Below are 223,222 nucleotides of genomic sequence, written 5' to 3' on the forward strand. Positions count from 1 at the left end.
CGCCGACGAACCCCGTCCGGCCGGCCCGGACTCGAACGCCCCGGCCGGTGCCCCCGCGCCGAGTGACGATGCGCCGCCGGCCGTACGGGCCACCGAAGGCGTCGACGTGCCGTCCCCGGCGGCGGGCCGCCCCGAGCCGGTCGCACCGCGCCCGGAGACCGAGATCCAGCCGGCCGAGGCCACCGCTGTCCCGCGTCCGGCACCGGAGATCCCGCCGCCCGGGCCGGCCAACGGGCACCCGTCACCGCCGGACCGGTCGGCCACGCCCGAGGCCGACCGACCCTCGGCGGGTCCGGCCGAGGACGCGGTCAGCCCGGCCCGCGCCGGTTCGCCCGGCGTTCCCCGCCCGGCGGCGCCACCCGTGGCCGAGGAGGCGCCGGCGCCCGAGCGGCAACCGTCCGGCGGTACGCGCCCCGCGCCCGACCCGCGCCGGCCCGACGACCCCCGACCCGACGTACGGCAGCAGGACCCCGAGCAGGTGCTCGCCGGCCTCCGGTTCCGCCTCGACCCGCAGACCCTGCGGGAGGAGCCCGGCGATCCGGAGCTGCTGCGTACGGTCCGTGACCGGCTCACCGCCAAGCTGGGCGCCGCCCTGGACAACCCGTCGCGGGCCCGACTGCTCAGCCTGCGGGCGGTGGTGTCGCGGATCCTCGGCAACCTCGACGACGCGTTGGCCGACGGCCGGCTGGCCCTCACGTACGCGGAGATCACCGGCGAGTTGCGGCGGACCGCGCTGGCCCGCGCCCGGCTGGCCCAGGTGCTGCGCTGGCGGGGCGAGTACGCCGAGGCCGACCGCCTGTACGTCGAGGCGAACTCGCCCGAGCTGCCCGGCCGGCTGCGCGCCGCCCTGCACGAGCACGCCGCCCGCTGCGCCTACGACCAGGGACGGTTCATCGAGGCGTGCGACCACTTCGAGCGGGCCCTCGACCTGGGTCACGACGCCGATCAGGAGCTGGTCGCCCGGGTCCGGGTCGGGCTGGACGCGGTCCGGGACCGGATCGCCGCGGCGGGCTTCGGGCCGTTCCCGCGGGACCGGGAGGAGATCCTGCGCAGCTCCCGCTCCCCCGTGCCGGTCTTCGACGGGCAGCGGGAGCGGTGGGGGTACGCCGACGCGGACGGCGAGTTGGTGATCGCCGGCGAGTACGCCGAGGCGCGGCCCTTCCACGAGGGCCTGGCCTGGGTACGCCGGCCCGAGGCCACCCGCTGGGCGCTGATCGACGAGACCGGGGCGGTACGCATCGAGTCGAACAACGGCTACCGGGCGGTCGGACCGTTCTCCCAGGGGCTGGCCTGGGTGTCGATGGACGGCACCGGCAACTGGATGGCCGTGGACCCGACCAACATCGTGCAGATCCCGCCCGGCTTCTCCGACGTACGCCCGTTCTCCGGCGGGGTGGCGGCCGTGCGGCGGGGTGGCTGGGGCGCGGTGGACCGGGCCGGCCGGCTGGTGGTGCCGACCCGGCACCAGGGGTTCGTCACCGCGCTGGCCGACGGTCGGCCCGTCGACGGCTTCACCGAGGAGGGGCTGGCCGTGGTCGAGTCGGACGGCCGTCGGGGCGTGGTGGACCGGACCGGCCGGGTGCTGGTGGAGCCGGTCTGGCCGGCGCTGCTGATCCACCCGGTGGCGTTCCTGGTGGCCGACGGCGGCGGCCGGTGGGGCGCGCTGGACCGGCGGGGCGAGCCGCTGATCGACCCGGCGCACCCGGGCCGGGCGGAGGTGCTGGCGGAGATCGACCGGCTGCTCGCCGACGCCACTCCGGTGCTCTGAGCCGGCCACCCCGGTGCGCTGAGCCCGTCCGGCGGGGTCGGCCGGGCGGGACTAGGGTCGGGGCATGGAATTCCGTCACCTGGGCCGCTCGGGCCTGATGGTCAGCGAGATCTCGTACGGCAACTGGATCACCCACGGGTCGCAGGTCGAGGAGGACGCGGCGTTCGCCTGCGTCCGGGCCGCGCTGGACGCCGGGATCACCACCTTCGACACCGCCGACGTGTACGCCGGCACCCGCGCCGAGGACGTCCTCGGCCGGGCCCTGCAGGGTGAGCGGCGCGAGGGCCTCGAGATCTTCACGAAGGTCTACTGGCCGACCGGTCCGGGCCGCAACGACCGCGGCCTGTCCCGCAAGCACATCATGGAGTCGATCGACGGTTCGCTGCGCCGGCTGCGTACCGACCACGTGGACCTCTACCAGGCCCACCGGTACGACTACAGCACGCCGCTGGAGGAGACGATGGAGGCCTTCGCCGACGTCGTGCGCTCCGGCAAGGCGCACTACATCGGCGTCTCGGAGTGGAAGGCGTCGCAGCTCCGCGAGGCCCACGAGCTGGCCCGTGAGCTGCGCATCCCGCTGGTGTCGAACCAACCTCAGTATTCGATGCTGTGGCGGGTGATCGAGACCGAGGTGGTGCCGGCCAGCGAGGAGCTGGGCATCGGCCAGATCGTCTGGTCGCCGATGGCGCAGGGCGTGCTGTCCGGCAAGTACCTTCCGGGCCAGCCGCCGCCGGCCGGTTCCCGGGCCACCGACGAGAAGTCGGGCGCGGGCTTCATCGCCCAGTGGCTCAACGACGACGTGCTGACCCGGGTGCAGCGGCTCAAGCCGCTCGCCGAGCAGGCCGGGCTGACCATGGCGCAGCTGGCCGTCGCCTGGGTGCTGCAGAACCCGAACGTCTCCTCGGCGATCGTCGGCGCGTCCCGCCCGGAGCAGGTGCACGACAACGTGAAGGCCGCCGGCGTGAAGCTGGACGCCGACCTGCTCAAGAAGATCGACGAGATCGTCGAGCCGGTCACCGAGCGCGACGCCGCGAAGACCGAGTCCCCGGCCGAACGCCCGTAGGTGCGCCGGGGCCCCTTCCTGACGGACATCCGTCGAGCAGGGGCCCCGGTCCGGCTACTCCCAGAAGCGGATGAGGTCGAGGCCGTCGCGGTAGAGACCGGGCGGCAGCCCGAGCGCGTCGGCGAGGGTGAAGATGGCGCCGAAGAAGGCGCCGCCGATGCGCGGGTTCCACAGCAGCGCGAAGAGCACGATGAAGCCGTACGGCGCGAAGAGGTCGTACATCCGGCGCCACTGCGGGTTGAGCCACGGCTGGATCATGTTGCCGCCGTCCAGGCCCGGCACCGGCAGCAGGTTCAGCACGCTCGCGGTGAGCTGGAGGAAGGCCAGCAGGGCCAGCCCGGCCCAGAACTCCCCCGACCCGCCCCCGCCGGCGAGGCCGAGCCGCAGCGCCGCCACCAGCAGCAGGGTGAACAGCACGTTGGTGGCGGGGCCGGCCAGGCTGACCAGGGTGTGCCGCAACCGCCCCGGGATGGCGTGCCGGTCCACCCACACCGCGCCGCCGGGCAGCCCGATTCCGCCGAGCAGCACCACCAGCACCGGCAGCGCGATGGACAGCAGCGGGTGGGTGTACTTGAACGGGTTGAGCGTCAGGTATCCCCGGTGGGCGATGTCCCGGTCCCCGGCCCGGTAGGCGACCACGGCGTGGGCGTACTCGTGCAGGCAGAGCGAGACCAGCCAGCCGGAGACCACGAACAGGAACACGTCGAGGCGGACGTTGCCGAAGCGGTGCCACGCCATGACGCCGCTGGTGACCAGGAGCGCCACCAGCGCGAGGAAGACCGGGCTGGGCCGGAACGCCGCCCGGGGCACACCGAGCACCAGCGGCTCGCCCGGACGGTCGTACGCCATCACTCCGCCGTGGGCAGCAGGCTCATCCGGTAGTCGACCCGGTCGTCCTCGACGAGCGCGACCGAGGTGACGCCGGACGCCGCGAGCTCGCGCCAGGCCTGGCCGATCCAGGACTCGGCGTCCGCCTGGCTGCTGAACGTCTCCGCCGGCCCGTCCACCGACTCGCCGTTCGTGCCCTCGTACCGCCAGCTCCACGCCATGCCGCGTCTCCCCTCGCCGCCGTCGTCCCCGTGGGACGAAAACCTCCGCAAGCGTAGTCGGCCGCTCGCCGAACGGCCCGGCCCACCACGTCCGGAGGTGGATCAACGTCGGTACGGTGGCCCGGTGCTGACTCGTGGCGTGGTGCTCGGCGACCGTTACCTGCTCGGCGAACGCATCGCCACCGGCGGGATGGGCGCGGTCTGGCGGTGCACCGACACGCTGCTGGGCCGCGAGGTGGCGGTGAAGGTGCTGCTGCCGTCGCTGGTGGCCGACCCGGAGTTCACCGCCCGCTTCCACGCCGAGGCGCGGATGCTGGCCGCGCTGCGGCACCCCGGCATCGTGGCGGTGCACGACTTCGGCTCGGCGACGCTCGCCGACGGCAGCCGGGTCAGCTACCTGGTGATGGAGTACGTCGACGGTGAGCCGCTGACCACCTGGGTACGCCGGGCCGGCCGCCTCGACCCGGCCTCGACCATGTCGGTGGTGTCCCAGGCGGCGCGGGCGCTGCACGCCGCGCACGCGGCGGGGATCGTGCACCGCGACGTCAAGCCGGGCAACCTGCTGGTGAAGCGGGACGGCAGCGTCGTGCTTGTCGACTTCGGCATCGCCCGGTCCACCGCGATGGCCGGGCTCACCGCCGCCCACATGGTCCTCGGCACCGCCTCCTACATGTCGCCGGAGCAGGCCGATGGCCGGCCGGTCTCCCCGGTCACCGACGTCTACGCCCTCGGCGCGGTGGCGTACTACTGCCTGGCCGGCCGGCCGCCCTTCGAGGGCGACAACCCGCTGGCGGTGGCGATGCGGCACGCGCAGGACGAGCCGCCGCCGCTGCCCGGCGACACCCCGCCGGCGGTGGTCGACGTGGTGCGGCGGGCGCTGGCGAAGCGCCCCGCGGACCGGCACTCCAGCGCCGCGGCCTTGGCCGACGCGGCGCAGGACGCCCGGGACGCCACCCTCGCGGTGCTGCCCTTGCCGCCCCGCCCGCCGTGGGCGGTCCCCGGCCCGGCCGCCGCCGAGCGCCCGGCCGCCGCCGAGCACCCGGCCGCGCCGGGAATCCCGCCGCGTCCGCCCGCCGAGCACCCGGCCGCGCCCCGGCCGGGCGGCGAGCCGCCGACCGCCGGGCCGACGGTGGAGCGGCCCCGGCCCGGGCGGACGCGACGGTTGGCGCTGGCCGGCGCGGCGGGGGTCGTGCTGATCGCCCTGGTGGCGCTGGTGGCCGTGCTGCGCCCCGACGATCCGGGTGACAAGGCGGCCGCGCTGACCGGCGGGTCGCTGACCGCCGCACCGACCCGTACTGGCGGCGGGCCGACGAAGGCGCGACCGACGTCGGCCGGCACCGGCCGGCCGGCCGCCTCGGCGAGCGCCCGCCCGTCCCGGTCGGCCACGACGGACCCGGCCACGACCGGCGTGCCGGCCCGGCCGAGCGGCACCGCCCCGACCACCGCCGCCCCGACCACCGCGCCGGCGACGAGCGCCCCGGCGACCGGGCCGACCACCGGCCCCGCCAGCCCGAGCGCCGGCGGCGACCGGCCCAACCCGTACACGGCCGAGCAGGCGTGCGGCGCGGGCTACCAGGTGATCGACTCGGCGGACCTGGTCGCGGCGGGCGCCCGGCAGGGCACGGTCTACCTGCTGTACGCCGCGGGCAGCGGCACCAACTGCACGGTCACCCTGAAGTCGTCGGACGTCGGCACCGCCACCGCCGCCTCGGCCTGGCTGGAGGTGCAGGGTGGCAGCCGCAGCACGGACCGGGGCGCGTTCGCGTACTACGCCGGGCCGGTGCGGGCCGACGCCGCCGGGGAGTGCGTGCGCTGGGGCGGTTCGGTCGGCGACGTCGCCTACGACAGCCCGTTCGAGCACTGCGGCTGAGCGCGCGGTCAGGCGTACCGGGGCGGTCCGCCGACGCCCGGAGCACGGTGGGCCGGGGCCCGGGCCGGCGGGCGGCACCCCGCCGCGCGGCTTTAAGGTACGGGCATGTCCGTTGACGGGTGGAACACGGTCCTGGTGCTCGGCGGTATCCGGTCCGGCAAGTCCGAATTCGCCGAGTCCCTGGTGGCCGACGCCCCGGCGGTCCGGTACGTCGCGACCGCCGCCGACGCCGATCCGGAGGACCAGGAGTGGGCGGCCCGACTGGCCGCGCACCGGGACCGCCGGCCGGGGAGCTGGACCACCGAGGAGACCGCCGGGGACCCGCGCCGGCTGGCCGACGTGATCGCCTCCGCCGAGCCCAACGAGACGCTGCTCGTCGACGACCTCGGCGGCTGGGTCACCGTGCTGCTGGACCCGGCGCACCAGCCGGCCGACGACGTGGCCACCATCGCCGAGCTGTCCACCGCGCTGCGGGAGACGCCGGCCCGGGTGGTGCTGGTGAGCCCCGAGGTCGGGCTCTCCCTGGTGCCCACCACCCCGCTGGGTCGGGCCTTCACCGACGCGCTGGGGGCGGCGAACCGGGCCGTCGCGGACGCCTGCGACGCGGTCGTCCTGGTCGTCGCCGGCCAGGCGTGCTGGCTGAAGCCCGCCGCTACCGCGCCCACGACGGCGGCGCCCCACCCCGCGAGCGGCGCCGCCCTGCCCACCAGCGCCGTCCCCGCTCCGGCCGCCGCGGCGCCCACCTCCGCCGTCCCCGCGCCGGCCGCCGCGCCCGTCCCGAACGGCACCGTCGCCCCGCAGCCGGCGCCCCCCGCGCAGGAGCATCCGGTGGCCTGGGCGGCGCCCACCATGACGCTGCCGATGGTCGCCACCGGCCTGGTCATCCAGCCCGGCATGGACCTGCCCATGCCCGACGAGTACGCCGGGCCGCAGGCCGTCGACCGGCTGGCCACCCTGGACGTGCCGGGTGCCGGGCTCGGCGCGCTGGACCGGCTGGTCGGCTTCGCCGCCGCCACCCAGGGCACCCCCACCCCGACCGCCTGGGACCGGGTGCGGGTGGTGCTGCTGCACGGCGACCACGCGGGCGGCGCCGCCGCCGGCACCGTGCCCGGCGAGTCCGACCGCCGCGCCGACCAGGCCCGGGCCGGCCGGGGAGCGCTGGCCCGGCTCGCCACCGAGTCCCGCGCCGACGTGCAGGTGGTCCGTACGCCCGACGCCGCTCCGGTGGAGGACGGCCCGGCGCTGCGCCCGGACGAGGTCGACGCGGCCCTGCGGCAGGGCTGGCAGCTCGCCGAGGAGGCCGCCGACGCGGGCGTACGCCTGCTGGTGCTGGGGTCCTGCGGCGCCGGCACCGAGGCCGCCGCGGCGGCGGTGCTGGCCGCGACGGCCGGCGCCGAGCCGCCCACCGTGCTGGGCCGGGTGGTCACCGAGTCCGGCGAGTACGACGACGCGGCCTGGATGCGGCGCTGCGCCGCGGTCCGCGACGCCCTGCAACGCACCCGGCGCTCGCCGCGGGGGGCCAAGGACGTGCTGGCCGAGCTGGGTGGCGGCGACATCGCGGTGGCCACCGGCGTGCTGCTCGGCGCGGCCGCCCGGCGGGTCCCGGTGATGCTCGACGGCCCGGTCGGCGTCGCCGCCGGCATCGTCAGCCGCGACCTGGCCGGCCAGGCCCGGCACTGGTGCCTGCTCGCCGACCACGGCGGGCACCCCGCCGTCCGGCTGGCCGCCGACGTGCTGGGCCTGGAGCCCCTGCTCGACCTGCGGCTCGACCTGGGCGAGGGGGCCAACGCGCTGGCCGCGCTGCCGCTGCTGCGCTCGGTGCTGGCGCTGGCCGCCGCGCTGCCCGTGCACCCGTCGCTCGGCGGCGGGGAGGAGTCCGTGGCGCCGACCTGGGGCGACCTCACCGCGCCGGTGCCCGTACCGGACGACGACGAGTTCACCGAGCCGGAACCGGCCGGCCCGGGCCCGGCCACCACCGCCCCGGAGCCGGAGCGCACCGAGCCGGAACCGGACTTCACCGAGCCGGAGCCGGTCGGCCCCGGGCCCACCAGCACCCGGGCCACCGACACCGGATCCACCGACGCCGACGACCCGGACCGGGCCGCCGTGCCGGCCGGGCAGGAGCCGGACCCGTCCGGCCGGCGTGCCGGCTGAGTCCCGCCCCGGCGACGGGCTGCGGCTCGCGGTCACCACGTTCACCATCGCCCCGGTACGCGCCGGCCGGATCGACCGGGCGGCGGCGGGCACGGCGATGGCCCTCGCCCCGGCCGTCGGGGCGCTGCTCGGCGCGGTGCTCGCCGGGGTGCTGCTGGGCGTGGCGGCGCTGGCCCCTCCGCTGGTCGCCGCCGGGGTGACGCTCGGCTGCGCCGCCCTGCTCACCCGCGGGCTGCACCTCGACGGGCTGGCCGACACCGTGGACGCGCTGGGGTCGTACCGGCGGGGCGCGGCGGCACTGGAGATCATGAAGAAGCCGGACGTGGGCCCGTTCGGGGTGGCCGCGCTGGTGGTCGTACTCCTGGTGCAGGCCGCAACGCTCGCGGAGCTGGCCGGACGGTCCTGGCCGGCGGCGCTCGCGGCGGTGGTCGCGGCGACCGCTGCCGGCCGGCTGGGGGTCACCCTGGCCTGCCGGCGCGGGGTGCCGGCGGCCCGGCCGGACGGGCTGGGCGCGCTGGTCGCCGGCACGGTCGGCCCGGTCGCGCCCGTCGTGGGCGCGGTGGCCGTGGCGGCGGTGGCGGCCGGCGCGGTGCCGGACCGCCCGTGGCAGGGGCCGGTCGCCGTGCTGGTGTCGCTCGCCGTCGCGGTGGGGCTGCTGCGCCACCTGGTACGCCGCTTCGGCGGCGTCACCGGCGACGTGCTCGGCGCCGTCGTGGAGGTGGTCACCACACTGACCTACCTGGGACTGGTGCTGTCCGGCTGAGCCGGGTACGCGACGCCGGGTAGCGTCTTGCGACGACGGCACCGCACGACATGGGGGACGACCATGCTCATCACGGACGACTTCCTGCCCGTACCGGTGCCGGAGTCGCTCAGCGCGACCTACCTGGTGCCGATGACCGGGCTGCCCCGGGTCAGCGCGCGCACGGCGGTGCAGGCCCTGGCCGGGCGGCTGGCCGAGCCGGTGTTCGGGCTGGCCAAGCAGATGCTGGACAGCCCGCTGATGACGGTGGACACCCGCCCGATCGCCGAGTTCCCCGCGCTCCCGCCGGACCTGCTCACCGCGTTCGGGGCCACCGAGGAGCAGCTGGCCCGGCTCGCCGCGGCCACCCACCTGGTGGTGGTGCAGGCGGAGTACCGGCCGGGCTGGCCCCCGGCGCACGAGTGGGCGGCCCGGGCGGTGGCCGCCGCGGTCGCCGAGACCGTCGACGGGGACGTGGTCGACGTCTTCGCCCTCCAGTTCCTCGACCCGGCCACCGCGCTGCGCTCGCTGCCCGACTCCGAGGGCCGGATCCGGCTGGTCGACTGGGTGCTGGTGCCGTACTCGTCGGACGCCGAGGGGCTCTGGTTCACCACCAAGGGGCTGCGCCGCTTCGGCCTGCTGGAGTTGCAGGCGCAGGGGGTGCCCGACCACCTGACCCGGGCGTGGGGCGCGGTGATGACCGGGGCGGCCCGCCGGCTGCTGCGTACCTGGACCGACGGGCTCTCCGGCGAGGAGGTGCCGGCGTTCGTGCAGCTGCCGGTGCTGGCCACGGTGACCGGGCACGACATCGCGGTGGCGTACGGCAACCCGGAGCAGCACGGGGCGACCGCGCCGGTGCTGCTCGCCCTGGAGCTGGACCCGGCCACCGACCCGGAGGCCGACTCGTTCCTCAGCCTGCGACCGCCGCCCGGGCACCCGGGCCCCGCCGGCCGGTACTTCGCCACCGCCTGCGCCACCCTCTTCACCGGCATCCAGCCCGACGTGCGCTACGCCCGCACCGGCGACGCGATGTCGGAGGCGATCGCCACCGCCCGGGCCGGCCTCGGCGACGTGCGGGCCCGGTTCCTGGCCGCCGCCCTGCCGGCGGAGTCCCAGCTGGTGGTGAAGTACGGCCTGCCGGGCGACGAGGGCCCGGAGTACGTCTGGGCCGCGGTGACCTCCTGGGAGGCGCCGGAGCGGATCGTCGGCGCCAGCGCCAGCGACGCCAACACCGACCCGACCGTGCGGATCGGCTCCCCGGTGGTGGTGGAGGCCACCGACGTCGTCGACTGGGCGGTGCTGGACGGCACCGGCGTCGTGGAGGGGGGCTGGACCCAGGCCGTCCTGGACGCCGGGGAACGCCCCCACCCCTCGCACTGATCCCGGCCCGCGGGACCGGGGCCGGTCAGCCCTTGACGGAGGGCTGGACGAACGGCGGCCGGGTCACCCGCATCCGGGCCCGGCGGCCCCGAATCTCCACCTCGACCTCGTCACCGTCGGCGATCTTCGGGTCGGTGGCCAGCAGGGCCAGCGCGATGCCCTGCTTCCGGGTCGGGCTGAAGGTGCCGCTGGTGACCACGCCGACGGTGGCGTCGCCGACGTGCACCGTCATGCCGGGGCGCGGGATGGCCCGGTCGACGGCCTCCAGGCCGCGCAGCGTACGCGCCGGACCGGCGGCCTTCTCGGCGAGCAGCGCGTCACGGCCCCAGAAGGCCGGCTTGTCCCAGCCGACCGCCCAGCCGGAGCGGCCCTGCACCGGGGTGATCTCCGGGGAGAGGTCCTGCCCGTGCAGCGGGTAGCCCATCTCGGTGCGCAGGGTGTCCCGGGCGGCCAGCCCGCAGGCGCGCACGTCGTGACCCGCGCCGAACAGCGCGTCCCACACGGCGACCGCGTGCTCCGCCGGGACGACCAGCTCGTAGCCCAGCTCGCCGGTGTAGCCGGTGCGGCAGACGGTCAGCTCCACGCGATCGAGGGTGGCGGTGGAGAAGCTCATGTACCCGTGCTCCACGGGCAGGCCCAGCGCGCCCAGCAGCTCGGCCGAGCGCGGGCCCTGCACGGCCAGCACCGCGTACGCCTCGTGCTCGTCGTCGACGCTCACCCCGGCCGGTGCGGCGGCGCGCAACCGGCGGACCACCTCGGCGGTGTTCGCCGCGTTCGGGATCAGGAAGACGTGGTCGGGGGCGTGCAGGTACGCGATGATGTCGTCGATCACCCCGCCGGTGGCGTCGTCGCAGGCCAGCGTGTACTGCGCCCGGCCCGGCCCGATCCGGCCCAGGTCGTTGCTGAGGCAGGAGTTGACGAAGTCGGCCGCGCCCGGGCCGGTGATCCGCGCCTTGCCCAGGTGCGACACGTCGAAGACGCCCACCCCCTCGCGGACGGCCGTGTGCTCCTTGAGCACGCCGCCGCCGGCGTACTCCAGGGGCATCTCCCAGCCACCGAAGGGGGCGAACTTCGCGCCTGCCGCGGTGTGCCGCTCGTGCAGGGGGGAACGGCGCAGCCGGGTCGCGGCGGCGTCGGGGGTCACGTCCGTCATGGGTGGGAACTTACCGGCAGCAGGACCGCTGGTTAGCATCGGCGGGACCCGCCATGTTCATCGGCGGGACGCACCCGACGTCCGGCGGGTAGGTTGCCGCCGGAGACCTTCATCGCCGGTACGCGACCCCGCGACCGGCCCGGCCCGCCCGGAGTAGCTTCAGTGACATCGCCCAGCACCACCCTCAGCCTGGTCGACACCGACCCCGCCGAGCTCACCGTCGACGCGATCGTCATCGGTGTGCACAGCCAGACCGGAGACCAGGCCGCCACCAGCGGCTTCGCCGGCAGCCTGCTGCTGGCCAGCGGCGCGGAGAGCATCGCCGCCGCCTTCGACGGCAAGCTCACCGAGACGCTCGCGCTGCTCGGCGCCACCGGCGGGCCGGGCGAGGTGATCAAGCTGGCCACCCTGGGCACAATCGCCGCGCCGATCGTCGCCGCGGTCGGCCTGGGTCCGGAGCCGACCGGCGCCGCGCCCGCCCCGGAGACGCTGCGCCGGGCGGCCGGCGCCGCCGTGCGCGCGCTGGCCGGCGCCCCGCGGGTGGCGCTGACCCTGCCGCTGCCGGACGACGCCGACGCCCCGGCCGCGCTGCGGGCGGTGGCCGAGGGCGCGCTGCTCGGCGGCTACCGGTTCGCCGGTTACAAGACCAAGCCGCAGCCCACCCGGCGGGAGCCGGTGGCCGAGGTGCTGGTCGCCGTGCCGGACGCCGCGGACCAGACCGCGGGCGCGGAGATCACCCGGGCGCAGGCGGTGGCCGGTGCGGTCCGGCTCTGCCGCGACTGGGTGAACACCGCCCCGAACGAGCTGCGCCCGCCGTCCTTCGCCGACGCGGTGGCGGCGGCGGCCCGGGAGGCCGGGCTCGGCGTCGAGGTGCTCGACGAGGAGGCGCTGCGCGCCGGTGGCTACGGCGGCATCATCGCCGTCGGGCAGGGCTCCGAGGCCCCGCCGCGGCTGGTCAAGCTCACCTACACCCCCGAGGCCGGCGGCAACGGCAAGCGGGTCGCGCTGGTCGGCAAGGGCATCACCTTCGACACCGGCGGCGTCTCGATCAAGCCGGCGCAGGGCATGTGGGAGATGAAGTCCGACATGGGCGGCGCCGCCGCCGTCGGCGCCGCGATGCTGGCCGTCGCCGCGCTCAAGCCGTCGGTCGCGGTGACCGGCTACCTGCCGATGGCGGAGAACATGCCGTCCGGCACCGCGTACCGGCCGGGTGACGTGATCACCATGTACAGCGGCAAGAAGGTCGAGGTGCTCAACACCGACGCCGAGGGCCGGATGGTGCTGGCCGACGGCATCGCCCGGGCCTGCGAGGACGGCACCGACTACCTCTTCGAGACCTCCACCCTCACCGGCGGTCAGGTCATCGCGCTGGGCAAGCGGATCGCCGGCGTGATGGGCACCCCCGAGCTGTGCGAGCGGGTCAAGGTCGTCGGCGAGTCCGTCGGCGAGCCGGCCTGGCCGATGCCGCTGCCGGACGACGTGCGCAAGGGCATGGACTCCGACGTCGCCGACATCTCCCAGGTCAACGCGGTGATGGACCGGGCCGGCCACATGCTCCAGGGCGGGGTGTTCCTGCGCGAGTTCGTCGCCGAGGGCGTCGACTGGGCGCACATCGACATCGCCGGCCCGAGCTACCACTCGGGCGAGGCGACCGGCTACTGGACCAAGGGCGGCACCGGCGTCCCGGTCCGCACGCTGGTCCAGCTGGTCGAGGACGTCGCCGCCAACGGCTGACCCCTCCCGCGTACGCCCCGACGGGGCGCTCCCCCACCGCGGGGAGCGCCCCGTCGGCGTTGCCCCGCCCACACGGGCAGTCAGTAGAGGTGGGGGCGGCGCTTGCGGCGTTCGTTGTAGTCGCGCATGCGTTGCGGGTAGCCCATCAGGCGTACGTCGTAGATCGGGATGGCCAGGCGGTGGGCGAACCGGCGGGCGCCGTCCGGGCCGTCGATGCGGCGGCGGGTCCACTCCCCGTCGTCGGCGATCAGGATGACCGTGGTTTCGGTGACCGTGGTGCGCGGCTCGATGAAGGCCTCCACCCCGCGCCGGGTCCGGACGAAGTTCTCGAGGTGTTCGAGATCGGCGCGGTCGGGGGCTCGTTCGCCACTCATCGTGCGCGCCTTCTTGCGGCGTCGGAACAGTGCCACCGACGTCTCCCCCCACCCTCCGTCATCGAAGACCGTGCCAAGCGTACGTGTCGATCACGTGTCGTTGGGCACCTCACTACGCGCTCCGGTCACGGTGGTGACAAGATGACCGAGGTGGGGTGTGCCCATGCGGCCCCGCCGTGACCCCCGATGCAGCGACGCGACCTGGGAGTTGGACGTGAGCGAGCCGAACGACGCAACCTTCGACATCGTCATTCTCGGAGGTGGCAGCGGCGGCTACGCGGCGGCGCTGCGTGCCGCCCAGCTGGACCTCTCCGTCGCGCTGATCGAGAAGGGCAAGCTCGGCGGGACCTGCCTGCACAACGGCTGCATCCCGACCAAGGCCCTGCTGCACGCGGCCGAGATCGCCGACCAGACCCGCGAGTCGGAGCAGTTCGGCGTGAAGGCCGAGCTGGTCGGGATCGACATGGCCGGGGTGAACTCGTACAAGGACGGCGTGATCTCCCGGCTGTACAAGGGCCTCCAGGGCCTGGTGGGCAGCTCCAAGAACATCACCTTCGTGGCGGGCGCCGGCAAGCTGGTCGGCAAGAACGTCGTCGAGGTGGACGGCAAGCGTTACACCGGCCGCAACGTGATCCTGGCCTCCGGCTCGTACGCGAAGAGCCTGCCCGGCCTGGAGGTCGACGGCGAGCGGATCATCACCAGTGACCACGCGCTGACCCTGGACCGGGTCCCGTCGTCGGTGATCGTGCTGGGCGGTGGCGTGATCGGCGTCGAGTTCGCCAGCGTGTGGAAGTCGTTCGGGGTGGACGTGACGATCGTCGAGGCGCTGCCCCGGCTGGTCGCCGCCGAGGACGAGGAGTCGTCGAAGGCGCTGGAGCGGGCGTTCCGCAAGCGGAAGATCAACTTCAAGGTCGGCAAGCCGTTCGAGAAGGTCGAGAGGACCGAGAACGGCGTCAAGCTGACCATCCAGGGCGGCGAGACCGTCGAGGCCGAGCTGCTGCTGGTGGCCGTGGGCCGGGGCCCGAACACCGCCAACCTCGGGTACGAGGAGCAGGGCGTCAAGATGGACCGCGGCTACGTGCTGACCGACGAGCGGCTGCGCACCAGCGTGCCGAACGTCTTCGCCGTCGGCGACATCGTGCCCGGTCTCCAGCTCGCCCACCGCGGCTTCCAGCAGGGCATCTTCGTGGCCGAGGAGATCGCCGGCCAGAACCCGGCCGTGATCGACGAGGCCGGCATCCCGCGGGTCACCTACTCCGACCCGGAGCTCGCGTCGGTGGGCCTGACCGAGGCGAAGGCCAAGGAGCAGTACGGCGCCGACAAGATCAAGACGTACAACTACAACCTGGGTGGCAACGGCAAGAGCCAGATCCTCAAGACCGCCGGCTTCGTGAAGCTGGTCCGGGTCGAGGACGGGCCGGTCGTCGGCGTGCACATGGTCGGCGCCCGGGTCGGCGAGCTGGTCGGCGAGGCCCAGCTGATCTTCAACTGGGAGGCCTACCCGGCCGAGGTGGCGCAGCTGGTGCACGCCCACCCCACGCAGAACGAGGCCCTGGGCGAGGCGCACCTGGCCCTGGCCGGCAAGCCGCTGCACGCACACGCCTGATCACGACAACCGCGGCGTCCGGCGACGGGCGATGATCCCACCAGGGGAATGAAGGAGTCTTAGACAATGCCGGTATCGGTCACCATGCCCCGGCTCGGCGAGAGCGTCACCGAGGGCACCGTCACGCGCTGGCTCAAGCAGGAGGGCGACACCGTCGAGGTCGACGAGCCCCTGCTCGAGGTCTCGACCGACAAGGTCGACACGGAGATCCCGTCCCCGGCGGCGGGCGTGCTGAGCCGGATCGTGGTCGGCGAGGACGAGACCGCCGAGGTCGGCAGCGAGCTGGCCGTCATCGCCGGTGAGGGCGAGGAGGCCGGCGGCCAGGCCGAGCGGGCCGAGCCGGCCGCCGAGCCGACGGCCGCCGCCGAGGGCACCGGACCGGAGCCGGAGCAGCAGGCCGCGCAGGCCGCCGCCGAGCCGGGCGCCGAGGCGGAGCAGCCGGCCGTCGAGGAGCCGGCCCAGGCCGCCGCGCCGTCGGGCGAGGGCACCCCGGTGAAGATGCCGGCCCTGGGTGAGAGCGTGACCGAGGGTACGGTCACCCGCTGGCTCAAGCAGGTCGGCGAGACCGTCGAGGTGGACGAGCCGCTGCTGGAGGTCTCCACCGACAAGGTGGACACGGAGATCCCGTCGCCGGTCGCCGGCACCCTGCTGGAGATCAAGGTCGCCGAGGACGAGACCGCCGACGTCGGCGCGGACCTGGCGATCATCGGCGCCGCGGGCGCCGCCCCGGCGAAGCCGGAGCCCAAGGCCGAGCCGAAGCCGCAGGCCCAGCCCGCGCCGCAGGCCGAGGCCAAGCCGGCCCCGAAGGCCGAGCCGAAGCCGGAGCCCAAGGTCGAGGAGCCGACCCCGGGCATGTCGTACAACGAGCCGGCCGCGGAGGCCGAGGTCGCGCAGCAGCCGGCCAAGGCGGAGGCGGCGGCGCAGCCGTCGGCTCCCGCCCCGACGCCGCAGCGGCCGACCGCTGCGGCGCAGGGTGGCGGCGAGGAGGCCGCCGGCTACGTGACCCCGCTGGTCCGCAAGCTGGCCGCCGAGCACGGCGTCGACCTGGCGTCGCTCAACGGCACCGGCGTCGGTGGGCGGATCCGCAAGCAGGACGTGCTGGAGGCCGCGGAGAAGGCGAAGGCCGCCAAGGCCGCGCCGGCCGCCGCCGCGCAGCCGGCCGCCGAGGCGGGCGCCCCGGCCAAGCCGGCCGCGAAGCCGCAGCCGAGCGGCAAGCGGGGCACCACGGAGAAGCTGCCCCGGATCCGCAAGGCCATCGCCACCCGGATGCACGAGTCGCTGCACGAGATGGCGCAGCTCACCACCGTGATCGAGGTGGACGTCACCAAGATCGCCAAGCTGCGGGCGCAGGCCAAGGACTCGTTCCAGGCCAAGCACGGCGTGAAGCTCTCCTTCCTGCCGTTCTTCGCGCTGGCCGCGATCGAGGCGCTCCAGGCGTACCCGATCGTCAACGCGAGCATGGACCTCGACGGCGGGACGATCACCTACCCGGCCGCCGAGCACCTGGGCATCGCGGTGGACACCGAGCGGGGCCTGATGGTGCCGGTCATCCACAACGCCGGCGACCTCAACCTGGGCGGCATCGCCAAGCGGATCGCCGATCTGGCCGAGCGGACCCGGACCAACAAGATCAGCCCGGACGAGATCGCCGGGGCGACCTTCACGCTGACCAACACCGGCAGCCGGGGCGCCCTGTTCGACACCCCGATCGTGCCGTCGCCGCAGTCGGCGATGCTCGGCACGGGTGCCGTGGTCAAGCGTCCGGTCGTGGTCAACGACCCGGAGCTGGGCGAGGTCGTCGCGGTCCGCTCGATGGTCTACCTGGCCATGTCCTACGACCACCGGCTGATCGACGGCGCCGACGCGGCCCGTTTCCTGGTCGCGGTCAAGGAGCGGCTGGAGGGCGGCAACTTCCAGGCCGAACTCGGTCTCTGACGTACCAAAGGGAGGGGCGCGCGGCTTGGGCCGTGCGCCCCTCCGTCGTACCCGGGTGATTCCGGCCCGGAGCCGGTCGATGGTTGAAAGACTCGGTCGGTGGGCGGCGGGAGGAGGAGACGCCTGGGGCCGGCGGTGGCGGTGGCGCCGGGCGCCCGGGTCGACCGGTTCGAGATCTTCTTCGACCTGGTCTTCGTCTTCTCGTTCTTCATCATCACCCGGGCCACCGCGCTGCACATCTCCGGCGCGTCACTGCTGCACGCCCTGCTGGTGCTCGCCGTGCTCTGGTGGGCCTGGGTGGTGCACAGCGTGGTGGCCACCCGGATCCGGCTCGGTGAGGGCTTCGTCCCGGTGCTGATGACCGTCGGGATGGCGGCGCTGTTCACCTTCGCCCTCGCGCTGCCGCAGGCCTTCCAGGATCCCCGGGGCAACGCCGCCGGACCGCTGGTGGCGGCCGTCAGCTACGTGGTGATCCGGCTGGTGCACCTGGCGCTCTTCATGCACGCCGTGCGGGACAGCCCGAACGAACGCCGCCAGTTGTGGCACTTCGCCCCGGAGCTGATCGCCAGCACCCTGATCCTCCTCGCCGCCGCCCTGCTGCCCGTGCGGATCAGCGACACCGGGACGGCCGCGCTGGTCCGCGACGGCCTCTGGACCACCGTGGTGCTGGCCCAGTACAGCACCGGGATGATCGCCGGGACCTGGGGCTGGGGAATCACCTCGGCCGAGCACTGGACCGAGCGGTACGACCTGATCCTGATCATCGCCCTCGGCGAGTCGGTGATCTCCGTCGGGGTGGGCAGCAACCTGCTCGGCCAGCCGCCCACCTGGCCCGCGGTCACCGCCGCGGTGCTCGGCATCTTCTTCACCGCGGCCCTGTGGTGGGCGCACTACGACATGATCGCGCCGGCCGCCCGGATCGCCCTGCACGCGGCGAAGGACGGCCCCCGGGTGGCGATGGCCCGCGACGCGTACGCCTACCTCTACCTGCCGATGATCGCGGGGATCATCCTGTTCGCCCTCGGCGCCGAGGGGATCGTGCACCAGATCGCCGACCCGCGGCTGCCCACGAACGACCCGGCGAAGAGCCCCAACGTGCCGCTGCTCTTCGGCGGGGTGATCTGCTACCTCAGCGCGAACATGCTGTTCCAGCTGCGTACCCTGCGCACGGTCAGCTGGACCCGGGTCGGGGCGGTGCTGGTGCTGACGGTGGCCATCCCGGTGGCCGCCGCGTTGCCCGCGCTGGCCGCCCTGGGCCTGTTGACCGCGATCTGCGTCGGGCTGGTGGCGGCCGAGGTGGTGGTCTTCGCCGACGCCCGTGAGGCCCTGCACAAGCTGGTCTTCGAGGAGAAGACCGCCCACGAGGCGAACGAGGCCGCCTTCCGGGCCCGCTGGCACGAACGCGACGAGGGCGAGTGAAGGCGGAGGTTCCTTCCTGACGTCCCCGGCGGACGGATTCGCCCGTCGGCAGAACCGGGCACCTCGGGGTGGCCGGCGCGCGGCAGGACAGCCGATGCTGGGCCGATGACGACGTTCTCCGTACAGGCCCGGCCCACCGACGCGGCGAGCTGGCTGGCCCTGGCCCGCCGGGTCGAGGCCGCCGGCTTCGACGCGCTGTACGCCGCCGACCACCCCGGTTCGGGCACCTCGCCGTTCGTGGCCCTGGCCGCCGCGGCGGCGGTGACGTCGAGGATCGACCTCGGGTCGTACGTCTCGAACGCCGGGGTCCGCGAGCCGATGCTGCTCGCCACCGACGTGGCGACCCTCGACGTGGTCTCCGGCGGCCGGGCCCGGCTCGGTCTGGGCGCCGGCCACACCCCGGCGGAGTGGCGGGCGGTCGGCCGGGTACGCCCCGACGTGGCCGGCCGGGTCCGCCGCTGCGTCGCCGTCGCCGAGGCGGTACGCGCCCTGCTGGCCGGCGAGGAGGTCACCGTGGACACCCCCGAGCTGACCGTCCACGCGGCCCGGCTCGCCGCACCTCGGCCGGTGCGGGACCGGATCCCGTTCACCCTGGGCACGTCCAACTCGGCGCTGCTGCGCTGGGCCGGGGCGCACGCCGACGTGGTGGGGCTGGCCGGCTTCGGGCGTACCCTCGCCGACGGGCACCGGCACGAGGCCCGGTGGCGCGTCGACCAGATCGAGGCGCAGCTGGCCTGCGTGGCGGCCGGCGCGGCCGGCCGGGCCGCGCCACCGGCGCTGGAGGCCCTGGTGCAGACGGTGGTGGTCACCGACGACGCCGGGGCGGTGGCCGCCGAGCGGGCCGTGGACGCCGGGCTGACCGGGCCGGAGCTGCTGGCCACCCCGTTCGTGCTGATCGGCACCGAGGCGGAGATCGTCGCGGCGGTACGGGAGCACCGGCGGCGGTGGGGCGTGACCCGGTTCGTGGTCCGCGCCGACGCCGTGGAACCCCTGGCCCCGGTGCTGCGCCGGCTGCGCGCCGACGTCGCAGTCGGGTAGTGCTCCCTCAGGGTCGGGCGGTCGGGTGACCGAACCAGCGGGAGAGCTGGGCGTCCAGCCCCCGCTGGTCGTCGCCGACCCAGGCGACGTGGCCGTCGGGGCGCACCAGGACGGCGGGGACGTCCAGCGCGGCGGTGGGGTCGTCGAGCCGGTCGGCCCGGTCGGCCCAGCCGCCGACGGTCAGCCGGCCGGTACGGTCCAGCAGCAGGCCCCGGCCGCGGTGCAGCAGACCGTAGAGCCGGCCCTGGGCCACCTCGACGTCGGGCAGCCGGCGGCCGAGCAGGTCCGGGCCGGCGCCGAAGTCGTACCGGACGTCGACCGCGGCGATCTTCCCGATCAGGTGCCGGTTCACCTCGTTGATGTCCATCAGCTCGGTGAGCAGCCGGCGCACGGCCCGCGGGCCCGGTTCGGGGGACATCAGTTCCACCTGGGCCCGGGTGTTGTCCAGCACCTCCCGCGCGACCGGGTGCCGTTCGGCGTGGTAGGTGTCGAGCAGCGTATCCGGCGCCCGGCCGCGGACCTGCGCGGCGAGTTTCCAGCCCAGGTTGACCGCGTCCTGCACGCCCAGGTTGAGGCCCTGCCCGCCGACGGGCGGATGGATGTGCGCCGCGTCGCCGGCCAGCAGCACCCGCCCGACCCGGTACCGCTCGGCGAGCCGGGTGGCGTCGCCGAAGCGGGACAACCAGCGCGGCGAGTGCACCCCGAAGTCGGTCCCGGCGACGGCGCGCAGCTGCCGCCGGAAGTCCTCCAGCGTGGGCGGTTCCGCCCGACCGATCACCCCGGCGGCGGGCACCACCACGCGGTACAGCCCGGGGCCCGCGGGCCCGACGATGAGCCGCTGGTCGGTCCGCCGGACCTCGGCCACCCGGGCGGCGACCTCCTCCGGCGGCACGCCGACCGCCACCTCCCCCATCAGCGTCTCGGTCCGCGACGGCTCGCCGGGAAAGCCGACGCCGAGCAGCTTGCGCACCGCGCTGCGCGCGCCGTCGCAGCCGACCAGATAACGGGTACGCAGCCGTTCCCCGTCGGCGAGCCGGACGGTCACCCCCTCGTCGTCCTGCGCGAGGCCGGCCACCGCACGCCCGTGCCGGACCTCGGCGCCCAGGGCGACCGCGTGCTCCTCGAGCAGCCGGACGATGACCGGCTGCGGGATGCCCAGCAGATAGGCGTACGCGGAATCCAGCCCCTCGGGCACGGGCTTGGGGATGGCGGCGAAGAAGCCGGCGGCGGGGCGCTGCCGTGCGTGTTCGCGGATGCGGTCCAGCAGCCCGCGCATGGCCATGATCTCGATGCTGCGGATGTGCAGGCCGACGATGCGGACGTACGACGCGGGCTCGGTGTCCCGTTCGAGGACGAGTACCCGTACGCCGTGCAGCCGCAGTTCGGCGGCCAGCATGGCGCCCGTCGGGCCGCAGCCGGCGATGATCACGTCGTGGCGGATGGGCGTGCGTTCGGTGCCGGTGACCGGCGATGCGGAGTGCACAGGTGTTGCCTTTCGGGAGGGCCTGGTTGGCGAGGCGCTCCCGGCGACACCTACGTCGATCGCCGGACCGTGACCGGAGGGGAGAGCACCCACTTCGATACAGCGTTCATGGGTCTCACCTCCTCGGGCCGTGACACGGTCACCGGCAAGCTACAAGCCTCCGCGTCGCCGCGTCGAGCCCTTTTCCGGGGCGGCCATGCGGTTGGAACAGGCGTACGATGCGGCGATGAGCGACTCCCGGATGGCCCTGCCGTCCACGGTGGACGAACGCACGATGTTGCGGACCTTCCTCGACTTCCAGCGGGAGGCGCTCGTCCGCAAGTGCGCCGGGCTGACCGACGGGCAGCTGCGGGCCCGTCCGGTGCCGTCGTCCACCCTGTCCCTGCTGGGCCTGGTGCGGCACCTGGCCACCGTCGAGCGGTGGTACTTCCAGGCGGTGCTCGCCGGCGACCGCCCCGGCGACCTGTACGACCTGACCGACGACTTCGACGCGCCGTTCAACGACATCGCCGACGCCACCGGCGCGGAGACCTTCGTGCAGTGGCGGGCGGAGGTGGCGGCCTCGCGGCGGATCGAGGACGAGCGCTCCCTCGACGCGGTCGGCCGCACCCCGGGCACCGGCAGCGAGCGCTCGCTGCGCTGGGTGCTCATCCACATGGTCGACGAGTACGCCCGGCACCTCGGGCACGCCGACATCCTGCGCGAGGCGATCGACGGCCGGTCCGGCGAGTGAGCGGTCAGCCCAACTTCTCGTAGAAGCGGATCTTCTCGCGCAGGTGGTCGTACTGGTGTTGGAGCAGGCGCATCTGCTCCTCGACCCGCTCGGCGTGCCGGCGCAGCAGGGCGTGCCGCTCGCCGGTGGTGTGCTCGCCCGCCCGGGCCAGCTCGGCGTAGCGGCACATCTCGGCGATCGGCATGCCGGTGTCGCGCAGGCAGCGGAACAGCACCAGCCAGCCCAGGTCCTCGTCGGTGAAGACCCGCCGCCCGCCGGACGTCCGCCCGATGTCACTGAGCAGGCCGATCTTCTCGTAGTAGCGCAGGGTGTCGAGGCTGAACCCGCTGCGGGTGGCGGCCTCGGAGGGTGAGTAACCGCTCATGCCCGCGATCCTAGTTCTTGACCTGGAGCGCGCTCCAGGTTGAAAGCTGGGTGCCATGACGACGACACGAACTCTGGGCCGCAGCGGAATCGAGGTCAGCGCGCTGGGCATGGGTTGCTGGGCGATCGGCGGGCCGCTCTGGGGTGACGGCGGGCAGCCGTTCGGGTGGGGCGAGGTGGACGACGACGAGTCGGTCCGGACCATCCACCGCGCCCTGGACCTGGGCGTCACCCTCTTCGACACGGCCAGCAACTACGGGGCCGGGCACAGCGAGCGGATCCTGGGCCGGGCGCTGGCCGGCCGGCGGGACGACGTGGTGGTCGCCACCAAGTTCGGCAACGTCTCCGACGAGGCCACCCGACGGTGGACCAGCGTCGACCACAGCCCCGCGTACGCGGCGGTCAGCCTGGAGGAGTCGCTGCGCCGGCTCGGCACCGACCACGTCGACCTGTACCAGCTGCACATCAACGATCTGCCGGCGTCCGCCGCGCTCGACCTGGTCGACACCCTGGAGGGCCTGGTCACCCAGGGCAAGATCCGGGCGTACGGCTGGAGCACCGACAACCCGGCGTCGGCGCGGGCGTTCGCCGAGGCGGGCCCGCACTGCGCCGCCGTGCAGCACGACGAGTCGGTGTTCAAGGACAACCGGGAGATGTTCGCGGTCTGCGACGCGCTGGACCTGGCCAGCCTCAACCGCGGCCCGCTGGCGATGGGCCTGCTCACTGGTAAGTCCCGCACCGTCGGCGCGGACGACGTGCGCGGCCGGGCACCGGAGTGGCTGGTCTGGTTCCGCGACGGCCGCCCCACGCCCGAGTGGTCGGCCCGGCTGGAGCTCATCCGGGCGGCGCTGACGGCCGACGGCCGTACCCTCGCCCAGGGCGCGTTGGGCTGGCTGCTGGCCCGCAGCCCACGCACGCTGCCGATCCCCGGCTGCCGCACGGTCGCGCAGGCCGAGGAGAACTTCGGCACCCTGGCGTACGGGCCGCTGCCCGCCGACGCGTTCGCCGAGGTGGAGCGGCTGCTCGCCGACCTGCGCGGCGCCCCGGCCGACGCCTGACAGTGAGGATGTAGGTGGGGTCACCCGGTCTGGTCTGACTCACCGCCTGACCGACGATGCTGTCCTGCTGTGCGATTCGTCGATCGGTTCCGGGTGACCCCGTTCCTGCACGTCACTGGCAGGGGCGTCGTGACCTGATAGGAGCCTGTGCAAGAGGCCCCATCACTGTCCTGTCCGCCCGTCCCAGCAAGTGCGTGCCGACCCTGTCGGTGCAAGCGAAAGGGACGACGGTTCCAGGATGACAGCCAAGAAGCGCCAGGTCACGGGTGGGGTTGATACCCACGGAAAGACGCACCACGCCGCCGCGGTCGACCAGGCGGGTCGGGTGCTCGGTGACCAGCAGTTCCCGGCCACCGCAGCCGGATATCAGCAGCTGCTGCTCTGGCTGCGCGCCTTCGGCCGGGTGGTCAAGGTCGGGGTGGAGGGCACCGGCGCCTATGGCGCTGGCCTGGCGCGGCACCTGAGCGCGTCGGGCATCACCGTCGTCGAGATCGACCGCCCTGACCGCAAGACCCGTCGGAGCAAGGGCAAGTCCGACCCGATCGATGCCCTCGCCGCCGCCCGCACGGCCCTGTCCGGGCAGGCCACCGGTGTCCCGAAGACCCGCACCGGCCCGGTCGAGGCGATCCGCGTCCTGCGGGTGGCCCGCCGCGGCGCGGTCAAGGCCCGCACCGCAGCCCTTAACCAGCTCCACGGCCTGATCACCTCCGCGCCGGACGCACTGCGGGAGGATCTGGCCGGCCTCACCGGTGCCGCGCTCGTCCAACGATGCGTCGACCTCCGTGTCGAGGAGTCCACGCTCACCGACCCGGTGCACGCCACGAACGCCGCCCTCGCCGCGATCGCCACTCGGATCACCGCGCTCAACGCCGAGATCGCCCACGCCGATCGACGACTGCGCCCCGCCGTCGCCCGCACCGCACCGGCCCTTAGCCGCCTGTTCGGCGCAGGACCGGAAGTCGCGGGGCAACTGCTGACCACCGCCGGCGACAACCCCGACCGGCTCCGCTCCGAAGCAGCCCTGGCCCACCTCTGCGGCGCCGCCCCGATACCCGCCAGCAGCGGACGCACCGACCGCCACCGCCTCAACCGCGGCGGCGACAGAGCCGCGAACAACGCCCTGCACACCATCGTGCTCAGCCGGATGCGCTACGACCCACGCACCCGCGCATACGTCGACAAACGCACCAAACAGGGCCTCGGCAAGAAAGAGATCATGCGGTGCCTCAAGCGATACGTCATCCGCGAGGTCCACACCGCCCTCCTCGCCGACTTCGCCGCTCTCCACACCCCTTGACATCCATAGGAGCATCGCTCGCGCCTCGCGGGTGCGCCGCCGGTCGCAGGGCAACCGGCGGCGCACCCGGTGCGGCACACTCACTTCCGTGACGACGACCATCGCGCAGGTCTCCCCCGCCCACCCGGCGTTCGATCGGGTGGCCGCGCTCTTCGACGACTACCGGGTGCACTACGGCCAACCGTCGAGCCCCGAGGGCACCCGCGGGTGGCTGCACGACCAGCTCACCGGCGGCCGGATGTCCGCCGTCGCTGCCCTCCGAGGCGACGACGTCTGCGGCTTCGTCACCGTCACGGTCATGCCCGCGTCGCTGCGGCTGGGCACCGTCTGGTCGATCCGCGACCTGTACGTGCCCCCGCGCCACCGTCGCGGCGGCGTCGCGAGCGCCCTGCTCCACCACGTCGTCCAGGAGGCACGCGCCGCGGGCGCGCTGCGCGTCTCACTCCAGACCGAGACCGACAACGGGCCCGCCCTGTCCCTCTACACCGGCCTCGGCTTCGAGCCGGTCACCGGCCTGGAACTGCTCAATCTCACCCTCGTCACCGCCGACTGACGCCCGCCGGGTGGCCGCTCGGATCGGTCAACGGCGCACCCGATAGCGCAGGTGAAGCACCCGGTTGCCGTGGATCACCTCAGGATCCTCCAACAGGTGCTGCGCGTCGACCGACCCGAAGTAGCGCTTGCCGGACCCGAACACGACGGGTACGACGTCCATGCGTACCTCGTCGACCAGACCCGCGGCGAGCACCTGGCCACCGACGTCACCGGCGGCGACCTCCACCGTGCGGTCTCCCGCGAGCTGCTGCGCCTTGGCCACGGCCGCCTCGACACCGTCGACGAAGTGGAACGGCGCCCCGGTGTCCCAGCCCTCGGGCGCCGGCCGGTGTGTCACGACGACCACGTGGTCGATCCCGCTCGGCGGCTTCCCGTCCCAGCCGTCCGTCAGGTCGAAGACGTGGCGGCCGACGACTGTCACCCCGATCTGGTCCCAGTACGCCCGGGTGTAGTCGTAGGACGTCTGCGACACCTTCAGCGCGCCGCTGGAGTCCAACGGGACGTCACCGCTGGACAACCACTCGAACAGCGGTCCCGGCTGGTCGTTCTCGTCCGCGACGAAGCCGTCCACCGACACCGAGCTGTACATGACCACCGTGCCCACGGGGCTCTCCTCTGCCTTGGGTGTGCCCAAGTTAACGTGTCGCGGGCTGCGGCTCTTGTAAGAAATCAATCGAGCGGCAGCGGCCAGCTGTCCAGCACGTGGCCGGGATGTTCGCGCAGGAACCGCCGCCGGACCTCGACGTACCGGGTCGGCGTGAGCCCGGTGAACGCCCGGAACTCGTGGCCGAAGTGCGCCTGGTCGAAGTAGCCCGCGCCAGCGGCGAGATCACTCCAGTCGATCGGCCCGTCGGGGTCGATCGCGAACACGGTGGTGGCGAAGCGGTGGGTGCGGGCGAGCCGCTTCGGCGTGACGCCGATGAGCTCCTTGAACCGCTGTGCCAGATGGGTGCCGCTGACCCCGGCCGCCACGCTCAGGTCGCCGATCGCGACCGCCCCGCTGGTCGCGGCGATGACGCTGCTCGTGTGGCGGACCAGCCCCAGGCCGACGGTCTCGCCCAGCCGCCGCATCAGCTCCTCCTCCAGCAGCGTCAGCATCTCGTGCGGCCCGCCCGCCGTGGCCAGCCGGTCCCGCAGCTCGGCGACGGCCCGCCGACCCCAGACCTGCTCCACGGCCACCGGGCGGTCGCACAGCTCGGCCGCGGGCATCGGCAGGAACGGCGCCAGCCCCCACGGCTTGACGTGCACGCCGACGGACCGGGTCCGGCGGGGGTAGCCGAACTCCAACGCGCGGGTGGGCGTGGTGACGACGCAGCCGTCGGCGTACTCCGCCGGCTCGATGCCGGTGCCGCCGCGGATGCGGAACGGCGCCCCGAGGTTGACGATGAGCAACGCCGCCGGCATCGGCGGCAACATCAGCCGGGGGTACGGCGGCGCGCCCGCCAGGTAGTAGAGGTCGTCGATCAGCCCGTCCAGCGGCGGTCGCGGCACTCTGGACACGTACTCCACGCCCGCAGCATCGCAGACACCGTCGGCGTCGCCGGGGCTCCACGCCATCGTCCGGAATCGCGTCGCACCCCACGGCTAGGGTCGGGCGATGATCCTTTCCGATTTCGTGGGCGGCTGGACCGGGACGAACGGGTTCCGTCTGATGCCCGGTGATCCGCTGGCCGAGTCCCCCGCCGCCGCGACGGTGAGCGCCGCCGCGGGCGGCCACCTGACCTCGATCGGCTACCGCTGGGAGCATCCCGACGACGGGCCGCAGGACGGGCTGGTCGTCGCCTGGACCGCCGAGGACGGCTCGCTGGCGGCGGTGTGGAGCGACTCGTGGCACCAGCAGCCGGTCCCGATGTCGCTGGCCGGGAGCCGTGGCGCGGACGGCACCGTCGCGCTCGACGGCGCGTACGGCGGCGGCTGGGTGTGGCGGATCGTCTTCGACACCACCGACGACGGGACGTTCCGGATGCGGATGGAGAACGTCGTGCCGGCGGGCGAGGCGACGGCCGAGCTGCCCGCCGGGCCGTACCCGGCGATGGTCCTGCGGGCGCGTCGCGGTTGAGGACGAACCCGACTCCGCTACTGGCCGAAGGTGGCGCGCAGGCTCTCGTTGATCAGGTAGTTGATCCGCTTGCGCAGGTGCCCGAGCAGCGACGCGTCCGGCATCGGCTCGTCGACCAGCAGCGTCCAGCGCAGCAGGGTGTCGTACGACCCGTCGGACTCCAGCTCGAAGCGCACCAGGGCGTCTGGACGTCTCGGCCAGAGCGACGACCAGACGACCAGACGCGGGTACGACGCCTCCACGATCCGCGGGCGCTGCTCGTCGTCGAGGAGCCGCAGCCACGGGCGGGCCGGGTCGCGGTCGGGCTCGGTCAGCGCCTCGAACACCACGGCGGGCGGTGGGGGCTGGGTCCGGGCCCGCCTACCGGCTTCGAGCATCGCTCAGCCCGCAACGGCGAACGGCACCGACGTCACGACCCGCCCTGCCCCTGCGGCAGTTCCTCGGCCACGAAGACGCCGACCCCGTGCACGCCCTCGACCCATCCCTGCATCTGCAAAAGGAAGATCGCCTGACGCACGACGGTCTGCGACACGCCGTGTTCCTCCTTGAGCTGCGCGGTCGACGGCAGCTTCTCTCCCGGCGCCAGCTCGCCCGACTCGATCCGCTCACGAAGATGGTCGGCCAACTGCGCCCACTTTGCCTTGGCGCGCGTAAAGCTCCCTGCCTGGGGACCGCGAGGCTGCACTGAACTCAGTCCATCGACCGTTCGGTGACGAAGACGCCCAAGCCGTGCACGCCCTCGACCAGCCCTTCGGTCTTGAGGACGATCATGGCGTGGTTGACCACCCCGGCTGACACGCCGTGCTGGCTGCACAACTGAGCGGTCGACGGCAACTTGTCGCCGGCGGCGAGTTCTCCGGACGCAATCTGCTCACGGATGAGATCCGCGAGCTGCGCCCACTTCGGTTTGGCGGGCATCTGCTCTCCCTGGTCTGCACCGCCATTTCAGCACGCTGCCCCTTCTACCGACAAGCAAGGAGTACTAGGTGGTTGACCTCCAAGTGGTACTAAGTATAAGTTCGAGCCGACCCGCTCTCCTGGTCTGCAAACCCGGAGCTGGTCGTCCTGTGGAACCACCCGGCCGGCCACTCCCCCGGTGATCGGCCGGGTGCCCCCTGCCCGCGACCAGCTGTCGACGGGCCCACCTGAGCAGGCCCGGGGCGGGTGCCGGGCTCCGACCGGCCATGCGCGCGCCCGGCCGTCCCCGCCCGCCCCGGCGCCACCGTCGACGCGAAGGAGACACGGCGTGCGGACGACAGCCACCCCACCGGTGGACGCCCTCGAACAGGTGCTCGGCGAGCTGCCCCTGCCCTGGGTGGTCACCGCCGAGGACCTGAAACTGGCGCTGCGCGCGCTGCTCGTGCACGCCCCGGAGCAGTGGCCCACCGGCCCGCTGTGCCGGGCCGACCGGACCGCTTACCCCTGCCTGCTGCACCGCTGGGCGCGGCGGGTGCTGCGCTCGCGCGGCCTGCTCGACGAGGTGATCGACGGGCTGGTCGAGCGCGGCGGCCAGCTGCTCGGCGTACCCGACGGGCGGTCGTGATGCGGTGGCCGCGACGCGACGTCGCGCCGGTGCCGCTCGCGCCAAGGCACCGGCGGACCTGGCGCGACGGGTGGCGTCGCTGCTCATGCGGGCTGCGCTGGCGGAACTGCCCGGACCGGCACGCGCCGGTACCCACCGAACCGCCCGCGCCGCCGCCGAACACCCGGTGGTGGGAGGAAGCGACCCGGGCCAACCCGCAGGTCGGCCGGGTCGGTCGGCTCACCCCGGCGCAGACCTGGCGGGCCAACGGCGGCCGGTGGTGAGCATCCCGCACACCCCGCTGCGCCCGCTCTGGCTCTGCCGGTCCTGCGCCGCGCCGTGGCCGTGCGCGCCGGCCCGGCTGCGGCTCATCCAGGAGTACGCGGACGACCGGGTCGCGCTCCTGGTCTACCTGGGCGGGATGCTGCACGACGCGGCGGGCGAGCTGCACCGGCTGCACCCCGACGACGGGCCGGACCCGGCGCGGCTCTTCGCCCGCTTTCTCGGCTGGGCGACGGGCCCGACCGTCAGGTGTGCTCGGCGATGAACCGGGCGACGGCGGCCCGGGCCACCTGGGTGTTGGGGCCGCCCCAGGCGAAGTCGAATCCGTGGTTGGCGAAGGGCAGCTCGACGTAGCGGTGCGGCACACCGACCGCGTCGAGCCGGTCGACCAGCGCCCGGCCCTGGTCGACGGGGACGATCTGGTCGTGGTCGCCGTGCACGACCAGGGTCGGCGGCACGCCGGCGCGGACGTGGGTCAGCGGTGACGCCAGCCGGTAGTTGTCCGGGTCGGTGGTCGGTGTGCCCTGCATGAAGGTGTGCAGGCCGCCCAGGCCGAACAGGTCGGGCTGCCGCCAGTCGTCCAGGTCGTGCAGGGCGGTCATGTCGGTGGGTGGGTAGAGCGCCACCACCGCCGCCGGCCGCAGCGGCGCGACGCCGCAGGACGGCCGGAAGGTCTGCGGCGCGTACGCGGCCAGCAGGGACAGGTGCGCGCCGGCCGACACGCCCTTGAGGACGACCCGGGTCGGGTCGATCCCGAGCCGGGCGGCGTTCGCCCCGACCCAGCCGAGCGCGCAGGCGACGTCGGCGGGCTGGTCCCGCCAGCGCCCCTGCGGCGAGAGCCGGTACTCGACGTCGATGACGACCGCGCCGGCGGCGGAGAGTTCGCTGTCCCACTCGGGGGTCTCGCTGCGGCGTCCCTCCTCCCAGGAGCCACCGTGCACCCAGACCACCGCCGGCCGTCCACCACGGGCGGCCGGGGCGGCTGTCGGCGGGAGCCAGAGGTCGGCGTGCAGTCGCTGGCCGGCGACGGTGGCGTACACCTCGGTGCGGTCGGGCCGGCGTTCGGCGGTGAGGGCCGTGCCGGCGAACTGGTCCGACCAGCGCAGGGCCACATCCTCGCGGGCGGCGACGCGGTGCGCGGCCGCCACCGGCACCACGGTGGCCACGGCGGTCACCGCCGCCAGGACGCCGACGACCACCCCCTTGCCTCCGGTACGCACACGCAGGGTCACCGCGAGGGCCAGCGCCGTCAGCGCGCCGAGCAGCAGGAGCGCCGCGTGTTCGGCGGCGAAGGTGGCCAGCAGCCAGAGCTCCACGCTGGGGCCGGGCAGCCAGGTCAGCGCCGCCCGCAGCGCCGCCGGGACCGCCAGCATCCAGGCCACCCCGCCGACCAGCCACCACCGCTTGCCAGGCATCCGCACACCCATCCTTTTTTCGTACGCTGTGCGAAAACCGTAGCAAGCCGGGGCCAATCAAGATCACCTGGGGTCGGCCCACGTTGAACGCATCCGGATCGGGCCGCGTGACCGAAGATATGAACATGCGGATCCTCATGGCCGGCGCGTCCGGCTTCCTCGGCACCCGGCTGGCCGACCGGTTCACCGCCGACGGGCACCAGGTCACCCGGCTGGTCCGGCGGCCGGCCCGCACCCCCGACGAACGACAGTGGAACCCGTCCGCCGCACAGCTCGACCCGGCCGTGGTGGCCGAGGCCGACGCGGTGGTCAACCTGGCCGGCGCGGGCGTCGGCGACAAGCGCTGGGACGACGACTACCGGCGGCTGATCCGGTCCAGCCGGGTCGACACCACCACCACCCTGGCCGTCGCCATCGCCGGCCTGCCCGCCGAGGACCGGCCGAAGGTGCTGCTCAACTCCTCCGCGGTGGGCTGGTACGGCAACACCGGCGACCGGGTCGTCGAGGAGGACGCGCCGGCCGGCGAGGGCTTCCTGGCCGACGTCTGCCGGGTCTGGGAGGCCGCGACCCGGCCCGCCGAGGACGCCGGGGTGCGCGTGGTCCGGCTGCGTACCGGGCTGCCGCTGCACCGCGACGGCGGCCTGCTCAAGCCGCAACTGCTGCCGTTCAGGCTGGGCATCGCGGGACGGCTGGGCAGCGGCCGGCAGTGGCTGCCGTGGATCTCGATGGTCGACTGGCTGGACTCCGCCGCGTTCCTGCTCGCCCGGGAGAACGTCGCCGGCCCGGTCAACCTGGTCGGCCCGAACCCGGTGACGAACGCCGAGTTCACCAAGGAGCTGGCCCGGCAGTTGCACCGCCCGGCGATCATCCCGATCCCGGCGCTGGCGCTGAAGGTGGTCCTCGGCGGCTTCGCCCACGAGGCGCTGACCAGCACCCGGGTCCTGCCCGGCGTGCTCAACCGGGCCGGCTTCCCGTGGCGTCACCCGGACCTGGCCGGCGCGCTGCACGCCGCCCTCACCGAGTGAGGGCCGGGGCCCCTCGCCCAGGAGGGGCCCCGGCCGCCGCACTCAGCAGCCGATGACCCAGTAGCTGGGGCCGGTCTGCTTGAGGGTGGTCGTGTAGAAGGTGTTGTAGAGGCCCATCCGCTGGTTGCTGCCCAGCGCGTAGGCGTACCCGCCGGACTGGTAGGCGCGGCCCGCGGTCACGTGGGCGTAGTTGCTGGCCGTCACGCAGGTCGGCGACGCCGTCGGGGACGCCGTCGGGGACGGGGTGGGCGTCGGGGACGCGGTCGCCGTCGGGGTCGGGCTCGGGCTCGGCGAGGCGCCGCCCAGGCCGAAGAAGAGCGCGTCCCGGTACGTCGAGCAGATGGTGTCCAGGAAGTAGGCGGCCACGTTGCCGCACTGGTCGGCGCCGGTGCCCGGGTCGACGGGCGTGCCGTGGCCCATCCCGGAGACCCGGTAGAGGCGGACGGCGTCGTTGCCGTAGACCTCCAGGCTGGTGCCGCCGGGCAGGGACGCGGTGCTGGTCGGGGTCTGCGAGACGCCGAGCACGTTGGTCCACTGGTCGCGGGACTCGGCCGCGTTGAGCGGGGCCACCGTGGTGTCGGAGGTGCCGTGCCAGATCGCCACCCGGGGCCGCGGGCCGGCATAGCCGGAGTACGCGCCGCGCACCAGGTCACCCCAGGCCGTCGGGCTCTTGTCCACCCCCGGGTTCATGCAGGAGTACGCGCTGGTGGTGCTGGTGGCGCAGCGGTACGGGAGGCCGGCGACGACCGAGCCGGCGGCGAACACGTCCGGGTAGGTGGCCAGCATGACCGCGCTCATCGCCCCGCCGGCGGAGAGCCCGCTGACGAAGACCCGGGCGGGGTCGACGGCGTAGTTGCTCTTCGCGTAGTCGACCATCTGCTTGACGGACAGGGCCTCGCCCTGTCCCCGGGCGGTGTCCCCGGTGGCGAACCAGTTGAAGCAGGAGCTGGAGTTGTTGGAACTGGCCTGCTGCGGCACGATCAGCGCGAACTTCCAGAGGTCGGCGTACTTCTGCCAGCCGGAGTTGGTGAAGTAGCCCGAGGCGTTCTGGGTGCAGCCGTGCAGCAGCACCACCGCCGGGGCGCCTGACGGCAGGCCGTTCGGGCGGTAGGCGTACATGCTGAGGTTGCCGGGGTTGGAGCCGAAGCCGGTGACCTGGGTGAGCGTGGCGGCCTGGGCGGGCGCGGCGACGGCGACGACGGTGGCGGCGGCGAGCGCGGCCCCGGCGACCGCCCCGGCGATTCTGGCGAGGATGGATGAGCGGCGGCGCACGGCGACCTCCCGATGATGGGTTGTGAACTGGGTCACTCCCGAGTTGCCGCGACGTTACGTCCGTGTTTCCGACCGGCGACATGGGCCGCGCTCACACATTCGCTTCCGCCGATGTGTCGGCTGCGGCGCCGCCGCGGCGCGGGGCCCGGGACACCTCTCTCGCTGCCTACAGACTTGAGAGCACAGACGACTCACGTGCCGGTCCCCCGCCCGACGCCTCCGGTGAGTCGTTGGCGCTCTCAAGTCCGTAGCGGCGCCGAGCCTCCGTCGGCCCGCGCGGCGCGAGAGTCGGCACGCGCGGCGCGAGTCGGCACCGCGCGGCGGGGATGCGGGACCCGGGTCCGCGCGGTCCGCGGGTGACCGGGCTTTCGTGTCTGCCCGGCCTGTGTCGGTCCGGTTGGTAACGTCCGCTCCGTGCCGAGTTCACCGTCCCTGGTCGACGGCCCCGCCCCCGCCGCGCCGGTCGCCCGCCGGGACCGCCGGGCCGACCTGGTGGTGGCGGTCGCCGCGGTGGCCCTGGCGTTCTGGGTGACCTGCGGACTGTGGCGGAACCCGAACGGCCGGGCGATCACCGTCAACTCCAGCGACCAGGCGCTCTTCGAATGGCTGCTGGCCTTCGGCGGGCACGCGCTCACCCACGGCGAGAACCCCTTCTTCACCCACCTGATCAACGTCCCCGACGGCGTCAACCTCGCCGTCAACACCTCGATCACCGTGTACGCGGCGGTCTTCGCCCCGCTGACGTACCTGGTCGGGCCGCCGGCCACCTTCCTGGTGGTGCTGACGCTGAACCTGGCCGCCACCGGGCTGGCCTGGTACTGGCTGCTCAGCCGGCACCTGGTCGGCAGCCGGCTGGCCGCCGGGGCGGGCGCGCTGTTCATCGCGTACTCGCCCGGGATGGTGTCGCACGCCAACGCCCACCTGAACTGGACCGCCGGTTGGCTGGTGCCGCTGCTGGTGTGGGCGCTGTTCGCGCTGCGCCGGCCCGGGAACTGGGCGCGCGGCGGGGTGCTGCTCGGGGTGCTGGTGGCGGTGGCCTTCTCCATCGCCGCCGAGGGGCTCTTCTTCGCCGCCCTGGCGCTGGCCCTCTTCCTCGCCGTGTGGACCGCGCACCCGGCCCGGCGCGCCGAGGCCCGCGCGGCGCTGCCGCACTTCCTGCGCGGGCTCGGGGTGGCCGCGCTGGTGGCGGGGGCGCTGCTGGCGTACCCGCTGTGGCTGCACTTCGCCGGGCCGCAGCGGTACCACGGCACCGGCTTCGACCCGATGATCCACTCGGAGGACATCGCGGCGTTCGGGGCGTACCCGCAGCGGTCGCTGGCCGGCGCGGCCGGGCTGGGCACCGCGCTGGCCCCGAACCCGACCGAGGAGAACTCCTTCTTCGGGGTGCCGCTGCTGCTGCTCGCCGTGGCCTGCTTCGCGCTGCTGTGGCGGCGGGCCACCCCGGCCCGCCGGGCCACCCTGGCCGCGCTGGGCGTCACCGCGGTGGTCTTCGGGGTGCTGTCGTTGGGCCCGGAGGCGAAGTGGGACGGCCGGCGCACCGGGCAACTGCTGCCGTTCGGCGTGCTGGACAACCTGCCGGTGGTCAACGCCGCGCTGCCCTCCCGGCTGGCGCTGGTGGTCGCCCCGGTGATCGGGTTGCTGCTGGCGTACGCCATCGACAGCCTGCGGGCCGACCCGCCGCGCGCCCGGGCGGCCGGCCCGGCGTGGCTGGCCGGTTTCGCGGTGGCGCTGCTGCCGCTGCTGCCGGTCCCGCTGGCCACCAGCGCCCGCGAACCGGTCCCGGCGTTCATCACCTCCGGCGCCTGGAAACGCCACGTCCCGCCCGACGGGGTCCTCACCCCGCTGCCGCTGACCCTCGACGTCACCCCCGACGGCCAGCGCTGGCAGGCGTACGCCCTGGCCCACCGGCAGGGCGAGTTCCGCATCCCGGCGGGGTTCTTCCTCGGCCCCGGCGGCCCGGACGGCCGGGGCCGGATCGGCCCGCCGCCGCGCACCTTCGACACCCTGATGGACCAGGCCGGCCGGACCGGGCTGATGCCGATCATCACCGACGGCAGCATCCGGCTCTGCCGCGCCGACCTGCGCTACTGGGGGGTCAGCGCGGTGGTGCTGGCCGACCGGGTGCACGGCGCGAAGTACGACCTCGACGAGGACGCCCTGAAGCGCACCGCCACCGCGATCCTCGGCCCCCCGCAGCGGGTCGAGGACGTCTGGCTCTGGACCGTGCCGGGTGACTGACGCAACGTTGCTCACCCCAGGTGACCGACGGGTACGGGTCTAGGCTGGGCTGGTGAGCACGACGACTTCCGGCCTGAGCGCCGTCCGCGCGGGTCAGCTCGACTACCTGGCCGCCTGGGACGAGCAGCGCCGGCTGCACGAGTCGGTGGTGGCGGGTGAGCGGGGCGACACCGTGCTGCTGCTGGAGCACCCGAGCGTCTACACCGCCGGCAAGCGCACCGAGCCGTGGGACCGCCCGATGGACGGCACCCCGGTGGTCGACGTCGACCGCGGCGGCAAGATCACCTGGCACGGTCCGGGGCAGCTGGTCGGCTATCCCATCGTCAGGCTGCCCGACCCGGTCGACGTGGTCGCCTACGTCCGCCGCACCGAGCAGCTGCTGATCGACGTCTGCGCCGAGTTCGGGCTGGCCGCCGGCCGGGTCGAGGGGCGCAGCGGGGTGTGGGTGCCGGAGGACGACCGGGGGCCGGCCCGCAAGGTGGCCGCCATCGGCATCCGGGTCGCCCGGGGCGTCACCCTGCACGGCTTCTCGATCAACTGTGACTGCGAGCTGACGTACTTCGACCGGATCGTCCCGTGCGGCATCCGCGACGCCGGGGTCACCTCGCTCACCGCCGAGCTGGGCCGCCCGGTCACCGTCGCCGACGTGCTGCCGGTGGCCGAGCGCCACCTGCCCACCCTCGTCACGGTCTGACGGGAACTTTCTCCGGCGCGTTGTCCCCCGGGGCGTCGGCCCGATCGTCCCTATGGTGAGAGCCGGCGACCCCGCCGGCCACGACCGCAGGAGACGAACCATGCCCATGTACGCCGCCCTCATCTACAGCGCCGACGTCGACTGGACCCGACCGGAGTACGCCGAGGGGATGAAGGAGTACAACGAGTTCGGGGCCGCCGCCGCGGCGGTGATCCGGGGCGGCAGCGCCCTCTACCCGACCGCCACCGCCACCACCGTCCGGGTCACCGGCGGCAAGGGTGGCGACGTGCTCACCACCGATGGCCCGTACGCCGAGACCAAGGAGGCGCTGACCGGCTTCTACCTGCTGGACTGCGCCGACCTGGACGAGGCGGTGAAGGTCGCCGCGACCATCCCGGCCGCCTGGTCCGGCGCGGTGGAGGTCCGCCCGGTCATCCAGTTCTGAGGTGCCGTCGGTGCTGCCCGGTGACGCGGCGGTGGCCAGGGTGGTCCGCGACGAGCGGGCCCGCATCCTGGCCACGCTGGTCCGCGTCACCGGCAGCCTGGACCTGGCCGAGGACGCCACCCAGGACGCCGTGGTCAGGGCGCTGGAGTCCTGGCCGCGCGACGGCGTACCGGACAACCCGCGCGCCTGGCTGCTGGTGGTGGCCCGGCGGCGGGCGGTGGACCTGATCCGCCGGGAGGCGAACCGGACGGTCAAGGAGGCGGCGGCGATGGCCCTGCTCGACCCGGAGCCCGAGCCGCCCGCCACGGTCCGCGACGACCTGCTGCGGCTGGTCTTCACCTGCTGCCACCCGGCGCTGTCCCTGGACGCGCAGGTGGCGTTGGCGCTGCGGACCCTGGCCGGGTTGAGCACCGCCGAGGCGGCCCGGGCCCTGCTGCTGCCCGAGGCGACCCTGGCCAAGCGGCTGACCCGGGCCAAGCAGAAGATCACCCGGGCGCGGATCCCCTACCGGGTGCCGGAGGCCGAAGAGCTGCCCGACCGGCTCACCGGTGTCGCCACCACCGTCTATCTGATCTTCAACGAGGGCTACGCGGCCGGCGCGGGCGACGACCTGGTCCGGGGGCCGCTGGCCGACGAGGCGCTGCGGCTGGCGAGGCTGCTCGCCGAGCTGATGCCGGACGAGCCGACCGTGCTCGGGCTGCTCGCCCTGCTGCTGCTCCAGGACTCCCGGCGGGCGGCCCGCACCGGTCCGGACGGCAGGCTGCTGCTCCTGCCCGAACAGGACCGGTCGCGCTGGGACCGGGCCGCGATCGTCGCCGGGGTGGAGCTGGTCGGGCGGGCGCTGCGCCGCACCCCCGACCATCCCGACCGGTACGTCGTGCAGGCCGCCATCGCCGCCTGCCACGCCCTCGCCCCGACGTACGACCGGACGCCGTGGGACGCGGTGGTCTCCTGGTACGACGTGCTGCTGACCGTGCACGACACCCCCGTGGTCCGGCTGAACCGGGCGGCGGCGGTGGCCGAGCGGGACGGGCCGGCGGCCGGGCTGGCGCTGGTCGACGCCCTGGCCGGGCTCACTGGCTATCCGTGGTGGCACGCCACCCGCGCCGAGCTGCTGCGCCGCCTGGAGCGGCCGGCGGACGCGGCGGACGCGTACGACCGGGCGCTGGCCCTGGAGCTGAGCGCACCGCAGGCCGCGCACCTGCGCCGCCGCCGGGCCGGACTGCCCGCGTAACCTGCTGGGGGTGCGTATCGACCTGGTCACCCTCGTGGTCGCCGACTACGACCCCGCGATCGACTTCTTCACCGAGGTGCTCGGCTTCGAACTGGTCGAGGACACCCCGTCGCTGACCAACGACGGCCGACCGAAGCGCTGGGTGGTGGTCCGCCCGCCGGGCGGCGGCACCGGCCTGTTGCTGGCCCGCGCCGACGGTGAGCGGCAGCAGGGCGCGGTGGGCGACCAGACCCACGGCCGGGTCGGCTTCTTCCTCCAGGTCGACGACTTCGACGCCACCTACGCGCGGATGGTCGAGGCGCGGGTCGAGTTCGTGAAGCCGCCGCGCACCGAGCCGTACGGCCGGGTGGCCGTCTTCCGGGACCTCGCCGGCAACCCGTGGGACCTGCTCGGCCCCGCCTGAACCCGCTCGCCCCTCAACCGGTAAGGACCCCTTGATGACCGACGTGATGTCACCGCAGCGGCAGATCGCCGAGGAGCTGCACGTGTCGCCGACCTTCGACGCGGCGCGGGAGATCGAGCGCCGGGTGGTGTTCCTCGCCGACCGGCTGGTCGACGCCGGGCTGCGGACGCTGGTGCTCGGCATCAGCGGCGGCGTGGACTCGACCACCGCAGGCCGGCTCTGCCAACTGGCGGTGGAACGTGCCCGGGAGGCCGGCCACCGGTGCGAGTTCGTCGCCATGCGGCTGCCGTACGGGGTGCAGGCCGACGAGCACCACGCCCAGACGGCGCTGGCGTTCATCCGCGCCGACCGGGTGCTCACCGTGGACGTCAAGCCGGCCAGCGATGCCGCCCTGGACGCGCTGGTCGCCGCCGGGCTGGCCTTCCGCGACGCCGCCCAGCAGGACTTCGTGCACGGCAACATCAAGGCCCGCCAGCGGATGATCGCCCAGTACGCGGTGGCCGGCGCGACGGCCGGGCTGGTGGTCGGCACCGACCACGCCGCCGAGGCGGTCACCGGCTTCTTCACCAAGCACGGCGACGGCGCGGCGGACGTCGTACCGCTGACCGGGCTGACCAAGCGGCGGGTGCGGGCCATGGCCGCCGCGCTGGGAGCCCCGGCCGAACTGGTCGGCAAGGCGCCCACCGCCGACCTGGAGAGCCTGGCCCCGGGCAAGCTCGACGAGGACGCGCTGGGGCTGACGTACGAACAGATCGACGACTACCTGGAGGGCCGGCCCGTGCCGGCGGAGGTGGAGGCGGCGCTGGTGGCCCGCTACCGGGCCACCGACCACAAGCGCCAGTTGCCCATCGCTCCCTGAGCGGCGGGCGGAGGGGCCCCTGGTCGGGACCCCTCCGGCCCGCTCAGGGCGTGAGGCGGTGCAGGTCGCGCGGGAACGCGGTCACCTCGCGGACGTTCGCCGCGCCGGTCAGCCGGGCGACGAAGCGTTCCAGGCCGATCGCGAAGCCGCCGTGCGGCGGCATCCCGTGCCGGAACGCGTCCAGGTAGCCGGCGTACGGCTCGACCGGCTCGCCGCGGGCGGCCAGCGCCGCCAGGTAGTCGGCGTGCCGGTGCAGCCGCTGCCCGCCGGTGACCAGCTCCACACCGCGGAAGAGCAGGTCGAACCCGTTCGAGTACGCCGGCCGCGCCGGGTCCGGGTGGGTGTAGAACGGCCGCTTCGCCATCGGGTACCCGGTGACGAAGAGGAACTCCGACCCGTGCTCGCGGCGGGCCCACTCCCCCAGCGCCCGCTCGTGCGCCGGCGCGAGGTCCGGCTCGTCGGCGGGCGCCCCGGCGATCTTCAGCGCCTCGGTGAAGTGCACGGCGGGGATCTCGGCGGGCACCTCGGGTGGCTCGATCCCGAGGGTGGTCAGGGCGTCGCCCGCCCGCTCTCCCACCGCGCCCAGCATCCCGACCAGGACGGCGCGCAACACGCGCATCACGTCCCGGTGGTCGGCCACGAAGCCCAGCTCCACGTCGAGCGAGGTGTACTGCGCCAGGTGCCGGGCGGTGTCGTGCGGCTCGGCCCGGAACACCGGGCCCACCTCGTACACGCGCTCGAAGACGCCCACCATGAGCTGCTTGTAGAACTGCGGCGACTGCGCCAGGTACGCCGGCCGGCCGAACCAGTCCAGCGCGAAGACGTTCGCGCCGCTCTCGGTGGACCAGGCGACCACCTTCGGGGTGTGGATCTCGATGTGGCCGCGGGCGTCCAGCGTGGCCCGGAACCCCGCCACCGCCGCCGCCGAGATCCGCAGCGCCGCCGACCGGGTCGGGTGCCGCAGCGCGGTCGGCGCGTGGTCGAGCTGGGTGGGCAGGCCGGCGGTGAGCACCGGCCGGTACAGGTCGAACGGCGGTGGGACGGCGGGGTCGCCGAGCGGACGTACCGTCGGGTCGGTCAGCTCGACCCCGGCGGGCGCGGTCTCGTTCGTGACCACCGTGCCGACCACCTCGACGACGGTCTCCTCGGTGAGCCGCGTGAGCGCCGCGCGGCCGTCCGGGTCGGTGACCACCACCTGGGTCAGGCCGGCGGCGTCCCGGACGATCAGGAAGGCCACCGACTTGAGCAGCCGGCGGCGGTGCACCCAGCCGGCGACCCGCACGGTCGCGCCGACATGGGAGCTGAGCTGGGAGGACAGGATGCGTTGCATGGTGGCTACCTCCTCGATCGATCGCAACGCGACCCCAGGCAGGTGTGGGCGAGCGGGAACCTCGCGGTGCCACCACACCTTCGCCCCCGGTCGCCCGGGGGCCTCGTTCGTCGCCTTTTCGCCGGGGCCAGCCGGGCGGGTTCTACTGGGCGACACGTCGCCGTTCTTCCCGCGGCTCGGGAGGGTCTTCGCGCCCCGGCGCCGGACCGCCTCCCAGCAACTCGGCGGCTCTCTGCACCGGCGGGTCGGGGCGGTACTCGTCTCCGTCGCAGCCGTGCCGGCACGCTAGCACCGCCGCCGCGCCGCTGTAACGGGGATTTCGGGGGTTGTGGTGGCCGGTGTCACAAGTTCTGTGGCGTGACGCCGGTCGCCCGACGTTCATCGACGGCCACCATCGGGCGTAGGCTCGGTTTGTGACGATCGAGCACTCAGCGCCGACGACGACTCCGCAGGCCACTCGTACCGCGACGGCCGCCCCCGAGGGGCGACGGCTGCTGCGGATCGAGGCCCGCAACGCCGAGACGCCGATCGAGCGCAAGCCGCCATGGATCAAGGTCAAGGCCAAGATGGGCCCGGAGTACACCCAGCTGCGCGGGTTGGTCTCGCGCGAAGGGCTGCACACCGTCTGCCAGGAGGCCGGTTGCCCCAACATCTACGAATGCTGGGAGGACCGGGAGGCCACCTTCCTCATCGGTGGCGACCAGTGCACCCGGCGCTGCGACTTCTGCCAGATCGACACCGGCAAGCCGGCCGAGTTCGACGCCGACGAGCCGCGCCGGGTCGCCGAGTCGGTGGTCTCGATGGGCCTGCGCTACGCCACCATCACCGGTGTCGCCCGTGACGACCTGCCCGACGGTGGCGCCTGGCTGTACGCCGAGACGGTCCGACAGATCCACGCCCTCCAGCCCGGCTGCGGCGTCGAACTGCTGATCCCCGACTTCAACGCGGTCCCCGAGCAGCTTGCCGAGGTGTTCGGCTCCCGCCCCGAGGTGCTCGCGCACAACGTCGAGACGGTGCCCCGGATCTTCAAGCGGATCCGGCCGGCGTTCCGCTACGAGCGGTCCCTGGACGTCATCCGGCAGGCCCGCGCCGACGGCCTGGTCACCAAGAGCAACCTGATCCTCGGCATGGGCGAGGAGCGGGCCGAGGTGTCCCAGGCGCTGCGCGACCTGCACTCCGCCGGCTGCGAGCTGATCACCATCACGCAGTACCTGCGCCCCTCCCCCCGGCACCACCCGGTGACCCGCTGGGTCAAGCCGGAGGAGTTCGTCGAGCTGCGCGAGGAGGCCGAGGAGATCGGCTTCGCCGGGGTGATGAGCGGCCCGCTGGTGCGCTCGTCGTACCGGGCCGGCCGGCTCTACCGGCAGGCCCTGGAGGCCCGCGAGCAGGTCGCCGCCACCCGCTGACCTCGTTTCACCCGTCACCCCGTGCCGCCCGCCGGCGCGGGGTGACGCGCTTTCCGCACTTGCCACGTTCAGGGCGTAACCGTCCGTACCGGGCGCGGCTACCCCAACCGTGGTCGGATTCCGGGTGGTGCTGGCGGCCGGCGTCGCGTACCGGCTCGCCCTGCTCCGGTACGGCATGCCGCCGACGAACAGCGACGAGGCGACGATGGGCCTCGCCGCGCTGCACGTCGCGCAGGGACGGGAGTTCCCGGTCTGGTTCTACGGCCAGGCGTACATGGGGACGCTGGAGGCGTACCCGGCCGCGCCGCTGTTCGGGCCCTCCACGCTGGCCCTGCGGCTGCCCACCGTCGCCCTGTACGCGCTCACCTGGCGGCTGACGCTGCGCCTCGGCGCCGGCCTCCGGTACGCGCTGCTGGTCGTCGGGCTGCTCGCGCTCGGTCCCGACCGGGTGCTGCGCAACCAGCTGATCGCAGGGGGCGACTATCCGGAGCTGAACCCGGCCGGGGCGGCGCTGGCCCTGCTCTCCCTGGACCTCTGCGTCGCCGGTCGGGGCGCCCGGCTGCCCCGCTGGGCCGGCTGGGGGCTGGTCGCCGGGCTGATGCTCCGGGTGGATCCGCTGCTCCTGCCGTACGTGCTCGCCCTGGGGGCGGTGCTGGTCGGCGGATCTACCTGCCCCGACGCTGAACCCGCTCCTCGGGCGTCCCGCCGTCAGCCGGCGGGTCAGGTGGCGCGTTGCCGGGGCACGGTGGCGGCCGGTTCCAGCAGGCCGAGCCGGTGGGCCAGCGCCGCGGCCTCCACCCGGTTGCTGACGTCCAGCTTCGCGATGATCCGGGAGACGTGCACGCTGGCGGTCTTCGGCGAGATGAACAACTGCTCGGCGATCCGGCTGTTGCTGTGCCCCTCGGCGACCAGCCGCAGCACCTCCCGCTCCCGGGAGGTGAGCAGGTCCGGCCCGGGGGTGCCCCCACCGCGCAGCCCGACCCGCCGGGCCAGGGTGGCGACCTGGTCGGCGAGGGGCGTGGCGCCCAGGTCGCGGGCCAGCGCCGCCGCCTCGCGTACCGCGTCGGGGACCAGGTCGCGAACACCAGCGGCGGCAGCCGCCTCGGCCAGCCCCAGCAGGGCCCGGCCCAACGGGTACGGCTGGCCGTCGGCCCGCCACGCGGCCACCGCGGCCCGCCACGCCGGCAGCGCGGTCGTCGCCGGGGCGAGCAGGGCGGCCACGGTGGCGGCGTGCGCCCGTTCGGCCGGGTACCGGGCCGGCAGCCCGGCGGCCAGCGCGCCGACGAAGGCGGCCAGCTCCGGTACGGCGTACCGGGCGGCGGTCCGGGCCGCCGCGGTGAGCACCGGCCAGCCCTCCCGGGGCTGCTCGGGCAGGCACTCGTCGGCCAGCGCCGCGTGCGCCGCGGCGACCGCCTCGGTCCGGTCGTCGCCGGCCAACGCCGCCTCGATCCGTAGCTCGTGCAGGGGCAGCCGGTGGTTGGCCCACAGGTACGGCCGGGCCAGGAAACCCAGCGCCCGGCCCACCACCTCCCCGGCGGCGGCGTCGCCCCGGGCCAGCCGCAGCCCGGCGCGCAGTTGCAGCCAGTGCAGGCCGGAGACGCCCGGCGGGTCGGTCCGCGCCGCCGCCGCGCAGGCCGCCTCCGCCTCGTCCCACCGGCCCAACGCGATCAGCGCCTCGGCCTGGTTGGAGAGCAGGTACGCCCCACCCGAGCGGCTGATCCCGACCCGGCGCGCCTCGGTCACCCCCTCGCCGGCGGCGTCCGCCGACTCGGCGTACCGGCCCAGCTCGAAGAGCACGTCGGAGAGGTACACCAGCGCGCTGACCAGCGCCGGCACGTTCCCGGCGGCCCGGGCCAGCGCCTCGGCCCGGCGCAGGTCGGCCAGGCCGCGGTCGGAGTCCCGACCGAGCCGGCAGAGCATCGCGATCCGGGTGGGCAGCAGCGTGACGTCCTCGCCGAGCGCCGCCGCCCCGGCCATCGCCTCGTCGGCCACCGTGGCAGCCTGCCCGGGATCCACCTTCGACAGGTGCGCGGCGAGGTCGGCGAGCAGCCGGAACCGCTGCGGACCGTCCGGCACCCCGGCCGCCAGCCGGTACGCCTCCCGCAGCTCCACCGCGCCGTCGCTCTTGCCGAGCAGGGCCAGCAGCCAGCCCCGCCAGTCCAGCAGCCGGGCGGCGCGCAGCGGCTCGGCGTCCCGGTCGACCTCGGCCAGCGCGGCCCGGGTGAGGGTGAGCGCCCGGCCGTAGTCCCCGGCCGTGGTGGCCGCGCCGAGCGTCTCCTCCAGCACCGCCAGGTGGTCCATGCCGAGCCGGTCGGCGGCGTCGGGCACCTGCTCCCACAGCTCCAGCACCCGCTCCAGCAGCCGGCTCTGCTCCGCGTACGCGTACCGGTCGGCCGCCGCGACCGCCGCCGCACGGGCGCTGACCAGGGCCCGCGGGTGGTCGTGCGCGGCGTTCCAGTGGTGGGCGATCTCGGCCGGGGCCCGGCCGGCCGGCACCAGGTGCGGCTGCGCCTCGATCGCGGCGGCGTACCGGGCGTGCAGCCGGGCGTGCTCGCCGGGGAGCAGCTCGTCGTGCACGGCCTCCCGGACCAGGGCGTGCCGGAACTCGTAGTCCCCGTCCGGGTCGGCGACCACCAGCTGCGCGGCGACGGCGGCGCGCAACGCGTCCTCCAGCTCCGCCTCGGGCAGGCCGGCGACCTCGGCGAGGAGCTGGTGGGCGAAGCGGCTGCCCCCGGCGGCGGCGATCCGCAGCACCCGCTGCGCCGGCTCGGGGAGCCGGTCGACCCGGGCCAGCAGCAGGTCGCGCAGGGTGTCCGGCAGGGTGGCGCAGCCGACCGGGGAACCGGCGGCGGCCAGCTCCTCGATGAAGAACGGGTTGCCCTGGGTGCGGTCGTGCACGTCGTCGACGGCCCGGGCGGCCGGCTCGGCGCCGAGCAGGTCGGCCAGGACGGCGGCGGTGCCGTCCCGGTCCAGCCGGCCCAGCTCGACCCGCTCGACGCCCCGGACCCGGTCCAGCTCGGCGAGGAAGGGCCGCAGCGGGTGCCCCCGGTACAGCTCGTCGGTGCGGTAGGTGCAGACCAGCAGCAGCCGGCCCGGCCGGGCGGCGCGGACCAGGAAGCCGATCAGGTCGCGGGTGGACCGGTCGGCCCAGTGCAGGTCCTCGATCACCAGCACCAGCGGGCGGGCCTCGGCGAGCCGGTGGAACAGGCCGGCGACCAGGTCGAACAGGTATCCGCGGGGCGCGTCGGAGTCGGCCGGGCCGCCGGGCGCGGCGGCGGCGACCGGCCCCCGGGCCAGCTCGGGCAGGAGGCGGGCGAACTCCGGCTCGTACCCGTCGAGGACGCCCGGGCCGTCCTGGCGCAGCACCTCGCGCAGCGCGGCGGCGAACGGGGCGAAGGGCAGGCCGGCCTCGCCCAGCTCCAGGCAGTGGCCGACCAGCAGCCGGGCGCCGCCGGCGACGGCCAGCAGCCCGAACTCGTCGAGCAGCCGGGTCTTGCCGACGCCGGCCTCGCCGCCGACCAGGACGGTGGTCGGCTCCCCGGCGCGGGCCCGGCCCAGCGCGTCGCGCAGGACGCGCAGCTCGCGTTGGCGGCCGACGAGGAGGGTGCTGGCGGCGCGTGCGGTCACGGCACCGAGCATGCCACGCCCCCGGACTGCGCCGACCCGGCCGACCGGCCGGTCCCGGACCGGCCCGTCGGTGTCGGCCACCGGCCCGGCCGCCCCCGTGGCGGCCGGGCCGGTGACGACCGGGCCGGTGACGACCGGGCCGGTGACGACCGGGCCGGTGACGACCGGGCTGGTCACGACCGGGCTGGTCCGCGGCGCGGCCGGAGCCTCCGCCGCCGCCGAGGGGTCGGCCCGGCCGGCGGTGGCGGATGCCGCTGGCGCGGTCACCGGCGGGCGTCGGTGGCGCGGGCCGCGTGCTGCCGCCGGCCGAGCCAGCCGCGCGGGTGGCGGCGGGGCAGCGCCCGGGCCAGCCGGTCGGTGGCCGCGTCGGCCTGGAGCTCGCTGGCGTGGGTACGGTGGATGGTGAGCATGAAGTCCGCGTCGTTGCCGAACATCGGCCTCTCCTGTCGTGCGGTGTGCCGTTTCGCTGTCGACACCTACGTTCCGCGCGAAGGTGCCCCGGGGGCATGGGTGCGCCGCCTCATCTTGGCCCGCCGACCCTCCTTACTCGGGGGTCTGCGGAGGGCCGCGGCGACGTAAGGTACTCAGCCGGCCGGGAGAGCCGGCCGCGGATCAACGCCGGGCGGGGCGACCACTAGACTCTGCGGCATGGCAAAGCCCCAGGAGAAGGTCTCGTTCGGCCAGCGGCTGAAGCAGATCGGGATGGTGTTCCGGTTCACCGCCAAGCAGGACAGGTGGTTCGCCCCGCTGACCGCCGCGGCGGTGCTGCTCCCGCTCGCGCTCACCGTGGTCGCGGTGATCCTGTGGGGCTGGCTCTGGCTGCCGATCGGCATCCTGATCACCCTGCTCGCCGTGCTGATCGTGCTGAACCTGCGGTCCAACAAGGCGATGATGAACGCCGCCGAGGGCCAGCCGGGCGCGGCGGCGCAGATCATGGAGAGCATGCGCGGCGACTGGCGGGTCACCCCGGCGGTCAGCTCCACCACCCAGATGGACATGATCCACCTGGTGCTGGGCCGCCCCGGCGTCATCCTGCTGGCCGAGGGGAACCCGCAGCGGGTGCGCGGCCTGCTCGGGCAGGAGAAGCGGCGGCTGGCCAAGGTCATCGGCAGCGCGCCGCTGCACGACTACATCATCGGCCAGGGCGAGGGTGAGCTGCCCATCCGCAAGCTGCGGATGACCCTGATGCGGCTGCCCCGCACGCTGGCCCCGAAGGACGTCAACGCCCTCGACAAGCGGCTCAAGGCGCTCACCGCCCGCCCGCAGATGCCCAAGGGCGCGATCCCGAAGAACATGCGGCCCCCGGGCGGCGCGTTCCGCCAGTCGCGGGGCCGCTGACCCCGACCGACGTACGCGAGGAGCCGGGCCCGTCCGACGACGGGCCCGGCTTCTTTCCGTCTCCGGGTAAACCCGGCCGCGCCGGCCGTCGTCTCTTACCGGTGATGAGCACCCACGACGAAGCGGACTCGTTCGACGAGTTCGTCCGTAGCCGCTCCACCGCCCTGCTGCGGTCGGCGTACCTGCTGACCACCGACCGGCACGCCGCGGAGGACCTGCTCCAGGACGTCCTGGAGCGGCTGTACGCGAAGTGGCGGCGGGCCCGCTCGGCGCCGGACACGTACGCCCGGAAGATCCTCGTCAACCGCGCCATCGACCGCTGGCGGTTCCGTGGCCGCCGGCCCGAGGCGCCCCTGGACGAGCGGACGGGGGCACCGGCGCTGGACCACGCCGACCACGTGGTGGTGCGGCAGACCGTGCTGGCGGCGCTGCGCACCCTGCCGGCCCGGCAGCGGGCGGCAGTGGTGCTGCGCTACCTCGACGACCTCTCCGAGGCCGCCGACGTGCGCTTCGGCGGCGACCCGACCCGCACGGTGGTCCACATCCAGCCGCTGGCCTCGACCGACCCGAGGTTCGGACCGGTCATCACCGTGTACGGCGACGAGGTGGACCGGACGGCGCCACTCCCGGTCGCGGTACGGCTACCCGTCGGGCGGGGCTGGCTGGTGGCCCGCAAGGACGCCGCACTCAGCTACCTGGACCACGACGGCCGCTGGCACGCCGCCGGGCGCAACGCCGCCCTGCTTCCGCCGACGGCCACCCGCGTCCGCGTCGACGCCACGGAGGTCGCCCTGCCCTGACGCCCCCGGCTGCGCCGCTCGACGGCGCCGGGCGCCCGGCGCCCGGCGCCTCCAAGATCGTGCTCGATTCGGGAAGTAGTGGCATCCCCGCGACGTCGAGGCCCCTACATCCTGGATCGAGCACGATCTTGCCGACCCAGCCCGAAACGGGGTGCGCGGTGGTCAGGAGCGGACGCGGGCGGGGCGGGGAGCGTCGGTGATGACCGAGCCGGTGAGGCGGTCGTGCAGGCCGCGGCGGTGCTCGTCCATGATCAGGGCGGGGATCACCAGCGCCAGCAGGACACCGCGCAGCAGGGCCCGGATCACCCCGATCCGGCCGCCGTCGGCCCAGGCGACGCAGCGGACCCTGGTGATGTACATGCCGGGGGTCTGGGCGAACAGGCCGAGGAAGAAGCCGTACTCCAGGACCAGCACCAGCACCGGGGCCCAGCCGTCGCGGACCGGGTCGGCGAAGAAGTTCGACACCAGCAGGCAGAGCACCCAGTCGATGATCAGCGCGCCGAAGCGGCGGCCGAGGGTGGGCGGGGTGAACCCGGGGTCCCGGGCGGGCGGTACGGGGTGCGGCGTGGTCACAGCAGCCAAGGGTAGCCAGCCGCCCGGCGGGGCGTACGGACGGTCACGGTGGGTGGCCGACGCGCCCTGCGGGCAAACGGACCAATGATGTTGAACTGCGACAGTCTGCCCCGCCGGGTATCGTGCGAACGGACATCCCTGGGCGACTGAGCGGCGCGGATGACGCTGCGCGAGCGACGTAACACGGCAGAAACACAGGAGACATGGCCGGGCAACCCTGCGGTCATACCGTCGCCAGGAGCCCAGCCACCCCGTGGACGTGCCAGGAGGACGTGTGTTCGCCAATCCCGAGGAACTCCTGCGATACCTCAAGAACGAGGACGTGAAGTTCGTCGACGTACGTTTCTGTGACCTGCCCGGCGTGATGCAGCACTTCAACCTGCCGGTGGAGTCCTTCGACGACAGCGTCTTCAGCGACGGTCTCGCCTTCGACGGGTCGTCGATCCGCGGCTTCCAGTCGATCCACGAGTCGGACATGCTCCTGCTCCCGGACGTCGCGAGCGCCTTCATCGACCCGTTCCGCGCGCAGAAGACCCTCGCGCTGAACTTCTTCGTCCACGACCCGTTCACCCGCGAGGCGTACTCCCGGGACCCGCGCAACGTGGCGAAGAAGGCCGAGGCCTACCTGGCCGCCAGCGGTATCGCCGACACGGCGTACTTCGGCGCCGAGGCCGAGTTCTACATCTTCGACTCGATCCGCCACGAGACGTCGGCGCACCAGTCGTTCTACTACATCGACTCGATCGAGGGCGCCTGGAACACGGGCCGCGAGGAGCCGGGCGGCAACCGCGGCTACAAGACCGCGTACAAGGGCGGCTACTTCCCGGTGCCGCCGGTGGACCACTACGCCGACCTGCGCGACAGCATGGTCCGCCGCCTGGTCGACGCCGGCTTCACCGTGGAGCGCTCGCACCACGAGGTCGGCACCGCCGGGCAGTCGGAGATCAACTACAAGTTCTCCACCCTGCTGCACTCGGCCGACCAGCTCCAGCTCTTCAAGTACCTGATCAAGAACGAGGCGTGGGCCGCCGGCAAGACCGCCACGTTCATGCCGAAGCCCCTCTTCGGTGACAACGGCTCGGGCATGCACACCCACCAGAGCCTGTGGCTGAACGGCGAGCCGCTGTTCTACGACGAGACCGGCTACGCCGGCCTGTCGGACACCGCCCGCTGGTACATCGGCGGCCTGCTGCACCACGCCCCGTCGCTGCTGGCCTTCACCAACCCGACGGTCAACTCGTACCGCCGGCTGGTGCCGGGCTTCGAGGCGCCGGTCAACCTGGTCTACTCGCAGCGCAACCGCTCCGCCTGCACCCGCATCCCGGTGACCGGCAGCAACCCGAAGGCCAAGCGGGTCGAGTTCCGGGTGCCGGACCCGTCCAGCAACCCGTACCTCGCCTTCTCGGCGATGATGATGGCCGGCCTGGACGGCATCAAGAACAAGACCGAGCCGCCGGCGCCGATCGACAAGGACCTGTACGACCTGCCGCCGGAGGAGTGGGGCGACGTCAAGCAGGTGCCGGGCTCGCTGCCGGCCGTCCTGGACGCCCTCGAGGCCGACCACGACTACCTGCTCGACGGTGGCGTCTTCACGCCGGACCTGATCTCCACCTGGATCGGCTGGAAGCGGGCCAACGAGGTCGACCCGGTGCGCCTGCGCCCGACCCCGCACGAGTTCGCGATGTACTTCGACTGCTGAGGCAGCCGCTCCACCAGCACCGGCCGGGCCGGCTCCGCACCTCGCGGGGCCGGCCCGGCCGTCTGTGCAGCACCCCCCGCCATACCTTCGCGTCCGATATATTGCGCGGGTGGACACACCACTACGCGAACCGACGTACCTGATCCTCACCGCGCTGGCCGGCGAACCGCTGCACGGCTACGGCCTGATCGGCGAGGTCGCCGCCCTCTCCGACGGCCGGGTGTCGCTGCGCCCCGGCACCCTCTACGGCGCGCTCGACCGGCTGGTCGACGCCGCCCTGGTCGAGGTGGACCGGGAGGAGGTGGTGGACGGCCGGCTGCGCCGCTACTACCGGCTCTCCCCCGGCGGCCACGACCTGCTCGCCGCCGAGACCGAGCGGATGCGCCGCAACGTCGAGGCGGCCACCGCCCGGCTGCGCCGCCGCTCCCCCGCCCCGAAGCCGGGCACGCCACGGCTGGCGGGAGGGCTGGCATGACCGAGCTGGAACGCCGCTACCTGCGGCTGCTCTGGGCGTACCCGGCCGAGTACCGGCGGGCCCGCGGCGCGGAGATCGTCGGCACGTACCTCGACCTGGCCGACCCTGGCCGGCGCCGGCCCTCGCTCGCGGACGCCGCCGACCTCGTCCGCGGCGGGCTGCGCGAGCGGCTGCGGGCCGCGGGCGTCACCGACCTCCTTCCCGGGGTACGCCTCGCCGCGGCGCTCGCCTTCCTCGCCGCCACGGCCCTCGCCGGTTTCTGGGCCGTCCCGGAGCTGCACCCGCCGGCTTCCGAGTTCGGTCTGCAGCCCGTCGGACCGTTCGCCAGTCTCGGCATGGCGGCCTGGGCGGCGTGGCTGCTCGCCGCCGTCGGCTACGCCCTCACCCCACCCCGGTGGGCCCGTCCGCTGCTCTGGCTGGCCGTCGCGGTGACCGCCCTGATCCTGCCCGTCTCGGCGGCGACCGGCCTGTCGCGGCCACCGCTGTTCGTGCTGGCGCCGCAGCTGGCCCTGGGCGTGGTCGCCCTCGGCCTGCCGCCCCGGGCACCCGCCCCGGCCCGGCTCATCCCGCTGGCCACGGCGGTCGGGGCGGTCGCGTTCGCCGCCCTGCCGGTTCCCTACGTGCTGCTCGTCGGCTACCGCGACGTCTGGACGTTCGACATCCCGGTCGCTGTGGGGGTCGTGCTGCTGCTGGTCGCCACCGCCGTCGCGATCCGGCCGGGCCGGCGGTGGGACTTCCGGGGCGGGTGGGCGCTGCTGATCCTGTCCACTCCGATCGGCCTGCTCGTGGTCCATGAGTTGGCCCGGTCGGTCGAGCGGAATCCGACCTGGACGACGCTGGCCGCCACCGCCACGGCGGTGGGCCTGCTCGGCCCGGCTCTGCTGGCGGCGGCGCTGACCTTCCGCCTGCACATGTCGCCCCGCCGGGCGACGCACAGCTGCCCCGACTGCGGCGCGGCGCACTGACCCGGTGGCCGCCCCGATCCGGCCAGGCGGGGCGGCCACCGGGCACCGGGCACCGGGCACCGGGCACCGGGCACCGGGCACCGGGCACCGGGCGAACCATAAGGTGCACGCCGCTACGGACTTGAGAGCACAGGTGAATCAGAGCGGGAGCCCGCCAGCCGGCCGCCACCCATGCCCGGCTCCGGGGAAAGGTGGTGCCGGCGCGTCGCCCCGCGCGAACGCTCCCGACGCCGCTCAGACACCCGGTGCGGCGGGGACGGCACCGCGATCCAGCCACGCTCTCAAGTCCGTAGCGGCGAAACCCGGCCCTGCCCGACCGCCCCCGACATAGCGGAACCGGGCCCTGGACCCGCCCCCTGACGTAGCCGAACCCGGCCCTGCCGGACCGGCTCCCTCACGTCGCGGAACCCGACCCGGTCACCTCGGCCCGGGGCGCGACGGAGCACCGGGACGCACAGCACTGCGCCGCCTCAGCGCCACCCGAACCCCGGCCACCGCGAGCACCACCACCAGCAGCGTCATCGCCACCGCCCCCGGCGCCTTGGTGAACCGGGCCAGGCTGGTGCCGTCGGGCAGGGTGAGCACCGAGGCCACCGCGCACGGCAGCACGAACCAGCGGGTCCGGGCCGCCGGCACCGTCGCCGCGAGCAGGAAGAGCGGCCAGGTCGCGTACCAGGGGTGGAAGACCGGGGCGAGCAGCACCGTGGCGGCCAGGGCGAGGCCCGCGCCGAGCAGCGCCACCCGGGGCCGGGCCGCCGCCAGCCGGCGCACGCGCTGGCGTACGTCGTTGAGCCGGCGCAACGACCGCCAGGCCCACCACCAGAGCGCCACCAGCGCCACCGCCAGCAGCACCAGCGCCACCGCCCGGGCCACCGGCACGGCGTCCCGCCCCGCGCCGGCCCACACCCGCAGGTAGTCGACCACGAACCCGACCGCGGTCGGCGGCGACGTCCACTGCCGGGAGTCACCGCTGCGGGCCAGCCCGGCCAGCCAGCCCAGGCCTAGCCCGGACAGCAGCGACGTGGCGGCCAGCGTGCCGAGCACCCCGACGGCCAGCAGCCCACCGTCGCGCAGCAGGGCGCGCACGGTGTAGCGCCCGGCGACGGCGAGCAGCGCCGCGAACGGCAGCACCACCACGGCGGTCGCCTTCACCCCCACGGCCAGGCCGAAGAGCACCCCGGCGAGGAGCAGGGCCCGGGGGCGGCCGGGCAGCCGGACCAGCACCAGCAGGCCGAGCAGGAGCAGCCCGAGCAGCACCGCGTCGTTGTGCGCCCCGGCCACCAGGTGCACCCCGACCAGCGGGCAGGCCAACGCCAGCCAGGCCGCCCGCCGGGTGGGCACCCCGGCGGCCCCGGCCAGCCCCGGCAGGCAGAGCGCGGCCAGCAGCACCCCGGCCACCGCGCACAGCCGCAGCAGCACGATCGCGCCGGTCAGCCCGCCGCCGAGGGTCACCGCCAGCGCGGCGAGCAGCAGGAACGCCGGCCCGTACGGCGCCGGGGTGTCCCGCCAGATCGGCGCCACCGTCTCCACCCACGGGCAGCCCGCAGCCGCCACGCCCGTGGTGTACGGGTCGTGTCCGGCCGCGTACGACCAGCCCTGGCAGGCGTACGAGTAGACGTCGCGGCTGCCGGTCGGGGGCGCGGCGAGCAGGGGCAGCGACCACAGCCCGGCGGTCAGGTACACCCACCGGGTCGACGGGGCACCGGCGCGCAGCGCCCACCAGGCGCCGACCAGCAGCCCGGTGCCGGCCAGCCAACAGGCCAGCACCAGCGGGCCCCGGCCGGAACGCCACAGGTCGGCGAGACCACCGTCGGCGTCGCCCGGCAGCGCCCCGCCGCGCCAGCCCGCCGCGGTCAGCAGCACCGCCCCGGCCAATCCACCCCAGCGGGCCACCCCCGCCCGGGCCGCCGGAACGGCCGGGCCGGACGGGTCGGGGGCGGCGGCGGTGTGCGGCACCGGCGGCCCCTCCTCGCTCGGCGGGACCCGGCGGCCAGGCCGGGCCCGGCGGCTAGGCGGGGCGGCCGGCGGCGGGCTCCGTTGGTGTCGGGTCGGGCCGGCGGTCCGCCCGAGCCGACCGTACCAATCGGACGACCACCCAGATCAGCAAAGCCGTCATCAGCGGCGCACCGGGCATCTTGGTGTAGCGGGCCAGCCCGGTGCCGTCCGGCAGGATCAGGAACGACGCGACCAGCGCGACCACCAGGTACCACCGCTGCCGGACCGGGGCGGTGGCGGCGAGCACGGTCAGCGGCCAGACCCAGTACCAGGGGTGCACCACCGGCGAGAGCACCACGGTCAGCACCAGCGCGATCCCGGCCTGGTGGAGCGGGTCGGGCCGGCGCAGCGCCCGGAACCAGAGCAGCACCAGCAGCACCGCGAGCAGCACCACGGCGATGCCCCGGGTCACCGGCAGCGCGTCGATGTGCGCGCCGAAGAGCCGGGCCACCATGCCGACGGTCTGGCCCACGGCGGTCGGCGGTGAGGTCCAGGCGATGGCCACCCCACCCTCGGAGAGCCCGCCGACCCAGCCGAAGTCCAGCCCGGCCGCGTACGTCACCCCGACCACGGTCCCGACCGCGCCGACCACCACCGGCCAGCCGTCCCGGATCAGCGACCGGAGGGTCACCGGCCCGGCGACCGCCGCCAGGGCGGCGAACGGCACCACCACCACTGCGGTCATCTTGATCGCGCAGGCCAGCCCGAGCAGCACACCCCCGCCGAGCAGCGCCCAGCGCCGGCCCGGCCGGCTCGCCACCACGGCCAGCCCGGCGACCAGCACGCCCACCATCAGGCCGTCGTTGTGCGGGCCACCGACCACGTGCATGACGACCAGCGGGCAGGCCAGCGCCAGCCAGAGCGCCCGCTGCGGGGGCACGCCGCAGCGCCGGGCCAGCACCGGCAGGGCGTACGCGGTCAGCACCACCCCGGCCAGGGCCATCACCCGGAACAGCACGATCGCCGCGGTCAGCGACCCGGTCGCCTTCACCACCGCCCCGGCGATCACCACGAAGAGCGGCCCGTACGGCGCCGGGGTGTCCCGCCAGATGTAGGAGATGGTGTCCAGCCACGGGCAGGGCAGCGCGGAGACACCCTGCTCGTACGGGCTGATCCCGGCGCCGTAGCTGGCCCCCTGGCAGGCGTACGCGTAGACGTCGCGGCTGCCGAACGGTGCGGCGAGCAGCATCGGCAGCAGCCAGAGCCCGATGGTGAGCAGCGCCCAGCGGGTGGACGGCACGGCGTCGCGCAGCCGCCACCAGGCCCAGGCCAGCAGGGCGGTGCCGACCAGCCAGAGCACGATCACCAGCGGGCCGTTCGGGCCCTGCCAGATCTTCACCGGGTTGGTGCGCAGCGGCGAGTCGCGCAGCGCCCCGCCCAGCCAGGCGGCCAGGGCGAGCAGCAACGATCCGGCGAGACCCGTCCAGCGGGTCAGGCGCGGTTGGTCCACGGTCAGCATCTCCCGTTCGGCCGCAGGGAACTCGACACCCGGTAGTCGCCCGGGGCGGCGGCCCGGAGCGTGGTGAAGCCGTCCGCGCCGGGGGCGAGGCAGCCGTCGGGGCCGGTGAGGGTGAGCCAGCGGTTCCAGCGGATCCGCACCGGCACGTCGCCGGGGCTCGGCACGGTGAGCCGGACCGTGGACCGGTCGGCGGCGACCAGCCGGCCCGGGGCGCCGACCAGCGGCGTCGGGTCGGTCACCGCGTACAGCCGCCAGGTGTCGTCGCGCCACACCTCGCGCAGGTACGGCTGGCCGGCCTCGACCAGGTCCGCCTCGGCCCGACCGTACCGGTCGGGCACGCTGTCGGGGGCGATCGCCACGTAGCCGACCGCCTCGCGGCGCAGCCACCGTTCGTAGCGGTCGGCGGTCAGCTCGCCTTCGTAGAAGAGCGCGTTGCGGTCGGTGTCGACCTGCCGTTCCCAGCCCCGGGCCAGCGGCACGGTCGGCGGCAGGTACGCCGACTCCCAGTGGTCGCGCAGCGGCACCACCTCGACCCGGCCGGCCGGCTGCCGGCGGGCCAGCTCGTCGGCGAGCGGGCGGTAGAACCCGGCGTCGGCCTCGGCGGAACCGGCCCGGCCCAGGTCGTTGGTCATCACCGGGTTCTGCCACCAGACCATTGCCGCGAGCAGGGCGGCCAGCCAGGCCGAGGGCAGCGCGGCGAACGCGGCGACGACCGGCACGGCGAACAGCAGCGACAGCCGGATCGCGTTGGAACCGATCGGGCTGGGCAGGTAGAACGCGGCGACCACCAGCAGGGCGGTGAGCGCCGCACCGATCCGCAGCGCCCACCGGCGCCGGGGCAGCACGAAGAACACCAGCGCGGCGAGTGCCACGTTGAGCCGCATCGACTCCGGGGCGTACGGCTGGGTGCCGCCGTTGCCGAAGAGCACCGCCATCGGGGCCAGCGCCACGGCCGGGGCGAGGCAGAGGACCAGACTCTCGGCGGCCGGGCGGTCCAGCCGCCAGCCGCCGAGCAGCGGCCGGCCGGGTCCGGGGCCACGGCGCAGGCCGGCCAGGAGCAGCGCCGCGCCGGCCAGCCCGGTGAACAGCCCGGCGACCGGGCTGGCCCAGGTGGCCAGGGCGGCGAGCAGCGCGGCGAGGACCAGCCGGGCCGGGCGCGGCGGGCGGGACGCCGACACGGCGCAGAGGGCGGCCAGCCCGAACGCCAGACCGACGGCGAAGGTGACCCGACCGCTGACCAGGTTGCCGACCAGCACCACCGCGCCGAGCACCCCGCCGGTGAGCGGCCGGCGGGCCCGGTGGACGGCCAGCAGCCAGCCGAACGCCGCGGCGCCGGCCACGGCGGCGGTCATCCCCAACGGGCGTACGCCGACCAGGGCGCCGAGCGCGCCGGTGAAGAGGCTGTAGCCGAACTGGTTCACCCCGCCGTACCAGCCCAGGTCGATCGGGGTGGCGCCGTACCGGTCGGCGAAGTCGGCGCGGGCCACCTGGGCGGCCAGGTCGGTGCCCATCGGACCGGCGAGCAGGAACGCGACGCCGAGCAGCACGGCGACCGCCGCGGACACCCCGGCGGCGACGGCCGGGGCGGCGGGTGGGCGCTCAGGCATCCAGCACCCGCTCCATCGCGGTGCGGGAACGCCGGGCGGTGCGCAGGTACTCGTCGAGGAACTCTCCCGGGTCGTCCCGGCCGAGCAGCCGGGCCACCCCGGCCAGCTCGACACCGTGCCGGGGCAGCTGGTCGCCGGCCCGGCCGCGGACCAGCATCAGCGCGTTGCGGGCCTGCGCCGCGAGGGTCCAGCCCGCGGCCATCGCCGCGGCGTCGTCCGCGTCGACCAGGCCGGCGTCGCGGGCGGCGTCCAGCCCGTCGAGGGTACGCGTCCCGCGCAGCGCCGGCTGGTCGCCTGCGTGCCGGAGCTGGAGCAGCTGCACCGCCCACTCGACGTCGGACAGGCCGCCCCGGCCCAGCTTGGTGTGGGTGGCCGGGTCGGCGCCCCGGGGCAGCCGTTCGGTCTCCACCCGGGCCTTGATCCGGCGGATCTCCACGACCTGCTCGCGGGTCAGCCCGTCGGCGGGCCAGCGGACCGGGGCGACCATCTCCTCGAACCGGTCGCCCAGGTCGGCGTCGCCGCAGACGAACCGGGCGCGCAGCAGCGCCTGCGCCTCCCACACCTTCGACCAGCGGGCGTAGTACTGCTGGTAGGCGGCGAGGCTGCGGACCAGCGGTCCCTGCCGGCCCTCGGGACGCAGGTCGGCGTCCACGCCGAGCGCCGGGTCCGGGGCGGGCATGCCGAGCAGGCGCCGCAGCTCCTCGGCGATCGCGTGCGCGGCGGCGCTGGCCTGGCTGTCGTTGCCGTCGGGCGGCGGGTCGTAGACGAAGAGCACGTCGGCGTCGGAGAGGTAGTTGGACTCGTACCCGCCGAGCCGGCCCATCCCGATGATCGCGAACCGCAGTCCGGGCAGCTCCGGGTGGGCGGTCCGGGCGATGCGCAGCGCGGCGGTGAGGGTGGCGTCGGTGACGGCGGCCAGGGCGGTGCCGACGGTGGTGACGTCGGCCAGCGGGGCGGCCGTCGAGCCGCGTTCGGGGCGGGGGGCCAGGCCACCGGCGCGGCTGAGCAGGTCGGCGCAGGAGAGCCGGACCAGTTCCCGGCGGCGCAGCGCGCGGACCGCCCGGGTGGCCTGCACGGGGTCGGTGTGCCGGGCGGCGGCCGCGGTGAAGCCGTCGCAGAGCACCGCCGGGCCGCGCGGGGTCAGCTCGCTGTCGTCGGCGAGCAGCCGCAGCGCCTCCGGCTCGCGGGCCAGCAGGTCGGCCGCGTACCGGGAGGAGGAGAGGACCCGGGCCAGCCGGCGGGCCACCGGGCCCTCGTCGCGCAGCAGCCGCAGGTACCAGGGGGTGCTGCCGAGGGAGTCGGAGACCTGCCGGTAGTTCAGCAGGCCACGGTCGGGTTCGGGGGCGTCGGCGAACTCCGACAGCAGCACCGGCAGCAGGGTGCGCTGGATGGCGGCGGTGCGGCTGACCCCGCCGGTGAGGGCCTGGAGGTGGCGCAGCGCCCCGGCGGGGTCGGCGAAGCCGAGGGTCTTGAGCCGGTTGCGGGCCGCCTCGGGGGTGAGGCGCAGCCCGTCGGCGGGGACCCGGGCCACCGACTCCAGCAGGGGTCGGTAGAGCAGCTTGGCGTGCAGCCGGCGTACCTCGCTGGCGTGGGTGACCCACTCGGCGCGGAACTCCTCGACGGCGCTGCGGCCCGGCGCGGCCTGGTAGCCGAGCGCGGCGGCCAGCCAGCGCAGCGCGGCCGGCTCGGTCGGCACGGTGTGGGTGCGGCGCAGGCCCTGGAGTTGCAGCCGGTGCTCGACGGCGCGCAGGAAACGGTAGCCGCGCAGCAGCGCCTCGCCGTCGGCGCGGCCGACGTAGCCGCCGGCGACCAGGGCGCGCAGCGCGGGGATGGTGCCCGGCACCCGCAGCGACTCGTCGCCGCGACCGTGTACCAGTTGCAGCAGCTGGACCGCGAACTCGATGTCGCGCAGGCCGCCGGAGCCGCGCTTGATCTCGCGGTCCAGCTCCTTGGCCGGGATGTTCTCGATGATCTTGCGGCGCATCGACCGGACGTCCTGGACCGCCTCCGGGCGCTCGGCGGCGGTCCAGACCAGCGGGGCCAGCGAGGTGATCCACTCGCCGGCCAGCGCCAGGTCACCGGCGGCCGGGCGGGCCTTGAGCAGGGCCTGGAACTCCCAGGTGCGGGCCCAGCGGCGGTAGTACGCCAGGTGGCTGGCCAGGGTGCGGACCAGCGGACCCCGGTTGCCCTCCGGGCGCAGCGCGGCGTCGACCGGCCAGGCGACCAGCCCGCAGACCCCGATCAGCCGGGCGGCGACCGTGGTGGCGACGGCCAGGTCGGCGTCGTCGGCCGCCACGAAGATCACGTCGACGTCGGAGACGTAGTTCAGCTCGTCGCCGCCGCACTTGCCCATCGCCACCACGGCCAGCGCCGGCTCGGGCGTACCGTCGGGCAGCTCCGCCACCGCGATCCGGTACGCCGCGGCGAGGGTGGCGTCGGCCAGCGCGGAGAGCGCCGCCATGGTCTGTTCGAGTCCCCGCCCACCGGTCAGGTCGGCCGCGGCGATCCGCAGCAGCGCCAGCCGGTACGCCTGCCGCAGCACCGCCACCGGTTGCGTCGACGCGGTCAGCCGGCCGGCCAGGTCCAGGTCCAGCCGCCCGTCGGCGGTGGGGGCCAACCCGTCGGCGGCGGTGTTCAGCACCGGCCACTGTTCCGGGTTCGCGACCAGGTGGTCACCGAGGGCCGACGAGGCGCCCAGCACGGCGACCAGCCGGCGGCGCAGCCCCGGGTCGTCGTGCAGCGCGTCCAGCACCGTCGACCCGCCGGTGTCCCGGCGTTCGGCCTCCACCAGCCGGTGCAGCTGGCGCAGCGCCAGGTCCGGGTCGGCGGCCCGGGAGAGCGCGGCGAGCAGCTCGGCGGCCCGCTCACCGGCGGGCTCCTGCTCCTGCGCGCGCCACAGCGCCAGGCCGTCCGGGCCGAGCAGGTCGGCGGCGCGGACCCCACCGTCGCCCTCGGCGAAGCCGTACCGGGCGAGACGTCCCCTGGCCGGTCTGGTCATCGCCTCAGTGCCCGAGCAGGGGCAGGCTCGGCCGGTTGACGTCGTCGCCCAGCTCACCCATGGCCAGGGCGGCGAACCGGACGGCGAACGGCTGCCAGACCTCCTCCACGTCGGCGAGCACCCGGTCGCAGGCGGCCACCACCAGCTCCTCGTCGTAGCCCAGCTCGGCCAGCAGCTCCGAGTCGCGGGCCCACTCGGCGATCATCGCGGTGTCGCACTCGATGTGGAACTGCAGGCCCCAGGCCCGGTCGCCGAGGCGGAACGCCTGGTGCGGGTAGCGGGTGGAGGCGGCCAGCAGGGTGGCGCCCCGGGGCAGCTCGGTGATCTCGTCGGAGTGCCACTGGAGCACGTCGGGGATCAACGGCACGTACTTGAACAGCGGGTCACCCTCGGCGGCGTCCCGCTTGCCGACCACGGCCGGGCCGACCTCGGGGCCGGACGGACTGCGCTCGACCTGCCCGGCGTGCGCGGTGGCCAGCAGTTGCGCGCCGAGGCAGACGCCGAGGGTGGGCACCCGGTGCCGGACGGCCTTGCGCAGCAGCCCCTCCAGCGCCGGGAACCAGGGCGCGCCGGGTGTCCCGTCGGGCAGCGGGTACGCCTGCTGGTCACCGCCGAGCACCACCAGCGCGGCGTACCCGTCGAGGTCGGCGGGGAGGTCCTCGCCGGCGTGCGGCCTGAGCACGGACAGTTCCAGGCCGCCCTCGGCGAGCCACTCGCCCAGCCGGCGGAGGTCGTCGGTCGGGTCGTTCTCGATCACCAGCGCGGTTGCCACGCCGTCGAGGCTAACGGGTACGCCCACGTCGGCTGGGAACGGCTCGGCCCGGCCGTCCCGTTAGGCTCGGTCGTCGTGACCACCTCCGCGCTGCGCCCGCCCGTCCTGCGTCCCGGCGACCAGGTGATGCTGGTATCCCCCTCCGGTCCGACCACCCCCGAGCTGGTGGCCCGGGGCGTGGAGCTGCTCACCGGCTGGGGACTGCGGCCGGTGCTGGGGCCCAACGCGTACGCCCGGCGGGGTTACCTGGCCGGGGACGACGCGCTGCGGGCCGCGGACCTGAACGCCGCGTTCGCCGACCCGGAGATCCGCGGGGTGATCTGCACCCGGGGCGGCTACGGCGCGCAGCGGGTGGTGGACCTGCTCGACCTGGCGGCGGTGCGCCGCGACCCGAAGGTGGTGGCCGGGTTCTCCGACATCACCGCCCTGCAGTTCGCGCTCTGGCGGGGCGCCCGGCTGGCGGGCGTGCACGGGCCGGGCGCGGCGTGGCGGGACGAGCGGCTGCCGCTGGCCTCGGTGGAGTCGATGCACGCCGCGCTGATGACCACCGAGCCGGTGACGGTCGCCGCGACCGCCGCCGAGGAGACGTACGCCGTCCGGGTGCCGGGCCGGGCCGAGGGACCGCTGCTCGGCGGCAACCTGTGCCTGATCACCGCCTCGGTCGGCACCCCGGACATGCCGGACCTGACCGGTGCGGTGCTGCTGGTCGAGGAGGTGCAGGAGCCGCCGTACAAGGTCGACCGGATGCTCACCCACCTGCGCCGCGCGGGCGCGCTGGCCGGCCTGGCCGGGGTGGCGGTGGGCCAGTTCACCGACTGCGCGGACGGCTGGGACACCACGATCGTCGACGTGCTGACCGACCGGCTGGGCGACCTCGGGGTGCCGGTGCTGGGCGGCCTGCCGATCGGCCACGGGCCGGGGCAGCTCACCGTCCCGGTCGGCACCCCGGCGGTGCTGGACGCGGACGCGGGCACGTTGACCGTCGCGCCGGCGGTGCGCTGACCACCCGCCCGGGCACGATCCGGCACTGACCTCGCAGAACCACAGAAAAGGCGAAAAACCGTCGGTACGGTCCAGTTCCCCACCTGCACCTGAGCCGCGCTCTCCGACCCTGACGCAGCCGGCGGGTCGCCCTGTTCGAGGGCGGCCCCGCCGGCTCCCTGCCCGGCTGGCGTGCCAACCCCGGGACAGGTCAGACGGTGAGGACGGCGAGCGCGCCGGTCTCCAGGGCCGCGCAGACGCTCCCGTCGGGCGCGACGGCGATCCCGTGTGGCTCGGAGGCCGCGGTGGGCAGGTCGTGACCGGTGATCCGGCCGCCCGCGTCGACGTGGCCGATCCGGTTGGCGCCCCACTCGGTGAACCAGCAACCGCCCGCCGGGTCGGCCACGATCGCGTGTGGACGGGCGGCCCGGTCCGGCAGCGGGAACTCGGTGACCTCCCCGTCGACGGTGATCCGGCCGAGCTGCCCGGCGAGGATCTCCACGAACCAGAGCGCGCCGTCGCCGCCGGCGGTGATCCCGACCGGGCCGGCGGCGTCGGTGGGCAGGGCGTGCAGGCGTACCCGCCCGGCCGGGTCGATCCGGGCGATCGCGTTGGCCCGGTTGAGCGTGCACCACACCGCCCCGTCCGGGCCGAGCGCCAGCATCGACGGGAAGGCCCCGTCGACCGGCAGCGGGAACTCGGTCACCTGCCCGTCGAGGGTGACCCGGCCGACGGCGTCGCGGTTCATCGCGGCGTACCAGAGGGTGTCGTCGGGGCCGGCGACGAGCCCGCACGGGCCGCTGCCCGCCGGGAGCGGCACCGCGCCGGCGACGCCGTCGGTGGTGACCCGGCCCAGCCGGTCGTCGCCGGAGCGGGTGCACCGGAGCGCACCGTCCGGCCCGCTGGTGATGACCAGTGGCCGGCTCTCCGCCGGGTCCGTGCGGTGCTCCCGGACGTCGCCGTCCAACCCGACCCGGGCAGTCCCGCCACCGCCGGACAGGGTCACCCAGAGCGCGCCGTCCGGGCCGACGGTGATCCCGTACGGCCCCGAGCCCGCCCCGGTCAGCTCGATCTCCCGGATCCGTGCCACGCGGTCTCCCCTCTCCGGCAACGGGCCCACCCTGCGCTCCCCCGTCCACGGGCGCAACGTGATTCCGGTGGAACTGCCAGCTGGCTCATAGGGTCGCCACGGGTGCCGCCCAGCTCGACCGGTCACTGTCGGTGAGGTAATCGCAGCACCACCCCGAAACCGACCGGAGGACTGATGTCCCGCACGATGTCGAAGAAGCACCTGCTGGCCGGCCTGGCCGCCGCCGGGGTACTCGGCGTGGGGATCGCCGCCGCCCCCGCGTTCGCGGAGGACAGCGCCGCCCCGACGCCGAGCGCCAGCAGCAGCGCCGACCAGGGCGGCACCGACGACCAGGGGACCGACCGGCAGCAGCAGCGGGCCGACCGGCAGGCCGAGTTCGCCGAGGCGCTGGCCAAGGAGCTGGGCGTACCGATCGAGAAGGTGACCACCGCGCTGGAGAAGCTGCGCGCGGAGCACGAGGCCGACCGGCCGCAGCGCCCGTCCGCCGAGGACCGGCAGGCCATGCTCAAGCAGCGGCTGGACCAGGCGGTCAAGGACGGCAAGCTCACCCAGGAGCAGGCCGACGCGATCACCAAGGCCGTCGAGTCCGGGGTCTTCCCCGGCGGCGGCATGGGCTTCCGCGGTCACCACATGCGCTGACCCGGCGCGTGACTCGTGCGGCATGTCGCGGTTCCCGCCCTCCTGGGACCGCGACATGCCGCACGTCGGCCTGCTCACCGGGCCGGCCTGCCCGGTGAGCACCGCCATCAGCGCAGGTACGGCCCGTCCGTGCCGATCTTTCCCGGTGCCGGGTTGCCGGGCAGGTCGAGCACGTAGACCCGCAGGTTGCCGGTGCCGCTGACCGAGGCGGTGAGACTGCCGTTGGTGACCGTCCTCACATCCCCGGTGACGGCGTCGGTGTAGGTGCCGTTCGGTATCCCGCTGAACGTGGCGCCGCCGGAGACGGTGACCAGGGCGAAGCTGTCCACCGTGCCGGCGGTGAACCGCCGCTTGTACGCCATGATGCTGCCGCTGATCCCCTCGGTCGAGTACTGCCCCTTCTGCAGGGCCGGGATGGCCCGGCGGATCCGGTTGAGCCGTTGCACGTGCCTGACCAGCGGCTGGCTCAGCGTGGTGGCCACCTCGCCGCTGGCCGAGCCGACCACCCCGAAGTCGGTGGCGGTGACGCTGCCGGCCAGGTGCCCGCCGTAGTAGGCGCGGCCGGTGGTGGCCAGCGGGCAGGTCGGCCCGCAGTCGATCCGGGCGCCCTTCTGGAACTCGATCTCCGAGCCGTAGTAGAGCGTCGGGATGCCGCGGAACGTCCACATCAGGCTCATGTTCTCCGCCCAGGCCGCGGTGCCGCCCGCGTACCGGGTGGCGGACTTGTTCGGGCCGTAGTCGTGGCTGTCGACGTAGACGGCGTTGTAGGTGGCGTCGTTGTAGCTGTCGTCGGAGTCCTTGCCGTTGAGGAAGGCGTTCGTGGCGTCGCCGAAGTTCATGTGCATCCGCATGTCGATGACGTTCATGCCGGAGGCCTTCGCGTGGTCCGGGGCGTGGTAGTCGTTGCCGCGCAGGAACGCGTTGTCGGTGGTCGGCTGGCCGTTGGGGCCGAGCAGAGACTCGTAGTCGTACTGCTCGATCGCGGCCTTGACGTCGTCCGGGCTGTACTCCTTGCGCTCGTTCCAGGTGAAGAACTGCGCGGAGTGGTTCACCGAACCCCGGTTCCACTTGTCGTTGACGAAGGCGGCGACCTCGCCGAAGACGTAGAAGTCCCGGCCCTTCTCACCGAACCTGCTGACCGCGTGCTGCCGGATGGCGGGCAGGAACCGCCGGTTCCAGGTGACCCGGGGGATGTGCACGGCGGTGTCGATCCGGAAGCCGTCCACCCCCATGTCGATGTACCGGTTGTACGCGTCGATCAGGTACCGCTGCACGGTCGGGTTCTCGGTGTTGAAGTCGGCCAGGTCCTCGTGCAGCCAGCAGCTGCGCGCGTCCTCGCCCTCCCAGTTGCCGATCCAGCACTGGTGGTACAGGTCGGCGGGGAAGAGCTTGCTGGTCGGGGTGGGCCACTGGCAGTTGTAGAGGGTGTAGCCCTCGGCGCTGCGCCCTCCGGTCGGGGTGCCCCAGTTCAGGCACCGGTTGCCCGTCGGGGCGGCCGACGACCACAGGTCGCCGTTGTAGGGACGCCCCTTCGCCAGCGCGTTCTGCGCCGGGGTGAGCGCCGGGTCGGTGCCGGTGGCCTCGACCAGCGGGTCGTACTCCCGGCCGGCCTGGGGTTGGTCGTAGTACCACTTCCACTGCTCGTCACGGGTGCCGTGGACGGTGGGCACGAAGAGGCCCTTGGCACCCCAGCGGGAGCTGTGGTTGTAGACCACGTCCTGGAAGATCTTGATGCCCTTGGCGTGCGCCGCGTTGATCAGGTCCTGGTAGGACGCGCCCGGGCTCTCCAGCCGGGGGTCGACCCGGTAGAAGTCCCAGCCGTGGTAACCGTGGTAGTCGTAGTCGGAGCGGTTGAGCACCACCGGGGTGATCCAGATGGCGGAGAAGCCCAGCCCCTTGATGTAGTCGAGCTTGTCGACCAGCCCCTTGAAGTCGCCCCGGAACATCGGGTCGTCGTTTGCCGCGTTGCCCGAGCGCACGTGCTGGCTGCCGCCCCGGTCGTTGGTGGTGTCCCCGTCGGCGAAGCGCGCCGTCATCACGAAGTAGATGCTGTCCTCGCGGGGGTCGCCGCCCAGTGGCGTACCGCCGGCCGGCGCGCTGCCGGTGGTCGCGGTCGCCGGCGCGCTCGCCGCCGACCGGTTGCCGGCCGCGTCGAGTGCGCGCACCGTCCAGGTGTACGCCGTGCCCGGTGCCAGGTCGTAGGCGAGGTACGAGGTGGTGGTGCTGGTGACGGTGGTGCTCCCGCCGGTGCCGCCGGTACGGGTCAGCTCGTACCCGGTGACGCCCCGGTCGTCGGCGGACGCCGTCCAGGTCAACGTCACGGCGAGCCCGTCGGCCTTCGCGGTCAGCCCGCCCGGGACGGACGGTGCGGTGGTGTCGGGGCTGACCGGCGTGCACGGGTCGGCGGCGTTCGCGGTGACCCGGCCGCCGTCGACGGTGCTCCGCCCGACGCCCACGGTGTAGTCGGCGCCGTTGTTGTTGTCCCAGTTGCCGGCGGTGTCGTTGAAGGCGGCGGTCAGCCCACCGGCGACGCCGAGGTCGACGACCCGGCGCGCCCAGCCGGCGCAGGCCACCGTCATGGCCACCCCCGGCGCCGTGGTCCAGGTGCCGCCGTTCGGCCGGTAGTGGACGTTCGCGGCGTTCCAGCCACGCGGGGTGAGGTGGTAGAAGACCTCGGCGGTGTTGCCCGGCCCGGCCGTGGGTGACGGGCTGGGGGTCGGCGACGGGGTGCCGGTGGCGCAGGGGTCGCCGCTGCCGACCTTCCCGGCGGCGACGGTCACCGTGCCGGCGCCGAGCCGGTAGTTGGCGCCGTTGTTGTTGTCCCAGACGCCCGTGCCGTTGGTGAAGACGGCCTGGAGGCCGGTGGCCGCGCCGAGGTCGATGGTGCGCCGCCGCCAGCCGGCGCAGGCGGTGTCCATGGCGACGCCGGGGACCGGGGTCCAGGCCGCGCCGTCGACGCCGTAGTGGATGTTGACGGAGCTGCCCCAGGCGGTGGGCGGTTGGTAGTAGACGGTGACCGTGTTGGCGGCGGCCGCAGCCGTGAACGGCAGCAGGCCCGCGGTGAGGCCGGCAGCGAGCGCGAGGGCGCCCCACCGGCGACGGAAGCTGGTCGTGGTACGCCTCATGGTGGCTCTCCTGACTGCCCGCGCCCACCCCGCGGGCGCAAGAACCTGAAGGCATTGCAAGAAATTGCGGCTTGCGGTGCCAGGAAGTTACCAGCTTCAATCCTCGGAAACCAGGGCTTCACAATCGACAAAAGTGCGCATCGGTGCCGCTGGCCCATGGAAGAGCTTGCACCTGCGGAAATACCTTCCGAGGCATGTACCCGGTGGTCCGGGCGCGTTCGCCGGGGTCCGGCGATCGCGCCCGGAAGACCCGTCGACCGATCAGGCCGGGGCGGGCGGGGTGAAGACGCCGAGCCGGTTGCCGGTCGGGTCGAGCAGCTGGGCCAGGGTCAGCCCGCTCGGCGTGGTACGCGCCGGGACGAGCACCTTCCCACCGGCCGCCTCGGCCCGCCGGCAGATCTCCGCCACGTCGGTCACCTCGGCGTAGAAGATCGCGTAGTTCGCCGCGTCCCCCTCCGTGGCCCGGATCGCCCCGCCGATCCCCCGCTCCCCGCCGGCCACCGTCTGCCGGTACGACCCACCGGGCGGCCCCTGCTCCTCGAACGTCCAACCGAACAGGTCGGCGTAGAAGCCCTGCGTCTCGTCGGGCCGGTCCGAGCCGATCTCGAACCAGGTCACCGGAATGCCGGACATGCTGCCTCCTCAAGCGCGCCGGCCGGGGTGGCCGGCGCCTGCCAGGAGTCAGCCTCGGCGACGTCCCCGACACCGTCCTGTCGGCGTTTCCGGATTGGTTCGCCGCGCCCGCACCGGAGCCGGCGCAACCGGCGCCCGGATCAGCCGCCCGCGCCACCGGCGCGCCGATCAGCTCCCTCGCCCGCAGCGCCGGCGCCCGGGTCAGCCCAACCCGAGCCGCCGACCCTCAGATCAGGCTCAACGCCCGCACCCGCTCACGCGGGATGTCCAGCTCGTCCAGGCTCAGCTCCCGCGTCACCCGCTCGGCCAGCGGGCGCACCGAGACGATCCGGTCGGTGCGGAAGCAGCGCGGCCCGCCCCGCAACCGGCACCAGGCCACCAGGTACCAGTGCCGGGCGTTGCCGAGGTAACCCAGTGGCTCCACGTCCCGGGTCGAGACCACTCCCGCGCGGTCCGCGTACCCGAGGCGCAGCACGCGCCGCGCGGTGACCGCGCCGGCGACGAGCGCCGGGACGGGCGCGGCCGGCCCGTCGCCGATCAGGTGCACCCGGCCGGCGAGCCGGTGCGCCTCGGCCGCGTCGGCGGCCGGCATCACCGCGACCAGCTTGCGCAGCGCCGCCCCGGCGGCCGCCGCGAAGGGGGTGCCGCGCAGCCGGTGCAGGCCCACCGCCATCGCCACCGCCTCACCGGCGGTCAGGTTGACCGGCGGCAGGGTGTGCGCCCGGTCGACCGCGTAACCGCCGGTGCGGCCCGGCTCGGCCCAGATCGGCACCCCGGCGGCCTGCAACGCGCCGACGTCCCGCTCGATGGTGCGGGTGCTCACCTCGAAGCGCCGGGCCAGCCAGGTCGCGCTGCGCGGCCGGGGCGAGACCGCCCGCAGCTCCTCGACCAGGGCGTAGAGACGGTCCGTCCGGTTCACCCCCGCAGGCTAGGCCCCAGGTACGACAGCCCTCAGGCGATGCAGGCGCAGACGATCAGCGCCGCGCCGAAGTGGGTCGCGGCGCTGACCCGGGCGGCCGGGTGCGGCTGGTCGGCGCAGATCACCTCGCCGAGCTTGCCCGGGGTGAGCAGGTCCAGCACGAAGAAGGCCAGCGCCATGATCAGCAGCCCGATCAGCCCGAAGACCACCGTGGAGGCGAGCCCCTTGCCGAACGAGTCGTAGCTGGTCAGGATCGCGGTGAAGACGATCCCGGCGATGCCGAGCTGGTTCGCGGCGAGCAGCAGCGCGGCGTTGCCGTTGCGCTGCACCCAGATCAGCTCCCGCAGCCGGCCCGGGGTGAGCAGGTCGACCAGGCCGAAGCCGGCCGCCATCAGCCCCACCCCGACGATCCCGAACACCACGCTCTGCCAGGCCCCGCTGAGCAGATCCTCCAGCACCGGCACGCCTCCCGACCGCCACCGGCCGACCGGAGTGCCGGCGCGGTGATCGAGACGATAGCGGCCGGAGGGCAGTGTGATCTAGAGCGAGAGGTAGTGCTGCCGCTCGTACGGGGTGACCTCGCGGCGGTACTGCTCCCACTCGGCCCGCTTGTTCCGCAGGAAGAAGTCGAAGACGTGCTCGCCGAGCACCTCGGCGACCAGCTCGGAGCCGGCCATCACGTCGATCGCCTCGGAGAGGTTCTCCGGGAGCGCCTCGTAGCCCATCGCGCGACGCTCGGCGCTGCTCAGCGACCAGACGTCGTCCTCGGCGCCCGGGGGCAGCTCGTAGCCCTCCTCGATGCCCTTGAGGCCGGCGCCGAGCATGACCGCGAAGGCGAGGTAGGGGTTGGCCGCCGAGTCCAGCGAGCGGACCTCGACCCGGGCCGAGTTGGGCTTGCCGTACGCCGGGACGCGGACCAGCGCGGAGCGGTTCAGGTGACCCCAGCAGACGTACGCCGGGCTCTCGGTGATCCGGTCCGGCAGCGCCTGCGGGAAGAGCCGCTTGTAGGAGTTCACCCACTGGTTGGTGACCGCGGTGTACTCCCGGGCGTGCATCAGCAGGCCGGCGATGAACGACTTGGCCACCTTGGAGAGCTTCATCGGGTCACCGGCGTCGTGGAACGCGTTGCGCTCCCCCTCGAACAGCGACAGGTGGGTGTGCATGCCGCTGCCCGGCTGGTCGGTGAAGGGCTTCGGCATGAAGCTGGCCTGCACGCCGGTGGAGAGCGCCACCTCCTTGACCACGTGCCGGAAGGTCATGATGTTGTCGGCGGTGGTCAGCGCGTCGGCGTAGCGCAGGTCGATCTCCTGCTGCCCGGGGGCGACCTCGTGGTGGCTGAACTCCACCGAGATGCCGATCCGCTCCAGCGACAGCACCGCCTGCCGGCGGAAGTCCCGGGCCACCGCGTGGGTGGTGTGCTCGAAGTAGCCGCCGGTGTCCACCGGGATCGGCACCGAGCCGTCCTGCGGGCCGTTCTCCAGCAGGAAGAACTCGATCTCCGGGTGGGTGTAGAAGGTGAACCCCTTCTCGGCTGCCCGGGACAGCGCGCGGCGCAGCACGTGCCGCGGGTCGGCCCAGGAGGGGCCGCCGTCGGGGAGCAGGATGTCGCAGAACATCCGGGCGCTCTCGCCGCTGACCCCACCCTCGAACGGGAAGACCTGGAAGGTGGTCGGGTCGGGCATGGCCACCATGTCGGATTCGAAGACCCGGGCGAAGCCCTCGATCGCGGAGCCGTCGAAGCCGATGCCCTCCTCGAAGGCGGCCTCCAGCTCCGCGGGCGCGACCGACACGCTCTTGAGCGTGCCGAGCACGTCGGTGAACCACAGCCGGACGAAACGGATGTCCCGTTCTTCCAGCGTGCGGAGGACGAACTCCTGCTGACGGTCCACAACAACCCCTCGCGACACTGTTTCCAAGCCACCGGTCGGACCGGCCACGCACCTGACCGCCCAGTGTCCATCGACCTCGTTACGCCGACGTTACGCGACCCCGCGCCCGTCGGCCCGCCGTGTCCCACCTCTGCCGGCCCGGCGCGGGCCGCTGGGGCAAGATGAGGACATGCCCACGCTGCGCCTCGCCCTGTCCCAGGTCAACCCGACCGTAGGCGATCTGGACGGCAACGCCGACCTGGTCCGGCGGTGGACCCGGCGGGCCGCCGACGCCGGCGCCCAGCTGGTCGGATTCCCCGAGCTGATGCTCACCGGCTACCCGGTGGAGGACATGGTCTTCCGGCGGTCCTTCGTCGCCGCGTCGAAGGCCGCCCTGGACCGGCTCGCCGCCGACCTGGCCGGCGACGGCCTCGGCGAGCTGCCGGTGCTGGTGGGCTACCTGGACGCCGACGGGCCGCCGCAGGTCAGCGTCGACGCCCAGCCGGGGCACGGCGCCCGCAACGCCGCCGCCCTGCTGCACCGGGGCGCCGTGGTGGCCACCTACTTCAAGCACCACCTGCCGAACTACGGGGTCTTCGACGAGGATCGCTACTTCGTGCCGGGCGACACGCTGACCGTGGTCCGGATCGGCGAGGTGGACGTCGCGCTGACCATCTGCGAGGACCTGTGGCAGGCCGGCGGGCCGTTCGCGGTGGCCCGGCAGGCCGGCGTCGGGCTGGTGCTCACCATCAACGGCTCGCCCTACGAACTGAACAAGGACGACGTCCGGCTGCCGCTGGTCCGCCGGCGGGCCGCCGAGGCCGGGGCCACCATCGCGTACGTCAACATGGTCGGCGGCCAGGACGAGCTGGTCTACGACGGCGACTCGATGATCGTCGCCGCGGACGGCACCCTGCTCGCCCGGGCCCCGCAGTTCGTCGAGCACCTGCTGGTGCACGACGTGCCGCTGCCGGCCGCCGGCGAGCCGACCGACCCGGGCGAGCTGGCCGACGGGATGCGGCTGGTCCGGCGTACCGTCGGATCCCTGCCGCCGGCCCCGGCGGGCCCGGCGGCGGCCGGCGGGGTGATCGAGCCGGTCGCCGACGAGGCGGAGGTGTGGCACGCGCTGGTGACCGGGCTGCGCGACTACGTCGACAAGAACCGGTTCCCGTCGGTGGTGCTGGGCCTCTCCGGCGGCATCGACTCGGCGCTGGTGGCGGCGCTGGCGGTGGACGCCCTCGGCCCGGACCGGGTGGTCGGGGTGTCGCTGCCCAGTCAGCACTCCTCCGAGCACTCCCGCTCCGACGCGGCGGAGCTGGCCAAGCGCACCGGGCTGGACTACCGGATCGAGCCGATCCAACCGATGGTGGACGGCTTCCTGGCCAACCTGTCGCTCTCCGGGGTGGCGGTGGAGAACCTCCAGGCCCGGGTACGCGGGGTGATCCTGATGGCGCTGTCGAACCAGGAGGGCCACCTGGTCCTCACCACCGGCAACAAGAGCGAGCTGGCGGTCGGCTACTCCACCCTCTACGGCGACTCGGTGGGCGGCTACAACCCGATCAAGGACGTCTGGAAGACGCTGGTGTGGCGGCTGGCGAAGTGGCGCAACGCGGACGCCGAACGCCGCGGCCAGACCCCGCCCATCCCGGAGAACTCGATCGGCAAGCCGCCGTCGGCGGAGCTGAGCCCCGGCCAGCTCGACAGCGACACCCTCCCCGAGTACGACGTCCTCGACCCGATCCTGATCGGCTACGTCGACGGTGACCTGGGCCGGGACGGGCTGATCGCCTCCGGGCACGACCCGGCGGTGGTGGACAAGGTGCTGCGGATGGTCGACCTGGCCGAGTACAAGCGTCGCCAGTCCGCCCCCGGCACCAAGATCTCGATCAAGGCGTTCGGCCGGGACCGCCGGCTGCCGATCACCAACCGCTGGCGCGAGCACGGCTGACGGGCCGTCGCGGAGGAGTGAAATCCTCCACTCCGACCTGCCCTCGGCCGGTCCCGCGGTGCGACGATCGCGACAGCAACCCGGGGACCGCGTACGCGGCCTCGAGGAAGGGAGACAGTGATGGTGGAATCCACCCCCACCGAGGTGACCGCCCTGTACGGCGGGCCGGCCACCCGACGGGTCCGCACCCGCGACCTGATCGCCGCCAAGGAGCGCGGTGAGCGCTGGTCGATGCTCACCTCGTACGACCAGTACACCGCCGGGATCTTCGACGCGGCCGGCATCCCCGCGCTGCTGGTGGGCGACTCCGCGGCGAACAACGTCTTCGGCTACGAGACCACCGTGCCGGTCACCGCCGAGGAGCTGCTGCCCCTGGTCCGCGCCGTCGTACGCGCCACGAAGCAGGCGCTGATCGTCGGCGACCTGCCCTTCGGCTCGTACGAGGAGGGGCCGACGCAGGCGCTGCGTACCGCCGTCCGGTTCATGAAGGAGGGCGGCTGCCACGCGGTGAAGCTGGAGGGCGGCCGGCGCTGCGCCGAACAGATCGCCGCCATCACCGGCGCCGGCATCCCGGTGATGGCGCACATCGGCTTCACCCCGCAGAGCGAGCACGCCATCGGCGGCTACCGCGTCCAGGGGCGCGGCGACGCCGCCGACGACGTGATCGCCGACGCCCGGGCGGTGGCCGAGGCGGGCGCCTTCGCCGTGGTGCTGGAGATGGTGCCGGGCGAGGTGGCCAAGCGGATCACCGCCGAGCTGCCCATCCCGACCGTCGGCATCGGCGCCGGCCCGGACACCGACGCCCAGGTGCTGGTCTGGCAGGACATGGCCGGGCTGCGTACCGGCAAGGCCCCGCGCTTCGTCAAGCGCTACGCCGACCTGGCCGGCACGCTCGCCGAGGCGACCCGGCGCTTCGCCGACGAGGTACGCGGCGGCGAGTTCCCGGCCGCCGAGCACACCTTCTGACGGGTCCGGGAGGGCCGCCGCCCATCAGTGCGGCAGCGGCCCTCCCGCCCGCGCTTCCCCCGACCTCCGGCCCGCCCGCGCTGCCCCGCTGCCCCAGCCCCCAGCCCGCTCACGCTGCCCCGCTGCCCCGCCGGCCCCCCGGCCCGCTTGGGGTGTCAGAGTCCCGGCGCCCGCGATCGGTCGCGCGGCTACCGGGGTCAGACCACGCAGAACTCGTTACCCTCCGGGTCGCTGAGCTGCACGGCGTAGTGGCCGTTCTCCGGGTCGTCCATGGTGCCGAGAACCGTGGCGCCGAGCGGGATCAGCCGGTCCACCTCGGCGTTGACCCGCCCCCGCCGCTCGGTCAGCGGCACACCCCGACCCCCGCCGACCTTGAGATCGATGTGCAGCCGGTTCTTCAGCGACTTGGCCTCCGGGACCGGCTGGAACCAGATTCGCGGTCCCGCCCCGGTCGGGTCCTCCAGCCGGTCCGCGCAGTCGCCCGCGCCCAGTTCCTCGGCGGGTACACCGTGCGCCAGATACCACTCCCGCCAGGTGGGATGCCCGTCCGGCGGCGGTTGCGGCCGGTAGCGCAGCGCCTGCGCCCAGAACGCGACGAGCCTCGACGGCTCCCGACAATCGATCACCAGCTGCCACTCCATTCGGTGATTCTGTTCCAGGGGTACGACATCAACGCGTCCCGCCTGACGACCCGACGCCGCCCCGCGGTCGAGGTGCCGCCTGTCACCCCAGGCTGACGGCGGTACCGGCCGCAACGAAGGGGCGACACCGCAGCTAGGTCGTCAGCGGCCGTAGCCTCGCGGCAGCTGCCGCCGACCGCCGTCCCGTCGCGTGAGGGTGCACCCGGAATTGTCGTACGCCTGTTCTAACGTGGCGTACGTGATGGAGGAGCTGGCGCGGGCCGACGCTGCGCTGGGGTCGGGCCTGGACGCGGCCGTCTGGGCGCTGCCCGAGGCGGAACTCGTCGACGCCGTCGACGCGGTGCACGCCCTCGGCCAGCGCCTCGCCGCCCTGCAGCTCGCGCTGCTGCGCGAGGTCGACGGCCGCGGCACCGCGGTCGCGCAGGGCGCGTCGTCGACGGCGGTCTGGCTGCGTGACCGGCTGCGGCTCTCCGTTCCGGCAGCCCGCCGCCTGCTCGGTCTCGCCACCAGGCTCCACGACGGGCCGCCCGAGATCCGTGCCGCGCTGGCGGACGGGCGGGTCGACACCGCGCAGGCCCAGGTGATCGCCGAGACCGTGGATGTGGTGCGGGCGGAGGCCGGCCCCGAGGCGGCCGACCGCGCCACCGGCCTGCTCGTGGAGTGGGCCGGGCAGTTCGATCCGGTGGTGCTCCGATCTCTCGGCACCCGGATCCTCGACCACGTCGCGCCGGAGGTCGCCGATGCGGCGGCCGCGAGGGCGCTGGAGGCCGAAACCGCCCGGGCGGCCCGCGACCGGCACCTCACCGTCTCTGACCTGCGCGACGGCCGCTTCCGGCTCACCGGCAGCCTGGACGGCGAAACGGCGGGTCTGCTGCGCGCGGCGATCGAGCCGCTGACCGCGCCGGCCGGTCCGGACGACGCCCGCTCCCCCGGGCAACGCCGGCACGACGCGCTCGCAGCGGTCTGCCGGCTCGCGCTGCGCACCGGCGGGCTGCCCGACCACGGCGGCGACGCCGCGCAACTCGTCGTCACCACGTCGTACGACGCGCTCACCGGCCGGCTCGGCCCCGGCCTGCTCGACACCGGCGCCACGTTGACCCCGGAGACGGTACGCCGACTGGCCTGCGACGCCGCCGTCCTCCCCGCCGTGCTGGGCGGGGCCGGTCAGGTGCTGGACGTCGGACGACAGCGCCGGGTCGTGACCGGACCGCTGCGCCGGGCGCTGGTCCTGCGCGACCGTGGCTGCGTCTTTCCCGGCTGCGACCGCCCGCCCCGCTGGTGCGAGGGCCACCACATCCGGCACTGGGCGGAGGGCGGCGCCACCACCCTGACCAATTCGGTCCTGCTCTGCCGGCACCATCACCGTCAGGTGCACCACCACGGCTGGCAGGTCCGGCTCGCCCCCGACGGCCATCCGGAGTTCGTCCCGCCCGCCTGGCTCGATCCGCAGCAGCAGCCCCGTCGCAACCACCACCGGCACGCCTGGGCAGCCGCGGCCCCCACGAACACGACCTCCGCCCTCACCTTCCCCGGCCGCCCGGTCCGGACGGTCACCGCCACCACCGCTCCGACCCGGACGAGCAGGCCCCGGCTGGTCACTGCCGGACGGCCACCCGGCCAACCAACGGCTCGCTCCCGGCCACCGTGACCGGGTTCCGCCGACCCCGCACCGCCGATCCCACGCCGCCGATCCCACGCCGCCGATCCCGCACCGCCGACCCCGCACCGCCGACCCCGCACCGCCGGTCGACAGCTGCCGGCTCGTGCCGTGGAGCGCGGCTGCCGACCGTCGTTCCCCAGCGGTCCGCGGCAGCCGGCGCCCAACTGACGAGGGCCAGCGGTCGGGACCCCGGCCGCGGGCGAGGCGGAGGACGGTGCGGCGGCTGCGGTTCGGATACGGTGCGACCGTGACCTTCGAGCCCGGCAGCATCGTCACCCGTCGCTACTGGCGCGGCGGCCGGTGCACCTGGGTGCAGCCGATGCGGGTGGTCGCCGACGACGCGGACGGTCTGCTGCTCTGGAACCCGGTGGGCGGCGACGTCGCCCGGCTCGTCGACGCCGACGGCCGGAACCCGCACGAACTGCCCGTCGACGAGCTGCGGGACCCGAGGCTGACCGTCGGCGCCTGGGAGAAGTACGACGTCCTGGTGCTCATGCCGCCGGCTTCCGCGTACTCGGTGTGGTGGTTCTTCGACGGCGGCACCTTCGCCGGCTGGTACGTCAACCTGGAGGAGCCCTGCGTCCGCCACCCCGGCGGCGTCGACACCACGGACCTGGTCCTGGACATCGTGGTGACCCCGCAGCGGCGCTGGGAGTGGAAGGACGACGACGAGTTCGCCGAGCGCGTCGGGCACCCGCTCTACTTCGACCGGGCGAGCGCCGACGGGATCCGGGCGGAGGGAGAGCGGGTCATCCGGCTCGTCGAGGCGGGAGAGTTTCCCTTCGACGGCACGTACACCGACTTCCGTCCGGGCCCGGACTGGCCGGCGCCCCGGCTGCCGCGCGACGTGGAGGCGGCGGCCGTCAGAGGTCGGTGACGCGGATGCCGGCGTGCGCCTTGTAGCGCTTGTTGATGGCGATCAGGTTGGCGGTGAACGCCTCGATCTGGTGGGCGTTGCGCAGCCGGCCCGCGTAGATGCCCCGCATGCCGGGGATCCGGGCGGCGAGCGCGGCGACCACGTCGACCAGCTCCCGGTCCTCGGTGCAGATCAGCACGTCGAGCTCGATCCGGTCGACCTCGGGGTCGGCCAGCAGGGGCGCGCTGACGTGGTTGAACGCCGCGCAGACCCGGGAGTCCGGCAGCAGCCCGGCGGCCTGCTGGACGGCGCTGCCCTCGGCGACGGTGAGCGCGTACGGGCCCTGCTTGTCGAAGCCGAGCGGGTTGACGCAGTCGACGACGATCTTGCCGGCGAGCGGCTCGGCGAGGGCGGCCACGGTGGCGGCGTGCCCGTCCCACGGGACCGCGATCACGACCACGTCGCTGCGCCGGGCGACCTCGTCGTTGTCGGCGCCGGTCACGTCCACGCCGGCCGGCATTCCCGGCAGGCCCGCGATCTCCGCGGCGGACTGGGCGGCCCGCTCGGCGGAGCGGGAGCCGATCAGCACCTTGTTGCCGGCCCGGGCGAACCGGTAGGCGAGCCCCCGCCCCTGGTCACCGGTGCCGCCGATGATGCCAACGGTCAGCCCGGACACGTCGGGCAGCGTGGTCGCGTCGTAAGCCATGCCGTCATCCTCGCAAAATGCCGCCGCCAGAGCAGCGCCGGGCGTTGTGAGAATGCCCGCTACGGCTGACGCCCGCCTGACAGCGGCGGCACGGCCTGGACACCCGGGCGCGGGGACACGCGGGGGCGGGGACACGCGGGGGCGGGAACACCCGGGGGCGGGAACACCGGGGGCGGGAACACCCGGGGCGGGGACACGCGGGGGCAGGCGGCCCGGAGGCAGGCCTCCGGGAGGCCGGCGATGCTCCTATGGATGTCAAGGGGTGTGGAGAGCGGCGAAGTCGGCGAGGAGGGCGGTGTGGACCTCGCGGATGACGTATCGCTTGAGGCACCGCATGATCTCTTTCTTGCCGAGGCCCTGTTTGGTGCGTTTGTCGACGTATGCGCGGGTGCGTGGGTCGTAGCGCATCCGGCTGAGCACGATGGTGTGCAGGGCGTTGTTCGCGGCTCTGTCGCCGCCGCGGTTGAGGCGGTGGCGGTCGGTGCGTCCGCTGCTGGCGGGTATCGGGGCGGCGCCGCAGAGGTGGGCCAGGGCTGCTTCGGAGCGGAGCCGGTCGGGGTTGTCGCCGGCGGTGGTCAGCAGTTGCCCCGCGACTTCCGGTCCTGCGCCGAACAGGCGGCTAAGGGCCGGTGCGGTGCGGGCGACGGCGGGGCGCAGTCGTCGATCGGCGTGGGCGATCTCGGCGTTGAGCGCGGTGATCCGAGTGGCGATCGCGGCGAGGGCGGCGTTCGTGGCGTGCACCGGGTCGGTGAGCGTGGACTCCTCGACACGGAGGTCGACGCATCGTTGGACGAGCGCGGCACCGGTGAGGCCGGCCAGATCCTCCCGCAGTGCGTCCGGCGCGGAGGTGATCAGGCCGTGGAGCTGGTTAAGGGCTGCGGTGCGGGCCTTGACCGCGCCGCGGCGGGCCACCCGCAGGACGCGGATCGCCTCGACCGGGCCGGTGCGGGTCTTCGGGACACCGGTGGCCTGCCCGGACAGGGCCGTGCGGGCGGCGGCGAGGGCATCGATCGGGTCGGACTTGCCCTTGCTCCGACGGGTCTTGCGGTCAGGGCGGTCGATCTCGACGACGGTGATGCCCGACGCGCTCAGGTGCCGCGCCAGGCCAGCGCCATAGGCGCCGGTGCCCTCCACCCCGACCTTGACCACCCGGCCGAAGGCGCGCAGCCAGAGCAGCAGCTGCTGATATCCGGCTGCGGTGGCCGGGAACTGCTGGTCACCGAGCACCCGACCCGCCTGGTCGACCGCGGCGGCGTGGTGCGTCTTTCCGTGGGTATCAACCCCACCCGTGACCTGGCGCTTCTTGGCTGTCATCCTGGAACCGTCGTCCCTTTCGCTTGCACCGACAGGGTCGGCACGCACTTGCTGGGACGGGCGGACAGGACAGTGATGGGGCCTCTTGCACAGGCTCCTATCAGGTCACGACGCCCCTGCCAGTGACGTGCAGGAACGGGGTCACCCGGAACCGATCGACGAATCGCACAGCAGGACAGCATCGTCGGTCAGGCGGTGAGTCAGACCAGACCGGGTGACCCCACCTACATCCTCACTGTCAGGCGCGGGCGAAGAGGACCTTGCGCTGCACCGGGTCGGCGGTGACCAGCCGGACCCGGACCCGCTCCCCGAGCGGCAGGTCGCCGGTGCAGCGGGCCCGGACCGGGGGCTCGTCGAGGGCGACCGTCCCGCCGGGCTCCCGTCCGGGCTTGGCCTCGCCCGACGGCGGCGCGTCCACGTCGAGCACGGCCGCGTCGAAGGTCTCGCCCACCCGGTGCTCCAGCAGGACCGCCTCGGCCAGCTCGATCGCCCCGCGGGTGGCGGCGGAGGCCGTCCGGTCGGTCACGGCCATCACCTCCGGCAGCTTCGGCAGCGCCGTGCGCGCCCAGTCGGGCACCTCCCGGCCCGCGTGCAGGGCCAGGCAGACCTCCGTCGCGTACCGGTCGGCCAGCCGGCGCAGCGGCGCCGTGACATGGGCGTACGCGGCCGCGACGCCGCCGTGCTCCGGCTGCTGCGGCAGCTCGCCGTCGAACGCGGTGTAGCCGGCGCCGCGCATCAACTCGGCGGCCTGGTCGATGAACGCGGCCGCCCGGGGCTCCGAGGCGTCGAGCCGGGCGAGGAGCTCACCGACGCCGACGTCGGCCGGCCAGTCCACGCCCAGCGGGGCGGCCGCCGTACGCAGCCGCTGCACCGCCTCCGGCTTCGGCGGGGGCATGGTCCGCAGCAGGCCGATCCGGCCGGCCAGCATGATGTCGGCGGCGGCCATGCCGGTGAGCAGGGAGATCTGCGCGTTGTGGTCCTCCATCGGGACCGGCCCGCGCAGCACCAGCCGCCAGCCGTCGCCGTCGGGCTCCACGTCCTGCTCCGGCAGCGGCAGGTTCATCGCGCCGCGGTGCAGCCCGCGGGCGGTTAGCAGGGCGCCGATCTCGGGCAGCAGGGCGATCGGGTCGGGCAGCCGGCCCGCCTCGGCGTCGGCCTGCACACCGAGGTAGTCCAGCTTGGCGCGGCTGCGTACCCGGGCCCGTTCCAGCTCGACCGCGACGGTGCCGCCGTCGCGGTCCAGGTCGATGGTCCAGAGCACCGCGGCCCGCTCCTCGCCGGGCAGCAGGCTGGCCGCGCCCTCGCCGAGCGTGTGCGGGTGCAGCGGCACGTTGCCGTCGGGCAGGTAGACCGTCTGCCCCCGGCGCCAGGTCTCCTCCTCCAGCGCGCCGCCGGGGCGTACGTGGGTGGCGACGTCGGCGATGGCGTACCGCACGCGGTAGCCGTCGCCCCGGCGGCTCAGGTGCATGGCCTGGTCGAGGTCGCGCGAGCTCGCCGGGTCGAGGGTGACGAGCTCGACGTCCGTGCGGTCGGCGGCGGGCGGCAGCGGCGCGGCGGCCGCCTCGTCGGCCTCGCGCTGCGCCGCGGGCGGGAACTGCTCGGGCAGCTTCAGCTCGCGGCGCAGCGCGCCGAAGTCGATACGGGGTGCCAGTACGCGTCGGATGACCACGGGTCAATCTTGGCAGCGGAACCGGCGTACCGCCTTCCGGCGGACGGACGGTTCGCCCCGGGTGCCGGTCGGACGTACCGCCGGTGACGGTCAGCGGGCCGACTTGCGGGCCGAGGCCCGGGCGGCGGTCGACCGGGCCGGAGTCGACCGGGCGGCGGTGGCCCGGGACGCGCCCGCGCGGGCGGGCGCCTTGCGGGCGGTGACCTTCTTGGCGGCGGTCGTACCGGCGGGGGCCTTCTTCGCCGCGGCCTTGCGGGCGGTGGTCGAGGAGGTGGCGGTGGCCTTCTTCGCCGGCGCCTTCGTCGCCGCCGCCTTGCGGGCGCCGCCGGTCGGACGGGTGGCGGTCGTCTTCCGCGCGGTGGTGGTCTTCTTCGCCGGGGCCTTCTTCGCCGCCGTGGTGGTCTCCTTCACCGCGGCGCCGGTCCTCTTCACGGTGGCGGTGGTCTTCTTCGCGGCGGCGGTCTTCTTCGCGGCCGTGGTCTTCTTCGCGGCCGTGGTCTTCTTCGCGGCCGGGGCCTTCGCCGCGGCCGTGGTCCTCTTCGCGGCCGGGGCCTTCTTGGCCGCGGTGGTCTTCTTCGCCGCGGTGGTCTTCTTCGCCGCGGTGGTCTTCCGGGCCGGCGCGGTCTTCGTGGCGGTGGTCTTCTTCGCCGCCGTGGTCGACGTGCGGGTGGCGGGCGCCTTCTTGGCGGTGGTCCGGGTGGCCGGCGCCGTCTTCTTGGCGGTGGAGGCCTTGCGGGCGACGGTCTTCTTGGCCGCCGCCTTCTTCGCCACGGCCTTCTTCGCCGGGACGCGGCCCGAGCCGGCGCCGGAGGCGTTCGGGGACGCCTTGTCGGCCGACGTCGTCCGGGTGGACGTCGCGGCGGTTGCGCCGGTGGTCCGCTTCCTCGCGGCGGAACTCGCCGCGGTGGTGCGCTTGGCGGCCGGGCGGGTGGTGGCCTTACGTGCTTCGGCCATGTCGATTCCCTCCTTGGGGACCTGCGCTCACGTGTCTCCTCACGGAGCACGGAGTTCCTCGACGCGGCCGTCCCGCGCCGTCTAGCTGCCCTCCCCGGCCCAGCGGGCGTCCTCGGCCTCCCACGCTTCGTTACGCTGCTGCACTCGTTGCAGGGCGTTCTCCGCGTCGGCCGCCGAGGCGTACGGACCGAGTACGTGCTTCGCGGGGCACACGTCGGCATCCGTCTCGACCCGGTGGTGTCGAGTGCACCAGTAGTACTGCCCACCACGTCCGTCGTCGCTCATGTGATCACTGTGCACCGCGATCAGCCCAGCCGCCACCGGAACCGGGAAAAGTCGCCGATGACCTCCACAGTAGAGATCGTCGGATGTTCGTGGGCCGAAACGGCGGAACCGACCACGACCGTGCTGAGCTGGGGCGATAGGGCCAAGCGGGCCGGTCCGGGCGGGCACGGGGCAGACGGCTGACCGGCCGGTCCCGCACAATTCCGGGGTGCGACGCGGGGGACGAAGGACGCGGCGGGGCCGGGTGGCCGCCGCGGCGGTGACGGCGACGGCCGTGGCGGGGACGGTGGCGGGCGTTCCGCTGCTGCGGGACCGTTCGCAGCAGCGACTGGAGCGGCGCGCGGAACGGGAGGTGACGGCGACCGCGCAGCGCACCCGAGCGGAACTGCTGGCCACCCCGACCGCGCCACGGGAGCGGCTGCGCTCGACGGCCGCCCAGGTCGCCGGGGTCGAGGTGCTGGAGGTGCGGGACCAGCCGGTCCGCGCCGTCCGACTGGTCTTCCGGGTACGGGTGGCCAAGACCGCCACGTCGCTGTTCGGCTGGCAGCGGGCGAACGCCGACGGCTGTTTCGCCCTGGTGGTGCAGGCCCGGCCGGTTCCGGCGGCGATCGAGCGGCTGCCGTGCCCGGCGTGACGACGACGGCGGCCACCTGCCCGAGCTGCGGGACAGGCACCACCGCGCTGCGGGAGGCCGCGCCCTGGTGCCCCGGCTGCGAGTGGAACCTGGACGCGTACGACCCGGCCCGGCGGAAGCGCGAGTTCGCCTGGGGTCGGCTGGACCGGTGGGCGCACCGGCTGGCGGTGGGGCAGTTCGCGCGGCTGTCCGCGCGCGGGCTGGACGACTCCGGATCCCCGGTGGCGCGGATCGTCACGATGGCCGTCTCGGTGCTGCTGCTCGCCGGGGTGCTGGCGCTGGCCGCCACCGGGGTGTGGCTGCTGGTCGCATTCCCGTTCCCCAACCTGTCGATGCTGCTCGGCGTCGTGCTGCTCGCCCTGGCGTACGCGCTCCGGCCCCGCTTCGGCCGGCTCGACGAGCACCTCACCGTGCTCGACCGGGACCGGGCGCCGGAGCTGTTCGCCCTGGTCGACGAGGTCGCCGCGGCGGCCGGCACGCCGGCGCCGCACGTCCTCGCGGTGGACGGGACCCTCAACGCGTACGCCGGAACGGTCGGGGTGCGCCGACGCCGGGTGCTCTGCCTGGGGCTGCCGCTGTGGGGCGCGCTGCCGGCCGGCGAGCGGGTCGCGCTGCTCGGCCACGAGCTGGGCCACTTCGCCAACGGGGACCCGCGCCGGGCGCCGCTGGTGCAGCCGGCGCTCACCATGCTCGGCTCCGCCGCCGACCTGGTGCGCCCGGTGGGCACCGTCTCCGGGGCCGGGCTGCTGGAGCTGGTCGGCCTGGCGCTGGCCCACGCCGTCCAGGCGGTGCTGGCCCGGGTGCTGCTCGCCTCGCAACTGGTGCTGGTCGCGGTCGCGCTGCGGGACAGCCAGCGGGCCGAGTACCTCGCCGACGAGATGGCCGCGCGGGTGGCCGGCACCGACGCGGCGACCGGCATGCTCGACGCGCTGCTGGCGCAGGAGTCGATCGCGCTGGCCGTACGCCGGGAGTCGCGGGCCGGGCACGGGCCGGACCGCTGGCGGGCCGCGGTGGCCGACGCCCGCCTCGCCGCCGCGGACCGGTTGCCGCTGGTCCGGCAGCTCTCGGTACGGGACGAGGTGACCCTGTTCGCCGAGCACCCGCCGACCGGGCTCCGGCAACGGCTGCTCGCCAGCCGTCCCCGGCACGAGCCGCTGGTGGTGCTCACCGAACAGCGACGGACCCGGATCGACGCCGAGCTGGCCGCCGAGTACGAGAAGGTCCGCCGGGCGGTGAGTTGGGCGGCCTGACCGCACCATAGGACTTCTTAGCAGGCCGACGCGCGATGGACCATCCGTCGGAGCGGTCCCGTCGACGGGACTCCCGGTGTCACTCGCCCGCCGGACAGCCCGTTGCGGCTGCCCGCGCGTGCGCCGCACGTCCCTTTCGTGCAAGCCTCGACCGGAACTCTTGCGGCGCTCCCCCGCCCGCGCCACCGGTACGACGATCCGGGCGACCACGCGCCGCAACCGCACCTGGGGAGACGAGAACACCGTGGCAAGCCTTGACGTCGCGTTGAAGAGCGCGATGAGCATCGACGGAGCGATCGGCGCCGCGCTGGTCGACTACACCAGCGGCATGACCCTCGGGGTGGCCGGCGGCACCAGCGAGATCGACCTGACGGTCGCCGCCGCCGGCAACACCGACGTGGTACGCGCCAAGCTGCGCACCATCGAGATGCTCAACCTGAACGACCAGATCGAGGACATCCTGATCACCCTCGGCGAGCAGTACCACCTGATCCGGCCGCTGACCAGCCGCAGCGGCAAGGGGCTCTTCCTCTATCTGATGGTGAGCAAGAGCCGGGCCAACCTGGCGCTGGCCCGGCACCAACTGCGCGTGATCGAGGAGAGCCTGGAACTGTGACCGCGGCGCAGAACACCGCAACCGCCCTGCCCCGCCGCGCCGCCCGCCGGGCCGCCGACCCACCGCCCGCGCGGGAGCTGCCGCCGTCGCTGGCCGGCGACCCGTCCCTGCCGTACCCGGCGATCGGCCGGGAGCTGACCGAGCTGCGGGTGCAGATCCCCGGAGTGCAGGGCTGCGTCCTCGGCGGCGTCGACGGCCTGCTGGTCGCGCACAACCTGCCCGCCGACGCCGACCCGAACGACGTGGCCGCGCTGGCCGCCACCACGTACGGGCTCGGCCGGCAGGTCGGGCTGCGACTCGGGCAGGGCGGCTTCCAGCAGTCCACCGTCCGCAACGAGGCCGGCTACCTCAGCGTCTACGCCGTCGACGGGCAGGCGCTGCTGGCGGTGATCGGCGCGGACGCCATCAACGTGGCCCGGCTGCACCTGACGGCGCCGGCGGTGGCCGGACGGCTCGCGACGCTGCTGGCCGGGACGCCGGCGGACGCCTGAGGCGGAGTCCGCCGACGGACCGGCTGGGCCAGGATGCCGGGCTTCAGGGTTGGCGGAGCGGCGCGCGGTGGCGGCCGGGACCTGCGCGCCGATCGCGGTGGCGCGGCCCGGCGGCCCGGCGTCTCGGCGTCTCGGCCCAGCCGAGCCCGGCTCAGCGGCTTGGCGTCCCGGCTCAGTGGCGCGGCGTCTTCGGGTCGGTCCGCCCCGTGTTCGGGTCGATCCAGCTGCGGATGCCCCGACGGAACGTCAGCCAGCCGGCAACCACGCCGATCACCGCGCCGATCAGCAGCGCGGCGGACCGGTCGTGGGCGCCGAGCCCGTCGGGGCCGCTGCGGGACGGCACGCCGATGAAGAAGACGAACAACCCCACCGCGATCGCGGCCAGTACGCCCACGGCGACGGCCGGCTTCGCCCGTCCCGCGCCCAGCCTCCTGTCCCGGTCATCAATGTCCATGACGCCCCCCGATCCGATCGACCGGGATAGTTGCCGGCTGCTCTGCCGGCCAAACCAGATCGGCACGGGTGGCGATGGCGCAGATCTGGCAGGCTCTCGACATGCGCCCCATGGACAGCCGTGACGTCGACGAAGCCGTGGCCGAGATGGTGCGGGTGCTGGCACCGCACGAGTCGGCGGACTGGCGACGCCCGGCCGGCCCGCTCGCCTGGAGTTGCTGGGAGACGGCGGCCCACGTCGCGCACGACCTCCTCGCGTACGCCGGCCAACTCGCCGCCCTGCCCGACGCCGCCTACCTTCCGTTCGACCTGGTGGTAAGCGACGACGCGTCACCCCGCGATCTGCTGCGAACGGTCACCGCCGCAGGCAGGCTGCTGAGCACCGTGTTGGCCGCATCCGACCCCTCGGTACGGGCCTGGCGCTGGGGCCCGACGGACCGGAGCGGCTTCGCGGCGCTGGGCGTGAACGAGACGCTGGTGCACACCCACGACATCACCGCAGGTCTCGGCATCGCCTGGCAGCCACCCGCATCTCTCTGCCGCGCCGTGCTCGCCCGACTCTTTCCCGACGCTCCGGTCGGGGAACCGGTCCAGGCGCTGCTCTGGTCCACCGGGCGTACCGACCTTCCCGGCCGGCCTCGACCCACGTCATGGGTCTTGCGGGCCGCGGTCGGACAGGTCGCTGAGCCGGTGGGCGACGGACGAGTCGACCCGTAAGCCGGATCACTGCGACCCCGCTCGCCAGGGCCGCGCCAACGTGGTCAGCCGCCGGCCGCCCCTGGCCCGAAGGCGAAGTCCCGCCTCCGGCGTGCCTCGTAGCGGGGCCAGTCGGCCCGGGCAGCGACCACGTCGGCGACGGACAGCTTGACCACGGCGCAGCCGGAGAGGGAGCAGGCTCGCGGGCTGCTGGCGTCGATCAGGGAGATTCCGCCGATCTCGTCGCCGTCGACGTGGGTGCACAGGACGGGATGGAACGAGCAGTCCTCGTAGATGTCCCCGGGCCTGATGTCCCCGGGCCGATCCGTCGTCACGGCGCCGTTGTGCCGGTCCCCCGTGGCGTCCCCGGTGATGGTTGACGAAGCAGCGTCAGAGGACGCCTGACAGTGAGGATGTAGGTGGGGTCACCCGGTCTGGTCTGACTCACCGCCTGACCGACGATGCTGTCCTGCTGTGCGATTCGTCGATCGGTTCCGGGTGACCCCGTTCCTGCACGTCACTGGCAGGGGCGTCGTGACCTGATAGGAGCCTGTGCAAGAGGCCCCATCACTGTCCTGTCCGCCCGTCCCAGCAAGTGCGTGCCGACCCTGTCGGTGCAAGCGAAAGGGACGACGGTTCCAGGATGACAGCCAAGAAGCGCCAGGTCACGGGTGGGGTTGATACCCACGGAAAGACGCACCACGCCGCCGCGGTCGACCAGGCGGGTCGGGTGCTCGGTGACCAGCAGTTCCCGGCCACCGCAGCCGGATATCAGCAGCTGCTGCTCTGGCTGCGCGCCTTCGGCCGGGTGGTCAAGGTCGGGGTGGAGGGCACCGGCGCCTATGGCGCTGGCCTGGCGCGGCACCTGAGCGCGTCGGGCATCACCGTCGTCGAGATCGACCGCCCTGACCGCAAGACCCGTCGGAGCAAGGGCAAGTCCGACCCGATCGATGCCCTCGCCGCCGCCCGCACGGCCCTGTCCGGGCAGGCCACCGGTGTCCCGAAGACCCGCACCGGCCCGGTCGAGGCGATCCGCGTCCTGCGGGTGGCCCGCCGCGGCGCGGTCAAGGCCCGCACCGCAGCCCTTAACCAGCTCCACGGCCTGATCACCTCCGCGCCGGACGCACTGCGGGAGGATCTGGCCGGCCTCACCGGTGCCGCGCTCGTCCAACGATGCGTCGACCTCCGTGTCGAGGAGTCCACGCTCACCGACCCGGTGCACGCCACGAACGCCGCCCTCGCCGCGATCGCCACTCGGATCACCGCGCTCAACGCCGAGATCGCCCACGCCGATCGACGACTGCGCCCCGCCGTCGCCCGCACCGCACCGGCCCTTAGCCGCCTGTTCGGCGCAGGACCGGAAGTCGCGGGGCAACTGCTGACCACCGCCGGCGACAACCCCGACCGGCTCCGCTCCGAAGCAGCCCTGGCCCACCTCTGCGGCGCCGCCCCGATACCCGCCAGCAGCGGACGCACCGACCGCCACCGCCTCAACCGCGGCGGCGACAGAGCCGCGAACAACGCCCTGCACACCATCGTGCTCAGCCGGATGCGCTACGACCCACGCACCCGCGCATACGTCGACAAACGCACCAAACAGGGCCTCGGCAAGAAAGAGATCATGCGGTGCCTCAAGCGATACGTCATCCGCGAGGTCCACACCGCCCTCCTCGCCGACTTCGCCGCTCTCCACACCCCTTGACATCCATAGGAGCATCGCCTTGCCGTCGTCGGGACGCATCGTTGGTCAGGAGATTCCGCCGTCGCTGTGTAGGAGTTGGCCGTTGATCCAGCCGCCGCCGGGTGAGCATAGAAACGCTACGAGGTTGGCGCAGTCCTGCGGTCGGCCGAGGCGACCGAGCGGCGTGGATCGTAGGACGGCATCCTTGATCTCTGCCGTCATCCAGCCGGTGTCCGTTGGGCCGGGATCGATGGCGTTGGCGGTCACGCCGAGGTGGGCTAATTCTCGGGCGGCGGCCAGGGTGATCCGATCGAGAGCGCCTTTGCTCGCTCCGTAGGGGAGGTTTCCGACGGTGGCGTCACTGGTCAGGCTGACGATGCGTCCCGTGCCATGAGCCCCCAGGAACCGTTGGGCGTACTCGCGAATCAGCAGCCAGCTCGCGCGGGTGTTGACCGCGAAGTGGCGGTCGAAGCTCTCGATACTCGTGTCGAGCAGGCCCGAATTGACGCTCTCGCAGTGGGCCAGGACGAGCGCACTGACCGGACCCAGCTCTCGCTCCACGGTTTCGAAGATGCCAGCCGCGCCGTGAGGATCGCTGAGGTCCACCTCGATCGCGGCAGTTCTTGCCCCGTGCCCGACGGCTTGGCTGCTGAGTTGCGTCACCGCCTCGGGGTCGGCGCCCCATGGCATCCGCTCGTCGTACGGGGTCCAGTAGGTGAACCCGACATCCCAGCCGGCCTGAGCCAGCGTCAGCACCACCGACGCGGCGATGCCAGCACTACGGCTGGCGCCGGTCACCAGGGCTACGGGCCGATGCTGTTGATCCCTGCCATCCATGAGCGCCATCTGCGGTCGCACCCCCTCGACGCGCCATCGTTGCAGCCCACCCAAAGACCGTCACCGGAAATACCGCGCCAAACGGCAGAGCCTGCAGCACATCGCTCGGGCGCAACGGCACGGCGCCGCCGGTTCGTCGTGATCGGTAGCGAGGTACCGACCCGGGCCACCCTTGGGCCGTCCGGGCCGCCGTCGGGCCGCCAGGCATCGCGCGACGACGACCGAAGACGACCAAGAGAACCCAATGAAAGCGCAGTTCAGAGCCTTGATAACGGCTCTGAGCCGGTGGGCGACGGACGAGTCGACCTGTACGCCGGATTCTGTGCCCGGCACGCACCCCCGAAGGGTTCGCGCCGGCGGCGGCCATCCATCTCGGCCTGCCGTTGCCGGCAGGCTCATGCGGCCTACCCGCAGACATCGGGCGGGCAGCCCTCGAGCGTCTGCGCCGGGCCGTCGAAACGGCCCTTGCTTGGCCTTGCTCCGGGTGGGGTTTACCGAGCCATCCCGGTCACCCGGGATGCTGGTGGGCTCTTACCCCACCGTTTCACCCTTACCGACCCTTTCGGGCCGGCGGTCTGTTTTCTGTGGCACTGTCCCGCGGGTCACCCCGGGTTGCCGTTAGCAACCACCCTGCCCTGTGGAGTCCGGACGTTCCTCGGCGACGGGCCGGAGCCCGTCGACGCGACCGCCCGGTCGACTCGTCCGTCGCGCCCCCATCCTAACGGCGGGCGGGCCGTGGGCATTTCCGGTGGGTCCCGGAGCGGACGGCGGGCCGCTCCGGGACCCACCGGTCACCAGGCGGAGAGGAGCTGCTCGCCGAAGAGGCGCGGGCCGTGTTCCGGCTCGCGGAGCCCGGTGCTGGCCAGGACCGTACCGTCGGCGGCGAGGGCGCGGATCATGGCCCGTTCGCCGACCGGCACGGCGAGCACCGCTGCGCCGTCGGCGACCGGCACGCTCAGCACCGCGCCGTTGGGCCGGTACGCCTCGACCGACGCCGTCCGCTCCGGGGGTACGACCAGCACCTGGTCGCCGAGCTCGGCGTGCCCACCGGCCCGGACCGGGATCCGGACCACGGTGAGGTCGGCCGGTCCGCCGGCTGCGGTGCTGGCCAGCGACCAGCCGGCGCGCTCGGCGGCGAGGGTCTCGCTGTCGTCGGGGACGGCGTCCTGCGGCGGTGCCAAAGCCAGCATGGTGTTGCCGTTCGGGCCGATCTGGAGGAGGGTGGGCGCTCCGGCCGGGCCGCCGGTGACCACGGCGGCGGGGAGCCCGTCGCCGCCGGGGAGCCGGCCGCTCCAGCGTCGTACCGGCGCGCTACCGAGCCCGCTGCCCCGGGCGAAGATCCGGTAGGCGCTGGCCGCGGCGGCCTCGGTGGCCGGGATGTCGGCGCCGGTCGGGGGCGGCGGAGGGCCGCCGTCGATCTGGACGGTGCTGTCCAGCGGGCCCTCCTCCCGGACCGTGCCGTCGCACTCGACCCGGTACCAGCCTTTGATCTGCGGCTCCGCCAGCAGCAGGTAGCCCTGGGTCGGCGACGGTCGCCAGGTGCGTCGGATGCTCCCGTCAGCGGCCGGCTGGCCCGTCGGCGCCCAGGACACGGTGCAGCCGCCCGGGACCAGGCCGATCATCACCTGTTCCTCGGCCGGGCCGACCCCGTTGACCCGGGTGAACGGGCGGATGTGGGTGGTGGTGCTCCCGTTGCCGCGCAGCAGCTCCGCCGGCGCGGCCCCGGCTCGGGCCTGGCGGGAGCTCAACGCCACCTCGGTGTCGGAGTGGTAGACGACCACCACCTGCCGGATGCCCGCCGTCTCGTCGACGAAGAGCACCTTGACCTCGGACAGCTCCTTGCCGACGCCGGTCGCCGGCTGGGCGTCGTGGAAGGCCCGGGCCAGCTCCTGGACCAGCCGGGTGTCGCCGGCCAGGTTGCCCCGGGTCGGCGCGTCGATCAGCCGCCACACCCATGGGGAGACGACCGGTCCGTCTCCGCCGCCACCACCGAACCCGATGCCGGTGGCGGGCACCGCCAGGGCGGCGGCGAGTGCGCCGGCCAGGGCCGCGCCGATCCCGGTGCGCCGGGCCAGCCGGCGCCGCCGCGCGTGCCGCAGCAACCGGCCGTACGGGTCGTCCGGCGGCACCACGGTCGCCGCCGCGCGGGCCAGCCCGGCCCGCAGTTCGTCCACGCTCATGCCTGCTCCCCGATCAGTCGGTCGGCCACCGCCGGGCGGCCGGCCGGTCGCAACACGTCCCTCAGCCGGGCGAGCCCCCGCGCCGCCTGGCTCTTCACCGTTCCCACCGAGCACCCCATGGCCGCCGCGACGTCGGCCTCGGAGAGGTCCTCCCAGTAGCGCAGCACCAGCACGGCCCGCATCCGGGCGGGCAGCCGCCCCAGGGCCACCAGCAACTCGTCCCGCTCGGCCACCACGTCGGTCTCGTCGGCGCGGGGCCGGTCGGGCAGCACGCCCGGGAGCAGCTCCCGCAGGCCGAGCCGGCGCCACCGGTTGGTGCGCTCGTTGACCATCGCCCGCCGGACGTACGCCATCGGCTCGTCGACCCGCGACCAGTGCCGCATCGCCCGGAGCAGGGCGTCGTGCACCAGGTCCTGCGCGGCGTCCCGGCTGCCGGTCAGCAGGTACGCGGTCCGCAGCAGGTCGCCGTAGCGGACCTCGACGAACTCGCGGAAGTCCGGGTCATCCACTCGGCACCCCTCCACCGGTCATCTGCTCGTTCCCCTTCGTCGGTCTCACCGGGAACGACACCGGACCGGCCCGGAAGGTTGAGTCCATCGGAACACCGAGGCCGGCATGCCGGGGCGCCCGGCGTCCACTAGCCTCGGGACACCATGGACCTCTCCCACGCCGCGCTGCTGGTCGCCGCCGGTCTCGCCGCGGGCACGGTGAACGCGGTCGCCGGCGGGGGTTCACTGATCACCTTCCCGGCGCTGATCGCGATCGGGCTGCCCCCGGTCCCGGCCAACGTCAGCAACTCGGTCTCGGTCTTCCCCGGCTACGTGGCCAGTGTGGCGGGCAGCCGGGCGGACCTTCCCGAGTGGCGCTGGCTGTGGCGGCTGCTGCCGACCGCGGTGCTCGGCACGGTGGTCGGCTGCGTGCTGCTGCTGGCCACTCCGGCGCGGGCCTTCGAGCTGGTGGTGCCGTTCCTGGTGCTGGGCGCGACGGCCGTGCTGGCGTTCCAGGATCCGCTGCGCCGGCTGGTCGGGCATCCGGCGCAGCTGAGCCCGCGCCGCCGTACGGTCACCGTGCAGGCGATGGTCGCGGTCGGCACCGTGTACGGCGGCTACTTCGGCGCGGCGCTCGGGGTGATGCTGGTGGCCGGGCTGGCCCTGGTGCTGGACGCGACGCTGGCCCGGGTGTCGGCGATCAAGAATCTGCTCTCCGCCGTGGTGGGGCTGACCACGCTGGTGGTGTTCGCGCTCTTCGGCCCCGTGAACTGGGCGGCCGTGGCGGTGGTCGCCCCGGCCACCCTGGTCGGCGGGTACGTCGGCGCCCGGCTCGTCCGGCGGCTGCCGCCGGTGGTGTTGAAGACGCTGATCGTCGCCTTCGGCACGGTGATCGGCCTGTACCTGCTCTGGCGGGCCCTGGGTCAGTAGGCCTCGCCGACCGGCTCCTCGGGAGCGTGCTCGGCGGTGCGGGCGGCCCGGTTCCACACCACCCGCTCGCCGTAGCCGGCGGCCATCACGTGCCCGAAGGCGAGGAAGGCCAGCACCCCGACGGCGAGGACGCCGAAGCCGACCCAGAACGGCAGGGCCAGGCTGTGCTCGGCGAGCTTGCCGGAGATGATCGGCGCCGGCGCGGCGGCGCCCCAGCGGACCAGGTTGAACGCGCCGGTGGCCACCCGGCGGTCGCTGGAACCCAGGCCGAGGGCCAGGTCGGTGAGGTTGGCGTTGGCCAGGCCCATGAACAGGCCGGCGATGACCAGCACCACCAGCGACCGGGCGGTGCTGTGCGAGGTGGCGAAGCCGACCATGCAGAGCAGCAGGCCGACGATGGCCACACCGACGGTCTGCACCGCGCCGATCCGGTGGGCGAGCCGGTGGCCGATCACCAGGATGCCGGCGGCCAGGCCGAGGCCCCACGCGGTGAAGGCCAGCCCCAGCGGCACCACGTCCAGGTGCAGGAAGAGCGGGGTGTATCCGAGCACCACGAAGAAGACGAAGTTGTAGGCGGCGGTGACCACGCAGAGCGCGATGAACGCCGGCTTGCGGTAGGTGGCGAAGATCTGGCCGACGCGTACGGGCGCCTGCCGGTTGGCCGGCTCACGCAGCTTGCGGGAGGCGACGGCCAGCGCCAGCACCATGAACACGCCGCAGACGAAGAACGGCAGCCGCCAGCTGACGTGCCCGAGCAGGCCGCCGATCAGCGGGCCGACAGCGAAGCCGAGGCCGAGCGCGGTCTCGAAGAGGCCGACCACCCACTCCCGGTCGATCGCGAGGTTGACCAGCACCACCATGGCGGTGGCGAAGAACATCGCGTTGCCCAGCCCCCACACGCCGCGCAGCACGGAGAGCTGCACGATGTCGTTGCTGAACGACGCGAGGATGGCGGCCAGGCCGACCACCGAGACGCCGGTGATCAGCACCGGCTTGAAGCCGAACCTCCCGCTGGCCAGGGTCGCCGGGATCATGCCGAGCGCCATCACCGCGATGTACGCGGTGAAGAGCAGCTCGACCTGCCAGGCGGTGACTCCGATCGCCTCGCCGATGGCCGGGAGGATCGGGTCCACCACGGCGATGCCGGCGATGGCGAGGAAGGCCACCAGGGTGGTGGCGTAGATGGCACTGCGGTTGGGTTCGGATCGCCGATCCACTCCGCGCCTCCAGACAGATAGCTGTATCGTACAGGTAAGTCGGTTGTATCATACAGCTATGAGCGACGACCACGAGACGGCCACGGATCCGGACGACGTCACGCTGAGCCGGATCGAGACCGAGGTCGCCCTGCTGATGCGCCTCGGCGAGGCCACCCGGCGGGCCACCGGCACCGCCGAGCACCGGGTGCTGGACCGTGCCGCGTACGTCATCCTGCGGCACCTGGACGCGACCGGCCCGCAGAACGTCTCCGCGCTCGCGGCCCGGCTCAACCTGGACGGCTCGACCGTCACCCGGCAGGTCGCGGCGCTGCAACGCGACGGCCTGATCGACCGCGCGCCCGACCCGACCGACGGCCGCGGCACGGTGATCTCCCCGACCCCGGCGGGCCTGCACCGGATGGCCGCCGTGCAGGCCGCCCGGGTCCGCCTCTACGGCGACATGCTGGCCGACTGGGACCCCGCCGACCGGGACAACCTGGCCGAGATGCTGCGCCGCCTCAACGAGGCCCTGGAACGCCGCACCCGCCGCCGCTGACCCCGTCACCGCCCTCCGGCGGGCCGGGGGCCGCAGACGCGAATCGGCCGACCGGCCAGGTCGGATGGGCCGCCCAAGGGCTGCGGAAACCGGGTCGGCAAGGCGGCCGGCGGGACCTGCGGAGACGAGCCGGCAGACGGGCGGTGGTCTGCGAAGACGCGCCGGCAGGCCGACGGACGGCAGGGCTTGCGGAGACCAGCCAGCAGACCGACGGGCGGTGGCCTGCGGAGACGCGCCGGGCGAGCGGGCGAGCGGGCGAGCGGGCGAGCGGGCGAGCGGGCGAGCGGGCGAGCGGGCGAGCGGGCGAGCGGGATGAGTCTCCGGGCCGCTACAGACTTGAGAGCACCGACGACTCACCTCGCCCCCATCACCCGGTCCGGAGTCTCGGAGGGCTCGGGCGGGGCGGCGTCCCGGAGGCGGGTGGCCCCGGGTGAGTCGTTCACGCTCTCAAGTCTGTAGGCACTCGGCGGCTCTCCCGCCGCGGCCGCCAGCAGCACCCACGCCCAGTGCGCCCGCCAGCACCCACACCCGATGCGCCCGTATGCCCGGAGCCCGGCGCCGTCGCATGCCCGAAGCCGACCGGGCCAGGGACAGGGCCGACCGGGCCAGGGACAGGACCGGCGGGCACGGACAGCAGGACCGGCGGGCACGGACAGCAGGACCGGCGGGCACGGACAGCAGGACCGGCGGGCACGGACAGCAGGGCGGCGCAGCCGGCGGGGACCGGCAGCAGGGCGGCGCAGCCGGCGGGGACCGGCAGCAGGGCGGCGCAGCCGGCGGGGACCGGCAGCAGGGCGGCGCAGCCGGCGGGGACCGGCAGCAGGGCGGCGCAGCCGGCGGGGACCGGCAGCAGGGCGGCGCAGCCGGCGGGGACCGGCAGCAGGGCGGCGCAGCCGGCGGGGACCGGCAGCAGGGCGGCGCAGCCGGCGGGCCGGTACCGGCCGCGCGAACCCGCCACCCGGCCCCAGCTGGGGTGCACCGTGGGAACCGGGTGGCGGGGACGGTCAGGCGACGGGCTCCCGGGCGGAGTCGGCGTCCCGGTCGACCCCGGGGGTGACCCGCGGGTCGCCCTCGTCGGCGAAGTAGTCGTCCGGGGTGGTGCCGTCGGCACCGTCGGCGACCTTCGCCGCCCGCAGCACCAGGGTGAGCAGCGCCGCCACCGCCAGGTTGACCAGGACGGCCACGATGCCGACGTAGATCGTCTTCTTGGTGTCGAACCCGAAGTCGGAGAGCGAGAACGCCGAGCCACCGAAGTGCGCGCGCTTGGTCACCGCGTTCGGGATCTGGTAGAGCATCCACATTCCCAGGCCCATGCCGGCCGCCCAGCCCGCGATCAGCGCGCCCCGGTGGAACCAGCGGGTGTAGAGGCCCAGCGCCACCGCCGGCAGCGTCTGGAGGATGATCACGCCACCGATCAGCTGGAGGTCGATGGAGAACTGCGGGTCGAGGAAGACGATGCAGGCCACCGCGCCGACCTTGACCACCAGTGAGGTGATCTTCGAGACGTTCGCCTCCTGGGCGGGGGTGGCGTCGCGCTTCAGGTACTCCTTGTAGATGTTGCGGGTGAACAGGTTCGCCGCCGCGATCGACATGATCGCCGCCGGCACCAGCGCGCCGATGCCGATGGCCGCGTACGCCACCCCGGCGAACCAGTCCGGGAACTGCTGGTCGAACAGGACCGGCACCACCGTGTTGCTGTCGACGCTGCCCGCCTTCGCCCCCGGCAGCGGTTTCACGCCCGCCGCGATGGCCATGTAACCGAGCAGCGCGATCAGCCCGAGCAGCAGGCTGTACGCCGGCAGTGCCGACATGTTGCGCTTGATCACGTCCCGGTTCCGGCTGGCCAGCACGCCGGTGATGCTGTGCGGGTAGAGGAACAGCGCCAGCGCCGAGCCGAACGCCAGGGTGACGTACTGGAGCTGGTTGTTGCCGTTGAGCAGGATGCCGTCGCCAGGGGCCGGTGTCGCCTTGAACTTCGCGTCCGCCGCGTCGAAGATCGAGCCCCAGCCACCGAGCTTGTACGGCAGGTAGACCACCGCCACCAGGATCACGATGTAGATCAGCGAGTCCTTGACGAAGGCGATCAGCGCCGGCGCCCGCAGCCCGGACTGGTAGGTGTACGCGGCCAGGATCGCGAAGGCGATGATGATCGGCAGGTGCCGGGCCACCGCACTGTCACCGGTCACCCCCATCGTCTTGAGCACCGCCTCGATGCCGACCAGCTGCAACGCGATGTACGGCATGGTCGCCACGATGCCGGTGATCGCGATCAGCAGCGCCAGGACCGGCGAGTCGAACCGGCGGCGGACGAAGTCGGCCGGGGTGACGAAGCCGTGCCGGTGCGACACCGACCAGAGCCGGCAGAGCACCAGGAACACCAGTGGGTAGATGACGATGGTGTACGGCACGGCGAAGAACCCGGCCGCGCCCGCGCCGAACATCAGCGCCGGCACCGCCACGAAGGTGTACGCGGTGTAGAGGTCACCGCCGACCAGGAACCAGGTGATCCAGCCGCCGAAGCTGCGCCCGCCCAGCCCCCACTCGTCCAGGTGCCCCATGTCCTTCGGGGCCCGCCACCGGGCGGCCACGAAACCCATCGCGCTGACCAGCAGGAAGAGGAACGAGAAGACGATGATCTCGGTGAGGTGGTCCCGCCACATCAGCGCTCACCCCGCTTCTTCTTCGTCATCTGGTAGACCAGCGTGGTGGTGGCCACGCCGAGCAGGATCCAGGCCAGCTGGAGCCAGTAGAAGCGCGGGAAGCCGAACAGCCGCGGCGAGTCGGCGTTGAAGAAGGCCGGGATCAGCGGCACCACGATCGGGACGAAGAGCAACCAGTTCCAGGGACTGTGGTCCTTCGCCCGCGACCGTGCCGCGGTGGGCGCCTCGGGCGCCTCCGGTTCGGGTGCTGCCATGTGACACACCTCCGGGAGATGTCGTGACAAGCCAGGTGACGGCCGGAGGCTACGACCACGTGACGGCGGTCACGTTCAACGCGGAGGCGATGCTGCGCCGAACGGCGCGCGGGATGCGCCGAACGGCGGCAGCCGGCGGCCCGGCGGAGGACCGGCCGGCGACGGACTCAGCGGGCGGGAAGGTGGGCGGTGTCGTTGACCGACCGGACGGCGATCCCGCCGTCCGGCCACATGTCGAGCACGGAAATGCCGGCCGCGTCCAGGAAGAGCCGGTGCAGGAAGGCGTCGCTCGCGGCCAGGGCGTCGCGCAGCGCCAGCTTGATCGGCGAGACGTGCGAGACCACCACCACGGTCTCCCCCGGGTACGCCTCGCGCAGCGCCGTCACCGCCCGCTCGACCCGCTGACCGACGGCGGTGAACGGCTCCCCGCCGGGCGGGGCGATCCGGGTGGAGGCGAGCCAGGCGTCCAGCTCCCCCTGCCAGCCCTCGCGTACCTCGGCGAAGGTCTTCCCGTCCCAGTCGCCGAAGTCGCACTCCACCCAGTCGGCCTCGGGGCGCACCGGCAGCCCGCCCAGCGCCCCGGCGATCGCCTCGGCGGTGGCCGTACACCTGGACAGCGGGGAGCTGACCACGGCCGCGACGGCCGGGGCCAGCTCGGCCACCCGGGCGGCGGTCGCGGCGGCCTGCTCGCGGCCCCGGTCCGACAGCGGCACGTCGGCGCGGCCGGCGTAGCGGCCCTGCGCGGTCCACTCGGTCTCGCCGTGCCGGACCAGGATCAGCCTGGTCGCCGTGCTGCTCGGCCGCGGCTCCCAGGTCGGCTTGACGGCCGCCGGGTCGGTGCCGGCGTCGGGCACCTGCTTCGGCGGCTTGCCGGCGGCGGCGTCCATCGCGGCGTTGGCCAGGGCGTCGGCGTGCCGGTTGCGGTCCCGGGGGATCCAGCTGAAGGTCACCGCGTCGAAGCGGTCGACCAGCGCGGCGGCCCGGGCGGCCAGCGGGCGCAGCCCCGGGTGCTTGATCTGCCAGCGGCCGGACATCTGCTCGACCACCAGCTTGGAGTCCATCCGGGCCTCGACCCGGGCGGCGCCCAGCTCGGCGGCGGCCTCCAGGCCGGCGATCAGGCCGCGGTACTCGGCGACGTTGTTGGTGGTGATGCCGATCGCCTCGGAGCGTTCCAGCAGCACCTCGCCGGAGTCCGGGTCGCGGACCACCGCGCCGTAGCCGGCCGGCCCCGGGTTGCCCCGGGAGCCGCCGTCGGCCTCCACCACGACCGCCCGCACCGCCACCGGTCTACAGCCCCGACTCGTTGGTGCGGACCATGATCCGCCGGCAGTCCTCGCAGCGGACCACGTCGTCCGGGGCCGCCTTGCGGATCCGGGCCAGGTCGGCGCCGGAGAGTTCCAGCCGGCAGCCGCCGCAGCGGCCCCCGGTGAACAGGGCGGCGCCCAGCCCGGTGTCCTCGCGGATCTTGTCGTAGAGGGTGACCAGGTCACCGGGGAGGTCGGCGGCGAGCGGCTTGCGTGCCTCCCGCTTGAATTCCTCGTCCTTGGCGATCTCGGCGAGGGTGTCGTCGCGGCGCTGCTCGGCCGCCGCCCGCCGGTCCCGGGCCTCGGCCAGGCGCCCCTCGATCCCGTCGAGGACGCCCTGCGCGGTCTCCCGCTGCTCCATCAGCTCCAGCTCGGCGTCCTCCAGGTCACCCTGCCGGCGGTTGAGCGAGACCAGCTCGTGCTGCAACGCCTCCAGCTCGCGGGCCGGGCCGCTGCCGGCGGTCAGCCGGGCCTGGTCCTTGTCCTTGCGGGCGCGGACCTGCTCGATGTCCTTCTCCAGCCGGGCGATGTCCCGGTCGAGGTCGTCCACGGCCACCTGGGCGCGGACCCGCTCGTCCTCCATCGCGGAGAGCTCCCGGGCCAGCCCCTCTAGTTCCGCCTTCTCGGGCAGCGAACGCCGCCGGTGGGCGAGCTGGGCCAGGGTGGTGTCGATCGCCTGGAGATCCAGCAGGCGGCGCTGGACCTTGGGGTCAGCCTTCACGGTCGGGGCTCCTTCTCGGCCACCGTCGGTGCGGCGGCGTGTACGGTCCACGGGTCGGTGTCCAGGTCGGACACGATGGTCTCGACGCCCAGGGCGGCCCGAAGGTGGGCGGCCAGGTCGTCCAGCCAGGGTCGTTCGGTCGCCCAGTGTGCGGCGTCCAGCAGGGCGGGGCCGCCGGCGGCGAGGTGCTCACCGGCGGGATGGTGGCGCAGGTCGGCGGTGAGGAACGCGTCCACCCCGGCGGCGGTCGCCTCGGCCAGGAAGGCGTCGCCCGAGCCGCCGCTGACGGCAAGCGTACGCACCGTGCGGTCCGGGTCGCCCGCGGCGCGGACCCCCCAGGCGGTGACCGGCAGCACGGCGGCGGCGTGCCGGGTCAGCTCGGCCAGGGTCATCGGGGTGGGCAGCTCGCCGATCCGGCCGATGCCCCGGCCGTCGCCCGCGGCGGGGCTGCCCGGCGCCGCTGGGTGCAGCGGGCGCAGCCCGGTCAGCCCGAACCGGGCCGCCAGGGCGTCCGAGACGCCCGGGTTCGCCGTGTCGGCGTTGGTGTGCGCCACGTGCAGCGCGACGTCCGCCTTGATCAGCCGGTGGACGATCCGCCCCTTGAACGACGTCGCCGCCACCGACGACACGCCCCGCAGCAGCAGCGGATGGTGCGCGACGATCATGTCCGCGCCGGCCGCGAGGGCCTCGTCGACGGTCTCCGGCACCACGTCGACGACGCAGGCCACCCGGCGTACCGCAGTGGCGGGGTCGCCGACCACCAGGCCGACCCGGTCCCACTCCTCCGCCCAGGCCGGCGGGTAGCGCCGCTCCAGCTCGGCCACCACGTCGGCGACGGTGGGCGGGGATGCAGTTGGGCTCACGGCCGGTCAGCTTACCGGCCCGGCGGGGCGTACCGGCTCAGGCGGCCGAGCCGACCGAGGCGAGCCGGCCGCGCAGGGCCGCCAGGCCGGCGTCCCAGGGAAAGGCGTGCAGGTGCCGCTCCCCCGTGCCGGGCGGGTGCAGGGGGAAGAAGTGGTCGCCGAAGAGCACCGTCGTCCCCCACTCCGCCAGCCGGGCCAGGCTGGCCCGGAACGCCGGGTGGGCGGCCATCGCCGCGTTGGTGAACGGCACCGCCACCACCGGCAGCCCTCTACCCTGCCCCTCGATCAGCAGGCCCAGCGCCAGGGTGTCGGTGATCCCGGCCGCCCACTTGTTGACCGTGTTCACCGTCGCCGGACAGACGATCATGGCGTCCGCCGGGGGCAGCACGTCCGGGTCGCCCGGCTGCTTGTAGTGCGTCCGGACCGGGTGACCGGTCTGCCGGGCCAGCCCGGCCCGGTCGGCGAACTTCGCCCCGTCCGGCGTCGTGACGACGCAGACGTCCCAACCGTCGGTCTGGGCGAGCTCCACCAGCCGCCCGACGTGCCGGGCCAGCGGCGAGCCGCAGGCGATGACGTAGAGCACCTCGCGGCGCCCGCTGCTGTCGGCGCCGCTCATCCGGCCGGCACCGCGTTCACACTCCCACTCCCATGTGCTCAGCCAACTCCGCTATCGGCGGAGGCGGCGCACCCCGTGTGCGACGCAGCACGTCCGACATCACTTCGTGGGCGATCGGCCGGCAGCGGATCTCCGACGGGGCGAGCCGGTCGCCGCGCAGCAGCATCTCCCCGGCGTTGGCCACGTCACCGACCTGGGCGAAGCCCCGGGAGATGTCGAGCAGGTGGTGGGCCCGGCGTTCGGGCAGCAGCGCGTTGAAGGACGGCTCCTGGATCCGCTGCCGGTGGATCTCCACCGCCCGGCCGCCGTCGCCCAGCTCCACCGCGGCGGCGGCCCGGTGCAGCTCCAGGTTGGTGGGGCCGAACGAGGTCCAGTAGTGGTTGTGGTCGCCGCCGAGCAGCGTCGCCGCCTCACCGGCGCCGGTGAGCAGGTCGTCCACGGTCGCCGAGTCGCCGAGCCGGGCGGCGGCCATGGCGCCCTGGAGCAGCAGCATGCCGTAGACGGAGAGCCGGGCCGGGGTGGGGTCGTTCCCCCCGCCGGGGGCGAGCCGGTTGGCGATGGTGACGTTGAGCTCCAGCGCCGGCCGGGACCGGCCCATCGCCGCCATGGCGTTGCAGACCCGGGTGGTGGCGATCCCGGCCAGCAGCGGGTCGTCGGCGCGCTGGGCGACCGCCATCGACCGGTCGGCGGCCAGCCAGGCCAGCTCGCACTCGCCGAGCTTGCGCAGCACCGACGAGGCGATCTGGTAGACCTGCCCGAGCAGGTGGGCCGCCTCCCGGGCCGGGTCGTCACCGCTGTGGCCGGCGTCGGCCGCCTGCGCGTCGCGCAGCAGCTTGGGCAGGGCGCGGGTGAGCATCCCGTAGCGGCCGTACTGGTAGGTCAGCCAGGCGTGGTTGACGGCCTTGCGCAGGTCGACCAGGGGCGGCGGGTACGGCGCCGCGTCGAAGTACGCGCTCATCGAGTCGTACCGCTCGAGGGCGGCGCGGATCTCCTGGACCTCGACCTGGTCGATGCAGTTCAACGCGTCGGTACGGCGTTCCGGGTCCTTGCCCATGAGCAGCTGCACGTCGACCTGGAGGATGTCGGCGATCTCGTAGAGGACGGAGAACTTGTCCAGCCGGCGTACCCCGCGCTCGACCTTGTCCACCCAGCTCTTGGACTTGCCGAGCCGGTCGGCGAAGACCTGCTGGGACATCTTGCGGCGGCCACGCCAGTAGGCCACCCGCCGACCTATGGGTAACTCGTCCATCTGCGCGTCCCTCTCGTCGCCGCCCGGCCGGGTCCGTCCGTCTTCAGGTTTTCGCTGGTCGCACAGCCTGTACGTCAGCCGTACGGGCCGTCCTCGTAGTTTTCGTGCAACTTGCATCAGCCGTTCGTCAGCTCAACGATCGCGGGTTACGGCAGTGACGGCGTTCGACACGTGCCCTGACGGCTGTCGGTCATCGGGCGGAGGGAGATCACACCAATGTGGGGGAATGTCGGTCCTCGTGTCGCCCAACTGACACCACTGGAACGGGTCCGGCTGCGCCGGATCGCGGTGCGCTACGCGATGCACGGCTGGGAGGTGACCCCCGGCGCGTGCCTGGCCCGCAGCCGGTTCGTCTGCGGCCGGGCGGGCTGCCCGACGGTCGGCTGCCATCCGGCGCTGGAGGACTGGGAACACGGCGCCAGCACCGACCCGGCGCGGGTGGCCACCTGGTGGCGCAGCCGCCCGCACGGGGTGCTGCTGCCGACCGGGCGGGCGTTCGACGTTCTGGAGGTCCCCGCCCAGCTGGGCCGCCCGGTGCTCGACGCGGTGCGCACCCATCCCGCCGGACCCGGCGTGCGCGGCCCGGTACTGGTGACCCCCACCGGACGCTGGATGTTCCTGGTCCGGCCCGGTGACCCGCTCCGGCCCGAGCTGGCGCACTGCTTCCAGGTGGTCCGGCACGGCCCCGGCTCGTGGGTGCCGGCCCCACCCACCCGGCTGCCCGAGGGGATGGTCCGCTGGGCGGTCGCCCCCGAACAGGCCCGCTGGCAGCTCCCCGACTCCTACCTGGTGCAGAACACCCTGATCGAGGCGCTGCGCGCCGCGGGCGTACCGCTGCTCCCGGCGCTGCCCACCCAGCTCCCGCTGCCCCGCCGGGCCCGCTGAGGCGCGGACCGCCCAGGACGGGGAGCGGTCAGTCGGTCAGCGGCAGGGCGGTGGAGCGCAGCAGGCGGCCGTCGTCGGTGACCACGGCGTGGGTGTGGTCGGCCAGCCGGTCCAGCCAGGAGACGCCGGCCGGGCCCATCGCGACGGCCGCGGTGGCGTACGCGTCGGCCAGGCCCAGGTCCGCGCCGACCACGGTGACCGAGCGCAGCCCCCGGGCCGGCTCGCCTCGGCGCGGGTCGAGCACGTGGTGCCCGCGCTCGTAGACGCCGGAGGTGGCCACCGCGAGGTCGGTGCCGGTGAGCACCAGGCAGGTGGCTCCCGCGTCCCACGGGTGCCGTACCCCGATCCGCCACGGCCGGCCGGCCGACGAGCGGCCCCGCACCCGGATGTCGCCACCGGCGTTCAGGCAGTGGTCGACCGACCCGGCGGCGAGCAGCCGGTCCGAGGCGACCTGCGCCGACCAGCCCTTGACGTAGCCGGACGGGTCCAGCCCGCCGGTGGCGTACGCGTCGAAGAAGCCGTCGGTGGCCCGCCACAGGTCGGCGCAGCGTTCCAGGACCGTGCGCAGGTCCGCCGAGGCCTCGGCGAGCGGCAGCTCCGCCCGGTCGAAGCGGCGCACCTCGCTGTCGGCGCGGTACGTGCTGAACCGGGCGTCCACCTCGCGCAGCCAGCCGAACACCTCGTCGGCCAGCGCGTGCAGGGTGGCCGTGGGCAGGTCGTCGGCGAGGTCCAGGCTGATCGCGGTCCCCATCACCTGCTCGACCCGGCGCAGCCCGGGCCGGGTCGCGCCGGTCATCTCAGCCCGCCTGGTCGATCGCGGCCTGCAACGACTGCTTGTACGAGTTGCTGGTGTAGGTGGCCCCGGAGACGGTGTCCAGGCTGGCGCTCTGCCGCTGCACCACCTGCCCGGAGGTCCCGCTGTAGGCGGCGTCGACCTTGTCGCTACGCAGGGCCGACTGGCCGCCCTGGGGCAGTTCCAGGGCCACGCAGTTGGTGATCCGGCTGCCGGAGAGGGTGATCTGCACCTGCACGTTGCCGTACTCGTTGGAGATCACCGGTCCGGTCACCTTGCGGGTGGTCGGCGCGGCGGTGGTGGTCTTCGGCGCGGCCGTGGTGGTCTTCGGGGCCGAGGTGGTGGCCCGGGTGCTGGTCCGGGTGCCGGTCGGGCTCGACGAGGTTCGGCTGGGCCGGGGGGTGGCCGACCGGCTGGGCCGGGCCGACGGCGACGGGGTGGCCTTCGGGCGCGGCGGGGGCGTGGCCGCGGGCGACCCGGGCGCGACGGTGGTCGCGCCGGGCACGGCGGGGGCCTGATCGGCCGGGAGGTCCTGGGCGGTCGGCTGGCCGGCGCCCGGGGAGCCCTTGAGCACCACCAGCGCGGTGGTGCTGGCGGCCAGGCCGGTGATGGCGAGCAGGGCGCGGCGCATGGGGTGGAATGCCTCTCTACAGCTCGAAGGTGGCCAGGTGGATCTGCCGGCGCGGGACGCCGGCCTCCCGCAGCACCCGTACCGACTGGTCGACCAGGCCGGACGGTCCGCACAGGTAGACGTCCCGGCGGAGCAGGTCGGGCACCAGCCGGAGCAGCCCCGCCGGGGTCATCACCTGGCGCGGCCCGGTGTCGTCCCGGGAGCCGATGACGTACCAGACCGAGGTCTGTCGGGCCTGGGCGATCCAGTCCAGCTCCCGGTGCAGCAGCACGTCGGCCGGGGTGCGGGCGCGGTAGATCAGCGCGGCGCCGGCCGGCAACTCCTCCAGCATGGCCCGCAGCGGGGCGATGCCGCTGCCGCCGGCGATCAGCAGGGCCCGCTCGCGGGTACGGTGCGCGGCGGTGAACGTCCCGGACGGGCCCTCCGCCCAGACCCGGGTGCCCGGCTCCAGGTCGCGCAGGTCGGCGGTGTGCGTGCCGACGACCTTGACGGTCAGCCGCAGCCAGCGGCCGTTGCCGGCGGCCGACAACGAGAACGGGTGGGACTGCCACCAGCAGCCCGGGTTGAGGAACCGCCACCGGAAGTACTGGCCGCCGAGCAGGTCGATCTGGTTGAGCCGGCGCCCGGTCAGGTAGATCGAGATGACGTCCGGGGACTCGGCGACCACGTCGGCGACCCGGAGGCGGTGCCGCAGGTTGAACCGCAGCGGGGCGACCAGTCGGCCCCACACCACCGCCGCCGCGACCAGCAGGTAGGCGGCGATCCAGCCGGTGCGGACCGGGCCGGCGGGGAAGAGCTGGGCGCCGTTGCTGAACTGGTGGCCGAAGCCGAGCAGCAGCACCGCGTAGCTGGCCAGGTGCAGGTGGTACCAGAGCTCGTAGGGCAGCACCCGGCGGACCGTGCGGACGCTGCTCACCCCGACCGCCACCATCAGGCCGGCGGCGACGAACGCCGAGACCATGTCCTCGTAGCCGGTCAGCAGCGAGCCGACCTCGCCGACCAGCGAGTTCCCCTCGACCTCGGCGTAGGCGACCACCAGCAGCGACAGGTGGGCCAGGACGGCGACGAGCAGGGTGGCGCCCAGGTCCCGGTGCAGTCGGGAGATCCGCTCGCCGCCCAGCCCGCGTTCCAGCACCCCCAGGCGACTCATCATCAGCACCTGCACCAGCAGCAGGTAGCCGGCGACCAGGCCGGTGATCCGCCCGGCGGCGGTGAGCGCGTCCGCCGTGCCGGCGAGCGAGTCGGCCGGGGTCTGCCACCACCAGGGCAGCACCGCGGCCACCAGACCCAGCCAGAAGGCTGCGGCCAGGGCCCGCCGGGCGCCGGGCCCACGGCGGGGCAGCGCGAGCGGCGGGGGTACGGAGGCAGCCGGACGGCCGCCGTACGGGGAGGATGTCCCGGTACGACGGCCGGCGGCGTCGGTGTGCTGGTACGTCACGCGTAGAGCTTCATGGGCTTGAACTTCTGCCTCGGGAAGATCGTGTCCACCTGCCCGTTCGTCAGGCCGAACCTGCCCTGCGCGACCGAGCCGTAGACGTTGAACATGTTGTTGTACTCGGGTACGTCGCCACTGTCCAGATCGTTCAACCCGTTCCAGGTGCCGAGCAGCGAGCCGGCGAGCCGGCGCCCGGACAGGATGCTGACCACCCCGCCGTGACCGTGGTCGGTGCCGCCACTGTTCGAGGCGACCCGGCGGCCGAACTCGCTGGACACCATCACCGTCACGTCCGCGGCCCGGTCCCCGAGGTCGGTGAAGAAGGCCGCCATCGCGGTCGCCAGCTCGTTGAGCTTGCGCCACAGCTGCCCGCCGTCCTGGGTGCCCTGGTTCTCGTGGGTGTCGTAGCCACCCATGCCGACCGTGGCGACCCGGACGTTCGCCCCGCCCTTGATCAGCTGGGCGAGCTGCTGGAAGGCGTACCCGACGCCCTCGTAGGTGATCCCCGCCGCCGGCTGGTACGGCTTGGCGGCGAGGCGCTGCGCGGTGGCCAGCGCGCCCACGCCGTCGCGGACCGCCTCCTCCACCGGGTGGTTGATGTTGGTGAACAGGCCCTTGATCGCCTTCTCGGTGGCCTCCCGGTACTTGTCGTCACCGTTGAGCCGCAGCGAGCCGACGCTGTTCAGCGACAGCGCGCCGTTGGTGCCGACCAGCGAGCGGGGCAGCGTGCTGCCGATACCGACGCTGCGGAACGCGGTGCCCTTGCCGAGGGTGTCGACCAGGCTGTCCAGCCAGCCCCGACCGCCGGTCTCGCTGGGCAGGCCGCCCAGGTTGCAGGCGTCGGCGGCCTGGAAGTGGCTGCGGGACAGCCGCTCGTCGGAGACCGCCGGCACGAAGCCGAGCTGGCCGGCGGAGAGCCACTTCTCCAGCGGCTTGAACGCGCTGGTCAGCTTGAAGCCCCGGCCGAGGGCCAGCGAGTCGTTGCCGAGCAGCAGGTCCGGGCGGACCTTGCCGAGCACCGGGTCGTCCGCCGGGGCGACCAGGCTCAGCCCGTCCAGCCCACCGTAGAGGAAGACGTGGATCAGGGTGCCGGTCTTCGTCGCGGCGAAGGACGCCGAGGTGGTGACGAACTGGGCGGTGGCCAGGGCGGTGGCGGTGGCCGCGGCACCGGCCACGAAGGTCCGCCGGGTCACCCCCCGGCCATCCTGCTGGGCCTCCTCCAGCTCCTCCAGCCGGCGGTAGCGGTCCCGCTCGGCGGCGTTCTCGGCCGCCACGGCGGCGGCCTCGGCCCGCAGCACCGCCTGGGCCGGGTCGTCGGCCAGCCGGCGCAGGTCGGGGCAGTCGGGGTGCAGGGGGTACGGGTTCACGGTCTTCTCCATCGGGTGCCTCACCGGAGGTGGTGCTGGGGGGACGCGAGGATCGCCCGCGCGACGGCGGTGATGGCCCCGTTGAACGTTGCGTCGACCTTGGTGCTCGCCTCGACGCCCGCGACGCCGAGGATCAGGGCCCGTTCCCGGGCGGTCAGCTTCTGGTGCACCAGCCGCTCGGCCAGCGCGTCCACGTACGCCCCGGCGGTGGCCGGCGGGTCCGCCAGCAGCTTCTCCGGCTTGGTGAAGGTGAAGTGGGTGCGCCACCCGGCGATCAGGTCGCCGGCCTCGTTCCAGCCGTTGACCATGGTGCCGGCGGAGGTCCAGGCGACGTAGACGTCGGGGTAGCCGTCCGGGGTGGGCTGGCCCATCGGGTACTGACCCAGCTCCCGCAGCTTGTCCTGGATCTGCCGCAGCCCCTCCGCGTACGGGGTGCGCTGGTTGTCGCCGGCCTTGTGCTCGGGCGAGGCGTCCGGCCGCACGCCCAGCGTGCGGTACGTGGCGATCAGGTACTCCATCGGCCGGCGCACCTTCTGGCCGATCGACGCCCAGAACTCCGACGCGCTGAACAGCGACATCAGCACCGGCTTGATCATGCCGTGGTTGGCCGTGTAGACCCGCTCCAGCCGGTCCACGATGGACTTCGGCGGGGTGTCGGAGACGAACCGGGTGGCCAGGCTGCGGGCGACGTACCGGGCGGTCGACGGGTGCAGCGCGATGTAGGTGATGTACGAGTCGATGACCTTGTCGGCCTGCTTCGGGTCGTCGAAGTTGTTCGCGTGGCTGAAGCCGAGGACCTTGACCTTGCCCTTGTAGTGGCGCTCGGCGCGGAAGACGTACTCGTCGTCCTTCACGCCCCGGCCGGTCTGCAGCATGGCCGCCTGCCGGACGTCCTTCTCGGTGTAGCCGCCGTCCACGCCGACCGAGTACAGCTCGAGGTTCTCCCGGGCCAGGTTCTCGTTGATCGCGTCGGCCCGGGAGTCGTTCTGGTTCAGGTAGAGCAGCAGCGCCGGGTGGCGGTTCGCGGCGACCAGCATCTCCGGGTAGCTGCCCAGGGCGTGCTTGCGGATGACGTCCCGGTCGAAGGAGTTGCGGTGCAGCTCGCCGCCGTCGAAGTCCGCCGACACGTGCAGGAAGTCGTTCCAGAAGTCGACCATCACCTCGTAGAGCTGCCGGTCGGACCAGATCTGCCGGGCGATGGTCGCGTCGACCATCTCCTTCTCCGGCTGGGCGCCCCGCTGGTTGAGCTGGTCGCGCTGCTCCCGCAGCCGCTTGGCGTCCATCGTCAGGGTGCTCAGCTCGGAGAGCTTCAGCTCCGCCTTCGTGGGGGCGATCTTCTCCGGGTCGAGCTGCCAGCGGACCCAGCCGTCGACGCCCATCCGGCGGATGTCGGCGAGCACCTTGGGCGTCGGCCCGAAGGTGGCCCGGCTGGCCAGGTGCCGGACCGGGTCCTTGGCGAGCACGGTGCGGACGGTCGGCGTCGTCTCCTTCGCGGCGGCCGCCGGCCCCGAGAAGGTCCGGCCGCCGGTCGGCGAGTTCTTCTTCAGCGCCGCACCGGCCCGGGAGCCCATGTAGCTCTCGTTCTGCTCGGTGTAGGTCCGCACGGTGACCGGCTTCTGGCCGCTGGGGCGGGCGGCGGTGCCGTCGGTCACCCTGGTGCCGGTGGCGTCACCGGCCACCCCCGGGACCTCCGCCGGTTCGTCGGCGAACAGGCCGCGTACCCGCGGGGACATGGCGAACGCGGCGCCGCCGGCGACGACCGCCGCCCCGCCCAACGCCACCAGGGCGCGGCGCCGCCCCGCCCCGCCACGGGGTCCGTCGTCGTCCAGGTTGGGCAGTCCGGCGCCGGCCGGCTGGGCGAAGCTCTGCCGGCCCAGCCCTTCGGGGCCGACCCACTGCGGGGTGGGGGCCACCGTGGGATTCGGGTACGCCGGCGCCGGCCGGTACGGGTCGCCGGCGGTGGGGACGCCGTACGCGTCCGGGTCGGGGTGCTGTCGTCCGTCCCATCCGCGGTCGTCCCGCGGATGGCGTGGTGGCACATTCTGGTCGGCCATGTACCAATCCCGTTTTCTTGAATCGCGCCGCAGCACCGCGTTGCCAGGGGGAGCTGAAGGTGGCGGCGACTGCTGCCTGAGGAGTTGCTACGGGACGGTAGTGAAGGGCCCGGAGGCCATCAAGGCGGCCGATGCGGGCCGGGCAGGGCACTTAAGACACCGCACAACGCCCCGCCCGCGGGCCCGGTGGCGCCCGGTCCGGGCGCTGCCGTCCCGAACAGGGCCGACACGGCCGCAGGACGCCCCGATGTAACGTTCCGCGCCCCGGCGGCGCTGATGGCGCCGTTCAACGGCACAGGGAAACTTAAGGTGCCGGAAAGCCGGAGCTGAGATGCCGGCCGGACCCGCTGCGCGCGCGCGACGGCTGGAGTCAAAGTAGCAGGAGCACGGCGGGCGTGACTCCCCGTCGCAGCGGGTATGCCGCCGGACCGCTGAAGCCGTGAGGGGAAGGCACCGCCATGCTCAGCAAAGAGGATCAGCGCAGGTTCGAACAGATCACCCGTCAGCTGCGGGAGAGCGACCCGCAGTTCTTCGCCCGCCTCGACCAGCGGGCCCGGGCCCGGCGCGGCCGGTACCTGATGCTGTTGACCATCGTGCTCTGGGCCTCGCTGCCGGCGCTGACCGTGCTCGCCGGACGGCTGGCCGGCGCGGTCTGCGCCGTGGTGCTGATGGCCAACGCCGGTCTCATGTGGCGGTTCCGCCGCCGCTGGCTGTGACCCGCGCGGACGGTGACCCGCGCGGGGGTGTGACCTCGCGCGGGCATCGGTCGGGGCCACCGCCCGGACGGCCCGGCGCCGGACTCCTCGGCGAGGGTGATGCCTCCCAGTCATCAATATGCCTGAGAGGTGTCACGCTCACGCAGGTGTCCGCACCCGGTGATCAGGCCCCGCCCAACGCCCGGTAGGCCCGGCGCAGCCGCTCCAGGAGGCCGTGCCCGCCGATCGTCGGTGCCGGCGCCCCGAGCTGGCGCAGCAGCAGCTCCGGCTCGGTGACCAGGCTCGGCGGCCGGTCCGGCAGCGGCACCGGCGCCGCCCAGAACGCCGCCACCGTCTCGTCGAGGGGGGTGTCGGGCAGGTTCGCCAGCACCCGCCCCGCGCCGGCGGCCGGCAGCTCCGGGCCGTTGGCGGGCAGCTCCGGAGCGCCGGTGGACCGCCCGGGTCCGCCGCCCGTGGTCTCTGCGTCCGACGTGGACCCGCCGGGCCGACCCGGTGCCGTCGGACCGGCGCCGCGCAGCCGCCGGAGCCGGTCGAGCAGCTCGGTGCGGCTGCGGCCGCGCCAGTGCAACAGCTCGAACGGGTCGGCGTCGAACGCCTCGGCGAGCAGGTAGAAGGTGGCCGCCAGGTGCTTGCAGGGCACCGCGAAGTCGGGGCAGCTGCACCGCTGGGTCAGCTCACCCACCGAACGGGGGAAGAGCGGGGCACCGGCGGCGACGAACACCTCCTCCAGCTCGGCCGGCAGGTCACCGGCGAGCAGCCGGGCGCTGAAGAACGCCTGCGCGGCCAACTCCCGCTCGATCCGGTCCCACAGCGCCGCCGGGAACGGCGCCAGCTCGATGGCGACCTGGTACGGCTGTGGCCGGGAACCCTGCACGTCGGCGGTGACCAGGCCCGGCGCGACGGTGAGGCTGAGCACCTGACCCCGGCGGGCGTACGACCGGCCCCGGGTCAGCCGGGTGCCCAACGCGAACGACTCCAGCACCTCCAGGAAGCGCCGGGACCACCAGGAGACCCCGATCGCGCCCCGGGTGCTGCGCGCCTTCAGCCCACCGTCGACCCGTACCGGGCGGCCGTAGTCGGCGAACCGGCCGCCGCCGTTCGGCTCGCTCACTCCACCACCGCCCCTGCCTCCAGCGCGAACAGGTCGCGCAGCGCGCCCGTGGACAGCTCGGTGACCCACTGCTCGCCGCTGCCGACCACGCTGCGGGCCAGGCTGCGCTTGTCGGCGATCACCGCGGCCACCTTCTCCTCCACCGTGCCCGCGCAGACGAACTTGCGGACCTGCACCCGGCGGCGCTGGCCGATCCGGAACGCCCGGTCGGTGGCCTGGTCCTCGACCGCCGGGTTCCACCACCGGTCGACGTGCACCACGTGGTTGGCGGCGGTCAGGGTCAGCCCGGTGCCGCCGGCCTTGAGCGACAGCACGAACAGCGGCGGGCCGTCCGAGGACTGGAACCGGGTCACCATGGCGTCCCGGTCGGCCTTGCCGACGCCGCCGTGCAGGAAGAGCACCTCGCGGCCGGTGCGGGCGGACAGGTGCCCGCGCAGCATCCCGCCGAACTCGGCGTACTGGGTGAACAGCAGGGCCTTCTCCCCCGCGGCGAGGACCTCGTCGACGATCTCCTCCAGCCGTTCCAGCTTGCCGGAGCGGCCCGGCAGCGGCGAGCCGTCGCGCAGCAACTGGGCCGGGTGGTTGCAGACCTGCTTGAGCCGGGTCATGGTGGCCAGCACCAGCCCGCGCCGCTCGATGCCGTCGCTCGCCTCGATCTTCGCCAGCATCTCGTCGACCACCGCCCGGTAGAGCGCGGCCTGCTCGGCGGTGAGGTTGCAGAGCACCTCCATCTCCAGCTTCTCGGGCAGGTCGGAGATGATCGACGGGTCGGTCTTGAGTCGGCGCAGCACGAACGGGCCGGTGATCCGGCGCAGCCGCTCGGCCACCTCGGCGTCGCCGTGCCGCTCGATCGGCTCGGCGAACCGCTTGCGGAAGGTGGCGGCCGGGCCGAGCAGCCCCGGATTGGTGAACTGCATGATCGACCAGAGGTCGGCGAGCCGGTTCTCCACCGGCGTACCGCTGACCGCCACCCGGTGCCGCGCGGGCAGCGACCGGACCGCCTCGGCCTGCCTGGTCGAGGCGTTCTTGATCGCCTGGGCCTCGTCGACCACCACCCGGTGCCAGTCGATCCCGGCCAGGTCCGGCGCGTCCCGGGCGGCCACCGAGTAGGTGGTCACCACCAGGTCCGCGGCGTGCACGGCCGCGGTGAAGCTCTCGCCGCGGGCCCGCTCGGCGCCGTGGTGCACGTGTACGCGCAGCTTCGGGGTGAACTTCGCGGCCTCCCGCTGCCAGTTGCCGACCAGCGACATCGGGCAGACCAGCAGGGTCGGCCCGGCCTCCGGCGGGTCCCCGGCGAGCAGGGCGAGCAGCTGCACCGTCTTTCCCAGCCCCATGTCGTCGGCGAGCACCCCACCCAGCCCGAGGGACTCGAGGAACGCCAGCCAGGCCAGCCCGCGCCGCTGGTACGGCCGCAGGGTGCCGTGGAAGCCCGGCGGTGGTTCGGCCGGGGTGAGCCGGCGCTCCACCTGCCCGGCCAGCAGGTCGCCGAGGGCGCCGTCGGCGGTCACCTCCAGCACCGGCAGCTCGTCCGGGCGGTCCGCCCCGGCCAGCCCCATCCGCAGCAGGTCCGCCACGGTCAACTCGCCGCTGGAGCGCAGCATCCGCAGCCCGGCGGCGAGCCGCTTCGGGTCCAGCTCCACCCACCGGCCGCGCAGCCGCAGCAGCGGGGTCTTGGCGGTGGCCAGCGCCGCAAGTTCCTCGGCGGTCAGCGGCTGGTCGCCGAGCGCCACCTCCCACCGGTAGTCGACCAGGGCGTCCAGGCCGAGCCCACCGCCGCTGGTCGCCACGGTGCCCGGCGCGGTCCGGCCGCGGGCCCGCAACCGGGCGCCCAGCCGGGAGGAGGGGCGCCGCCACCACGAGGGCAGCAGCACCCCGAAGCCGGCGGCGTGCAGCACCGGAGCGCCGTCGCGCAGGAACCGGTGCGCCCCCTCGACGTCGAGCTCCAGCCCCTCGGGGGTGGCGGTACGCAGCGCGTCCTCCAGCTCCGGCCAGAGCCGGCTGGCCCGGCCCAGCTCGGCCAGGAGGGTCTCCTGCGGGTCACCGCCGTGCGCGGCCAGGGCGGCGACGCTCTCCGGCTCCCGCCACACCTGCCCGGCCTCGACGTGCAGGCCCGGCTCGTCGGCCGCCTGGAGGCCGAACTCCACCCGCCACGGACCGGTCGGACCGACCACCGTCGCCGGGTCGGCGGCCGGCACCACCACCAACGGCTCGGCGACCTCGTCGGGATCGGGCTCGACCAGCCGGAAGCTGGCCCGTACCGCCCCGCCGGCCGCGTCCCGCTGCCAGCCGGAAAGCTCCCCGGCGAGGGTGCGCAACGCGACCGGATCGCCGGTGACCAGCGGGTCGGGGCCGGCCAGGGCGCGCAGCCAGCCGGCCACCGCGCCGTCGCGCCGGCCGCCGCGGACCAGGTCGACGTCGGCGAGCGCGGCCCGCGCGGCGGCGTCGGTCAACGCGTCCAGCGCGTCGGTGACCACGGCTCCGGCCCCGGGAGGCTCGCCGGCGGCGGCCGGTGCGGGTCGCGACCCGCCGGAAGACCGAGGTCGCCGGACCGTCCCCGGTTCGACGGAGTCGGCCGGTCCGGAGCCGGCCAGGTCCACGGCCGAAGCGGCGCGGGCGGCCGGGGGCAGGGCCAGGGCGAGTGCCCGCGCCCAGCCGGCGTCGGTGCCGGTGAGCAGGGGACGCCACACGGCCCGGGCCGCTCCCGCGCCGACGCCGGCTGAACCGTCGAGGCCGTCCGGCTCGCCGAGGCCGGCTGGTTCGGCGACACCGCCGGGCACGCCGGCACCACCAGGCAGGCCGGTGAGGCCCGGTAGGCCGGTGAGGCCCGGCCGGCCGGTTGGGTCAGGTAGGCCGGCGAGGCCGGGCAGGAGGCGGCCGCGGGTGGCCAGGTCCCCGGCGAACTCGGCGACCTGGGCGAGGTGCCGCAGGTCGGCGCCGGGGACGGCGGCGGACCCGTCGAGGCCGTCGAGCGCGGTCAGCAGGGCGAGCGCGGCGTCCGGGGCGTACACCAGGGCGGGAGCCCGCCAACCGGCGAGGGTGACAGCGCCGCGGACCGGTTCGGCGACGGTGGCCCGGACCAGCTCCGGCGAGTCCAGCGGCGCGCCGGCCCGGGTGGGCAGGCGCAGCAGCACCGAACCCGGCCGACCGGGCCGGTCGGCGAGGGCGGCGGCGAGCTCTCCGGCGGCGGCGGCGAAGGGGTGGGGCCGCTCGCGGGGCGCGCGGCCCGGGCGGCGCGGCGGGGCCGTCGGGCGGGTGTTGTCCTCGGCCCAGACGGCGAGGCCGACGCCGACCAGCCACACCCCGTGGATGACCAGCAAGCTTCCTCCTCGTCGACGCCCGGGCTCAGCTTAGGCGGCACCCGTCGGCTACCGTCGCCGCCATGGTGGACCTGGTGGTGATCGGCGGGTTGGGCGTGGACCTCCGGGTACGGGTGCCGGGGATCCCGCTGCCCGCGGCCGACTCGATGGTCGTGCCGCCGGTCGAGGCGCGGATCGGCAACACCGGCTCCGGGGTGGCCCTGGCCGCCCACGCCCTCGGGCTGCGGGTGCGGCTGGTGGACGTGCTGGGCGCCGACCCGGCCGGCGCGGTGGTCCGCGCGGCACTGGGCCGTACCGCCGTGGCCGCCACGCTCGTGCCGAGCCCCGGTGGCACCCGGCAGTCGGTGAACCTGGTCGACCCGGCCGGCCGGCGGATGTCCCTGTACGACCCGAGCCCGTGGTCCGGGCCGGTGCCGCCGTTCACCGACGAGGCGCTGGCCGGGCTGGTCCGGGACGCCGCCCACGTGCACGTCTCGATCATGGACTGGGCGCGGGACGCGCTGCCCGTGCTGCGCGAGGCGCTGCCCGACGGGGTGACCCTCTCCACCGACCTGCACGACTGGGACGGCGAGAACGACTACCACCGGCCGTTCGCGGAGGCGGCCGGCCTGGTCTTCGTCAGCGGCGTACGGCTGGGCGGGCAGGCGGCGGCGGTGGCCGCCGCCCTGGCCCCGCGCACCGTGGTCGTCACCCGGGGCGCGGACGGCGCGGAGCTGCACCACGGCGACGGCCCGGCGACGCACGTGCCGGCGACGGCACCGCCGGCCGACGTGGTGGACACCAACGGCGCCGGTGACGCCTTCGCGGCCGGCCTGATCTCCGCCCGACTGCGCGGCGACGCGCTGCCGCGGGCGGCGGCGTACGCGGCCCGGGTGGCCGCCGCGGCCTGCACCCACGACGGCATGGAGTATCCGCCCGGGCTGCTGCCCCGCGCCTGACCGGACGGGCGCGCGCCTCCCGCCCCGCAAATCCTGCGCGTCGGCGACCCGCGGGGCAGGATGGGCGCATGGCATCAACGGTAGAGATCCCCCTGGTCGGTGGCGCGGCCGACGGACAGACGGTCACCGTCGAACTGGACCCCAACGGCCGCCCGCCGCTGACCCACCACCACCTCGGTCCGCAAGGTCTCGCCGAGGCGGAGATCTACGAGCTGGAGTCCGACGACGGGGACCGGGACTGGGTCTACTCCTGGCGAGGGCCGGCGGTCTGACGATCCGGCCGCTCAGGTCACCCCGGTGCGGGTCAGCGCCTGCGAACGCAGGCTCTCCAGCACCCCCCGGGTGACCTGGGAGGTGCCGCGGGCCTGCTCGCAGACCTCGGCCACCCGCTGCGCGGTGGCCGCCGCCCGGGCGTCCCGCTCGTCCCAGAGCCGATCCACCTCGGCCAGCAGCGGGCCCTCCACCTCCCGTTCCACGCCACGCAGCGCCGGGACCCCGAGCCGTTGGGCCAGGTCGAAGACCTTTCCGGCGTACGGCAGGGGCAGGAAGGGAGTGCCGACCATGGCGGCGAAGATCAGGAAGTGCAGTCGCATGCCGACCGCGATGTCGAAGTGCCGCATCAACCCGAGGACCTGCTGCGGCGAGTAGTCGTTGTGCAGGATCCGGCCCCGGTCCGCCGCCGTCATGTGGGTCATCACCCCGTGCGAGTGCCGGATGTCGTCGCGTTCCATCGGGACGAAGAGCACGTGCGCGTCGATCCGGTGGACCAGGAAGTCCGCGATCTGCGCGAGCAGCCGGTGGTAGCCGTCCACGTCGAGGCGTTCTGCGGCCCGGCCCGGCTCCCGCACGCTCATCCCGACCAGTCGGGTGCCCTCCGGCACGCCCTCCGCCCGCAGGTAGTCGCGGGGGAAGTCCGCGGGCTCCAGCAGGAACGCCGGATCGGCGGTGACGGTGATCGGGTTGACCAGGCCGGCCTCCTCCAGCACCATCCGGGACTCCTGGTCGCGGACGGTCACCTCGGCCGCCCCGGCCAGGGTCTCCCGGACCATGCCGGTGTCCACGCTCTCGCTGAGCGGCCCCACCCCGACCGCGTACGTCAGCAGCGGCAGGCCGCGTTCCTGGGCCACCCGTACGACCCGCAGGTAGCGGCGGGCCTCCCGGTCGTAGAGGATCCCGCCACCGCCGAGGATGAGCAGGTCGAGCTGGGCCAGCATCAGCGACGAGTCGGCCCGGCTGACCCCCTCCCACGGCACCGCCTCCACATCCGGGTGGGTCAGGGCGGTATGCGCCGGGTTGCGGGAGAAGACGATGATCCGGGCGTTCGGCTCCTGGCTGCGCAGATCCGCCAGCAGGCCGCTGAGGATCGCCTCGTCGCCCAGATTGCGGCCACCGTACGAGCCGAGCACGCCGATGCACAGGCCCTGGGTCATCCGTCGCTCCTTCCCGCCGGGGTCGTTCCCGGCCGGTTTCCCGGTGCGCCGGTGGACATACCTCAGCCGGTTACGGGGCCGCCGTCCCTCCCCCCGACCAGGCGGGACACCAGGGCGGAGACCACCTGGTCGACGTCGTAACCGGCGTCGATCGAGGTGGTCAGGAGGTCGAGGAGCAGGCCGTCCACGGCGTGGTGCAGCAGGGCGACCTCGAACGCGCCACCGGGCAGCCCGGCCGCCACGTGGAAGGCGACGTCGTCGGCGTACCCCCGGCGCAGCACCTCGCCGAGCGCGGATCGCAGCTCCGGGCGGCGGGACGCCTCCAGCCGCAGCTCGAACAGGGCTCGGGTCAGGTCCGGCTCGCGGGTGGTGCGGTGGACGATGTGGCGCAGGTAGTCGGTGACCAGCGCCAACGAGGGTTCGCGCCGGCCGAGTCCGGCCAGCACCTCCGGGTCGGGCGCCATCCGGTCGAAGATCCGTTCGGCCAGGCCGGCCAGGAGCGCCGCCCGGGACGGGAAGTAGTTCGAGGCGGTGCCGACCGGCACACCGGCCTCGGCGTCCACCGCCCGGTGGGTCAGGCCGCGGGCGCCACCGACGGCGAGCACCCGCAGCCCGGCGTCGGCCAGCAGGATGCGGCGCTCGGAGTTACGGGGCATGCGGAACACCCTAGCAATAACCACGACAGGTGTTGTACATTTTCCTCCGACCACGACAGCCGTCGTGGTTGCCTCGGGACATCGGAGTCGGTTTGCGCAAGCTCGTGTACTACGTCGCCAGTTCCCTCGACGGCTTCATCGCCGCCCCCGACGGGTCCTACGACTTCCTCACGCTGGAGCCCGACGTGGCGGCCCACCTCACCGCCGAATGGCCCCAGACCTTCCCCACCTTCACCCACGCCCAGTTCGGCATCGCCTCACCGCCGGCCGGCCGCTTCGACGCGCTGCTGATGGGCCGCGCCACCTACGAGCCGGCCCTGAGGTTCGGCGTGACCAGCCCGTACGCGCACCTCCAGCAGTACGTCTTCAGCCGTTCCCTGGCGCCGTCCGACCACCCGGACGTACGGATCGTGGCCGACGACCCGGCATCCTTCGTCCGCGAGCTGAAGCGGCAACCCGGCGGCGACATCTGGCTCTGCGGCGGCGGGCAGCTCGCCGGCCAACTACTGGACGAGGTGGACGAGCTGGCGGTCAAGCTCAACCCGGTGGTGGTCGGCAGCGGCATCCCGCTGGCCGACCGGGGCTTCGCGCCGAGCCGGTTCGCCCTGGCCGGAAGCCGGGTGTTCGACAGTGGAGTGGTCATCCTGCGCTACCTGCGCCCGGTCACCGCCGCGACGCACACCGACTGAGCCACGATGCCGATCGGCGCGGCGGCTGGACCGGTCCTGCCCCCAAATCGCTTGCCCGGCCCGCCGCACCGCGCCGACCCTGGACGGATGAGCGACACGACGCGGATCGGCTGGACCGACCTGCCCGCCGAGGTGCGGGCCGGGGTCGAGGAGGTGCTGGGCGACCGGGTGGTCGAGGCGGTCTCCCAGCCGGGCGGCTTCTCCCCCGGCACCGCCGACCGGGTCCGGACGGCCGGCGGCGGCCGGGCGTTCGTCAAGGCGGTCGCCACCCACCGCAACGCCAGTACCGTGCAGATGCACCGCGTCGAGGCCGCCGTGACGGCGGCGCTGCCCGGCCACGCCCCCACTCCCCGGCTCCTCGGCCACCACGACGACGGCGAATGGGTGGCGCTGGTCCTCACCGACGTCGACGGCCGGCACCCGACGACCCCGTGGCGGGCCGACGAACTGACCGCCGTGCTGGACACCCTGGCCCGGATGGCCGGCACGCTGACCCCCAACCCGGTGCCGCACGCGCCGACCGCCGTCGAACGGCTCACCCACGACTTCACCGGCTGGGAGCGGATCGCCGCCGACCCGCCGGCCGACCTCGACCCGTGGGCGGCCACCCACCTGGACGAGCTGCGGGACATCGCGGCGTACGGGCTGACCGGACTGGTCGGCGACACCCTGTGCCACGTCGACCTCCGGGCGGACAACCTGCTGATCGACCCGGCCGGCTCGGTCACGGTCGTGGACTGGCCGCACGCCTGCGTCGGCCCGCCCTGGTTGGACACCGCCCTGCTGCTGGTCAACGTGCTGCTGCACGGCGGACACGACGTGGACGACCTGCTGCACCGGTCGTCGGTGACCTTCGGGGTCGACCCGGACCTGCTCACCGGCGTCCACGCCGGACTGGCCAGCTACTTCCTCGACCACGCCCGGCAGCCTCCCCCGCCCGGCATCCCCACCGTCCGCGCGTTCCAGCGACTCCAGGGCGACGCGCTGCTGCCCTGGGTACGCCGCCGGCTGCGCTGACCGGTCCGCCTCAACCATCCCCGGCCGGCGTTCTCATGGGGTGAGGGGGTGGCCGTGTCCGAGACGTTCCACAACGCGTCGTCCGATCACCGCCAGACCGGCCGCCCCGCGCGCGCCAGGCTGTTCCCATGACGAGCTTGAACGGAAAGGTCGCCCTGGTCACCGGTGGCGGACGGGGCATCGGCGCCGCCATCGCCCTCCGCCTGGCGGCCGAGGGGGCCGAGGTGGCCCTGACCTACGAACGCGACGCCGACAGTGCCGCCACGGTGGCCAGGCGGATCGAGGCGGCCGGACGGCGTGCGCTGGTGCTCGCCGCCGACAGTGCCGACCCCCGGGCGGTACGCGCGGCGGTGGACGGCACGGTGGCGGAGCTGGGCCGGCTGGACATCCTGGTGAACAATGCCGCGGTGTTCCTGGTCGGCCAGGTCGACGAGCTGGGCGCCGAGGAGGTGGACCGGACGCTGGCGGTCAACGTGCGGGCGCCGTACCTGGCCGCCCAGGCGGCTGCCCGACATCTGGGCGAGGGTGGCCGGATCATCAGCATCGGCAGCAACGTCGCCCGCCGGGCGCCCTTCCCGGGGCTCGCGCTCTATTCGATGAGCAAGACCGCGCTGGTGGGCCTGACCAAGGGGCTGGGCCGTGAGCTGGGCCCCCGGGGCATCACCGTCAACCTGGTGAATCCCGGACCCACCGACACCGACAGCAACCCGGCGGACGGACCGAACGCCGGGGCGATCGCCGGTCTGACCGCCCTCGGCCGGTACGCCGCCCCCGCCGAGATCGCGGCGGTCGTGGCGCACCTCGCCGGCCCCGACGCCGGATACCTCACCGGCGCGGTGGTCGACGTCGACGGCGGCTTCGCCATCTGACCGGACGCGGGCGGGCGCGGACCCGTTCCGTGCCCGTCCCCAGCCGCCGGGTCAGCCGGGTGGGCGCACGCCGTGGGTGAGGAACGGCAGGGCGACGGCGGGCAGCGCCGGTGAGCCGACGATGTCGTGGTGGGTCAGGCCGGGCAGCACGGCCAGCCGGGACACCGGGCGGTCGCCGCCGTCCCCGCCCGCGTCCCGGAGACCGCCCCCGAGCAGCCCGAAGAACTCGGCCGCGTGCCGGACCGGGATCGAGTCGGCGTCGGCGTACACCAGCAGCACGGGTACGGCCAACGCGGCCACCTCGGCCGACCAGTCGTACTCGCGGCGCAGCAGCTCCCCCATCTTGGTCCAGAGCGCCGGCCAGTCCCGGGGGCGCGGCGCCACCCGGGCGTACAGCTCGTGCGGTGGGGTGCCCCGCATCCGTTCCGCGGTCCGCTCGTCCTGGGCGGTCATCGCGGCCAGCACCTCCGGATACCAGCCGTCCCGCCGGCACGGCGCCGACACCACCACCAGCCGGCGCAGCAGCCCCGGGTGCTGGATCGCGGTACGCAGCGCCACGGCTCCGCCCAGCGAGTAGCCCATCAGGTCCGGCCCGGTCAGCCCGAGGTGGTCGATCAGCGCGGCGACGTCGTCGGCCATCGACTCGTGGCGCAGCGGCCGGTCCACGTCGGCGGTACGCCCGTGGCCCTGGAGGTCGACGGCGACGACCCGGCGGCGGGCGGCGAGGGTGGGCAGGATCGGCGCGAACGTCTCGACCGCGCCGAAGGCGCCGTGCAGCAGCACCAGCGGACGGCCGGCGCCGTGCGTCTCGTACCACAGCCGCACCCCGTTGACGTCCGCGTAGCTCACCTCGGCATCCTCCGTCACCGGCGGGCCGGCCGGTCGGAAAACGCCGCGCCCCCGCTGCCGTGGGCCGGGGGCAGCGGGGGCGCGACGGGTGCGGTCAGTTGACGCCGGTGACGGCCTTGACCAGGTTGATGCCGAAGTACAGGACGAACGCGATCGCCACCGCCCAGAGCAGCGGGTGGATGGTGCGGGCCTTGCCCTGGGCGACCCGGATGGCCACCCAGCTCACGAAGCCGGCGCCGATGCCGTTGGTGATCGAGTAGGTGAACGGCATCAGGGTCATGGTCAGGAACGCCGGGACGGCGACCCCCACGTCGGTGAAGTCGATCTCCTTGACCTGGCGGACCATCAGCGCGCCCACGATCACCAGGGCCGGGCCGGCGGCCTCGCTGGGCACCAGCGACACCAGCGGGGTGAGCAGCAGCGCGCCGAGGAAGAGCAGGCCGGTGACCACGCTGGTCAGGCCGGTCCGGCCACCGTCGGCGATGCCGGCGGAGGACTCGACGTACGTGGTGGCCGAGGAGGCGCTGCCGGCGCCACCGGCGACCGCGGCCACGCCGTCGACGAGCAGGACCTTGTCGAGGCGGGGCATGTCGGTGCCGTCGGCGGTGGTCAGGTTGGCCTGCTTGGCCAGGCCCACCGTGGTGCCCATGACGTCGAAGAAGTCGGCGAGCACGAGGGTGAAGACCAGCAGCAGCGCGGTCATCACGCCGACGTGCGCGAACGCGCCGAACGACACGTTGCCGACCAGGTGCAGGTCGGGGGCGGAGACCAGCGGGTCGGGCAGGGTCGGCACGTTGAGCTGCCAGCCGGTCGGGTTCGGCTTGCCGTCGACGAACGCCGGGCCCGGCTTGGTCAGCGCGTTGACGATCACCGCGACGACGGTGGTGACCACGATGCCGATCAGCACGCCGGCCTTGACCTTGCGGGCCACCAGGATGCCGGTGACGAGCAGGCCGACCAGGAAGACGACGGTCGGCCAGCCGCGCAGGGTGCCGTCGCCGCCGAGCTGCACCGGGACCGTGGTGCCGGCGGCGTCCGGCATCCGCCGGACCAGACCACCGTCGACGAAGCCGATGAAGGCGATGAACAGGCCGATTCCGGCGGCGATGGCTGCCTTCAGCTCCGCCGGGATGGCCCGGAAGACCGCCTTGCGGAAGCCGGTCATCACCAGCACGGTGATGATCAGACCCTCGATCACCACAAGGCCCATCGCCTCGGCCCAGGTCATCTGGGAGGCGACCGCGTACGCGACGAAGGCGTTCAGGCCCAGGCCGGTGGCGACCGCGAACGGCACCCGGCCGACCACGCCCATCAGGATGGTCATCACCGCGGCGACCAGGGCGGTGACCCCGGCGACCGGCGCGATGCCGAGCAGGTTGCCGTCGGCGTCCGGCGCGGTGCCGATGATCAGGGGGTTGAGCACCACGATGTACGCCATCGTGGCGAAGGTGGTGATGCCGGCGAGCACCTCGCGGCGGACGGTCGAGCCCCGCCGGGTGATCTCGAAGAAGCGGTCGAGGCGGCCGTGCTCGACGGGTTCCGTCGGCTCGACCGGGGCAGCAGGATCCTGCGTGGTCACGCTCATGGCGTGGCTTGCTCCGTTCCGGGTTGGCCCGCCGGACGCACCGGCGTGGGCTGCAGGGGTGCAGTCGTCCCGTTTCGGTTGGCCCGGAGAACGTCGGAACGGCTGGGCTCCACGGATCCCGTGAAGCACTACGAAGCCGCACCCCGGTCCGGGGAACGACTTCGCGCGTCCACCCTATCCACCGCCCACCCACCGCTGACCTGCCGCTATGGCAAACCTCACGCCCGGGCGCCCGGCCGGGGCCGGCAGCCGGCCAGTTCGGGGCAGCGCGGAGCGGGTTGCCGCCGGTAGCGTCGGGCGGGTGGCTCTCCTGGACCTGGTCGCGGCGGAACGTCACCGGTTCGCCGACCTGATCGACTCGCTGACCCCCGAGCAGCTCGACACCCCCAGCCTCTGCGGCGAGTGGACGGTCAGGCAGGTCGCCGGGCACGTGGTCGCCCCGTTCGCCACGCGGCGGTCCTGGTTCCTGCCGCTGCTGCTGCACAGCCGGTTCAGCCTGCACCGGGCGAACGCCGAGCTGGCCCGGATGGTGGCCCGCCGGCCGGTCGCCGAGCTGACCGGCGAGCTGCGACGCAACGCCCGCAACCCGTTCGCCCCGCCCGTGGTCGGGCAGCTCGGTCAGCTCACCGACCTCCAGGTGCACGCCCAGGACGTCCGGCGCCCGCTCGGCCTGGCGTACGCGCTCGACCCCGAGCCCGCCCGCACGTCACTGGACTTCCTGGTCAGCCGCCGGTCGGTGGCCTTCGGCCCGCGCCGGCTCCGCGGCGGCCTGCGGTTCGCGACCACCGACCTGGACTGGGCCTGGGGCGACGGCCCGGAGGTACGCGGCACGGCGGAGGCGATCATGATGGCGCTCACCGGGCGGACGGTGGTGCTGCCCGAGCTGACCGGCGACGGCGCGGCGGTGCTGCGGAAGCGGTCGGCCCGGTGACCCGGCACCGGCCGGTGGTCACCGACGCGCTGGCGCGGCACGTGGTCGGCGTCTGGGGCGGCGACGGCGAGCGGTGGCTGGCCGAACTGCCGACCCTCCTGGCCGACCTGGCCCGGGACTGGCAGCTCGACCTCGGTGAGCCGTACGAGCTGTCCTACCACTACGTCGCCGCCGCCACCCTGGCCGACGGGACACCGGCCGTACTCAAGCTGGGGGTGCCGACCGGGACGTCGCTGGCCGAGGAGGCGCCCGCGCTCGCGGCGTTCGCCGGCCGGGGCGCGGTCCGGCTGCTGCGCGTGGACCTCGACCGGGGGGCGTTGCTGCTGGAGCGGGCGGTCCCCGGCGGGCGGTTGCGCGACCTGGTGCCCGACCGCGACGCCGAGGCCACCTCGGCGCTGGCCGGCGTGATCCGCCGACTGCACGGGCCGCCGCCGCCCGGCTGCCCGCTGCGGGAGGCGGCGGCCCAGGCCCGGGCCTTCGACCGCTACCTGGACCGGTACGACACGGCCGGGCCGCTGCCGCACGACCTGGTGAGGCGGGCCGGCGGCCTGATGCACGAACTCTGCGCGTCGGCCCCCGACCGGGTGGTGCTGCACGGCGACCTGCACCACGACAACGTCCTGCGCGCCACCCGGGAGCCCTGGCTCGCCATCGACCCGCACGGCCTGGTCGGCGATCCCGGGTACGAGGTCGGGGCGCTGCTCTACAACCCGGCACCCGACGACCGGAGCGCGACGCTGACCGGCCTGGTGCCGGCCCGGGTCGAGCAGCTCGCCGACGAGCTGGCGATGCCGGTGGAGCGGGTGGTGGCCTGGGGCTTCGTCAAGGCGGTGCTGTCGGACGTGTGGACGGCCGAGGAGTGGAGCCCGGCGTGGAACCGTTCGCCGGCGAGCCGGGCCCTCGACGTGGCCCGGCTGCTCCTGCCCCGCCTGTCCTGACCTCGGGCTGTCGTACCCGGCGGCCATGATGGGCGGACCGACCGCTGACCACGAACGGAGCGACCCGATGAGCCGGCACGTCCAGGTCACCTTCGACGCCCACGACCCGCGCGCGCTGTCGTCCTTCTGGCGGGACGTGCTCGGCTACGTCCATCCCGGACCGCCCGGCGTGGAGTTGCCCGCCGGCGCCGACCCGCTGGCCGCCTGGGACGACTTCCTCGCCCGGATCGGCGTGCCGGAGGGGCAGCGCAACACCCGGTCGGCCATCGAGGATCCGGACGGGCCCGGCCCGCGGGTGTTCTTCCAGCAGGTGCCGGAGGACAAGGCCGGCAAGAACCGGGTCCACCTCGACGTCCGGGCGGCCCCCGGGCTGCGCGGCGAGGAGCGGATGGCGGCGCTGGAGGCCGAGTGCGCCCGGCTGGTCGCACTCGGGGCGACCCGGCTGGGCCGGGAGGAGCCCGCTGCACCGATGAGCGCCGGCCACATCGTCATGGCCGACCCGGAGGGCAACGAGTTCTGCCTGGACTGACTGTGAGGCTGGCCGGGTCGGTCAGGTCCGTGCCGCCACCGGTTGCGGAGCGGAGTCGAGCGGCAGGTCGCGCAGCCGGCGGATCGGGGTCGAGAGATAGATGACCGGGGACAGCACGGTGAGCGCGGCGAAGAGCAGCAGAGTGGTGCGGGCACCGAGTGGTCCGGCCAGCGCGCCGGCGAGCAGGCCGCCGAGCGGGATGGCCCCCCAGGAGACGAACTTGACCGTGGCGATCACCCGGGACAGGAGGTCGGGCGGGCTGGCGAGCATCCGGTAGGTGCGAGTGGTCACGCTGAGCACCACCGAGGAGACGGCGAGGACGATGTTGCCCACGGCGAAGGCGAGGTAGGCGGCGACCCCGGTGCCCAGCGGGATGATGAGCGCGCCGGCCACGCCGACGACGGACGCGATGATGAGGCCGCGGGCGGTGCCGACCCGGTCGGTGAACCGGGTGGTCACCGCGGCGCCGACGAGCGCGCCGAGGCCGTCGGTGGCCAGCAGCAGCCCGACCAGGAACGGCGACGCGTGCAGCTCGCGTACCAGGTAGAAGGGGGTGAGGGCGATCATCGCGCCGGCGACGAAGTTCGTCACGGTGGCGTCCCACATGGCCGGGCCGATGATCGGGTGCCGGAGGACGAAGTGCCAACCCTCGCGGATCATCGTGACCATCGGCGTCCGCTGCGCCGGCCGCTGCACCCGTCGGGCCGGCAGCGTCCGCAGCAGCACGGCGGAGACGACATAGCTGACGGCGTCGACGAGGAGCGTCGGCACCGCACCCAACACCTGCACCGCGAGTCCGCCGAGAGACGGCCCGCCGAGTTGGGTGGCGGCGTGCGTGCCGGAGTTCAGGCTGTTGCGCGCCTGGAGCTGGGCGGGCGGCACGATCTCCGGCAGGAACGTCTGGTTCGCCACGTCGAACAGCACGTTGGCGAAGCTCACCACCAGGGCGACGGCGACCAGCTGGGCCACCGTCAGCGCGTCGTACCACCAGGCCAGCGGCACCGACGCGACCGCGAGGGCCCGGGTCAGGTCCAGGGTGACCTGCATGCCGCGCAACGGCAGGCGCTGCACGATCACCCCGGCCGGCAGGCTGACCAGCAGGTACGCGAGGTAGCCGGCCGCCGTGATGAGACCCATCTCGAAGGCCGACGCGTTAAGCACGGTGAGGGCGGTCAACGGCAGTGCCACCGCGCCGACCGCGGACCCCAGTTGACTGGCCGTGCCGGCCGTCCACCAGCGCCAGAAGGCAGTGAGTTCCATAATGGAACGCACTATAGTGGAGGGCGTGAGAAGAGTCGACCTCGCCGACGCCGACTGCGGCATCGCCCAGACCCTCGGCGTGCTGTCCGACTGGTGGACGTTCCTGCTCATCCGCGACATCGCCGGCGGCGTGACCCGCTTCGACGGTCTGCAACGCGGGCTCGGCATGAGCCGCCGCGCCCTGACCGAACGCCTCGCCGCCCTCGTCGAGCACGGCGTGCTGCGCCGCCGGCCGTACACCGATCGCCCACCGCGCTACGACTACCTGCTCACCCCGAAAGGCGAGGGCCTGCTGCCGGTGCTGATCGCGTTGCAGGAGTGGGGCGACCGGCACCTGCTCGGCGACGGGTCGCTCACCGCCACGGCGACGGCCGGGTCGGCGGAGGCCCGCCGCCTGCACGCCCTGGTCGGGCGTCGACTTCCCGAGGTGGCCCTGGTACGCCACGACGGCGTACCGGTGCCGCCCGCCGACCCGGACGCCTGGACGGCGCTCTACTGCTTCCCCGGCGCGTTCGTGCCCGGGGCGCAGGGCCTCCCACCGTCCTGGAGTGACATCCCCGGCGCTGCCGGCTGCACGCTGGAGTCCACCACCTACGCGTCACGGGCCGCCGACTTCGCCGCGCTGGGCGCCCGTATCCACGGGGTCAGCACCCAGCGTCCGGACCAGCTGGCCGCCTTCGCAGCGCACGCCGAGCTGCCGTTCCCGCTGCTCTCCGACGCCGACGGTCGGCTCGCCGCCGCGCTGCTGCTGCCCACCTTCCGGGCAGCCGGCGCCGACCGGCTGAAGCGGGCGACACTGCTGGTCGACCCGACCGCGACGGTACGCGCCGTCCAGTTCCCGGTCACCGATCCGGCCGGCTCGGTCGACGAGATGCTGCGCCTGGTCCGCGAGCACCTGCCCGACGCAGATGACGAGCCCGCGGCGGCGGAACGCCGGGCCTAGACTCGGGCGATGGAACGGATCGACCGCGCCAGCCGGGTGATCGCCGCGGCGCCGACCACCGTCTACGACGCGCTCCTCGACCCGGAAGCGCTTGAGGCGTGGCTCCCGCCGGACGGGATGCGCGGCCGGGTCGAGCGGTGGGATCCCCGGCCGGGCGGCGGATTCCGGATGGTCCTCACCTACCTCGACGCCACCGACGCTCCGGGTAAGACGTCGGACGCGACGGACGCCGTGGAGGTCGGGTTCGCCGAGCTGACGCCCCCGGAACGGGTGGTGCAGCGGGCGGTGTTCGAGGCCGACGACCCGGCGCACGCGGGGGTCATGACGATGACCTGGCAGCTCACCGCCGTCGGCGGGGGGACCCAGGTGACGGTCACCGCCACCGACGTGCCGGCCGGCATCGACCAGACAGACCACCAGACCGCGATGGCCTCGTCGCTGGCCAACCTGGCGGCGTACGTCGAAGCGGCCGAGCGGGCCGACGGGTGAGCGGGCACCGACGACCTGCCGGCGTGGTCGATCCGCTCGGGAAGGCGTCGGATGTGCGGCAATAAAAAGGCTTGCACAGGTGCCGGGCTGAGAGTCGACTGCTCACCATGCCTTCCCCCTCACCGATCTTCGTTGCCGGTACGGGTCGTTCGGGAACGTCACGGATCGCCGACATCATCGGCGAACATCCGCTGATCCACCGAATTCCCATGGAGACCCGGTTTCTCATCGACCCGGGTGGCCTGCGGGACCTGGCCGACGCCCTCACCGATCGATACGACCCCACCGTCGGTGAGGACGCCCTGCACCGGCTGAGCGACTTCCTCACCGTCCGAGTGCCCGACCGGCGAGACGATCGCGGCAAAACCGTTCCCGAGCTGGTCGGCGAGCGGCGATACCGGGACGCGGTGCAACAGCTCTGGCCGCAGTTGATCGCGTACACATACGACGAACCTGCGCCCGCAGAGGGCTTCGGGAACGCCGACCGGCCCGCCGGACCGTTCGAGCCGCTGAGCCGCCGACGGGTGATTCCCAGGTATTTCAGCGACCGGATCGAACTGCTCCGAATCTTGCGGGGCCTCATCGACACCGTGTTCGGCGGAGCAGCCGCCGACGCGGGCAAGCCGACCTGGTGCGAGAAGACACCGTTCAACCTGCTGTACATGGAATTCCTCTGGGAACTGATCCCCGAAGCAACCATTGTGCACATCAAACGTCACCCGGTCTCGGTGCTCGCATCCCACCTGGACCAGCCATGGGCACCGCCCACCGTCGACGGCGCGCTCGCCTACCTCAAGCCGGTCTATCACCGATGGCTCACCTGGAGGAACACGGTCGACCTGACGGGCAGGCGATACATCGAGGTGAAAGCAGAAGACCTCGCCGCCGACTGGTCCGGACAGCGCCGCGCCCTGTTCGAACGGCTCGACGTCGACGACTTCGACACCCCTTCAAGGTTTCTGGCGCACAAGCTGACGAACCGCAGCGGCCAATTCGACGACAAAACCCGCGAGTTCCTCGAAGAAGCGCTCGGCGAGGTCATCCCTGCCATGGGATATGAGTGACGGCTCTCGATCGCGACCCCGTCACCGCGCTATCGCGTCGGTAAGGGCCCCTCGGTCGAGGGGGTCCGCAAGCTCCCCGCCGCCACCGAGGGGCACAGCATCCTCCCGCTGCCCGACTGGACCTGGCTGGCGCTACTCGACCACCAGGAGCGCCAGCGCCGGGAGCGCGACCACCTCGCCGACGTCTGATCCGGCGACCGCCACGAAAGTTGCGCTGCGCAGCCTCGCCCGGCGCTGGCTGGCCCTTCAGGCCGAGATCGACGACCTCGACAGCCACTTTGGCCGCCCCCGCCACCGCCACCGCCCCAGACTTGGTCGCGCTGCCTGGCGTCGGCGTCGACACCGCTGGACAACTCCTCGTCACCGCCGGCGACAACCCTCACCGCTTGCACTCCGAAGGAGCTTTCGCCCGGCTCTGCGGCGTCGCCCCCATCCCGGCCAGCTCCGGACGGACCGACCGTCACCGCCTACACCGTGGTGGCGACCGCGAAGCCAACCGCGCCCTCTGGCGCATCACCCTGGTCCGCATGCGCTGCCACCAGCCCACCAAGGACTACGTCACCCGCCGCACCGCAGAGGGCAGGACCAAGACCGAGATCATGCGCTGCCTCAAGCGCTACATCGCCCGGGAAGCCCTCACCCACCTCGCACCTCGCCCAACAGAGCAGGCACCATGACCCGGTGCGACTACTGACGGCAGATGAGTTCACCGCCACGATCGGGACACCGCCAACAGCGGCCGACGTCGAGGGGCCTCCTCCGTTCGACTTCTGGACCTACTACGACGCCATCCCCCATGAGCACCTCGCTGGCCACGACTTCAGCCGTGAGGAGGTGACGAACGTCTGGCAGATGCCCGACGGCATCCACCAGCACGTCCTGATCGCGTCCGGAACCCCGAACGTGTTCATGGCGCTCGTGCTCAACCTCCGAACAGCATCAGTACTCGGCCACCACCTGCTCGACCTCAACGAGCTATACGGGCTCAACCAGCCGCCCGAGACACCGCTTGACGAACAATAGGAGCGTCCACTTCGCCGGCAGCCGGCTGTCCGACTCCGGTTGATGGTTGACACGGCGGCCTCCGTTGATGCTTGACGCCGTGGCGATGCACCGCTGGCTCAGCTGTGGTGGCCGGGTAATTCCGATGACGGCCTTCGGGCGGACAGCAAGGATGGTGCGTCTAGGGGGTGCGACCACGGATGGCACTTACGGATGGCACGGACCAACAGCATCGACCCGTCGCCCTGGTGACCGGTGCCGGCCGCAGCGCCGGCATCGCCGCGTCGGTGGTGCTGACGCTGGCTCAGACCGGCTGGGATGTCGGGTTCACCTACTGGACCCCGTACGACGAGCGGATGCCATGGGGCGCCGATCCCGAGGCCATGACGCAGCTCAGCAGCCAAGCCACCAAGCACGGGGCGAGAACTGCCGCGGTCGAGGCGGACCTCGCTGATCCTCACGCCACGGCGGACATCTTCGAGGCCGTGGAGCGAGAGCTGGGCTCGGTCAGCGCGCTCGTCCTCGCCCACTGCGAGAGCGTCAATTCGGGCCTGCTCGACACGAGTATCGAGAGCTTCGACCGCCACTTCGCGGTCAACACCCGCGCGAGCTGGCTGCTGATTCGCGAGTACGCCCAACGGTTCCAGGGGGCTCACGGCACGGGACGCATCGTCAGCCTGACCAGTGACGCCACCGTCGGAAATCTCCCCTACGGAGCCAGCAAAGGCGCTCTCGATCGGATCACCCTGGCCGCCGCTCAAGAACTGGCCCACCTCGGCGTGACCGCCAACGCCATCGATCCCGGCCCAACCGATACCGGCTGGATGACCGCAGAGATCAAGGATGCCGTCCTACGATCCACCCCGCTCGGTCGCCTCGGCCGCCCACAGGACTGTGCGAACCTCGTCGCGTTCCTGTGCTCGCCCGATGGGGGCTGGATCAACGGTCAACTCCTACACAGCGACGGCGGCATCCCCTAACTGACGCTGCGCCTTCGAAGATGCCAGGTGTCAAGCATCGTCCGAGGCCGCCGTGTCAACCATCATGCGAGACCAGGCATCGCCGCAGCCGGCTGGTCCGGCTCAGTGACCGATGGCCCGCTGGTGCTGTCACCGCCCCGGGAAGTGATCTTCGCGGGGCGGTTTTCGCTGGTGGTGAAGGGTGGGCGCGGCAGGTTTCGAACCTGCGACCCCTCGCTTGTAAGGCGAGTGCTCTCCCACTGAGCTACGCGCCCGGAACGCCCGTTCGGCGGGCCGGAGGCTGGCCAGCTTACCTGTCCGCCTCCGGCCCGGTCGAACGAGTACCGGTGGAACGGATCAGGCGGCGACGGCCTCGGCCAGGGCCTTGCGCCAGCCCTGCTGGTCGCGGGCCTCACCCGGCATGTTCATCTCGGCGAAGCGGACCACGCCGGCCTTGTCGATCACGAAGGTGCCCCGGTTGGCGATGCCGGCGACGTCGTTGAAGACGCCGTACGCCTGGGCGACCGCCCCGTGCGGCCAGAAGTCGGCCAGCAGCGGGAACTGGTAGCCCTCCTTCTCGGCCCAGATCTTGTGCGAGTAGACGGAGTCCACGCTGACGGTGAGCACCTGGACGTCGTCGTTGACGTACTCGTTGAGGTTGTCGCGCACCTCGCAGAGCTCGCCCTGGCAGATGCCGGTGAAGGCCAGCGGGTAGAAGACCAGCAGCACGGTGCGGCTGCCCCGGAAGTCCGAGAGCCGGACCTCCTGGTTGTTCTGGTCCTTGAGTACGAAGTCCGGCGCCTGCGCGCCAACCTCGATCGGCATGCGAACTCCTCGGTTCTTCTCGGGGTGGGATCAGCCTGCCACACCCGGCGGCCGGGGCCGCCGGGAGCGCACGCGGGTGGTTACTTCTTGCCCTTGGAACCGCGGCGCAGCACGAGGCGGGCGCCGCTCCAGTCCCGGCCGGCGTTGATGGTGGAGGTCTGCTGGAGGCCGGCGGTCTGCGCGGACTCGGCGACCTCGCTCGGTTCGACGTGCCCGTCGCGCCCGGCCTTGGGCGTCAGGAGCCACACCACACCGGCGTCGGCCAGCGGGCCGAGGGCGTCGACGAGCAGCTCGAACAGATCACCGTCACCGTCCCGGTACCACACCAGCACGGCGTCGACCACCTCGTCGGTGTCCTCGTCGACAAGTTCTCCACAGCGGTCGGTCAGGGCGTCCCGGAGATCCTGGTCGACGTCGTCGTCGTACCCCATCTCCATGACGACCATCCCCGGCTCGATCCCGAACCGGTCCGCCAGGCTGCGTACCCCGTCGGCGGCCTGACCAGCGGTCGCGCTCACTGTCGCGTGCCTCCTCATCTCATCCCTGCTCGCGGCGTCGCTGCGACACCGTCAGGCAAAGTCCACACACCAATCCCGCCGGATGCAAGTGGCGCACCGGGTGGAACGGAATTTACCGTGCCAGCAGCGTACGGGCACCCTGGGTAATGGCTTCCTCGGAGACCAGAACCTGACGCGCCGCCGGACCTAATGGTACAAACGAGTCGACACCGGCCACCCGCCGCACGGCCCCGACGAAGCCGCCGTCGACCAGGGCGGCGATGATCCCCTCCCCCACCCCACCGGAGCGGCGGGTCTCGTCGACGACCAGCACCCGACCGGTCGCCGTGGCCTCCCGGACCACGTCCGCCACCGGCAACGGGGCCAGCCAGCGCAGATCCACCACCCGGGTGCCGATCCCCTCGTCGGCGAGCGTCGCCGCCGCCCGCAACGACATCCGTACCCCGTTGCCGAAGGTGACGATCGTGACGTCCTCGGCCGAGCCCACCCCGTACACCCGGGCCCGCCCGACCGGCACGTGCCCGGCGGACCAGGCGCCCGGCTCGGCGTAGCCGGCGAGCCACTCCTCGTCACCGTCGGTGTACAGGTCGCGGGTGTGGTAGAGCGCGATCGGCTCCAGGAAGACGCAGACCGTGCCGTCCACCGCCGCGCTGGCCAGGCAGGTCCGCAGCAGCGGCGCGGCGTCGTCCGGCCGCGCCGGCACCGCGACCACCAGACCCGGGACGTCCCGGAGTACGGCCACCGAGTTGTCGTTGTGGAAGTGCCCGCCGAACCCCTCCTGGTACGCCAGCCCGGCGACCCGCACCACCATCGGGTTGCGGAACGCGCCCTGGGAGAAGAACTGCATCGTCGCCGCCTCGCCGCGCAGCTGGTCCTCGGCGTTGTGCAGGTACGCCAGGTACTGGATCTCCGGCACCGGCAGCATCCCGGCCAGCCCGGCGCCCAGCCCGAGTCCCAGGATCGACGTCTCGTCGAGCAGCGTGTCGAAGACCCGGGCCGGGCCGAACCTGTCCCGCAGCCCCTTGGTCACCCCGTACACGCCACCCTTGGCGGCCACGTCCTCGCCGAAGAGGGCGAGCTGCGGATGGTCGAGCATCGCGTCGGCGAGCGCGGCGTTGATGCTCTGCGCGAGGGTCAGCGGCCCGGCCAGCTCGGGCGGCTTGCCGCCGAACGCCTCGGCGCGCGCCCCCGCCCCCGGACCGGCGGCCCGGGCCGCCGCGTCGGCCACCGCCCGGGACACCCGCACCGGCCGCCGCGGCGCCAGCGGGGCGACCACGTCCGCCGCCGCCGTCAGCTTCGGCTCGGCGAGCACCTCCTCGGCGACCCGGCGGACCTGCCAGCCCCGCTCGTCGTAGCGGGCCAGCAGCTCCGTCGGGGTGGCCACCCCCGCCGACACCAACAGCCGGGCGGTGGCGAGCAACGGGTCGCCCGCCAGGTCGGCGGCGATCTCCTCGACCCCCCGGTACGCGGACTCCACGTCGGCCCCGGCGTGCCCCATCAGCCGTACCGTGCCCAGGTGCAGCACCGCCGGGCGGCGGTGCCGGCGTACCCAGGCCGCCGCCTCGGCCGCCACGGCGTACGTGCCGACCGGGTCGGTGCCGTCGGCGGAGAAGTAGCGGATCCCCGGCTTGGACCGCAGCGCCGTCGCCACCCAGCCCTTCGGCGAGCGGACGCTGATGCCCAGGCCGTTGTCCTCGCAGACGAAGAGCACCGGGATCCGCAGCCCGGTGTGGTCGTACCAGCCGGCGGTGTTCAGCGCCGCGGTGGCGCTGGCGTGGTTGACCGAGGCGTCACCGAACGAGCAGACCACGATCGCGTCGGGCGGCCACGGCGAGCGCGCCGCCGCCGGCTCCCCGGCCGGACCGCCGCGCCGGCCGGCACCGTCGAGGCGGCGCAGCCGTTCCAGGGCCAGGCCCATCCCGACCGCGCGCGGCAGGTGCGAGGCGATGGTGGAGGTGGTCGGCACGACGGCCAGGTCGGCCCGGCCGAACACCTTGTGCCGCCCACCGGCGATCGGTTCCTGCGCGGAGGCCACCATGCCCCGCAGCACGTCCCGGGCCGCTTCCGTGTACGCGTCCTCGGCACCCTCGGCATGGGCGGGCGGCGGGGCGGCCGGCGTGGGGGCGGCGACGACCGCCTCCCCGGACGCGTCGACGGCGATCGCCGCGCCGGGCGGCACCAGCCGCGCCCGGTCCCGGCCCTCCGCCGGGTCCGGAACGGCACCAACGGCCCCGTCGGACCCGGTCGCGTCCGTGGTCTCGGCGGGTTGAGCGGCCGCGACGCCGGTATCCCCGGTCTCGGCGGTGAGCGTGGCTGCGACGCCGGGGGATGCGGTCTCGGCGGAGTGCATGGCCGCGTCTCCGGGTTGCCCGGGGTCCGGGGGGTTGGCGGGCCCGGCCGGGGTGGCGGCGCCGCCCAGGCGGCCGGCCGCCTGGGCGGCGCGCAGGCAGTAGAAGGCGCCGGACCGGTAGTGCAGCAGGGCGGGATCGGTGGGGCGCAGGGCGGCGGCGACCGCCGCGTTGCTCTCGTGGCCGGCCGAGCCGATGGTGTAGAAGCCCTCGCCGAAGCTGCGCAGCCAGCGACCGGCCAGGTCGAGCTGGCGGCTGGTGACCTGGGCGTCGAAGATCTCCAGCAGCTGCTGCCCGGTCAGCGCGGCGCCGTCGGAGACCGGCTCGCCCCGGTCCCGCGGCTGCGGCGCGGCGGCGAGGGCGGCCAGGGTCTCCCGGAACCGGTCGTCGAGATCTTGCGGCGTGGTCACGTCCGACAGCATTACCGAATCGGGGCCCGGTCGCCCAGTCGGACACGAACCGGGCCGGCCCGGATCAGCGCGGCCCGCACTCCTGCGGGCAACCGCCGTCGGAGACCTTCCAGACCAGCTCACGCAGGGTGGCCAGCTCGTCGGCGCTGAGCCCGGCGAGCAGTCGGGAGTCGGACATCACCCGGCGTACCCGGTCCCGCATCGCCCGGCCCGCCTCGGTCACCAGCAGGGTCTTCTGCCTGCGGTCGGCCCGGTCGACCCGGCGTTCGACCAGGCCGGCCCGTTCCAGCTTGTCCACCAGGGCGGTGACGTTGGACCGGTCACAGCGCAGCTGCTCGGCGAGGTCCCGGGCCGGCAGTGGGCGGTCCGGGTCCAGTTCGTCGAGGGCGCGGGCGACGGCCGGGGTCAGGCCCAGGGCGGCGATCTCCTCGTCCTGGTAGTGCCGCATCGCCGAGGCGATGTGCATGATCCGGCGCACCGTGTCCCCGGCCAGCCCGGTACGGCCGGCCGCGCCGGCTCCGGCGGAGGGGAGGGTCATGCCTCGATCCTACGTCCGGCCCACCGGTCGACGATCTCCACCGCTGCGGGCCGACGCGGCGGAAAGCTCCGGCAACGGTCGCCTCGACGTCACCTGCCGGCCATCCCGGCTCGGGAGGCTGACCCCGGACGACGACAGATCGGATTCCGGGGAGGAAATCATGGCGCTGTCCCGACGTACGATCCTGCTCACCGGCGCGGCACTGGGCGCCGGCGCGGCGGCCGGGCTGCCCGCGGCGGCCGGCGCGGCGGCGGCCGGCCCGCTGCGCCGGGACCCGTTCACCCTCGGGGTGGCCTCGGGCGACCCGGACCACGAGGGCTTCGTGCTCTGGACCCGGCTGGCCCCGGAGCCGCTCGCCGAGGACGGCCTGGGCGGGATGCCGGACCGGGTGGTGCCGGTGCACTGGGAGCTGGCCGCCGACGAGAACTTCCGGCAGGTGGTGCGGCGCGGCGTCGAGCTGGCCCACGCCGGGTCGGCGCACAGCGTGCACGTCGAGCTGGACGGGCTGCTCGCCGCCCGGGAGTACTTCTACCGGTTCCGGGCGGAGAACTGGATCTCCCCGGTCGGCCGGACCCGTACCGCCCCGGCGCCGTGGGCCATGCCGTCGGCACTGGCCATGGGCTTCGCCTCCTGCTCCCAGTACGAGCACGGGTACTTCACCGCCTACCGCCGGCTGGCCGAGACCGAGCCGGAGCTGATCCTGCACCTGGGCGACTACCAGTACGAGTACGCGAAGGACACGTACAACGTTCCGGGCGGCAACCCGCGCGACCACGAGGGCCCGGAGACCCGGACGCTGGCCAACTACCGTCAGCGGCACGCCCAGTACAAGACCGACGCCGACCTCCAGGCCGCCCACGCGGTCGCCCCCTGGGTGGTGGTCTTCGACGACCACGAGGTGGAGAACAACTGGGCCGACGAGGTGCCCGAGGCGCCCGACCCGGACTTCCCGGCCCGGCGGGCCGCCGCCTTCCAGGCGTACTACGAGAACATGCCGCTGCGGCGGTCGTCGATCCCGCGCGGCATCGACATGCAGCTCTACCGGCGGGTGCGCTGGGGGCGGCTGGCCACCTTCCACATGCTCGACACCCGGCAGTACCGCGACGACCAGGCCTGCGGTGACGGCTACCGGAACTGCGCGGCGGCGTACGACCCGGCCCGGTCGATCACCGGCGCGGAGCAGGAGGCGTGGCTGATCGACGGCTTCCGCCGCTCCGAGGCCCGCTGGGACATCCTCGGCCAGCAGGTCTTCTTCGCCCAGCGGGACCGGGACGCCGGACCGCTGACGGTGACCAGCATGGACGCCTGGGACGGGTACGTCGCCTCCCGTGACCGGATCACCCGGGGCTGGGTGGAGGCGAAGGTGCGCAACCCGGTGGTGCTCACCGGTGACGTGCACGCGCACTGGGCCAGCGACCTGAAGCTGGACTACGCCGATCCGACCTCCCGCACCGTCGGCAGCGAGCTGGTCTGCTCGTCGATCACCTCCACCGGCGACGGCGCGGACTCGGCCAGCGGCTCGCACCCGTGGCTGAGGATCAACCCGCACCTGCGGTTCCAGAACAACCTGCGCGGGTACGTCCGCACCACCATCACCCCCGGCCAGCTCGCCGCCGACTTCGACGTCCTGCCGTACGTCAGCCGGCCGGACGCCCCGGCGTACACCCGGGCGTCGTTCGTGATCTCCGACGGCGTGCCCGGCCTGCACCAGACCTACGACCGCCCGCCGACTGGCTGACCTGCGGCCCGCGCGCCCGGCCCGGTCGACCGGGCCGGGCGCGCTGCGCCGGCTGCTGGCCGGAGCCGCCGGGCCGGATTCAGCCGGGCAGGAAGGAGAAGCGGACCTGGCGGGACGGGTTGTCGCCGTTGGGGTCGACCAGGCAGACCGACTGCCAGGTGCCGAGCTGGAGCCGGCCGTCGAGCACCGGCAGGGTGGCGTACGGCGGGACGAAGGCGGGCAGCACGTGGTCGCGTCCGTGCCCGGGTGAGCCGTGCCGGTGCCGCCAGCGGTCGTCGGTGGGGAGCAGGTCGTCGATCGCCCGCAGCAGGTCGTCGTCGGATCCGGCGCCGGTCTCGATGATGGCGAGGCCGGCGGTGGCGTGCGGCACGAAGACGTGCAGCAGCCCGTCGCCCTGCCCGGAGACGAACCGCTCGGCCTCGGCCGTGATGTCCAGGACGGTCGGCCGGGAGCCGGTCCGGACGGTGATCACCTCACTGCGCATACGGCGCATTCTGCCGCAACCGCTCAGGAACCGCCGCCGCTGCCGGCCGGTCCTCCGCACGGATCGCCCCCGGCGGGGCCGTCCGGCCAGCCGCCCTCCGGCCAGCCTCCGGGCCCGGCCAGGTTGGGCCGTCCCGGGGTGAGCAGGCCGTTGAGGCCGATCGCGAGCAGCACCAGCCCGGGCAGCCCGACCGGCGCCGGGGCGAGGTGGCCCCGGAAGAGCCCGACGACGGAGACCACCAGCGCCGTCGTGCCGAGCAGCAGGGCGCCGGCGGCCAGGGCACGGCGCGCGGTCATGGCCCGACCCTAGAGGGCGGGCGCAACCCGGACGCGGGAACCCGCCCGGAGCAGCGCAAAGTTACCGACGGGTACCTGTGTTGAGCGTCGCGTTGCGGGGAGCCAGAGGTGACGACGGGTGCCACCAGGGGGCAGGATGGCGCTAGAGACCTATCCCACACACAACCGAGGGAACGCCTGTGGCTACGGAACGCAAGCGCCCGGTGATCACCGCTGGTCTGCCGAGCCAGCTTCCGGACATCGACCCTGAAGAGACCAGCGAATGGGTCGAGTCACTCGACGGTGTCATCGACGAACGCGGAACCAAGCGCGCCCGGTACGTGATGCTGCGCCTGCTCGAACGGGCACGCGAGCGCCAGGTCGGGGTGCCGTCCCTGACCACCACCGACTACATCAACACGATCGCCCCGGAGCAGGAGCCCTGGTTCCCGGGTGACGAGCACATCGAGCGGCGACTGCGGGCGTACATCCGGTGGAACGCCGCGATGCTGGTGCACCGGGCGCAGCGCCCGGAGATCGGCGTGGGCGGGCACATCTCCACCTTCGCCAGCTCCGCCTCGCTCTACGAGGTGGGCTTCAACCACTTCTTCCGGGGCAAGGACCACCCCGGCGGCGGGGACCACATCTACTACCAGGGCCACGCCTCCCCCGGCATGTACGCGCGGGCGTTCCTGGAGGGGCGGCTCAGCGCCGACCAGCTCGACGGGTTCCGGCAGGAGCTCTCCCACCCGGGCGGCGGCCTGCCGTCGTACCCGCACCCGCGGCTGATGCCGGACTTCTGGGAGTTCCCCACCGTCTCCATGGGCCTCGGCCCGCTCAACGCGATCTACCAGGCCCGGTTCAACCGGTACCTGCACCACCGCGGCATCAAGGACACCTCCCAGCAGCACGTCTGGGCGTTCCTCGGTGACGGCGAGATGGACGAGGTCGAGTCGCTCGGCGCGATCGGCGTGGCCGCCCGCGAGGAGCTGGACAACCTCACCTTCGTGATCAACTGCAACCTGCAGCGCCTGGACGGGCCGGTCCGCGGCAACGGCAAGGTCATGCAGGAGCTGGAGGCGTTCTTCCGGGGCGCCGGGTGGAACGTCATCAAGGTGGTCTGGGGCCGGGAGTGGGACCCGCTGCTCGCGGCGGACACCGACGGCGCGCTGGTCAACCTGATGAACACCACGCCCGACGGTGACTACCAGACCTACAAGGCGGAGTCCGGGGCGTACGTCCGGGAGCACTTCTTCGGCCGCGACCAGCGGACCCGCAAGATGGTCGAGCACCTGAGCGACGACGAGATCTGGAACCTCAAGCGGGGTGGCCACGACTACCGCAAGCTCTACGCGGCCTACAAGGCGGCGATGGAGCACACCGGTCAGCCGACCGTCATCCTGGCCAAGACCATCAAGGGCTGGACGCTGGGCTCGCACTTCGAGGCCCGCAACGCCACCCACCAGATGAAGAAGCTGACGCTGGAGGACCTCAAGCTCTTCCGCGACCGGCTCTACCTGGACATCTCGGACAAGCAGCTGGAGGAGAACCCGTACCTCCCGCCGTACTACTCGCTCGACGAGAAGTCCGACGAGCTTGCCTACCTCAAGGAGCGCCGACAGCAGCTCGGCGGCTACCTGCCCTCCCGCAACACCCGCCACAAGACGCTGGCGATCCCGGGCAAGGAGCGGTTCGCCGACGTCAAGCGCGGCTCGGGCAAGCAGAAGGTGGCCACCACGATGGCCTTCGTCCGTCTGCTCAAGGACGTGATGAAGGACAAGGAGTTCGGCAAGCGCTGGGTGCCGATCATCCCGGACGAGGCCCGCACCTTCGGCATGGACTCGCTCTTCCCGACCCAGAAGATCTACTCGCCGCACGGGCAGAAGTACACCTCGGTCGACCGGGAACTGTTCCTGTCGTACAAGGAGTCGACCACCGGCCAGATCCTGCACGAGGGGATCAACGAGGCCGGTTCGGTGGCCTCGTTCACCGCCGCCGGCACGTCGTACGCCACCCACGGCGAGCCGATGATCCCGCTGTACATCTTCTACTCGATGTTCGGCTTCCAGCGCACCGGCGACGGGTTCTGGGCGGCGGCCGACCAGATGGCGCGGGGCTTCGTGCTCGGCGCGACCGCCGGTCGTACCACGCTCAACGGTGAGGGCCTCCAGCACGAGGACGGCCACTCGCTGCTGCTCGCCGCCACCAATCCGGCGGTGGTCGCGTACGACGCGGCGTTCGCCTACGAGCTGGCGCACATCATGGAGGCCGGCCTGCACCGGATGTACGGCGAGGAGCAGGAGAACGTCTTCTACTACCTCACCGTCTACAACGAGCCGATCCACCAGCCGGCCGAGCCCGACGGGGTGGACGTCGAGGGGCTGCTCAAGGGCATCTACCGCTACTCCCCCGCCCCGGCGGTGGAGGGCGACGCGCCGCGGGCCAACATCCTGGCCTCCGGCACCGGCATGCAGTGGGCCGTCAAGGCGCAGCAGCTGCTCGCCCAGGACTGGGGGGTGGCCGCCGACGTCTGGTCGGTGACCTCCTGGACCGAGCTGCGCCGCGACGCGGTCGAGTGCGAGGAGCACAACCTGCTCAACCCGGGCAGCGAGCCGCGGGTGCCGTACGTCCAGCAGAAGCTGGCCGACGCCGACGGGCCGAAGGTCGCGGTCAGCGACTGGATGCGCGCGGTGCCGGACCTGATCGCCCGCTGGGTGCCCGGTGACTACACCTCGCTCGGCACCGACGGCTTCGGCATGTCGGACACCCGGCACGCGCTGCGCCGGCACTTCCACGTCGATGCCGAGTCGGTGGTGGTGGCGACGCTGCGACAGCTCGCCCTGCGCAAGGCGGTGCCGGCGAACGTGCCGGCCGAGGCCGCCAAGAAGTACGCGCTGGACGACGTGAACGCCGCCCCGGTCGGCGAGACCGGCGGCGACAGCTAGGTCGTACGCACGAGGGGCCCGGCGCATCCGCGTCGGGCCCCTCGTCGTGTCCGTACCGGAGCGCAGCAACGGCGGTCCGGTGCCCCTGGCGGGGACGCCGGACCGCCGTCGTCGCGGGTGACGCCGCAGGACGGGCCTCGCTCAGCCGACGGCGGCCAGGTCGGTGAGCCGGGCCAGCGAGTCCTCCAGGTCGGCGCCGACCCGACGCAGGCCGAGCCGCAGCAACGCGGCCTTGACCGGGCCGGCCGGCCAGCGTACGACGATGAGCCGGACGACCGTCCCGCCCTCCTCCTCGTCGGGGGTGAGTTGCACGTAGATCTCGGTGCGCGCCTCGGCCCGGGCGCCGGCGCCCTTGGCCCGCTCCCGCCAACCGATCAGGGTCGGCTCCTGGTAGGCGATCACCTCGGCCTCGTGTGCCGCGCCACGTCCGGCCTGGACGCGTTGTCGCCGGCCGAAGCCCTCCCCGGAGAGGACCTCCGCCGCGCGGACGCCGGCGAGCCAGGCGGGCAACTGCTCGGCCCGCTGCACGACGTCCCAGACCACTTCGATCGGCGCCACCACGTGCGCACTGCGTTCCACGAGGATCATTTCTGTCTTTCCCCCACTTAAAACACATCCGCGATATTCGGCACTGTATGCGCTAAATCGGACTTAATGGGACGGGTTCGGAAAAGACACGCCGAAAACCCTTGCGCCCCGGATGCCCTCCGGCCTATGGCGAAACGGCGGCCAGCGCCCTAGAGTCCCGAACACCGTTCGCGTTCTCCGGGAGGGTGGATGACCACGCCGATGCCCGAGTTCCCCGCCGGATTCCGCTGGGGCGTCTCCACCTCCGCGTACCAGATCGAGGGGGCGGCGCGGGAGGACGGACGGGGGCCGTCCATCTGGGACACCTTCGCCCACTCCCCCGGCCGGATCGTCGACGGCAGCACCGGCGACGTCGCCTGCGACCACTACCACCGGTACGCCGAGGACGTCGCCCTGCTGGCCGACCTCGGGGTGTCGGCGTACCGGTTCTCGATCGCCTGGCCCCGGGTGCAGCCCACCGGCACCGGCGCGGCCAACCCTTCCGGCCTGGACTTCTACGACCGGCTGGTCGACGCGCTGCTGGAACGGGACGTCGACCCCGTGGCCACCCTCTTCCACTGGGACCTGCCGCAGGCCCTGGAGGACGCCGGCGGCTGGCTCGCCCGGGACACCGCCGCCCGCTTCGCCGAGTACGCCGACCTGGTCGCCGCCCGCCTCGGCGACCGGGTGAAGCTCTGGATCACCCTCAACGAGCCGTTCATCCACATGAGCCTCGGCCACGGCATGGGCGTGCACGCCCCCGGCCGGCTGCTGCTCTTCGACGCCTTCCCGGTCGCCCACCACCAACTGCTCGGCCACGGGCTCGCGGTCTCCGCGCTGCGCGCCCGCAGCAGCAGCCCGGTCGCCATCGCCAACAACTACTCACCGGTGCGGGTGCTCGGCGACACCGACGCCGACCGGGTGGCCGGCGCGGCGTACGACGCGCTGCACAACCGACTCTTCACCGACCCGCTGCTCGGGCTCGGCTACCCGCGGGGGCAGGGCTTCGACCCCGGCGTGGTGCGCGACGGCGACCTCGACGTGATCGCCGCGCCGATCGACGTGCTCGGGGTGAACTACTACAACCCCACCGGCGTACGGGCCGCCGAGGAGGGCTCGCCGCTGCCCTTCGAGATCGTGCCGCTGGACGGCTATCCGCGGACCGCCTTCGACTGGCCGGTGGCCCCCGACGGGCTGCGCGAACTGTTGGTCGGCCTCCGGGACAGCTACGGCGACCGACTCCCGCCGATCCAGGTCACCGAGAGCGGCTGCGCGTACGACGACGTGCCCGACGTGACCGGGCGGGTGCACGACCCGGAGCGGATCGCGTACCTGGACGGGCACCTACGCGCGGTCCGCGAGGCGATCGACGCCGGGGTGGACGTCACCGGGTACTTCGTCTGGTCGCTGCTGGACAACTGGGAGTGGGCCGAGGGGTTCACCAAGCGCTTCGGGCTGGTGCACGTCGACTACCCGACGCAGCGGCGTACGCCGAAGTCGTCGTACGCCTGGTTGCGGGACCTGATCCGGCCATGACCACGGTGGACCCGACGCCGGCGTCGCTGCCGGCGGCGCTCGCCGAACCCACCGTGCCGGTCCGGCGGAGCTGGATCGCGTTGATCTTCGCAGCCAACCTGGGCGTCTGGATGGCGTTCTTCACCCCGATCCAGGTGCTGCTGCCGCAGCAGGTCGAACGGATCGCGCCGGCCGACAAGGAGGCGATGCTCGCCGTCGTCACCGGCCTCGGCGCGCTCGCCGCGGTGCTGGCCAACCCGCTCGCCGGCGCGCTCTCCGACCGTACGGTGATCAGGCTGGCGGGCCGGCACCTCGGCCGGCGGCACGTCTGGACCGCCTCCGGCGCGGTGCTCGGGGCGCTGGCCCTGGTGCTGCTCGCCCGGCAGGACAGCATCGCCGGGGTGGCGCTGGGCTGGGTCGCGGCGCAGGTCTGCTTCAACGCCATGCTGGCCAGCCTGACCGCCGCCATCCCGGACCGGGTGCCGGTCGTGCAGCGTGGCGGGGTCTCCGGCTGGGTGGGCATCCCGCAGGCGCTCGGCCTGGTACTCGGCGCGGTGCTGGTCACCGCCGTGGTCACCGGAAACGCCGCCGGGTACGCGGCGATCGCCGGCGCGATGCTGCTGCTGTCGCTGCCGTTCGCCCTGCTCACCGCCGACGACCCGCTGCCCCGGGAGCACCGGCCGGCGCTGCGCTGGCGGGCAGTGGCCGCCTCGATGTGGATCGACCCGCGCCGGCACCCCGACTTCGCCTGGGCCTGGATCACCCGGTTCCTGGTCCAGCTCGGCAACGCGCTGGGCACCCTCTACCTGCTGTACTTCCTCACCGACGGGGTCCGGGTGGCCGACCCCGAGGGCGGCCTGCTGGTGCTGATCCTGCTCTACACGCTGGGAATGATGCTCACCGCCGTGGTCGCCGGCCGGCTCTCCGACCGCTCCGGCCGGCGGAAGGTCTTCGTGATCACCTCCGGCGCGATCATGGCGGTGGCCGCGCTGCTGCTGGCCGTCGCGCCGGTCTGGCCGATGGCGGTCGCCGCCGCGCTGCTGCTCGGCGCCGGCTACGGCGTCTACCTGGCGGTGGACGCGGCGCTCATCACCCAGGTGCTGCCGGCGGCCACCGACCGGGCCAAGGACCTCGGCGTGATCAACATTGCCAACTCCGCGCCCCAGGTCCTCGGCCCCGCGCTCTCCGCGCCGATCGTGGTGCACCTGGGCGGATACCCGACGTTGTACGCGGCCACCGCGGCGGTCACCGTGCTCGGCAGCGTCCTGGTCCTGAAGATCCGCTCCGTCCCGTGACCGGCCCCCTGGCGGAAACGGCTGGCCGCCGCCCGTAGGCTGGAGCACGTGACGGTACGTGTGCGCTTCGCCCCCTCCCCGACCGGTATGTTCCACGTCGGCGGGGCCCGCTCGGCCCTGCAGAACTGGATCTACGCCAAGCAGCAGGGCGGGGTGTTCGTGCTCCGCATCGAGGACACCGACGCGGCCCGCAACAAGCCCGAGTGGACCGAGGGCATCCTCTCGGCCCTCGACTGGATCGGCATCGAGCGGGGCGGCTACGAGGGCCCGTACTTCCAGTCGCAGAACGCCGGCGAGCACCGCGCCGCCGCCCAGCGCCTCCACGACGCCGGTCGGGCCTACTTCTGCGACTGCACCCGCGAGGACGTGCAGGCGCGGACCGGCTCGCAGTACACCGGCTACGACGGCTTCTGCCGGGACCGCGGGCTCGAGGCCGGCGAGGGGCGGGCGCTGCGCTTCCGTACGCCCGACGAGGGCGTGACCGTGGTCGTCGACCTGGTCCGCGGCGAGCCGACCTTCGAGAACAAGTTGATCGAGGACTTCGTCATCGCCCGCGGCGACGGGTCGCCGGTCTTCCTGCTCGCCAACGTGGTCGACGACATGACCATGGGGATCACCCACGTGATCCGGGCCGAGGAGCACCTGCCCAACACCCCGAAGCAGCAGTTGCTCTGGGACGCCCTCGGGGTCAAGCCGCCGATCTGGGCCCACGTGCCCGTGGTGGTCAACGAGAAGCGGCAGAAGCTCTCGAAGCGGCGGGACAAGGTCGCCCTGGAGGCGTACAAGGACGAGGGTTACCTCGCCGGCGCCATGCGCAACTACCTGATGCTGCTCGGCTGGGCGCCCTCCGGCGACCGGGAGATCGTGCCCTGGTCGGTCATCGAGGACGAGTTCCGGCTCGACGAGGTCAACCCCTCGCCGGCCTTCTTCGACGAGAAGAAGCTGCGCGCCTTCAACGGCGAGTACATCCGCGCCCTGGGGGTCGACGAGTTCGTCGCCGCCTGCCAGCCCTGGCTGACCGGCACCGACACCATCGCCCCGCCGCCGTGGCAGCCGGAGGAGTTCGACGCCGAGGCGTTCGCCGCCGTCGCGCCGCTGGCCCAGACCCGCATCGCGGTGCTCAGCGAGATCGTGCCGAACGTCGACTTCCTCTTCCTGGCCGCGCCGCTGATCGACGAGGCGGCCTGGGCCAAGGCGATGAAGGAGGGCGCGGCCGACCTGCTGGCCGCCGCCGTCGCGGCGTTCGAGGCGCTGGCGACCTGGGACGCCGAGTCGCTGAAGTCGACGCTGGAGGCGGTCGGCGCCGAGCGCGGGCTCAAGCTGGGCAAGGCGCAGGCCCCGGTCCGGGTGGCGGTCACCGGCCGGACGGTCGGCCTGCCGCTCTTCGAGTCCCTCGAGGTGCTCGGCCGCGAGCGGACCCTCAGCCGGCTGCGCGCCGCCCGCGTCCGACTGCCCTGACCCGGCCCCGCCGGGTCCGACTGCCCTGACCCGGCCCGGCCGGGGTCAGCGGCGGCGGCGCAGCCCCACGAAGACGGCGGCCAGGACGGCCAGGAGGACCACCGGGGCCAGCAGCCAGGGCCAGGTCGCACCGTCGTCGGAGGACGTGTCGGCGGCCGGGCTCGGGTCGCCGGCGGACGGCGGGGCACCGGCCACCGAGGACGGACCCGCGGCCGACGGCGAGGACGGAACGGCACCCGACGACGGCGCGGACGGCACCGCCGAGGGGGAGGCGGCCGACGAGGGCTGTGCTGGCGTACCCGTGGTCAGGGTGAACCGGATCTCACCGGTGACCGGATGGCCGTCCGCCGACCCGACCCGGTAGCCGACGATGTAGAGCCCCGCCGCGCCGGCCTTGAACGGCACGGTGACCCGGCTGCCGGAGAACGCGGGCGGACCACCGGCCGCCGGGACGTTGTCCGGCCCGGTCACAGTGATCTCCGTGTTGCCCGCGTCCACCTTCGACAGGAACCGCAACTCGATCCGGGCCGGCGCGGCGGCCACCCGGGCGCCGTTCGCCGGAACACTGCCGGTGAACGAGTTGTGAGCGGCAGCCGGCGTGGCGGGAGACACTAGGAACACACCGAGCGCCACGCCCAATACGACTAGCCAGGCACGCCCCGCGCGTGCGACCCTGCCCCCCATGAATCCCTCCGCAACGGTACGATCCGCCCGCCGGTCGGCGTGCTGATCCATTAGTCGGACCGGGATCGCAGATAGTTCCAAATACTGTTCCAACATCTGCAACCGCGTGGCGTTCTGCTAAGTCTTTAAGGTGGGGCCGGTCGTTTCGACCGGGCGGCCGCCGTCGAGGAGACCAACACGTGACCGGCAGCAGGCCATCCATCGAACGGGGCGAGGAGGCGGCGATGGTCCGACGGATGAGGCGACTGGCGGCGGTACTGGTCAGCGGGATCGTTGCCGGGGCGCTCTCTTTGGGCCTGGCCGGTCCGGTGCGGGCCGATCCGGCACACCCGGTGTCCCGGCCCGGCCCGACGGCCGGCGTGGAGATCACCGGCGACGGGATGGACGAGCCGCTGCGGCTGCGCTCCCCCGACCAGCGCCCGCAGGTCCTCGCGATCATCGACCAGGTGGACTGGATCGACCGGGTCGGCCGGCTCAAGGCGCCGGACAAGTCCGGCCTCGGCCGCAAGTTCACCGTGGTGGTCCTCGTCGGCGAGAAGCGGGTCCGGACCTTCGACCTGTACCCGTTCGCCGAGGGCGGGCCGCGGATCTTCCGCCCCGCCAAGCAGCCCGGCGCGCGGGCGGTCAACGCCGGGTGGTTCCTCGGCCGGCTCACCATGTCCGAGACGCTGCGCAGCGTCGGCGTGCCGCTGGAGCGGCAGTTCGACACCCTCTCCGGCGGCGTCGGTGGCGGCGAGCGGGTCATCCCCGAGGCCCTCGACCCCGGGCAGGACATCGACGACGCCCTCGGCGAGCTGCGCCGCCTGCTGCTGCTCAACGTCTCGGTGGTGGTGCTGATCACCTTCGGCATCGCCGGGATCGCGCTGCTGATCCGCCGCCGCACCCGCTGACCGGCTCGCCCGTCACCGGGCCCGTGGCCGGCCCGCTCAGACCTCCAGGACCACCTTGCCGCGGACGTGTCCCGCCTCCACCAGGCGGTGCGCGTCCGCGGCGTCGTCCAGCGGGAAGGTCCGCTCCACGTGCACCGTCAACCGGCCGGCGTCGACCAGCCCGGCGAGCAGGCTCAGGTCGGCCGTGGACGGCTTGCAGAAGACGTAGCTGCCGCCCAGGCGGGTGACGTGCTCCGGGTCGGCGGTCGAGACCAGCCGCGCCGGGCGGGACAGCAGCTCGGCCGAGACGTCCAGCGCCTCCCCGCCGAAGAGGTCCAGCGCCACGTCCACCCCGTCGGGCGCGACCGTCCGGACCCGGTCCAGCAGGCCCGGGCCGTACGTCACCGGCTCGGCGCCCAGGGAGCGGACGAAGTCGTGGTTGGCCTCGCTCGCCGTGCCGATCACCTTGTCGGCGCCGAGCGCCCGGGCGACCTGCACCGCGAGGTGGCCCACCCCGCCCGCCGCGCCGTGCACCAGCACGGTGTCCCCCGCGCCGGTACGCGCCAACTGCAACGCCTGGTACGCGGTCAGCCCGGCCAGCGGCAGCCCGGCCGCCTGGGCCCAGGACGCCTGCAGTGGCTTGTCGGCCAGTGACCGTTCCGGGGCGGGGACCAGCTCGGCGTACGTGCCGTGCTGGATGTCGTCGCGCCGGGCGTACGCGATCACCTCGTCCCCGACGGCGAACCCGGCGACCGCCGGCCCGGCCGCCTCGACGACGCCGGCCAGGTCCCAGCCGGGCACCAGCGGGAAGTGCCCGGGGATCGCCCCGGCCAGGTGCCCCTCGCGGATCTTCCAGTCCACCGGGTTGACCCCGGCGGCGCGCACCCGCACCAGCACGGTGTCCGGGCCGACCGGTGGATCGGGCAGCTCCCGCGGGAGGAGCTGCTCGGCCGGACCGTACCCGTCGATCGCGATCGCCTTCACCCTGCCCACGCTAGTGGGCGGACGGCCACCGTGTGGTCAGCACCAGCGGCGCGGCGGCCGTTCCCGACGGTTGCCGCGCTGGCGGGGGCGGACCGGGCCGTGCCGGTGCGCGCCGGCCCAGCCGGCCAGCTCGTTGCGGCAGCCCGCGGCCACCGGCTCCGGCTCGACGGCGGGCGGCTCGGCGCCGCGCGGCCGGGGCACCGACGGCTCGTCCTCGGCCCGGCCGACGGTGGGCTCCGCCGGGAACGACGGCCCGGCGGGCCGGCGGTGGTGCTTGCCCCCGTTGGCGTGCTCGTGGTGGCCCGGGCGGCAGGACTCGCCCTGGGAGCAGCCGTGTTCGGCCTCCCCGTGCGCCATGCCGGCCTCCTCACCTTTTCGCCTCCACCCGCCGGGCGGTCGCCCCGACGTGCCCTGACACCGTACTGGCCGGCACCGACGGACCCTACGCCGCGTACCCGGATCGCCGTCCGCCCCGCCCTGCGGAGATCAACGGGTTCAGGCGGTCAGGTCGGCGCGGGTGAACAGGGCGTGCAACCGGACGCCCCCGTCGGCCAGCGCCTCGGCGCCGCCCTCGGAGCGGTCGATCACGCAGAGCGCGTCGGTGACCTCGGCGCCCAGCTCGCGGAGCTGCCCGGTGGAGATCACCACCTGGCCGCCGGAGGTGACCACGTCCTCCACCACCAGCACCCGGCGGCCGGCCACGTCGGCGCCCTCGGCGAGCCGGGCGGTGCCGTACGTCTTGGCGGTCTTGCGGACGAAGGCGCAGGGCAGCCCGACGTGCCGGGCCAGCGCGGTGACCACCGGGATGCCGCCCATCTCCAGCCCGGCCAGCACCTCCGTGCCGGGCGGCACCAGCCCGGCCAGTCCGGCGGCCACCCGGTCCAGCAGCACCGGGTCGGCCTCGAACCGGTACTTGTCGAAGTACTCGTCGGCCACCCGGCCGGAGCGGAGCGTGAAGCGGCCGGTGAGGCGGCAGGTGGCGGCGATCTGGCGGGCGAGGTCGGTGTCGGTCACGGGTGATCATCCTGGCAGTCCGGCCCGGGTGGGTCGAGCACCGGCCGGCCGGGGTGGGGTCGGGACCGGGGACGTGTCAGGCTGGAGCGGTGAGCGAGCCGGGCGGTAGTGAGCTGACGGCCACGCTGCGTCGGATCGAGCGCGCGGCGGGGGCGCTGGCCACCGCGAGCGTCTCCCGGATGGACGAGACGCTGCCCTGGTTCCGGGAGCTCCCCGCCGACCAGCGCTCCTGGGTCATGCTGGTGGCCCAGGCCGGCGTCCGGTCGCTGGTGCAGTGGCTGCGCGAGGGCGGCGGCACGGCGGACAGCACCCAGGAGGTCTCCGACGAGGTCTTCGCCACCGCCCCGCAGGCGCTGGCCCGCTCGATCAGCCTCCAGCAGACCGTGGCGCTGATCAAGGTCACCATCGACGTGGTCGAGGAGCAGGTGTCGCTGCTCGCGGTGCCGGGTGAGGAGCAGCAGCTGCGCGACGCGGTGCTGCGCTTCTCCCGGGAGATCGCCTTCGCCGCCGCCCGGGTGTACGCCCGCGCCGCCGAGTCCCGCGGCTCCTGGGACGCCCGCCTCCAGGCCCTGCTGGTGGACGCGCTGCTGCGCGGCGACTCCCCGGACGTGCTGGCCAGCCGGGCGGCGGCGCTGGGCTGGTCGGACGCGCCGCCGGTGGCGGTGGCGGTGGGCCGCTCCCCGGGCGGTGAGGTGGCCGCCGTGCTGCACACCGTCTACCGGCACGCCCGGCGGATCGGCGTGGAGGTGATCGGTGGCGTGCACGGCGACCGGCTGGTCATCGTGCTGGGTGGGGCCGCGGACCCGGGCGCGGCCACCGAGAAGCTGCTGCCGGCGTTCGGCGAGGGGCCGGTGGTGGTCGGGCCGGCGGTGCCGAGCCTGGACGAGGCGACCGACTCGGCGCGGTCCGCGCTGGCCGGTTACCGGGCCGCCCCGGCCTGGCCGACCGCGCCCCGGCCGGTGGCCGCGGCGGACCTGCTGCCCGAGCGGTCCCTGGCCGGCGACGCGGAGGCCCGGCGGCGGCTGCGCCGGGACGTGTACGCCCCGCTGGTCCGCGCCGGGGGCGAGCTGCTGGAGACGTTGGACGCCTTCTTCGCCGCCGGCGGCACGCTGGAGAGCGCGGCCCGGGCGTTGTACGTCCACCCGAACACGGTGCGTTACCGGCTGCGCCGGATCGCCGAGGTCACCGGGTTCTCCCCACTGACGCCCCGGGACGCGTTCGCCCTCCAGGTGGCCCTCACGGTCGGCAGACTGGACCCGGTGGTCCCGGTGGTCCCGACCCAGACATGACGCCCAGCCGTCGGCAAACCAGCACAGACAGGCGACGATCGCCGTTGATCTTTGTAGGAACCCGACAAAGGTTCTAGTGCGGTTTGGTGCCTGCCGGCACAGCGCGACCGGTGGGTATCCGTCAGAGTCGTAGACGTGCTCGCCGTACTCTCACCCGGCCAGGGTTCCCAGAAACCCGGCTTCCTGACCCCGTGGCTCGACCTGACCGGCGCCGAGTCCCGGCTGCGCTGGTGGTCCGCGCTGGCCGGGGTCGACCTGGTGCACCTCGGCACCGCGGCCGACGCGGAGGAGATCAAGGACACCGCCCGCACCCAGCCCCTGCTGGTCGCCGCGGCGCTGCTCGCCGCCGACCAGCTCCCGCTCTACGACGTCGCGGTCACCGTCGGCCACAGCGTCGGCGAGCTGGGCGCCGCGGCCGTCGCCGGGGTGCTCACGCCGGAGGCGGCGATCACCCTGGCCGGCGTCCGCGGCCGGGAGATGGCCGCCGCCTGCGCCCTGGAGCCCACCGGCATGGCCGCGGTCCTCGGCGGCGACCCCGACGAGGTGCTCGCCGCGATCGAGGCCCACGGACTGCACCCGGCCAACCGCAACGGCGCCGGCCAGATCGTCGCCGCCGGCTCGCTCGAGGCGCTGGACAAGTTCGCCGCCGAGCCGCCGGCCCGGACCCGGGTGATCCGGCTCCAGGTGGCCGGCGCCTTCCACACCCCGTACATGGCCCCGGCCGAGACCGCGCTGGCCCGGGTCGCCGCCGGTATCACCCCCGCCGACCCGGTCCGGATCCTGCTGTCCAACCTCGACGGCTCGGCGGTCAGCCACGGCCGCGAGATGGTGCAGCGGCTGGTCCGCCAGGTCACCGCGCCGGTCCGCTGGGACCTGTGCATGCGCAACCTGGCCGACCTCGGTGTCACCGGGGTGATCGAGCTGCCGCCGGCCGGCACCCTCGCCGGCCTGGTCAAGCGCGAGCTCAAGGCCACCGGGGCGCCCGAGATCGTCACCCTGAACACCCCCGACGACCTGCCCGCCGCGCGTGACCTCATCGCCCGGCACAGCGGACTGCGCGGCCACGAGCCGGTGATCCAGTTCCGGGTGGTCGTCTCCCCCGCAGCCGGCACCTTCGCCCCCGCCGAGGGGCTCGCCGAGGGCGCCGACCTGCGGACCGGCCAGGTGATCGGCCACGTCGCCACCCGACAGGGCCCGGTCGAGGTCACCGCACACGACAGCGGGCTGCTCACCGAGTGGCTCGCCCACCACGACGACCCGGTGGCGCCGGGCCAGCCGCTGGCCCGCATCGGCGGCCACGCGTGAGCGGGCCCGCGCGCACCGCGGTCGCGACCATGAAGGGAACGTATCGGTGAGCGCGAGGAACGAGCCGGGTCTGCGAGTCCCGCAGTCGCGAACGAACGGAGGCCTCCGATGACCGGCAGCCGGATCGTCGCGCTCGGGCACTACCAGCCGTCCCGGGTGGTGACCAACGACGACCTCGCCCAGCTCGTCGACACCAACGACGAGTGGATCCGCGACCGGGTCGGCATCGTCACCCGGCGGATCGCCGGCGACGAGACGGTGGCCGACATGGCCGCCGCCGCGGCCGGCAAGGCGCTGGCCAACTCCGGGCTGACCGCCGCCGACATCGACCTGGTGGTCGTCGCCACCTGCACCTCGGTCGACCGCAGCCCGAACGTCGCCTGCCGGGTCGCCGCCAAGCTCGGCATCACCGCGCCGGCCGCGTACGACGTCAACACCGCCTGCTCCGGCTTCGCGTACGCGCTGGGCACCGTGGACCACGCGATCCGCGCCGGCGCCGCCCGCAACGCGATCGTGGTGGGCGCCGAGAAGCTCTCCGACTTCACCGACTGGACCGACCGGTCGACCTGCATCATCTTCGGCGACGGGGCGGGGGCCGCGGTGGTCACCGCGACCGCCGACGGCGAGCCGGCCGGGGTCGGCCCGGTGGTGTGGGGCTCGGTGCCGGAGAAGAGCGACGCGGTACGCATCGAGGGCTGGCGGCCGTACATCGCGCAGGAGGGGCAGGCGGTCTTCCGCTGGGCCACCACCGCGCTGGCGCCGCTGGCGCTGCAGGCCTGCGAGAAGGCCGGGGTCGCCCCGTCGGAGCTGGCCGCGTTCGTCCCGCACCAGGCCAACGCCCGGATCATCGACGGGATCGTCAAGCGGCTCAACATCCCGAACGCGGTGATCGCCAAGGACATCGTCGAGTCCGGCAACACGTCGGCGGCGAGCGTGCCGCTGGCCCTGTCCAAGCTCGTCGAGCGGCGCGAGGTGCCGGCCGGCGCCCCGGTGCTGCTCTTCGGCTTCGGCGGCGGCCTGACCTACGCCGGTCAGGTCGTCCGCTGCCCCTGAATCCCACCCCGGCGCCCGCGCGCCGAGGGGAGACGGACGGCGGCCGGTCCGCCGTCCGAGTGAAACCCGATGGAGAGGAAGCAACACCAATGACCCGTGACGAGATCACCGCCGGCCTCGCCGAGATCCTCGAAGAGGTTGCCGGGGTGAACCCGGACGACGTGGCCGAGGGCAAGTCCTTCACCGACGACCTGGACGTCGACTCGCTCTCCATGGTGGAGGTCGTGGTGGCCGCCGAGGAGAAGTTCGGGGTGAAGATCCCGGACAACGAGGTGCAGAACCTCAAGACCGTCGGCGACGCCGTCAGCTACATCGCGGCGCAGTCCTGATCATGGCTCGCACCGACGTCGTCGTCACCGGGCTCGGCGCGACCACCCCGCTGGGCGGGGACGTCGCGTCGACCTGGGACGCCATGCTCACCGGCCGCTCCGGGGTGGGTCCGCTCACCCAGGAGTGGGCCGGGCAGCTGCCCGTCCGGATCGCCGCCCAGCTCGCCGTGGACCCGTCCGAGGTGCTGGACCGGGTCCGGCTGCGCCGGCTGGACCGCTCGGAGGCGATCGCGCTCATCGCCGCGCAGCAGGCCTGGGCGGACGCCGGCCTGGCCGACTCCGGGCTCGACCCGGAGCGGCTGGCGGTCAGCGTCGGCTCCGGCATCGGCGGCGCCACCACGCTGCTCGCCCAGGACGACATCCTGGAGGCCTCCGGCCCGCGGCGGGTCTCCCCGCACACGGTGCCGATGCTGATGCCGAACGGTCCGGCCGCCTGGGTCGGGCTGGAGGTGGGCGCGAAGGCCGGCGTGCACTCGGTGGCCAGCGCCTGCGCCACCGGCGCGGAGGCCATCGCGCTGGGCCTGGACATCATCCGCGCCGGCCGCGCCGACGTGGTGGTGGCCGGCGGCACCGAGGCGGTCATCCACCCGCTGCCGATCGCCGGTTTCGCCTCGATGCGGGCCATGTCGACCCGCAACGACGAGCCGGAGAAGGCCTCCCGACCGTGGGACAAGGGCCGGGACGGGTTCGTGCTCGGCGAGGGTTCGGGCGTGGTGGTGCTGGAGAGCGCCGAACACGCCGCCGCCCGCGGCGCCCGGGTGTACGCCCGGCTGGCCGGCGCCGGCATCACCTCCGACGCGTACGACATCGTCCAGCCGCACGCCGAGGGTGAGGGCGCGATCCGCGCAATCACGAAGGCGATCGCGGACGCGGATGTCGCCAAGATGGACATCGTGCACGTCAATGCGCACGCCACGTCCACCCCGGTCGGCGACATGCTGGAGATCGGGGCGCTGCGTCAGGCGCTGGGCGATCACATGGTGCTCTCCGCGACCAAGTCGATGACCGGGCACCTGCTCGGCGCGGCGGGCGCGCTGGAGTCGATCGCCACCATCCTGGCAATCCGCGATGGTGTCGTACCGCCGACCATCAACCTCGACGACCCGGACGAGGGCCTCACCCTGGAGGTGGCCGCCCACAAGGCGCGCCACATGGAGATCCCCGCCGCGCTGAACAACGCTTTCGGTTTCGGCGGGCACAACGTGGCTCTCGTCTTCACGCGGGCCTGAGACCACAGCCTTGGAGGCTCATGTGACCACGACCGCCGTCAGCGCGGACTCGTCAACCGTGGACTACCGCGATCCCGAGGTCCGGCTCCGCGGCCTGTTCGACGCCGGCTCGCTGCGCCTGATGTCGCCCCGGGACACCTCCGGGGTGCTCTGGGCGCGGGGCGAGATCGAGGGTACGCCCGCGATCGCGTACGCCACCGACGCCACGAAGATGGGTGGCGCGATGGGCACCGACGGGTGCCGGCACGTCGTCGACGCGATCGACACCGCGGTACGTGAGCGGGTGCCGGTGCTCGGGCTCTGGCACTCCGGCGGGGCCCGGCTGGCCGAGGGCGTGGTCGCGCTCGACGCCGTCGGCCAGGTCTTCGCCGCGATGGTCCGGGCCTCCGGCCGGGTGCCGCAGATCTCCGTGGTGCTCGGCCCGGCCGCCGGTGGCGCGGCGTACGGCCCGGCGCTGACCGACATCGTCGTGATGAGCGGCGCCGGCCGGATCTTCGTCACCGGCCCCGAGGTGGTCCGCAGCGTCACCGGCGAGCAGGTCGACATGGAGCGCCTCGGCGGTCCCGAGCCGCACGGCCGGCGCTCCGGCGTGGTCCACGTGACCTGCGCCGACGACGAGACCGCGATGGCCGAGTCGCGCAAGCTCGCCGCCCTCCTGGGGCACCAGGGTCGACTCTCCCCCGACGACGTGCCGGCCGGCGCGGTCGAGGGCCACGACCTGGCCGCGAAGATGCCGGCCGAGACCAACCGGGCGTACGACGTGAAGCCGGTGGTCAAGGCGCTGCTCGACGCCCCCGGGGTGGAGCTGCACGCCAAGTGGGCGCCGAACGTGGTGACCACGCTGGGCCGGTTCGCCGGCCGGACGGTCGGTGTCATCGCGAACAACCCGCTGCGGCTCGGCGGCTGCCTCGACGCGTCCAGCGCCGAGAAGGCGGCCCGCTTCGTGCGGATGTGCGACTCGCTCGGGGTGCCGCTGATCGTGCTGGTGGACGTCCCCGGCTACCTGCCCGGCCTGGGCCAGGAGTGGGACGGCGTGGTCCGGCGCGGGGCGAAGCTGCTGCACGCCTTCGCCGAGGCGGTGGTGCCGCGGGTGACCCTGGTGACCCGCAAGGCGTACGGCGGGGCGTACATCGCGATGAACTCCCGCTCGCTCGGCGCCACCGCGGTCTTCGCCTGGCCGACCGCGGAGGTCGCGGTGATGGGCGCCAGCGCGGCGGTCAACATCCTGCACCGCAAGAAGCTCGCCGCGGCGCCGGCCGAGGAGCGCGAGGCGCTGCGCGCCAAGCTGATCGAGGAGCAGACCCGGGTCGCCGGTGGGGTGAACCGGGCGCTGGAGATCGGCGTGGTGGACGACGTGATCAAGCCCGAGGAGACCCGGCGGCGGATCGCCGAGGCGCTGGCGGCGGCGCCGGCCGCCCGGGGCGCGCACGGCAACATCCCGCTGTAGCACCGGTTCCACGCGTCGGGGTCCGCATCCATCGGGTGCGGGCCCCGACGCGTTCGCCGGGCGGGCCAGCTGTGGGCCGGCTGTGCGGCAGCTATGGTGGGGCCCGCCGCCCGCCGTCCGAGGAGTCCCGTGGAAGCCACCGAGATCCGCAAGCTCGCCGCGCTCGAGGACACCCACTGGTGGTACCGCGAGCGCCGGGCCCTGCTGGCCCGGGCGTTGCGGCGGCTGGCGGCGGCCGGGGCACACCCGGAGCGGGCGCTGGACGTCGGGGCGGCCGGCGGCGGCAACACCCGGGTGCTGCGGGCGCACGGCTGGCGGCCGCTGGCGCTGGAATACACCGCGGAGGGCGCCGGGGTGGCCCGGGAACGCGGCCTGGACGTGATCCGGGCGGACGCCCGGCACCTGCCGGTCCCGTCGGCCTCGCTGGGCCTGGTGGTCGCCTTCGACATCCTCGAACACGTCGAGGAGGACCACCTGGCCGCCGCCGAGTTCCGGCGCACCCTGCGGCCCGGCGGCACGGCCCTGATCGCCGTGCCGTGCGACATGCGGCTCTGGTCGGCGCACGACGAGGCGGTGGGGCACGTCCGCCGCTACGACCGGGAGTCGTTGCGGGCGGTGGTGGAGAAGGCCGGCCTGGTGGTCGACGAGCTGTGGAGCTGGAACGTGGTGCTGCGGCCGGTGGCCGCCTGGCGGCGCCGCAACTCCACCGGCAGCGACCTGGACGACCTGCACCCGATGGTGAACCTGGGGCTGCGGACCATCATCACCGCGGAGCGGTACCTGCCGGTGCGGTCGCTGCCCGGGGTGTCGCTGATGCTCCGCGCCCACCGCCCGTCCTGACGGGACACCGCGCTCACCCCGGGTCGGCTACCCTCCGACCGCCGTCACGCCAAGTTCACCGTCGACCGCTTCCTCGACGCCTGGGAAGCCGGGTGACGGCCCACGGTCACCGGCGGGCGTCGGTGAGCACCGTCGCGGCGTCACCCGCGACGGGCGCCGGGTCGTCGGTGTCCTCCACCACCTCGACCGGCGCCGGTTCGGCCGGCCGGTGCCGCTCGTCGGCGGTGTCGGTGGCGACGAAGTACGCCGGGCGGCCCTGCACCGCCGTGTAGATCCGGGCGACGTACTCGCCGAGCAGGCCGAGGCAGAGCAGCTGCACCGCGCCGAGGAAGAGGATCGCGACGTACAGGGACGGCCAGCCGGTGACGGTCGCCCCGGCCAGCCAGGCGGCCACCGCCAGCACCACCAGCAGCCCGCAGACCACCACCCCGGCCAGGCCCAGCCAGGTGGCGAAGCGCAGCGGCGCGGCGGAGAAGCTGGTCACGCTCTCCGCGGCCAGCCCCACCATCCGGGTGAGCGGGTACTTGGTCCGGCCGGCGGGCCGCTCCTGGCGGCGGTAGGTGACCGCGCCGCTGGGGAAGCCGAGCCACGGCACCACCAGCCGCAGCACCGGGCTGCGTTCGGGCAGCTCCCGCAGCGCCTCCACGGCGGCCCGGCTGAGCAGCCGGAAGTCGCCCGCCTGCGCGGGCACCTGCTTGCCGACCAGGCGCCGCATCAGCCGGTAGTACGCGCCGGCGGTCCACCGCTTGAACGGGCTGTCGGTGCTGCGGTCGTCGCGTACGCCGTAGACGATGTCGAGGTCGTCGGCACGGGCCCGGCGCAGCATCTCCCCGATCGTCTCGGGTGGGTCCTGGAGGTCGGCGTCGATGCTGACCACGTACCGGCCGTGGGCGCGGAGCACCCCGGCGACCAGGGCCGCCTGGTGGCCGCTGTTGCGGCGCAACCGGACCACCCGCAGCCCCGGCCAGCCCACCCGCAGGGCGGCAAGCCCGGCCGGCGTGCCGTCGGTGCTGCCGTCGTCGACCGCCACCACCTCGTACGCCTCGCCGAGCCCGTCGAGGACGACCCGCAGCCGCCGCGCGAACAGCGGCAGCACGGCCTCCTCGTTGAACATCGGCACGACGACCGAGAGGACCGGTTCCGGACGCGTGGGCGCCACCTCGACCTCCGTCACCTGGATCGGGCGAATGCGCCGGACGCTACCAGCCGAAACTGTGCCGCGTACCCGGCGCGGGGCGACCGGGGCGGCTCAGCGCAGCCGGTAGACGGCCGTCCGGTCGGTGTGGAACCGCAGGTCGGCCAGGCGGGCCAGCTCCGGCGACTCGACCGCGACCGTCCGGTCGACGACCAGCCACCGCACCCGCCAGCGGTCGCGCAGGTCGGCCAGGCCCGCGGCGGTGGGCGCGGTGAACGCCGCGTCGTTGGCGCGCAGCCGCTCGGCGTCCCAGAACGGCGCGTAGGGGCCGCCGGGCAGGCCCACCATCCGGGGGGCGAACGCCCACCCCTCGACCAGCACGGAGCGCTCGGCGTAGGCGCTGAGCCAGAACGACCGGGCGTCGCACCAACCGTCCACCACCTGTCGGCAGTGCACGTTGGTGGCGACCACGTCGGCCGGGTCGCTGTGCGCACGGACCCAGCGGGCCGCCTCGACCCGGGAGGCGGGCATCGGCACCACCGCGTACGCCCCACCGTTGGGGTAGCGCCGGCCGGCGGCGGCGTCGGTCACCAGGCCCGGCGCGCCGGCCACCAGCACGGCGGTGATCAGCAGCAGCTCGCCCCGGCCGGCCAGCCCCGGCCACCGGCCGGTCAGCGCGGGCCAGCAGAGCGCCACCAGCAGGACGGCCACCAGCAGCGCACCGGCCCACCAGAGCAGCGGCAGCACCGGCTCGTACGCGGGCCGCCCGGTCGCGGTGGCCGGGTGGCGGAGCTGGACGGCGGTGAGCACGGCGGCGAACCCGGCGGCGCCCAGCCCGAGCAGCACCGCGCCCCGGCGGGACAGCGCGGCCCGGTCGAGCAGTTCCGCGTAGCCCCAGGCGGACAGCAGCACCCCGAAGGCGAACCCGCTCCGGGTGAAGTACTGGTTGCTGCTGCCCGGGTGGCCGACCAGCAGGTAGATGGCCGGGCCGGCCAGCGCACCGCCGAGCAGGAGCAGCGGGACCGGTTCCAGCCGGTAACGGCGCCGCCGCAGCAGCGCCACCACACCGGCCAGCCGGAGCTGGAGGCTGAGCAGGAAGGCAACCAGCACCGCCGCCCAGATCACCACGGTGGCCAGCAGCGACCGGCCCGGCGCGGCGCCGACGTAGGGGCGCAGCCCGGAGAACGGGTCGACGGTCACCCCGTGGCTCTCGAAGGCGAACAGCACCGCGGTGGCGAAGAGTTGCGCGGCCAGGGTGGCGGCCGCGACCGGCAGCAGCGCCCGGGGCAGCCGCCGCCGGAACACCAGGAGCACGGCGGCGGTGAACACCAGCGCGGCCAGCAGCACCGGCAGCGAGCTGGCCTTGGCCCCGGTCGAGGCGGCGAGGAAGACCACCACCAGCACCCAGGCGCCGCGGCCGAGCGCCGGCACGCCGCCGGCCCCCGGCCGGCCGAGGACCGCGGCGACGGCGGCGATCAACGGCAGCAGCAGCACCCAGCTGTACGTCATCGACGGGCTGCCCCAGACGATGAACGTCGCCTGGGTGCCGAACAGCTGCCGTACCCCGTTCTCGAAGCCGAACTCCCCGACGGTGAACATCAACCCGGCCGCCACCACCCCGGCCACCGGCCGGCCGGTGATCCGCCAGCCCACCACCGCCACCAGCACGGCGGCCAGGGCGCACCACGCCGGCACCACCAGCCGGAAGAAGACCGTCGGCAGGTCCACCCCGCTGACCAGGCTCGACGCCGCCATCTGGGCGAACCCGAACCAGTGGTAGTGCAGCGGCTCCCCGGCGACCTGCGGCACGTCCAACGGGACCTGGTGCGTCGCCGCCCCGGCGATCGACAGCTGGAAGGCCAGGTCGATGTACTGCGCCTGGTCCTCGGAGGTCGGCAGGACCGGGTTGAGCCGGAGGAACGACTCGCTGAGATAGCAGGTGAAGCCGGCGATCACCGCGGCCAGCGCCCAGGCCCAGCCGGCCGGCACCCGGGTCGGGTAGCTGACCCGCCAGTGCCGGCGCAGCCGGGGCACCGCCGCGTACGGCACCAGCACGGCCAGCGGCCAGCACCACAGCCAGCTCCCCGCGCCGAGGGCCAGGAACCCCGCCCACGCCCCCAGCTCCAGCACCAGCCCCACCGCGGCGCCCATCGCCAGGTCCTCGACCAGGGTGTGCGGCCCGGACCGCAGCGACCGGTAGACCAGCGTCCCCGGCAGCACCACGGCCAGCGCCGCGTAGAGCGTGTACCGGAGCAGGTCGACGGCGGGGGTGCCGGCGGCGAGCAGGATCGCGGCGACGACGGCGTAGCAGGCCAGCGCCGGGCCGAAGCGGAGCACGGCGGCACGGCGTGCGGTGGTGGCCGGTGCCACGTCGTCCCCGGTGGCGAGCGTCGTCACGGGGCCGGACGCTACCAGCCGGGCCGGCGGGTCGAGGGGCGCCGACCGACGTCGGTCAGCCGGCGCAGGTGGTGGCGGGCAGGCCGCTCACCGGCACCGGGGAGCGGCCGGTGGGACGGGCCTTCCCGGCCAGCACGGCGGCGAGCCCGTCCATCGACGCCCGGCTGGACGAGTAGGTGGCCAGCAGCGTCGGGGACGTCGCCCCGGCCAGCACGTACGGGGTGTCCATCGCCACCGTCACCTTCGCGTCGGCGCGCAGGTCACCGGCGCCGTCGCCGTACCCGACCAGGTGCACGACCGTGCCCCCGCTGGGCACCACCTTCACCCCGGCGGCGGTCAGCGCCCGGGTGAGCAGGGCGCGGGTGTGGTCCCGACCGCCCGAGGAGGTGACGGTGACCGGTCCGGGGATCTTCGCCCCGCAGGCCCCGCGCAGCTGGGTGACCGCGGCGGCGGCCAGCACCTGCGCGGCCTGCTGGTGCGCCGGCGACGCCAGCGTGTCCAGCGCCGGGGCGGCGGGCTTGTCGGCCAGCCGGAACTTCATGGTCAGCACCCGGGTGGCCGCCTCCACCAGGCGGGCCCGGGGCAGCGAGCCGTCGCGCAGCGCGGCGAGCAGCCCGTCGTACGCCTGGGTGAGGTTCGGGGTCATCAGGATCAGGTCGTTGCCGGCCTTCAGGGCGCGGACCGCGGCCTCGCCCGGCGACCAGCGCTTGGCCGGCGGCATGTTCATCCCGTCGGTGATCACCACGCCCTTGAACCCGAGCTGGCCGCGGAGCACGTCGGTGAGCAGCTTGTGGGAGAAGGTCGCCGGGGTGCCCGGGTCGACAGCCTTGACGTCGAGGTGGGCGGACATGACCGCCATCGCTCCGGCGTCGACGCCCGCCCGGAACGGCGGGAAGGCGATGCGGTCCAGCTCGGCGCGGGACTGTGGGATGACCGGGACGTCCTTGTGCGAGTCGGTGGGGCTGAGCCCGTGCCCGGGGAAGTGCTTGACGCTGGCCGCCACGCCGGCGGACTGGAGGCCGCGGACCGCGCCGGCGACCTGGGCGGCGGAGCGCTGCGGGTCGGCGCCGAAGGAACGGGAGCCGATCACCGTGCTGCGGGTGGCCAGCACGTCCGCGACCGGCGCGAAGTCGAGGTTGATCCCCATCGCGGCCAGTTCGGCGCCGGCGGCCCGCCAGGCCGCCTCGGTCAGCTCCGGCCGGCCGGCCGCCCCGGCGGCGAGCGGGCTGGGCAGGGCGGTGACGCCGTCGGTGATCCGGGTGACCACGCCGTACTCCTGGTCGGTGCCGACCAGGAAGGGTGCGGCGCCGGCCGGGAGCTTGCCCGCCGCCGCGCGCAGCCCGGTGGTGAGCGCCCGGACCTGCCGGGGGTTGTCGACGTTGGTGGTCTCCTGGTTGCCGGAGGTCGGGTCGTCGGCGCTGAAGCCGACCAGGATCACCCCGCCCAGGCGGTACTTCGCCACCATCTCGGCGGGGGTGTCCACCCCGGCCATCGCCCGGTTGCCGGCGGCCGAGCCGGCCGAGACCTCGGTGGCCGAGCTGCCGTACGCGTAGGGCATCAGCACCTGGCCGACCAGGTCCTCGTCGGCGAGCCGGCCGACCAGCGCGGTCGCCCGGGCAGCCGGGTCACCGGGCGAGGCCGGGATGGGCGTGGAGCTGGCCGGCGCCGCGGTCGAGGGCGCCACGGTCGAGGGCGTGGCGGTCGGGGTGGCTGATCGGGGGCGCTCGGCGCCGGTGCAGCCGGAGGCGAGCAGGGTGGTCAGTACGGCGAGCGCGACGCCGACGCGTCGCGGGGTGGTCGACACGCGGCTCATCCCACCAGCCTTCCGCGTATCGGGGCAACTCGGCCACTCCGGTGACCGCCGGAGCGCCTGGCTTCAGCCGACGCGGGTGAGCAAGGTCACCGGCGCGCCGTCGCCGGCGTAGCGGTACGGCTCCAGTTCGGCGTCCCAGGCGGTGCCGAGCGCCTTGTCCAGCGCGTGCGCCAGCGCCTCCGGGGCGCGGGCGGCGGCCATGATCGCCCGCAACCGGTCCTCGCCCAACTGGATGTCGCCACCCGCCCCCACGGTGGCCCGGAACAGGCCGCGCCCCGGCACGTACATGTAGCGCTCGCCGTCGGCGCCCGGACTGGGCTCCTCGGTCACCTCGAAACGGATCATGGGCCACTGCCTGAGGGCAGCAGCCAGCTCGGCGCCCGTCCCCGGACGACCGGTCCACCCGCACTCCGCCCGGCGGGCGCCGGGGTCGACGGGCTGTGCCGTCCACTGCAGGTTGACCGGCGCGGCGAGGACGCGCGCGATCGCCCACTCGACGTGCGAGCACACGGCGAGCGGGGTCGAGTGGACGTATACGACGCCACGCGTTGGCACGGTGACCTCCCGGAGAGCGAGGTGCGTCTTCCCCTACGACCTCGTCACCGTGGTGGTACCTGCAACACATGATGACTGGTGTGACGGATGGTGCGCCAGAGAATCGGAAAATTCGCCGGGCGGAATGCCGGGACGGTTCACCCGGTTGAGCTGTCCGGACGGGCACGATGACCAGCCGGGCGTCGTGGTCGTGTACAGTTCAGTAGGCGGTTTGTGCCGCCGCACATCTTCGCGGGCCGAGGCTCTCGCCGGAGCGTCACCCGCACAGCCCCCGGACGCTTACGTCGTCCTCCCGTACGTCTGCAAGGAGTACCTCCGTGGCGAGCAACACCTCTAAGACCGCGCGCGCGTCAGTCCGGGCCGGCCAGGCTGGCCAGGGTGGCGCCCTCAGCGTGCTGGGCGAGTTCAAGTACCTCATCCCGCTCAACGGCGGCAAGCACGCCTACGTGCGGAACCTGACCAACGGCAAGACCGCGCACCTGCGCACCGACTCCGACGCGTTCGTCGAGGAGATCCGGGTGCTGGCCGCGGCCGGCCACGCGGCCAAGATCCGCGCTGAGATCAACAACCTCAACGCCGCCCACCCGGGCGACGGCTGGGACGCCACCGAGAAGCGCCTCGTCGAGGCCGGCGTCTTCGAGGGCTGAGCCCTCCCCCGCGACACCACGCACCGCTCGTCGGGTCTCCCCCGGCGGGCGGTGCTGCGTTTCCGCGGCCCCGGGCCGGCGCCGGGCCGGGAGGTCACGACGTGCCGGGCGGTCACTTCGGCGTCGGTGGCGCCGGTGGCTGTCGACCTGATGGCATGAAGACTCACGGCCGCGGATCGGGCTGGTGGGACCACGCGCTCGCCGGCCTACTGACTTGAGAGCGCGAACGACTCACCCGGGCGTGGACGGCGCCGGTGGAGGTCGGTCCGGGCGAATACCCGAATGTCGGGGCATGGCGTCCGGGGCGCGTACGCGACCCGGCGGGTGAGTCACCGGCGCCCTCAGGTCGGTAGCGCCCGAACGACACACCACTGGCGTTCGAGGCGTTGGTGACCGGCCCACCTCACCGCCTGGGGGCGCTGGAGCAGATCTCGCGACCATCCGGGTGATTCGGCGCCGGCTGTCCGAATCACGGGTGACCGGTGGCACCCCGGCGGCGGAATGGCGGCCGGGGCCGGGTCGTTACACCACCCGGACGACCGCAGCAGCACCCCCGGCTGCCAGCGCCGATACCTGGTGGGCTCGGGTCGGGCCCCGGAATGATGTGGGGCCGGCGGTCGTTACACATGGTCCGCCGCCACGACGAGCCCCGCTGGGTCCGTGGCCGTGCCGGACACCCCAAAGACTTTCCCCTGTGTTTTCGAGCGCCTGTCGTGGTGCTTGCGCGTCGCCTGTCCCCTGTCGGGTGGCGTGCCGACCCCCCGAGGAGCTTCGTCATGAACTCGATTCTGACCAAGAGTGTGCTGGGTGTTGCTGGTCTGGCTTTCACCGGTGGTGTGTTCGCCGGTCCGGTCGCCGCTCATGCCGCTGAGCCGGTGCACGGCAAGCCGGTGGCGGTGCAGGCCGACAAGCCGGACGCCGGCAAGCTGATCCCGCACGGCGTGCAGGGCACCCAGTCGCACATCGATCTGAACGACGAGCAGACCGCGAATGTGAAGGCGATCATCGCCGCGACGAAGAAGGCCGGTCTCCCGGAGCGGGCCGCCGTGGTCTCGATCGCCACCAGCCTGCAGGAGTCGAAGCTGGAGAACCTGGGCCACCTGGGCGACCGCAACGACCACGACTCGCTGGGCCTGTTCCAGCAGCGCCCGTCGAGTGGTTGGGGAACGCCGGAGCAGATCACCGATCCTGAGTACTCGACCCTGGCGTTTCTGAAGGGTCTGAAGCAGGTCGACGGATGGCAGGACATGCCGCTGACCGACGCCGCGCAGACGGTGCAGGTGTCGGCCTACCCGGATGCGTACGCGCAGTGGGAGCAGCAGGCCGCCGACCTGGTCGCCCAGCACTGGAACAACTGACCGCAGACCTGAACGACGCCGCTGGCCGGCACCCCTGACGGGTGCCGGCCAGCGGCGCATCCAGCAGATCTTGGACACTTACCGTTCGCCACGAACAGAAACCGTCCAAGATCCGAACCGCCCCACCCGGGCGTCGCAGGGATCAGGCCTGACCGCCCGGAGCCGGGGACGATCGCCCTCGAGCCCCTCCGGCGAACACCCGATCAGTCGGCGAGGAGGGTCACCTCCCCGCTGGCCAGGTCGTACCGGGCGCCGACCACGGCCACCGTCCCGTCGGCCACCGGCGCGGCCAGCAGGTCGTCGCGGCGCAGCGCCTCGACCGTCCGCCGGACGTGCCGGCGGATCGCCATCGGGTGCACCTGCGGGTCGTCCACGCCGACCTCGAGCACCGCCGGGGTGATCTCGTCCACCAGGTGGGCGAGCGAGCCACCGGGGCGCCGGCCGGTGCGCAGCGCGTCGACCGCCGAGGCGACGGCGCCGCAGCGCTCGTGCCCGAGCACCATCACCAGCGGCACTCCCAGCTGCCCGACGACGTACTCGATCGAGCCGCACACGGCCCGGTCCAGCACGTGACCGCCGGTGCGGATCACGCAGATCGAGCCGAAGGTCTGGTCGAAGATCGCCTCCAGCGGGACCCGCGAGTCGATGCAGCCGAGGACCACCGCGTACGGCTGCTGGTCGCCGGAGGCGCTGGCCGCGGCGGCGGTGACGTCGTGGCCGTGCACCGGCTGGCCGCTGACGAAGCGCCGGTTGCCGCTGAGCAGCTCGGCCAGCGCGGCCCGGGGCGTCCCCCCGGCCACCGGCCCCGGTGGTGTCGGCATGGGTCAAGCCTGGTCAGGGATCCGATCCGACGGAGTGGGAACGCGAATCTTCTCACCGGCACGGTTCGCGTGCTCTCATGACGAGTAGCCGGTGTTACCACCGGGTATCCCGGTGGTGACGCTTCCGGGCGGCCCTGGGGAGGTGGCGATGCCGGAACAGGTGGAGGTCCGCCTCCCGGACGACGTACGGCTGCACGTCGAGACGTCCGGCCCGGCCGACGCCGAACTCACGGTGCTGCTGCTGCACGGCTGGACGCTGGACGGCCGGGCCTGGCACCGGCAGCTCGCCGAGCTGCGCGAACGGTACGGCGACCGGGTGCGGGTCGTCACCTACGACGCCCGGGGACACGGGCGGTCCAGCTGCATGGCGCTGCGTACCGCGACGGTCGAGCAGCTCGGCGACGACCTGGCCGCCGTGCTGGACGCGGTGGCGGCCGACCGGGTGGTGCTGGTGGGGCACTCGCTGGGCGGCATGACGATCATGGAGTACGCGCACCGGCACCGGGAGCACTTCGCCGCCCGGATCGCCGGGCTGGTCTTCGTCTCGACCACCGCCGAGGGGCACACGCACACCGCGTACGGCCTGTCGCCGCGGATCACCCGGTTGATCCGGCTGGCCGAGACCACCGGCGCCGGGGTGCTGGCCCGCTGCGGCGCGTGGCGGCCACCCCGGGCGCTGCTGCGGGCGATCCAGCCGAGCATCCGCTGGGTGCTCTTCGGCGACCGCTGCGAGCCGACCGACATCCGGCTGGTCACCTCGGCGGTGGCCCGGGCCTCGCTGCGCTCGATCGGCGGGTTCCGTGCCTCGGTCGGCGCCCAGCACCGGCTGGACACCCTGGCCGAGCTGGGCCGGCTGCCGGCCGCGGCGCTGGTCGGCGACCGGGACCGGCTCACCCCGCCGCCGTGCGCCCGGTCGATCGCGGCGGCGCTGCCGACCACGGAGCTGACGGTCTGCCCGGGCGCCGGGCACATGCTGATGATGGAGCGGCCCGACGAGGTCAACGCCGCGCTGCACGGGGTGCTCGGTCAGGTGCTGACCGCCGGGCGGTCCCGGGCCCGCCGGGCCGGAGGCCGGCGCCGTCGGGCCGGGCATGCCGTACCCTCACCCGGTTGACCTGGCGCGCGGCCTCGTGCCGCCCGCGGTTCGTCCGGAGGAGCAGGTACGTTGACCGACCAGACCACCCTGGAGCAGGAGATCGCCGTCGAGCAGCGGCATCTCGACCGGGTGTACGCCCGCCTGGCGGAACTGCGGCGCTCCGCCGTCCGTGCCGAGCGGGACGGCTACCGGCTGGCCCGGGTGGGCAACTTCGGCGCGCTGGTGGAGCGGGACGCGATGGTCTTCCACGCCGCCCAGCGCCGGCACGTGCTGGACGCCGAGCACGAGGGGCTGGTCTTCGGCCGGCTGGACCTGCACGACCGGCGGGTGCTGCACGTCGGTCGGCTGGGCATCCGCGGCGAGGACGCCGAGACGCTGGTGGTCGACTGGCGGGCGCCGGCCGCCGCCGCGTTCTACCAGGCCACCCCGGCCGATCCACAGGGCGTCGTGCGTCGGCGCACCATCCAGTCCTCGGGTGAGAAGGTGACCCGGATCGAGGACGACCTGCTCGACCCGGCCGCTGCCCCGCCGGAGATGGCGGTGGTGGGCGACGGCGCGCTGCTGGCCACCCTGTCCCGGGCGACCGGCCACGGGATGCGGGACATCGTGGCCACCATCCAGCGGGAGCAGGACGAGGCGATCCGCTCCCCCGGCTCCGGCGTGACGATCGTCTCCGGCGGCCCGGGCACCGGCAAGACGGCGGTGGCCCTGCACCGGGCCGCGTACCTGCTCTATTCCGACCGCAGCCGGTACGCCGGCGGCGGGATCCTGGTGGTCGGCCCGTCGACGGTCTTCGTGGAGTACATCGCCTCGGTGCTGCCCTCGCTGGGTGAGGAGACCGCCACCCTGCACTCGCTCGGCACGCTCTTCCCCGGGATGAGCGCGACCCGCACCGATCCGCCGCAGGTGGCGGCGGTGAAGGGCTCGCTGCGGATGCGGCGGGTGCTGGAGCGGGCGGCCCGGGACGCGGTGCCGGACGGCCCGGGCGAGCTGCGCCTGCTCTACCAGGGCCAGTTGCTGCGGTTGGAGCGCCGGGAGCTGGACGGCATCCGGGACCGGACGCTGTCCCGGGGGGCCCGCCGCAACGAGGTGCGCCGGGCCGCCTTCGACGCGGTGCTGGCCGCGCTCTTCGCGCAGGCCCGCCGGCTGGCCGTGCCGCGCCTGCCGGAGCAGCCCGTCTTCGAGGACGAGATCATCGAGCGGCCGGAGTTCCGGGAGTTCCTCAAGGCGTGGTGGCCCCGGTTGCACCCCCGGCACGTGCTGGGCTGGCTGGCCCGCCCGGATCGGCTGCGCCGGTACGCCGGCGGCGTGCTGTCCCGCTCGGAGACGGAACTGCTGGTCGGGGCGTACCGGACGCTGGACACCGAGGGACTCACGGTGGCCGACGTGGCGCTGCTGGACGAGCTGGACGCGCTGCTCGGCACGCCGGTGCGCCGCGCCCGGCCGAAGCGCGACCCGTACCAGCTGGCCGGTGGGGTCCGCGAGCTGAGCACCTTCGCCGATCGGCAGCGGGCCGCCCGGGAGGCGGCCCGGGAGCGGCCGGAGGACTACCGCGACTTCGCCCACGTGGTGGTCGACGAGTCGCAGGACGTCTCGCCGATGCAGTGGCGGATGGTGGGCCGGCGGGGCCGGCTGGCGTCCTGGACGGTGGTCGGTGATCCGGCGCAGACGGCCTGGGCGGGCGACCCGGACGAGCTGGACCGGGCCCGGGACCAGGCGTTGGGGCGGCGCCGCCGGCACCGGTTCACGCTGACCACCAACTACCGGAACTCGGCGGAGATCTTCGCGGTGGCGGCGGCGGAGATCCGCCGGCTGCACCCGGACCTCGCGCTGCCCACCGCGGTGCGCTCCACCGGCGTGGACCCGGTGCAGCGTTCGGTGCCGGCGGCGCAGCTGCCGGCGGCGACCGTCGAGGCGGTCGCCGCGCTGCTGGGCGAGGTGGAGGGGACGGTGGGCGTGATCGCGCCGGTGCCGCGCCGCGACGAGGTCGCCGGCTGGCTGGCCGGGGTCACCGACCCGCGGTTGCAGGTGGTGAACAGCCTCCAGTCCAAGGGCATGGAGTACGACGGGGTGGTGCTGGTCGCGCCGGGCGAGATCCGGGCCGAGCCGTCCGGGGTACGCACGCTCTACGTCGCGCTGTCCCGGGCCACCCAGCGGCTGACCGTGCTCGACGCGTCCTGACGGGCCGGGTGAGCACCTCGGTCGGGCACCCGACCCGTCAGTTGCACATATTGCAATGTGAACATAGATTGGGCTGGGTTCGCGGCTAGGACGGAGGGTGTGGGCGTGGGCGCAGGTCATGACCACCAGGGCGCGGTCAGCAACGCCGCGCAGCGCCACCGCGGCCGGCTCTGGGCCGCCTTCGGCCTGCTCACCGCGCTGATGCTGGTGGAGGCGGTGGCGGCCTTCGCGACCGGCTCGCTGGCCCTGCTCTCCGACGCCGGGCACATGTTCACCGACGTCCTCGGCATCGGCATGGCCCTGGCCGCGATCACCGCGACCCGGCGGGCCACCGACGATCCGCAGCGCACCTTCGGCCTCTACCGGCTGGAGGTGCTGGCCGCGCTGGCCAACGCCGTGCTGCTCTTCGGGGTCGCGCTCTACGTCCTGGTCGAGGCGGTCCGCCGCTTCGGTGACCCACCGCAGGTGCTGGCCGCGCCGATGCTCGCGGTGGCCGTGGCCGGCCTGCTCGCCAACCTGGTCGCCTTCGCCCTGCTGCGCCCCGGCGCCCAGGAGAGCATCAACCTGCGCGGGGCGTACCTGGAGGTGCTCGGGGACCTGCTCGGCTCGCTCGGCGTGATCGCCGCGGCGCTGCTGATCGCGCTGACCGGCTGGTGGTGGGCCGACCCGGTGGTGGCGATCGCGATCGGCGTGTTCATCCTGCCCCGCACCTGGCGGCTGGGGCGGGCCGCCGTGCGGATCCTGGTCCAGGCCGCCCCGGACCACCTCCAGGTGACCGCCGTGCACGACCGGCTGACCGCGGTGCCCGGTGTCGCCGAGGTGCACGACCTGCACGTCTGGACGCTCACCTCCGGCATGGACGTCGCCTCGGCGCACCTGACCATGGTGCCCGGCGCGGAGGTGGGTACGGTGCTGCGGGCCGCCCGGGTGGCGCTGCACGAGGACTTCCGGATCGACCACGCGACGTTGCAGGTCGAACCCGGAGCGTCAGCCGGCGCCTGCGGGTCGATCGAGTGGTGATTAGCACAGGCTTAATTCTTTCCGGCTATCGTGGTCTTATGCCCCATTTGCAACTCTTGCCCCGCGCGTTGCGGGGAGCCGCGCCGCATGCGGCCGTCGCCGCGCCGGTAGGCTCGGCCACGGCCACCGCCGGGCGGCGCCCTCCGGCGCCTGCGGCGGCCGCCGCCTAATCGCCCGCCATGGCGAGCCGGGGAACCACGTCCGTGGGGTGCATCCGCGTCAGCGGTAGGGATCTTCCGTCCCGAACCCGTCAGCTAACCCGGTCGGCGGCTGACGGAAGGACATGTGCATGCCAGTAGTGGGCCCCGTACGACGTACCGCCGCCCGGGTGGCGGCCCTGATGGTGACGACGCTCGCCCTCGGCACCGGCGTCGGCCCGGTCACCCCCGCCCTCGCCGCGCCCGCCGTCGGCCCGCTCGCCGCCGCCAAGGCGCCCAACGGCGACGACGAGGGCGGCACCGAGAAGCTGCGCGAACAACTCGACGCCGCCAGCAAGGGCTGGATCGACGCCCGGACCGCGCTGGCCCGCTCCACCAAACGGCAGAAGGACCTCGCGACCCAGCTCAAGACCATCGAGGGCGAGCTGGGCGTCCGCGACGCCAAGGTCGGCGAGATCGCCGGGGTGGCGTACCGGACCGGCCGGCTCGGCACGGCCGCGGTGCTGCTCAACAGCGGCAGCCCCGACGCGTTCATGGAACGCGCCGCCACGCTCGACCAGGTGGCCGCCAACGAGGACCGGGCGCTGCGCGGACTGCTCGACACCCGGGACCGGGCCAACCGCACCAAGGTCGCCCTGGACGGCGAGATCGTCGAGCAGCGCAAGCAGGTGCTGGTGATGGCCAAGCGCAAGCAGCAGGCCGAGGAGGCCCTGGAGGTCGCCGCGGCCGAGGCCAAGCGGGAGGCCGCCGCCGCGCGGCGCAGCAGCTCCTCCGGCGGCGGCGACGGCACCGGCGGCACCTCCTCCGCCAACGCCGATCCGGCCCCCCGCAACTCCGACGGCTCGTGGCCGCCCGAGTCCTGCAGCATCGACGACCCCACCCCGGCCAGCGGCTGCATCACCCCGCGCACCCTGCACGCCCTGGAGCAGGCCAAGGCCGCCGGCTTCACCCGGTACGTCTCCTGCCACCGCCCCAGCGGATCCGGCGAGCACCCCAAGGGTCGGGCCTGCGACTTCGCCGCCGAGAAGGGCGGCTTCGGCGGCGACGCCACCGGCGGGGACAAGACGTACGGCGACAACCTGGCCGCCTACTTCATCCGCAACGCCGACCGGCTCGCCGTGCTCTACGTGATCTGGTACCGGCAGATCTGGCTGCCCAGCAGCGGGTGGAAGTCGTACAGCGGGGCCGGTGGGGACCCGTCCAGCGACCACACCAACCACGTGCACCTGTCGGTCTACTGACCGGTCTACGCTCCGGGACGTACGCCGGATGTCGCCGCCCGGGCCACGACGTGGCGGGCCCGGGCGGCGAGCATCGGGAAGCATGAGCCGACTCTCCCCCGCCGGGCGCAAGGCCCTGCTCACCCTGCACCTGGTCACCTCGCTGGGTTGGCTCGGCGCGGACCTGGTGCTGCTCACCCTCGGCCTCGCCGGCTGGCGCGGCGCCGAGCCCACAGTGGTCTATCCGGCGGCCGGACTCCTGGTCACCTACCTCTTCGCCCCGCTGAGCGTGCTGGTCTGGCTGGTCGGCGTGGCCAGTGCCGTGCTCACCCCGTGGGGGCTGCTGCGCTGGCGGTGGGTGCTGGTCAAGCTGGTGCTCACCACGGTCATGCTGGGGCTGGTCCTGCTGCTGCTCACCCCGCGACTGCGGGCGGTCGGCGCGGCGGCGCCGCACCTCGACGGCCATGATCGGGCCGACCTGATCGTCCCGCCGGCGATCTCCACCAGCCTGCTGCTGGTCGCCACGGCCGTCTCGACCTACAAGCCGTGGGGCCGGCGGCGACCGGCGGCCCGGCGACGGAGCTGACCGTCGCGGGTCAGCCGGTGGCCGGGGCGGCGTCCTCCTCCAGCGCCGCGCCGAGCCGGGTGGCCAGCGCCAGGTGCGCCGACCGGGCCTGGCGGAAGGCGTACGCGAACAGCGGCGCCGGCGCGGAGAGGGTGATCTCGACGTCGATCCGGAGCAGCCCGTCGGGCTCCGGGCGCAACCGGGTGTGGTTGCGTACCGTCGTCGCCGGCTGTTGCCGGGCCACCGTGACGATCTCGTCCTCGGTGGCGACCAGGACGTCGGCCTGGTAGGTGACCGGGAAGTGCAGCGGCCCGACCGCCAGCCGATCGGTGATCGCGTAGCTGGCCCGGGCGCCGGGGCGGGGCGGCAGCCGGCGGACCCGGACGATCAGGGGATGCAGCTCCCCCTGCCGGGTCAGGTCGCTCAGCAACGCCAGCGCGTCCGCCACCGTGCACCGCGCCTGCACGGTGTAGCCGAACGTGTCCCGCGTGAGCACCGCGTCTCCCCCACTGGTAGGTGGCCCGATCCTCGCCCACCCACCGGCATCCTGGCAACGGCCGACCGGCCCTGCCCGGGTGCGGGAACTCAGGCCCCGGGCAGCACCTCGGGTCGCGCGCTCTCGGCGAAGTACGGCTCGGGGGCGCCGAAGAGACCGAGCAGCCCGGTGACCCAGAGCTGCCGGTGCACGAACCGGCTGGGCTGGGTGACGGCCAGCTTCACCCCGCTCACCCCGGCGGTCTGGAAGCCGGCGACCATCGCGCTGATGCCGACGGAGTCAAGGAAGGTGACGAGCCGCATGTTCAGCTCGATCCGGGTGGGGCGCCCCTTGGCGAGCACCTCGGCGATCGCCTCGCGCACCTCGTACGCGGTGTCGACGTCGATCTCACCACGCGGGGCGATCTCGACGACACCACCCGACAGAACCGACTTCACGATCGACAGGCTCACGCGAGCACCTCCACCCGCCCTCTCAGGGCGCCTCATCAGTACGCGGGCCGCGACCGAGAGTATTCCTCCGACGGCCTCGGTCGCCACCCCCCGGGGATGAGCAAATTCGCGGACCGGGCACACCGGGGCGCTCCGGAACACGAACATCCGTCCACGGGACGAACGACCCGACCGGGCCGCTCGATCCGCCGCACCAGGGTAGCGGTGCCGTCCCAGGGGTTCGCGCCAACCAGTCTCACCGGCGCGTCCCGCCCGCGCATCCGGGTTTTCCCCGGGGATCCGGCCGGTCCCGTCGGGCCCTCGGGACCGGCCGCGCGTCGGTACATCGACGGATCGGGTTTGCGTGCCACGATCGGTGGGCACAGGCGCAGGGAGCGAAGCGTGACGCGCCGGAAAGAGGTCGTGGTCCGAAGTGGCCGGCCGGCTTCGGCACCCCGAGGAGGTAACCCCATGTTCGCAACGAACCTGCTGGACCGCCGCAACAAGCCCGAGCGGATCGCCGACCAGGCGTGGCAGCACCTCACGTCGGCCGTCTCCTCGGCCGGCGAGAGCGTCCGGGACAGCGCCCGGTCCGCCCGCCGCAACGGGTTCGACCTGGCCGACGGCGCCGGTGACCTGGTCGGCTCCGCGGCCGAGGAGGCCCGCCGCCGCGCCCTGCTGGCGTTCGACGCGCTCGCCGGCCGCCGGCCGGCCCTGCCGTGGACGCTGCTGATCAGCGCCGCGCTGGTCGGTGCCGCCATCGGCTGGGCCGCCGGTACCGCCGCCCGCGCCGCCGGCAGCCAGGGCGACCGGCAGGTCGACGAGATCGAGTTCGTCGACGTGGACCGGCCGAACTCCCCCGTGGGCACCGACGGCTGACCGACCGCCGGCGAGCGGCCACGCCCTGCGACAGGTCGGGGTGGCCTGGGGCATCGGATTGGCCCGGAGCGACCGCGGGCCGGCGTCACGCGCACGAGGGCTGAGCAGGGGTCGGGGCCCGGACCATTGGTCCGGGCCCCGCTCGGTGTCGCCTACCGGGCGACGACGGCCGTGCAGGTGAGCGACGGCACCGGGTTGGCGCCGCTCCAGCTGCCGAGGAAGCCGAACGTGGTGCTGGCCCCGGCGCCCAGGGCGCCGTTCCAGCCGGCGTCGCGCACCACCACCTGGGTGCCCGTCTGGGTGTACGTGCCGTTCCAGAGCTGGGTCAGCTTCTGGCCGTTGGCGTAGTTCCAGGCCACCGACCAGGAGCTGGACGGGGAACCGCCGTTGCGTACGGTCACCTCGCCCTGGAAGCCGCCGGCCCACGAGTTCGTCACCCGGTACGTCGCCGTGCAGCCCCCGGCCGGCACCGGAGTGGTCGGCGTGCCGGTGGGCGAGGGCGACGTGGTGGGCGAGGGCGAGGTGGTCGGGGACGGCGAGGTGGTGGGCGAGGGAGACGTGGTCGGCGAGGGCGACGTGGTCGGGGACGGCGTGCCGCCGAGCGGGTCGGCCACCAGGATGCCCCGGCCGTTGGTGCCCAGGTAGACCCGGCCGTAGACCCGGGGGTCGCCGGTCAGCGCGTCACCGGCGTTGCCGTACTGGTGCTGGTCGTCGTTGATCCGCACCCAGCTCGCCCCGGCGTCGTCGGAGCGGTGGACGCCGTGCCGGCCGTCGACGGTGCCGATCACGAAGACCGTCGGGTGGGTCCGGCCCGGCGCGGCCTTGCCGAAGCCGACGTTGCCGGCGGCGCTCACGGCGGCCAGCTTGGTGAAGGTGGCGCCGCCGTCGGTCGAGCGCCACAGCCCGCCGGAGCCGGTCAGCCACAGCTCGCCCCGCTGGCCGGGTACGGCCTTGAGCCGCCCGGCCGACGGCAGGCCGGTGGCCGCCGTGGCGGTGAAGCTCGCCCCGCCGTCGGTGCTGGCGTAGACCTTCCCGCCGCTCAAGCCGTAGAACCGTTTCGGGTCGACCCGGTCGGCGGCGACCTGCGCGTTCGCCGGGATGCCGGTGGCGGCGGTCCAGGAGGTGCCGAAGCCGGTGGAGACGACCACGGCCGTGCCCGCGTCACCCGGTGCCCAGAGGAACCGGCTGCCGTCGGCCGCCGCGGCGACCGTGCCCCCGTTGGTGAGCCCAGCCGGCTCGGTGCCCTGGAACCAGGTGGTGCCGCCGTCGGTGGAGAAGGCGACGTGGCTGTCGCCCGGCCGGTCGGCATCCTTGAAGCTGCCGGCGCGGACGATCACGCTCGGCTTCGTCTCGGCGTAGTCCAGGTCGTGCGGCCCCCAGCCGGGGTTGGTGTACGTCCAGCCGGGCACCACGTCGAGGTCGTCGTGCTTGAAGCCGGCGATGTCGCCGAGGGCGCTGAGCAGCGGGGCGCCGGACGGTGGGCTGATCAGGTCGAGGACGGCGGTCTCCTCCAGCCCCTTGACCATGGGTCGGATGGTGAACTGACCGCCGGTGTCCCACTTGGTGAGGTCGGTGGTGCCGTAGACGGTGGCGCCGGTGCCGTACATCATCCGGTTGGAGTCGAACGGGTCGATCTCGATCGACTCGTTCATCCAGCCCAGCTTCGGCGAGGTGTCCGGCGGGCTGGGGTTGGCGTTGCCGAAGGTCAACCAGGGCACCGAGGACGCGTCCATCTTGTAGCGGAAGCTACGGTTGGGATAGCCGGCCCAGTCCCAGATCCGGCTCCAGGTGGCGCCGCCGTCGGTGCTGCGCCAGAACACCGCGTCCGGCCACCAGGAGACCTGGGTGCCGACCATCAGCGTGTCCGGGTGCTGCCGGTCGATGGTCAGGCCCGAGTAGCCGAAGGTGTCGTCGGTGCTGGTGGAGGGGACCGGGCTGATCCTGGTCCAGCCGCCGGTGGCCCGGGTGAACTTCCAGACGTCGCCCTTGCCGCCGTCGTACGGGCCGCCGGTGTCGCTGGTGGCGAGATAGAGGTGGCCGCCGACCGGGTCGACGACGCCCTTGTGCGGGATGAAGCCGGTGGGCGCGCCGGGCAGCGGCTGCCAGGTGACGCCCGCGTCGGTGGAGCGGTAGACCGGGTTGGCCTTGTCGGCCACGCCGGCGTAGATGGTCTTCGTCGCGGTGCCGGCCGTACCGGTGGACCTGTCGAAGCTGACCCAGACGACGCCCTGGTTGTCGGCGCCGGTCGACGGGTAGTTGCCGGCGTTGGGGAAGCTGGTCACCCTCGCCCAGGTGACGCCGGAGTCGGTGCTGCGCCACAGCCCGTTGCCGCTGGGCGCGCCGAGGTAGAGCACGCTGTTGCGGTTGGGGTCGACGACCAGCCGCTCGCCCATCCCCCGGCCCGGCATGTTGCCGCCCAGGTGGAACGGCAGCTCGGTGGCCGCCCAGGTGGCGCCCTTGTCGGCGGAGCGCAGGACCGCGCCGTTGTTCGGGTCCCAGCCGTTGGTGTACATGCCGGCGGCGACGTACACCCTGTTGGTCTGGACCGGGTCGGTGGCCAGGCTGACCACGCCGTTCCAGCCCCACTTGTCGGCGCCGACCCAGTCGAGCAGCGGGGTCCACGACTGGCTGGCCTGCTCCCAGCGGTAGGCGCCGCCGATGTCGGTGCGGGCGTAGATCAGGTTCTTCTCGGTGGGGTTGAAGACGATGCCGGGGACGAAGCCACCGCCGTCGATCCGGACGTTGCGCCAGGAGTACGGTTCGGCGGCCGCCGCGGCGGCCGGTGCGGTGGGGGCGGCGGTGAACTGGACGGCGACGACTGCCGCCGCCACGGCCAGCGCGGACGTGACCGCGCCGACGAGACCTCTGCGCATCTGCGCTTCCTCTCGGTTGAACCCGTGTGGTGGGGACGGGAGGCGACGACCGTGCCCGGTGGTGTCGTCGCGCGGGGAGCTGCCCAGGGCTCCCGGTCGGCGTGCTGGCTCCCGCAGCCGAGGGGCATTCACCCTAACCGCTGGCCGGCCCGACATGGAAGCGCTCCCACGGATCGGTGCTCACCCGCTCGGGGCGAGGTCGCCTCACCCGGGACGGCGGCACGATCGGCGCCGGACCGACCCGGAAGGGAGTCACCATGGCCACCTCGACCGTCACCCGCACCGACCAGGACATCCAGACCGACGTCCTCGACGAGCTGACCTGGGAGCCCCGGGTGTCCCCGCACGAGATCGGGGTGACCGTGGCCGAGGGCGTCGTCACGCTGACCGGCTGGGTGGACAGCTACGCCCGGAAGTGGGCCGCCGAACAGGCCGCGCACCGGGTGGCCCGGGTACGGGCCGTCGCCAACGACCTCACCGTCCGGCTGCACCCGGCGGCCGAGCGCACCGACGCCGACCTCGCCCTCGCCGTCGAACGCACCCTGGAGTGGGACGCCTTCGTGCCGGTCGAGCGGATCGAGGTGACCGTCTCCGCCGGCTGGGTCACCCTGCGCGGCGACGTCGACTGGGAGTACCAGCGGCGGGCCGCGCAGCGCACGGTCGGCCGGTTGACCGGCGTGCGCGGGGTGAGCAACGGCATCGCCGTACGGCCCGCCACCCGTGCCGACCGGACCGGCGAAGGTGAGCTGCCGGACCGGATCGTCGACGCGCTGCTGCGCAGCGGGGCCACCGAGGCCGACCGGGTCACCGTCCGGGTGCACGGCGACACCGCGGTGCTGGAAGGGCTGGTCCGCTCGGTGCCCGAGCGCGACGAGGTGGAGCGGATCGTCTGGTCCGCCCCCGGCATCCGCGAGGTGCACAACCACCTGGCCGTGACCGGCTGAGCGGGTGACCGGCCGAGCGGAACCACCCCGCCGGGGTGAGCCGCCCTCACCCGGCCGGGCGGCAGGGTGGGAGGCATGACCGAACTACACGGCCTGATCCCCGCCGGGTCCGCCGCGCCGGACTTCACCCTGCCGGCCACCCCGGACGGGCACCGGACGGGTCCCGGGCGGTACGCCGGCCGACCGGTGGTGCTCGCCTTCTATCCCGCCGACTGGAGCCCGGTCTGCTCCGACCAGATGTCGCTGTACCAGGCGGCGCTGCCGGAGTTCGACCGGTACGACGCGGCGCTGTTCGGCATCTCGGTCGACGGCATCTGGTCGCACCGGGCGTTCGCGCAGCAGCGGGGCATCACCTTCCCGCTGCTGGCCGACTTCGAGCCCAAGGGCGAGGTGTCCCGCCGGTACGGCGCGTACACCGGGCAGGGCGTGTCCGCCCGGGCGCTGGTGGTGCTCGACCCGGCCGGCACGGTGGCCTGGAGCCACCTGTCCCCCGACGACGTCAACCCGGGCGCGGACGGGATCCTCGACGCGCTGGAGCGGCTCACCACCGATCGGCGGGTGACGGTCCAATGACCACGCCGTTGCAGATGACCGCGAAGTTGCGTACCCCGGTGGGCGGGCAGGACCACGTACGCGGTCCGGTCGACGCCCCGGTGACCGTCGTCGAGTACGGCGACTTCCAGTGCCGGTTCTGCGGGGCCGCGTACCCGAACCTCGCCGAACTGAGACGCCAGCGCGCCGAGACGGTGCGGCTGGTGTACCGGCACTTCCCGATCGCCAACGTCCACCCGTACGCGGAGAACGCCGCCGAGATGGCGGAGGCGGCCGGCCGGCGGGACCGGTTCTGGGAGATGCACGACTGGCTCTACGAGCACCAGGACCAGTTGGACCCGGTGCACCTGTCGCTCGGGGTGGCGCAGCTCGGCCTGCCCGCCGACGAACTCGCCGCCGAGGTGGGCCGGCAGGAGTACGGCGACCGGGTGCGCCAGGACTTCGTCAGCGGGATCCGCAGCGGGGTGAACGGCACGCCGACGCTCTTCGTCAACGACGTCCGCCACGACGGCGGGTACGACCTGGCCGAACTGCTCACCGTGGTCGACGCCGCCGCCGACGCCTGAGCGCCGCCGCCGGGCCCGGATCAGAGCCGCCGGGCCCGGCCTCAGATCAGCCGCAGCTCGCGGGCCCGGCGGACCGCGTCCCGGCGGCGGGTGGCGGACAGCTTCCGGTAGATGTTGCGCACGTGGGTCTTCACCGTGTTGACCGACAGCGACAGCTCGGCGGCGATCTCCACGTTGGACAGGATGCTCTGCAGGTAACGCAGGATCGTCAGCTCCCGCTCGGTGAGCGGCTCGTCCAGCGCCGGCCCGCCACCACCGGCGGGCCGGTCCCCGACCGGCCGGTCGGGGACGTCACCGCTGTGCTCGTCGGCGCTGCGGACCAGGTCGCTCACCGTCGACCAGTGCGCCGTGCCGGTGTCCAGGTGGGCGGCGAGCAGGTCCCGCACCTCCTCGTCGGCGCGGGTGAAGAGCCGGCGGAACCCCTCCGGCCCGGCCAGCGCGAGCACCCGCTCCAGGATCCGACCGGCCCGCCGGTCGTCCCCGCCCCGGCGGGCCAGCACCGCCTCCAGCAGCCCGGCGTCCAGGCGTACCGGCAGCGGCCAGTCGCCGGCCGGCGGGGCGTCCCAGGCCGGCAGCGCGTACCCGGCCGCCCGCGGGTCACCGGCGCGCAGCTCAGCCCGGGCCAGCGCGACGCCGAGCGCCGGGTCCGGCGGGTCGGCGGCGCGGACCCGGTCGGCGAGCAGGGCGCGGGCGCCGGCCGGATCCCCCCGGGCACTGCCCAGGTCCGCCTCGGCGGCGAGCAGCCAGTGCCCCAGCTGCCCGGCCGCCTGCCGGTGGCCCAGCCGGTCCCGCGCGGCGACCAGCAGCCGGTGTGCGGCGGCGAGGTCGCCGGCGTCGCGACGCAGCCGGGCCCGGCAGAGCGCGGCCAGGCCGGCTCCGGTCGGTTCGGTCTCCGCCGGCCCCACCACGGCGAGCTGCGCGGCGGCTTCCTCCGGCTCGTCCCGGTGCACGGCCACCAGGGCCAGCGCCAGGTGGGCGTGGGCGCAGTCGGTGCGGCAGGACCAGCCTCGGCAGGGCGGCATGGCCAACGCCTCCCGGGCGGTCCGCTCGGCCGCGCGCAGCTCGCCCCGGACGGCGGCGAGCAGCGCCTGCCGGCTCGCGCAGACCAGTTCGGTGCGCTGCCGCCCGGCGGTCCGGGCCGCCGCCAGCGCGTCCTCGAAGGCCGCCGCCGCGGCCGGCAGGTCCCCCTCGTCCAGCGCGACCAGGCCGAGCGCGGTGCCGGCCACCGCCCGGACGTCGGCGTCCTCGGCCGTCCCGGCCCGCGGGTCGTCGGCCGGTCCCGGCTCGGTTCGGGTGGCGAGCAGCCGCTCGGCCGCCCCGCGTACCTCGGTCGGGTCGCCGGCCGAACGGGCCAGGGTGAGCTCCAGCGCGGTGGCCAGCCGCCGGAACCGGTCCCGGCGGGGCGCGGCAAGCGTCGCCGCCCGGGCCACCGCCTCGCGCAACCGGTCCGCGGCGGTCACCGGGTCGCCGGCGTACGCCCGCTCGGCCGCCGCGGCCAACCCCAGCTCCGGGTCCCGGCGCACCGCCTCGTCGGGCGGCGCGGCGGGCGGCGGCGCGGCGGCGTCCTCCCGGTCGTACGGGACCAGGTCCGGCCAGCGCGCGACGAACAGCTCGGTGGCCTCGTCCCACCGGCCGGCGGCCAGCGTGTGCCGCAGCGCCTGCGCCGGCCGGCCGTTCCCGGCGTACCAGCCCGCGGCCCGCTCGTGCAGGTCACGCAGCTCGTCGGCGGGGAGCCGGCCCAGCTCGGCGCGGAACAGGTCGGCCAGCAGCGGATGGCAGCGGTACCAGGGCGGGCTGCTGTCGTCGCGATGCAGGAAACCGCCGTCGCGGGCCAGGCCGGCCAGCACCGAGGCGGCGTCCGCCCGGCCGGTGAGCGCGTCGGCGAGGTCCGCGCAGACCGCGTCGGCGACGGCGGTACGCGCCAGCAGCTCCCGGGCCTGGTCGCCCCACCCGGCCAGCACCTCCTGGCGCAGGTAGCCGGTCACCTCCGGCTGGTCCCCACCGAACCGCTCCACCCAGCCGCCCGGGTCGGGACGGTCCCGCAGCGCCAGCGCGGCCAGCCGCAGCCCGGCCGGCCATCCGCCGGTACGCTCCCGCAGCCGGCGTACCGAGGCGGCGGGCAGCGCCACCCCGTGCGCGGTCAGCAGGTCGGCCACCTCGTCGTCGGTGAAGGCCAGCTCGGCCGGGCCGAGTTCGGTCAGCTCACCGGCGAGCCGGAACCGGTGCAGGGGCAGCGGCAGGTCGGTCCGCGCCCCGGCCACCAGGCGCAGCCGCTGCTCGGCGTGGCGCAGCAGGAACTCCAGCCCGGTCAGCGCCGCCGGGTCGGTGATCCGGTGCAGGTCGTCCAGGACCAGCAGCACCGGCCGGTCCCGGGCGGCCAGCGCCGCGGCGAGCAGCTCCAGCTGGTCGGGGCGGGGTGGCCGGTCCGGGACCGGGGCCACCTCGTCCGCCTCGGTCACCGCGGCCCGCAGCGCCGCCGCCAGGTACGCCCAGAACCGCTCCCCGGTGTCCCCCACCTCCACCGACACCCAGGCCGGCGCCCGGTCGTCGGCGGCGGCCCGGGCCCAGGAGGCGAGCAGGGTGGTCTTGCCCCAGCCGGCTGGCGCGGTCACCACCGTCACCGCCCCGGCCGTCGCGTCGTCGAGGCGGGCCAGCAGGCGGGGTCGGAGCAGCACCGGTTCGGGTGGGGCGGCCGGCGCCAGCCGGGAGGCCAGCAGGGGCGGCGCGGCCCCCGCCGGCTCGCGCGCCACCCCGACCCGGCTCCGTTCCACCGGCATCCGGCCTCCCCCACCCGACGCTGCGCCCCGTCCCCGTGCGGCCAGCGGTTACCCGGCCCGGCCGCGTTCACCCCTTCGGGGGGAGCCCGCTTCACCCGCACCCGGCCGACCATGGGGACGTACGCGGGCGACGGCCGCGCGTGACCGGCCGCCCGCGGTGTCTCCGGGACCGCCCCGGACGACGCGCGGAGGGACAGGTGGTACGGATGGGACGGCTGGCCCACGGCGGGACGGTGCTCGCCACCGCGGCCGCCGGCGCGGTCCGGGCGTTGGTCGTACCCCGGCGGCGGCGGCCCACCACCGGGCCGGACCGGCGCCGGGCGCGCTGGCAGGTGGTGACCGTGGACCGCCCGCCGGAGCAGGTGCTGCCCGGCGGCCGGTGGCCCGAACCGCTGCGACCGCTGGACGGCGCGGTGGAGCTGTACCTGCGCCCGGCGCCCGGTGGTCGCGGCACGGAGCTGTCGGCCCGGCCGCTCGGTGGCCGCCCGGAGCTGCCCGGGATGGCCGCGCACCTGGTCGGCGACGACCCCGGCCTGCTGATCCGGGAGACCCTGCGCCGGGCGAAGCAGTACGTGGAGACCGGCGAGGTGCTGCGCGCCGACCGGTCCCGGCTGGACCGCCCGGTGGTGCGCCGGTGAGGGCGCTGTGCTGGGAGGGCGCCGGGGCGCTGGCCGTACGCGAGGTGCCCGACCCGGAGCTGCGCAACGCCGCCGACATGATCGTCCGGGTGCGACGCAGCGTCACCTGCGGCGCGGACCTGCCCCTGCTCGCCGGCCGGACCCCGAACCTGTCCGCCGGCGACGTGCTCGGGCACGAGTTCCTCGGCGAGGTGGTCGAGGTCGGCCCGGAGGTACGCGAACACCGCCCCGGCGACCGGGTGGTGGTCTGCGCGGCGGTCTCCTGCGGCTCCTGCTGGTACTGCCGGCAGGGCCTCTACGCCAGCTGCGACAACGGCAGCACCATGCCGGCCCGGGCGGAGGCGGCGTGGGGGCAGCCCACCGGCGGCTGCTACGGCCACCCGACCGCGCTGGGCGGCTTCGCCGGCAGCCACGCCGAGTACGCCCGGGTGCCGTACGCCGACGTCGGCGCGTTCACCGTGCCGGAGCCGCTGGACGACGACCGGGCGGTCTTCGCCTCGGACGCGGCGCCGACCGGCTGGATGGGCGCCGAGCTGGGCGGGGTGCGCCCCGGCGACGTGGTGGCCGTGTGGGGCGCCGGGGCGGTGGGGCAGCTGACCGCCCAGGCGGCCCGGCTGCGCGGCGCGGCCCGGGTGATCGTGATCGACCGGCACCCGGAGCGGCTGCTGATGGCCGAGCTGCACGCCGGGGCGGAGACGCTGCACTTCGAGCGCACCGACGTCCCCGCCGAGCTGCGCGAACGCAGCGGCGGCCGGGGGCCGGACGTCTGCGTGGAGGCGGTCGGCACCGAGGCCGACGGCGCCGCCTCCCGCTCGCTGGCCGACCGGCTGGGCGACGTGGGTCGGGCGGAACGGCCGCTGGCCGTCCGGGAGGCGGTGCACTCCTGCCGCAAGGGCGGCACGGTGGTGGTGCTGGGCACGTTCGGCGGGGTGGTGGACACCTTCCCGCTGGGCTCGGTGATGCAGAAGGGGCTGACCCTGCACGGCGCCCGGCAGCACGGGCAGCGCTACATCCCGATGCTGCTGCGGCTGATGGCCCGCGACCAGTTGACCACCGAGCACCTGGCCACCCATCGGTTGCCGCTGGAGCAGGGTCCGGCCGGGTACGAGCTGTTCCGGGACCGGGCCGACGGCTGCGTCCGGACGGTGTTCTCGCCCTGAGCGGCGGATGGCACACTCGGCGGATGGCTGACGACCGCGCGTACGACCTCGTCCTGTTCGGCGCGACCGGGTTCACCGGCGGGCTCACCGCCGAGTACCTGGCCCGGCACGCCCCGGCGGGGCTGCGCTGGGCCCTCGCCGGGCGCAACCCGGCGAAGCTGGCCGCGGTCCGGGACCGGCTGGCCGCGATCGACCCCGGCCTCGCCGACCTGCCGCTGCTGACCGCCGACGTGACCGACGCAGGCTCGCTGCGGGCGGTGGCCGAGGCGGCCCGGGTGGTGGCCTCCACGGTCGGCCCGTACGTGCACCACGGGGAGCCGCTGGTCGCCGCGTGCGCCGCGGCCGGCACCGACTACCTGGACATCACCGGCGAGCCGGAGTTCGTCGACGCGATGTACGTCCGGCACCACGCCGAGGCGGTCCGCACCGGCGCGCGGCTGGTGCACACCTGCGGCTTCGACTCGATCCCGCACGACCTCGGGGTGTGGTTCACCGTCAAGCAGCTGCCGGCCGACGGGCCGATCAGCGTCGACGGGTACGTCCGGGCCGGCGGGAAATTCTCCGCGGGCACGTACCACTCGGCGCTGACCGCGTTCTCCCGGATGAAGGAGACCTCCCGGGTGGCGAAGGAGCGCCGGGCGGTCGAGCCCCGGCCGGAGGGCCGCCGGGTGCGCGCGGTACCCGGCAGGGTCGGCCGTTCCGCGGACATCGGCAGGTGGGCGGTGCCGCTGCCGACCATCGACCCGCAGGTGGTCCGCCGGTCGGCGGCGGCCCGCCCGGAGTACGGCCCGGACTTCCGCTACCGGCACTTCGCCGCGGTGAAGCGGCTGCCCACGGTGATCGCCGCCGGGGTCGGCATGGGTGGCCTGCTCGGGCTGGTGAAGCTGCCGCCGGCCCGCCGCTGGCTGCTCGGCCGGCTCGCCTCCGGCCAGGGGCCCAGTGCCGAGCAGCGGGCGAAGTCCTGGTTCAAGGTCCGGTTCGTCGGCACCGGCGGCGGCCGGCGGGTGGTCACCGAGGTGGCCGGCGGCGACCCGGGCTACGACGAGACGGCCAAGATGCTGGCCGAGTCGGCGCTCTGCCTGGCGTGCGACGACCTGCCCGTCACCGCCGGCCAGGTCACCCCGGTGACCGCGATGGGCGACGCGCTGCTGCACCGGCTCACCGCCGCCGGCCTCACCTTCCGCACCCTGGAGGCGCAGCCGGCTTGACCCTCGACCGGGTCGAGAGAACAGGATCGGTCGGGTGGAGAGCGAACTGCGCAGCATCGGCGAGCTGGCCCGGGCCAGCGGGCTGACGGTCAGCGCGCTGCGGTTCTACGACCGCAGCGGGGTGCTGGCCCCGGCGCTGGTCGACCCGGTGACCGGCTACCGCTGGTACGCCGAGGACCAGGTGGCCCCGGCCCGGCTGGTGGCCGGGCTGCGCCGGGTCGGCATGCCGCTGGCCGGGATCGTCGAGGCGTTGCGGCACCGGCACGAGCCGGCGGTGGTGGGCGCCCTGCTCGACGCGCACCTGCGCCGGCTGGAGGACGGCCTGGCCGACGCCCGCCGTGAGCTCTTCCGGATCCGTACGCTGATCGATCCCGAGGAGTCCGAGATGACCACCCGCCTAGCACTGTCCCGCACAGACCTGGCCGCCGCCGTGGACGCGGTCCGCTTCGCCGTCGGCGCCGACCCGGAGCTGCCGGTGCTGGCCGGCGTGCTGCTGGACGTGGAGCCGGACGGGGTGCGGCTGATCGCCACCGACCGGCACCGGCTGGCCACCGCCCGGGTCGGCGCGGAGGTGTCCGGGCCGCCGGTCCGGTTCCTGCTGCCGGTGGCCGCCGTGGACGAGCTGCGCGCCCTGCTGGACGCCGTCGGCCCGGCGGTCGAACTCACCGTGACCCCCGACGAGCTGACCGCCGCGGTGGCGGACCGGGTGGTGCGGGCCGCTCCGCTGCCGTACGACTTCCCCGACCTGCACCGGTTGCTGCGGGACGCGGTCTCCGCGACGCCGGCGCTCCGGGTGCCGCTGGACGTGGCCGCCCTGCGGGCGGCGCTGACCGCCCCCGACGTGCCGGTCCAGGTCCGGGAGCACGAGGGCGCCCGCTACGAGGTGACGGTGCTGGGGCTGGCCGGGGGCGGGTTGCGGGTGCTGGCGGCCGACGAGCCGGCCACCGCCGAGGTGGTCCGGGTCGGGGTGAACCGGCACTACCTGCTCGACGCCCTGGACGCGGGCGGCGCCGGGCAGCTGGTGCTGGAGCTGGACGGCCCGATCACCCCGCTGGCGGTCCGCCGCCCCGGCGACGGGGACGCCTTCTCGATCCTGATGCCGGTCAGGCTCTGACCCAGCAGCGCAGCCGGCTCTGACCAAGCCGCGAGCCGGCTCTGACCGGGCAGCGGAGCCGGCTCTGACAGCCCGCTGACGGCGATCTCGGCGGCACGGGCGGCGACGGTAGCATCTGGGGGTCTGAGAACGAGTCCCCGGACGGAGGCGTACGGAGCGCATGCTCGACATGGAGTTGATCCGGAAGGATCGCGAGGCGGTGGCGACCGCGCTGGCCAAGCGTTTGGATCCGGCCGAGGTCAGCCGGGCCCTGGACGAGATCCAGCGGCTGGACCAGGAGCGACGCGCCCTGATCACGGGGATCGACGCCGAGCGGCAGCGCCGCAAGGCCGAGGCCCGGGCGTACGCCGAGGCGAAGCGGGCCGGCCGGGAGCCGGAGCCGGTGGGCCCGGACGGTGAGCGCAAGCAGCTCGCCGAGCTGGAGGCCCAGCTGGACGAGGTGCAGGGCCGCCTGCGGGACCGGATGAGCGAGCTGCCGAACCTGCCGGCCGAGGACGTGGTGCCCGGTGGCAAGGAGGCCAACCGGGTGGTGCGGACCTTCGGCGAGCCGCCGACGATCGAGAAGGTACGCGACCACGTCGAGCTGAGCCGGATGCTGGGCCTGGTGGACCACGAGCGTGGCGTGAAGCTCGGCGGTTCCGGGTTCTGGATGTACACCGGTCTGGGCGCACGGCTGGAGTGGGCGCTGCTCAACTGGCTGATCGAGCGGAACATCGAGGCCGGTTACGAGTTCCTGCTCCCGCCGCACCTGCTGCTGGACACCGCCGGTTTCGCCGCCGGCCAGTTCCCGAAGTTCTACGACGACGTCTACCACCTGGACCGGGAGTCGGCGCCGCGCGGCCAGTTCCTGCTGCCCACCTCGGAGACGGCGATCCTCGGGGCGTACCAGGACGAGATCCTGGAGACGTCGAAGCTGCCGCTGAAGGCGTTCGCCTACACGCCGTGCTACCGGCGGGAGGCGGCCGGGTCGCACTCCGACGAGCGGGGCACCGTCCGCGGCCACCAGTTCAACAAGGTGGAGATCTTCCAGTTCACCCTGCCGGAGCAGGCCGACGCGGCGCTGACCGCGATGGTGTCCCACGTGGAGGGCCTGGTCGAGCAGCTCGGCCTGCACCACCAGACCAGCCTGCTGGCGGCCGGCGACGCCAGCGCCTCGATGAAGAAGACCCTGGACATCGAGGTGTGGATGCCGAGCACCGGCAAGTACAAGGAGGTGTCGTCGGTCTCCTGGGCCGGTGACTACCAGGCCCGGCGGGCCGCGATCCGCTACCGCGAGCCGGGCGGCAAGCAGACCCGCTTCGTGCACACCCTCAACGGGTCGGCGCTGGCCACCAGCCGGCTCTTCCCGGCCATCCTGGAGCAGTTCCAGCAGGCCGACGGCTCGGTGGTGGTGCCCGAGGTGCTCCGGCCCAAGCTGGGCACGGACCTGCTCACCCCCCGCTGACCCGGGCCGCTCCTCGCCGTCGCCGAGCGGCGGCGAGGAGCAGGCCGAGCAGCACGACCGCCAGCAGGGCGGGGCCGACCGCCTCCAGCGCGCCGGCCAGCCACCGTTGCACCCGGGCCGCGGCGACCACCACCGGGTCACCGAGGGCGTCGTGCCGGCCCAGGGCCAGCCGCACCTCGTACCAGCCGTACCAGGCGACGTAGCCGCCGGCGACCAGCAGCACCAGGCCGCCGAGCCGGGGCACCAGGGCGCCCGCGCGGCGCAGCCGGGCCACCACCGAGCCACGGACCAGGGCCACGCCGAGGGCGGCGACGCCGACCACCAACCCCATCCCGATCGCGTACGCGCCGAAGAGCGCCAGCCCGCGCAGCGTCGACCCGGCCCGCAGGCTGGTCACCACGATCGCCAGGAACGGGCCGATCGTGCAGCTCAGCGAGGCCAGCGCGTACGCGGCGCCGAAGAGCGCCATGGACGCCCAGGAGCGGGTGAGCCGGGGCGCCCGCAGCCCGGACCCCGGGCCCGGCAGCTTCCGGCCGGCGAGCAGCCAGCAGCCGAGTGCGAGCAGCAGCACCCCCAGCCAGACGGTGAGCCAGGGCAGCCGGGGCCGCAGCCAGCCGGCCAGCGGCGCGAGGGCCAGCCCGAAGGCGCCGAAGACGACGACGTACCCGGTGGTCAGCCCGGCGGTGGCGACCAGCGCGCGGCGGACCGCGCCGGCCCGGTCGGCGGGCCCGGCGACCAGCAGCGACAGGTACGCCGGCAGCATGGCGAAGCCGCACGGGTTGACCGCGCCGAGCATGCCGGCGGTGAGCGCCAGCAGCAGCGGGGTGCCCACCGGCGGTCAGCCGGCCAGCTCGGCGACCCGCCGGGTCAGCGCCTCGCCGTCGAGGAACCCCCGGTGGACGACCCGGCCGTCGCGGTCGAGGACGACGAAGGTGCTCTGCTCGACCACCTTGAACCGGCGCCACAGCTCCCCGGCGTGGTCGTCGAGCTGGGTGGTGCCGGCCAGGTCGAACTCGGTGACGAAGTCCTTCATGGCCGGTCGTTCGCCGAGCCCGGCCACGCCGACGATCGGCACCGTGTCCCGGTACTTCGGGGCGATCTCGGCGACCGTCCAGGCCTGGGAGGCGCAGGTGGCGCACCAGGGCGCCCAGAACCAGAGCACCACCGGACGGCCGGCGAGGCCGGCGGCGGAGAACGAACCGCCGTCCAGGGTGGTGCCGGTGAACCGCAGCGCCTGCGGCACGGTGGCGGGCGCGGCCGGCGTGCTGGTGCCGGGCGGCGGGGCGGCGCCGGCGGCCGTGGCGCCCGGCGGGGCGGTCGCGGCGGCGGCCGGATGGTCGGTCCGGGCGGTGGGTGCCTCGCTGACCGCGCAGGAGGTCACCGAGACGAGCGCGGCGACCAGCCAGGCGGTGGCCCGGACGGCCGCGCCCCGGCGCGGCTCGGGCCGAGGAGACGGGTAGGGACGGTGGGCGGGCCGGGCGGCGGGTCCAGGCGCGGGCATCCGGGCTCCTCTCGGGAGGGTGCTATTCGGCCTTGGCCAGTCGGAGCGCCAGCTCGGGGCAGACCTTGACCGCCTTCAGGGCCCCCTCGCGCAGCCAGGTGGGGACCGGGGTGGGCGGGAAGGCGGGATATCCGTTGCCGTCGAGCCGGATGAAGTCCGGCACCACGTGCGCGCAGAGCCCGTGCCCGTCGCACCGGGACCAGTCGAGGGTGAGCCGCTGCGGGTCGGCGTCCGGGGCGCCGGGCAGCCCCATCACGCCCTTGACCCGCCGACCGCAGCCCTCGCCGGTGGTGTGCAGCCGCAGGTCCTCGGCGAAGACCTCCACCGCGGAGAGCGCGAACCGGGCCGTACCGTCGGGGTGGCTGCACGCGCCCCGGCCCCGCACGTCGCCGGCCGCCGCGCGGACGATCTCCACCGGCGCGCTGCCGGAGACCGCGAGGTCGACGGCGCGGGCCAGGTCGGGCAGCCCCATCTTGCACGGCCCGCACTGGCCGGCGGACTCGCCGGCCAGGTAGCGGACCACCTGCGCGCTCTCGCCGAGCGGGCAGGTGTCCCGGCCCAGCGGGACGATGATGCCGGCGCCGAGGGTGCCGCCGACCGCGGTGAGGCCGGCCCGGGAGACCTCGGCCCGGTCCGCGGCCTCCGGGGTGATCCACTTGCCGTGGAAGCCGCCGGTCAGGATGCCCGGGCCGTCGGGCACCTGGCAGAGTTCGAGGATCTCGCGCAGCGGCGTCCCCGCCGCGCACTCGACCACGGCGGGCCGGCCGGCGGCGCCGGTCACCGTGAGCAGCACCGTGCCGGGTTCCGCGTCGGTGCCGAGCGCCGCGTACTCGTACGGGCCGAGGCGGGCGGCGACGGCGAGCTGGGCGTACGTCTCGGCGTTGGAGAGCAGGGTGGGCAGCCCGCCGACGCCTGCGTCGCTGGACCGTTTCTTGGTGCCGGGCGGGATGTGCGGCAGCCCGTTGATCCCGTTGACCAGCGCACCGCCCTCGCCGGAGATGAACCGGTGCGGGACGGTGACGATGCTGGTCGGCACCGGCATCCGCCGTTCCTCCAGCGCCTCGGTCAGCGACGGCCGGCCCACGTCGTCGTCGGCCACCCCGATGACGATCTCCTCGGCGTCCAGCGCGTACGCGGCCAGCGCCGCGCCGTCCAGCACGAGGTGCGGCGCGCGGGTGAGCAGCACCTTGTCCTTCCAGCTGGCCGGCTCTCCCTCGGTGGCGTTGACCACCACCACCGCCGGGGCGTCCTGCCGCTGGCAGGACTCCAGCACCGCGCGCAGCTTGCGGGCGAACGGGAAACCGGCCCCGCCCTTGCCCTTGAGCTCGATCCCGTCGACCAGCCGCAGCAGGTTCGCCGGCTCGATCGGGCCGATCGGGCCGTGCACCTCCTCGTGGGCGGCCAGGTCGAGCCGGCCGAAGTCGGCGAAGCCGGCGGTGAGCCGGGCCTCGCCGACGCAGGCCACCGGTGGCACGGTCGTCCGCATCACTTCGCCTCCCCACGCAGCCCGGCCCAGTACGCCCCGTCGACCGCCTCGGCGCTGGCCCGGCGCCGCCGGCTCGACCGGCTGTCCCCGGCGGCCCGCAGCGCCCGGCGGGAGGCCAGGTCGACCAGCGTGGGGGTGTCGTCGACGGGCAGCTCGTCCGCCAGGTAGCGGGCCGGCGGCCGCCAGTAGTCCGGTTCCTCGGGCACGTCGTCGTCGAGGCTGTGCCGGCCGGCGGAGACCGGCTCGACCGACAGCGGCGCCTCGGTCTCCCAGCGGCGCGGGCTGTCCCACGGCTCCTCCGGCCCCTCGTCGAGGTTCGCCGCGGGGGTGTAGCCGGCGGCGCGGTCCTCGTCCGGGGCGTAGCGGACGTCGTCGTCGCGGCGGGCGCGGCGGCCGCCGGAGACCGGGGCGGCCACCTCGGCCCGGCGGGACCGGCGGGCACCGGAGGTCGGGGCCAGGTCGGCCTCGTCGGGCACCGGGTCGTCCGCGTACCGGGTGCGTCGGCCCGGGGAGACCGGTGCGCTCTCCTCGGCCCGCCGGACGCGGCGCCCGGTGGCGACGGGGGCGCGTTCCTCGTCCCGGCCCGGTCGCTCGGTGGCGCGAGCGGACCGGACCGGCTGGCGCAGGCTGCCCGGTTCGGGGACCACCGGGACGGTGAACCGCTCCGGGTCGCGGCGCCGGGCCGGGCCGGCGGGGCCGGGCCACGAGGTGGCGGTGGTCTCCGCCCAGCCGCCCCGGGCGCCCTGCTCCGGGCGGGTGTCGGCGTCGGCCCGGCCCCGGCCCAGCCGGCTGAGCAGGCCCCGGGCGCCGGTCTCCTCGGCCGGGCGGGCGGCCATCGCCCGGTTGCGGGCGGCGGCCTGCTGCTGCTCGCGGCTGCGCCGGCCGACGTGGACGGAGAGCCGGACCAGCAGCGCCACCACCACCAGCAGCACGCAGGCCAGGTAGCTGAGCACCACCCAGGACTTGGCGGCGCGGCCGGCGTTGAGGCCGTGGAGCAGGGCGAAGGGCCAGGAGAGGTACGCCATCGAGTGCAGCGACCGCCACACCCACTTCGGTCCGACGCCGGCGAACCGGGCCCGGATGACGCCGGTCCAGAGCACGCTGACCATGAGGAAGGCGGCCACCGTGCCGAGCCCGACGTAGAGCCCGCGCCCGCCGAGGAAGGGCAGCACGGCGTCGGTGGGGCCGGCCCGCCCGATGGCGATCTTGGTGATGACGTGGAAGACCAGGCCGGCCACGCCCAGGACGCCGGTGGCCCGGTGCGCCGACTGGAGCAGCACCCGGTGCCGGATCTGGAGCACCAGCCGGTCGGTGGCGAGCAGGCCCATCATCACCGTCAGGCTCAACGAGACCAGGGCGACGACGCCGGCGAAGAACTCGGTGAAGAAGAAGCCGTACGCGTACATGGTGGCGCCCTCGCCGGTGAGCTCCACACCCGCCCACAGCAGGGCGAGGGCGGAGCCGGCGAGCAGCGCGAGCGCCGGCCGGGACACGGTGCGGACGCCCCGGCTGGTGCTGGTGGTCCGGACGGTCGCCGCCTTCTGGTTCTGCTGTCCCCGGCCCATCTGCTCCTCGATCGTCAACTCGCGGCGGCGCCCCGCCGGCCGACCCTGCTCCGTCCAGCAGTACGCAAGCCACGCGTGAACGGATCAGCGTCGGTGGCGAATTTCTCGGCCGGATCGTCGAACCGCCCGGTCCCGGAGCACGTGTAGCACCCCGCGCAACGACGTATGTCCATCCGTTGACAGCTCTTGCAACGCGCTTGTAACCTTGCCGAAAATTTTCAGTCCGGTCTGCAAGAAGCCGGCACTGAAGAACCCTCCCCCGTGCGCGCACCACCACCCCCGTCCCCCGCACCCCCAGGAGTACCGATGCATCGACGTCGATGCCGCTCGGCGATCCTCGCCCTCGGCGCGATCGCCAGCCTGCTCGTACCCACCGCCGTGGCGGCACCCCCGGCCGTCGCGGCGACCCCGGGCACGAAGAAGGTCATCGTCCAGCTCTTCGAGTGGAACTGGACCTCGGTGGCCAGCGAGTGCACCAACGTGCTGGGCCCAAAGGGCTACGGCTGGGTCCAGGTCTCCCCGCCCCAGGAGCACGTCAACGCCGCACCGTGGTGGGTCTCCTACCAGCCGGTCAGCTACAGGATCGAGTCCCGCAAGGGCACCCGGGCGCAGTTCCAGTCCATGGTCAACACCTGCCACAACGCCGGGGTGAAGGTCATCGTGGACACCGTGGTCAACCACATGTCCGGCCAGGACAACGGCGGCACCGGCTGGGCCGGCACCAGCTACGGCCACTACAACTACCCGGGCACCTACGGCTCGCAGGACTTCCACTACTGCGGGCGCAACGGCAACAACGACATCGTCAACTACAGCGACCGGTACGAGGTGCAGAACTGCGAGCTGGTCAACCTCGCGGACCTGAAGACCGAGTCGGACTACGTCCGCACCCGGCTCGCCACGTACATGAACGACCTGCTCTCCCTCGGCGTCGACGGCTTCCGGATGGACGGCAGCAAGCACATGCCGGCCGCCGACATCGCCGCCATCAAGAGCAAGCTCTCCCGCTCGGCGTACCTGGTGCAGGAGGTCATCTACGGTGCCGGTGAGCCGGTGCAGCCGACCGAGTACACCGGCAACGGCGACGTGCACGAGTTCCGGTACGGCAAGGACCTGGCCCGGATGTTCAACAACGAGCGGCTGGCGTACCTGAAGAACTTCGGCGAGGCGTGGGGTTACCTGCCCAGCAGCCAGGCGGTGGCCTTCGTGGACAACCACGACACCCAGCGCGACGGCGGGGTGCTCACCTACAAGAACGGGGCCACCTACGCCCTGGCGAACGCGTTCATGCTGGCCTGGCCGTACGGCACCCCGGCGGTGATGTCCAGCTTCACGTTCAGCAACAAGGACCAGGCCCCGCCCTCGGACGCCAGCAACCGGATCACCAACACCACCTGCTACTCGGGTTGGCAGTGCGAGCACCGCTGGCGGGTGATCGCCAACATGGTCGGCTTCAACAACGCCACCCAGGGCGCCGGCGTCAGCAACTGGTACGACAACGGCTACCAGCACATCGCCTTCAGCCGTACCGGCAAGGGCTTCCTGACCATCAACGACGAGGACTTCGCGATCACCGGCCGCTCGTACTACACGGGCCTGCCCGCCGGCCGGTACTGCGACGTCGTCCACGGCGACTTCAGCAACGGCTCGTGCAGCGGGCCGGTGATCACCGTCGACTCCAGCGGCTGGTTCGCCGCGAACATCAACGCGCACGACGCGGTCGCCATCCACATCGGCGCCCGCCTGCCCTGACTGTGAGGCCGGGTCCGCCCGATCCGGCCGGCCGTCCGACCCGGAGCCCCCGCACCGCCCCCACGGCGCGGGGGCTTCGCCGTGCCGGTTGCGGGCCGAAGACACCGTACGCTCGCTTAGAGTGGTTTCGTGCTCTTTGCCCGGTTGACCTCGCGCTGGACGCTCGGCTGGCTGCTCGCGGCGCTCGGCGTACCCCTGCTGCTCGCCGCGGTGCTGTTCGCCGGCCGGCCGTCGCCCCCCGCACACCGCACCGCCGCGCCCACGCCGCCACCCACCGCGGCCCCGACCGCGCCGGCTCCGACGGAACCGGTGCCGGCCGCGGCGCCCGCGCCGCCCGGCCTGCCGGTGATCGACTACGCCGCCGCGCCCACCGGCTTCCCGGCCGACCCGCGCCCCGGCGACACCCGGCCGCTCACCCAGGGGTTGACGCCCACCCGGAAGATCCCGGTGTACGACGCGCCGGGCGGCCGGCCGCTGGCCTTCCTCGCCCCCACCATCAGCGACGTCCCGCTGACCGTGCCGATCGCCCAGCGGCGCACCGGTTGGACCGCGGTGCTGCTCCCCTCGGCCAACCGCCGGCTCGCCTGGGTCCCGCCCACCGGCGGCTGGACCACCGTCGCCCTGCCCGACCAGATCGTGGTGGAACGCCGCCCGCACCGGCTCACCTGGTTGCACGCCGGTCGCGCGATGCGGTCCTGGCCGGTGAGTCTCGGCATGGCCGGCCAGGAGACCCCGCTGGGTCGCACCTTCATCCTGGGCCGCACTCCCCCGCCCGAGGAGGTCTACGGCGGGGTGGACATCTTCGCCCTCGGCTCGGTGCCCGACGACCCGGACGCCGTCCCCACCGGCCTCAGGGGAGCGCACATCGGCCTGCACAGCTGGCACGACGACGACACCCTCGGGCAGAACGTCACCAACGGCTGCATCCGGCTGACCCGCAGCGCCCAACGGTTGCTGCTCGACCAGGTGCCGCCCGGCACCGGCCTGGTCGTGGTCGACCAGCTGCGCACCCCGCCGGCCACCGCCTGAGCGGTCGGCTCACCGGCCGAGCAGCCAGCCGTTCTCCTCGGCGATCCGCACCGCGTCGGCCCGGTTGCGGGCCCCGGTCTTGCCGATCGCCGCCGACAGGTGGTTGCGCACGGTCCCCTCGGACAGGTGCAGCGTGCGGGCCAGCTCGGCGACCGTCCCGCCGCCCCGGGCGGTACGCAGCACCTCGGTCTCCCGCTCGGTCAGCGGGCTCGTCCCGGCGGCGAGGGTCTCCGCGGCCAGGGTCGGGTCGACCACCCGCAGCCCGGCGCGCACCCGACGGACCGCGTCGGCGAGCTGCCGGGCCGGGGTGTCCTTGACCACGAAGCCGTCCGCGCCGGCCTCCATCGCCCGGCGCAGGTAGCCGGGACGGCCGAAGGTCGTCACCACCAGCACCCGGCAGCCGGGCACCGCGGCCCGCAGCGCGGCCGTCGCGGCGATCCCGTCCAGGCCGGGCATCTCCACGTCGAGCAGCGCCACGTCGGGCGAGGTGCGCCGGGCCTCGGCGACCACCTCGTCGCCGCGCCCCACCTCGGCCACCACCGTCAGGTCCGGCTCCATCGACAGCAGCGCGGCCAGCGCCCCCCGGACCAGCGCCTGGTCGTCGGCGAGCAGCAGCCGGATCGGTTCCGCCATCTCAGTCCTCCGCACCGGGCACGGCCACGCGCAGCAGAAAGCCCGGCCCGCCCGAGCGGCGGCCGACGGTGACGCCCGCGTTCAGCCGGCTGGCCCGCTCGCGCAACCCCACCAACCCGTGCCCGGCGGCGTCGGACTCGGCGACCGGGCCCCGGCCGTCGTCGCGTACCTCCACCGCCGTCGCGGTCACCCGGATCTCGCAGCGCCGCGCGCCGCTGTGCCGCACCACGTTGGTCACCCCCTCGCGGACCGCCCAGCCGAACAGCTCGTCGCGCTCCGCCGGCAGCTCCGGCAGACCGTCCGGCAGCTCCGCGCGGATGCCCGCGGCGGTCAGCGCCGAGCGGGCGCCGGCCAGCTCCGTGCCGAGGCCGACCCCGCGGTACGCCCCGACGGTGCCCCGCACGTCGGCGAGGGCCTCCCGGGCCAGCCGCTCCACGTCGGCGATCTCGGTGGCGGCCCGGGCCGGGTCGAGCTCCAGCAGCCGCCCGGCCAGCTCCGCCTTCACCGCCACCACGGTCAGCGAGTGCCCGAGGATGTCGTGCAGGTCCCGGGCGGTGCGGGCACGCTCCTCGGCGACCGCGAGCCGGCGGATCTCCGCCTGGGCGGCCTGGAGTTCGGCGTTGCGCTGGGCCAGCCGGCTCACCCCGAACATGGCCAGGGAAGCCAGCAGCACGGCGAAGAAGATCGTCCGCTCCGGCCCCCAGCCGGGCACCAGCCGGCCCAGGACCAGCGGGGTGGTCGCGGCGAGCAGCACCACCACGACCGCCGGCCGGGTCGGCAGCAGGAAGATCGCGGCGGCGGCCACGAAGACCAGGGTGGCCATCCACTCGCCCCCGGTGCCCGGCATGCCGGCCAGGCCGAGGGCGAGCAGTCCACCGAGGATCGCCCAGGCCCGGCGTGACGGGATCGGGCGCCCGGAGCGGCGCATCAACCGCCCCCACTCGAACGCGAGGACGTAGCCGAGTCCGAAGGCGACCAGGGTGCCCACGCCCAGCACCCGCCGCCAGACCTGCTCCTGGTGCAGCGCGGTGTCCAGGGCGGTGTTGAGGAAGATCAGCCAGACCGCCGCCAGCAGCCATCCGGTGAGCCGCCAGCGACGGCTCACCGGATAGGGGTCCTCGGGCACCAGTGGCACGGCGCTCACGCTAACCCCGCTCAGACCCGGGTGGTGTCCCGGCGGAACAGCCGGGCCGCGCCGAGGGTGAAGAACGCCGTCCAGCCGGCCAGGTTGCCCAGCGCCGCCCAGTCCATCCCGTCGCCGGTCAGCGGGGCGCGGGCGAGCTGGCCGACGCCGTAAACCGGGGTGAACTTCGCGATCTGCTGCATGACGTGCGGGAGCAGCTCCAGCGGCAGGAACAGGCCGCCGAGCATGGCCAGGATGGCCAGCGCCGGGCCCATGAACTGCATGACGTTCTCGGCCGGGGCGAGGTAGCCGACGAAGAGCCCCAACGCGGCGAAGACCAGCGAGCCCAGCCAGGCGACGAGACCGGACGCCACCCAGATGTACGCGGGCAGCCGGACGCCCGCGGCGGCGCCGACGGTGAACTCGACGACCACGCCCAGCAGGCCCAGGACCATCGCGGTGACCACCTTCGTCCCCACGTACGCGGCCGGACGCAGCGGGGTGAGCCGGAGCTGGCGGCTCCACCCCAGCGCGCGTTCCGTCGCGACGGCGGCGCCGGCGCTGGTGGTGGCGACCATGGCCGCGTAGACGGCGAGGCTGATCATGATCCAGCCGGTGACCGGCAGCCCGTTGTCGAGCCGGTCCCCGCGCGACGGCAGCCCGAAGAGCAGGAAGAACACCGCCGGCATGACGAGGATGAACACCAGCGTGCGCCGGTTGCGCAGCACCCGCCGGATCTCGATGCCGAGCATCGCGGCGGAGAACCCGCCCAGCGCGGGCGGCCGGCGGTCGTCGAGGGTGGATGCGGTACGGGCGGACGGGTCGGTCACGGTCATCACGGGCTCCACGGTCAGGCGGTGGTCAGGGCGAGGAAGGCGTCCTCGAGGTTGCGGGAGGTGATCTCCAGGTCCCGCGCGTCGGTGCGGGTGAGCAGGTGCCGGGCGACCAGGTCCGAGTCCTCGGTGTGCAGCAGGACGGCGTCGCCGCGTACCTCGACGGAACGGACGCCGGGCAGCGCGGCCAGTGCGCTCTGGTCGGCGCCGGGCAGGGTGGCCCGGACGACCCGGCCGGCGGCCAGGTTCTTGATCTCCGCGGTGGTCCCGTCCGCGACCACCCGGCCCGCCCGGACCAGCACGATCCGGTCGGCGTACGCGTCGGCCTCGTCCAGATAGTGGGTGGCGAACAGGACGGTCCGGCCGGCCCGGGCGTCGGCCCGGATCGCCTGCCAGAAGTCCCGCCGCCCCTCCACGTCCATCCCGGTGGTCGGCTCGTCGAGCACCATCAGGTCCGGGTCCGGCAGCAGCGCCAGGGCGAACCGCAGCCGCTGCTGCTGGCCGCCCGAGCATCTACCGACCAGCCGGTCGGCGAGGTCGGCGATCCCGGCCCGGTCCAGCACCTCCGCCACCGGCCGGGTACGCCCGTAGCAGGCGGCGGTGAGCCGTACCGTCTCGGCGACGGTGAGGTCCTTGAGCAGCCCGCCGGTCTGCATCACGGCGGCCACCCGGCCCAGCCGGACGGCGTCGGCCGGGGAGCCGCCGAAGAGCCGCACCGTGCCGGCGTCCGGGTGGGCCAGGCCGAGCAGCATGTCCACGGTCGTGGTCTTGCCGGCGCCGTTGGGGCCGAGGAAGGCCACCACCTCGCCGGGGGCGATGCGCAGGTCGAGGCCGTCGACGGCGGTGACCGGGCCGAAGGTCTTGGTGAGTCCGGCCAGCTCGACGGCCGGTGCGCTGTCTGTCATGTCAACCATGCTGCGGGCGGGCGCGGGTCGGTCCCCGGAGCGCGCATCACCTTCCGACCGTGACGTTTGTCAGGGGTGCCGTCGGGCGGGAGTGACCCTGCAGAGGAGTTCCGCTACTCCTTCGGCAACACGATCAGCCCGGAGGAGTCCGACGCCGCCTGGGAGCGGTACGCCGTACCCGGCGCCGGGCACGTCCTGTTCGAGGCGGCGTTCGCCAACCTGGACCCGCACGCGGCCACGGCGGTGGACACCAAGCGGGCCGACCGGGCCCCGCTGCTGCTGACCGCCGGCGGCGAGGACCACGTGGTGCCGCCGTCGGTGGTGTCGGCCAACGCCAACCTGTACCGCGGTTCGACGGCGATCACCGGCTACCGGGAGTACCCGGGCCGGTCGCACTTCGTCGGCGGCGAGCCCGGCTGGGAGGAGGAGGCGGACTTCGCGCTGGAGTGGGCGGTGGAGGCGGCGAACCAGTACTCCCCGACCGTGGTCAGCGAGAGCCCCCGCCGGTGACGGCGACCAGCCGGTCGGAGCCAGGCCGAAGGCAGGTCAGTCCCAGGTCTGGCTGATGTCGAGGATGTCCATCCTTGGCGGCACCGCCGGCAGGAGCGCCTTCGGGTCCCTGGTGACCGGGTAGCAGCGGTAGAGCACCGCGGTGGCGACGGCGTGCGCGACGTCCAGCGGCGCCTGGGCACGGGCGGCGATCCGCGCGACCCGCCGGGCCGTGGGAGCGTCGTAGACCGCCACGTGGATGTCGCGGTCCTCGGTGAAGAGCAGGTCGAGCATGTTCGTCCCGGCAGTGCCGGCCAGTTCGAGTTGCGCCTGACCGAGGCACAGGGCGGGGATCCACACCTGCTGCTCAGGGTCCTCCTCGGCGAGGGTGAGCATGGCGCCCGGCTCGACGCTGGTTCCCGAGGCGTAGGCGAGCAGTGCCGAGGTGTCGAGGACCAGCCCGTTCACGCGGCGGCGGTCCCCTCGTCGTCGAGCTGGCGGAGCCATTCGAGGTTGCGGGCGTGCTGCTCGTCGCTGATCGGGGGAAGCGCCGCAAGGCGCTCCCTGGTCCGCTCGACGTCCTCGTCGGTCACCAGGTAGCCGCGCTGGGCCCAGGCGGCCCGGAGGCCGTCGGCGCGCATCTTCCGGCGGAGGACACCGGCGATGAAGCCCGACGTGTTGCCCTGGGTGCGCTCCACGTACGCGGCCACGTCGTCGGGCAGGCTGATCGTGATGCGGCGAGTCATACTCCGAGGATACCCGCTGCATACTCGGCTAGCGGTCAACGCCGCGTCGAGGTCCGAAGCGGGACTTTCCGCCCTGGCATGGGCACCCGATCCCCGGGTATGACGACAGGCATGAGGGCGAGCTTCCGGCTTGGCCGGATCGCAGGCGTACCCGTCGGGGTCAACTGGAGCGTCCTGGTCATCTTCCTGCTGATCGCCTGGGGGCTGTCGGCGAGCCAGTTCCCACGCGCCTACCCCGGCCGGCCGGTGGTCGAGTACTGGCTGGCCGGGCTGGCCGCGGCGGTGGTCTTCTTCCTCGGCCTGCTGGCCCACGAGGTGTCCCACTCGGTGGTGGCGAAGCGCAACGGCATCGAGGTGGAGGGGATCACCCTCTGGCTCTTCGGCGGCGTCTCCGAACTCAAGGGCGAGGCCCGCGACCCGGGCGCCGAGCTGCGGATCGCCGGCATCGGGCCGCTGGTCAGTCTGATCATCGGTGTCTTCTTCGGCGCCATCGCCGTGCTGCTCACCCTGGCCGGGGTGCACGGGCTGCTGCTCGGGGCGCTGGCCTGGCTCGCCGGCATCAACATCCTGCTGGCGATCTTCAACGTGCTGCCGGCGGCGCCGCTGGACGGCGGCCGGCTGCTGCGCGCCGCCGTCTGGAAGGCCACCGGCGACCGGACGAGGGCCTCGGTGGTGGCCGCCCGGGCCGGCTGGGTGCTCGGCGCGGTGCTGATCGGGCTGGGGTTGTGGCAGTTCCTGGTCGGCGCCGGCGTCGGCGGGCTCTGGCTGGCGCTGATCGGCTGGTTCCTGATCGGGGCCGCCGGCATGGAGGAACGCCAGGCCCGGATGGGCAGCGCGCTGCGCGGCATCCGGGTCGCCGACGTGATGACCCCGCAGCCGCAGACCGCCGCCGGGACGATGACCGTCGCCGACTTCGTCGACCACTACCTCTTCGCGTACCGGCACTCGGCGCTGCCGCTGACCGAGGAGGGCCGGCCGGTGGGCCTGGTGACGCTGGACCGGGTCCGGCACATCCCGGCCGACCGGCGGGCCTCGACCACGCTGGCCGAGGTGGCCTGCCGGGCCGACGAGCTGGTGCTGGCCCGGCCGGACGAGGAGCTCACCGACCTGCTCCCCCGGCTCAGCGAGTGCGCCGACGGCCGGGCGCTGGTCGTCGCCGACCATCAGCTGGTCGGGATCGTCTCGCCCAGCGACATCAGCCGGGCGGTGCAGCGGGGCAGCCTCCGCGAGCAGACGACCGGAGGCAGGCACTAGCCGGAGCGGCCCTCCTCGCGGCCCGGCAGACGACTCAACCGACGCCGGGCGGCGCCACCCCGTACACCCGCAGGACGCCGGTCCGCAGCGCGGCCCTGCCTTCCTCGGCTGTCATCCGCCCTGCGGCGACCTCGACGCCGGCGGCGTGGCCGAGGGCGACGGTGGCGGCGATGAGCCAGCCGGGCGCGGCCGCGGCGTCGAACTCGCCCGCCTCCTGCCCACGGCGGATCAGCCGCTCCAACCGCTCGAAGACCGGCACGTGCAGGTCCTCGTCGGCGGCGACCGGGGCGGACCAGAGCAGCGGAAAGCGTTCGAAGATCCGCCAGTTCACCTCGAGCATCCGGGCCAGCGCCTCGCGGGCGGGACCACGGTCGAGGTCGGCGGCGTCCATGGCGTGGACGGCCTCCTCGGTGAGCCGACGCACCGCCGCACCGATCAGCGCCTCCCGGGAGGGGAAGTGGGCGTAGACGGTCTGCCGGGAGACGCCGGCCGCGGTGGCCACCTCGTCCATGCTGGCCTGCGGCCGCTCCCCGAGCACCCGCAGGGCGGCGTCGAGGATCGCCGCGACGCTGCGGCGGGCCTCCACGCGCACCTTCCGCTGCCGGTTTCCAGGATCAACCTCTGACACGGTTGTCAACCGTACGCCACCCACTTAGCCTTGACACATCTGTCAAGGAAGGAGACTGACATGACCGTGCTGCCAGGCAGCGACCTGGGTGGCTACCTCCGCGCTTACGTCGCCGAGATGGCCTTCGGCCAGGAGGAACCGGGCCGGGTGATGGACCGCTACCACACCCCCGACGTCGTCTGGCTGACCGACGGCGTACGACTCGACCGCCAGCGGCTCATCGACCACGCGCGCCCGGTGCGCCGGACCGTGAGTCGCTGCGACGTCGAGGTGCACGAAGTGCTGCGCGACGGGGACCGGATCGCGGCCCGTTACGCCCTGCACGCCGTGAACCGGGGCCGCGAGGTGACCAGCGAGGTCCACATGTTCGGCCGGCTGGCCCCCGACGGCCGGCTGCGTCGGATCGACCAGCTGACCCGGACGACCCGCCGGGAGCAACGACCGGGATGAGGTTGGCGGCAGCGGCTGCCGCCACCGCCACGCCGCCGACGTCGCTCAGCCCCGGGGGAAGTAGCGGTCCAGCAGCTCGGTGCGGAACGTCCCGGCCGGGTCCAGCTCGCGCAGCAGGGCCAGGAAGTCGCCGTGCCGGGGGTGGGCGGCGGCCACCGCCGCCGGCGCCAGGGTGAACACCTTGCCCCAGTGCGGGCGCGGCGCGAACGGCGCCAGCCGCCGCTCCACCTCGGCCAGCACCGGCGCCACCGCCGCCTCGTCGGCGATCCAGGTGAAGTGCACCGCCACGGTGTCCCGGTCGTGGTTGGGGCTGAGCCACAGCTCGTCGGCGGCGACCGTACGCAGCTCGCAGACCTGGGTAACCGGGGCGAGCCGGTCCCGCATGTCGGCCAGGGTGGCGAACGCGTCGGCCAGCGCGGCCCGGGGCAGGTGGTACTCCGACTGGAGCTCGTCGCCGGCGCTCGGGGTGAAGCCGAGCCGGAAGTGCGGCAGCCGCTCGTGCCAGGGACCGGGCTCGCCGAGCTGGACGGTGGCGTTCTGCGCCGGCATGCCGCGTACCGGGTGGACCGGCTCGCGGGCCGCGGTGGCGCCGAGCCAGTCGGCGGGCGGGGGCGCCTGGTCCGCGAGTTGCTTGCGCCAGAGCAGGTCGATCCGCTCCGATCGCCACCAGGTGAAGGCGCTGACGCTGTACGCCGAGCCGAACGCCTCGTCCAGCGCCGCCGCCGGCAGCTCGCGGTGCACGTACTGCCGGATGTCGAAGGCCGGTACGACGTCCAGGGTGACCCGGGTGACCGCCCCGAGCGCGCCCAGCGCCACCACCATGCCGGCGAACCGGTCGTCGGCGCGGTCCACGGTCAGCAGGTCCCCGTCGGCGGTGACCAGCTCCAGCCCGGCGACCGCCGCGGCGAGGTTGCGGTTGCCGTCGCCGCTGCCGTGGGTGCCGGTGGCGACCGCGCCGGCCACCGAGATGTGCGGCAGCGACGCCAGGTTGGCCAGGGCCAGCCCCTCGGCGTGCAGCCGGACGGCGAGGTCCCCGTGGCGCAGGTGCCCGGAGACGGTGACCGTGCCCCGGTCCCGGTCGATCTCGATGGTGGCCGGCAGCCCGGCCAGCGAGACCAGGTCGCCGGTGGTGTCGCCGAACCGGTTGAACGAGTGCCCGGTGCCGACCACCCGCAGCCGGTCGCTGGCGGCGACCAGGCGACGCAGCTCGTCGAGCGAGGACGGCCGGTGCCGGCGGGCCGCCGCGTACGTGATGTTGCCGGCCCAGTTCCGGGTCGCCACCGTCACCGCGTACCTCCCCCACCCGGACGGCCGGCCCGGTCGGGCGCGGTTGTCACCGCCGCTGTCGGGGAACCATACGCCGATGAGCAGCTACCGCGACCCGAGCCTCCGCGGCGACGTGTACCCGTCGGAGGAGGAGATCGACCCGACCGGCGTCGGCCCGGACCCGACCTACCCGCTGTCGACCGCTCCGGTGCCCGACCCCACCCCGGAGCCGGAGCCCGCGCCGCCCCCGGGCCCCGGGCCGGCGCCGCGCGCATCCTGAGCGCCGCCCGGCTGGAGCCCGCGCCGCCCGCGCCGCTCGCGCCGCCCGCAAGATCGTGCTACAACCTGGATGTAGTGGCATCGCCGGACCTGAGAGGCCACTACATCCAGGATCGAGCGTGATCATGGTTGACTGACGGCTCAGCTGCGCCGGGTCATCACCTTCATCGTCACCGCCAGGCCGAAGACGCACCAGACCGCCAGCATGAGGAACGGGGTGGCGCTGAGCCCGTCGGGCGGGACCACCAGCGTCTGCCGGATCACCTCGGCCATGTACTGGATGGGCAGCACCTGGTGCACCGCCTGGAGCCATTCGGGCAGCCGGTCGGCCGGGAAGTTGACCGGCGAGAACATCAGGGCGAAGAAGACGATCACCTGGGAGGCGAGGCTCGCCAGGGCCGGCGGCGCCGCGTACGCGATGGCGTAGCCGATCGCGGTGGCGGTCACCGCCACCAGCAGCACCGCCGGTACGACCAGCGCGCTCACCCGGAGGGTGAGGTCGAACCGCAGCGCGGCCACGACCAGCGACAGGACCAGGCCGGGCAGCGAGGTGAGCAGCCAGATGCTCAGGTCGGCGGCGAGGATGGCGCTGCGCGGCACCGGCAGCGTCCGGTTGTACTCGAAGGTGCCGCTGGTCTTGGTCTCGGCGACCATCTGGGGCGCGAGCACCATGCCGACGACGATCAGCCCGAGGGCCGGGGCGCCGGTGGAGAGGTAGAGCGCGGTCTGCTGGTCGATCCCGGGCACCAGGAAGGCGAAGCCGACGACGATCCCCACCGCGAGCAGGGTCTGCACGATCAGCATCAGCGGCAGGACGAACTTCAACCGGACGGCGCTCCACCGCACCAGCAGTCCGTAGCTACGCAGCCACGTCATGGCGCGCCTCCTTCTGGTCGGCGGTGAGCTGGATGTATACGTCCTCGAGGGTCACCGGGCTGAGGGCGAACTCGTCCACCAGCCCCTCGGCGCGCAGCTGCGCGGCCCAGGCGACCGCCTCCTGGGTGTATTCCGCCGGAACCGGGATGCTCGTCCGGTTGCCGTTGGTGGCCTGCGGGCCGGCCCAGGAGGGCGCCACCAGGGCGGGCGCCTGGGGGTTCACGGTCAGCTCCAGGCGCAGCTCGCCGGGGACCGCGCGGCGCAGCTCGGCGGGGGTGCCGAGGGCGACGACCCGGCCCTCGTCGAGCACCACCACCCGGTCGACGCCGCGCTCGGCCTCGCCCAGGCTGTGCGTGACGACGATGACCGCCCGGCCGTCGTCGGCCAGGCGGCGCACCTCCGCCCAGAGCAGCCGCCGGCGGACCGGGTCGACGTCGTTGGTCGGCTCGTCGAGCAGGACCAGGCTGCCCGGCTCGACGGCCGCCATGCAGAAGCTGGTGAGTCGCCGGATGCCGCCGGAGAGCCGCTGTCCCGGCAGGTCCGCCGAGTCGGTCATCTCCAGCGCGGCGAACAGCTCCTCGGTGCGCCGCCGCACCTCGTCCCGACGGCCGCCGCGGATGCGGCCCAGCATCTCCACCGCCTGCCGCGGCGTCACGCCGTTGAGCGGGGCGTGCGCCTGCGGCTGGATGGAGCAGGCGGACCGGGCGAAGGCGGGCTCGCGTACCGGATCGCGGCCGGCCAGCGAGATGCTGCCACTGGTCGGCCGGACGAGGCCCGCCACCTGGTTGACCAGCGTGGTCTTGCCGGCGCCGTTGTGGCCGAGCAGGCCGAGCACCTCGCCCGCCGCGACCTCGAAGGAGATGTCGTCGTTGGCCTTCCTGCCCTTGAGATATTCCTTGGTCAATGACTCCACGCGTAGCACCACGGCGGCCTCACATACCGATCGGTCTTTGGATACCAAACCGTATTCAGATACCGATTGGTACGTCAAGCCCGACGCGCATGGCAGAATGGGCCCCATGGCCGTCCGACTCACCCGCGCCCAGAAGCAGCAGCAGACCCGTGAACAACTCCTGGCGGCAGCCGAGGCGCTCTTCGCCGAGCGGGGGATCCACCGGACCAGCCTCGACGACGTCGCGGCCGAGGCGGGCCTGTCCAAGGGCGCGGTCTACGCCAACTTCGACAGCAAGTCCGGCCTGCTGCTGGCGCTGTTGCAGCGGCTCAACGAGGCCGGCGACCAGTGCGACGACGGGCAGCAACGGGCGACCGACCCGCAGGCCTGGCAACGCCGGCTGGGTGAGAGCTTCGAGGCGAACGTGGCCACGGCCGAGAGCCGGCGGTTCACCATGGCGTTCGCCGAGTTCTGGCTCTACGGGATGCGCAACGCCGAGGCGCGCACGGTGCTCAGCGACGCCCTGGAGGCGGGCCGCCGGGCGAACGCCGCCGAGGCGAGCGCCAAGGGCAACCGCGAGGTGCCGACGGACCGGCTGGCCGCGCTGGTCATGGCCCTGGACATCGGCATCGGGCTGCAGCACCTGATCGACCCGGAGCGGGTGCCCGCGGAGCTGTTCACCGCCGGGCTGGAGATGCTGCTGCGGGGCGCGGCCGAGACCGCGCCCCGCTGAGCCCGGCCGACCGGGCGCCGCCCGCTCAGAGCTGCGGCAGCACCTCGGCGGCGACCAGTTCGAGGTGGTCGAGGTCGGCCAGGTCGAGCAGCTGGAGGTAGGCCCGCTGGCTGCCGACCTCGGCGTACCGGCCGAGCTTGTCGACGATCTCGGCGGGCGTGCCGGCGAGGCCGTTCTCGCGCAGCTCGGCCGGCTCCCGCCCGATCGCTGCGGCCCGGCGGGCGATCTCGGCCTCGTCGCGCCCGCAGCAGAGCACCAGCGCGTGCGACCAGACCATGGTGGACGGGTCCCGGCCGATCGCGGTGCAGGCGGCGCGGACCCGGTCGATGATGGCCGGCGAGTCCGCCACCGAGACGAACGGCAGGTTGAACTCGTCGGCGTACCGGGCGGCCAGCCGGGGCGTGCGCTTCGGCCCGGTGCCGCCGAGCAGGACCGGCGGGCGGGGCTGCTGGACCGGCTTGGGCAGGGCGGGCGAGTCGCTGACCGGGTAGTACCTGCCGGCGAAGTCGAACGTCTTGCCCACCGGCGTCTCCCACAGGCCGGTGATGACCGCGAGCTGCTCCTCCAGCCGGTCGAAGCGCTCCCCCAGCGCCGGGAACGGGATGCCGTACGCGGTGTGCTCCTCGGCGTACCAGCCGGCGCCGATGCCCAGCTCGACCCGGCCGCCGCTCATCTGGTCGACCTGGGCGACGGTGATCGCCAGCGGGCCGGGCAGCCGGAAGGTGGCCGCGGTCATCAGCGTGCCCAGCCGGATCCGGGAGGTGTCCCGGGCCAGGCCGGCGAGGGTGGTCCAGGCGTCGGTCGGTCCGGGGTCGCCGCTGACCGAGCCCATCTTCAGGTAGTGGTCGGAGCGGAAGAAGGCGCCGTAGCCGGCGTCCTCCGCGGCGCGCGCCACGGCGAGCAGCTGGTCGTAGCTGGCCCCCTGCTGGGGTTCGGTGAAGATCCGCAGTTCCATGCTCCGAGCATAGGGACGGGGCGGGTCCGCCGCGCCCGGACGACGCGGCGGACGCGCCCGCAAAGTCTTGCAGGCTTTGCAGTCACACGCAACGCCCTGTTCGCCAGCGGATGAGCGGGAAATCTGCGGTTCACAATCACCCGCGTCACTGTTACCGTCTCGGAAACCCGCAACTTCTTGCGTAACTTGCAGGAAATCCCCAGTCCTGCCGTACGCACCGCGACCCCCGTCGCCTCCGTCCCCCGAGGAGCACCCCCATGCGATCCCTGACGAGTTCCCGGAGAGGCAGGGCCGGCATACCGGCCGCCCTGCTCGCCTGCGCCCTGGCCGCGGCCGGGCTGACCACCGTGGCCGCCTCGGCCGGCATCGCTCCGGCGGCAGCCGCCGAGCCGGTACGGGCCAACGGCGACGCGATCGTCCACCTGTTCCAGTGGCGCTGGTCGTCGGTGGCCCAGGAGTGCGAGACCACCCTCGGCCCGGACGGCTGGGGCGGGGTGCAGGTCTCCCCGCCGCAGGAGCACGTGGTGGTGCCCAGCGCCGAGGGGGCCAGCTACCCCTGGTGGCAGGACTACCAACCGGTGTCGTACCGGCTGGACAAGACCCGGCGCGGGACGAAGGACGAGTTCGTCGACATGGTGCGCCGCTGCCGCGACCAGGGCGTGAAGGTCTACGTGGACGTGGTGCTCAACCACATGAGCGGCACCGGTTCGGCCGGCAACGGGCCGGGCAGCGCCGGCACCCCGTACACCAAGTACAGCTACCCGAACCTGTTCGCCGACGGCTCCGGCGACAGCTACCAGTACGCCGACTTCGGCCCCTGCTACCGCCGGATCACCAACTGGAGCAGCAAGTCCGAGGTGCAGGACTGCGAGCTGCTGGACCTGGCCGACCTGAACACCGCCGACCCCGAGGTACGCCGCAAGATCGCCAAGTACATGAACTCGGTGATCGACCTCGGCGTGGCCGGGTTCCGGGTGGACGCCGCCAAGCACGTGCAGGAGGCGCACCTCGCCGACATCTACAGCCGGCTGCACGACGTGCCCGGCTTCGGCGGCCGGCCGGACGTGTTCCAGGAGGTCTACGGCGACGCGGTGACCCCGTACACCTCGTACGCCGGGTTCGGCGCGGTGACCAACTTCGACTACCAGCAGGCGGTCTCGTCGGCGTTCCGCAACGGCAGCATCGCGCAGCTCGCCTCGATGCCGAACTACGGCGGGCTGACCGGCAACCAGTCGATCACCTTCGTGGACAACCACGACACCCAGCGCTCCACCCCGACGCTGACCTACCGGAACGGGGACCGCTACTACCTGGCGGACGCGTTCATGCTGGCCCACCCGTACGGCCGCCCGCAGTTGATGTCCAGCTACGCCTTCGGCGCGGTCACCGCGCAGGGGCCGCCGAGCGGTCCGGACGGCACCACGAAGGCCACCGACTGCGGCGACGGGCAGTGGATCTGCGAGCACCGCGACGCGCAGGTCGCCGGGATGGCGGGCTTCCGCAACGCGGTGGCCGGCACCGGGATCGGCGGGGTGGTCACCGACGGCAGCGGCCGGCTGGCCTTCGCCCGGGGCGCCCGGGGGTACGCGGCCTTCAACGCCACCGACAGCGCCTGGAGCCGGACGTTCGCCACCCCGCTGCCGGACGGCCGGTACTGCAACGTGGCCCAGGGCCGGTACGACCGGCTCGGCGGGGTCTGCACCGGCGCGACGGTGACCGTCTCCGGTGGCGTGTTCACCGCGACCGTTCCGGCCAACCACGCGGTCGCCCTGCACGTCGACGCCCGGGTGGGCGGGTCGACCCCGTCGCCCACCCCGAGCGCCACGCCGTCGCCCAGCGCCACGCCGGTGCCCGAGGGGCCGACCCCGACCCCGACCGCGCCGGCCGGGACGACCCGGTTCACCGTCACCGCCACCACGGACTACGGCCAGAACGTGTACGTGGTGGGCTCGCTGCCGCAGCTGGGCGCCTGGAACCCGGCGGGCGGGGTGCGGCTCGCCACCACCGCCGGCAGCTATCCCACCTGGACCGGCTCGGTGGACGTACCGGCCGGGACGCCGTTCGAGTGGAAGCTGGTGAAGGTCGGCAACGGCGCCACCCAGTGGGAGAACGACCCGAACCGCAGCGGCAGCGGCGGCACCGCGCTGACCGCGACCTGGAACCAGCCGAGCAGCCCGCCGCCGGCCTCGGCCGCGGTGACCTTCCGGGCGACGGCCACCACCGTGCCCGGGGAGAACGTGTACGTCGTGGGTGACCTGCCGGCGCTGGGCGGCTGGGACCCGTCCCGGGGCGTGCCGCTGTCGGCGGCGGGCTACCCGGTCTGGGCCGGCGGGCTGACCCTGCCGGCCGGCACGGCGTTCGCCTACAAGTACGTCAAGCGCACCGACGCCGGCGCGGTGGTGTGGGAGTCCGGCGCGAACCGGACCGCCACCGCCACCGGCCCGCTCACCCTCACCGACACCTGGCGCTGACGTGCGGGGAGGGGCCCGTCTCGCCAGGGTCCCTCCCCGACATCCCGACCTGCGTGCATTCCTTGACAGGCATATGACCAGTGGAGCATATTCGGATGGTGTCCGTCGACGCCTTCGCCGTACTCGCCGAGCCGACCCGGCGCCGCATCCTCGACACCCTGCGGGGCGCCGAGGAGCAGAGCGTCGGTGAGCTCGTCGACCTGCTCGGGCTCAGCCAGCCCACCGTCTCCAAGCACCTGCGGGTGCTCCGCGAGGCCGGCTTCGTCACCTGCCGTACGGCGGCCCAGCAGCGCATCTACCGCATCGACGTACGCCCGTTCCAGGCCGTCGACGGGTGGCTCGCGCCCTACCGGCGGATCTGGACGGACCACCTGGACGCGCTGGAGCGCCATCTCGACCGTCAGGAGTGACATGGACAGACGCGACTTCCACCCCGGTCCGCTCGCCGAGGTGTCCCGGGTGCCCGTCGGCGACCGGTGGGACCTCGTCCTCGCCCGCGACCTGCGCCACCCGCCGGAGAAGGTCTGGGCGGCGCTGACCGAGCCGGGCCGGCTCGCCCAGTGGGCGCCCTTCCTGGCCAGCCGCGACCTGGGCAGCCCCGGCGAGGCCACCCTGAGCACCGTCGACGGCGACCGGACCTTCGACGCGCCGGCCACCGTCCGGCACGCCGACCGGCCGAGCGTGCTGGAGTACACCTGGGGCGACGCCCTGCTCCGGTGGGAGCTGGCGCCGGCCGGCACCGGCACCCGGCTGACCCTGCGGCAGCGGATCGACCGGCCCGAGCAGGCGGCCATGGTGGCCGCCGGCTGGCACCTCTGCCTGGACGTGGCCGGACACCTGCTCGACGGCGACCCGGTCGGCCCGATCCGCGGCGCCGAGGCGAAGGACTTCGGCTGGGCGGAGCTGCGCGACGCGTACGCCGAACGGCTGGACTGAGCGCGGGCCGGGCCGGCCGCGCGGCCGGCCCGGCCCCTCACTCGTCGAAGGCGGCCGTCCACATCTGCACCGGGCGCAGGCAGGAGCCGGGTGAGCCGTCCGGACAGTGCCGCTGGTTCCACCACCACAGCCAGCCGACCGCCACCAGCAGGATCAGCCCGAGATTCACCGCGGCCAGCCGGCGGGCCACCGGCGCGCAGCCGGCCCCGAGCCGTTGCAGGCTCAGCACCAGGGAGACCACGGCGTCGCCGTAGCCGTAGATCACCGCGGGCGGCCGGTTGCCGCCCTGCCGGAACGCCGTCGCGACCAACAGGTCCGGCAGCAGCAGCACCGCCCCGAGCAGGACGGCGACCAGGCCGAACCCGGCGGAGGCCAGCCGCCCGAGCGGCGGCAGCGCGTGCCGGACCAGCAGCCGCAGGCCGACCGCGACGACCACGAAGAGCAACGGCAGCCAGAGCACGCCCCGCGCCTCGGCGGGCAGCACCGGCAGCCGCTGGATCCAGCCGGCGAGCAGGTCGAGCAGCTTCACGGCCGGCCCCCGCCCTCGTCCGGCTCGGGCGCGGGTCGATCGGCGATGGCCTCCGGCTCCTCGGTCGGGTCGATCGCCGCCGAAGTGCCGAACCGGGTGCCGGACGGCCCGAAGATCGCCTTGAACCGCTGCACGGCGGTGGTCACCGCGTCGTCCAGCTCCCCCAGCCGCAGCTGGTCGCCCTCGATGATGACCTTCAGCGTCTCGATCGCCATCTGCTGGTCCTTCTCGTGCAGCTCGACCATGAACCGCACCGCCTCCTCGGCCTTGCTCGGATCCTGGGCGGCGATCATCCCGGCGAGCGCCGGCCCGCCACCGGCCAGCAGCGCGGCGTAGTGCCGGGCGCGCTTCTCCTGCTGCTCCAGCTCGGCGTCCTGGTTGAGCCCGTCGCGCTCGATCCGTCCCCGCGTCTTGAGGATCTCCACCTCGTGCCGCAGCGCCTCGATCTCCTTCTCGCTGGCCAGGACCTTCTGCTCGGCGTTGATGATCAGCTCCACCCGCAACGCCGAGATCCGCAGCCCACGCCCGACCACCAGCTCCACCGGGGACAGCTCGGCGCGGATCGCCTCCTCGGCGTCGTGGCTCTGCAACGCGGTGAACCGCTTGGTCACCGCGCGCAGCCGCTCCCGCAGGAACCGCTCGCAATGCGCCGCCGGGTCCGCCTCCTGCTCGCGGACCACCACCTCCGGCGCCGCCACCTGCCAGGAGTACGCGACCACGGAGTCGAAGTGCAGCGCCCCGCCCCGGCACGGCAGGGTGCACTCGAACCGCTCGGCGTGCTCGGTCACGTCCACCACGTACATCGCCCGCGGGCCGCGCCACCAGCCCTCCCCCGCGGTGTACGGATGCGGCGGGACGGTCAGCTCCCCGTTCGGCCCCTCGAACACCAGCCGGGTCCCCTGCCGGGGTACCGGACGCCGCCGGAACGGCAGCCTGCTCAGCTCCTCACGACCCAGCACCGGATTCATGCTCACCCACGGCCCCTTCTGTCCAGGACGTCCAACAATCTGGCGGCCACGTCCGGCGCCAGCGGTTCGGGATGCCGCCACCGCCGCGCGTGCCCGGCCAGCAACCCCAGCTGCCGCTCGGTGACGGCCGCCTCCAACAGCAGGTGGATCAGGTGCGGCCGCAGCTCCGGCCAGCGCTCGGCGCTCCCCGCCCAGCCGCGCAGCACCCGGTGCACGGCATGGTCGGTGCCCCGGCCGACCAGCGCCCGCCCCCACAACCGGGCGATCACCGGCCGGATCGGGGCCAGCGCCGGATCGGTGGTCGCCCCGACGCTCGACAGCCAGAGCAGCAGCGGCCAGCGCACCTTGTCGTCCGGGGTGGTCTCGGTCCGCCAGGTCGACGCCGCCACCTCCAGGAACCCGAGCACCCCGGCCGACTGCCGGCCGGACTGCCGCTCCCCGGACCAGTCGTCGAGGAGGCCCAGCAGCTCGATCTGCCGCTCCGGGTCGGCCTCCAGCATCAGCTCGGCGATGCTGTCCCCGATCGCGACGTGCAGCGTCGGGTCGTCGTCGCGGGCCAGCTCGGCGAGGTGTTCGTCGGGGCCGTCGGCCAGGACCAGACCGACGCTGGATCCGAGGGCCCGGGCGGCCGTACGCCGCAGCGGGCCACCGCGTCCCCGCTCGCACCAGTCGAGGACCATCCGGATCACCCGGACCGCCGTCTCCGGGTAGCGGGCCGCCACGTGCAACGCCGCCACCGCCCGCTCCCGCTCGCCGCCGTGGCCGCTGCCGGCCCAGGACGTGACGATGTCCCGCCGGATCGGGTCGAAGGCCCAGCGGCTCAGGTAGCCGATGGACATCGCCGCGCGGATGCCGACGTTGCCCTCCACGTCGTCGGCGACCGCCCGCAGCCAGCGCAGCAGCAGATCCCGGTCGTAGTCGTGTTCCTGCCAGGCGTACCGCAGGATGTGCTCGGGGTAGCTGCCGTCGAGGAAGGAGGGAACCTCCACCTCGGCCGGGCCGTACCGGGTGTAGCGGACCTCCCGGCCGATCCGGGCCCGGGCACCGCGCAGCCGCACCGCCCGGGGCCGCCGGTCACGCGGCGGAGGGGTGCCGGCGCCCCCGTCCTCCGCCCGCCAGGCCTGTTCCAGTCGGCTCGCCGCCCGGGCCACCGCGTCGTACGTCATCGAGGGGAGCGCGGCCAGCGACAGCACCAGCGCCCGCTGGTCGAGGGTCTCGATGCCGTCGTACCAGGTGTCGACGTCCCGCTGGGAGAGGTCCCGGAACCGGGTCAGCGCGTCGGCCACGGTCAGCTCGTGCCGGTCCACCTCGGCCAGGTCCCGGGCCAGCTCCACCAGTTGGGCGGCGTCGAACGAGTCCGGTCCGACGGCGGTCAGCTCCGCGGCGACCTCGGGGTCGGCGAGCAGCGACTCCGCCCGGGCGGCCGAGCCGAGCAGCACCGTCAGGTGGCTGGCCAGCAGCTCCACCGCCGCCGGCGGGGCGGCGATCCGGCGGGTCGCCCGCTCCACGGCGGGGTCGGCGATGCGCGCCTGGTCGTCCAGCACGACCACCAGCCGGCTGCGGCGCTTGGCCAGCCGCTCGGAGAGCACCGGCAGGTCCTGGGCGCGCAGCGCGACCTGACGTGCGGTGACCCGGTCGAGGATGAAGCCGCACCCCTCCGGCAGGGACTCCACCGGCAGGGTGGCCAGGTCGCCGGCGAACAGCAGGTCGTGCACCCGCTCCAGGTCACGCAGCAGCTCGATCGCGGTGGCGGTGGCGCCCCAGCGGCGACAGGAGCGCAGCAGCAGCAGCGACTGCCGGTCGGCGGCCCGGCGGATCTCGTCGTACCCGCCCGGGGGTACGTAGACCTGGGCGACCTCGGCCACCAGCCACGCCGGAAGGATGTTGGCCACCATGTCGGCGCGGCCGCCACCGCCGGTGATGCTGTCCCCGGCCGCCATCGGACCGCTGAAGGTGTGCCCGTCACCGGTGATGACGATGGCCGAGGTGCGGATACCGTACGTACCCAGGCCACGGGACCGGGTGGCCCGGAACTCCTCCTGCTCGCGGGCGCGTTCCTCGTCCCCGGCCCGGGCGTCCCCCTCGGTCGCCCGACCCGGCCTGGTCCCGTCCCCCGCGGCGGCCCGCGCCCCGGCCAGGCTGGCGGCCAGGCTCTCCGGCGTCGGCCCGTCGCCCGGGCGACGGCCCTCGGGCCGGCCGCCGTCCCCCCGACCGCTCTCCGGCCGGTCGGTACCGGCCGGGCCCCCCTCCGGCCGGCTCCCGCCCGCGCCGGCCGGGGCCGCGTCGGACCCGCCGCCGCCCTGCTTCGCCTCCTCAGCCACGGGATCCTCCCGCGTCGCCATAGAGGTCCCCGGCGACGAACGGCCCGCTGAAGGTGTGCCGGTCGCCGGTGATGTTGATCGCGCTGTGCCGCCCGTCGCCCCGTCCGCCGCGCCGCGCCCCGCCGGCCTCGTCGGCCCGGTCGGTCACCCGGGGTAGGTACGTCGCGACCTTCTCCACCAGGGTGCGCAGGTCGGCGTCGTCGTGGCGGGCCCGGAACTCGGCCCAGTGCCGGTCGGCGAACCCGGCGATGTCGGGCGGCAGCTCCTCCCGGCGCGGCAGCGTCGCCCCGTTGAGCAGCAGCGGGATCAGCGCCATGTCGGGGCGACCCAGCGCGTGCCGGATCTCGGTGCGTACGTAGTCGTCCGGGTCGTCGATCCGGCGTCGCCCCCGCTCGTCGCGCAAATTCCACCAGCGGGGTCCGACCAGGGCGAGCAGCACGTTGCTGCGGGCCAGCGCGTCCCGGATCCCCGGGGCGAAGTCCCGACCGGTCGGCAGGGACCGGCAGTCCCGGAACACATTCGCCGAACCGAACTCGCGGCACAGTTCCCGATCGACGAGCGCCGCCGCGGAAGCGTCGTCGTCGGTGCGGTAGTTGATGAATATCCCGGCCATCGAAAGGACCTTTCCCGAGGCTCGCGACGGACGCCGGTGCGGCGCGGGAAAGGCGCGGCACCGGGAACGGAAGCGAGGGTCCGGACAGGACGGTCCGGCCGTGGACGGGGTTGGCCGGAGCCGCCGGAGGGGTTGCCCTGGCGTACGTCCAGCCTGGCATCCGGGTGCGGGACGAGGCAACGTGTTGCCCTCGGCCTTGCGGTCGGGCAACGGCGGACGGCCGGCAGGAAAGGGGCAACCGGCCGCCTCACGTGCCCACCGGATGATGTGGCCCGACAATCACACGGGCGATTCCCGCATCGTATTCCGGTGCACCCGCCGACGCGGAAAGGCTTACCTTTTTCCGCGTAGTCCGGCGGTCGGGGTCACCGGCGACCCGACCGGAGTCGGGTGCGGGTCGAGGGTCAGAGCTGGCCGAGGCCGGCCTGGCGGGCGCGTTGGATGGCCTGGCTCCGGTCGGCCACCTGGAGCTTGGTCAACACGTTGGACAGGTGGTTGCGCACGGTCTTCGGGCTCAGCGTCAACCGGCGGGCGATGACCAGGTTGCTCAGTCCCTGCGCGACCAGGTCGAGCACCTCCCGCTCCCGGTCGGTCAACTCGGGGAAGGGCGCGGCCCCGCCGGCCCTCGCACCGGACAGGAAGCTCACCGCGCGGCTGGCGACCACGGGGCCGAGCAGCACCTCGCCGTTGGCGACGGCGCGCACCGCGCGTTCCACCTCGGCCGGTGCGGCCCCCTTGAGGAGGTAGCCCCGGGCGCCCGCGCGCAGCGCGGCGAAGACCCAGTCGTCGTCGTCCAACATGGTCACCACCAGGACCCCGATGCCCGGGTGTCGGGCGACGATCTCCCGGGTGGCCTCCACTCCGGACCGCCCGCCGAGATGCAGATCCATGATGATCACGTCGGGTGTGCGCAGGTCGGCGACCCGCGACGCCCCGTCGGCGTCGGCGGCCTCACCGACCACCTCCAGCCCGGCGGTCGACGCCAGCAGGGCGGTCATGCCGAGCCGGAACACCGGGTGGTCGTCCACCACCGCCACGCGGATCACCTCACCGGTCACGGCCCACCACCACCGGCTGTGCCACCGTAACGGCCGGGTCGGCGGCGGGCGGGCCGGCCGGCGACGCCGCCGGCCCGGGTACGACCGGTGGGTCGTCCCAGGGCGGCAGCCGCTCCGCCGGCAGCCGTACCGTGACGGCGGTGCCGCCGTCCCGAGCGGGGCCGACCACGCACACCCCGCCGATCCCCTCGGCCCGTTCGCGCATCGACCGCATCCCCACCCCGGCCGGCGCGTCCGGCGACACGCCCCGGCCGGCGTCGGTGACCCGGACGGTCAGCCCGTCCGCGCCGCGCACGAGGCTCACCGCGCAGGCCCCCGCGCCCGAGTGCCGGTGCACGTTACGGACGGCCTCGGCGACGATGCCGTAGATGGCGGTGGCCACCGGCTCGGGCAGGGGCAGCGGCACCGCCTCCACCCGCACGGCCAGCCCGGACGGTTCGTACCGCTGGGCCAACTCGTGCAGGGCCGGGACCAGGCCGCGCTCACCCAGCACCGGCGGCAGCAGGGCGCGGGCGATGTCGCGGATCTGCTCGACCCGCTGGTCGGCCTCCTCACGTAGCCGGTCCAGCAGCCGCCCTGCGGCCGGTGGGTCGACGGTCAGCAGGTTGCGGGCCGCCTGGAGGCCGAGCGCCACCCCGGCCAACGCCGGGCCGAGCCCGTCGTGCAGGTCCCGGCGCAACGCCCGCCGCTCCTCCTCGCGGGCCTCGGCCAGCCGGGACCGGGAGCCGGCGAGGGCCCGGCTGGTGGCGGCGAGGCTGGCCGCGGAGGAGACCAGCGGCACGAGATCCAGCAGCGCGGCCCGGGTCCGACCGTCCAACCGCTCCCCCGCCCGGGCCCAGGCCACCAGCCGGCCGATCTCGGTGTCCGCCCGGCGCAGCGGCAGCAGCAGCGGCTCCCCGCGCGGGCCGGCCGCGTCGCACCGGCCGGCGCACGCCTGAGGGCCGTCCACCTCGATCTCGCACCCGCCGAGGCGGAGCAGGTCGGTGAGGCTCTGCGCCACCCCGGTGAGCACCTCCACCGGGTCGTCGGAGGCGCTGATCCGGTCGCCGACGCCGCGTACGACCCCGAGCGGCTCGACCGCCTCGCCGTGGATCAGCCGGTCGACGCCGCGCTGCACCCGGGACCGGGCCGGGTGCACGCCCGCCGCGACCAGCGCGGTGACCAGCACGCCGGGCACGGCGGACGAGGCGGGCAGCGCCGCGTCCAGCACGGTCACCCCGGAGACGTACGCGGCGACCAGCAGGAAGGTCAACAGGAACCAGACCAGCGTGCGGCGGACCGCCATCTCGATCCCCCACAGCCGCTGCCGGAGCACCACGGCCAGCACGGCGGCCGGGAAGAACGCCTGGGAGGCGAGCATCGCGACCGGCGCCAGCCACTCCGGGATCCGCCGGGACGCGTCCGGACCGAAGCCGACCGGCGCGAAGCTCAACGCGAGCAGCACGGCACCGATCGCCAGCCAGCCCAGTCCGACCCGCTGCCCCGGCGTCCCGGTACGCCACCGGCGGACCACCCCGGCCGCGGCCACCAGCCCGAGCAGCGGCACCGCGGCGAAGAGCAGCGGCTCGGCCCGTTCGATCAGCTCGGCCCAGGTTGCGCCGCGGATCGGCAGCGGCGCCCCGGAGGGCTGGCCGGGCCGGCCAGGCCAGGTCAGCTGGCACACCTCGATCGCGGCGACCACCGCAGCGCCGACGGCCACCGCCAGCCGGGCCGGTGCCGGCAACCGGCCCTCGCGGACCAACCAGGGCAGCACGACGATCAGCGAGAGCATGCCGGGCGCCCAGGCCCAGTGCCGGGCCGAGGTGATCCAGACCGGATCGGGCAGCTCCGGGTGCGTCCGGAGCAGGGCGGTCCACTGCGCGCCGAACGCGGACAGGCCACCGCCCGCTCCGGTCGCGGCGAGCAGCCAGGCGACCGGGTGGCCGCGGCGCCACAGGACCAGCGCGGCCACCGTCCCGTAGACGGCGCAGTCGGTGAAGTCGACCATGAAGTAGAGCTCGGACAGGCCCCACGGCCGGTGGGCGAGCAGCCAACAGCAGGTCGTACCGGTGAGGAGCAGGGCGCAGGCGACGGCCACCGACGCGGCGGCGACCGGCCGGCGGTGGTCCCCGGCCACCGGCGGTCGGTCCGCCACGGGGAGCAGGTCGGCAGGCATGACCCGATCCTGGCAGTCGCCGGTTCAGTTGCCGAGACCCCGGCGCTCCAGGGCGAATGTCAGTCCGGCGACAGTGGCCCAGAGCGCGGCCGGGGCCAGCGCCAGGTACTGCAACGGCACCGCCTGGGTCACCGCGACCAGCGCGGCCATCAGCAGGCTGAACACCGCCAGCCAGCGGCTCACCGAGCGGCGCCGCAGGCCGGCGACGGCGACCGCGCCGGCGCTGAGCCCGGCGCCCGCCCAGACCCACGGGAAGGTGTTGTAGCCGGCGGCCAGGGCGGCCACCGTGTCGGCGTCGGTCTCGTCGACGTGGCCCAGGTCCCAGTACAGCTCGGTGGCGACCCCGCCGCCGACCAGCAGCATCGTCGCGACTAGCAGCAGCCCGCCGGCCGCGACGTCGGGCAGCAGGCCGCCGGCGGGCTCCCGGGCCGCGAGCCGGCGCCGCAGCCCGGCGGCGAACACCGCGAGGCAGCCGGCTCCGAGCGTGGTGAGCACCTGGAAGATCCAGACGTACGCCTCCCGGCCGGCCATCGCCGCGCTGAGCCGCCCGTTGTCGGCGAGCAGCGCCCGGTCGACGTCGGTCAGCCGCGGGCCGAGCTGGAACAGGGCGATGCCGGTGACCCCGGCGAGGACGCCGGCCACAGCCCAGCCGCGTCGGGCCGGTGCGGTCGGGGTTGCCGGGGTGTCGGCGTCGAGGGCGGCGCTCATCGGCACGGACATGGTTCCTCCTGTGGGACGGACCGGCGACCCGGCGGATCGCCGTGGTGCGCAGCCTGCTCGTCCCGCCGTCCCGGGCGCACGGGTGCGACGTCCCGCCCGACCGGGCGGTTCCGCCCGGTGTCCGCCGGGCGGTCCACCGTCCCGTCCGGTCGGTGCCGGTGTCCCTGGTGGCCGGGACGGCGGGCCGGTCACGGTGGAGCGGCCCGTTAGGACCGAGCTGGGAGGCCCCTCGATGCCCGAGCAACACGCCGACGACCTGATCCGCGCCGTCCAGGACCTGGCCCCGGAGCTCACCGCGCGGGCCGGCGAGATCGAGCGGGAGCGGGAGATCCCGGCCGACCTGCTCGACCGGTTGCGCACCGCCGGCTGCTTCCGGATGTTCGTGCCGCGCAGCCACGGAGGGTACGAGGTGGACCTGCGCACCGGGATGGCGGTGCTGGAGGCGCTGGCCCGGGCCGACGGCTCCACCGGTTGGACGGTGATGATCGGTGCGGAGAGCCCGCACCTGCTGGCGATGCTGCCCCGCGACCGGTTCGACAAGCTCTACGCGGCCGGCCCGGACGTGGTGGTGGCGGGTGCCTTCGCGCCCTTGGGGCGGGCGGAGCTGGCCGACGGCGGCTACCAGGTCGCCGGCCGGTGGCCCTTCGCCAGCGGCTGCCGGCACGCCGACTGGATCTTCGGCAACTGCGTGCTCACCTGGGACGGAGAGCCGCTGCCCGGGACGGCCGGCCAGCCGCCGGAGACCCGCTCGATGCTCTTCCCGGCCGACCGGGTCACCGTGGTCGACACCTGGCACGTGCTGGGCCTGCGCGGCACCGGCAGCCATGACGTACTGGTCGACCCCGTCTTCTGCCCGGCGGAGGAGACCTTCGACCTGTTCACCGGGACGCCCTGCGTGCCCGGCCCGGGGTTCGTCGCGCCGCTGGTGCACTTCGTGCTGCACCTCGGTGCGGTGGCGGTCGGCATCGCGCAGGGCGCGCTGGACGACCTGACGGCGCTGCTCGGGGACGGCCGGCAGCGCCTCTACGCCCGGCAGCCGCTGGCCGACTCGCCCGCCTTCCGGATCCAGCTCGGCCGGGCCGAGCTGCAGGTACGGGCGGCGCGGGCACTGTTGCACAGCCTCGCCGACGAGCTCTGGACGGTGTGCGTCGAGAAGCCGTCGGCGGTCGCCGAGCTGCACCCGACGATCTCGGCCAGCCTGCCCTGGGTGACCGAGCTGGTCACCGCCGCGGTGGACACCTGTTACCGGGCGGCGGGCGGCGGGGCGACCCGGGACTCGTCGCCGATCCAGCGCCGGTTCCGCGACCTCCACACCTTCGGTCAGCACGCGGCGGCGGCCGAGGGCTGGCTGGGCAACAACGGCGCCCGGCTGCTGGGGCGGCCGGTGCAGCTGGCGTACTGAGCCCGGCCGCCGGCCGGCCGGGGGGGGGGGGCCGGGCCGGCGGCCCCGTGCGGGCAGCCGGCGCTCCGGATCAGCCCAGTTGCGGGACCACCTCGCGAGCGAAGAGCCGCATCGGCTCCGGGTCGGTGGGCTCGTGGAAATAGAGCATGAAGTACTCGATGCCGGCGTCGACCAGCCGGCCGAGGATGTCGACCAGCTCGGCGGGGGTGCCGACGGCGCTGCCGGTGGCCGTCTCCGCCCGGTCCCGCCCGCCCAGCCGGGCGGTCACCTCGGCGTCGGTGGCGCCGGTGAACACCGACAGCGCCGCGGTACGCAGGATGGCGTCGTAGTCCCGCCCGACCTCGGCGCAGTGGCCGGCGAGGACGTCCAGCTTGTGCCGGTGGAACGCCGGGTCGGTGTGGTCGGTGAGGTTGCAGGCGTCGGCGTACCGGGCGACGGTGCGCAGGGTGCGCTTCTCGCCACTGCCACCGATCATCAGCGGGATGTGCGGTCGCTGCACCCCGGGGGGCACGTTCTGCGCCCCGGTCACCCGGTGGAAGCGGCCGTCGACGGTGGCCACCGGTTCCCGCATCGCGGTGATCACCCGGGCGGCCTCGTCCAGCCGGGTGAGCCGCTCCCCGGTCGACGGGTACGGCTGGTCGAACCCGTACGCGTCGTACTCCCGCTGGTCCCAGCCGCCGCCCAGGCCGAGGAAGGCCCGGCCGCCGCTGGCCACGTCGAGGGTGGCCGCCATCTTGGCCAGCAGCGCCGGGTTGCGGAAGCTGTTGCAGGTGACGATCTGGCCGAGCCGCACCCGGCGGGTCTCCCGGGCGATCGCCGACAGGCTGGTCCAGCACTCGAAGGTGGTCTCCGGCTCGCCGCTGACCGCCTGCACGTGGTCGTAGAGCCACACCGAGTCGTAGCCCAGGTCGTCGGCCTCCCGGGCCACCCCGACCATCGCCTCGAACTGCGCGACCGGGTCGGCCAGGTGGGTGAGGTCGGAACGCCAGCCCTGCGGCAGCACCACCCCGAACCGGATCCCGCTCATTGCCCGCCCCTCGTCGTCGACAGCGCAGGTCAGGGTACCCGGGACGGGGCCCGCGACCCGGGGGCCGGCCCCGGGCGGGTGGTGCCGCGCACAGCCCGCCCGGGGGATCCGCGGGCCTCAGACGTACGGCGGGACCGCGTACGCGGCGCGCAGCGCGGCCAGCCCGGTCGCCTTCGGGGTGAGGGTGCCCCAGCCGGAGTTGAAGTAGTTCGTGCGGGCGATCCGCGGCCTGGTCTGGGCGTTGAGCGCCGCGATGGCCGGTGGCACGGTGGCGATCCAGCCGGCCTGGTCGGGGATCTCGGCGACCCGGACGCCCCACTCGGCGATGAGCACCGGCCGGGACAGCGCGATCGGGCCGAGGTCGGCGACCGCCCAGTCCTTGGTACGGCGGAACCGGGCCAGCGCGGTGTGGGTGGGGTCGGTGGCGTAGACGTTCCACTGGAGGAAGTCCAGCTTGGCCATCAGCGACTCGGGGTGGGTGCGCTGGTAGGAGGCGCGGTCCCAGCCGCCGACGCCCACCGAGAAGGTGGTGCCGGCGGGCAGGCCGCGGGCCTTGAACCAGTTGACGATGTAGGTCACCGCCTGCACCGCCCGGGCATCGGACTGGGCCCAGGTGTAGGCCACCCCGGCCTCGGTGGTGCCGAACTCGTGGTCGGTGTCCAGCTCGGAGGCGAGTTGGATGTTCACGCCGAAACCCATCGTGCGGTACTGGGACAGGGCGCGGGCGAACAGGCCGTCGCACTGGCCGGCGAGCACCTGGCCGTACCCGTACGCCTTGGGCCAGGTCGTGCCGGGTCGCTGCTGGATGGTCATCGCGGGCGCCGGGACGGTGTAGGTGACCCCGTCGACGGTGAAGGTCTGCGCCCCGGTGCTGGAGCTGCCGTAGTGCTTCAGCTCCAGCACCATATTGATCTTGATACCGGACTGGCCGAGCGTGATCAGCCACGGCCGGTTGTAGCCGGGAAAGATGTACGCGTCGGCGAAGCTGCGGTACTGGGTCAACGAGCGGAAGTTCCCACCCGCCATGTCGGCCGTCGGGTCGGCGCCGCCGGAGAGGTAGTAGCCGCCGAGGACCGGCGCGGCGAGCGCGTAGTCGACGCTCGCGGTCGCGGCGTTGCCGCTCCGGTCACGCACAGTGACGGTGATCCTGGGCATCACGCCACCGCCCGGAAGACGGCGACCGAACCGGTGTCCGACACCCGGGTCCAGGTGCGGCCGGAGTCGTCGGTGACGGTCACGGTCAGCGGGTCGATGACGGCGTTGACCTTGACCGGGTTGCTGCTGTTGCCCTTCGAGTCGGTGACCACGACCGTCACGGTCACCTGCTGGGTGTCGGGGTCACTGTAGGTGACGGTGAGGAGCATCTGCTCCCCCGGTGAGAAGGTGGTCGCGTTCAGGGAGGCGGACGCGCTGGGAGCGGCCATGACGGGCCTTCTTTCCTGCTCGGGTGCCGAGCCCGGCTCGGCGCCGGTTCAGCGGGAGGGGATGGTCCCGCTGTCCGAGGGGTGGGACGTGGCCCGCCGTCCTGCGCCTCTGATCTGCCTCAACACTGCCCCCACCAGGGGCTTTGCGTCCTGTCCGGTTTCCGATGGCGGTACCGTCGTCCGGCTGACTGCGCCGGCCACCGGCAAAGCGGAGAATGGTGGGGTTGGCCCTCAGCCGGCGCGCCGGCGGGTGCTCGTGGGCCGGACGGCGAAGACCGCCCCCGCCGCCCGGGCGACCGACCCGAAGGTGTCAGCGGCCGCGTCGACCGCCGCCGCCAGCTCCGACGGCGACCACGGGTGACCGTCCACCGCCGCCCGGAACGCCCGCCAGTCCGCGTCCGGGTCCATCCCGACCCGCCGGAAGAAGCCGGTCCCCCGCCCCTCGGGCAGCCCGAGTCGCCGCTCGACGACCGGCGCGATCACCCGCCCGCCGAGCGCGCTGCCCAGCAGCACGTACCGCCCGCCCACGGCCGCCGCGAGCCCGTCGAACCGGGGCACGACCACCCCCGGCCCGTCACCCTCCGCCACCAGCGGCGCGCCGAGCTCCGCCAGGTCCGCGCGGAGCAGGTCGGCCGCCGCACCCAGGCGCGGATCCAGACCCGACCCATCCCACCCGTACGCCGCGGCGAGCCGCTCCTCCAGCGGCTGCCAGGCGGCGAGCATGGCGGTGAGCACGATCACCAGGTCGTCGCGGTCCCGGACCCGGCCCGGCAGGTCCAGCACCCGCTCGACGGCGAGATGCTGCTCGCGGGTGCCGGCGCGCAGCACGGCCAGCATCGTCCGCTGACCCGTCGAGGGCCCGTGATCAGGCATCCGGCCAGTATGCCCGCCTCGTCCGACCGGAGGTCAGCGGCCCACGGGCCGTGCTTTTCCGCTGGCCCGGGTCCGCCGGATGCACTAGGAAGGCAGTCATGCGATGCCGGCCACGCTCTTCCTGACCTGCGGCCTCCAGGGCAGCGGCAAGACCACCCTGGCCCGCCGCCTCGCGGAGGAACATGCCGCCCTGCGGCTCACTGCCGACGAGTGGCTGCACGACCTCCACCCCGGGATGCCCGAGGCGGAACTCGACACCCACCGGGACCGGGTGGAGGCGATTCAGTGGGCGACGGCGCTGCGGGTGCTGACCCTGGGCTGCAACGTCGCGCTGGACTGGGGACTCTGGGCCCGGGAGGAACGGGACCGCTACCGGTCCGAGGCCCGGGCCGTCGGCGCCCGGGTGGTGCTCTGCCTGCTCGAACCCACGCAGCAGGAGCTGCGCGACCGGTTGCGGGTAAGGAACGCCGACCCGGGCACGGGCGTCTTCCGGATCACCGACGAGCAGTTCGACCGGGCCTGGGACCTCTTCCAGCGGGAGCGTCCCACACCAGAGGAGTTGCGCCTCTTCGACCCGATGCCCTGACCGGGGTCGCGTCCGCCGGCACCGGCCGCCAGGATGGACGGATGGACCGGCACGCCACCCCGCTGGACCGACCGACGATGCTCCTCGTGCACAGCCCGCTCCTCACCCCGGCGACCTGGGACGCGCTGCTGCCGTACCTGGAGACGGCGGGGTGGCGGGTGGTCGTACCCGACCTGCGTCCGCTGGTGCGGGCGCCGTCCTTCCATGCGGCCGTCCGCGCGGCGGTCGCCGCCGACGTCGCGCCCGGGGCACCCACCGTGGTCGTCGGCCACAGCCGGGCCGGGGCCTACCTGCCCGGCATCGTCGACGCGGTCGGCGGTGACGGCCCGGACGTGGTGTTCCTGGACGCCAGGCTGCCGCATCCGGGGGCCAGCTGGCTCGGGTCGTCGCCGCCCGAGCGGGCCGCGTGGCTGCGGGAGCGGGCCACGTCGGGTCGGCTGCCCAGGTGGGACACCTGGTTCCCGGCCGACTCCATGGCGGACCTCCTGCCCGACCCCCGGCTGCGATGCCACGTGCTGCGCGACCTGCCGGAGCTGCCGTGGCAGGTCGTCACCGAGATACTGCCCCCGACCGGCGCGGGGTGGGACGCGGCCCGGCCCAGCTACCTCCAGCTCAGCGCGGCGTACCGGCCCACGGCCGACCGGGCCGAGGAGGCGGGCTGGCGGGTCCGGCGGGTCGACGCCGACCACCTGGCGATGGTCAGCCGACCCGAGCTGGTCGCGGACCTGATCCGCTCGACCGTCGGGACGGCTGCCGGATGAGCGGCGACGTCCAGCTGAGCCCGGACGACCTGCGGGTGGTCGCCCGCTATGCCGCGCAGTGCGCCCAGGACGCGCTGTCGATCTACGAAGCGGCCCATCCCGGAGACCGGCGACCCCGGGCCGCCGTCGAGGCCGCCCGGACCTTCGCCCAGGGCGCGAGGCGGACGAACCTTCAGCGTACGACCGCGTGGGCCGCCCACCGGGCCGCGCGGGAGGCGGCCACCGAAGCGGCCCGGGAGGCGGCCCGCGCCGCCGGTCACGCCGCCGGCGCGGCCTACCTGCACCCGCTGGCGAACGCCACCCAGGTCGGACACATCCTGGGCGCCGGGGCGTACGCGGCACGCGCGGCAGAGCTGGCTGCCGGCGGGGACCGGACGGTCGGCGAGCGGTGGATCGAGCAGGCTCGTCGACGGGCGACACCGGCCCTGGTGGCCGTGCTCAGGCGCTACCCCGCCGCTCCGGCCGGCGGGAGCCGGGTGGCCGAACTGATGAGCGCACTGGACGGCGCGCTGAGACGGACCTGACCTGGCGGCCCGGCGCGCGACCGTCCGTCACGATCCGGCGGCGGCCAGCCGGACCGCTTCCGCCGCCGCGTCCAGTTCCCCGCGCACGATGCCGCAGAAGACGCAGTCCGCTGCCGGGGTGGCCCCGTCGGCTGTCGATGTCATGCGCGAAACGTAGTCACCCGGATCTGCTTCCTCAACGCGGTTCCCGGCCACGGATCCGGGATGCTGTCCACATGAGTGGTCCTGTCGTCGCCGCCGGACGGCGGCACTCGTTGGGGCTGCGTGCCGACGGCGCCGTGGTCGCGGCCGGCGCGGGGACGTCCGGCGAGTGCCGGGTCGAGGGCTGGACCCGGATGGTCGCCGTGGCGGCGGGCAACGTGCACACAGCTCGGAACACCGGGCGGTCGCACAGCGTCGGGCTGCGGGCGGACGGCACGGTGTCGGCGACGGGCTGGAACGGCGACGGGCAGTGCGACGTCGGGTCGTGGCGCGGTGTCACGCTGGTCGCCGCGGGCTGGCGCCGTACCCTCGGGCTGCTCGGTGACGGGACCGTGCTGGCCGCGGGGCGGCTCCACGAGGGAGCATGCGACGTGAGCGGGTGGCGCGAGATCGTCGGGCTGGCGTGCGGCGACTGGCATTCGGTGGGCCTCCGGGCCGACGGGACCGCCGTCGCCGTGGGGAACGACCGCCGCGGGCAGTGCGCCGTCCACGGCTGGCGGGACGTCGCGGCCGTCGCCGCCGGCTACCTGCACACCGTCGGCCTCGCCGGCGACGGGCGGGTGCTGGCGGTCGGGGACCGGTCGACGGGCGCCTGCGACGTCGACGCCTGGCGGGACGTCGTGGCGGTGGCGGCCGGGAGCTACCACACCGTCGGGGTCACCGCGGCCGGGCGCGTCGTGGCCGTGGGCAGCAACGACTTCGGGCAGTGCGACGTGGCCGACTGGCGCCGGATCGTCGCGGTGGCGGCCGGATCCACCCACACCCTGGGGGTACGCGCGGACGGAACGGTCGTCGCCACCGGCGCCAACGAGAGCCACCAGTGCGATGTCGCCGGCTGGGACACGATCGGCCCGCCCGCCTAGGCGCGTTGCGTGGGCCTTCGTCGCACGTCGCGACTCCCGTGGTTCGAGGCGGACCGCATGCCCTACCGACGGCCCGCGCTACTTCTCCGCCGGCACGTCGTGAAACCACCGCCGGGACGATGCGGGCACCAGCAACAAGCCGACGATGGCGGACGCGGCAACGATCTGGAGCCACCCCGACGGATCCGCCTTGGTGATCGCGACGACGCCGTACCCGACGCCGGCGGTCGAGAAGACCGTCGTCAAGAACCGGGCCCGCCCGCTGCCTCGCCACAGGCCGTGAGCCATCGCCAGGAGGAGAACCACCCCTACCAACCCGGTGGCCATCCGGGGTCCGCTCGCAAGCATCGTCGAGGCCGGGAGGGCAGCGGCCACAAGCAGCGTCACGGCGGCGACCACCGGGCCGGGAACGCGTCGCTGACCTTGCTCGACCACCGGTTCAGGACAGGTGTCGTTCGACTGCTCCATCAGACCTCCGACCGGCTTCGACCAGGCGCTGAGCCATCCGCTGGCGCCGTTCTCATCGGCTCGACGGCATCGGCTCACCGGACCGGCGGCCGTAGACGAGAGTGACCAGGAAGAGGACGCCGACCGCGGCGAAGATCCCACCCATCGCCCGTTCCAGCAGGACGAAACGCGCCAGACGCTCGTCGTACCCGGCTTGCGCCAGCCAGCGCCGCGGCGGCACTCGGCGCAGCACACCGGCGGTGGCCATGGACCGGCGCATGTGCCA

At 74.2% G+C, this 223,222-nt stretch carries 212 protein-coding genes, 1 tRNA gene, 1 other RNA gene, 2 pseudogenes and 1 riboswitch (2 of these 217 cut by a window edge); of the genes and pseudogenes, 107 read left to right on the forward strand and 109 right to left on the reverse strand.

The features are described 5' to 3' along the window. Together GA0074704_RS29540 and GA0074704_RS23155 are read left to right on the forward strand one after the other, a co-directional pair. Nucleotides 1–1,768, forward strand: the 3' end of a protein-coding gene (locus GA0074704_RS29540) for a WG repeat-containing protein (RefSeq protein WP_269458907.1). It extends 3,590 nt beyond the left edge of the window; 1,768 of the gene's 5,358 nt are visible here — the last part of the coding sequence; its start codon lies beyond the left edge, outside the window; its stop codon occupies nt 1,766–1,768. 64 nt (nt 1,769–1,832) lie between these two features. Then, nucleotides 1,833–2,831: an aldo/keto reductase family protein gene (locus GA0074704_RS23155; protein WP_088972446.1), complete on the forward strand. Its 999-nt coding sequence runs from the start codon at nt 1,833–1,835 to the stop codon at nt 2,829–2,831. A gap of 54 nt (nt 2,832–2,885) precedes the next feature. Here GA0074704_RS23155 and GA0074704_RS23160 read toward each other — a convergent pair whose 3' ends face one another. Beyond that, a complete protein-coding gene (locus GA0074704_RS23160; protein WP_088972447.1) occupies nt 2,886–3,680 on the reverse strand; it encodes a site-2 protease family protein in 795 nt (264 codons plus the stop codon). Continuing rightward, entirely contained in the window at nt 3,680–3,880 is a 201-nt protein-coding gene (locus GA0074704_RS23165; RefSeq protein ID WP_088972448.1) for a hypothetical protein, read from the reverse strand. The genes GA0074704_RS23160 and GA0074704_RS23165 overlap by 1 nt, the downstream gene beginning before the upstream one ends. Before the next feature lie 124 nt (nt 3,881–4,004). On the opposite strand from GA0074704_RS23165, the gene GA0074704_RS23170 reads away from it, so the two are divergent. The 4 genes from GA0074704_RS23170 (at nt 4,005) to GA0074704_RS23185 (ending at nt 10,026) form a co-directional block, all read left to right on the forward strand. After that, nucleotides 4,005–5,750 (forward strand): serine/threonine-protein kinase, encoded by a 1,746-nt coding sequence (locus tag GA0074704_RS23170; protein WP_231926656.1) that lies wholly within the window; start codon nt 4,005–4,007, stop codon nt 5,748–5,750. A 105-nt stretch (nt 5,751–5,855) separates the two neighbouring features. Further along, a complete protein-coding gene (locus tag GA0074704_RS23175) occupies nt 5,856–7,904 on the forward strand; it encodes a bifunctional adenosylcobinamide kinase/adenosylcobinamide-phosphate guanylyltransferase (protein ID WP_088972449.1) in 2,049 nt (682 codons plus the stop codon). Continuing rightward, nucleotides 7,894–8,667 carry an adenosylcobinamide-GDP ribazoletransferase gene (locus GA0074704_RS23180; RefSeq protein WP_088972450.1) on the forward strand — a complete coding sequence of 258 codons (774 nt, stop codon included), beginning with the start codon at nt 7,894–7,896 and terminating at the stop codon, nt 8,665–8,667. The genes GA0074704_RS23175 and GA0074704_RS23180 overlap by 11 nt, the downstream gene beginning before the upstream one ends. A 63-nt stretch (nt 8,668–8,730) precedes the next feature. Then, complete coding sequence (locus GA0074704_RS23185) at nt 8,731–10,026, forward strand: DUF2314 domain-containing protein (RefSeq protein ID WP_088972451.1); 1,296 nt, start codon at nt 8,731–8,733, stop codon at nt 10,024–10,026. A gap of 25 nt (nt 10,027–10,051) precedes the next feature. Here GA0074704_RS23185 and gcvT read toward each other — a convergent pair whose 3' ends face one another. Then, the gene (gcvT, locus tag GA0074704_RS23190; protein WP_088972452.1) at nt 10,052–11,179 is read right to left on the reverse strand and encodes a glycine cleavage system aminomethyltransferase GcvT; all 1,128 of its coding nucleotides are present in this window, start codon (nt 11,177–11,179) and stop codon (nt 10,052–10,054) included. Between the two features lie 162 nt (nt 11,180–11,341). Here gcvT and GA0074704_RS23195 point away from each other — a divergent pair, with 162 nt between their 5' ends. After that, on the forward strand, nt 11,342–12,913 hold the full coding sequence (locus tag GA0074704_RS23195; RefSeq protein ID WP_088972453.1) for a leucyl aminopeptidase: 1,572 nt from the start codon (nt 11,342–11,344) through the stop codon (nt 12,911–12,913). An 80-nt stretch (nt 12,914–12,993) separates the two neighbouring features. Here the strand turns inward: GA0074704_RS23195 and GA0074704_RS23200 are convergent, their stop codons facing one another. Next, nucleotides 12,994–13,323, reverse strand: a complete 330-nt coding sequence (locus tag GA0074704_RS23200) for a hypothetical protein (protein WP_088972454.1) — start codon at nt 13,321–13,323, stop codon at nt 12,994–12,996. Between the two features lie 127 nt (nt 13,324–13,450). Here GA0074704_RS23200 and lpdA point away from each other — a divergent pair, with 127 nt between their 5' ends. The 4 genes from lpdA to GA0074704_RS23220 all read left to right on the forward strand — a co-directional run bounded on the left by lpdA (nt 13,451) and on the right by GA0074704_RS23220 (nt 19,285). Next, nucleotides 13,451–14,893: a dihydrolipoyl dehydrogenase gene (lpdA, locus tag GA0074704_RS23205; RefSeq protein ID WP_172880735.1), complete on the forward strand. Its 1,443-nt coding sequence runs from the start codon at nt 13,451–13,453 to the stop codon at nt 14,891–14,893. 66 nt (nt 14,894–14,959) lie between these two features. Continuing rightward, a complete protein-coding gene (sucB, locus tag GA0074704_RS23210; RefSeq protein ID WP_088972456.1) occupies nt 14,960–16,828 on the forward strand; it encodes a 2-oxoglutarate dehydrogenase, E2 component, dihydrolipoamide succinyltransferase in 1,869 nt (622 codons plus the stop codon). Nucleotides 16,829–16,927: 99 nt separating this feature from the next. Continuing rightward, nucleotides 16,928–18,247, forward strand: coding sequence for a low temperature requirement protein A (locus GA0074704_RS23215; RefSeq protein ID WP_088972457.1), 1,320 nt, complete (start codon nt 16,928–16,930; stop codon nt 18,245–18,247). 105 nt (nt 18,248–18,352) lie between these two features. Next, complete coding sequence (locus tag GA0074704_RS23220; RefSeq protein ID WP_088972458.1) at nt 18,353–19,285, forward strand: LLM class flavin-dependent oxidoreductase; 933 nt, start codon at nt 18,353–18,355, stop codon at nt 19,283–19,285. Nucleotides 19,286–19,292: 7 nt separating this feature from the next. Here the strand turns inward: GA0074704_RS23220 and GA0074704_RS23225 are convergent, their stop codons facing one another. After that, entirely contained in the window at nt 19,293–20,768 is a 1,476-nt protein-coding gene (locus GA0074704_RS23225) for an FAD-dependent monooxygenase (protein ID WP_088972459.1), read from the reverse strand. Nucleotides 20,769–20,994: 226 nt separating this feature from the next. On the opposite strand from GA0074704_RS23225, the gene GA0074704_RS23230 reads away from it, so the two are divergent. After that, nucleotides 20,995–21,501 carry a DinB family protein gene (locus GA0074704_RS23230; protein WP_088972460.1) on the forward strand — a complete coding sequence of 169 codons (507 nt, stop codon included), beginning with the start codon at nt 20,995–20,997 and terminating at the stop codon, nt 21,499–21,501. 4 nt (nt 21,502–21,505) lie between these two features. Here GA0074704_RS23230 and GA0074704_RS23235 read toward each other — a convergent pair whose 3' ends face one another. Beyond that, entirely contained in the window at nt 21,506–21,865 is a 360-nt protein-coding gene (locus tag GA0074704_RS23235; protein ID WP_088972461.1) for a MerR family transcriptional regulator, read from the reverse strand. 55 nt (nt 21,866–21,920) lie between these two features. Here GA0074704_RS23235 and GA0074704_RS23240 point away from each other — a divergent pair, with 55 nt between their 5' ends. The 3 genes from GA0074704_RS23240 (at nt 21,921) to GA0074704_RS23250 (ending at nt 24,772) form a co-directional block, all read left to right on the forward strand. Continuing rightward, entirely contained in the window at nt 21,921–22,922 is a 1,002-nt protein-coding gene (locus GA0074704_RS23240) for an aldo/keto reductase (protein WP_088972462.1), read from the forward strand. A 238-nt stretch (nt 22,923–23,160) separates the two neighbouring features. Then, nucleotides 23,161–24,219 (forward strand): IS110 family RNA-guided transposase, encoded by a 1,059-nt coding sequence (locus GA0074704_RS23245; protein WP_088971859.1) that lies wholly within the window; start codon nt 23,161–23,163, stop codon nt 24,217–24,219. 88 nt (nt 24,220–24,307) lie between these two features. Continuing rightward, nucleotides 24,308–24,772: a GNAT family N-acetyltransferase gene (locus GA0074704_RS23250; RefSeq protein ID WP_157743770.1), complete on the forward strand. Its 465-nt coding sequence runs from the start codon at nt 24,308–24,310 to the stop codon at nt 24,770–24,772. A gap of 27 nt (nt 24,773–24,799) precedes the next feature. Here the strand turns inward: GA0074704_RS23250 and GA0074704_RS23255 are convergent, their stop codons facing one another. Then, nucleotides 24,800–25,378, reverse strand: a complete 579-nt coding sequence (locus tag GA0074704_RS23255; RefSeq protein WP_088972464.1) for a dihydrofolate reductase family protein — start codon at nt 25,376–25,378, stop codon at nt 24,800–24,802. A 65-nt stretch (nt 25,379–25,443) separates the two neighbouring features. Further along, complete coding sequence (locus tag GA0074704_RS23260; RefSeq protein ID WP_231926657.1) at nt 25,444–26,283, reverse strand: helix-turn-helix domain-containing protein; 840 nt, start codon at nt 26,281–26,283, stop codon at nt 25,444–25,446. An 88-nt stretch (nt 26,284–26,371) separates the two neighbouring features. Here GA0074704_RS23260 and GA0074704_RS23265 point away from each other — a divergent pair, with 88 nt between their 5' ends. Beyond that, a complete protein-coding gene (locus GA0074704_RS23265) occupies nt 26,372–26,833 on the forward strand; it encodes a DUF1579 family protein (RefSeq protein ID WP_088972466.1) in 462 nt (153 codons plus the stop codon). Between the two features lie 17 nt (nt 26,834–26,850). On the opposite strand, the gene GA0074704_RS23270 is transcribed toward GA0074704_RS23265, so the two are convergent. From GA0074704_RS23270 to GA0074704_RS23280, 3 genes are all read right to left on the reverse strand, one after another. After that, a complete protein-coding gene (locus tag GA0074704_RS23270; RefSeq protein WP_088972467.1) occupies nt 26,851–27,210 on the reverse strand; it encodes a hypothetical protein in 360 nt (119 codons plus the stop codon). A gap of 32 nt (nt 27,211–27,242) precedes the next feature. Continuing rightward, a complete protein-coding gene (locus GA0074704_RS23275; protein WP_408632001.1) occupies nt 27,243–27,458 on the reverse strand; it encodes a winged helix-turn-helix domain-containing protein in 216 nt (71 codons plus the stop codon). Between the two features lie 65 nt (nt 27,459–27,523). Then, nucleotides 27,524–27,751 carry a winged helix-turn-helix domain-containing protein gene (locus GA0074704_RS23280; RefSeq protein WP_088972469.1) on the reverse strand — a complete coding sequence of 76 codons (228 nt, stop codon included), beginning with the start codon at nt 27,749–27,751 and terminating at the stop codon, nt 27,524–27,526. A 328-nt stretch (nt 27,752–28,079) separates the two neighbouring features. Here GA0074704_RS23280 and GA0074704_RS23285 point away from each other — a divergent pair, with 328 nt between their 5' ends. The 3 genes from GA0074704_RS23285 to GA0074704_RS23295 are packed head-to-tail and all read left to right on the forward strand — an operon-like array spanning nt 28,080 to nt 28,902. Further along, nucleotides 28,080–28,376, forward strand: a complete 297-nt coding sequence (locus GA0074704_RS23285; protein ID WP_231926658.1) for a hypothetical protein — start codon at nt 28,080–28,082, stop codon at nt 28,374–28,376. After that, nucleotides 28,376–28,639 carry a hypothetical protein gene (locus tag GA0074704_RS23290; protein WP_088972471.1) on the forward strand — a complete coding sequence of 88 codons (264 nt, stop codon included), beginning with the start codon at nt 28,376–28,378 and terminating at the stop codon, nt 28,637–28,639. Before GA0074704_RS23285 ends, GA0074704_RS23290 begins: the two co-directional genes overlap by 1 nt. Beyond that, entirely contained in the window at nt 28,636–28,902 is a 267-nt protein-coding gene (locus tag GA0074704_RS23295; RefSeq protein ID WP_088973913.1) for a hypothetical protein, read from the forward strand. Before GA0074704_RS23290 ends, GA0074704_RS23295 begins: the two co-directional genes overlap by 4 nt. On the opposite strand, the gene GA0074704_RS23300 is transcribed toward GA0074704_RS23295, so the two are convergent. Further along, nucleotides 28,883–30,052 carry an alpha/beta hydrolase gene (locus tag GA0074704_RS23300; RefSeq protein ID WP_157743771.1) on the reverse strand — a complete coding sequence of 390 codons (1,170 nt, stop codon included), beginning with the start codon at nt 30,050–30,052 and terminating at the stop codon, nt 28,883–28,885. The two genes, GA0074704_RS23295 and GA0074704_RS23300, sit on opposite strands and share 20 nt — an antisense overlap. Before the next feature lie 125 nt (nt 30,053–30,177). Between GA0074704_RS23300 and GA0074704_RS23305 the strand changes: the two genes are divergently transcribed. Further along, complete coding sequence (locus GA0074704_RS23305) at nt 30,178–31,077, forward strand: TIGR01777 family oxidoreductase (protein WP_088973914.1); 900 nt, start codon at nt 30,178–30,180, stop codon at nt 31,075–31,077. A 42-nt stretch (nt 31,078–31,119) separates the two neighbouring features. Here the strand turns inward: GA0074704_RS23305 and GA0074704_RS23310 are convergent, their stop codons facing one another. Then, nucleotides 31,120–32,349 (reverse strand): extracellular catalytic domain type 1 short-chain-length polyhydroxyalkanoate depolymerase, encoded by a 1,230-nt coding sequence (locus GA0074704_RS23310; protein ID WP_088973915.1) that lies wholly within the window; start codon nt 32,347–32,349, stop codon nt 31,120–31,122. 414 nt (nt 32,350–32,763) lie between these two features. Between GA0074704_RS23310 and GA0074704_RS23315 the strand changes: the two genes are divergently transcribed. From GA0074704_RS23315 to nadE, 6 genes are all read left to right on the forward strand, one after another. Beyond that, complete coding sequence (locus GA0074704_RS23315; protein ID WP_088972473.1) at nt 32,764–34,587, forward strand: DUF2079 domain-containing protein; 1,824 nt, start codon at nt 32,764–32,766, stop codon at nt 34,585–34,587. Between the two features lie 52 nt (nt 34,588–34,639). Continuing rightward, nucleotides 34,640–35,281 carry a lipoyl(octanoyl) transferase LipB gene (gene lipB, locus GA0074704_RS23320; RefSeq protein WP_088972474.1) on the forward strand — a complete coding sequence of 214 codons (642 nt, stop codon included), beginning with the start codon at nt 34,640–34,642 and terminating at the stop codon, nt 35,279–35,281. 100 nt (nt 35,282–35,381) lie between these two features. Further along, nucleotides 35,382–35,726 (forward strand): YciI family protein, encoded by a 345-nt coding sequence (locus GA0074704_RS23325; RefSeq protein ID WP_088972475.1) that lies wholly within the window; start codon nt 35,382–35,384, stop codon nt 35,724–35,726. A 10-nt stretch (nt 35,727–35,736) separates the two neighbouring features. Then, on the forward strand, nt 35,737–36,960 hold the full coding sequence (locus tag GA0074704_RS23330; protein ID WP_088973916.1) for an RNA polymerase sigma factor: 1,224 nt from the start codon (nt 35,737–35,739) through the stop codon (nt 36,958–36,960). Nucleotides 36,961–36,970: 10 nt separating this feature from the next. Next, a complete protein-coding gene (locus GA0074704_RS23335; RefSeq protein ID WP_088972476.1) occupies nt 36,971–37,363 on the forward strand; it encodes a VOC family protein in 393 nt (130 codons plus the stop codon). A 34-nt stretch (nt 37,364–37,397) separates the two neighbouring features. Beyond that, nucleotides 37,398–38,222, forward strand: a complete 825-nt coding sequence (gene nadE / locus GA0074704_RS23340) for an ammonia-dependent NAD(+) synthetase (RefSeq protein ID WP_088972477.1) — start codon at nt 37,398–37,400, stop codon at nt 38,220–38,222. A 43-nt stretch (nt 38,223–38,265) separates the two neighbouring features. Here the strand turns inward: nadE and aspS are convergent, their stop codons facing one another. Next, nucleotides 38,266–39,552, reverse strand: coding sequence for an aspartate--tRNA(Asn) ligase (gene aspS / locus GA0074704_RS23345; protein WP_088972478.1), 1,287 nt, complete (start codon nt 39,550–39,552; stop codon nt 38,266–38,268). A gap of 413 nt (nt 39,553–39,965) precedes the next feature. On the opposite strand from aspS, the gene lipA reads away from it, so the two are divergent. Both lipA and GA0074704_RS23355 read left to right on the forward strand, forming a co-directional pair. Continuing rightward, nucleotides 39,966–40,958 (forward strand): lipoyl synthase, encoded by a 993-nt coding sequence (gene lipA / locus GA0074704_RS23350; RefSeq protein WP_088972479.1) that lies wholly within the window; start codon nt 39,966–39,968, stop codon nt 40,956–40,958. A gap of 109 nt (nt 40,959–41,067) precedes the next feature. After that, a pseudogene (locus GA0074704_RS23355) lies at nt 41,068–41,605 on the forward strand (DUF423 domain-containing protein); the annotation flags it as partial. A 73-nt stretch (nt 41,606–41,678) separates the two neighbouring features. On the opposite strand, the gene GA0074704_RS23360 reads toward GA0074704_RS23355, so the two are convergent. Together GA0074704_RS23360 and GA0074704_RS29100 are read right to left on the reverse strand one after the other, a co-directional pair. Further along, nucleotides 41,679–44,852, reverse strand: coding sequence for a helix-turn-helix transcriptional regulator (locus tag GA0074704_RS23360; protein ID WP_231926659.1), 3,174 nt, complete (start codon nt 44,850–44,852; stop codon nt 41,679–41,681). Then, nucleotides 44,849–45,019, reverse strand: a complete 171-nt coding sequence (locus tag GA0074704_RS29100) for a hypothetical protein (protein ID WP_172880738.1) — start codon at nt 45,017–45,019, stop codon at nt 44,849–44,851. Before GA0074704_RS29100 ends, GA0074704_RS23360 begins: the two co-directional genes overlap by 4 nt. Nucleotides 45,020–45,233: 214 nt before the next feature. Between GA0074704_RS29100 and GA0074704_RS23365 the strand changes: the two genes are divergently transcribed. Both GA0074704_RS23365 and GA0074704_RS23370 read left to right on the forward strand, forming a co-directional pair. Continuing rightward, nucleotides 45,234–45,923: a DUF4191 domain-containing protein gene (locus GA0074704_RS23365; protein ID WP_088972480.1), complete on the forward strand. Its 690-nt coding sequence runs from the start codon at nt 45,234–45,236 to the stop codon at nt 45,921–45,923. 104 nt (nt 45,924–46,027) lie between these two features. Continuing rightward, a complete protein-coding gene (locus tag GA0074704_RS23370) occupies nt 46,028–46,723 on the forward strand; it encodes a SigE family RNA polymerase sigma factor (protein WP_088972481.1) in 696 nt (231 codons plus the stop codon). Nucleotides 46,724–46,885: 162 nt separating this feature from the next. Here the strand turns inward: GA0074704_RS23370 and GA0074704_RS23375 are convergent, their stop codons facing one another. Further along, complete coding sequence (locus GA0074704_RS23375; protein ID WP_088972482.1) at nt 46,886–47,296, reverse strand: RDD family protein; 411 nt, start codon at nt 47,294–47,296, stop codon at nt 46,886–46,888. Nucleotides 47,297–47,570: 274 nt separating this feature from the next. Here GA0074704_RS23375 and glnA (GA0074704_RS23380) point away from each other — a divergent pair, with 274 nt between their 5' ends. The 3 genes from glnA (GA0074704_RS23380) (at nt 47,571) to GA0074704_RS23390 (ending at nt 50,435) form a co-directional block, all read left to right on the forward strand. After that, entirely contained in the window at nt 47,571–48,995 is a 1,425-nt protein-coding gene (glnA, locus tag GA0074704_RS23380) for a type I glutamate--ammonia ligase (RefSeq protein WP_088972483.1), read from the forward strand. Between the two features lie 109 nt (nt 48,996–49,104). Next, complete coding sequence (locus GA0074704_RS23385) at nt 49,105–49,470, forward strand: PadR family transcriptional regulator (RefSeq protein WP_088972484.1); 366 nt, start codon at nt 49,105–49,107, stop codon at nt 49,468–49,470. Next, the gene (locus tag GA0074704_RS23390; RefSeq protein WP_088972485.1) at nt 49,467–50,435 is read left to right on the forward strand and encodes a hypothetical protein; all 969 of its coding nucleotides are present in this window, start codon (nt 49,467–49,469) and stop codon (nt 50,433–50,435) included. The genes GA0074704_RS23385 and GA0074704_RS23390 overlap by 4 nt, the downstream gene beginning before the upstream one ends. Nucleotides 50,436–50,852: 417 nt before the next feature. Here GA0074704_RS23390 and mptB (GA0074704_RS23395) read toward each other — a convergent pair whose 3' ends face one another. Genes mptB (GA0074704_RS23395) through GA0074704_RS23415 form a run of 5 tightly spaced genes read right to left on the reverse strand, consistent with a single transcriptional unit; the run spans nt 50,853 to nt 59,266 of the window. After that, complete coding sequence (gene mptB, locus GA0074704_RS23395; protein WP_088972486.1) at nt 50,853–52,391, reverse strand: polyprenol phosphomannose-dependent alpha 1,6 mannosyltransferase MptB; 1,539 nt, start codon at nt 52,389–52,391, stop codon at nt 50,853–50,855. A gap of 52 nt (nt 52,392–52,443) precedes the next feature. Further along, the gene (gene mptB, locus GA0074704_RS23400) at nt 52,444–53,889 is read right to left on the reverse strand and encodes a polyprenol phosphomannose-dependent alpha 1,6 mannosyltransferase MptB (protein WP_088972487.1); all 1,446 of its coding nucleotides are present in this window, start codon (nt 53,887–53,889) and stop codon (nt 52,444–52,446) included. Further along, complete coding sequence (locus tag GA0074704_RS23405) at nt 53,883–55,496, reverse strand: hypothetical protein (RefSeq protein WP_172880741.1); 1,614 nt, start codon at nt 55,494–55,496, stop codon at nt 53,883–53,885. Before GA0074704_RS23405 ends, mptB (GA0074704_RS23400) begins: the two co-directional genes overlap by 7 nt. Further along, nucleotides 55,489–58,494: a bifunctional [glutamine synthetase] adenylyltransferase/[glutamine synthetase]-adenylyl-L-tyrosine phosphorylase gene (locus GA0074704_RS23410; RefSeq protein ID WP_088972488.1), complete on the reverse strand. Its 3,006-nt coding sequence runs from the start codon at nt 58,492–58,494 to the stop codon at nt 55,489–55,491. The genes GA0074704_RS23405 and GA0074704_RS23410 overlap by 8 nt, the downstream gene beginning before the upstream one ends. Nucleotides 58,495–58,498: 4 nt before the next feature. Beyond that, a complete protein-coding gene (locus GA0074704_RS23415; RefSeq protein WP_088972489.1) occupies nt 58,499–59,266 on the reverse strand; it encodes a type 1 glutamine amidotransferase in 768 nt (255 codons plus the stop codon). A gap of 126 nt (nt 59,267–59,392) precedes the next feature. Between GA0074704_RS23415 and GA0074704_RS23420 the strand changes: the two genes are divergently transcribed. Further along, entirely contained in the window at nt 59,393–60,268 is an 876-nt protein-coding gene (locus tag GA0074704_RS23420) for a S66 peptidase family protein (protein ID WP_088973918.1), read from the forward strand. A gap of 190 nt (nt 60,269–60,458) precedes the next feature. On the opposite strand, the gene GA0074704_RS23425 is transcribed toward GA0074704_RS23420, so the two are convergent. Then, nucleotides 60,459–61,337, reverse strand: a complete 879-nt coding sequence (locus tag GA0074704_RS23425; protein WP_088972490.1) for a Vgb family protein — start codon at nt 61,335–61,337, stop codon at nt 60,459–60,461. Between the two features lie 174 nt (nt 61,338–61,511). Between GA0074704_RS23425 and GA0074704_RS23430 the strand changes: the two genes are divergently transcribed. Beyond that, nucleotides 61,512–61,976, forward strand: coding sequence for a hypothetical protein (locus GA0074704_RS23430; RefSeq protein WP_088972491.1), 465 nt, complete (start codon nt 61,512–61,514; stop codon nt 61,974–61,976). Nucleotides 61,977–62,083: 107 nt separating this feature from the next. Here the strand turns inward: GA0074704_RS23430 and GA0074704_RS23435 are convergent, their stop codons facing one another. From GA0074704_RS23435 to glnA (GA0074704_RS23455), 5 genes are all read right to left on the reverse strand, one after another. Then, the gene (locus GA0074704_RS23435) at nt 62,084–65,101 is read right to left on the reverse strand and encodes a carbohydrate binding domain-containing protein (protein ID WP_088972492.1); all 3,018 of its coding nucleotides are present in this window, start codon (nt 65,099–65,101) and stop codon (nt 62,084–62,086) included. A gap of 261 nt (nt 65,102–65,362) precedes the next feature. Beyond that, nucleotides 65,363–65,734: a VOC family protein gene (locus GA0074704_RS23440; protein ID WP_088972493.1), complete on the reverse strand. Its 372-nt coding sequence runs from the start codon at nt 65,732–65,734 to the stop codon at nt 65,363–65,365. A gap of 226 nt (nt 65,735–65,960) precedes the next feature. Continuing rightward, nucleotides 65,961–66,653: a helix-turn-helix transcriptional regulator gene (locus GA0074704_RS23445; RefSeq protein WP_088972494.1), complete on the reverse strand. Its 693-nt coding sequence runs from the start codon at nt 66,651–66,653 to the stop codon at nt 65,961–65,963. A 32-nt stretch (nt 66,654–66,685) separates the two neighbouring features. Continuing rightward, nucleotides 66,686–67,111 carry a DUF350 domain-containing protein gene (locus tag GA0074704_RS23450; RefSeq protein WP_088973919.1) on the reverse strand — a complete coding sequence of 142 codons (426 nt, stop codon included), beginning with the start codon at nt 67,109–67,111 and terminating at the stop codon, nt 66,686–66,688. A gap of 81 nt (nt 67,112–67,192) precedes the next feature. Then, nucleotides 67,193–68,542, reverse strand: coding sequence for a type I glutamate--ammonia ligase (glnA, locus tag GA0074704_RS23455; protein WP_088972495.1), 1,350 nt, complete (start codon nt 68,540–68,542; stop codon nt 67,193–67,195). A 169-nt stretch (nt 68,543–68,711) separates the two neighbouring features. On the opposite strand from glnA (GA0074704_RS23455), the gene GA0074704_RS23460 reads away from it, so the two are divergent. Together GA0074704_RS23460 and panB are read left to right on the forward strand one after the other, a co-directional pair. Further along, the gene (locus tag GA0074704_RS23460; RefSeq protein ID WP_088972496.1) at nt 68,712–70,469 is read left to right on the forward strand and encodes an NAD+ synthase; all 1,758 of its coding nucleotides are present in this window, start codon (nt 68,712–68,714) and stop codon (nt 70,467–70,469) included. 120 nt (nt 70,470–70,589) lie between these two features. Beyond that, nucleotides 70,590–71,435: a 3-methyl-2-oxobutanoate hydroxymethyltransferase gene (panB, locus tag GA0074704_RS23465; protein WP_088972497.1), complete on the forward strand. Its 846-nt coding sequence runs from the start codon at nt 70,590–70,592 to the stop codon at nt 71,433–71,435. Between the two features lie 197 nt (nt 71,436–71,632). Here panB and GA0074704_RS23470 read toward each other — a convergent pair whose 3' ends face one another. Beyond that, entirely contained in the window at nt 71,633–72,076 is a 444-nt protein-coding gene (locus tag GA0074704_RS23470; protein ID WP_088972498.1) for a VOC family protein, read from the reverse strand. Between the two features lie 238 nt (nt 72,077–72,314). On the opposite strand from GA0074704_RS23470, the gene GA0074704_RS23475 reads away from it, so the two are divergent. Together GA0074704_RS23475 and GA0074704_RS23480 are read left to right on the forward strand one after the other, a co-directional pair. Beyond that, nucleotides 72,315–73,724: an HNH endonuclease signature motif containing protein gene (locus GA0074704_RS23475; protein WP_088973920.1), complete on the forward strand. Its 1,410-nt coding sequence runs from the start codon at nt 72,315–72,317 to the stop codon at nt 73,722–73,724. Nucleotides 73,725–73,983: 259 nt separating this feature from the next. Next, nucleotides 73,984–74,613, forward strand: coding sequence for a DUF402 domain-containing protein (locus GA0074704_RS23480; protein WP_088973921.1), 630 nt, complete (start codon nt 73,984–73,986; stop codon nt 74,611–74,613). Here the strand turns inward: GA0074704_RS23480 and npdG are convergent. The 5 genes from npdG to GA0074704_RS23505 all read right to left on the reverse strand — a co-directional run bounded on the left by npdG (nt 74,600) and on the right by GA0074704_RS23505 (nt 79,520). Beyond that, nucleotides 74,600–75,298 carry an NADPH-dependent F420 reductase gene (gene npdG, locus GA0074704_RS23485; protein ID WP_088972499.1) on the reverse strand — a complete coding sequence of 233 codons (699 nt, stop codon included), beginning with the start codon at nt 75,296–75,298 and terminating at the stop codon, nt 74,600–74,602. The two genes, GA0074704_RS23480 and npdG, sit on opposite strands and share 14 nt — an antisense overlap. Before the next feature lie 255 nt (nt 75,299–75,553). Beyond that, nucleotides 75,554–76,612, reverse strand: a complete 1,059-nt coding sequence (locus tag GA0074704_RS23490; protein ID WP_088971859.1) for an IS110 family RNA-guided transposase — start codon at nt 76,610–76,612, stop codon at nt 75,554–75,556. 238 nt (nt 76,613–76,850) lie between these two features. Continuing rightward, complete coding sequence (locus tag GA0074704_RS23495) at nt 76,851–78,281, reverse strand: RNB domain-containing ribonuclease (RefSeq protein ID WP_088972500.1); 1,431 nt, start codon at nt 78,279–78,281, stop codon at nt 76,851–76,853. A 90-nt stretch (nt 78,282–78,371) separates the two neighbouring features. Next, nucleotides 78,372–79,235, reverse strand: a complete 864-nt coding sequence (locus GA0074704_RS29545) for a histone (RefSeq protein ID WP_231926661.1) — start codon at nt 79,233–79,235, stop codon at nt 78,372–78,374. A gap of 81 nt (nt 79,236–79,316) precedes the next feature. After that, the gene (locus tag GA0074704_RS23505; RefSeq protein WP_088973923.1) at nt 79,317–79,520 is read right to left on the reverse strand and encodes a hypothetical protein; all 204 of its coding nucleotides are present in this window, start codon (nt 79,518–79,520) and stop codon (nt 79,317–79,319) included. A 208-nt stretch (nt 79,521–79,728) separates the two neighbouring features. Here GA0074704_RS23505 and GA0074704_RS23510 point away from each other — a divergent pair, with 208 nt between their 5' ends. From GA0074704_RS23510 to GA0074704_RS23525, 4 genes are all read left to right on the forward strand, one after another. Next, nucleotides 79,729–80,154, forward strand: a complete 426-nt coding sequence (locus tag GA0074704_RS23510) for a hypothetical protein (RefSeq protein ID WP_157743772.1) — start codon at nt 79,729–79,731, stop codon at nt 80,152–80,154. Further along, nucleotides 80,151–81,404 (forward strand): M48 family metallopeptidase, encoded by a 1,254-nt coding sequence (locus GA0074704_RS23515; protein ID WP_088973924.1) that lies wholly within the window; start codon nt 80,151–80,153, stop codon nt 81,402–81,404. The genes GA0074704_RS23510 and GA0074704_RS23515 overlap by 4 nt, the downstream gene beginning before the upstream one ends. A gap of 244 nt (nt 81,405–81,648) precedes the next feature. Next, nucleotides 81,649–82,020, forward strand: a complete 372-nt coding sequence (locus GA0074704_RS23520) for a hypothetical protein (RefSeq protein ID WP_088973925.1) — start codon at nt 81,649–81,651, stop codon at nt 82,018–82,020. Then, nucleotides 82,017–82,511, forward strand: a complete 495-nt coding sequence (locus GA0074704_RS23525) for a roadblock/LC7 domain-containing protein (protein WP_172880747.1) — start codon at nt 82,017–82,019, stop codon at nt 82,509–82,511. The genes GA0074704_RS23520 and GA0074704_RS23525 overlap by 4 nt, the downstream gene beginning before the upstream one ends. Nucleotides 82,512–82,683: 172 nt before the next feature. Here the strand turns inward: GA0074704_RS23525 and GA0074704_RS23530 are convergent, their stop codons facing one another. Beyond that, nucleotides 82,684–82,965 (reverse strand): hypothetical protein, encoded by a 282-nt coding sequence (locus GA0074704_RS23530; RefSeq protein WP_088972502.1) that lies wholly within the window; start codon nt 82,963–82,965, stop codon nt 82,684–82,686. Between the two features lie 110 nt (nt 82,966–83,075). Here GA0074704_RS23530 and GA0074704_RS23535 point away from each other — a divergent pair, with 110 nt between their 5' ends. Further along, nucleotides 83,076–83,681 carry a maleylpyruvate isomerase N-terminal domain-containing protein gene (locus GA0074704_RS23535; protein WP_088973927.1) on the forward strand — a complete coding sequence of 202 codons (606 nt, stop codon included), beginning with the start codon at nt 83,076–83,078 and terminating at the stop codon, nt 83,679–83,681. A gap of 44 nt (nt 83,682–83,725) precedes the next feature. Here the strand turns inward: GA0074704_RS23535 and GA0074704_RS23540 are convergent, their stop codons facing one another. After that, the gene (locus tag GA0074704_RS23540; RefSeq protein ID WP_088972503.1) at nt 83,726–83,995 is read right to left on the reverse strand and encodes a hypothetical protein; all 270 of its coding nucleotides are present in this window, start codon (nt 83,993–83,995) and stop codon (nt 83,726–83,728) included. Between the two features lie 308 nt (nt 83,996–84,303). On the opposite strand from GA0074704_RS23540, the gene GA0074704_RS23545 reads away from it, so the two are divergent. Continuing rightward, nucleotides 84,304–85,362, forward strand: a complete 1,059-nt coding sequence (locus GA0074704_RS23545) for an IS110 family RNA-guided transposase (RefSeq protein ID WP_088971859.1) — start codon at nt 84,304–84,306, stop codon at nt 85,360–85,362. Nucleotides 85,363–85,407: 45 nt separating this feature from the next. Here the strand turns inward: GA0074704_RS23545 and GA0074704_RS23550 are convergent, their stop codons facing one another. From GA0074704_RS23550 to GA0074704_RS23565, 4 genes are all read right to left on the reverse strand, one after another. Further along, entirely contained in the window at nt 85,408–86,187 is a 780-nt protein-coding gene (locus GA0074704_RS23550; RefSeq protein WP_088972504.1) for an SDR family oxidoreductase, read from the reverse strand. A 284-nt stretch (nt 86,188–86,471) separates the two neighbouring features. Beyond that, nucleotides 86,472–86,879, reverse strand: an RNA gene (rnpB, locus tag GA0074704_RS23555) — RNase P RNA component class A. Between the two features lie 90 nt (nt 86,880–86,969). Continuing rightward, the gene (locus tag GA0074704_RS23560; RefSeq protein WP_157743773.1) at nt 86,970–88,358 is read right to left on the reverse strand and encodes a hypothetical protein; all 1,389 of its coding nucleotides are present in this window, start codon (nt 88,356–88,358) and stop codon (nt 86,970–86,972) included. Further along, nucleotides 88,355–88,867 carry a SigE family RNA polymerase sigma factor gene (locus GA0074704_RS23565; RefSeq protein ID WP_088972506.1) on the reverse strand — a complete coding sequence of 171 codons (513 nt, stop codon included), beginning with the start codon at nt 88,865–88,867 and terminating at the stop codon, nt 88,355–88,357. The genes GA0074704_RS23560 and GA0074704_RS23565 overlap by 4 nt, the downstream gene beginning before the upstream one ends. 144 nt (nt 88,868–89,011) lie before the next feature. On the opposite strand from GA0074704_RS23565, the gene GA0074704_RS23570 reads away from it, so the two are divergent. After that, entirely contained in the window at nt 89,012–89,776 is a 765-nt protein-coding gene (locus GA0074704_RS23570) for a sulfite exporter TauE/SafE family protein (protein WP_088972507.1), read from the forward strand. Here GA0074704_RS23570 and GA0074704_RS23575 read toward each other — a convergent pair. Continuing rightward, nucleotides 89,770–90,993, reverse strand: a complete 1,224-nt coding sequence (locus GA0074704_RS23575) for an MFS transporter (RefSeq protein ID WP_088972508.1) — start codon at nt 90,991–90,993, stop codon at nt 89,770–89,772. The genes GA0074704_RS23570 and GA0074704_RS23575 overlap by 7 nt on opposite strands. Nucleotides 90,994–91,051: 58 nt before the next feature. Here GA0074704_RS23575 and GA0074704_RS23580 point away from each other — a divergent pair, with 58 nt between their 5' ends. Next, nucleotides 91,052–91,531 carry a MarR family winged helix-turn-helix transcriptional regulator gene (locus tag GA0074704_RS23580; RefSeq protein WP_088972509.1) on the forward strand — a complete coding sequence of 160 codons (480 nt, stop codon included), beginning with the start codon at nt 91,052–91,054 and terminating at the stop codon, nt 91,529–91,531. Nucleotides 91,532–92,535: 1,004 nt separating this feature from the next. On the opposite strand, the gene mctP is transcribed toward GA0074704_RS23580, so the two are convergent. From mctP to GA0074704_RS23615, 7 genes are all read right to left on the reverse strand, one after another. Then, nucleotides 92,536–94,191 (reverse strand): monocarboxylate uptake permease MctP, encoded by a 1,656-nt coding sequence (mctP, locus tag GA0074704_RS23585; RefSeq protein ID WP_088972510.1) that lies wholly within the window; start codon nt 94,189–94,191, stop codon nt 92,536–92,538. Next, nucleotides 94,191–94,445 carry a DUF3311 domain-containing protein gene (locus tag GA0074704_RS23590; protein WP_088972511.1) on the reverse strand — a complete coding sequence of 85 codons (255 nt, stop codon included), beginning with the start codon at nt 94,443–94,445 and terminating at the stop codon, nt 94,191–94,193. Before GA0074704_RS23590 ends, mctP begins: the two co-directional genes overlap by 1 nt. Before the next feature lie 167 nt (nt 94,446–94,612). Beyond that, nucleotides 94,613–95,728 (reverse strand): bifunctional RNase H/acid phosphatase, encoded by a 1,116-nt coding sequence (locus tag GA0074704_RS23595; RefSeq protein ID WP_088972512.1) that lies wholly within the window; start codon nt 95,726–95,728, stop codon nt 94,613–94,615. A gap of 4 nt (nt 95,729–95,732) precedes the next feature. Further along, a complete protein-coding gene (locus GA0074704_RS23600; RefSeq protein WP_088972513.1) occupies nt 95,733–96,470 on the reverse strand; it encodes a zinc ribbon domain-containing protein in 738 nt (245 codons plus the stop codon). After that, complete coding sequence (locus GA0074704_RS23605; RefSeq protein WP_172880974.1) at nt 96,467–97,297, reverse strand: Nif3-like dinuclear metal center hexameric protein; 831 nt, start codon at nt 97,295–97,297, stop codon at nt 96,467–96,469. Before GA0074704_RS23605 ends, GA0074704_RS23600 begins: the two co-directional genes overlap by 4 nt. 73 nt (nt 97,298–97,370) lie before the next feature. Further along, complete coding sequence (locus tag GA0074704_RS23610) at nt 97,371–97,949, reverse strand: flavoprotein (RefSeq protein WP_088972515.1); 579 nt, start codon at nt 97,947–97,949, stop codon at nt 97,371–97,373. Nucleotides 97,950–97,965: 16 nt separating this feature from the next. Beyond that, the gene (locus GA0074704_RS23615) at nt 97,966–99,198 is read right to left on the reverse strand and encodes a helix-turn-helix domain-containing protein (protein WP_088972516.1); all 1,233 of its coding nucleotides are present in this window, start codon (nt 99,196–99,198) and stop codon (nt 97,966–97,968) included. A gap of 216 nt (nt 99,199–99,414) precedes the next feature. Here GA0074704_RS23615 and GA0074704_RS23620 point away from each other — a divergent pair, with 216 nt between their 5' ends. Next, complete coding sequence (locus tag GA0074704_RS23620) at nt 99,415–100,083, forward strand: bifunctional DNA primase/polymerase (protein WP_088972517.1); 669 nt, start codon at nt 99,415–99,417, stop codon at nt 100,081–100,083. 28 nt (nt 100,084–100,111) lie between these two features. Here the strand turns inward: GA0074704_RS23620 and GA0074704_RS23625 are convergent, their stop codons facing one another. The 5 genes from GA0074704_RS23625 to GA0074704_RS23645 are packed head-to-tail and all read right to left on the reverse strand — an operon-like array spanning nt 100,112 to nt 106,363. Continuing rightward, nucleotides 100,112–100,834 (reverse strand): FAD:protein FMN transferase, encoded by a 723-nt coding sequence (locus tag GA0074704_RS23625; protein WP_088973928.1) that lies wholly within the window; start codon nt 100,832–100,834, stop codon nt 100,112–100,114. A 46-nt stretch (nt 100,835–100,880) separates the two neighbouring features. Continuing rightward, nucleotides 100,881–101,507 (reverse strand): FMN-binding protein, encoded by a 627-nt coding sequence (locus GA0074704_RS23630; protein WP_088972518.1) that lies wholly within the window; start codon nt 101,505–101,507, stop codon nt 100,881–100,883. Between the two features lie 16 nt (nt 101,508–101,523). Continuing rightward, nucleotides 101,524–102,945, reverse strand: coding sequence for a ferredoxin reductase family protein (locus GA0074704_RS23635; protein ID WP_088972519.1), 1,422 nt, complete (start codon nt 102,943–102,945; stop codon nt 101,524–101,526). Beyond that, a complete protein-coding gene (locus tag GA0074704_RS23640) occupies nt 102,942–104,321 on the reverse strand; it encodes a DUF1501 domain-containing protein (RefSeq protein ID WP_088972520.1) in 1,380 nt (459 codons plus the stop codon). The genes GA0074704_RS23635 and GA0074704_RS23640 overlap by 4 nt, the downstream gene beginning before the upstream one ends. A gap of 8 nt (nt 104,322–104,329) precedes the next feature. After that, nucleotides 104,330–106,363, reverse strand: coding sequence for a DUF1800 domain-containing protein (locus GA0074704_RS23645; protein ID WP_088972521.1), 2,034 nt, complete (start codon nt 106,361–106,363; stop codon nt 104,330–104,332). A gap of 458 nt (nt 106,364–106,821) precedes the next feature. On the opposite strand from GA0074704_RS23645, the gene GA0074704_RS23650 reads away from it, so the two are divergent. Then, nucleotides 106,822–107,079 carry a DUF3040 domain-containing protein gene (locus GA0074704_RS23650; RefSeq protein ID WP_088972522.1) on the forward strand — a complete coding sequence of 86 codons (258 nt, stop codon included), beginning with the start codon at nt 106,822–106,824 and terminating at the stop codon, nt 107,077–107,079. A gap of 163 nt (nt 107,080–107,242) precedes the next feature. On the opposite strand, the gene GA0074704_RS23655 is transcribed toward GA0074704_RS23650, so the two are convergent. Beyond that, entirely contained in the window at nt 107,243–108,190 is a 948-nt protein-coding gene (locus GA0074704_RS23655) for an SWIM zinc finger family protein (RefSeq protein ID WP_088972523.1), read from the reverse strand. Beyond that, nucleotides 108,187–111,507, reverse strand: a complete 3,321-nt coding sequence (locus GA0074704_RS23660; protein WP_088972524.1) for a DEAD/DEAH box helicase — start codon at nt 111,505–111,507, stop codon at nt 108,187–108,189. The genes GA0074704_RS23655 and GA0074704_RS23660 overlap by 4 nt, the downstream gene beginning before the upstream one ends. A 62-nt stretch (nt 111,508–111,569) precedes the next feature. On the opposite strand from GA0074704_RS23660, the gene GA0074704_RS23665 reads away from it, so the two are divergent. Continuing rightward, nucleotides 111,570–112,445: a carbohydrate kinase family protein gene (locus GA0074704_RS23665; protein ID WP_088972525.1), complete on the forward strand. Its 876-nt coding sequence runs from the start codon at nt 111,570–111,572 to the stop codon at nt 112,443–112,445. 68 nt (nt 112,446–112,513) lie between these two features. After that, nucleotides 112,514–112,717, forward strand: a complete 204-nt coding sequence (locus GA0074704_RS23670) for a hypothetical protein (protein WP_088972526.1) — start codon at nt 112,514–112,516, stop codon at nt 112,715–112,717. A gap of 12 nt (nt 112,718–112,729) precedes the next feature. Here GA0074704_RS23670 and GA0074704_RS23675 read toward each other — a convergent pair whose 3' ends face one another. Both GA0074704_RS23675 and GA0074704_RS23680 read right to left on the reverse strand, forming a co-directional pair. Then, a complete protein-coding gene (locus GA0074704_RS23675; protein WP_088972527.1) occupies nt 112,730–113,875 on the reverse strand; it encodes a polysaccharide pyruvyl transferase family protein in 1,146 nt (381 codons plus the stop codon). A gap of 62 nt (nt 113,876–113,937) precedes the next feature. Beyond that, on the reverse strand, nt 113,938–114,531 hold the full coding sequence (locus GA0074704_RS23680) for a TetR/AcrR family transcriptional regulator (protein ID WP_088973929.1): 594 nt from the start codon (nt 114,529–114,531) through the stop codon (nt 113,938–113,940). 92 nt (nt 114,532–114,623) lie between these two features. On the opposite strand from GA0074704_RS23680, the gene GA0074704_RS23685 reads away from it, so the two are divergent. The 3 genes from GA0074704_RS23685 to GA0074704_RS23695 all read left to right on the forward strand — a co-directional run bounded on the left by GA0074704_RS23685 (nt 114,624) and on the right by GA0074704_RS23695 (nt 117,106). After that, the gene (locus tag GA0074704_RS23685) at nt 114,624–115,220 is read left to right on the forward strand and encodes a dihydrofolate reductase family protein (RefSeq protein ID WP_088972528.1); all 597 of its coding nucleotides are present in this window, start codon (nt 114,624–114,626) and stop codon (nt 115,218–115,220) included. 87 nt (nt 115,221–115,307) lie between these two features. After that, entirely contained in the window at nt 115,308–116,237 is a 930-nt protein-coding gene (locus GA0074704_RS23690) for an aminoglycoside phosphotransferase family protein (RefSeq protein ID WP_088972529.1), read from the forward strand. Nucleotides 116,238–116,365: 128 nt separating this feature from the next. Further along, on the forward strand, nt 116,366–117,106 hold the full coding sequence (locus GA0074704_RS23695) for an SDR family NAD(P)-dependent oxidoreductase (RefSeq protein ID WP_088972530.1): 741 nt from the start codon (nt 116,366–116,368) through the stop codon (nt 117,104–117,106). 51 nt (nt 117,107–117,157) lie between these two features. On the opposite strand, the gene GA0074704_RS23700 is transcribed toward GA0074704_RS23695, so the two are convergent. Beyond that, nucleotides 117,158–117,955, reverse strand: a complete 798-nt coding sequence (locus GA0074704_RS23700; RefSeq protein WP_088973930.1) for an alpha/beta fold hydrolase — start codon at nt 117,953–117,955, stop codon at nt 117,158–117,160. 94 nt (nt 117,956–118,049) lie between these two features. Then, nucleotides 118,050–119,540, reverse strand: coding sequence for an NCS2 family permease (locus tag GA0074704_RS23705; RefSeq protein WP_088972531.1), 1,491 nt, complete (start codon nt 119,538–119,540; stop codon nt 118,050–118,052). 301 nt (nt 119,541–119,841) lie between these two features. On the opposite strand from GA0074704_RS23705, the gene GA0074704_RS23710 reads away from it, so the two are divergent. The 3 genes from GA0074704_RS23710 to GA0074704_RS23720 all read left to right on the forward strand — a co-directional run bounded on the left by GA0074704_RS23710 (nt 119,842) and on the right by GA0074704_RS23720 (nt 121,938). Further along, the gene (locus GA0074704_RS23710) at nt 119,842–120,471 is read left to right on the forward strand and encodes a maleylpyruvate isomerase family mycothiol-dependent enzyme (RefSeq protein WP_157743774.1); all 630 of its coding nucleotides are present in this window, start codon (nt 119,842–119,844) and stop codon (nt 120,469–120,471) included. Beyond that, nucleotides 120,468–121,409, forward strand: a complete 942-nt coding sequence (locus GA0074704_RS23715; RefSeq protein ID WP_157743775.1) for an aminoglycoside phosphotransferase family protein — start codon at nt 120,468–120,470, stop codon at nt 121,407–121,409. The genes GA0074704_RS23710 and GA0074704_RS23715 overlap by 4 nt, the downstream gene beginning before the upstream one ends. Nucleotides 121,410–121,476: 67 nt before the next feature. Beyond that, on the forward strand, nt 121,477–121,938 hold the full coding sequence (locus GA0074704_RS23720; protein WP_088973932.1) for a VOC family protein: 462 nt from the start codon (nt 121,477–121,479) through the stop codon (nt 121,936–121,938). Nucleotides 121,939–121,959: 21 nt separating this feature from the next. Here GA0074704_RS23720 and GA0074704_RS23725 read toward each other — a convergent pair whose 3' ends face one another. Next, nucleotides 121,960–123,198: an MFS transporter gene (locus GA0074704_RS23725; RefSeq protein WP_088972533.1), complete on the reverse strand. Its 1,239-nt coding sequence runs from the start codon at nt 123,196–123,198 to the stop codon at nt 121,960–121,962. Nucleotides 123,199–123,223: 25 nt separating this feature from the next. On the opposite strand from GA0074704_RS23725, the gene GA0074704_RS23730 reads away from it, so the two are divergent. From GA0074704_RS23730 to GA0074704_RS23755, 6 genes are all read left to right on the forward strand, one after another. Next, a complete protein-coding gene (locus GA0074704_RS23730; protein ID WP_088972534.1) occupies nt 123,224–124,141 on the forward strand; it encodes a winged helix-turn-helix transcriptional regulator in 918 nt (305 codons plus the stop codon). Between the two features lie 9 nt (nt 124,142–124,150). Then, on the forward strand, nt 124,151–124,630 hold the full coding sequence (locus GA0074704_RS23735; protein ID WP_088972535.1) for an SRPBCC family protein: 480 nt from the start codon (nt 124,151–124,153) through the stop codon (nt 124,628–124,630). Between the two features lie 107 nt (nt 124,631–124,737). Then, nucleotides 124,738–125,694, forward strand: a complete 957-nt coding sequence (locus GA0074704_RS23740; protein WP_231926663.1) for a sulfotransferase family protein — start codon at nt 124,738–124,740, stop codon at nt 125,692–125,694. A 311-nt stretch (nt 125,695–126,005) separates the two neighbouring features. Continuing rightward, nucleotides 126,006–126,371 carry a transposase gene (locus tag GA0074704_RS23745; RefSeq protein WP_157743776.1) on the forward strand — a complete coding sequence of 122 codons (366 nt, stop codon included), beginning with the start codon at nt 126,006–126,008 and terminating at the stop codon, nt 126,369–126,371. Between the two features lie 4 nt (nt 126,372–126,375). Then, nucleotides 126,376–126,717, forward strand: coding sequence for a hypothetical protein (locus GA0074704_RS23750; RefSeq protein ID WP_088972538.1), 342 nt, complete (start codon nt 126,376–126,378; stop codon nt 126,715–126,717). Between the two features lie 179 nt (nt 126,718–126,896). Further along, nucleotides 126,897–127,676, forward strand: coding sequence for an SDR family oxidoreductase (locus GA0074704_RS23755; RefSeq protein ID WP_088972539.1), 780 nt, complete (start codon nt 126,897–126,899; stop codon nt 127,674–127,676). A 182-nt stretch (nt 127,677–127,858) separates the two neighbouring features. Here GA0074704_RS23755 and GA0074704_RS23760 read toward each other — a convergent pair. From GA0074704_RS23760 to GA0074704_RS23780, 5 genes are all read right to left on the reverse strand, one after another. Next, nucleotides 127,859–127,930, reverse strand: a tRNA-Val gene (locus GA0074704_RS23760). Between the two features lie 82 nt (nt 127,931–128,012). Further along, entirely contained in the window at nt 128,013–128,480 is a 468-nt protein-coding gene (locus GA0074704_RS23765; RefSeq protein WP_088972540.1) for a peroxiredoxin, read from the reverse strand. 80 nt (nt 128,481–128,560) lie between these two features. Then, nucleotides 128,561–128,998 (reverse strand): DUF3052 domain-containing protein, encoded by a 438-nt coding sequence (locus GA0074704_RS23770; RefSeq protein ID WP_088972541.1) that lies wholly within the window; start codon nt 128,996–128,998, stop codon nt 128,561–128,563. 112 nt (nt 128,999–129,110) lie between these two features. Beyond that, a complete protein-coding gene (locus tag GA0074704_RS23775; protein WP_088972542.1) occupies nt 129,111–131,768 on the reverse strand; it encodes a transketolase C-terminal domain-containing protein in 2,658 nt (885 codons plus the stop codon). 52 nt (nt 131,769–131,820) lie between these two features. Continuing rightward, nucleotides 131,821–132,294 (reverse strand): MarR family winged helix-turn-helix transcriptional regulator, encoded by a 474-nt coding sequence (locus GA0074704_RS23780; protein WP_088972543.1) that lies wholly within the window; start codon nt 132,292–132,294, stop codon nt 131,821–131,823. A gap of 160 nt (nt 132,295–132,454) precedes the next feature. Here GA0074704_RS23780 and GA0074704_RS23785 point away from each other — a divergent pair, with 160 nt between their 5' ends. Then, nucleotides 132,455–134,032, forward strand: a complete 1,578-nt coding sequence (locus GA0074704_RS23785) for an alkaline phosphatase D family protein (protein WP_088972544.1) — start codon at nt 132,455–132,457, stop codon at nt 134,030–134,032. Between the two features lie 79 nt (nt 134,033–134,111). On the opposite strand, the gene GA0074704_RS23790 is transcribed toward GA0074704_RS23785, so the two are convergent. Together GA0074704_RS23790 and GA0074704_RS23795 are read right to left on the reverse strand one after the other, a co-directional pair. After that, nucleotides 134,112–134,516, reverse strand: coding sequence for a YjbQ family protein (locus GA0074704_RS23790; protein WP_172880750.1), 405 nt, complete (start codon nt 134,514–134,516; stop codon nt 134,112–134,114). A 23-nt stretch (nt 134,517–134,539) separates the two neighbouring features. Then, on the reverse strand, nt 134,540–134,812 hold the full coding sequence (locus tag GA0074704_RS23795; protein WP_088972546.1) for a hypothetical protein: 273 nt from the start codon (nt 134,810–134,812) through the stop codon (nt 134,540–134,542). 179 nt (nt 134,813–134,991) lie between these two features. Here GA0074704_RS23795 and aceE point away from each other — a divergent pair, with 179 nt between their 5' ends. Further along, complete coding sequence (aceE, locus tag GA0074704_RS23800) at nt 134,992–137,736, forward strand: pyruvate dehydrogenase (acetyl-transferring), homodimeric type (protein ID WP_088972547.1); 2,745 nt, start codon at nt 134,992–134,994, stop codon at nt 137,734–137,736. 141 nt (nt 137,737–137,877) lie between these two features. On the opposite strand, the gene GA0074704_RS23805 is transcribed toward aceE, so the two are convergent. Further along, nucleotides 137,878–138,324 (reverse strand): SRPBCC family protein, encoded by a 447-nt coding sequence (locus tag GA0074704_RS23805; RefSeq protein WP_088972548.1) that lies wholly within the window; start codon nt 138,322–138,324, stop codon nt 137,878–137,880. A gap of 189 nt (nt 138,325–138,513) precedes the next feature. Between GA0074704_RS23805 and GA0074704_RS23810 the strand changes: the two genes are divergently transcribed. From GA0074704_RS23810 to gltX, 3 genes are read left to right on the forward strand one after another with little or no spacing between them, the layout of a single operon-like run. Then, the gene (locus GA0074704_RS23810) at nt 138,514–139,839 is read left to right on the forward strand and encodes a GH1 family beta-glucosidase (protein ID WP_231926664.1); all 1,326 of its coding nucleotides are present in this window, start codon (nt 138,514–138,516) and stop codon (nt 139,837–139,839) included. Continuing rightward, on the forward strand, nt 139,836–141,113 hold the full coding sequence (locus GA0074704_RS23815) for an MFS transporter (protein ID WP_088972549.1): 1,278 nt from the start codon (nt 139,836–139,838) through the stop codon (nt 141,111–141,113). Before GA0074704_RS23810 ends, GA0074704_RS23815 begins: the two co-directional genes overlap by 4 nt. Before the next feature lie 60 nt (nt 141,114–141,173). Beyond that, on the forward strand, nt 141,174–142,571 hold the full coding sequence (gltX, locus tag GA0074704_RS23820; RefSeq protein WP_172880976.1) for a glutamate--tRNA ligase: 1,398 nt from the start codon (nt 141,174–141,176) through the stop codon (nt 142,569–142,571). Between the two features lie 45 nt (nt 142,572–142,616). Here gltX and GA0074704_RS23825 read toward each other — a convergent pair whose 3' ends face one another. Beyond that, nucleotides 142,617–143,204 (reverse strand): copper resistance CopC family protein, encoded by a 588-nt coding sequence (locus GA0074704_RS23825; RefSeq protein WP_231926666.1) that lies wholly within the window; start codon nt 143,202–143,204, stop codon nt 142,617–142,619. Nucleotides 143,205–143,479: 275 nt separating this feature from the next. Here GA0074704_RS23825 and GA0074704_RS23830 point away from each other — a divergent pair, with 275 nt between their 5' ends. Beyond that, a complete protein-coding gene (locus tag GA0074704_RS23830; RefSeq protein WP_088972552.1) occupies nt 143,480–144,145 on the forward strand; it encodes a hypothetical protein in 666 nt (221 codons plus the stop codon). Between the two features lie 36 nt (nt 144,146–144,181). Here GA0074704_RS23830 and GA0074704_RS23835 read toward each other — a convergent pair whose 3' ends face one another. The 3 genes from GA0074704_RS23835 to GA0074704_RS23845 form a co-directional block, all read right to left on the reverse strand. After that, the gene (locus GA0074704_RS23835) at nt 144,182–145,108 is read right to left on the reverse strand and encodes an NADP-dependent oxidoreductase (RefSeq protein ID WP_088972553.1); all 927 of its coding nucleotides are present in this window, start codon (nt 145,106–145,108) and stop codon (nt 144,182–144,184) included. Between the two features lie 36 nt (nt 145,109–145,144). Then, nucleotides 145,145–145,465 (reverse strand): hypothetical protein, encoded by a 321-nt coding sequence (locus GA0074704_RS23840; RefSeq protein ID WP_088972554.1) that lies wholly within the window; start codon nt 145,463–145,465, stop codon nt 145,145–145,147. A gap of 138 nt (nt 145,466–145,603) precedes the next feature. Then, entirely contained in the window at nt 145,604–146,122 is a 519-nt protein-coding gene (locus tag GA0074704_RS23845) for an orotate phosphoribosyltransferase (RefSeq protein ID WP_088972555.1), read from the reverse strand. A gap of 8 nt (nt 146,123–146,130) precedes the next feature. On the opposite strand from GA0074704_RS23845, the gene GA0074704_RS23850 reads away from it, so the two are divergent. From GA0074704_RS23850 to GA0074704_RS23880, 7 genes are all read left to right on the forward strand, one after another. Next, nucleotides 146,131–147,411, forward strand: coding sequence for a PucR family transcriptional regulator (locus GA0074704_RS23850; RefSeq protein WP_377470537.1), 1,281 nt, complete (start codon nt 146,131–146,133; stop codon nt 147,409–147,411). 135 nt (nt 147,412–147,546) lie between these two features. Further along, complete coding sequence (locus GA0074704_RS23855) at nt 147,547–148,716, forward strand: acyltransferase domain-containing protein (RefSeq protein WP_088972557.1); 1,170 nt, start codon at nt 147,547–147,549, stop codon at nt 148,714–148,716. Between the two features lie 108 nt (nt 148,717–148,824). Then, nucleotides 148,825–149,769 carry a beta-ketoacyl-ACP synthase III gene (locus GA0074704_RS23860; RefSeq protein WP_088972558.1) on the forward strand — a complete coding sequence of 315 codons (945 nt, stop codon included), beginning with the start codon at nt 148,825–148,827 and terminating at the stop codon, nt 149,767–149,769. 89 nt (nt 149,770–149,858) lie between these two features. Beyond that, a complete protein-coding gene (locus GA0074704_RS23865) occupies nt 149,859–150,098 on the forward strand; it encodes an acyl carrier protein (protein ID WP_088972559.1) in 240 nt (79 codons plus the stop codon). A 2-nt stretch (nt 150,099–150,100) separates the two neighbouring features. Beyond that, the gene (fabF, locus tag GA0074704_RS23870; RefSeq protein ID WP_088972560.1) at nt 150,101–151,327 is read left to right on the forward strand and encodes a beta-ketoacyl-ACP synthase II; all 1,227 of its coding nucleotides are present in this window, start codon (nt 150,101–150,103) and stop codon (nt 151,325–151,327) included. 22 nt (nt 151,328–151,349) lie between these two features. Continuing rightward, nucleotides 151,350–152,774 (forward strand): acyl-CoA carboxylase subunit beta, encoded by a 1,425-nt coding sequence (locus GA0074704_RS23875; RefSeq protein WP_088972561.1) that lies wholly within the window; start codon nt 151,350–151,352, stop codon nt 152,772–152,774. A 129-nt stretch (nt 152,775–152,903) separates the two neighbouring features. After that, nucleotides 152,904–153,614, forward strand: a complete 711-nt coding sequence (locus GA0074704_RS23880) for a class I SAM-dependent methyltransferase (protein ID WP_088972562.1) — start codon at nt 152,904–152,906, stop codon at nt 153,612–153,614. Between the two features lie 106 nt (nt 153,615–153,720). On the opposite strand, the gene GA0074704_RS23885 is transcribed toward GA0074704_RS23880, so the two are convergent. The 4 genes from GA0074704_RS23885 to GA0074704_RS23900 form a co-directional block, all read right to left on the reverse strand. Then, entirely contained in the window at nt 153,721–154,773 is a 1,053-nt protein-coding gene (locus GA0074704_RS23885) for a glycosyltransferase family 2 protein (protein ID WP_269458908.1), read from the reverse strand. Between the two features lie 90 nt (nt 154,774–154,863). Beyond that, nucleotides 154,864–157,146, reverse strand: a complete 2,283-nt coding sequence (locus GA0074704_RS23890) for a hypothetical protein (RefSeq protein ID WP_088972563.1) — start codon at nt 157,144–157,146, stop codon at nt 154,864–154,866. A gap of 55 nt (nt 157,147–157,201) precedes the next feature. Then, nucleotides 157,202–158,959 (reverse strand): glycoside hydrolase family 3 protein, encoded by a 1,758-nt coding sequence (locus GA0074704_RS23895; protein WP_088972564.1) that lies wholly within the window; start codon nt 158,957–158,959, stop codon nt 157,202–157,204. A gap of 63 nt (nt 158,960–159,022) precedes the next feature. Then, entirely contained in the window at nt 159,023–159,514 is a 492-nt protein-coding gene (locus GA0074704_RS23900) for a DUF3145 domain-containing protein (protein ID WP_088972565.1), read from the reverse strand. 317 nt (nt 159,515–159,831) lie between these two features. Here GA0074704_RS23900 and GA0074704_RS23905 point away from each other — a divergent pair, with 317 nt between their 5' ends. Further along, complete coding sequence (locus GA0074704_RS23905; RefSeq protein WP_088972566.1) at nt 159,832–160,161, forward strand: hypothetical protein; 330 nt, start codon at nt 159,832–159,834, stop codon at nt 160,159–160,161. Between the two features lie 776 nt (nt 160,162–160,937). Further along, nucleotides 160,938–161,519: a hypothetical protein gene (locus tag GA0074704_RS23910; RefSeq protein ID WP_088972567.1), complete on the forward strand. Its 582-nt coding sequence runs from the start codon at nt 160,938–160,940 to the stop codon at nt 161,517–161,519. 203 nt (nt 161,520–161,722) lie between these two features. Here GA0074704_RS23910 and GA0074704_RS23915 read toward each other — a convergent pair whose 3' ends face one another. Continuing rightward, entirely contained in the window at nt 161,723–162,340 is a 618-nt protein-coding gene (locus tag GA0074704_RS23915; protein ID WP_172880754.1) for a carbonic anhydrase, read from the reverse strand. Nucleotides 162,341–162,488: 148 nt separating this feature from the next. On the opposite strand from GA0074704_RS23915, the gene GA0074704_RS23920 reads away from it, so the two are divergent. The 5 genes from GA0074704_RS23920 (at nt 162,489) to GA0074704_RS23940 (ending at nt 168,601) form a co-directional block, all read left to right on the forward strand. Beyond that, nucleotides 162,489–163,454: an alpha/beta fold hydrolase gene (locus GA0074704_RS23920; RefSeq protein ID WP_088973935.1), complete on the forward strand. Its 966-nt coding sequence runs from the start codon at nt 162,489–162,491 to the stop codon at nt 163,452–163,454. A gap of 51 nt (nt 163,455–163,505) precedes the next feature. Further along, on the forward strand, nt 163,506–165,617 hold the full coding sequence (locus GA0074704_RS23925; protein WP_088972569.1) for a HelD family protein: 2,112 nt from the start codon (nt 163,506–163,508) through the stop codon (nt 165,615–165,617). Nucleotides 165,618–165,722: 105 nt separating this feature from the next. After that, a complete protein-coding gene (locus tag GA0074704_RS23930) occupies nt 165,723–166,637 on the forward strand; it encodes a cation diffusion facilitator family transporter (protein WP_088973936.1) in 915 nt (304 codons plus the stop codon). A gap of 153 nt (nt 166,638–166,790) precedes the next feature. Next, nucleotides 166,791–166,922: riboswitch (cyclic di-AMP (ydaO/yuaA leader) on the forward strand. Between the two features lie 4 nt (nt 166,923–166,926). After that, entirely contained in the window at nt 166,927–168,036 is a 1,110-nt protein-coding gene (locus GA0074704_RS23935) for a coiled-coil domain-containing protein (RefSeq protein WP_088973937.1), read from the forward strand. A gap of 82 nt (nt 168,037–168,118) precedes the next feature. Next, nucleotides 168,119–168,601 carry a hypothetical protein gene (locus GA0074704_RS23940; protein WP_088972570.1) on the forward strand — a complete coding sequence of 161 codons (483 nt, stop codon included), beginning with the start codon at nt 168,119–168,121 and terminating at the stop codon, nt 168,599–168,601. A gap of 10 nt (nt 168,602–168,611) precedes the next feature. On the opposite strand, the gene GA0074704_RS23945 is transcribed toward GA0074704_RS23940, so the two are convergent. After that, nucleotides 168,612–169,076: a hypothetical protein gene (locus tag GA0074704_RS23945; protein ID WP_088972571.1), complete on the reverse strand. Its 465-nt coding sequence runs from the start codon at nt 169,074–169,076 to the stop codon at nt 168,612–168,614. An 89-nt stretch (nt 169,077–169,165) separates the two neighbouring features. Next, entirely contained in the window at nt 169,166–169,528 is a 363-nt protein-coding gene (locus GA0074704_RS23950) for an STAS domain-containing protein (RefSeq protein ID WP_088972572.1), read from the reverse strand. 450 nt (nt 169,529–169,978) lie between these two features. On the opposite strand from GA0074704_RS23950, the gene GA0074704_RS23955 reads away from it, so the two are divergent. After that, nucleotides 169,979–170,386, forward strand: a complete 408-nt coding sequence (locus GA0074704_RS23955) for a hypothetical protein (protein WP_088972573.1) — start codon at nt 169,979–169,981, stop codon at nt 170,384–170,386. 152 nt (nt 170,387–170,538) lie between these two features. On the opposite strand, the gene GA0074704_RS23960 is transcribed toward GA0074704_RS23955, so the two are convergent. After that, nucleotides 170,539–173,259, reverse strand: a complete 2,721-nt coding sequence (locus GA0074704_RS23960; RefSeq protein WP_088972574.1) for a cellulose binding domain-containing protein — start codon at nt 173,257–173,259, stop codon at nt 170,539–170,541. A 257-nt stretch (nt 173,260–173,516) separates the two neighbouring features. On the opposite strand from GA0074704_RS23960, the gene GA0074704_RS23965 reads away from it, so the two are divergent. The 3 genes from GA0074704_RS23965 (at nt 173,517) to GA0074704_RS23975 (ending at nt 175,321) form a co-directional block, all read left to right on the forward strand. After that, complete coding sequence (locus GA0074704_RS23965; protein WP_088973938.1) at nt 173,517–174,203, forward strand: BON domain-containing protein; 687 nt, start codon at nt 173,517–173,519, stop codon at nt 174,201–174,203. Between the two features lie 75 nt (nt 174,204–174,278). Next, the gene (locus tag GA0074704_RS23970; RefSeq protein WP_088972575.1) at nt 174,279–174,776 is read left to right on the forward strand and encodes a redoxin domain-containing protein; all 498 of its coding nucleotides are present in this window, start codon (nt 174,279–174,281) and stop codon (nt 174,774–174,776) included. Continuing rightward, nucleotides 174,773–175,321 (forward strand): DsbA family protein, encoded by a 549-nt coding sequence (locus GA0074704_RS23975; protein ID WP_088972576.1) that lies wholly within the window; start codon nt 174,773–174,775, stop codon nt 175,319–175,321. Before GA0074704_RS23970 ends, GA0074704_RS23975 begins: the two co-directional genes overlap by 4 nt. A 41-nt stretch (nt 175,322–175,362) precedes the next feature. Here the strand turns inward: GA0074704_RS23975 and GA0074704_RS23980 are convergent. Next, a pseudogene (locus tag GA0074704_RS23980) lies at nt 175,363–178,169 on the reverse strand (LuxR C-terminal-related transcriptional regulator). Nucleotides 178,170–178,304: 135 nt separating this feature from the next. On the opposite strand from GA0074704_RS23980, the gene GA0074704_RS23985 reads away from it, so the two are divergent. The 5 genes from GA0074704_RS23985 (at nt 178,305) to serS (ending at nt 183,662) form a co-directional block, all read left to right on the forward strand. Then, the gene (locus tag GA0074704_RS23985; protein ID WP_377470498.1) at nt 178,305–178,736 is read left to right on the forward strand and encodes an SRPBCC family protein; all 432 of its coding nucleotides are present in this window, start codon (nt 178,305–178,307) and stop codon (nt 178,734–178,736) included. Then, nucleotides 178,733–179,896, forward strand: coding sequence for a zinc-dependent alcohol dehydrogenase (locus GA0074704_RS23990; protein ID WP_088972579.1), 1,164 nt, complete (start codon nt 178,733–178,735; stop codon nt 179,894–179,896). The genes GA0074704_RS23985 and GA0074704_RS23990 overlap by 4 nt, the downstream gene beginning before the upstream one ends. A 23-nt stretch (nt 179,897–179,919) precedes the next feature. Continuing rightward, complete coding sequence (locus GA0074704_RS23995) at nt 179,920–181,104, forward strand: saccharopine dehydrogenase family protein (protein ID WP_088972580.1); 1,185 nt, start codon at nt 179,920–179,922, stop codon at nt 181,102–181,104. Between the two features lie 46 nt (nt 181,105–181,150). Then, nucleotides 181,151–182,218 carry a DNA polymerase III subunit beta family protein gene (locus tag GA0074704_RS24000; RefSeq protein WP_088973939.1) on the forward strand — a complete coding sequence of 356 codons (1,068 nt, stop codon included), beginning with the start codon at nt 181,151–181,153 and terminating at the stop codon, nt 182,216–182,218. A gap of 160 nt (nt 182,219–182,378) precedes the next feature. Further along, entirely contained in the window at nt 182,379–183,662 is a 1,284-nt protein-coding gene (gene serS / locus GA0074704_RS24005; RefSeq protein WP_088972581.1) for a serine--tRNA ligase, read from the forward strand. Here the strand turns inward: serS and GA0074704_RS24010 are convergent. Genes GA0074704_RS24010 through GA0074704_RS24025 form a run of 4 tightly spaced genes read right to left on the reverse strand, consistent with a single transcriptional unit; the run spans nt 183,649 to nt 188,232 of the window. After that, on the reverse strand, nt 183,649–184,494 hold the full coding sequence (locus GA0074704_RS24010) for a cytochrome c biogenesis CcdA family protein (protein WP_088972582.1): 846 nt from the start codon (nt 184,492–184,494) through the stop codon (nt 183,649–183,651). The two genes, serS and GA0074704_RS24010, sit on opposite strands and share 14 nt — an antisense overlap. Nucleotides 184,495–184,500: 6 nt before the next feature. Next, nucleotides 184,501–185,163, reverse strand: a complete 663-nt coding sequence (locus GA0074704_RS24015) for a TlpA family protein disulfide reductase (protein ID WP_088972583.1) — start codon at nt 185,161–185,163, stop codon at nt 184,501–184,503. 22 nt (nt 185,164–185,185) lie between these two features. Beyond that, nucleotides 185,186–186,652, reverse strand: a complete 1,467-nt coding sequence (locus tag GA0074704_RS24020) for an NADH-quinone oxidoreductase subunit NuoF family protein (protein ID WP_088972584.1) — start codon at nt 186,650–186,652, stop codon at nt 185,186–185,188. Further along, nucleotides 186,649–188,232, reverse strand: a complete 1,584-nt coding sequence (locus tag GA0074704_RS24025; protein ID WP_231926667.1) for a hypothetical protein — start codon at nt 188,230–188,232, stop codon at nt 186,649–186,651. Before GA0074704_RS24025 ends, GA0074704_RS24020 begins: the two co-directional genes overlap by 4 nt. 288 nt (nt 188,233–188,520) lie before the next feature. Here GA0074704_RS24025 and GA0074704_RS24030 point away from each other — a divergent pair, with 288 nt between their 5' ends. Both GA0074704_RS24030 and GA0074704_RS24035 read left to right on the forward strand, forming a co-directional pair. Further along, on the forward strand, nt 188,521–189,966 hold the full coding sequence (locus GA0074704_RS24030) for an alpha-amylase (protein ID WP_088972585.1): 1,446 nt from the start codon (nt 188,521–188,523) through the stop codon (nt 189,964–189,966). A gap of 129 nt (nt 189,967–190,095) precedes the next feature. Next, nucleotides 190,096–190,995 carry a L,D-transpeptidase gene (locus tag GA0074704_RS24035; RefSeq protein ID WP_088972586.1) on the forward strand — a complete coding sequence of 300 codons (900 nt, stop codon included), beginning with the start codon at nt 190,096–190,098 and terminating at the stop codon, nt 190,993–190,995. Nucleotides 190,996–191,004: 9 nt separating this feature from the next. On the opposite strand, the gene GA0074704_RS24040 is transcribed toward GA0074704_RS24035, so the two are convergent. Genes GA0074704_RS24040 through GA0074704_RS24055 form a run of 4 tightly spaced genes read right to left on the reverse strand, consistent with a single transcriptional unit; the run spans nt 191,005 to nt 194,489 of the window. After that, complete coding sequence (locus GA0074704_RS24040) at nt 191,005–191,628, reverse strand: response regulator transcription factor (RefSeq protein WP_088972587.1); 624 nt, start codon at nt 191,626–191,628, stop codon at nt 191,005–191,007. A 1-nt stretch (nt 191,629) separates the two neighbouring features. Beyond that, the gene (locus GA0074704_RS24045) at nt 191,630–192,763 is read right to left on the reverse strand and encodes a sensor histidine kinase (protein ID WP_157743777.1); all 1,134 of its coding nucleotides are present in this window, start codon (nt 192,761–192,763) and stop codon (nt 191,630–191,632) included. 20 nt (nt 192,764–192,783) lie between these two features. Beyond that, nucleotides 192,784–193,587 (reverse strand): ABC transporter permease, encoded by an 804-nt coding sequence (locus GA0074704_RS24050; RefSeq protein WP_088973941.1) that lies wholly within the window; start codon nt 193,585–193,587, stop codon nt 192,784–192,786. Nucleotides 193,588–193,601: 14 nt separating this feature from the next. Further along, nucleotides 193,602–194,489 carry an ABC transporter ATP-binding protein gene (locus GA0074704_RS24055; protein ID WP_088972589.1) on the reverse strand — a complete coding sequence of 296 codons (888 nt, stop codon included), beginning with the start codon at nt 194,487–194,489 and terminating at the stop codon, nt 193,602–193,604. 75 nt (nt 194,490–194,564) lie between these two features. Between GA0074704_RS24055 and GA0074704_RS24060 the strand changes: the two genes are divergently transcribed. After that, nucleotides 194,565–194,999 carry an alpha/beta fold hydrolase gene (locus GA0074704_RS24060; RefSeq protein ID WP_231926668.1) on the forward strand — a complete coding sequence of 145 codons (435 nt, stop codon included), beginning with the start codon at nt 194,565–194,567 and terminating at the stop codon, nt 194,997–194,999. A 36-nt stretch (nt 195,000–195,035) separates the two neighbouring features. Here the strand turns inward: GA0074704_RS24060 and GA0074704_RS24065 are convergent, their stop codons facing one another. Beyond that, on the reverse strand, nt 195,036–195,446 hold the full coding sequence (locus tag GA0074704_RS24065) for a hypothetical protein (RefSeq protein WP_088972590.1): 411 nt from the start codon (nt 195,444–195,446) through the stop codon (nt 195,036–195,038). Next, nucleotides 195,443–195,724 (reverse strand): hypothetical protein, encoded by a 282-nt coding sequence (locus GA0074704_RS24070; RefSeq protein WP_088972591.1) that lies wholly within the window; start codon nt 195,722–195,724, stop codon nt 195,443–195,445. The genes GA0074704_RS24065 and GA0074704_RS24070 overlap by 4 nt, the downstream gene beginning before the upstream one ends. A gap of 111 nt (nt 195,725–195,835) precedes the next feature. Here GA0074704_RS24070 and GA0074704_RS24075 point away from each other — a divergent pair, with 111 nt between their 5' ends. Then, on the forward strand, nt 195,836–196,978 hold the full coding sequence (locus GA0074704_RS24075) for a site-2 protease family protein (RefSeq protein WP_088972592.1): 1,143 nt from the start codon (nt 195,836–195,838) through the stop codon (nt 196,976–196,978). A 34-nt stretch (nt 196,979–197,012) separates the two neighbouring features. On the opposite strand, the gene GA0074704_RS24080 is transcribed toward GA0074704_RS24075, so the two are convergent. Continuing rightward, entirely contained in the window at nt 197,013–197,606 is a 594-nt protein-coding gene (locus GA0074704_RS24080; protein WP_172880760.1) for a TetR/AcrR family transcriptional regulator, read from the reverse strand. Nucleotides 197,607–197,666: 60 nt separating this feature from the next. Here GA0074704_RS24080 and GA0074704_RS24085 point away from each other — a divergent pair, with 60 nt between their 5' ends. Then, nucleotides 197,667–198,056 carry a nuclear transport factor 2 family protein gene (locus GA0074704_RS24085; RefSeq protein ID WP_088972594.1) on the forward strand — a complete coding sequence of 130 codons (390 nt, stop codon included), beginning with the start codon at nt 197,667–197,669 and terminating at the stop codon, nt 198,054–198,056. A gap of 45 nt (nt 198,057–198,101) precedes the next feature. Here GA0074704_RS24085 and GA0074704_RS24090 read toward each other — a convergent pair whose 3' ends face one another. Beyond that, the gene (locus GA0074704_RS24090; RefSeq protein ID WP_088972595.1) at nt 198,102–199,337 is read right to left on the reverse strand and encodes an FAD-binding protein; all 1,236 of its coding nucleotides are present in this window, start codon (nt 199,335–199,337) and stop codon (nt 198,102–198,104) included. 82 nt (nt 199,338–199,419) lie between these two features. Between GA0074704_RS24090 and GA0074704_RS28940 the strand changes: the two genes are divergently transcribed. After that, the gene (locus GA0074704_RS28940; RefSeq protein ID WP_157743778.1) at nt 199,420–199,602 is read left to right on the forward strand and encodes a hypothetical protein; all 183 of its coding nucleotides are present in this window, start codon (nt 199,420–199,422) and stop codon (nt 199,600–199,602) included. 140 nt (nt 199,603–199,742) lie between these two features. Here GA0074704_RS28940 and GA0074704_RS24100 read toward each other — a convergent pair whose 3' ends face one another. Together GA0074704_RS24100 and GA0074704_RS24105 are read right to left on the reverse strand one after the other, a co-directional pair. Beyond that, nucleotides 199,743–200,477 carry an ABC transporter permease gene (locus GA0074704_RS24100; RefSeq protein ID WP_088972597.1) on the reverse strand — a complete coding sequence of 245 codons (735 nt, stop codon included), beginning with the start codon at nt 200,475–200,477 and terminating at the stop codon, nt 199,743–199,745. Beyond that, nucleotides 200,461–201,399, reverse strand: coding sequence for an ABC transporter ATP-binding protein (locus tag GA0074704_RS24105; RefSeq protein WP_088973942.1), 939 nt, complete (start codon nt 201,397–201,399; stop codon nt 200,461–200,463). The genes GA0074704_RS24100 and GA0074704_RS24105 overlap by 17 nt, the downstream gene beginning before the upstream one ends. A gap of 97 nt (nt 201,400–201,496) precedes the next feature. On the opposite strand from GA0074704_RS24105, the gene GA0074704_RS24110 reads away from it, so the two are divergent. Beyond that, the gene (locus tag GA0074704_RS24110) at nt 201,497–202,102 is read left to right on the forward strand and encodes a TetR/AcrR family transcriptional regulator (protein ID WP_088973943.1); all 606 of its coding nucleotides are present in this window, start codon (nt 201,497–201,499) and stop codon (nt 202,100–202,102) included. 25 nt (nt 202,103–202,127) lie between these two features. Here GA0074704_RS24110 and GA0074704_RS24115 read toward each other — a convergent pair whose 3' ends face one another. Next, nucleotides 202,128–203,057 carry an LLM class F420-dependent oxidoreductase gene (locus GA0074704_RS24115; RefSeq protein ID WP_088972598.1) on the reverse strand — a complete coding sequence of 310 codons (930 nt, stop codon included), beginning with the start codon at nt 203,055–203,057 and terminating at the stop codon, nt 202,128–202,130. A gap of 257 nt (nt 203,058–203,314) precedes the next feature. On the opposite strand from GA0074704_RS24115, the gene GA0074704_RS24120 reads away from it, so the two are divergent. From GA0074704_RS24120 to GA0074704_RS24130, 3 genes are all read left to right on the forward strand, one after another. Continuing rightward, on the forward strand, nt 203,315–205,528 hold the full coding sequence (locus tag GA0074704_RS24120; RefSeq protein ID WP_088972599.1) for a carbohydrate-binding module family 20 domain-containing protein: 2,214 nt from the start codon (nt 203,315–203,317) through the stop codon (nt 205,526–205,528). A 95-nt stretch (nt 205,529–205,623) separates the two neighbouring features. Then, nucleotides 205,624–205,938, forward strand: a complete 315-nt coding sequence (locus tag GA0074704_RS24125; RefSeq protein WP_088972600.1) for an ArsR/SmtB family transcription factor — start codon at nt 205,624–205,626, stop codon at nt 205,936–205,938. Nucleotide 205,939: 1 nt separating this feature from the next. After that, on the forward strand, nt 205,940–206,464 hold the full coding sequence (locus GA0074704_RS24130; protein WP_088972601.1) for an SRPBCC family protein: 525 nt from the start codon (nt 205,940–205,942) through the stop codon (nt 206,462–206,464). Between the two features lie 37 nt (nt 206,465–206,501). On the opposite strand, the gene GA0074704_RS24135 is transcribed toward GA0074704_RS24130, so the two are convergent. The 7 genes from GA0074704_RS24135 to GA0074704_RS24165 form a co-directional block, all read right to left on the reverse strand. Then, nucleotides 206,502–206,993: a hypothetical protein gene (locus GA0074704_RS24135; RefSeq protein ID WP_088972602.1), complete on the reverse strand. Its 492-nt coding sequence runs from the start codon at nt 206,991–206,993 to the stop codon at nt 206,502–206,504. After that, a complete protein-coding gene (locus GA0074704_RS24140; protein ID WP_157743779.1) occupies nt 206,990–207,967 on the reverse strand; it encodes a hypothetical protein in 978 nt (325 codons plus the stop codon). The genes GA0074704_RS24135 and GA0074704_RS24140 overlap by 4 nt, the downstream gene beginning before the upstream one ends. After that, a complete protein-coding gene (locus tag GA0074704_RS24145) occupies nt 207,964–210,282 on the reverse strand; it encodes a hypothetical protein (protein WP_157743780.1) in 2,319 nt (772 codons plus the stop codon). The genes GA0074704_RS24140 and GA0074704_RS24145 overlap by 4 nt, the downstream gene beginning before the upstream one ends. Then, nucleotides 210,275–210,895 (reverse strand): toll/interleukin-1 receptor domain-containing protein, encoded by a 621-nt coding sequence (locus GA0074704_RS24150; RefSeq protein WP_088972605.1) that lies wholly within the window; start codon nt 210,893–210,895, stop codon nt 210,275–210,277. The genes GA0074704_RS24145 and GA0074704_RS24150 overlap by 8 nt, the downstream gene beginning before the upstream one ends. 404 nt (nt 210,896–211,299) lie before the next feature. Beyond that, the gene (locus GA0074704_RS24155; RefSeq protein WP_231926670.1) at nt 211,300–211,953 is read right to left on the reverse strand and encodes a response regulator transcription factor; all 654 of its coding nucleotides are present in this window, start codon (nt 211,951–211,953) and stop codon (nt 211,300–211,302) included. Continuing rightward, a complete protein-coding gene (locus GA0074704_RS24160; RefSeq protein WP_088972606.1) occupies nt 211,943–214,108 on the reverse strand; it encodes a sensor histidine kinase in 2,166 nt (721 codons plus the stop codon). Before GA0074704_RS24160 ends, GA0074704_RS24155 begins: the two co-directional genes overlap by 11 nt. Before the next feature lie 24 nt (nt 214,109–214,132). Further along, the gene (locus GA0074704_RS24165) at nt 214,133–214,828 is read right to left on the reverse strand and encodes a hypothetical protein (protein WP_088972607.1); all 696 of its coding nucleotides are present in this window, start codon (nt 214,826–214,828) and stop codon (nt 214,133–214,135) included. Nucleotides 214,829–215,060: 232 nt separating this feature from the next. Between GA0074704_RS24165 and GA0074704_RS24170 the strand changes: the two genes are divergently transcribed. Next, nucleotides 215,061–216,230, forward strand: a complete 1,170-nt coding sequence (locus tag GA0074704_RS24170) for an acyl-CoA dehydrogenase family protein (protein WP_088972608.1) — start codon at nt 215,061–215,063, stop codon at nt 216,228–216,230. 70 nt (nt 216,231–216,300) lie between these two features. Here the strand turns inward: GA0074704_RS24170 and GA0074704_RS24175 are convergent, their stop codons facing one another. The 4 genes from GA0074704_RS24175 to GA0074704_RS24190 form a co-directional block, all read right to left on the reverse strand. Continuing rightward, nucleotides 216,301–217,257 (reverse strand): TIGR03560 family F420-dependent LLM class oxidoreductase, encoded by a 957-nt coding sequence (locus tag GA0074704_RS24175; protein WP_197697570.1) that lies wholly within the window; start codon nt 217,255–217,257, stop codon nt 216,301–216,303. A 117-nt stretch (nt 217,258–217,374) separates the two neighbouring features. Beyond that, nucleotides 217,375–218,412 (reverse strand): hypothetical protein, encoded by a 1,038-nt coding sequence (locus GA0074704_RS24180; protein ID WP_088972609.1) that lies wholly within the window; start codon nt 218,410–218,412, stop codon nt 217,375–217,377. Continuing rightward, on the reverse strand, nt 218,412–218,681 hold the full coding sequence (locus GA0074704_RS24185) for a hypothetical protein (RefSeq protein WP_088972610.1): 270 nt from the start codon (nt 218,679–218,681) through the stop codon (nt 218,412–218,414). The genes GA0074704_RS24180 and GA0074704_RS24185 overlap by 1 nt, the downstream gene beginning before the upstream one ends. A 231-nt stretch (nt 218,682–218,912) precedes the next feature. Beyond that, nucleotides 218,913–219,554, reverse strand: coding sequence for a biliverdin-producing heme oxygenase (locus GA0074704_RS24190; protein WP_157743781.1), 642 nt, complete (start codon nt 219,552–219,554; stop codon nt 218,913–218,915). Nucleotides 219,555–219,657: 103 nt separating this feature from the next. Between GA0074704_RS24190 and GA0074704_RS24195 the strand changes: the two genes are divergently transcribed. The 4 genes from GA0074704_RS24195 to GA0074704_RS24210 all read left to right on the forward strand — a co-directional run bounded on the left by GA0074704_RS24195 (nt 219,658) and on the right by GA0074704_RS24210 (nt 222,489). Then, complete coding sequence (locus tag GA0074704_RS24195; protein WP_088972612.1) at nt 219,658–220,140, forward strand: AAA family ATPase; 483 nt, start codon at nt 219,658–219,660, stop codon at nt 220,138–220,140. A 41-nt stretch (nt 220,141–220,181) separates the two neighbouring features. Continuing rightward, nucleotides 220,182–220,901, forward strand: coding sequence for an alpha/beta fold hydrolase (locus GA0074704_RS24200; RefSeq protein ID WP_088972613.1), 720 nt, complete (start codon nt 220,182–220,184; stop codon nt 220,899–220,901). Then, the gene (locus GA0074704_RS24205; protein ID WP_088972614.1) at nt 220,898–221,425 is read left to right on the forward strand and encodes a putative immunity protein; all 528 of its coding nucleotides are present in this window, start codon (nt 220,898–220,900) and stop codon (nt 221,423–221,425) included. The genes GA0074704_RS24200 and GA0074704_RS24205 overlap by 4 nt, the downstream gene beginning before the upstream one ends. Nucleotides 221,426–221,640: 215 nt before the next feature. Continuing rightward, nucleotides 221,641–222,489 (forward strand): RCC1 domain-containing protein, encoded by an 849-nt coding sequence (locus tag GA0074704_RS24210; protein ID WP_088972615.1) that lies wholly within the window; start codon nt 221,641–221,643, stop codon nt 222,487–222,489. Nucleotides 222,490–222,567: 78 nt separating this feature from the next. Here the strand turns inward: GA0074704_RS24210 and GA0074704_RS24215 are convergent, their stop codons facing one another. Then, nucleotides 222,568–222,957, reverse strand: a complete 390-nt coding sequence (locus tag GA0074704_RS24215; protein ID WP_157743782.1) for a hypothetical protein — start codon at nt 222,955–222,957, stop codon at nt 222,568–222,570. A 52-nt stretch (nt 222,958–223,009) separates the two neighbouring features. Next, on the reverse strand, nt 223,010–223,222 hold the 3' portion of the coding sequence (locus tag GA0074704_RS24220; protein WP_088972617.1) for a hypothetical protein. The gene runs 96 nt beyond the window's last position; 213 of the gene's 309 nt are visible here — the last part of the coding sequence; its start codon lies beyond the right edge, outside the window — the gene reads right to left on this strand; its stop codon occupies nt 223,010–223,012.

Source organism: Micromonospora siamensis, assembly GCF_900090305.1.
GTDB classification, from domain to species: domain Bacteria; phylum Actinomycetota; class Actinomycetes; order Mycobacteriales; family Micromonosporaceae; genus Micromonospora; species Micromonospora siamensis.

What these genes read in the sequence shown, in the direction of transcription:
- GA0074704_RS23795 (WP_088972546.1), bottom strand. Translation starts at nt 134,812, where the DNA reads ATGACCGCGCGCCGTGCCCTGGCCGCCGGCGCCCTGCTGCTCGGCACG.
- GA0074704_RS23695 (WP_088972530.1), top strand. Translation starts at nt 116,366, where the DNA reads ATGACGAGCTTGAACGGAAAGGTCGCCCTGGTCACCGGTGGCGGACGG.
- GA0074704_RS24200 (WP_088972613.1), top strand. Translation starts at nt 220,182, where the DNA reads ATGGACCGGCACGCCACCCCGCTGGACCGACCGACGATGCTCCTCGTG.
- GA0074704_RS23290 (WP_088972471.1), top strand. Translation starts at nt 28,376, where the DNA reads ATGCGGTGGCCGCGACGCGACGTCGCGCCGGTGCCGCTCGCGCCAAGG.
- GA0074704_RS24165 (WP_088972607.1), bottom strand. Translation starts at nt 214,828, where the DNA reads ATGTCCGTGCCGATGAGCGCCGCCCTCGACGCCGACACCCCGGCAACC.
- GA0074704_RS23815 (WP_088972549.1), top strand. Translation starts at nt 139,836, where the DNA reads ATGACCACGGTGGACCCGACGCCGGCGTCGCTGCCGGCGGCGCTCGCC.
- GA0074704_RS23165 (WP_088972448.1), bottom strand. Translation starts at nt 3,880, where the DNA reads ATGGCGTGGAGCTGGCGGTACGAGGGCACGAACGGCGAGTCGGTGGAC.
- GA0074704_RS23720 (WP_088973932.1), top strand. Translation starts at nt 121,477, where the DNA reads ATGAGCCGGCACGTCCAGGTCACCTTCGACGCCCACGACCCGCGCGCG.
- GA0074704_RS24195 (WP_088972612.1), top strand. Translation starts at nt 219,658, where the DNA reads ATGCCGGCCACGCTCTTCCTGACCTGCGGCCTCCAGGGCAGCGGCAAG.
- GA0074704_RS23185 (WP_088972451.1), top strand. Translation starts at nt 8,731, where the DNA reads ATGCTCATCACGGACGACTTCCTGCCCGTACCGGTGCCGGAGTCGCTC.
- GA0074704_RS24215 (WP_157743782.1), bottom strand. Translation starts at nt 222,957, where the DNA reads ATGGAGCAGTCGAACGACACCTGTCCTGAACCGGTGGTCGAGCAAGGT.
- mptB (WP_088972487.1), bottom strand. Translation starts at nt 53,889, where the DNA reads ATGCTGACCGTGGACCAACCGCGCCTGACCCGCTGGACGGGTCTCGCC.
- GA0074704_RS23390 (WP_088972485.1), top strand. Translation starts at nt 49,467, where the DNA reads ATGACCGAGCTGGAACGCCGCTACCTGCGGCTGCTCTGGGCGTACCCG.
- GA0074704_RS23610 (WP_088972515.1), bottom strand. Translation starts at nt 97,949, where the DNA reads ATGAGCGGCGCCGACAGCAGCGGGCGCCGCGAGGTGCTCTACGTCATC.
- GA0074704_RS23550 (WP_088972504.1), bottom strand. Translation starts at nt 86,187, where the DNA reads ATGGCGCTCATGGATGGCAGGGATCAACAGCATCGGCCCGTAGCCCTG.
- GA0074704_RS23220 (WP_088972458.1), top strand. Translation starts at nt 18,353, where the DNA reads ATGACGACGTTCTCCGTACAGGCCCGGCCCACCGACGCGGCGAGCTGG.
- GA0074704_RS23430 (WP_088972491.1), top strand. Translation starts at nt 61,512, where the DNA reads ATGTCCCGCACGATGTCGAAGAAGCACCTGCTGGCCGGCCTGGCCGCC.
- GA0074704_RS24100 (WP_088972597.1), bottom strand. Translation starts at nt 200,477, where the DNA reads ATGACGTGGCTGCGTAGCTACGGACTGCTGGTGCGGTGGAGCGCCGTC.
- GA0074704_RS24150 (WP_088972605.1), bottom strand. Translation starts at nt 210,895, where the DNA reads ATGGCCGGGATATTCATCAACTACCGCACCGACGACGACGCTTCCGCG.
- GA0074704_RS23175 (WP_088972449.1), top strand. Translation starts at nt 5,856, where the DNA reads ATGTCCGTTGACGGGTGGAACACGGTCCTGGTGCTCGGCGGTATCCGG.
- gcvT (WP_088972452.1), bottom strand. Translation starts at nt 11,179, where the DNA reads ATGACGGACGTGACCCCCGACGCCGCCGCGACCCGGCTGCGCCGTTCC.
- GA0074704_RS23755 (WP_088972539.1), top strand. Translation starts at nt 126,897, where the DNA reads ATGGCACTTACGGATGGCACGGACCAACAGCATCGACCCGTCGCCCTG.
- GA0074704_RS23965 (WP_088973938.1), top strand. Translation starts at nt 173,517, where the DNA reads ATGGCCACCTCGACCGTCACCCGCACCGACCAGGACATCCAGACCGAC.
- GA0074704_RS23765 (WP_088972540.1), bottom strand. Translation starts at nt 128,480, where the DNA reads ATGCCGATCGAGGTTGGCGCGCAGGCGCCGGACTTCGTACTCAAGGAC.
- GA0074704_RS23640 (WP_088972520.1), bottom strand. Translation starts at nt 104,321, where the DNA reads ATGGAGAAGACCGTGAACCCGTACCCCCTGCACCCCGACTGCCCCGAC.
- GA0074704_RS23940 (WP_088972570.1), top strand. Translation starts at nt 168,119, where the DNA reads ATGAGCCGACTCTCCCCCGCCGGGCGCAAGGCCCTGCTCACCCTGCAC.
- GA0074704_RS23230 (WP_088972460.1), top strand. Translation starts at nt 20,995, where the DNA reads ATGAGCGACTCCCGGATGGCCCTGCCGTCCACGGTGGACGAACGCACG.
- GA0074704_RS24050 (WP_088973941.1), bottom strand. Translation starts at nt 193,587, where the DNA reads ATGACCGTGACCGACCCGTCCGCCCGTACCGCATCCACCCTCGACGAC.
- GA0074704_RS24115 (WP_088972598.1), bottom strand. Translation starts at nt 203,057, where the DNA reads ATGGAACTGCGGATCTTCACCGAACCCCAGCAGGGGGCCAGCTACGAC.
- GA0074704_RS24120 (WP_088972599.1), top strand. Translation starts at nt 203,315, where the DNA reads ATGCGATCCCTGACGAGTTCCCGGAGAGGCAGGGCCGGCATACCGGCC.
- GA0074704_RS23460 (WP_088972496.1), top strand. Translation starts at nt 68,712, where the DNA reads ATGCCCACGCTGCGCCTCGCCCTGTCCCAGGTCAACCCGACCGTAGGC.
- GA0074704_RS23505 (WP_088973923.1), bottom strand. Translation starts at nt 79,520, where the DNA reads ATGAGCGACGACGGACGTGGTGGGCAGTACTACTGGTGCACTCGACAC.
- GA0074704_RS23365 (WP_088972480.1), top strand. Translation starts at nt 45,234, where the DNA reads ATGGCAAAGCCCCAGGAGAAGGTCTCGTTCGGCCAGCGGCTGAAGCAG.
- GA0074704_RS23280 (WP_088972469.1), bottom strand. Translation starts at nt 27,751, where the DNA reads ATGCCCGCCAAACCGAAGTGGGCGCAGCTCGCGGATCTCATCCGTGAG.
- GA0074704_RS23960 (WP_088972574.1), bottom strand. Translation starts at nt 173,259, where the DNA reads ATGCGCAGAGGTCTCGTCGGCGCGGTCACGTCCGCGCTGGCCGTGGCG.
- GA0074704_RS23615 (WP_088972516.1), bottom strand. Translation starts at nt 99,198, where the DNA reads ATGGACGAGTTACCCATAGGTCGGCGGGTGGCCTACTGGCGTGGCCGC.
- GA0074704_RS24160 (WP_088972606.1), bottom strand. Translation starts at nt 214,108, where the DNA reads ATGCCTGCCGACCTGCTCCCCGTGGCGGACCGACCGCCGGTGGCCGGG.
- GA0074704_RS23630 (WP_088972518.1), bottom strand. Translation starts at nt 101,507, where the DNA reads ATGCGCCGCGCCCTGCTCGCCATCACCGGCCTGGCCGCCAGCACCACC.
- GA0074704_RS24085 (WP_088972594.1), top strand. Translation starts at nt 197,667, where the DNA reads ATGACCGTGCTGCCAGGCAGCGACCTGGGTGGCTACCTCCGCGCTTAC.
- GA0074704_RS23805 (WP_088972548.1), bottom strand. Translation starts at nt 138,324, where the DNA reads ATGATCCTCGTGGAACGCAGTGCGCACGTGGTGGCGCCGATCGAAGTG.
- aspS (WP_088972478.1), bottom strand. Translation starts at nt 39,552, where the DNA reads ATGCAACGCATCCTGTCCTCCCAGCTCAGCTCCCATGTCGGCGCGACC.
- GA0074704_RS23675 (WP_088972527.1), bottom strand. Translation starts at nt 113,875, where the DNA reads ATGACCCAGGGCCTGTGCATCGGCGTGCTCGGCTCGTACGGTGGCCGC.
- GA0074704_RS23300 (WP_157743771.1), bottom strand. Translation starts at nt 30,052, where the DNA reads ATGCCTGGCAAGCGGTGGTGGCTGGTCGGCGGGGTGGCCTGGATGCTG.
- GA0074704_RS23440 (WP_088972493.1), bottom strand. Translation starts at nt 65,734, where the DNA reads ATGTCCGGCATTCCGGTGACCTGGTTCGAGATCGGCTCGGACCGGCCC.
- GA0074704_RS23920 (WP_088973935.1), top strand. Translation starts at nt 162,489, where the DNA reads ATGCCGGAACAGGTGGAGGTCCGCCTCCCGGACGACGTACGGCTGCAC.
- GA0074704_RS23705 (WP_088972531.1), bottom strand. Translation starts at nt 119,540, where the DNA reads ATGAGCGTGACCACGCAGGATCCTGCTGCCCCGGTCGAGCCGACGGAA.
- GA0074704_RS23970 (WP_088972575.1), top strand. Translation starts at nt 174,279, where the DNA reads ATGACCGAACTACACGGCCTGATCCCCGCCGGGTCCGCCGCGCCGGAC.
- GA0074704_RS24015 (WP_088972583.1), bottom strand. Translation starts at nt 185,163, where the DNA reads ATGCCCGCGCCTGGACCCGCCGCCCGGCCCGCCCACCGTCCCTACCCG.
- GA0074704_RS24170 (WP_088972608.1), top strand. Translation starts at nt 215,061, where the DNA reads ATGCCCGAGCAACACGCCGACGACCTGATCCGCGCCGTCCAGGACCTG.
- GA0074704_RS23245 (WP_088971859.1), top strand. Translation starts at nt 23,161, where the DNA reads ATGACAGCCAAGAAGCGCCAGGTCACGGGTGGGGTTGATACCCACGGA.
- GA0074704_RS23790 (WP_172880750.1), bottom strand. Translation starts at nt 134,516, where the DNA reads ATGCGCAGTGAGGTGATCACCGTCCGGACCGGCTCCCGGCCGACCGTC.
- GA0074704_RS24075 (WP_088972592.1), top strand. Translation starts at nt 195,836, where the DNA reads ATGAGGGCGAGCTTCCGGCTTGGCCGGATCGCAGGCGTACCCGTCGGG.
- GA0074704_RS24110 (WP_088973943.1), top strand. Translation starts at nt 201,497, where the DNA reads ATGGCCGTCCGACTCACCCGCGCCCAGAAGCAGCAGCAGACCCGTGAA.
- GA0074704_RS23265 (WP_088972466.1), top strand. Translation starts at nt 26,372, where the DNA reads ATGATCCTTTCCGATTTCGTGGGCGGCTGGACCGGGACGAACGGGTTC.
- GA0074704_RS23420 (WP_088973918.1), top strand. Translation starts at nt 59,393, where the DNA reads ATGCTGGTATCCCCCTCCGGTCCGACCACCCCCGAGCTGGTGGCCCGG.
- GA0074704_RS23910 (WP_088972567.1), top strand. Translation starts at nt 160,938, where the DNA reads ATGAACTCGATTCTGACCAAGAGTGTGCTGGGTGTTGCTGGTCTGGCT.
- sucB (WP_088972456.1), top strand. Translation starts at nt 14,960, where the DNA reads ATGCCGGTATCGGTCACCATGCCCCGGCTCGGCGAGAGCGTCACCGAG.
- GA0074704_RS23470 (WP_088972498.1), bottom strand. Translation starts at nt 72,076, where the DNA reads ATGGAGTGGCAGCTGGTGATCGATTGTCGGGAGCCGTCGAGGCTCGTC.
- GA0074704_RS23580 (WP_088972509.1), top strand. Translation starts at nt 91,052, where the DNA reads ATGAGCGACGACCACGAGACGGCCACGGATCCGGACGACGTCACGCTG.
- GA0074704_RS23645 (WP_088972521.1), bottom strand. Translation starts at nt 106,363, where the DNA reads ATGGCCGACCAGAATGTGCCACCACGCCATCCGCGGGACGACCGCGGA.
- GA0074704_RS23775 (WP_088972542.1), bottom strand. Translation starts at nt 131,768, where the DNA reads ATGCTGTCGGACGTGACCACGCCGCAAGATCTCGACGACCGGTTCCGG.
- serS (WP_088972581.1), top strand. Translation starts at nt 182,379, where the DNA reads ATGCTCGACATGGAGTTGATCCGGAAGGATCGCGAGGCGGTGGCGACC.
- GA0074704_RS23915 (WP_172880754.1), bottom strand. Translation starts at nt 162,340, where the DNA reads ATGCCGACACCACCGGGGCCGGTGGCCGGGGGGACGCCCCGGGCCGCG.
- npdG (WP_088972499.1), bottom strand. Translation starts at nt 75,298, where the DNA reads ATGGCTTACGACGCGACCACGCTGCCCGACGTGTCCGGGCTGACCGTT.
- GA0074704_RS23680 (WP_088973929.1), bottom strand. Translation starts at nt 114,531, where the DNA reads ATGCCCCGTAACTCCGAGCGCCGCATCCTGCTGGCCGACGCCGGGCTG.
- GA0074704_RS23535 (WP_088973927.1), top strand. Translation starts at nt 83,076, where the DNA reads ATGGACAGCCGTGACGTCGACGAAGCCGTGGCCGAGATGGTGCGGGTG.
- GA0074704_RS23810 (WP_231926664.1), top strand. Translation starts at nt 138,514, where the DNA reads ATGACCACGCCGATGCCCGAGTTCCCCGCCGGATTCCGCTGGGGCGTC.
- GA0074704_RS23435 (WP_088972492.1), bottom strand. Translation starts at nt 65,101, where the DNA reads ATGAGGCGTACCACGACCAGCTTCCGTCGCCGGTGGGGCGCCCTCGCG.
- GA0074704_RS24205 (WP_088972614.1), top strand. Translation starts at nt 220,898, where the DNA reads ATGAGCGGCGACGTCCAGCTGAGCCCGGACGACCTGCGGGTGGTCGCC.
- fabF (WP_088972560.1), top strand. Translation starts at nt 150,101, where the DNA reads ATGGCTCGCACCGACGTCGTCGTCACCGGGCTCGGCGCGACCACCCCG.
- GA0074704_RS23780 (WP_088972543.1), bottom strand. Translation starts at nt 132,294, where the DNA reads ATGACCCTCCCCTCCGCCGGAGCCGGCGCGGCCGGCCGTACCGGGCTG.
- GA0074704_RS23160 (WP_088972447.1), bottom strand. Translation starts at nt 3,680, where the DNA reads ATGGCGTACGACCGTCCGGGCGAGCCGCTGGTGCTCGGTGTGCCCCGG.
- GA0074704_RS23530 (WP_088972502.1), bottom strand. Translation starts at nt 82,965, where the DNA reads ATGGACATTGATGACCGGGACAGGAGGCTGGGCGCGGGACGGGCGAAG.
- GA0074704_RS28940 (WP_157743778.1), top strand. Translation starts at nt 199,420, where the DNA reads ATGAGCAGCTACCGCGACCCGAGCCTCCGCGGCGACGTGTACCCGTCG.
- GA0074704_RS29100 (WP_172880738.1), bottom strand. Translation starts at nt 45,019, where the DNA reads ATGTTCGGCAACGACGCGGACTTCATGCTCACCATCCACCGTACCCAC.
- GA0074704_RS23545 (WP_088971859.1), top strand. Translation starts at nt 84,304, where the DNA reads ATGACAGCCAAGAAGCGCCAGGTCACGGGTGGGGTTGATACCCACGGA.
- nadE (WP_088972477.1), top strand. Translation starts at nt 37,398, where the DNA reads ATGACCGACGTGATGTCACCGCAGCGGCAGATCGCCGAGGAGCTGCAC.
- GA0074704_RS24040 (WP_088972587.1), bottom strand. Translation starts at nt 191,628, where the DNA reads ATGGCGGAACCGATCCGGCTGCTGCTCGCCGACGACCAGGCGCTGGTC.
- GA0074704_RS23830 (WP_088972552.1), top strand. Translation starts at nt 143,480, where the DNA reads ATGGTCCGACGGATGAGGCGACTGGCGGCGGTACTGGTCAGCGGGATC.
- GA0074704_RS24125 (WP_088972600.1), top strand. Translation starts at nt 205,624, where the DNA reads ATGGTGTCCGTCGACGCCTTCGCCGTACTCGCCGAGCCGACCCGGCGC.
- panB (WP_088972497.1), top strand. Translation starts at nt 70,590, where the DNA reads ATGGTGGAATCCACCCCCACCGAGGTGACCGCCCTGTACGGCGGGCCG.
- GA0074704_RS23995 (WP_088972580.1), top strand. Translation starts at nt 179,920, where the DNA reads ATGGCTGACGACCGCGCGTACGACCTCGTCCTGTTCGGCGCGACCGGG.
- GA0074704_RS23410 (WP_088972488.1), bottom strand. Translation starts at nt 58,494, where the DNA reads ATGACCAGACCGGCCAGGGGACGTCTCGCCCGGTACGGCTTCGCCGAG.
- GA0074704_RS23985 (WP_377470498.1), top strand. Translation starts at nt 178,305, where the DNA reads ATGGGACGGCTGGCCCACGGCGGGACGGTGCTCGCCACCGCGGCCGCC.
- GA0074704_RS23155 (WP_088972446.1), top strand. Translation starts at nt 1,833, where the DNA reads ATGGAATTCCGTCACCTGGGCCGCTCGGGCCTGATGGTCAGCGAGATC.
- GA0074704_RS23570 (WP_088972507.1), top strand. Translation starts at nt 89,012, where the DNA reads ATGGACCTCTCCCACGCCGCGCTGCTGGTCGCCGCCGGTCTCGCCGCG.
- GA0074704_RS23690 (WP_088972529.1), top strand. Translation starts at nt 115,308, where the DNA reads ATGAGCGACACGACGCGGATCGGCTGGACCGACCTGCCCGCCGAGGTG.
- lpdA (WP_172880735.1), top strand. Translation starts at nt 13,451, where the DNA reads ATGCGGCCCCGCCGTGACCCCCGATGCAGCGACGCGACCTGGGAGTTG.
- GA0074704_RS23270 (WP_088972467.1), bottom strand. Translation starts at nt 27,210, where the DNA reads ATGCTCGAAGCCGGTAGGCGGGCCCGGACCCAGCCCCCACCGCCCGCC.
- GA0074704_RS23560 (WP_157743773.1), bottom strand. Translation starts at nt 88,358, where the DNA reads ATGAGCGTGGACGAACTGCGGGCCGGGCTGGCCCGCGCGGCGGCGACC.
- GA0074704_RS23620 (WP_088972517.1), top strand. Translation starts at nt 99,415, where the DNA reads ATGTGGGGGAATGTCGGTCCTCGTGTCGCCCAACTGACACCACTGGAA.
- GA0074704_RS24070 (WP_088972591.1), bottom strand. Translation starts at nt 195,724, where the DNA reads ATGACTCGCCGCATCACGATCAGCCTGCCCGACGACGTGGCCGCGTAC.
- GA0074704_RS23240 (WP_088972462.1), top strand. Translation starts at nt 21,921, where the DNA reads ATGACGACGACACGAACTCTGGGCCGCAGCGGAATCGAGGTCAGCGCG.
- GA0074704_RS24130 (WP_088972601.1), top strand. Translation starts at nt 205,940, where the DNA reads ATGGACAGACGCGACTTCCACCCCGGTCCGCTCGCCGAGGTGTCCCGG.
- GA0074704_RS23840 (WP_088972554.1), bottom strand. Translation starts at nt 145,465, where the DNA reads ATGGCGCACGGGGAGGCCGAACACGGCTGCTCCCAGGGCGAGTCCTGC.
- GA0074704_RS23860 (WP_088972558.1), top strand. Translation starts at nt 148,825, where the DNA reads ATGACCGGCAGCCGGATCGTCGCGCTCGGGCACTACCAGCCGTCCCGG.
- GA0074704_RS23325 (WP_088972475.1), top strand. Translation starts at nt 35,382, where the DNA reads ATGCCCATGTACGCCGCCCTCATCTACAGCGCCGACGTCGACTGGACC.
- GA0074704_RS23235 (WP_088972461.1), bottom strand. Translation starts at nt 21,865, where the DNA reads ATGAGCGGTTACTCACCCTCCGAGGCCGCCACCCGCAGCGGGTTCAGC.
- GA0074704_RS23590 (WP_088972511.1), bottom strand. Translation starts at nt 94,445, where the DNA reads ATGGCAGCACCCGAACCGGAGGCGCCCGAGGCGCCCACCGCGGCACGG.
- GA0074704_RS23490 (WP_088971859.1), bottom strand. Translation starts at nt 76,612, where the DNA reads ATGACAGCCAAGAAGCGCCAGGTCACGGGTGGGGTTGATACCCACGGA.
- GA0074704_RS23370 (WP_088972481.1), top strand. Translation starts at nt 46,028, where the DNA reads ATGAGCACCCACGACGAAGCGGACTCGTTCGACGAGTTCGTCCGTAGC.
- GA0074704_RS23670 (WP_088972526.1), top strand. Translation starts at nt 112,514, where the DNA reads ATGGCATCAACGGTAGAGATCCCCCTGGTCGGTGGCGCGGCCGACGGA.
- GA0074704_RS29545 (WP_231926661.1), bottom strand. Translation starts at nt 79,235, where the DNA reads ATGGCCGAAGCACGTAAGGCCACCACCCGCCCGGCCGCCAAGCGCACC.
- GA0074704_RS23865 (WP_088972559.1), top strand. Translation starts at nt 149,859, where the DNA reads ATGACCCGTGACGAGATCACCGCCGGCCTCGCCGAGATCCTCGAAGAG.
- GA0074704_RS24175 (WP_197697570.1), bottom strand. Translation starts at nt 217,257, where the DNA reads ATGAGCGGGATCCGGTTCGGGGTGGTGCTGCCGCAGGGCTGGCGTTCC.
- GA0074704_RS24030 (WP_088972585.1), top strand. Translation starts at nt 188,521, where the DNA reads ATGCATCGACGTCGATGCCGCTCGGCGATCCTCGCCCTCGGCGCGATC.
- GA0074704_RS23785 (WP_088972544.1), top strand. Translation starts at nt 132,455, where the DNA reads ATGGCGCTGTCCCGACGTACGATCCTGCTCACCGGCGCGGCACTGGGC.
- GA0074704_RS23975 (WP_088972576.1), top strand. Translation starts at nt 174,773, where the DNA reads ATGACCACGCCGTTGCAGATGACCGCGAAGTTGCGTACCCCGGTGGGC.
- GA0074704_RS23740 (WP_231926663.1), top strand. Translation starts at nt 124,738, where the DNA reads ATGCCTTCCCCCTCACCGATCTTCGTTGCCGGTACGGGTCGTTCGGGA.
- GA0074704_RS24210 (WP_088972615.1), top strand. Translation starts at nt 221,641, where the DNA reads ATGAGTGGTCCTGTCGTCGCCGCCGGACGGCGGCACTCGTTGGGGCTG.
- mctP (WP_088972510.1), bottom strand. Translation starts at nt 94,191, where the DNA reads ATGTGGCGGGACCACCTCACCGAGATCATCGTCTTCTCGTTCCTCTTC.
- GA0074704_RS23955 (WP_088972573.1), top strand. Translation starts at nt 169,979, where the DNA reads ATGTTCGCAACGAACCTGCTGGACCGCCGCAACAAGCCCGAGCGGATC.
- GA0074704_RS23665 (WP_088972525.1), top strand. Translation starts at nt 111,570, where the DNA reads ATGGTGGACCTGGTGGTGATCGGCGGGTTGGGCGTGGACCTCCGGGTA.
- GA0074704_RS24185 (WP_088972610.1), bottom strand. Translation starts at nt 218,681, where the DNA reads ATGGCCGCTCCCAGCGCGTCCGCCTCCCTGAACGCGACCACCTTCTCA.
- GA0074704_RS24180 (WP_088972609.1), bottom strand. Translation starts at nt 218,412, where the DNA reads ATGCCCAGGATCACCGTCACTGTGCGTGACCGGAGCGGCAACGCCGCG.
- GA0074704_RS23650 (WP_088972522.1), top strand. Translation starts at nt 106,822, where the DNA reads ATGCTCAGCAAAGAGGATCAGCGCAGGTTCGAACAGATCACCCGTCAG.
- GA0074704_RS24190 (WP_157743781.1), bottom strand. Translation starts at nt 219,554, where the DNA reads ATGCCTGATCACGGGCCCTCGACGGGTCAGCGGACGATGCTGGCCGTG.
- GA0074704_RS24055 (WP_088972589.1), bottom strand. Translation starts at nt 194,489, where the DNA reads ATGACAGACAGCGCACCGGCCGTCGAGCTGGCCGGACTCACCAAGACC.
- GA0074704_RS23735 (WP_088972535.1), top strand. Translation starts at nt 124,151, where the DNA reads ATGGAACGGATCGACCGCGCCAGCCGGGTGATCGCCGCGGCGCCGACC.
- GA0074704_RS23305 (WP_088973914.1), top strand. Translation starts at nt 30,178, where the DNA reads ATGCGGATCCTCATGGCCGGCGCGTCCGGCTTCCTCGGCACCCGGCTG.
- GA0074704_RS23725 (WP_088972533.1), bottom strand. Translation starts at nt 123,198, where the DNA reads ATGGAACTCACTGCCTTCTGGCGCTGGTGGACGGCCGGCACGGCCAGT.
- GA0074704_RS23895 (WP_088972564.1), bottom strand. Translation starts at nt 158,959, where the DNA reads ATGAGCCGCGTGTCGACCACCCCGCGACGCGTCGGCGTCGCGCTCGCC.
- GA0074704_RS23405 (WP_172880741.1), bottom strand. Translation starts at nt 55,496, where the DNA reads ATGCCTGAGCGCCCACCCGCCGCCCCGGCCGTCGCCGCCGGGGTGTCC.
- GA0074704_RS23935 (WP_088973937.1), top strand. Translation starts at nt 166,927, where the DNA reads ATGCCAGTAGTGGGCCCCGTACGACGTACCGCCGCCCGGGTGGCGGCC.
- GA0074704_RS23625 (WP_088973928.1), bottom strand. Translation starts at nt 100,834, where the DNA reads ATGGGGACCGCGATCAGCCTGGACCTCGCCGACGACCTGCCCACGGCC.